Origin of the sequence: Pedobacter sp. JY14-1 (assembly GCF_029269825.1) — a bacterium.
Classification (GTDB): domain Bacteria; phylum Bacteroidota; class Bacteroidia; order Sphingobacteriales; family Sphingobacteriaceae; genus Pedobacter.
In genome coordinates this window covers 461,372-692,057 of sequence record NZ_JARJHU010000008.1, presented here as the reverse complement: position 1 = coordinate 692,057, position 230,686 = coordinate 461,372, and the positions used below count along the sequence as shown (strand labels likewise).

Here is a 230,686-nt window from a genome sequence, read left to right as displayed (position 1 = left end):
GGGGTGGCACGCACCAATACAGCACTGCAATGGGGCATTATCCTGTTTATCTTTATCCCCATAGGCATCGGTTTGGTGATTTTTGGCTACTATGCGCTGAAAGGTGAGTACGACGTCAGTGAGCCCGGACTTAACGAAGAGAAGATCGCCGAATAAGTTACAGCACCCGGAGGAGTAGCCCCTTCAGGTATTCTCCCTCGGGAAAAGAAACCCGTACCGGATGGTCTTCAGGCTGGCAGAACTGTCGCAGCACCTGTACTTCACGACCGGCGTCGAGCGCGGCCCAGGCAATGATCTCCTTAAAGGTCTCCAGACTTACTGCTCCGGAACAGGAATAGGTCGCCAGCAGTCCGCCGGGTTTCAGCAACAGCATTCCCAGGCGGTTCAGGTCTTTATAGGCCCTTGCGGCCCTGTCCAGTGCAGAACGGGAAGGCGCGTATTTGGGGGGGTCAAGCACGATGACATCGAACAGTTCCCCCTCATCCCGGAAAGCCCGCAGTTGTTTGTTGACGTCTGACTGTATGCTCCGCTGCCGGGATAACTCAAAGCCATTCAGCAAGAGGTTGTGCTGCAGGGTCTCTACTGCCAGCGCTGAACTGTCGACACTGGTGACATGGGCCGCACCCTGTTTCAGGCTGTTCAGCGTAAAGCCGCCACTGTAGCAGAAACAGTCCAGTACATTTTTGCCTTTCGTATAAGCAGCCAGGAGACTGCGGTTGTCACGCTGGTCGCAGTAGAAGCCGGATTTCTGGCCCTCTGCAATGTTGATGTGGTACCTGATGCCGTTTTCCCTTACTTCGATAAATTCCGGTGGGTTGTCGCCCCAGATCAGTCCCTGCCCGGTCTCCAGTCCCTCGTGTTGTTGTGCGCCCGCATCACTCTTGTCAAAGATACCTTTCGGGGAAAGCAGTTCACGGAGTATCGGGACGATATCTCCGAGCGCGTTCTTAATGCCTGCGCTTAGCACCTGCACCGAAAGGAACTGATCATACTTGTCTACGATCAGTCCCGGCAGAAAATCGGCTTCGCTGAATACCAGCCTGCAGGTGTTGGTATTCGCGTCCAGCAAGTGTGCACGTGCGGCGACTGCCTGTCCCAGCTTTTTCGCATACCATTCCCGGTCAATGATCCTGTTTTCATCCCACTCGATCAGGCGCAGGGCTACCCTGCTCCGGTCATTGAAATAAGCATAGGCCAGGAATTCCTGTGATGCCGCGCGTACAGCTACTACCTCGCCGTTGGCAGGCTTCCCTTTGATCCTTTCAATAGCCCCGGAGAATATCCAGGGGTGGCGCAGCAATGCCGCCTTTTCCTTGCCCTTTTTGAGAATGATGTCGGTCATGGCTGCAAATTACGGCAAAAAAATGTGTAGTTTAGGCGACGGACTGCGGAAAGCGGTGCGCCATCAGTATGGAAGAGATCAACTGGAACGATTTTGAAAAGGTAGAACTGCGGGCAGGGACCATTCTTGAAGTTTTTGATTTTCCGGAGGCCCGTAAGCCGGCCTATAAGATTAGGGCAGATTTCGGCGAACTCGGCATCAAGGTAAGCAGTGCGCAGATCACCAGACATTATACCAAGGAGGAGCTGGTCGGCCGGCAGATCGTCGGAGTCGTCAACTTTTCTAAAAAACAGATCGGCAAATTCATGTCCGAGTTTCTCGTAACAGGTTTTGCAGATGAAAACGGCGATATTGTGCTGACCAGCCTGGCAGGTACTGTTCCGGACGGCAGCAAAATGATGTGATTTTAAACCAATGGCTTATTATAATTTTTCAGAAGAGAAGAACCAGGAGGAAGAAGATATGCACTTCATGGGCCTTGCACTACAAGAAGCCCAAAAGGCATATGACCTGGAGGAAATCCCCATCGGTGCGGTTGTGGTCTGCAAAGGGAGGGTTGTTGGGAGGGGGCATAACCTGACCGAACAGCTCAATGACGTAACAGCTCATGCTGAGATGCAGGCCCTTACCGCCGCGGCCCAGACCCTGGGCGGTAAATACCTCCGTGACTGTACCCTGTATGTGACGGTAGAACCATGTGTAATGTGTGCGGGTGCCAGCTACTGGACGCAGGTCAGCCGCGTTGTATACGGTGCGCCGGAGCCCAAACGAGGTTTTACGACAAAGGGCGGCCAGCTGCTGCATCCGAAGACCGAATTAAAAAGTGGCGTGATGGCCGGAGCCTGCGGTGCCCTCATGACCCGTTTTTTCCTGGACAAGAGGAAGTAAGCCTGAACAGTCCTGTGTCAAACTTGACAAACTGTTGAACAAAACTTAACGGTGCACTGTTATATTTGCTCAGCTTAGTACTAAATTTTACTAAGTTTGTCGAGTAAGTACTTTTTATATAAATCTTAAATCCTAACAATATGGCTTTTGAATTACCTGCGTTACCATACGCAACAGATGCATTAGAACCGCATATCGATAAGCAGACTATGGAAATTCACCATGGTAAGCACCACCAGGCTTATGTGACCAACCTGAACAAGGCGCTGGAAGGTAAACCCGAGGCTAACCAGAGCATCGAGGAGATCATCAAAAACATCTCGAAATTCCCTGCTGCAGTTAGAAACAATGGCGGCGGCCACTATAACCACTCCCTATTCTGGGAAGTGATCGGCCCAAACAAAGGTGGTGAACCTAAAGGTGAACTGCTGGAGGCCATCAATGCGGCTTTCGGTTCATTTGCTGACTTCAAGACGAAGTTCGCTGAGGCGGGTGCTACCCGTTTCGGATCAGGCTGGGCATGGCTGAGCGTTGGTGCAGACAAAAAACTGGTCGTTTCTTCTACTCCGAACCAGGACAATCCTTTAATGGACATCGCCGAAGTGAAAGGCACTCCGATCCTGGGTATGGATGTATGGGAGCACGCTTACTACCTGAAATACCAGAACAGACGCCCGGATTACATCTCTGCTTTCTGGAATGTAGTGAACTGGGACGCAGTAGCGGAACGTTTCAAAAAAGCATAATTCTCTGAGGCTGGCGGCTTGCAGGTCGCTGAAATATGAAGCGGGATAGTCCTTAAGGCTATCCCGCTTTCTTTTAAATATCTGAATACCCGACCGGATAAAGGAACCGCGTGTCGTTCCTGGAAACATTACCCTGATATTCAGGCTTAGCGGAAAGTTGCTTCCAGTAAGCATCGTTGCTGAAAGCCTTCCAGTGCTCATCTCTGTCGGCCCGGTTTTCAAAAGTCGTCAGGTACATCAGGTTAGGCATCCTGCTGCCTGAAACTACCTCTCCGTAAAAAACCGCATTGAAGTTAAGTCTCCGGAAAAGACCGACCTCATCACCTTTGTTAAACATTTCTACCTTGTTCCAATAGAGTTTTTCTGTAGGGCCTTCATAACTGCGTAACTCATAGATCCGGTCCTTTTTAGGGCCGCTCAGTTTCGGCAGACTGAAATGAGGGTTCCCGGCAAAGGCATTCAGCAGGATACTTTCTATGCGTTCAAAGGGTGGCTTTGCGATCGTGGCATTCAGATACAGGCTGCCATCCTGCTGGTAACGGCTGTCTTTATCGAGCCTTTGATCCAGTTTACTGAATTGCTCGTAACTGCTGAAGGGGATAAATACATAGATCAGCAGTTCGGTTGTTCCGGCGGCCGGAACGGGCTTAAATACGCCTATTTTTTCGATACCAGCACGGTGCAGGGCTGGCAGATAGGCTTTTTCCAGGAACGCTTCAACAGTCTTTTCCTGGTCTGTGTCTTTCAGGTGATACACCTTGATCTGATAAAAATCCCTTTTGGGTGTTTTGCCTGTTGCTGTCTGGCCATTCAGCAGGGCGGATAAAATAACAATGATGAGTGTTGTTCTGAACATAATGATGCGGTTTTACATTTGTGTAGTCCAAGTTATCGTTTTCTGTGCATTTTCCATTGTGTTCCCTACATTTACTTTGCCGGCAAAATAAAGCAAAGGTCTTGTTAAGCTGGAGTATAAGCCGATCGCAAAATTATTTATTTAAAAATGACCAGATACCTGTTAGGCATTGATATTGGTACGGGGAGTACAAAAGCCGTGGCGCTGGGTACGGATGATAAGCCCCTTGCTGTTTTCCAGGAACATTATAAGACCTGTAGCCCCTTGCCAGGATATAGCGAACAGGACCCGGATGAGATTTTGCGGGCATTTTGCTCCTGCATCCGGAAGGCCATGGCGCATTTTGAAGGCGCTCCCTTCTGCATCGGTCTAAGCAGCGCAATGCACAGCCTCCTGGCTGTGGATGCAAATGGACTTCCCCTATGCCCTGCAATGACCTGGGCAGATACCCGCGCCGCGGAAATAGCCCGGACTTTGCTGGAAAGCGGGATGGGAAAGTCTCTGTACCATGCAACAGGTACCCCGATACATGCCATGTCACCGCTGTGTAAGTTGATGTGGCTGCACCGCCATGCCACCGGGCTTTTTAATGATGCCAGCAAGTTTATCTCTGTAAAGGAATACGTCTGGTACAAGCTCTTCGGAGAATACCGGGTCGATTATTCCATTGCTTCAAGCACAGGTCTTTTTAACATTCATGACCTGCGCTGGGATACCGGCGCCCTGGAGATGGCCAAGTTAAGTGAAGACCGGCTAAGCATTCCGGTAGACACCGGTTACCTGAAGCGCGGGCGGCTATTGCTCCCGGAACTTTCATCACTACCTTTAGACGTCCCTTTTGTAATCGGTGCCAGTGACGGATGTACGGCTAATCTGGGCAGCCAGGTCATGCAGCCGGGAACAGCGGCCATTACGATTGGTACCAGCGGGGCGGTACGGGCCACCTCGCCAAGACCTCTGGCCACTGAAGCAATGACTTTCTGCTATTTGCTCGATGCACGGACATACGTTTGCGGTGGTCCGGTCAATAACGGCGGTATTGCGGTCCAGTGGTTGCTGAGAAATGTTTTTGGAAAGACCGGACTTACTGCCACGGACTACAAATGGTTGTTTAACCTGGCTGAAGCGATACCTCCGGGAAGCGATGGCCTTATTTTTTTGCCTTACCTTAACGGCGAGCGAGCTCCGCTCTGGAATGCAGAGGCTACAGGGGCATTCATTGGACTGAAACAGCGGCATACACAGGGCCATCTGGCCAGGGCTGTGCTGGAAGGCATCTGTTATGCATTGCGGGATGTGCTGCTCAGCCTGGAGGCAGAAGCCGGGTACTTTCACCACATCCACGTCAGTGGGGGCTTTGTCCATTCTCTGCTGTGGCTGCAACTGCTGGCCGATATTACAGGTAAAGAACTGGTGCTTTTCAACACGGAAGATGCTTCTGCCATCGGCGCGGCTTATATTGCATTGAAGGCTTTGGGATATAGCAGCGATTATCCTCAGCCTGCAATTATGGGAAACAGGATCGTACCCGATAAGGACAGGCATGCGGCTTACCGTACCTGCTTTTCTGGTTACAGGCGTCTGTCGGAATCGCAACGGTACTAACCAAGCTTTGACCCAACCCTGTGTTCGATAGATATCCGACCTACGTTTTTCCGGTAAAAATTGGATTCAACAGGGTGGACTATGGAGAAGTAAGAACGGCGGTAAAATTACGTTCTTAGTTGGGTAAGGCAGAAGATATTTTGTAGGTTTATGGAAATCAAACAAAAAGCACAAATGAAGACGTTAAAGCAAACGATGCTGCTGGTCCTGATCGGACTGCTCGGCATATCCCTGAATGCCTGTAAGACGAAAAAGAAAGTCGTATGGCCAGACCCTCCTGCCAAGCAGGCCAAGCCGGCACCTGTAGAAGAGAAACCTGCACCGGAGCCTGAACCTGAAAAGCCTGCACCCGCACCTGCACCCGAAAAACCGAACTACGACTTCAGGAATGTACAGTTTGAATTTAATTCCGATGTGTTGAAAACGGCGTCTTTCGCGGTGTTGGACCAGGTGGCAAGAGAGATGAAAAAAGATCCTGATGTAAAATTCCTGATCAAGGGACATTCATCCGTAGAAGGTTCAGCATCGCACAACCAATCGCTTTCACTTGACCGGGCCAATTCGGTGCGGACTTACCTGATCAACGCTGGTGTCAGCGGAGCCGACCTGGAGGTAAAAGGTTACGGTGCCACGCAACCTGTAGCTTCCAACAGTACGGAGGCTGGCCGTGCACTAAACCGGAGAGTAGAGTTTGAACGCCTGAAATAGCGCGGACAATTCATAACGATAAAGAAAAAAGATGTGGCAGGTTAAATTCCTACCACATCTTTTTTCTTTTTCTGCTTCATGTGTTTGGGAATGACTTCCAGTATCTCTTCCCTGAGGGCGTTGAGCATGCGTATTTTGATGAAGTTCTTGTGGGTGACGAGGCTGATCTCCCTGACCGGCTCAGGTGACCTGAAGTAACGTACTTTGCTGAGCTGCTTCTGGCTGAGTTCTTCAAGTGCGAGTTCGGGAAGCAGGGTAGCGCCATTGTTCATGTCTACCATACGGATAAGGGTCTCGACGCTGCCGGTATTATAGGTAAGTCCCTGAAGCCGGTTTTGCTTGGTGCTGCGGCAAATGTTGAGCACCTGGCTGCGCATGCAGTGTCCTTCATTGAGCAGCCAGATGTTTTCTTCTTCCAGGTCTTCCGCATCTATGGACTTTTTCTTGTAGAGTTTGCTGTTCTTGCTGATGTAGGTAACGAAATCCTCGTAATAGAGAGGACTTTCGTCAATGACCGGGTCGGCCAGAGGTGTAGCCAGTATCCCGCAGTCAAGCACGCCGGTCTTGAGGTGGTGAATGATATCTTCAGTTGTGTATTCCCAGATCAGGAGATTGAGGCCAGGATATTTCTCCATCATTGAGGCAATGACCCGGGGCAGCAGATACGGGGCTACCGTAGGAATGATACCGACACGCAGTTCACCGGTGATCTCCTGTTGCTGACTGGCAATGATCTCTCTGATCTTATTGCTCTCCTGGAGAACCAGGCGCGCTTGCTGAATGATCTGCGCACCAATCTCTGTAGGTACTATGGGTTGCCTGCTCCGGTCGAATATCCGGACGTTGAGGAGTTCTTCAAGCTTTTGTACCTGCATACTGAGGGTAGGTTGCGTAACGAAGCATTTTTCGGCTGCACCCACAAAGCTGCGGTAGGTGTCAACTGCAACGATATATTCTAGCTGTACAAGGGTCATATAATCAAAACTGATGTTGTTTTACAAATATATCAGTTTTGATTATATGAATGTGAAAAGTCTTACAGAGATGAAAGACCTAAGTATGCTTTTCCAAAAAGTCGTCGTAAGCAAGTTTCAGGCCTTCTCGGAGTTCTGTTTTATAGCTCCAGCCGAAACTGCGAAGCTTGGAAACGTCCATAAGCTTGCGTGGAGTGCCGTCAGGTTTGCTGGTATCGAAAGTAAGGCCGCCTTCAAAGCCGACAACATCCTTAATCAGCAGGGCAAGGTCTTTAATGGTAAGGTCCTTACCTGTCCCGATGTTGACGAGACCGGGCTCATTGTAATTTTGCATCAGGTAATAACAGGCATCTGCCAGATCATCGGCAAAAAGGAACTCACGCATGGGTGTTCCTGAACCCCAGACGACTACTTCTTCCGCACCGTTTACCTTTGCTTCATGGAATTTGCGGATCAGGGCAGGAAGGACATGGGAATTCTGAGGATGATAGTTATCGTTATAGCCATAAAGGTTAGTCGGCATGACGGAAATGAAATTGCAGCCGTACTGGTCGCGGTAGGCGTCGGCCATTTTTATGCCGGCAATTTTGGCGATCGCATAGGGCTCGTTGGTCTCTTCCAGCGTGCCTGTCAGCAGGTAGTCTTCCTTCAGCGGCTGAGGAGCTAGTTTTGGATAGATGCAACTGGAGCCAAGGAACATCAGTTTTTTAACGCCGTTAAGGTAACTGTGGTGGATCACATTGTTCTGAATGCAAAGGTTTTCATACAGGAAGTCGGCACGGTAGGTATTGTTGGCAACAATGCCACCTACTTTGGCAGCGGCAAGAAATACGTAGTCAGGTTTTTCCGTTGCGAAAAATGTGGCTACCTGCTGCTGATCGCGCAGGTCCAGCTCGGAAGAATTGCGGGTAAGGATATTGGTATAACCTTCACCTGCAAGTTTTCTGTAAATGGCCGAGCCCACCATTCCGCGATGTCCGGCAACGTAGATTTTTGCGTTCTTTTCCAATTGTCTGTCGATATGATCCATACAAAAATACAAAATCCCTTTTGTTATTCAGTATATGGCCATTCGGCTCATGTTGACCTCTCCATGCTCTGATCTTACAGCCGTCTTCGACAGCGTAAACATTATCCGAGGTTTTGTATAAATTTGTCGCTTAAACCAAATTGCAGTGGGCAAAGACAAATTAAGAAAGTTTGCTGAGGTGGATACGTTTGCAAATGTGTACCAGCTGGAAGCAGGGAAACCGCTGAAAGGAAGCTGGGCAAAGTTACATTTTAAGAACAGCAACCCGGTAGTGCTGGAGCTGGCCTGCGGAAAAGGCGAGTATTCTGTGGGCCTCGCCAGGATGTTCCCGAAAAAGAACTTCATCGGGGTTGATCTGAAGGGTAACCGGATCTGGAGAGGTGCCAGGACGGGTATCGATGAGGGTATCCCTAACCTGGCTTTCCTGAGGATACAGATTGAAGATATTGGCGATTATTTTGGTCCCGGAGAGGTGGATGAGATCTGGATCACCTTCCCTGACCCGCAGCCCCAGGACAGCAGGGAAAAGAAGAGGCTGACCTATCCGGCATTTCTGGAAAAGTATAAGGCTTTTCTGAAGCCTGGAGGCAAGGTTAACCTGAAGACAGACAATGACGGCTTGTACCTGTACACGCTGGAGACCGTGAAGTCGCTGGGACTCCCGGTTCATAAGCAGACCGATAAGCTATATGCTTCCGAACATGCAGATGAAGTGTTATCCATTAAGACACATTACGAACGGATTTATCTGAAGCATGATAAGAATATTAACTATATTCAGTTTTCTTTTGACTGACCGTACAGAAAAGAATTCGGCATGGAACAATCTTTTTATGACCAGGTGTTTGAATTGGTAAGACTGGTGCCGAAAGGCCGGGTGACTTCTTACGGAGCAGTAGCAAAGGCGCTCGGTGCGGGCGGATCGGCCAGAATGGTGGGGTATGCGATGGCGAATGCGGGTATGACCAGTCCTGCGGTTCCTGCGCACCGGGTGGTGAACAGCAGCGGGCTGTTGACCGGGCGGTTTCATTTTTCTCCGCCGGAGCGGATGCAGGAGTTGCTGGAAAAGGAAGGGATCGTGGTAAAGGACAATAAAATAAAGGATTTTAAGCAGTTGTTCTGGGATCCTTTAAAAGAGTTATAGGTTTTATAAAATAAATCAGATACATGTCAGCAGAAATCAGATGTGACTGGTGCGGATCAGACCCGCTCTACAGGAAATACCATGATGAAGAATGGGGTAAACCCGTATATGACGATAAGGTCTTATTTGAGTTCCTGATCCTGGAAGGCGCACAGGCCGGCCTGAGCTGGATCACGATCCTGAGGAGACGCGAGAATTACCGCAGGGCCTTTGCAGATTTTCAGGTAGAAAAAGTGGCGGCCTTTGATGAAAGGGACGTAGAGCGGCTGATGAATGATGAGGGGATCATCCGGAACCGGCTTAAGGTGCTGGGTGCAATCAGGAACGCGCAACTGTTCATCGGGCTGCAAAAGGAGTTCGGCTCTTTTTCCAATTATATCTGGGGTTTTATGCCGGACGGTAAGCCCTTGCTCAACCCGGTTAAGTCTATGGCAGATGTCCCGGCAAGAACGGAGATTTCCGATGCCATCAGCAAGGACATGAAGAAGCGGGGCTTTAAATTTTTCGGTACAACGATCTGTTATGCGCATATGCAGGCAACTGGAATGGTCAATGACCACCGGTTAGATTGTATTGCCCGATAATGGGTTCTGGGGTGCCGGGCAGTAAAAGCTAAGGTTTTGCGTTGTTCTTATTGTAATCGATCACAATTTGCCGCAGCAGCGCCGGGCTGAACAAATCTGCAGCATTGATGCGGGTGCTGATGTCGCTGTCATTGTTCATCTTCTGCAGGAGCACATTTTTGATATGCTGGGTTTTGCCGGGGGCGTTGGCGCCTTCTGCAGGAACTTCCACGAGCGGACCGGTGCCGGGTTTTTCAATAAAATAGGTTGTGGGCATAACCCGCTTTGGCTGTTCTGCCGGACTGTTCCTGCCCCCACCTATTGAGATGCCACCCCCAATCCCCCCGCCAAGACCACCGGTGCCACCCCCTACCGAAAATGATGGCCTGACTTTAGAAGAACGTTTGGGCCGGGGTTCTTCGGCCATGGTATTTCCGCCGATAGCATAAAGATTCACGGTACCTTGTTCCAGCAGACGAAAGAAACGGAATTCCAGGTTCTTGCCGATGAGGATGGGCTTGGCCACGTAGGTTTCGCCGTTCCAGATAAACTCCTTTATTTTTTTGGCCTCGTACTGGACAATGCTTTCATCTTCATTTTTGAGGACGACCGTAGAGAAGTTGGTGGCTTTAATGGTGCCGCGGACGAAATCGCCATCTTTGATCACCACGATATCCTGTGCAGAAATGGAATGTGCAATGAGGCAGCAAAGGCCAAATATAAGGAGGTGAAGAATCTTCATGCCCCAAATAACGGAAATATTTACAGAATGTTACTTGATGCTGGTTTTTAAGGTGCCTGTTTTTGCTTCTGGATGGGCAACCAGGTATTCTTCAAAATTTGCCTTCATCTTGCTGTAGGCATACTGTTTGGCCTCGGGCAGGTTTTTGGCGTAGGCGTAGAATTTATTGAGCACATAAGCTTCAAGGAGCAGATCTTTAAGCTCCTTTTCAGCTTCTTTGTCGGAAAGGACAGCCTGGAGGGCATCGCCGTCTACAAGACCTTTGAGGCCGATGTTCTGATTCAGGTAACCGAAAACCTGTCTGGAACTTGCTTTTAGCTGGCTGGCATCGCTTGAGGCCTCTATCGCCTCAATCTCTTTTACATACGGGGCGATCTCTTTTTCGAGTACGGGTAGTGTAACGGCTGCGAGGCCTTTGGGTACGTAATACGCGGAGGCCTGGTGGTAGGGGTCTACGTACAGGCGAATGGTGTCGGTACTCCCGGGTTTGACCAGGCTGTAGCAATCCAGAATGCCGTCGCCGGATTTGGCCTTGGTACTGAAGCGCTTCGAAAAGTCGATGGGTTGTCCGTCGGGCCAGCGCCAGCTGTTGCGCAGTTTGAGCATCCGGCTACGGAGGTTGGCCATATCGGACGGGTTCATGAAGGCACCTGATGGTATTGGGTCGTCTATGGAGCCATAGCCGGATTTGGTTTTGTTTTCAAGGCCGGAGAAGGAAATGAAATTGAGCAGTTCAGGAGATGCAGACTGGGATTTTACGCCCAGGGTACAAAGCAACAGGAAAAAGATCGCAGGTAGTTTCATAGCGTTAAAGGGTTTAATATTTGGTCTGATCAAGATAATGCTTTCTCCGGCAATCCGCAAGTTTTTGGTGCTCAATCGTCTATACCTTTTCCGGCAAGGATGTCCGGCAGATACTTTTCAATCCTTGATTCCCGGGTACGTGGTTGCTTTGCCTGCGAGAAGTAGAAAAGGTATGCGCGCTGACGCCCTGGAGTCAGACTGTAAAAGGCCTTTTCCAGGTCTGGGTCCATGTCGAGGCGCCGCCGGAATTCCTGTCGCACGGCATAATCTGAGGTTTCCTTCAGGGAAACTTTCAGGCCGGACCTTTCGATGGCGACTGCCTCCCTGAGATAAGCGATGATGATAGGTTTTTGTGCGTTGATCTGACTGGTTCCGGTAAATCGGAGCTGCCTTGCAGACTGGACGTTCTCTGTCTGCCGGATCAACAGGCCTTCGGGGTCTTTCAGCAGGACTCCCTTATGGAAAAGTAGCGCGCAGTATTCCTTGAATTCGTGGATAAGGACAACGTTTTTCCCGTTTAACGTATAGCAGGGATGCATCCATTTGTAGTCTTCGGTCAACGCCGCCGTTTCGAGGACAATTTCCCGGAGCAGGGTCATTTCGGCCCTCCATTTGGTTGTTCTTTCCAGAAAGCGGTCTACGATTGGGTTATGCCTGTTCATTGTTTCTGATTTGGATTGCAGTTTCCTGTAAGCGGTTGTGCGCCATATTGAGCCCTTGTGCAAATGGCATCTGCAGCAACTGATCACGGAAGGCTACGGATTTGAAAATGATGTGCATGGTCAGTTTGCTGGTGTCGGCTGACGTACTTTCAAACTCGAGAAATTCCAGTTGTACCGGAAATGGACTGTTTTCCATCTCAAAGGTCCGGGTGATCTTTCGATTGGGTATAAACTCTAGGTATACACCGGTGGCACTGAATACGACCTGGTTATTGTAAGAGGTTTCGAAGCGCCAGCTTCCATGTTTTCTGTTTTCCAGTTCCAGTACTTTGGTACTCATCCATTGTGCAATAAGTTCGGGATCCTCATATGCTTTGAAGAGCAGTTCGAGGGGCAGATCAAATTCACGGGTGATGACCAGTTCTTGTTTTCCTGCTTCGGCGTGTATTTTTGTTTTCTGTTCCATTTTAGCTCGTTTTATAGTTTTTCATCAGGGTTTCCAGTTTGTTGAAGCGTTCGTCCCACATCCTGCGGAAGGGTTCGATAAAGTCGGCGATCTCTTTCATTTTTGAGGCATTAATGTGGTAGTGAATTTCCCTTCCGTTTTGCTGAGGTTCCAGCAGTTCGCACTCGGTCAGGATCTGCAGGTGTTTGGAAACAGTCGGCCTTGCAGTGTCAAAATTTGCAGCAATGGTACCCGCTGTCATGGACTGCGTGGCGACCAGCATTAAGATTGCCCGGCGTGTGGGATCGGCAATGGCCTGGAATACATCTCTTCGTAAATTCATTGCGTAGTTATTTGACTACAAATATATGTGTAGTTATTTGACTACGGAAATTTTTCAAGGATTTTTTTTGTTACTTTGTTAGCTATGAAAAAACTCTTTCTACTTGATGGTATGGCGCTCATTTACCGGGCACATTTTGCGATGAGCAAAGCACCAAGGTTTACTTCTACCGGCATTAATACTTCTGCAGTTATGGGCTTTGCCAATACGCTGCTGGAGGTGCTGAAAAAGGAGCAGCCGAGCCATATCGCGGTGGTATTCGATACAGATGCACCCACAGAACGGCATACGGAATTTGTGGGTTATAAAGCCCACAGGGAAGCTATGCCTGAAGATCTGGCGACTGCCTTGCCTTATGTCTGCCGGATGATCGAAGGGTTCAATATCCCGGTCATCACCAAAGACGGTTATGAGGCGGATGACATCATCGGGACGCTGGCCAAGGAGGGAGAGCGCAGAGGCTTTCAGGTGTATTGTATGACGCCGGACAAGGATTTTGCGCAGCTGGTATCAGAAAATATCTTTATTTATAAGCCGGCCAGGATGGGCAACGACATGGAGGTGCTGGGTGTAAAGGAAGTGCTGGCCAAGTGGGAGATCGAAAGGGTAGAGCAGGTCATCGACATCCTGGGGCTCTGGGGCGACGCGGTAGACAACATTCCCGGCATTCCCGGTATCGGGGAGAAGACGGCAAAGGCGCTCATTAAGCAATATGGCTCTATGGAGGAGATCATTGCGAACGCGCACCAGCTGAAGGGTAAACAAAGAGAGAACGTGGAGATGTATGCACAGCAAGGCCTGATCTCTAAGAAGCTGGCCACGATCCTGCTGGACGTGCCTGTGGAGTTTGATGAAAAAGGGCTGGAACTGGAGGAACCCAGCAGGGAACTATTGGAGCCCCTGTTCGCAGAGCTGGAATTCAGAACGATCGGCAAGCGGGTATTTGGGGAGAGCTTCAATGTCAACGATGCCAAGGCAGGCATCGGTATGCAGACCGATCTGTTCGGACAGCCGGTGGAGGTCCCGAAGACGTCAAAGGTTTTTGTGACTACACCAGAGATGTTCGAGCCCTCGGAGGCCAGAACGATTGAGAATACGGAGCATTTGTACAGACTGGTGGATACGCCTGAACAGCGTGCGGAACTGATTGCGATGCTGCTCAGAGAACCGAGTATTTCCTTTGATACGGAAACGACGGGAACGGATGCCAACCAGGCAGACCTGGTGGGGCTTTCGTTCAGTGTGAAGCCCGGAGAGGGCTATTATATACCCGTCCCTGCTGATCCGGAAAAAGCCCGGGCGATCGTAGACGAGTTTAAGCCGGTATATGAGTCGGAGGGTATCGAGAAAATCGGGCAGAACATTAAATATGATATGCTGGTGCTGAGCTGGTACGGCATAGCGGTGAAGGGCAGGTTGTTTGATACGATGCTGGCGCATTACCTCATCGATCCGGATACCCGGCACAATATGGATGTGTTGTCTGAAAATTACCTGAACTATTCGCCGATCTCGATCACGAAACTGATCGGACCGAAGGGCAAGGCGCAGGTTACCATGCGGGACGTTCCGGTAGAGGAGGTGGTCGATTATGCCGCAGAAGATGCGGATGTGACCTTGCAGCTGGCAAATGTTTTCAGACCGGTACTGAAGGAGCTGAATGCAGAGAGGCTGGCCATGGAAGTGGAGAACCCACTGATCTATGTGCTGTCGGATATGGAACGGGAAGGGGTGAGACTGGATATAGATACACTGGTGAATTATTCGCGTGAGCTGGAACAGGACATCCGCAAATTTGAACAAAGTGTTTATGATAAATGCGGGGTGAAGTTCAATATAGCCTCTCCAAAGCAACTGGGGGAGGTGCTGTTTGAAAAGCTTTGCCTCGACCCTAAGGCTAAAAAGACCAAAACAGGGCAGTACCAGACCGGCGAGGATGTGCTGCTTGCTTTGGCATCCAAGAGTGATATTGTGAAAGATATTTTGGATTTCCGTCAGTTGCAGAAGCTGAAATCTACCTATGTGGATGCTTTGCCGCTTATGGTGAACCCCAGGACCGGCCGGGTACATACGAGCTATAACCAGGCAGTAGCGGCTACGGGACGTCTGAGTTCCAATAACCCGAACCTGCAGAACATACCGATCAAGACAGACCGAGGGCGTGAAGTGCGTAAAGCTTTTATTGCCCGGGATGAGGACCATATCCTGCTGTCTGCGGATTATTCGCAGATCGAACTGCGGATCATTGCGGACATCAGCAAGGAAGAAAATATGCTGGATGCCTTTGCCAGGGGGATCGATATCCATACGGCGACGGCGGCACGGGTGTATGGTGTGGCGATTGACCAGGTGGATGCGACCCAGCGCCGAAATGCCAAGGCGGTCAACTTTGGGATCATTTACGGGCAGTCAGCTTTCGGATTGGCACAGAACCTGGGTATTCCTAGAAAGGAAGCGGCGGAGATCATTGAGCAGTACTTTTCACAGTATCCGGGGATTAAGAAATATATGTCGGATACCATGAACTTTGCCCGGGAGAACGGTTTTGTAGAGACCATTCTGGGCAGAAGGCGATACCTGCGCGATATCAACTCGGCTAATCAGACGGTAAGAGGCTATGCCGAACGAAATGCGATCAATGCACCGATACAGGGTTCCGCAGCGGATATGATCAAGGTAGCAATGATCAATATCCATAAGGACATGAAGACAAGGGAGTTGAAATCGAAAATGACCATGCAGGTACATGACGAATTAGTATTCGATGTACTGAAGACCGAGGCAGAGGAAATGAAGTCGATCATCTCGGAGCGGATGAAATCGGCGATCGCCACGGCTGTGCCGATCGTCGTCGAGATCGGACAGGGCACAAACTGGCTGGAGGCGCATTGATGTGCCTCCAGCTCAGCTTACAATTCTATAGTTTCACCGATATCAGGGAGTAATAATGTTTTGTTTTCACGCTGAAATTTCTTGACCGCTTCTGTGGTGTCAATGCTGATCGGTGGAAAGGCATTGTAATGCACTCCGATCACCTTGTCGCATTCCAGGTATTTGGTGGCGATCAGTGCATCATCGGCATCCATGGTATAGTGTCCGCCAATGGGTAAAATAGCAAAATCAAGCTTGTAGAGATCGGCCAGGAGTTTCATTTCCAGGGTCAGTGCCGTGTCGCCGGCATAATAAATGCTTTTACCTTCCAGTTGCAAAACGAAGCCTGCCGGGTTGCCGCCGTAACTTTCATCAGGATTGCTGCTGCTGTGTACGGCCCATACTGTACGCAGGGTACCGAAATCGAACGTAGATTTTCCGAAATTGATGTCAGTTACCTTTTCAATGCCCTGTTTTTTTATCCAGATGGCGGTCTCTACCATGGCGATAACTTGTGCTCCTGTGCGTTTGGCAATACTGGACAGATCGGCTACGTGGTCGCTGTGGCCATGGCTGACGAGGATATAGTCAGCTTCGATTCGGTCGATATCTATGTGTTTCGCCAGGGGGTTGTGGGAAATGAAAGGATCAAAAAGAAACTTTTTGCCATCTGCCTCGATCTGGAAACAGGAATGGCCGTAGTAAGTGAATTTCATAGCTGGGTTCTTTAACAAAAGGCTTGCTTTATTGTCCGAACAGGTTGCCGAGGCTGCCCAGGCCGCCAAGCATGTCTTTGGTCATGTTCTGCATTTCTGCCGCACTGACTTGTTCCGCCTGGGTGAGGGCCTTATTGACTGCGGTGAGCAACAATTCTTCCAGTTCTTCACGTTCTGCCGACTGGTGGAAGCTGTCCTCGATATCGATTGAAGTGATGGTTTTATTGGCGGTGGCCGTGACACGGATCTTGCCGCCTTCCACTTCGCCGTAAACGGAAATGGTGTCGAGCCTTTTTTTAATTTCATCAGCCTTTTGCTGGGCTGCCATGAGTTTATCGAACATAGTAAAGATTTTTTATTACAGAACGAAATTAAGGCAATTTGGTTTATTAATCCTAATTCATCAACTGGCGATAGAAACCGGTGAAGAGCCTGAACAGGTTTTCGTATACGGTAAAGGTCAGATTTGCAGGGCGATCGTTGATGTCGTGATAAGCCTCGGGCCCGCCCTGGGTATAGATAAAGAATGCAGGCACACCCTTTTCACTGAAAAAGTAATGGTCGCTGTTGGCCGATTTGCCACGCTGACGGATCTCGGGCAGGTAATTGTTTTGGTCATTGAGCTGCTGCAGGATGGCAAACTCCCTGGGGTGCAGGGTAGCATTGACGACAGCGATTCCTTTTTCTCCGGTGCCGACCATATCCAGGTTGATGAGAAAGCGGACCTTTGAAAGCGGGAAAATGGGATTCTCGGTATAATACCGGGAGCCGAGCAGGCCGGCTTCTTCCGCGGCAAAGCAGATGAAGCCCACGCTGTAACGCTGCGGGTTACGGGCATAAAACCTGGCCAGGTCGAGCAGCATGGCGGTACCGCTTGCATTATCGTTGGCTCCGGGAAAATAGGTGTCTTTGCCCATACCGCCGAGATGGTCATAATGTGCGGTAAAAAGCAGCAGGGAATCAGGGCGAGAAGTGCCTTTGACGATACCGCAGATATTGGCCGCCCGGAAATCGGCGATAAGCCGGCTTTCGATATCCAGTTCTATCGTAGCGGGTTGCTGCGGCATAGCGGTTTTCAGGATTTCCAGCCCGGTATAATTGGTCTGTTCCCTGGATACGGCCCAGGTGAGCTTATCTCGGAGGCTGACCATAAGCCGGTGCGCCTGAATAGCATATACGTTGCCTGTACTGTCCGGTGCACCCAGGGGACTTTCCGCCTTCAGACTGGCGGATGCCGGAAATACGATGAAGTCTTTCCCCGGAACGAGTGTTTTGTTATCTATGCGGACATGCATGGCGCCTGGGAAAGTATTGACCGGGAAGCCGAATTCCTGTGTGAAATCATTGCCGTCGAGTGGCTGCAGGCCGCAGTTTCGAAATTCTGCACTGAGGTAGATGGCGGCCTTTTCCATGCCTTGCCGGACATAGCCGCGCCCCCAGAAGGTTTCCGAGCTGAGCTTTCCGGCGACGGCACGTGTCGCGGGAAGGTCCTGAGCATGGAGCTGCAGGGTATAAAAAAACGAGAACAAAGAGAGGAGCAAGGGTCTCATTGCGGGCAGTTCAAATGTGTGTGTGTGGTGTAAACTTATGTAAAAAAAGCAAAAACGTTTTGCACAACTCAATATTTATTTAAACCTTTGCGCCTCAACTAATTTAAATACGCATTGCAAACAAGAAAATGAAGATGTACAACAACCATAAACTGTCCGTTGCCGAAGCGAAGAATACTGCTTCCGGGAATCAGTTTACTGAACGTTTGCGACCCATATTTTTTGTGACCACGCTCCGGCGGTACTCACCGCGTATTTGAGTAGCACTTTTGTAAACCCGGTGCACTTCCTCAGAGGATTGCCTCTTTAAAAACAATTAATCAGAACATGTATATTTTTCGTTATCATTTTAAATGAATATCAACGATTTTATAGTGCAGGTCGCACTGCCTGAACATCGTGTCTTCGCTGAAGAGATCTGCGAAGAAATGGCGGAATCTGCGAAGGCGCGCGGCACGGGTATCGCGAAGCGTTCCCCGGAATATGTGGCCGGAAAGATGAACGAGGGGAAGGCAGTGATCGCTTTCCACAAGGATGGAACCTGGGCCGGGTTTTGTTATATTGAGACCTGGAGCCACGGTCAGTTCGTGGCCAACTCGGGACTGATCGTGAGTCCTAAGTTTAGAAAGGCTGGTCTGGCAAATGCCATCAAGCACAAAATATTTGAACTGTCCAGGAAGCTGTACCCTAAGGCGAAGATCTTTGGGCTGACCACCGGGCTTGCGGTGATGAAGATCAACTCGGACCTGGGTTATGAACCAGTGACCTATTCGGAGCTGACCCAGGATGAGGAATTCTGGGCAGGCTGCCAGAGCTGCGTGAATTACGAGATCCTGAAGATGAAAGAGCGCAAGAACTGCATGTGCACGGCGATGTTGTATGATCCGAAGGAACAAAAGCACGATGCGGCAAAAAAATTCGCGGAGGAACTGCACAGGAATCCGTCACTTTATGAGCGTTTCATGCGGATCAAATCTAAGCTGGTGATCAAATCAAAACCGAAGGATAAGGGTTTGAAGTCCCTGCTGTTAATGTTTACCCTTTTATTTAAATAGCTGTTATCATGAAGAAGAAAGTTGTTTTAGCATTTAGCGGAGGTCTGGATACCTCGTTCTGCTGTATTTACCTGGCCCAGGACCGCGGGCTGGAAGTGCATTCGGTGATCGTCAATACGGGCGGTTTTTCCGGGGCGGAACTGCAGGAGATCGAAAAACGTGCCTATGCCCTGGGTGTAGCTTCTCATGCGGTGGTGGACGAAACCGTCAACTACTATGACAGCTGTATTAAATACCTGGTCTTCGGCAATGTGCTGAAGAATGCGACCTACCCGCTCTCGGTAAGCGCCGAGCGCGTGAGCCAGGCGACTGCGATTGCCAATTATGTAAAAAAGATCGGAGCAGATTATGTAGCCCATGGCAGTACCGGCGCCGGTAATGACCAGGTACGTTTTGACATGATCTTCAATATCCTGATCCCGGAGGTAGAGATCATTACACCGATCAGAGACCTGAAGCTCTCACGTGAAGCGGAGATCGAGTACCTGGCGGAACATGGGGTAAATTATAACGCGGAAAAGGCAAAATATTCTATCAATAAAGGTCTTTGGGGTACATCGGTAGGCGGAAAGGAAACCCTGACTTCGCACGATACCCTGCCTGAGGAGGCATGGCCGACACAGGTGACCGAAACTGCTGCGCGCAGGATTGAACTGACCTTTGAAAAAGGCGAGCTGGTGGCCCTGGACGGCGAGCAGCTGGGTCCGGTAAAGGCGATCCAGCAACTGCAGGCGATTGCACAGCCCTACGGGATCGGCAGGGACATCCATGTAGGAGATACCATTATCGGGATTAAAGGCCGCGTAGGCTTTGAGGCAGCGGCACCTGTGGTGATCATTAAGGCGCACCATACTTTGGAGAAGCATACGCTGACCAAGTGGCAGCTTTCCTGGAAGGAGCAATTGTCTTCTTTCTATGGCAACTGGCTGCATGAGGGCCAGTTCCACGATCCGGTGATGCGCAATATTGAGGCCTTCCTTTCAGATACGCAAAAGGTGGTGAGCGGAAAGGTCTTTGTAGAACTGCTGCCGCACCGTTTCCAGGTGATCGGCATCGAATCTGCGCATGACCTCATGAGCAGCAAGTTCGGCAGCTATGGAGAAATGAACAATGCCTGGACAGGAGAAGACGTGAAAGGGTTTTCAAAGATTTTTGGCAACCAGGTAATGATCTGGCATAAAGTGAATGATCATGAAAATTAAGGCAGGCATTATAGGTGGCGCAGGTTATACCGGGGGCGAGATGCTCCGTTTGCTGGTGAACCATCCATCTGTTGAGATCGCGTTTGCGCACAGCAACAGCAATGCGGGGAACCTGGTATCAGATGTACATACCGATCTGCTGGGCGATACGGATCTGCGGTTTACTTCTGAGCTTTCCCAAGAAATCGATGTGCTTTTTCTTTGCGTGGGGCACGGGGATGCCAGGAAGTTTCTTGAGGCAAACCCGGTTGCTGCCGGTATCAGGATTGTTGACCTGAGCCAGGATTTCAGGCTGAAAGCAAATGCAGGGGATCAATGGATATACGGATTGCCAGAGCTGAACAGACAAAAGATTACGCAGGCCTCGTTTATTGCCAACCCTGGCTGTTTCGCGACTTGTATCCAGGTAGGGTTATTGCCGCTGGCGGCTAAAGGCCTGCTGAATTCGGAGGTGCACATCAATGCGACTACGGGTTCTACAGGTGCAGGGCAGAGCCTTTCAGCGACTTCACATTTCAGCTGGAGGAATAATAACCTTTCGGTATATAAGGCCTTCGGACACCAGCATCTGAACGAAATCGGCGAAAGCCTGCTGCAGCTGGACCCGGGTTTTGACCAGGAGATCAGCTTTATTCCGCAGCGCGGTGATTTTACCAGGGGTATCCTTGCGGCCATGTATGTGGAATGCGACCTGAGTGCTGAAGATGCCCAGCGCATTTATGAAGACTACTATGCTGACCAGGTGTTTACACACGTGAGCAGGAAAAATATCGACCTGAAACAGGTGGTGAATACCAATAAGGCACTCGTGCATGTGGAGAAGCATGGCAGTAAGCTATTTATCGTCAGTATCATTGACAATTTGTTGAAAGGAGCCAGCGGACAGGCTGTGCAGAACATGAACCTCATGTTCGGTTTGCCTGAAAGCGAAGGCTTACGGCTCAAGGCAACGGCGTTTTAAATTGCCGTTGCCTTAGGCGTCTTCAGACGTTAATCCGTCATAGAGAGAGCCCTTGAACATGCTTAAACAAGAGATCTCTCTCTACGTTCGAGATGACGCTAACCAGACGATTCAATAACCTGTTAATCACAAAACTTTAAAACCATGAACTTATTTGACGTTTATCCACTCAACAATATAGAAATCACCAGGGCTTCGGGCAGTCACGTCTGGGATGCTGAAGGCCAGGAGTACCTTGACCTTTATGGCGGCCATGCGGTAATATCTATCGGGCACACTCATCCGCATTATGTACAGCGACTGACGGAACAGCTGAACAAGGTGGGTTTTTACAGCAATTCTGTGCTCATCCCGCTGCAACAGCAGCTTGCGGAGAAGCTGGGCCAGGTGTCCGGTAAGACAGACTATCAGTTGTTTCTGTGCAATTCCGGGGCCGAGGCCAATGAGAACGCACTGAAACTCGCCTCATTTTACAACAACAGGAAGAAAGTGATCGCGTTTAAAGGCGCCTTCCACGGCAGGACTTCGCTGGCGGTTTCGGCAACGGACAACCCGAAGATCATTGCGCCGGTGAATGAAACTGAAAACGTGATCTTCCTGCCGCACAACGATGTGCAGGCGCTGGAGGACGCCTTCTCAGACTATGGCCACGAGATATCTTCGGTGATTATTGAGGGCATCCAGGGTGTCGGCGGTATTAAAGAAGCTTCGGCAGACTTTTTGAAAACGATCCGCTCGCTTTGTGACCAGTACGGTGTGGTATACATTGCCGACAGTGTGCAATGCGGCTATGGCAGGACCGGGCTTTTCTATTCGCATGATTATGCGGGCGTTGAGGCCGACATTTACACCATGGCCAAGGGTATGGGTAATGGTTTCCCGGTGGCGGGTATTTCTATTGCGCCGAAATTCGAACCCTGGCATGGTATGCTGGGTACCACCTTTGGCGGAAACCACCTGGCCTGTGCAGCGGCGCTGGCCGTGCTGGAAGTGATGGAGCAGGACGGGCTGATGCAAAACGCGTTGGAGACAGGAACTTACCTAATTGAAGAACTGAAGAAAATTGAAGCCATCCAGGAGGTCCGCGGCCGCGGGCTGATGATCGGCATCGTGCTTCCTGAAACGCTGCCGAACGTAAAAAAGGACCTGCTGTTTAAACACGGGATCTTTACAGGGGAGGCGAAACCGAATGTGATCCGATTACTGCCTGCCCTGAACCTGAGCAAGGCCCAGGCAGAATACTTTTTGAATGAATTTAAAACCGCATTAAAAGGATGAACCAATTTACCTCCGTACATGATGTGCAAGATATCAGTCAGCTGCTGAAAGATGCGCTGGCACTGAAAGAGAACCCTTATGCTTTTAAACACCTTGGCGAAAATAAAACCCTGGGACTGGTATTTCTGAACCCGAGCCTGCGTACCCGGCTGAGCACGCAGAAGGCTGCGCTGAACCTGGGCATGACGGTGATGGTGATGAACATGGACAAAGAGGGCTGGGCACTGGAAACACAGGACGGAGTGGTCATGAACGGGACGACCGTGGAACACATCCGGGAGGCTGCCGCAGTGATGGGGCAGTACTGTGACATTCTTGGCCTGCGCTCTTTCCCGAAACTCGTGAACCGGGAGGAGGATTACAGTGAAGACTTCTTCAATAAGTTTATGAAATATTGCCAGGTGCCAGTGGTGAGCCTAGAAAGTGCTACACGGCATCCCCTGCAGAGCCTGGCCGACCTGGTTACCATTAAGGAAACCTGGAAAGACGACCGCAGGCCGAAGGTGGTCCTTGCCTGGGCGCCGCATATCAAGGCTTTGCCGCAGGCGGTACCTAATTCCTTTGCCGAGTGGATGTGCAAGGCGCAGCAGGACGGCATGATTGACTTTACCATTGCCCAGCCTAAGGGATATGAGCTATCGGAAGATTTTACTCCGGGAGCGGAGATCACTTACAGTTTAGACGAGGCCCTCATAAATGCAGATTACATCTACGTAAAAAACTGGTCGAGCTATAAGGAGTATGGTAAGGTGCTGACTTACCCCGAAGGCTGGATGCTGAACAACGACAAGCTGAAGGTGACCAATGACGCGAAGGTGATGCATTGTCTGCCGGTGCGCCGTGACCTGGAGCTGTCTTCCGAGATCCTGGACGGCCCGAATTCGATCGTGATCCATGAGGCGGGCAACCGGCTTTGGGCGGCCCAGGCTGTACTGAAGCAAATGCTGGAGGGACTTCAATAGTTAACGGTCTCTGATTAACCTGAAAACATGAAAAGATTAAATGTGATCAAGATCGGTGGCAATGTCATCGACAGCTCCGAGAAACTGCACCAGTTTCTGCTGGATTTTACGGCCCTGGCGGGCGACAAGATCCTGATCCATGGTGGCGGGAAGATTGCCACGGAACTGGGCACTTCACTGGGCATTGAGGCGAAGATGGTAGAAGGCCGCAGGATCACGGACATTGAGACGCTGCGCGTGGTGACGATGGTCTACGCAGGGCTGATCAATAAAAATATGGTGGCACAGCTGCAGGCAAAGGGCTGCAACGCGATAGGTCTTACTGGTGCAGACGGCAATATCATCAAAGCGGTAAAGCGCCCGGTCCGGGAAATTGATTATGGCTATGTGGGTGACCTGGATGCGCACTCGGTTGCTGCGGATACGCTGGACAGCCTGTTGACGGCCGGACTGGTGCCTGTGCTTTGCGCGATTACACATGACGGGGATTCGCAGCTGCTGAACACGAACGCGGACACGATCGCTTCGGCCGTGGCCGTGGCTATGTCGGGTTTGTATGAAACTTCTCTGGTGTACTGCTTTGAGAAAAGGGGTGTAATGCGCGACCTCGAAGATGACGGTTCACTCGTACCGCTGATCAGGATGGAGGAATTTGAAGGGCTTAAGGCGGAAGGCGTGGTGTCCGGCGGAATGATCCCTAAACTGCACAATGCATTCGAAGCCATCAGGAATGGCGTAATTGATGTGTATATTGGCAAGGCGGATGAATTACCGCAAATAGAAGAACGGAATTTTGGTACCCGGTTGATCAGATAAACCGGTAAATTGAATCATATGGAGCAGTTTAAAGGCAGTATTGCCATATTGGGAAGCGGAAATATAGGTGTCTCACTGGCAAAAGGGCTGGTGAAAGCGGGATATGCCCAGCCGGCGCAGATTAGCCTGACCCGTAGGAGCAGTCATGGCCTGGCCGCGCTTGCGGAACAGGGTTATGCGACCGGCACAGATAACGCGGCCGTAACTGCGCAGGCAGATATCGTTGTGCTGGCCGTGTTGCCCCAGCAATTGAACGGCTTACTGGACCAGATCAGGCCTGCTGTGGATACCGGTAACGGTAAACAGGTATTTATTTCTGTGGCTTCCGGGGTGAGCTGTGCCGACATCCGCAGTAAGCTCGGAGAAAATGTTCAGGTTGTGCGGGCGATGCCCAATACAGCGATCGCCATCGGGCAGTCGATGACCTGCGTGGCGTCTGATAATGCCTCAAAGGAGAATGTTGCGGAAGTCGTGCGCATGTTTGAGACCGTGGGTTCGGTGGTGACGATCAATGAAGACCTGATGACTTCGGCCACAGCGCTTTGTGCCTGCGGGATCGCATTTTTCCTGAGGGCCATCAGGGCGGCTTCACAAGGGGGGGTAGAGATCGGCTTTCATGCAGATGAGGCGCTTAAAATGGCGGTTCAGACGGCTAAGGGAGCTGCCGACCTGCTGCTGCAGATGGCTTCACATCCGGAACAGGAGATCGACAAGGTGACTTCACCTAAGGGTTGTACCATTGCCGGCCTGAACGAAATGGAACACAATGGCTTCAGCAGCTCGCTCATTAAGGGCATCAAGCTCTCGGCAGTGAAAGCCGGTGCCTTATACACTAAGGAATAGTGTACAAGAAAGGAGTAGGGAATTAAACATAACTTATGATAGAAAAACTGCAAAAAGATAGCTTTGAATTACTAAAACAACTGATCCGGATCCAGTCCTTCAGTAAAGAGGAAGACAAGACTGCCGATGCGATCGAACAGTTTTTGCAGCAGCGAGGGATTAAGACTTACCGTAAGCTGAACAATATATGGGCTTACAATAAACATTTTGATGCGGCAAAGCCGACTTTGCTGCTGAACTCCCACCACGATACGGTGAAGCCCAATTCAGGATATACGCGCGACCCTTATGATGCGGCAGTTGAAGACGGCAGATTGTATGGCTTGGGCAGCAATGATGCCGGCGGCTGCCTGGTGGCGCTGGTCGGTACCTTCCTGTATTTTTATGAGCGGGAAGACCTGAACTATAACATCTGCCTGGCGACTACCGCCGAAGAGGAGATATCCGGGAACAATGGACTTGAACTGGTATTGCCCGATCTTGGCGAACTGGAGTTTGCAATCGTAGGTGAGCCTACGCAGATGAACCTGGCGATTGCCGAACGGGGACTGCTGGTCCTGGACTGCACGGTTACCGGAAAGGCCGGACATGCGGCACGGGAGGAAGGCGAAAATGCGATCTATAAGGCCCTGAAAGATATTGAGTGGTTTCGGAATTACCAGTTTTCCAAGGTTTCGGAGGTGTTCGGGCCGCTAAAGATGACCGTGACGATCATCAACGCCGGATCCCAGCACAATGTGGTGCCGGCAACTTGCACGTTTACGGTTGATGTCCGGGTTACGGACGCTTACACGAACGAAGAGGTGCTGAAAATCATCAGAACCAATGTGGATTGTGAGGTGAGGCCAAGGTCTATCCGGTTAAAGCCGTCTTCTATCGATAAGAACCATCCCCTGGTGCAGGCGGGCATAGCGCTCGGACGGACTACCTACGGTTCACCGACGACATCCGATCAGGCTTTGCTGAGCATTCCCTCAGTAAAGGTAGGCCCGGGTGACTCCGGCCGGTCACACATGGCGGACGAGTTTATCTATGTGGACGAGGTCAGCGAGGGCATTGAACTTTATATCAAGATGCTTGAGCCGGTGATTTTAAAATAACCGATGATGAAAAATGTCTTGAAATCCTTCCTGAAACCTCTGGCAATTGCAGTTGCCGGGATGCTGGCCGTTATCGCCCTGGATGCGGCAAGCCCTGCATCGCCTGCCGGTGAACCGGTAACCGCACGGAGCGTGGCGGATTTCCTGAACAGCATCGGCGTCAATTCTGCAGTCTCCACGCGTGGAGAATCGCTGAAAAAAACCGCAGAGATTTGCAGGTACCTTGGTATCAGATGGATCAGGACTGGTTATGAAGGCAATATTCCCCTGGCCGACCTGATCGAACTGAACAGGCAATCCGGAGTGAAATTCAGCTATGGGCTGCTCAGCGGAGGCACAGACCTTGATCGTTTATTGGACGGTGGACGCGAACTCGCTGCTGCGGGGGCACTGCTTGCCTTTGAGGGACTGAACGAACCCAACAACTGGGGCATCAGGTATAAAGATAAGGAGGGTGGAAAGGAGCATTCCTGGATGCCGGTGGCAGAACTACAGCGCGACCTTTATACTGAGGTAAAGGCAGATGCTTTGCTGAAGCGTTACCCGGTATGGAGCATCAGTGAGAACGGCGCGCAGACAGACAATACAGGACTCCAGTTCCTGGAGATACCGAAGGGTGCCGGAGCAGTCATGCCGGATGGCACCAGATATGCAGATTATGCGAACTGCCATAACTACTTTATGCATCCCTCACATCCGGGCCTTTATGACAACCAGACCTGGAATGCTGCCGATCCGGGCCGGCTGTGCAAGGTGGACGGCCTGTATGGCAACTATGGCCTGACCTGGAGGACAAAGTTTAAGGGCTACGATGAAAATGCCCTGAGCAAGCTGCCTAAAGTAACAACCGAGACGGGTGCGACGATTGGTGGTCCGCTGACGGAAGAGAAGCAGGCCTGCATGTTCCTTAACCTATACCTTGCGCAATTTGCAAGGGGCTGGAGCTATACTGCGCTCTACCTGCTCCGTGACCGTTCTGACGAGGCAGGCAACCAGACCTTCGGATTTTATAAGCCCGATTACAGCCCCAGAAAGGCGGCGGTATATCTGCACAATCTGACGACGATTTTATCGGAGGACAACAGCGGAGCGGAAAAGAAACCGGAAAAACTGGATTACGTGATCAGCAATCTTCCTGAAACTGCCCATCACTTGCTGCTGCAGAAAGCCAGTGGCAGGTTTGCCCTTGTAGTCTGGTCAGAAAGGGTCGCAGGTTCAGATGAAGTAAAGATTCTTTTTGGCAGTGGGCAGCCGGAAATAAAGGTCTTTGACCCGACCATCAGTATTTCTCCGGTGACCACGGTCAGAGACTCTAACGCGGTAACACTCACTTTAAGTGATCATCCGATGATCTTAGAGATATAACCATTTATTTTATTTTTGCAGCATGAAGATCTGGCAGAAGAATACCATCGTTAACAAGGACATTGAAACTTTTACTGTAGGCAGGGACCGTGAACTGGACCTGCAGATGGCGGCATTTGACGTGCTCGGCTCGCTCGCGCACGTGCAGATGCTGGAAAGTATCGGCCTGATGACTGCTGATGACCTCACAGCTGTGCAAAAGGAACTGAAACAGATCTATGCTGAAATTGCATCAGGTGATTTCGTGATTGAAGACAGCGTGGAAGACGTGCACTCCCAGGTGGAATGGTTGCTGACACAGCGTATCGGAGACGCGGGCAAGAAGATCCACAGTGGCCGCTCGCGCAACGACCAGGTGCTGGTAGACCTGAAACTGTATTTCAGGCACTGCATTGAGGAGGTGGTTGGCCATACTTCTGTCTTGTTTGGCAAACTGATCGAACTGAGCAATACTCATAAAGACAAACTGCTGCCAGGTTACACCCACCTGCAGATTGCGATGCCTTCCTCATTCGGGCTCTGGTTTGGCGCTTATGCGGAAAGCCTGGTGGACGACATGGAGCTGATGCTGGCGGCCTGGAAGGTCTGCAATAAAAACCCGCTGGGCTCTGCTGCGGGTTATGGTTCCTCGTTTCCGCTGAACCGCACCCTGACGACACAGCTGCTTGGCTTTGAAAACCTCAATTTTAATGTGGTATATGCACAGATGGGCAGGGGCAAGACGGAACGTATCCTTGCGCAGGCGATGTCATCTGTGGCAGCTACGCTCGCTAAAATGGCGATGGATGTGTGTTTGTTCATCAACCAGAACTTTGGCTTTATCAGCTTTCCGGACGAGCTGACCACGGGTTCGAGCATCATGCCACACAAGAAGAATCCTGATGTCTTTGAACTGATCCGCTCGCGCTGCAATAAAATACAGGCACTGCCCAATGAGATCGCCATGATGACAGTAAACCTGCCTTCCGGTTACCACCGCGATCTGCAGTTGCTGAAGGAAAATCTTTTTCCGGCGATCACTTCGTTGAACGAATGCCTGGAAATGACCGTTTTCATGTTGCAGCACATTTCCATTAAAGAAGACATACTAAAAGACCATAAATACGACTACCTCTTCAGTGTGGAGGTGGTGAACGACTTGGTATTGAAGGGCACGCCGTTCCGCGAAGCGTATAAGGAAGTGGGCGCCATGATCGATAAGGGCACTTTCCAGCCGGAAACGCATGTGAACCATACCCATGAAGGCAGCATCGGCAACTTATGCAACGAATCTATTGAAGCGCTGATGACGCAGGTGCTGTCGCAGTTTGGGTTTGAAAAGGTGCAGAATGCCGTACAGCGCCTTTTGGCCTAAGACTTAAATTCTGAGGTTTTGTGGAACTCGATATCCGGGTAATCGCGCATGGTCATGTTGATCATGAACTCATTGTCTGAAAGGAATACCGGGTTGCCATCCTTATCGTGGCCAATGTGCTGCTGCTTGCGTTTCAGGAATTCTTCCAATTTCTTTTTATCGGTTGAGGTGACCCAGGATGACCGGGTGTAAGACAACATCCGGAAAGCGGCTTTCGCGCCATATTCATGTTCCAGCCGGAAGGCAATGACTTCAAACTGGAGTTCGCCAACGGCACCGACAACTTTACGGTTACCAGGCTGCATGATGAACAGCTGGGCAACGCCCTCTTCTGTCAATTGCTGGATACCTTTTTCCAGCTGCTTGGTCTTCAGCGGGTCCCGGTTTTCCAGCTCCTTGAAGATCTCCGGCGAGAAACTGGGGATGCCTTTAAACTGCAGTTTTTCGCCTTCCGTCAGCGTGTCTCCGATCTTAAAGTTCCCGCTGTCATATAAGCCGACCACGTCACCGGGCCAGGCCTCTTCCACAATGCTCTTTTCATTGGCCATGAAGTCCATGGGGTTGGAAAACTTCAGTTTCTTGTCCTGACGGGTATGGTAATAGAACTTGTTGCGTTCAAATTTTCCGGAACAGATGCGCAAAAAGGCGATCCGGTCACGGTGCTTGGGATCGAGGTTGGCATGGATCTTAAATACAAAGCCCGAAAAGTTCTTTTCGTCTACTTTAACCTCGCGTTCTTCTGCTTCCCTGCTTTTAGGGCTGGGGGCAATGGTAATGAAGGTGTCCAGCAGTTCCTTAATGCCAAAGTTATTGATCGCGCTGCCAAAGAAAACAGGCGCCAGCAGTCCTTCTTTGTAGAGGTCCTGGTCAATTTCGCCATATACGCCATGTACCAGTTCGAGGTCGCCTTTCAGGGTATCCAGTTCCTGTTGTTTCAGGAAACTGGTCAGTCCGGCGTCGTCCAGGTCGCTCACTTCGATGACCGGCTCACTGATCTTCGTCTTGTCTGGTTCAAAAAGGTTCAGGTGCCTGTTATAAATGCTATACACGCCTTTAAACGTATGGCCCTGACCAATGGGCCAGGAAAGCGGGCAAAGGCTGATATTGAGCTTATTTTCGATTTCGTCCAGGAGGTCAAAGGCGTCCTTGCCCTCGCGGTCCATCTTGTTGATGAAAATGATCACCGGCGTGTTCCGCATCCTGCACACGGACATGAGCTTCTCCGTCTGTTCCTCTACTCCCTTTACGCAGTCTACCACCAGGATCACACTGTCTACCGCCGATAGGGTCCGGTACGTGTCTTCGGCAAAATCCTTGTGGCCCGGGGTATCCAGAATATTGATCCGTTTGCCGCTGTACTCAAAGCCCATTACTGAGGTCGCAACGGAAATACCGCGCTGCTTTTCAATCTCCATAAAGTCGGAAGTATTACTCTGGTTAGCCTTGTTGCGTTTTACCGCACCGGCAGTATTGATGGCGCCGCCAAAAAGCAGGAACTTTTCAGTAAGTGTCGTCTTTCCCGCATCGGGGTGGCTGATGATGGCGAACGTTTTTCTTTTTTCTATTTCCGGGTGAATCATAAAGGGTTAGGCATGCCGCCTGTTTTAAAGGCTGCAAAGATAGGGATAAAATACAAAAGAAAAACCGGCACTGTAAAGGCCGGTTCTCCTGGTTCGACTGATTAACTATGCTTATCCCCGACCGCCTCTGGACGACCTGGAATTGCCTTCTCTTCCTCCGCCCTGGCTGCCACGGTTTTCGAAGCCTCTTGATTGCTCGATCCTTTGGGGTTGTGAGCGTTGTTGTTCTACCCTTCTTTCCTGACGGGGCGCTTCCTGTCTTTGTTGCTGTACTTCCTGCCGCTGCTGCCTGTACTGATCCTGGCGGCTGGCGCGTTCTGCACTCGCCCTATCGGGAGCGGCCTGCCTTTCGCGGATTATGGCTTCGCTTCGTTCACTATTTTCGGGCCTGATTGTGCGGTCGGTGCCAGCATCCCGGCCAATCCGGTCTTCGCGGTCTGCAAAAGACCTGTTTTGCTCTATCCTGCCTGCATCGTTGTTCTGCCTCGCGTTGTCGCGGGTCTGCTGCCGGCTTTCCTGTATCTCAATTCCACGGTCGCGGCCCATCCTTCCGTTCTGGCTTTCGCGGTTACCACGGTCACCGACAGAAATCCTGCCGTCGCGCGGCGTGGTATAGCCTTCACCTCTTACGGAAGTTCTTGGCGCGGCAGCAACATTACCGTTGCTCCTTGAGGGGCGTGGGTTATAGATCTCCACCCGGTTGCCGCTAATGCCACTTCGTCCTGGCCTGCTGGTACGGTCTACGCTGTAGACGGTTACATCCCTTCCTGTATAACGCCTGATATCGTCTGCCCTCGGACCGCTGTAGTAAGTCCTGTTGTTCCTTACGTAGGTATTGTTGATGATCGTTGTGTTGTTGATGATCGTCAGGTTCCTGCGGGAATAATAGCGGGGGAAGCTACTGTAGTAGATATTTCTTTTCGGTATGAATACCCACCAGAGCGAAGGGATGTTGAAGTTGATGTTTACCGACATGCCCGGGCCTAATGGCGCCCAGCCATAATAGCCACCACCGCTTCTCCAGCTAACCCAGGCCGGACCCCATACCGTATCAGGGATCCACACCCATTGGCCGAACCGGTTATATACCCACCGGCCATAGTGGAAGGGTGCCCAGCCCCAGTCGTAGTTCGATACCCAGGTATTGCCATACTCGGTCATAGCCCAGCGGCCATTCGTATAGTATGGCCTGAAGTCGCCCTGATCAACATCTGGTCGCCAGACATAGCCATACTGTGGGTCCTGGATCCAGGTGCCATAAGGAGACAGCTCGTCATAAAAAGACTGGAGCGAGATGTCTTCGTCCTGGGCCAAAACCCTTTGTGTGCTGCCGGTTAGGAGGAGCAAGAGCCCCAGAACTATAGCCGGTAATTTGAACATGCTTTTCATTTTTGTGTGTTTAAGTTTCCTAACGTTCTTCGTATATCAATTTGAGTTCCAAAGGCGCTGAATGTTTAATGTGTTTTTGAAATATTACAATGCTTAACAATAATATGACAGAATAAAATTTAGTAAGTGTATAGAGTACACTATATTATATTCTGTTTGCTTCCCCGGGCTCTGTTTGTTTTAAAAGAACTTACTGATCTAAAGATGCAGGCTTTGCCCACATTCCATAAATATTTTTTTTATTTGCAGCCTATGCAGACAGGAACCCTTTTTCTGATCCCCGTTCCGCTGGCCGAAGATGCGGCAAGCCGGTCTTTTACACCCTTTCTGGGTGATACGGTCAACCAGATCAGCACCTATATTGTTGAAAACGAAAAAACGGCCAGAAAATTCTTAAAGCAGGCTGGTTTGCGCATACCCCAGGCGGATCTGACTATTCATGACTACGGGAAACATAAAAGAGGCAGTTCGCTGGTGCCTTTTTTCAGGGAACTGCAACTGGGCAAAGATGTCGGGCTGATGAGCGAGGCTGGCTGTCCCGGAGTGGCCGATCCTGGTGCAGAGATTGTTGCCGAGGCCCACAAACGGGGAATCAAAGTTGTGCCGCTTGTAGGTCCGAGCGCGCTGCTGCTGGCGCTCATGGCCTCCGGGTTCAGTGGGCAGAGCTTTACTTTTCACGGCTATCTGCCTATAGATAAGGCAGAAAGGGGAAGAAAAATAAAAGACCTGGAACAATTGTCCCAGAGGAACAGGCAGACTCAGCTGTTCATAGAAACGCCCTTCCGCAACAATCATTTACTGGACGATATCCTGAAGAATAGTCAGCCAACCACGTTGTTGTGTGTAGCGTGCGACCTGACCGCTGCGAGCGAATACATCAGGACAATGCCGGTCGCCCAGTGGCGAAAAGAAAATATAGATTTGCACAAACGGCCTGCGATTTTCCTGCTGTACCGCCAATCGTAACCAGTTCGGGAGTTGGGTGAAAACCCGGAGTACCGTATCTCCAGGGATTTGCTCAGCGGTACATTCCCTTGCTTTCGATAAAGTCCAGCACCTTATCCGGTACAAAGAAGCGCACACTGTTGCCTTCCTTTACCGCCTTCCGGATAAAGGTAGATGAAATGTCCATTTGAGGAGTGTCCGTAATGGTGATGGCAGGGTGTCCGGCCCAGTCCTGAACTTCTGTCCCCGGGCGAGGATATACATAAACCTGGTAGTCCCTGAGCAGCAGTTCATAGTTCTTCCATTTTTTCAGCGAGACCAGGTTGTCCGCCCCCATGATCAGGGCAAATTCCCTCCCCGGATATTTTTCTCTCAGGTGAGCCAGTGTATCTACCGTGTAGGAAGGTTGGGGCAGGGCAAATTCGATGTCACTCACTTTAATATTCTCCACACCCTCGACAGCCAGGCGCGCCATTTCCAGGCGGTCATACTTGTTTGCCAGTCCGGATTTATTCTTCAGGGGGTTGTGCGGAGAAACCACCAGCCAGACTTCGTCCAGATCGGTAAAGGCAGACAGATAACCGGCAATCACCAGGTGCCCGACATGTACCGGATTAAATGAGCCGAAGAACAGACCGGTCTTTGCCATGAGATCAACTGACTAAAAAATCCCCGACAAGTTTTTCAGCCTCCGCACAGGCCGTTTCAAGATCATAATTCTTTAAGGTCACATCAAACTTGTCTGCATAGCCCAGCTCTTTTTCAGCCTTTGCAAAACGTTCGGCCAGTTTTTCGGCGCTGTCGGTACCCCGGCCGCTCAGGCGCTCTTTCAATACTTCCAGGGAAGGCGGCTGTACAAATATAGCCAGTGCATCCTGTTCGTATTTCCTTTTCAGGCGCAGCCCGCCTTCCACATCGATGTCAAAGATCACATGCCGACCCGCATTCCAGATTCTTTCGATCTCGGACCTTAGTGTTCCGTAGAAGGTACCGTTGTAAACTTCCTCGAACTCTACAAACTCATGGAGTGCCACACGGTGCAGAAAATCCTCCTTGGAAATGAAATAGTAATCTTTGCCATGCTGTTCCTGGCCCCTCAACTCGCGCGTAGTCGCCGAAATGGAAAAGCTGAGGGAAGGAAATTTTCCAAGCAGGTGTTTAACAATGGTCGTTTTGCCGGCTCCGGAAGGAGCAGAAAATATGATGAGCTTACCTTGTTTCATTTATAGAAACTACAAAATATTCAATAACTGTTCTTTTATCTTTTCGAGTTCTTCCTTCATGCCTACGACGAGCTGTTGTATCTGTGCGTCATTGGCCTTGGCACCCATCGTATTGATTTCCCGGCCCATTTCCTGAGAAATGAAACCCAGTTTCTTGCCATTGGCATCCTTATTTTTCAGGGTAGTCAGGAAATAATCGCAATGGCTTTTCAGGCGGATTTTCTCTTCGGTGATGTCCAGTTTGTCGATGTAATAGATCAGTTCCTGTTCCAGCCGGTTCTGGTCTATATTTGCCTTGCCTACTGCTTCATCCAGGAACTGGTTCAACCGGGCACGGACATTAGGTATGCGGTCAGGCTCGCGCAGTTCCACTTCTGCAAATAAACTCAGGATATTATTCACCCTTTGTTCCAGTTCAGTCTTCAGGACAGCGCCTTCGGTCAGTCTGAACGCATTGAAATTATGCATGGCTTCGTTAAACGTCGTAACCAGGATGTTCCATTCCTCCTCATTGGCCTCTTCTTCCGAATAAGTGATCACTTCAGGAAAATTGAGGGCTGCCTGCAAGAGGTTAGATGAATTGGCGCCCAGGTTGAGGTTGATCTCTTCCAGCTGCCGGTAATACTTGCCAAGCAGGGCCGCATTGATGGCGGCTCCTTTCAGGGTCTCCTCACTCCGCTCGACATTAATCGATACGCTGGCTTTGCCGCGCTCAATTTCCTTATTGCACAGGTTGCGCAGAAATAGTTCCTTGTCGGCAAAAGCCCGAGGTGTCTTCAAACTCAGTTCCAGGAACTTGCTGTTCAGTGATTTGATCTCGACTGAAAACTTCACATTCGCGTGGTCGGCGGTGGCCAGACCATAACCTGTCATCGATTTTATCATGCGCAAAGATATGATTTATTGTTTTGTCGTGCCGATTTAACTTTTTTTAACTTAATACATTAAATGGCAATGGTTAATTTTACAAAATATTTTGATCATCCAGGCCGTTTATACACGAAACACACACGCAATAATGAGACTCCGTTGTACAAAAGCTGTTCTTTTGCTGTTTCTGATGCTGTTTTCTGCATCGTCGCTATTTGCACAGCGGGAATTCCTGGTCAGAGGTGTGATTAAGGACAGGGAGAGCAGTGGCCGGGTCGCGGGTGCGCAGATCATTAACCAGCGGACACAAGGTTCTGTAAGCAGCAGCGAGCTTGGGTTGTTTCAGATCCGCGCAGCGATCGGCGATACCCTGCTGATCATGAAAAGCGGCTATTCAGATTTTACAGCAGCGGTAAATACCGATAAGGTCGACATCATCGTCCTGCTCAACAGGAACAGAATGCTCAAACAGGTAGATATTGTTGGGCAGTCTAAGCAATCAGAGATGGAAGACATCAAGCGCGATTTCAAGCGCAACGGCTCTTTTTACCAGGGAAAGCCCCCGGTTATGTCTTTCTTTTTCAAGCCACTTACTGCTGTTTATGAGCTTTTTGGCAAGACACCAAAAAATGCACGGCGTTTCGGTCGTTACGCTGAAACAGAAATCGAGCAGACACATATCGACGGCTTTTTTAATGACAATATTGTAAAAAGCAGCACTGGTTTGCAGGATGGTCAGGCACTGGACAAATTCATGTTCGATTATCGTCCGTCTTTTGACCGGACCAAGAACTGGACGCAGTACGATGCTATTAAATATATCAAGGATTCTTACCGGCACTATACGGAAAGCCTGAAGACGGATTCAACAACAGCAAAAAAAGAAGTTCAGCCTTCAATTAAATAGACAGGATTTCACAGGCCTTTTCTGCCGCCAGCTTTTCTGCATTCTTCTTGTTGTAATCGCGGCCAACACCACAGCTTTCGCCGTCCACCAAAGCCTGAATGGTAAATAATTTTGCACTTTCACCCTCACTGTTCTGTATGAGCTCAAATGAGATATCTTTACCGTGACGCTGGCACCATTCGATAAGCTTACTCTTGAAATTAGTTTCCGTTTGTTCCAGGGTATGTATGTCAACATAAGGCTTGACAATACGTTTTAGCAAGAATTCCCTGGTGAAGTTGTATCCTTTATCGAGATAGATCGCACCGATCAGCGCTTCAAAGGCATCTCCAAGCATCGAATGGTGCTTTGACTGGATATTTACCGCTTTTTGGTCAAAAACGATCAGCTGATCGAAGCCCATTTTTCTGGCCAGTTGGTTCAGGTTTGCCCGGTTAACGATCTTAGACCGCATTTCCGTAAGAAAACCTTCTTCTTTATAAGGATAGCTTTTAAACAGAAGCTCCGCGATTACGGCACCGAGTACAGCATCACCCAGAAATTCCAGGCGTTCATTGCTGCTGCGACTGCCGTTTTTAAGTACTTTTGCTACCGAACGGTGCCGGAAGGCCATCTTATACAACGCTGTATTTCCAGGTACGAACCCTAAAATATTATTTAACTTCTTTATGAAATCCTTATCGGAGGAGAGATAAAGTTTATATAGGTTAAATAAACGCATTCATTGACGGTTATTCCTGGTACTTCTTAAAAATTACTGAAGCATTGTGGCCACCAAACCCAAAAGTATTGCTCTGGGCAGCGCGAATCGTTCTTTTTTGCGCCTTATTGAACGTAAAGTTCAGCCTTGGGTCAAACTCGGGATCATCAGTAAAGTGATTGATGGTAGGAGGCACTGTATCATGCTTGACAGCGAGTATAGATGCGATTGCTTCTACCGCACCAGCTGCACCAAGCAGGTGACCGGTCATTGATTTTGTCGAACTGATATTCAGTTTGTAAGCATCCTCACCAAACAGGTCTACTATAGCTCTCGTCTCAGAGATATCGCCCAGGGGAGTTGAGGTACCGTGAACGTTAATATAATCAATGTCCGATGTTTTCAGGCCAGCGTCATTCAATGCATTTGTCATTACCATTCTGGCACCCAGACCCTGAGGGTGAGGTGCAGTAATGTGATTGGCATCCGCGCTCATGCCGCCGCCGACAATTTCCGCGTAAATGGTCGCACCACGCCTTCTGGCATGCTCCAGTTCTTCCAGGATAATTGTTCCCGCGCCTTCCCCGGCAACGAAACCATCTCTATCCTTATCGAACGGACGTGAAGCGGTAGCAGGATCATCATTTCTTGTGGACAGTGCGTGCATTGCATTAAACCCGCCGATCCCGGCTTCGTTAATGATTGCTTCAGACCCTCCTGAAATGATCACATCAGCAGTACCCAACCTGATATAATTGAATGCGTCTATCATGGCATTGGTAGACGATGCGCAGGCTGACACTGTTGAAAAGTTAGGCCCGCGCAGCCCGTACTTAATGGAGATATGCCCAGCGGCAATGTCCACGATCATTTTCGGAATAAAGAACGGATTGTATCTGGGCGTTCCGTCACCCAGTGCAAAATTGCTGATCTCGTCGAGAAAAGTTTTCAAGCCGCCGATACCTGCACCCCAGATTACGCCAACCCGGTTGGTATCTACCTGAGAAAAGTCAAGACCGGAATCTTTGACTGCCTCATCGGTGGCTACCAGAGCATATTGAACAAAAGGATCCAGTTTCCTGGCTTCTTTTTTATCCAGGAAGTCTTCGGGATTGAAGTTTTTCACTTCGCAGGCAAATTTGGTTTTGAACTTTGCCGTGTCAAAACTTTGGATGGGAGCAGCTCCGCTCACACCGTTCAGTAAACCATCCCAGAATTCGGGGATGGTGTTACCAATAGGAGTGAGCGCGCCTAAGCCCGTAACTACTACTCTTTTTAATTCCATTTATACGGATTATACGGAGGCCGTATTTTACTTTACGTTTTTCTCTAGGTAAGCGATTGCCTGACCAACTGTACCAATGGTCTCAGCCTGATCATCGGGAATTGCCACGTTGAATTCTTTTTCAAATTCCATGATCAGTTCTACTGTATCCAAAGAATCTGCACCCAGGTCATTGGTGAAAGAAGCTTCTGGTGTAACTTCGCTCTCATCTACACCTAATTTTTCAACGATAATCGCCTTAACTCTTGAAGCAATATCAGACATAATGTTTATAATTTAATGGTTAAATAATTCGTTGCAAAGAAAATTAAAATCCAACACTTTTCAAATGTTTTTATTTCTATACCAATGTTACTGTTTTTATTCCGAACAATAAAAGTAAATTTATGTTTTATATATGAACAAGACCTACCTTAAACTTTCCCTGGACCTCGACTTTGTCCTTATCGCGATCACCTCCTCCCTTAAAGATTATACCCTTTGCCACAAGATAAATACCAGCCTAAATCTCAATTTTGAGAAAGCAGAAGACCATGAAGTTTATTTCAACGTCGGTAAGCCGGCCCTGGCCTTTTCCAAGTATCATTATTTTACGGAACAAAATGAGACCGAATATTATCTCGTAAACAACAAAAATGCGGAAGGGTTTTTGGTGCCTGAAATGAACAAGGCAGATTTCTTTATGATCATCTATCAGTACATCGACGACGAAGACCTTGGGCATATCCTGAGTGGATTAAATAAATTACCTGATATTCAGGTAGCTGCGCAGGTAAGCCCGGCAAAATTAAAGTCAAGTCAGAATTTGATAATGTAATTTTTATATTGTAGGTGTACGAAATACACTATATTTGAATTTACATAACAGCATAAAATAACCAAAACATAGATGAAACCATTTCATTCAAGAACCAAAATCGTAGCCACATTAGGGCCAGCATCAGCCAAACCAGACGTATTGTACAGCATGTTCAACGCAGGTTTAGATGTTTGCCGGTTAAATTTTTCGCACGGGTCGCAGGCAGACCACCAGGTGGTCCTGGACACCATCCGTAACCTGAACGAAAAATATAATTACAATGTGGGTATTCTGGCCGACTTACAAGGGCCTAAGATCAGGATCGGAATGGTAAAGGACGGGGGCATTCAACTGGTAAACGGAGCCCGTACTGTCATCACCACCAGTAAATGTGTAGGTGACGAAGAGCGCATCTACATTACTTATGAGGCATTTCCTAAAGACGTAAAGCCCGGAGAGATCATCCTGCTGGACGACGGTAAACTGCAGATGCGCGTTATTGAAACGAACCTGAAAGACGAAGTGATCTGTGAAGTAGTGCATGGCGGTATCCTGACTTCAAGGAAAGGCGTAAACCTGCCCAATACCAAAGTATCGATTCCTTCTTTGACCGAAGAAGATAAGGCCAATCTCGAATTTGTCCTTCAAAATGACGTCGAATGGATCGGTCTTTCCTTCGTGCGCAATGCGGAAGACATTATAGAGCTTAAAGACATTATCCGCGAGCGTGGAAAGACTGCCCGCGTCATTGCAAAAATTGAGAAGCCAGAAGCTATTGCCAATATCGATGCAATCATTGCAGAATCTGACGGCGTCATGGTCGCCCGTGGTGACCTGGGTGTAGAGATGCCGATGGAAGAAGTTCCTTTGCTGCAGAAGATGATCGTTCAGAAATGCCGCGCTGCTTCTAAACCAGTTATCGTAGCAACCCAGATGCTGGAAAGCATGATCACCACCCCAAGGCCGACCCGTGCCGAGGTGAATGATGTGGCCAACTCTGTGCTGGACGGTGCTGATGCGGTGATGCTGAGCGGCGAAACCTCAGTAGGAGAGTTCCCGCTGATCGTTATCGAGACCATGCAGAAGATCATCCAGAACATCGAGCAGAACAATTATCCGTTCCATCCGGAGAAATTCCTGAAGCCTAAGGCAGAAAGCTTTCTCAGCGACGCGGTATGTGCTTCCGCCTGTATCTTGTCCAAACAGACCAATGCGGCAGGCATCGTTTCGATGACCGTAAGCGGATACACTGCGTTCGAGATCTCCAGCCACCGTCCTAAAGCCCTTACCTATATTTTCACCAGCAACCGTTCCCTGCTCAATGCACTGAGCCTCCTGTGGGGCGTACAGGGCTTTTATTACGATAAGTTCGAAAGCACTGACAACACGATTCAGGAGGTTAATGATTTCCTGAAAGAAAGGAAGCTCATCAACAAAGGAGATGTCATTATCAATACTGCGTCCATTCCCATGGAGTCTCAGGGTAAAACCAATATGCTGAAGGTAACCGTTATTGATTAATCTTCTTTCGGAAGGGATTTTTTTCCTACTTTTGCAATCCGCAAAACGGAGAGGTGTCCGAGTGGTCGAAGGAGCACGCCTGGAAAGTGTGTATACTCCAAAAGGGTATCGAGGGTTCGAATCCCTCTCTCTCCGCAAGACGAGCAATAAATTGTCAAATGATTGGGCTGTTCAATTCGAGCAGCCCTTTTGCTTTAAATACAGCATGTTACATTCGAGTCCCGGATAGCCATGAGTGCAGCCTTTTGCTAATCCGCAATAAAGTGGATTACCAGAATGTTTGCGCAAACGATTTCGCACATAAATACAGTAATAGTGATCAGATATCAAACTTTAATATTAAGTTAGTTTTATAATTAGGGCGCTATTAGTAATAATGCATCTTTTATCTAACCAAATCCACTCAAAATGAAACGGGAATTGAATCTCCTTCAGCCGCCGCTTACTGATTATTAGCGAGGGAAATCTAAGTGTTATCAGAAGACAAGCGCTAAAGCTTTGCAATATTTAGGCAGGACGGACTTTTTTAACTGCAGTAGTCAATAGTAAATTTAGTAAAAAACTGTCCCAACATTGGAACAGTTGATAAGGGACAGATTCTTCTTCAGGAGCATGGTGGATTGGTATCGTTTAGGAATATTAAAATCAAATCATTATAAAGACCAAATGTTATGGAAAAGAGACGTGACTTCATTAAGAAAATAGCGTTAGGTACAGCGGGGATAGCGATAGGCAATAAAGCGTTTAGCTTTAGTGCTAAAAGTTATAGAAACATAATTGGCGCAAATGAACGCATTCACGTTGCGGTAATCGGTTTAAATGGACGTGGAAATGGAATGGCGGGTGTGTTTGCAGGTCAGAAAAACACTGAAATAGCTTGCGTTTGCGATGTGGATTCCAGAACAATTCCCAAAGCAATAAAAACGATTATGGACGCAAAACAGGTAAATACCCCGCGTTCAGAAAAGGACTGCCGCAAAGTTTTGCAAAACAAGGATATAGATGCTGTATATATAGCCACACCAGACCATTGGCATGCACCACTTACCATTATGGCTTGTCAGGCTGATAAGCATGTCTATGTAGAGAAGCCGGTGAGCCATAATCCTCATGAAGGAGAAATGGCCATTGCTGCGGCCCGTAAATATAATCGTGTCGTACAAATGGGTGCTCAACGCCGTTCAGCCCCTGTACTTACACAAGGAATTAAAGAGTTGCATGATGGTGTTATTGGCAGAGTGTACATGGCAAAAACCTGGTACACAAATACCCGTAAGTCTAATTTTTTAAAAGCAGCCGCAGTCCCTGAATGGTTAGACTACGATTTATGGCAGGGCCCAGCACCTAGAATGCCGTATAAAGATGGGTTGATTCATTATAACTGGCATTGGTTCTGGAATTGGGGTACCGGTGAAGCCTTGAATAATGGCACTCATGAAGTTGATGTGGCACGCTGGGGTCTTGGGGTCGACTATCCAACAAGAGTTACATCAGTAGGAGGGCGATATAATTACAAAGATGATTGGGAAACTCCAGATACTCAAATTACCACTATGGACTATCCTGGGCGCATTTCGCTGGTATGGGAAGGAAGAAGTGCAAATGGAAGAAAAGTTGAAGGATCAGATAGGGGAGTTATTTTTTACGGGGAAAATGGTAGTTTAGATACCGGAGGTGATAATTATAAGATTTATGATCTTAACGGTAAGCTCATAAAGGACGTAAAGTCTTTAATGAAAGAAGATGCTATAGATGGCCGTAACACTTCGAGTCCAAGTCTGGGATTGGACAATTATCATGTTATAGATTTTCTTGATGCTATCCGAAATAATCGTCGCCCGAACTGTGATGTTGAATTAGGCCATAAAAGTACTGTTGCAATGCAATTAGGCAATATTTCATGGCGTGTTGGACGCGACTTAAAAATAGATCCTGAAAATGGACACATCATAGGTGATAAGGAAGCCCAAAAATTATGGGGACGTGAGTATGAAAAGGGATGGGAGCCTAAAGTTTAAATAAATACGATTCGCTTCCTGTGCCGGATGCCATGATCCTATCATCCGGCATTGTTCCCGGCAATACAGGGTCAAAACCGGCCCAACGCCGTAGCATGTTCGGAAAACAGGTACCTTTTTCCGAACATGCTACGGCATTGTCCCAAATCTGTACCGGAGGTAGTCGGGATAAACATATTTCCTGCCTTAGTTGAAGGCAAATGTGAAAACATCCGGATGATTGCGGATCAAAAAACGGACTGGAATAAGGCCCCTAACCAGCAAAAAATATTTTTGGCACACTTATTTCATAGTGTAATGAAAAAAATACAACACTATGAAACGATTATTTATTCTGGCCCTTGGCCTGTTCTTAACCAGCGCTGCCTTTGCGCAAAATCCGATCAGATTGGGTGTTAAAGCTGGTTTAAACCTTCCAGATATCATTAAAGGAGATGGTAACAACGATTTCGATACCAAGTTGAATCCAGGCTTTAATGCAGGTATAACGCTGGATATCCCATTGATCACGGGATTGGCATTTACTCCGGAACTACTCTATGCCACAAAGGGTTACAAAGCAGAAACTACCTTTGGTGACTTCACCCAGACTACCCATTTTATTGATGTGCCGATCCTGGCTTCCATTAACCTTGGCGGAAGCGGGCTAAACCTGGTAGCAGGTCCTCAGGTATCATTTTTGCTGTCAACTAAGAATAAGTTTGAAAATGGAATCGGAACTGTGGAGCAGGAGATCATTGAAGACAAATCTGACCGGTTCAAGAAGAGCCTGGTGGGCGGTGTGATTGGTTTCCGCTATGATATCAATAATAAAGTTGACATTCACGGGCGGTATGCACTGGATTTCCAGAAGAACAATACTGACGGCAGCAAAGAAACTCCTGAGTTCAGAAACCAGGTATTCTCTGTAGGACTGGGCCTGAAATTCTAGTATTAAACCCTATACTCAATAACCGAAAAAGCCGCCTGATCAGCGGCTTTTTTCATTTGGAATGATGAGTTATCCGATATTTTCTCAAAAAGCAAAAACCATTTGCAGGTCATGTGCGTTGAATAAACAACATTAAAATCTGAGAATTATGAAAAACAGACAGGAACAGAGGCTGACCAGTTCAGAACAGGGAAGGCCTACTTCAGACCGCATGTATCATAGTGCAAAGGATGACAAAAAGCAGCAAGGGGTCACCAATGGAGGTGGTCAGCGTTCAGACCAGACTTCCAATAAGGACAACATGCGCAAGCGCGAAAATCATTAGCGGGCTGAATGTCTTAATGTTTAATTTTAAAAGGGACGTCCTGAATAAGGGTGTCCCTTTTTAACTGTCCTGATTCCGGCCGATTATTTATATTTGAACACATCAACTGCTAATCATTCATGACCAACAGACAACGGTTTGCTGCTCTTTTTATCTCATTATTTGCTGGTTCTTCGCTTGCCCACGGACAAAAGGCCACTTCATCGCGGATCACGCAAAAACCTTCGTTTATTCAGGCACTGCAGGAGCAGAATGATTGGGTAGATTCGGTGTTCAATAAACTGAACAGGCGCGAGCGCATCGCGCAGCTGTTTTTTGTGCGTGCACACACCAATATGGGCAAGGCTTATGAGGATTCGGTAGGGATGGTGCTGAAAAGGGAACAACTGGGCGGTGTGGTTTTTTTTCAGGGCGGTCCGGGAAGGCAGGCGGTGCTGACCAATACCTATCAGGCCAATGCGGATGTACCACTGCTGATCGCTTCTGATGGTGAGTGGGGGCTGGGCATGCGGCTGGACAGCACGATCGCTTACCCGTATCAGATGGCACTGGGCGCAGTGCAGGATAAGCAATTGCTTTACCGGATGGGTTTGGAAGTGGCTAAGGATTTCCGTCGCGTGGGGATGCACATGAACCTGGCTCCGGACGTAGATGTGAACAACAATCCGAAGAACCCGGTGATCAATTACCGTTCATTTGGGGAGAACAAATATAACGTGGCCCAGAAGGCCGCAGAATATATGCAGGGGATGCAGGACGGCGGCCTGCTGGTGAGCATTAAGCATTTTCCCGGACACGGGGACACCGACGTGGATTCGCACTATGACCTGCCGCAGCTGAACTTTACGAAAGAGCGGCTGGATACGTTGGAGATCTATCCTTTCGGGGAACTGATCGCCCGGGGTGCAGCCGGAGTCATGGTGGCGCACATGAACATCCCGGCGCTGGACCCTACCCCGAATATGCCTTCTACCTTATCCAGGCCGATAATTACGGGCTTGCTGAAGGAGCAGCTGCAGTTTAAGGGACTGATCATCTCTGATGCGATGGGCATGAAAGGGGTGGTAAAATACTTTCCGGAAGGAGAGGCGGATGTGATGGGGATCCTTGCAGGCAACGATATTTTAGAGCTATCGGAAAACAGCTTGCGGGCGGTACGGCTGGTACGGAAGGCGGTGCGGCAGGACAGGATCAGCATGGAGCAGATTGACCAGAGTGTGAAAAAGATACTTACCGCAAAATACTGGGCGGGGCTGAGTGTGCGTGATACGATAGATGAGCGCAATGTGCTGGCGGGGGTAACCCGGCCGGAGAGCTATGCCTTAAGAAAGGAGTTGGCGAATGCATCTATGACGATGCTGCGGGGACAAGGCTTTCTGAAAACTTTCAGCGCGGAGAAACGCACAGCCATCATCAGTATCGGGACACCGAATGTAACACCTTTTCAACAGGAACTGAATGCTTACTATAAGAATTCGGCGTTCTTTACACTGGATAAGAATGCGAATGCGGCTGCGGTAGCCAAAGTGATGCGCAGCATTGGTATGTTTGACCAGATCATTATAGGCATACACGATACACGGCTGAGACCGGGCAATGGGATGGTGCTGAGCAATGACCTGAAGAAATTTATGAATGACATGGTGGCGCGCCAGGCTTTTTTTGCGGTATTCGCCAATCCCTATAACCTGGCGGCCTGGCCCGGACTGGAAAACAGCAAAGGCCTGCTGGTGGCTTATCAAAAAGAGGATTTTATGCAACAGGCCGCGGCTTCGGTATTAAAGAGCGAGGTGGCGGCCACCGGAAGACTGCCGGTTACAGTGAACAATTTCTTTAAATACGGAGACGGTGAGCAGCCCTAGGCCCCTTAAAATATTGCAGGCATCGGCAGGATCGGGCAAGACCTTTAGCCTGACTGCCCATTACCTGACGCTGGTGCTTTCGGGGCAGCACAAGTACCGGGAGATACTGGCGGTGACCTTTACCAACAAAGCTACCGGGGAGATGAAGTCACGCATTATGGAGGTGCTGCTTGGTTTTGCGCGTGGAGATGAGAAATATGACAGCTACCGTGAACTGGTGCTGAAAGCCAACCCGGAATTGAACCCGGTAACGTTACGGGAGCGTGCCGACCAGGTTTACCGGAGCATATTGCACGATTACAGCCGTTTTTCCGTGAGCACGATAGATGGCTTTGTACAAAAAGTGATCCGGGGTTTTGCCTTTGAGCTGGGGCTTGACGCAGGTTACAGCCTGGAAATGAACTATGACAAGGTGAAGGAAGAGCTTGTGGCGAAGCTGGATGAGGCGCTGGACCACAACAAGACCTTGCTGCAATGGATTATCGACCTGGCGATGGAACGCATCAGCGATAACAAAAGCTGGAATTACCGGTTGGAACTCTACAACCTGATCGGAGAGATCTTTAAGGAGCGTTTCCGGGCTTTTGAGGAAGCGATCGCTGCGTTTCAGCCAGAGGATATAGAGGCCCTGTTCCGCAGGTATATCGCCGTGAACAGGGAGGCGATCAAAAACTTTGAGGCGGAGCTGACCGGTCTGGCCATCCGGGCGCAGGACATCTTTAACCGCTTCGGCGTAGAAAAGGAGCAGCTGGCCCGCAAGTCGCAGAACCCGTTAGCGAAGATACCCCTGATCGTCGGTGGTGATTTTTCAAAGATAGAAGGGTTGTTTGGGTGTATTGATCATCCGGAGGGCTGGTTCCAAAAGAATGTGCAGCTGGATGATTTTTTCCGGGAACTGAACCCGGTACTGAAGGAGATCAGGCTTTATTACGAGCAGCATCTGCCGCAGTATACGCTAGCAATAGCCTTTAATAAAAACCTCTATTACCTGAGGCTGATGCAGGAGATCGCCGACCTGCTGAAGGTATACCGGGAGGAAAACGATAACCTGCTGATCAGTGATGCACAAAAGCTGATTTCAGGCATCACGGATGATGCAGGCGACAATCCGTCCTTCATATGGGAGAAGGTGGGTATGCGCTACCGGAATTTTTTGTTCGATGAGTTTCAGGATACTTCTGTGAGCCAGTGGAACAGCTTCCGCTCATTGCTCAGCAACGCAATGGCGACACCGACTGAAACCTATATTGATCACCTGATCGTGGGGGATACCAAGCAGTCGATCTACCGCTGGCGCAATGGCGACTGGAACATCCTGCACCGGCAGGCCAGGATGGACGTGGGTAGTGAGCTCGTGCTGGAGGAAAGCCTGGAAGAAAATTACCGGAGTACGGAGAACATCATTTCTTTTAATAATCATTTATACGCAGCCGTGCCAAAGGTATTACAGGCTACACTGAACGAGGGACTGGAAAAGGGACCGGCAGCGCTCGCTGCCTGGTGGCAGGAAATGGCTTTCGACCGGATCATCATGGACATTTACCGTAATGCGGCCCAGCAGCTTGCACGCTCGACGCCGAAGGGGGGCAGCATTAAGATCTGCAGGACGGCTAAGGAGGACACACCGCCGCTGGAACAGGTGGTCGCGGAAATACTGGTGTTGCTGAATGAACGTGGTTATGAGCCTAAGGATATTGCCGTGCTGGTGCGGTCGAACAGCGAGGCGGTAGCGGTGGTGAAACGCCTGATGGTGGCGGAGCTGGAGGTGATCTCGGGAGAGGCACTGATGATCGGGGGGAACCTGGGCGTGCAGCTGATCATTGATACCCTGCGGGTGCTGGTGGGATTGGATTCGCAGACGGCGCTGTACAAGGCCAATTGCATTGCGCTTTACCATATGCTGAACGACGGGGAGCCCGTGGCAAGCCACTATATGGGACTGAACAATATGTCGCTGAGCATGCTGGGACACGTGCTTCCGGAGTCGTTGTGCGCCAACTGGCAAGGCTGGATGCAACTGCCGCTGCCGGAACTGGTGGAAATGCTCATTGAAAGTTACGGGCTGGATACCCGGACTGCCCATTTACCTTACCTGCTGGCTTTTCGTGATCTGGCGGCTAATGCGACCAGGCTGGGCGAAAAAGGGATCGTGGCCTTCCTGACCTGGTGGGATGAGGAGGGGATAAAGAAGTCTTTGCCATCACCGGAGGAGGCCAATGCGATACAGGTCATTACCATTCATAAATCCAAGGGGCTTGCGTTCAGGGCAGTATTTGTGCCTTTCTGTAACTGGGAGATCAGGGGTAAAGCCAACAGCATTTTCTGGGTTTCCTCGGCGGATACGGCTTATCATGAACTGAAAGGAATTCCACTGAGGTATAACGAGGCGCTGAGTGGCTCGGCTGTGGCAAAGGCTTACTACGAGGAGTTGCTGTATAACCACATGGATGCGCTGAACATGCTTTATGTGGCGACAACCCGGGCAAAGGATTATCTCTACCTGGGTACTGCGGCTAAAAGGGACAGTTTGAAGATGAGCAATATCGGCGATGTGCTGAATTTTATTTTCGCTGAGCAGTTTGACGAGGATGGTTGCTATGCGCTGGAGGAATATGTAGCCCGGCCGGAAGACCACAGGCCCGAAGGGAACCGTATTGCGTTGCTTCGCTATCCGACTACCGGGCGCCTGGCAGAGCTGTATGTGCCCGACCAGGACAAGCACCTGAACCATGTGCTGAATATGGAGAGATCGGGCCGCAGGGGTTCACTGCTGCACGATATCCTGGCCCATGCATCGGATGAAGCGGCCGTAGGGCGCTACCTGGACAGCCTGCTGACGGAGGGGCTGATGAAAGCAGAAGAGCAGGAGGAACTGCTCCGGGCCGCCCTTGATGTGCTGCGACACCCGGAACTGCAGCCGCTGTGGGAACGGGCGCAGGAGAGTATTACCGAAAAGACCATAGTGGATGCTTCGGGAAGGTCGCACCGGCCCGACAGGGTGTTGCTGAGTGGTGACGAGGTGATCATACTCGATTATAAATTTACCCTGGAAGAGACTTCGGGGCATGTGGAGCAGGTACTGAATTATAAGGACCTGTTCCGGCAAATGGGTTATACCAAGGTGAGCGGTTATTTATTTTACGCCCTGAGCGGGCAATTAAAGCCCGTATGAAGACATTCTTAGAAGAAATAGCGGAAGATCTGCTGGACCGCTTCGGCGATGGGTTGCAGCATTGTGCTGTCGTATTCAACAACAAGCGCCCGGCAGCATACCTGCAAAAGCACCTGGCGGACCTGATCGGGAAGCCGTTCTTCAGCCCGGCCTTTTTTACCATACAGGAATTTTTCACCCGGACGGCAGGTTACCGGACCGCCGATTTTTACCTGCAGTTTTTTACGCTGCACCGGGTGTACAATGCCTTATTGAAAAAGGAGGGTGCAGATTGGGTAAGCGCGAACCAGTTTTTTCCTGTCGGTAAGACGATACTGGCGGATTTTTCCCAGATCGACCTTGATCTGGTTGATGCAGACCGGCTTTACCGCGACCTGGAGGATATCTCGGAGATCAACCTGGAGTTTGATTACCTGAGTGCGGAACAATACCAGTTTTTGTCGCAGTTCTGGACCTCGTATTCTGAAGGTAAGCATAAGCGGCAGCAGGAACTGTTCATCCAGATGTGGCGCAGGATGCCGAAGCTGTTTGCGGGGTTTCATCAGGCGTTGCAGGAACAGGGCCTGATCACGACTTCCAGGATATACCGGGAGCTGGCCAATGGCGATGCAGCGGGCCATGAATTTATTCAGGGCTTTAAGGGAAAGGTGATTTTTGCAGGCTTTAATGCACTGAGCCGCGCCGAGGCAAAGGTGTTCGCCAATCTGCAGGAAGCAGGGAAGGCGCTTTTTTATTTTGATGCCGATCCTTATTACCTGGATGACCAGTTGCAGGAAGCAGGCCTGTTCCTGAGGAGGAATATAGGTCAGCTGGGGCTGAAGAATGAGTTCGCGGGACGGCCGGGAGAAATGCGCGGCGGCAGGCACCGGGTTGATGTTTACCAGGTGCAGGGACATTCCGCTCAGGCGAAGATCCTGAACCATATTCTGGGAGCAGATTACCGGGACAATCCGGAAGTAGGCACAACGGCTGTCGTGCTTGCGGACGAGTCTTTGCTGATGCCTGCTTTGCAGACCATTCCTGTCTCCTACGAGGGCAGGCTGGTAGCGCTGAACGTAACGATGGGTTTTGCGCTGGCGGCTTCAGGGGTATATGGTCTTGCCGATCTGTGGATGGGCTGCCAGCTTGAGATCCAGAAAACCGGAAGGGTAACGTATAAAAATGTAGAGGCATTTTTAAGCCATCCGCTGACGGGTTTGAGCCAGACCATACGCAATAAGATCAATGAGGCATTGCTTGGTGAAAAGGAAACCGAAATCGGGCAGGAACGGTTGATGCGTCAAAAAGGCCTGTTTGAGGTTTTCTTCCGCAAGGTCGAACAGGCTGGACAGGTTACGGAACAGTTACTGGAGCTGATGAATTTTGTACTGGTCCGGTTGTCTAAAGCGGAGAAATTAAAAAAGATCGACGCGGAGCTGTTTGTCAAGACAATACAGGAACTCAACCGGCTAAACGACACGTTCTGGAAGCAGGTTGCAGGAGAAGAGGTGTCTTTTGTCATTTCGCTGCTGCGCCGTGCCTTGCAGGGTGTTGCGGTACCCCTTTCGGGTGACCCGCTTAAAGGTATACAGCTGATGGGCCTGCTGGAAACGCGGAACCTGAATTTTGATAAGCTGGTGTTTCTGGGTTTCAATGAGGGCATTGTGCCTAAATCTGTATTAGGCAACAGCTTTATCCCGGACAGCATCCGCAGGGTTTACGGCTTGCCGGTACTGGAAAACCAGGATGCAATCTCTGCCTATATGGTGTACCGGCTGCTGCAAAGGGCAGAGCACATTCACCTGGTATACAACAGCCTGACGGACGAAAGTACTTCGGGTGAACCCAGCAGGATCCTGATGCAACTGGCTTACGAGAGCGGCTTTGAGTTTCACTATCATTACCTGGACCTCAGTGTGCGCACAGAGCCGGTAAAGGAGGTGACCATTGCAAAGGAGGGAAAAGCGGTGCAGGAGGTTTTGCAACGGTATCTGAACAAGCAAAAGACATTGTCACCGTCTGCGCTTACACAATACATCCTGAACCCGATCGATTTCTTCTTTAACTATGTGGCGGGCATTAAGGAACCGAAGGAGGTGACAGGTGTGGTGGAGGCCAATGAGATCGGTTCCATTCTCCATAAGGTAATGGAATATTTTTACGAGGATGCTGTCGGGCAGGAGATCAGTGCGGATTTCATCATTGAGCGCTGTAAGCAGGTGCCTAAACTGACCGAACGGGCCTTTGCTGCGGTGGTGTTCAACAATGCGGAACGACAGGTGGCCTTCAGAGGCATGCAGAAGGTAATCCTGTCGATCGTAGAAGCGTATGTACGCATCATTGCGGCACAGGATAAATCACAGGTGCCTTTCCGTGTCCTGAGTCTGGAGCAATGGGTGGAGGCGGATATTGCTTTTCCCTTAAACGGGGCGGAAGCAAGTATCCGTATCGGGGGGATTATTGACCGGGTAGACCTGAAGGATGGCGTTACGCGCATCATCGATTACAAGACAGGCAGTGACAAGCTGAATTATAAGGATGTGCCGGAGTTGTTCAATACCGACGGGAAGTATATCAATAAGGCTTTGATCCAGACTTTGCTGTATACCTATGTTTATGAGCAGTTCTCTGGTCGTGGTGCTGTGGAGCCTAACCTGTATGTGGTAAAGACGATGAGCCAGGAAGGGGTATGGTTCCGGTCGGGCCGGCAGCAACTGCATGGTGAACACCTGAGGGAGGTAAAGATACAGTTTCTGGATTCACTTCGGGAAAAGCTGACGGAACTGTTCAGCACCCCGGTCTTTCGTTCCAGCATGATAGAAGATAATTACAAATATTCGATCTATAAAACTTTGTTTGGCAAGCAATAGGTGCTTGTAACACTTTGTTCTCAAACATATTGTGCGACTGGCATAAACTTGCATTTAAATGCAATTTTATTTAGGTTTGCGCCAGTTAACATCTGAAGTATAATGAGAGAAATTCAATTTAGAGAAGCGTTGCGCGAGGCCCTCAGCGAGGAAATGCGTAAGAACGAAAACGTGTTCCTGATGGGTGAGGAAGTGGCACAGTACAACGGTGCCTATAAGGTTAGCCAGGGTATGCTTGAAGAATTCGGCGACAAGCGCGTAATTGATACTCCCATTGCCGAGCTCGGCTTTGCCGGTATCGGTATCGGTGCGGCGATGAACGGGTTGATCCCGGTTATTGAATTCATGACGTTTAACTTCTCTCTGGTGGCGATTGACCAGATCATTAACGGCGCTGCGAAGATCTTATCGATGAGCGGCGGCCAGTTCTCCGTTCCGGCGGTTTTTCGTGGTCCTACAGGAAACGCCGGCCAGCTGGGTGCGCAGCACTCTCAGAACTTCGAAAACTGGTATGCCAACTGTCCGGGGCTGAAGGTAGTCGTGCCTGCGACCCCTTATGATGCCAAGGGCCTGTTGAAGCAGTCTATCTTTGATCCGGACCCGGTTATCTTTATGGAATCTGAGGTGATGTATGGCGATAAGGGTGAAGTTCCTGAAGGGGAATATTATCTGCCGCTGGGTAAAGCCAATGTGGTGAAGGAAGGTTCGGATGTAACGATCGTGACTTTCGGTAAGATGCTGACCCGCGTGGTAAATCCGGCTGTTGAGGTGTTGACTAAAGAGGGCATCAATGTAGAGCTGATCGACCTGCGTACGGTGCGTCCGATTGACTATGCGACAATTATTGCTTCGGTGAAAAAGACAAACAGGCTTGTCATCGTAGAAGAAGCATGGCCACTGGCATCTATTTCGTCTGAGATTGCTTTCCATGTGCAGAAAAATGCCTTTGACTATCTGGATGCCCCTGTACTGCGTATTACCTGTGCAGATGTGCCGCTGCCTTATGCGCCTACGCTGATCGCTGCCAGTCTGCCAAATGCTGACCGCGTCGTTAAGGCGGTTAAGGAAGTGATGTACATAACCAAATAACCCGTTACCGGGATCAGACAGGGCTTAGGCCTTAACCAAAATATAATCCTGCCGGTGATTGCCTGCGGGATTTTTTATTTATTTTTGGCGCCATTGAATTTTTGGATCAAACAAAGCATTGAAATGAGTAATCACTCGGTAATTGTAGCTGCGGAACTTGGCGTAGCGGAAAAGCAGGTTGTCGCGACGATTGAGCTGCTGGATGAGGGGGCGACGGTTCCGTTTATTTCACGTTACCGTAAGGAAATGACAGGGAGCCTGGATGAAGTACAGGTAGCGGCGGTCCGTGACCGGTTTCAGCAATTAAGGGAGCTGGACAAGCGGCGCGAAGCGATTCTGAAGGCGCTGACTGCGCTGGATAAGCTGACGCCGGAACTGGAGGTGCAGATCAATGCGGCGACCAGCATTTCAATGATCGAAGATATTTACCTTCCTTATAAGCCAAAACGCAAGACACGCGCCTCTGAGGCGCGGAAAAAAGGATTGGAGCCTTTGGCGCTTTCTATACTGGAGCAAGGCAACAAGGACCCTCAGGATAGCGCAGCTGGATTCATTAACGAGGATCTTGGCGTGAATACCGTGGAGGAAGCGCTTGCGGGTGCACGGGACATCATTGCCGAAATGGTGAACGAGAACGTGGAGGCCAGGACCAGCATGAGGAGGTATTTCCAGGAGCAGGGTGTGATCCGGTCTGCTGTGCTGAAGGGTAAGGAAGAAGAGGGGATTAAATACAAGGATTATTTCGACTGGAGCGAGCCGTTGAAGAATGCACCCTCGCACCGCCTGCTGGCCATGCGCCGGGGTGAGAAGGAGGAGTTTCTGAAGCTGGAGACTGCTCCTGCAGAGGAAGGCGCACTGGAATTGCTTGAAAAGCAATTTGTGAAAGGCAGGGGTGCTGCTGCGGAGCAGGTTCGGCTGGCGGTACATGACAGCTACAGGCGTTTGCTGGGGCCTGCGATGGAAACCGAGATACGTAACTATGCCAAGGAACGGGCCGATGAGGAAGCCATTAAGGTATTTGCGGAGAATGCGAGACAATTATTGCTGGCCGCGCCGATGGGTGAAAAGAATGTGCTGGCTATTGACCCCGGTTTCCGTACTGGTTGTAAGGTCGTTTGCCTGAACAGACAAGGCAAATTGCTCGACAATGTGACCATCTATCCGCATAACGGCGAAAGAAAGGCAAGAGAATCAGAGATCGTAGTCAAAAACTTGTGTGCCGCACATGAAGTGGAAGCAATCGCCATCGGAAATGGTACTGCGGGCCGGGAGACTGAGGCCTTTGTGCGCGGGCTTGCCATTGAGGGAATCGTTGTGGTGATGGTAAGCGAGAGCGGTGCTTCTGTGTACTCAGCCTCAGATGTGGCCAGGGCGGAATTCCCTGATCATGATGTGACGGTAAGGGGAGCGGTCTCTATTGGCCGCAGGTTGATGGATCCGCTGGCGGAGTTGGTAAAGATTGATCCGAAATCGATAGGCGTGGGCCAGTATCAGCATGATGTGGACCAGAATAAGCTGCAAACTTCCCTCGATGATACGGTTATGAGCTGTGTGAATGCGGTGGGTGTTGAATTGAATACGGCTTCTAAGCAGATACTGGCTTATGTTTCGGGCCTTGGGCCGCAGCTGGCGCAGAATATTGTGGCATACCGGAATGAGCACGGACCGTTTAAAAACCGTGAGAGTTTGCGCAAAGTGCCACGCCTCGGTGATAAGGCATTTGAGCAGGCAGCAGGGTTTTTAAGGATCAGAAATGCAGAACAGGCGCTGGATTCAAGTGCGGTGCATCCTGAACGTTATGGCCTGGTCAACAAAATGGCGCGTGACCTGAATTGTACGGTAGCGCACCTGATGCGCGATCCGGAATTGCGCAAGCAGATCAAGCTGCAGCAATATGTAAATGAGGAGATCGGTTTGCCCACACTGAATGACATTATGGAAGAGCTGGCCAAACCGGGACGTGACCCGCGGGAACAATTTGAGGTGTTCAGCTTTACTGATGGGGTAAACTCGATTGCCGACCTGAAAGTGGGCATGAAGTTGCCCGGTATTGTGACAAACATTACCAATTTCGGCGCTTTTGTAGATATCGGTGTTCATCAGGACGGCCTGGTACATACCAGCCAGCTTGCGGAGAAATTTGTAGCTAATGCTGCCGATGTGGTGAAGGTGCATCAGCATGTAGAAGTCCGTGTGGTAGAAGTGGACGTAGCGCGTAAGCGGATCTCATTGTCGATGAAGCCGGAGGCTGCCCCGAAACCAAAGCCAGTGAATAAACAGAAGCCGGCAGGACAGCAGAAAGGCAATCCCCATAAAAAACCGGCAAAGCTACAGCAAAGCCAAAAGCCTGCTAAAGCAGAGAAACTGCCTGACGGCGATCTTCAGCTTAAGCTGGCCGCATTAAAGGACTTGTTTAAAAAGTAAGTTACAGTTCAATCTGCCTCCTGATGCTTTCTTCGAGTGAAATCAGGGTTTCGGTGCGTTGGATGCCAGGCACTGCCTGTATCTCTTCGTTCAGCACGTGCATCAGATGGCTGGTGTCGCGGCAGACGATCTTGGCGAACATGCTGTAGGCACCCGTAGTATAATGGAGTTCTACAACTTCCTTGATCTTACTGAGCTGGGCAACGGCATCCTTATATTGAATACCCTTCTCCAGATAAATACCTAAAAATGCGGTAATATCATAGCCGGCCTTTTGGGCATCGATAATAAGATGTGAGCCCCTGATGATGCCCATCTCCTGTAATTTCTTCATACGGACGTGTATAGTGCCCCCTGAAACGATCAGGTCCTTGGCAATTTCCGTATAGGGCCTGGTTGCATCCTGCATCAGTTGCTTTAATATTTCGATATCCAGGTTATCAATTTCTAAATTTTGGCTTCCTTTTTTTTGCATCGTTTATTCATTTGGTAATGATATTCAAATATAATTACTGATTTAATAAAAATGAAATTAATAGTTTGAAATATTTGTAATGTAATTGTGATGTCCTTACATTTGTATCAAGCAAGTAAGAAAAAGGATGTTCTTTAAAGCTTGCCTGAACATACTGTAGGATGGTGAAATTGGCAGACACACCTCCTTGTCTCGGTGGCGGAGATTCCGGAAAACCCGTAAGGGCTAACTACTCCTTGAAGGTTCGACTCCTTCTCCTACAGCTTAAGTAATGTGTTCCTTCACCCGGATACATCGCTTAAAATACGTACATTAAATATTGTTGGGTGGTGAAATTGGCAGACACGCCTTCTTGTCTCGGTGGTGGGGATAAATGGATAAACGCAGCTTATGGGTTGACCACAAATTAATTTTTGAGCTGTAGCTAACTACCCCTTGAAGGTTCGACTCCTTCCCCAACAGCCAGTTTTTTTATGAATAATAAGTTAGTTAAAATCGAGTACCCTGGATGGGGTACTCTTTTTTTTTGACACCGGATGATGGTTTTCACAGGAATTGCTGACCTTAGGGCGAATCATTTATAAGCTGGGGGGGCAGGTGAGGCGGAGTACCCTACCAGGACTTACAGAGAATATAATTTTAAACCAAAATAAATTGAATGAACCGTTTAGACCCTAAAGACTATGTTGTCTTTTTTATCTACTTCCTTATCGTCGCGTTTTATGGATATTATGTTTACCGGCAGAAGAAAAAGGACAAGGAAAATTCCAAGGATTTCTTTCTTGCCAAAGACTCACTGACCTGGTGGGCGATCGGGGCTTCGCTGATCGCGTCCAATATCTCTGCAGAGCAGTTTATCGGAATGAGCGGTTCCGGTTTTTCCATGGGTCTGGCCATCGCGACTTATGAGTGGATGGCGGCTGCTACGCTGCTGATTGTAGCAGTCTTTTTTATCCCGGTTTACCTGAAGAACAAGATCTATACGATGCCACAGTTCCTGTCACAGCGATACAATGGCACGGTGGCTATGATCATGGCCATCTTCTGGTTGTTGTTGTATGTGGTGGTCAACCTTACTTCAATCCTCTACCTGGGTGCACTGGCGATCAACAGTATATCGGGCATCCATACGACGACTTGTATGTACCTGCTGGCGATATTTGCAATCATCATTACGCTTGGAGGTATGAAGGTCATCGGTTACACAGACGTGATCCAGGTATTTTTCCTGATCCTCGGCGGTTTGGCTACCACTTACCTTGCACTGGATCTGGTAGCTACACATTTCGGCAGCTCCGGAGTGCTGAAAGGGCTGCATCTTGTGAAAGAAAAAGCCGGAGATCACTTCCATATGATCTTCAAAAAGGAAAATGCGCATTATATGGATTTGCCTGGCCTGACCGTGCTGATTGGGGGGATGTGGATCGTAAACCTGAATTATTGGGGCTGCAACCAGTATATCACCCAAAGAGCATTGGGTGCCGACCTGAAAACTGCACGCGACGGGATATTGTTTGCCGCGTTTTTGAAATTGCTCATGCCGGTGATTGTTGTATTGCCTGGTATTGCGGCCTTTGTACTCTATAAGGAAGGTTTTGGCGATTTCAGTACTGCAATGAGTAAGAGTGGTGAACTGAATCCTGACAGTGCATATCCCGTATTGCTGAATTTGCTGCCCGTAGGACTGAAAGGCTTGTCTTTTGCTGCGCTTACTGCAGCAATCGTGGCTTCTCTCGCGGGTAAGGTCAATAGTATTGCTACGATTTTTACCCTTGACGTGTATAACAAAGTCATTAATAAAGATGCGCAGGAAGCAAGTATGGTGGTGATCGGACGTATAACAGTAGTTGCGGCAATGATCATTGCGATCATTATTGCTCCGCAATTAGGTATCGATAAAAAAGGAGGCTTCCAATTCATACAGGAATATACCGGATTCGTGTCTCCTGGTATTTTTGCTATGTTCATTCTGGGCTTCTTCTGGAAGAAGACTTCTTCGAATGCCGCCTTGTTTGCAACTATCGGGGGCTTTGCACTTTCAGTGATATTTAAGGCATTGCCCCGGCTCGCGGATCTGTCGTGGTTAAGTGGTCTGGGTTTTTCAAAGCAGGTGATGCAAAGAGACGGGACAATGCTTTATGAAATTCCCTTTCTGGACAGGATGGGCTTTGTGTTTCTGATCTGCGTAGTGATGATGTACGTAATCAGTCTGATCGATGCGCGCAGGGGTGTACGTGTGCAGGGATTGGAGATAGATAAAACCATGTTCAGGACAACGACAGGGTTTGCCGTGGGTGCAATACTGGTTTGTGGTATATTGGTGGCTTTATACACGCTTTACTGGTAGCTGAAAAAAAATGTTTATTTTGCTGCTATGAGCACAACACGAAGGAAATTTATTGGTACTGCAGCCGCTCTTGGTGCAGGGGCTGCGGCGAGCGCGGCGACACCTTTTGTAAGTATGGAAAAGAAATACCCGATATCACATCATGTGTTTTTCTGGCTGAAAAACCCTGAGTCTAAAGAAGACCGAGATAAGCTGATCGCTGGATTAAAGAAACTGGCAAAGATTGAAACCATCCGCGAGTTGTATGTCGGCGTGCCTGCTGCAACAGAGGAACGGGGCGTTGTAGACAATACCTATAGTGTATCAGAGCTGATGTTCTTCAGTAACCTTGAGGGACAAAAGACTTACCAGGATCACCCCCTTCACCAGGCCTTTGTAAAGGAATGCAGCCCGCTTTGGGAAAAAGTGATTGTCTATGACACAGAAGCGGTCTGATCCCGGGCATCTGCCTGTATTTAGTAGAATGATTCTAAATTCAAATATTTAATAGAGGTTTGTCCTGTGATGAAGCCAAAAACTTAGCTTTGAAATAAAAAAAGAAACTATGTACGAGATTTTAAAGAGCGCGCATTCTGGCTGGCGCTATATTGTTTTGGTATTATTGGTGCTGGCTTTTGTACGGGCTATGGCTGGCTGGCTTGGTAAGCAGCCTTATACCGAGGGCAACAGAAAGTTAAATGTATTTGCGTTGATTTCGGCGCATATTCAACTGGTTTTCGGATTACTGCTTTATTTTATAGGCAGTTGGTTTTCCGTTGACAGTTCTCAGGCCCTGGGCCGTTACTGGAAGATGGAGCATATTGGCATGATGATCTTCGCGATTGTCCTTATTACGGTGGGTAATGCACGTTCAAAACGCGGGGACGATCCCCTAGCCAGACACCGGGCTGTGGCTTTGTATTTTGGACTTGCTCTTGTGCTGATCTTCGCTGCGATTATAGCAATGACTAAAGCAGATCCCTCAAGGACGTTTTTTGGCGTATCCTAATTTTTCATTTTTATTTTGCGTTGTAAGTTTTATTTATATTTTTGTGACGCATGATTTACAATAAACATACCTGGCAATGGCGTAGCATTCTAAAAGAGCGTCTACTCGTAACCTGGTGTACATTATAGTTTATCAACCTAAACCAACCACATTAAGGGCCCGACGTAGACCACACGTCGGGCCCCTTGTTTTTAGGAGCCATACGCAATAAGAGACAACAAGAAACAGATAAAAGATACACTGATGACTTATATCATTAAGACGGAATACAAAAAAAGACTTGCGGATACAACTACTCCGGTGAGCATTTACCTGAGGCTGAGAGATGTTTTCCCGAATACGATACTGCTGGAAAGCTCTGACTATCATAGCAGGGAAAACTCTGTAAGTTATGTCTGTGCCGAACCGGTTGCCGGGATTGTATTGAAAAACGGCGTATTTACGGCAAGTTATCCGGACAGTACGGCAGAGGAGAAGCATGAATTTGTACTGGCAGAAGAGATTGAGGCATTCAAGAAGCGTTTTCAACCAGGCATAGTCGAAGACAGGCGTTATATCTCCTGCGGACTGTTTGGCTATTTTACATGGAATGCGGTACAGCATTTTGAAGACATCTCTCTTTCTTCCGAAATCCCGGAAAGTGAGGAAATCCCGACGATGCAATACCATATTTACCGTTATATCATTGCGATTGATCATTTCAGGAATGAGGTGACCTTATTTAAGAACATATTTAACGAGGATGCGGAGCCGGGACTGGAGAAAATTGAATACCTGATCCAGAACAAGAACTTCCCCGAGTACAGCTTTAAAATTGACGGAACAGAAAGTTCCAACCTGACTGATGAGGGTTTTATGGAAGTGGTGGAGAAGCTGAAGAAACACATCCTGAGGGGAGATGTATTCCAGATCGTGCCTTCGAGGGCTTTCAGCCAGGCTTTCCTGGGAGACGAGTTCAATGTGTACCGCTGCCTGCGCTCTATTAATCCTTCGCCTTATCTGTTTTATTTTGATTATGGCAGCTTCAAGCTGTTTGGCTCCTCACCTGAGGCCCAGATCACCATCAAAAATAAGGAAGCAAGTATTTTTCCGATCGCTGGTACATTTAAGCGTACGGGAAATGACGAGGAAGATGCAGAACAGGCCCGGAGACTGGAGCAGGACCCGAAGGAGAGTGCAGAACATGTGATGCTCGTAGATCTGGCAAGGAACGATCTGAGCAGGCATTGTAACCATGTCGAAGTAAAATCATTTAAGGAGGTACAATATTATTCGCACCTGATCCACCTGGTTTCTAAGGTGAGCGGCAAATTGCAGGACAGTGTTCCTTCGTTTAAAATTGTGGCCGATACCTATCCTGCAGGCACACTGAGCGGTGCGCCAAAATACCGTGCGATGCAGCTGATTGACGAATATGAAGGGCTTGGAAGAAATTTCTATGGCGGTGCCCTGGGTTATATGGGTTTTAATGATGAGTTTAATCACTGCATCATGATCAGAACATTCATGAGCAAAAATAACAGACTCCACTACAGGGCAGGCGCAGGTGTTGTTGCTGACTCTGTAGCTTTGAGTGAGAAAAATGAGGTAAATAACAAGATTGCCGCGTTGCGCCGGGCAATTGAAATGGCGGAACAACTATAATTATGAAAACCGAGAACAGCAAAGAAAAAAAAGTCCTGGTGATTGACAATTACGATTCTTTTACCTACAACCTGGTCCACCTGGTAAATGAACTGGATTGGGAGGTAGAGGTTTGGCGGAATGATAGGTTTGATCTGAAGGATGTTGAACAGTTTGACAAAATCTTATTGTCTCCGGGACCGGGTATCCCGGAAGAGGCGGGGTTGTTGCTCGATGTGATCAGGACCTATGCGCCTACAAAGCATATTTTTGGGGTTTGTCTGGGACAACAGGCGATCGCAGAGGCTTTTGGCGGCAAATTGTTTAATCTGGGCAGGCCGATGCATGGAATTGCCACGCCCATTGAAGTAGTTGATAAAGAGGAATTGTTGTTCAGGGACTGTCCTGAGGTGATCAAAGTGGGTCGTTATCACTCCTGGGTCGTGAGCAATGAGGGTTTGCCGGACTGTTTTATAGTAACAGCTACGGATAGTTCAAATGAGATCATGGCGCTGCGGCATAAGAAATATCAGGTGAGGGGTGTGCAGTTTCACCCGGAAAGCGTCCTTACGGAATATGGTAAACAAATGATGAAGAACTGGCTGGAAAATTAATATGACGATTTTAGATAAGATTGTTGCCCGCAAAAAGGAAGAAGTAGCACGGGCTAAGCAACAGGTTTCAGTAAAGGAGCTGGAAGCAGCAAATTATTTCGAACGTATGCCACTTTCCTTCAGGGATTTTTTGCTTGATCCTGAAAAAACCGGGATCATTGCGGAATTTAAAAGAAAATCGCCTTCTAAAGGGGTGATCAATGACCAGGTTGGTGTGCAGGAGGTGACGCAAGGTTATACGGCTGCCCGGGCTTCTGCTCTTTCTGTACTTACGGATATGGATTTCTTTGGCGGTAGTGCGGCAGATTTACTGGAAGCACGTGCACATAACGGGATACCCATATTGAGAAAGGATTTCATGATCGATGAATACCAACTGCTGGAGGCGAAAGCCTGGGGCGCAGATGTCGTCCTGCTGATTGCGGCAATATTAAGCCCTGCAGAGATTACTCATCTTTCTGGCTTTGCAAAGCGGCTTGGATTGAATGTGCTGCTGGAAGTACACAACCTGGAGGAGCTGGAACGCAGTGTGTGCCCCGACCTGGATGCCATTGGCGTGAACAACCGGAACCTGGCCGATTTTACTGTAGATATACAGACGTCTTTTGACCTGGTAAACCGTATCCCTTCAGATTTCATGAAAATATCAGAGAGTGCGATCAGTGCCCCGGGTACAATAAGAGCATTGAAGAATTCAGGGTTCAACGGCTTCCTGATCGGGGAGAATTTTATGAAGACTGCCTTGCCCGGCGAAAGCATGCGGCATTTTGTAGAGGAACTGATCTCGGTATAACTTTTGTATCTTTGTTCCTTACATGGGAAGGCAAAAATTTTATGATACTGCAGTAAAACAGGAAAGGGCTGTTCTGGTAGGTGTAATCGGCCCGGGCGAAAGACCGGAAGTGACCCGGGAATACCTGGATGAGCTGGCTTTCCTCGTAGATACAGCAGGTGGAGAGGTGGTGTATGAGTTTACCCAAAAGATGCAGAAACCTGATAGAGCTACTTTTGTAGGGACTGGCAAGCTCGAGGAAATTCAGGCTTATGTAAAAGCAGAAGAGATTGATATCGTTGTTTTTGATGACGAGCTTTCCCCTTCTCAGCTGAGGAATATCGAGCGTGAGCTACAGGTAAAGATACTGGACAGGAGTAACCTGATCCTGGATATCTTTGCCAGAAGGGCACAGACCGCACAGGCCAAGACGCAGGTAGAGCTGGCCCAACTGCAATACTTACTACCCCGGCTGACACGTTTATGGACACACCTGGAGCGTCAGAAAGGTGGTATCGGTATGCGGGGACCCGGTGAAACCCAGATCGAGAGTGACAGGAGGATGATCCTGGAAAAGATCAGCCTGCTGAAATCAAGACTAAAGCAGATCGACAGGCAGAATGAGACGCAACGTAAGAATCGTGGGCAGCTGATCAGGGTTGCCCTTGTTGGCTATACGAATGTAGGCAAATCCACGATCATGAATATGCTGTCGAAGTCAGATGTTTTCGCGGAAAACAAGTTGTTCGCCACATTGGATACAACGGTGAGGAAGGTAGTCATAGATAACCTGCCTTTCCTGCTTTCAGATACAGTAGGGTTTATACGGAAACTTCCGCATCACCTGGTAGAATGCTTTAAATCTACATTGGATGAGGTAAGGGAAGCAGATGTGCTGGTACATGTTGTGGATGTTTCGCATGCGAACTTTGAAGACCAGATCCACGTGGTCAATGAAACGCTGAAAGACCTGGGCGCCAGGGATAAGGATACGATCATGGTATTCAACAAGATCGATGCTTATGTGAGTCCGGAGCCGGACCATGAGGGCGAAGAACCTTTGACGCTTACGCTGGACGATTTCAAAAAAAGCTGGATGGCACAACACAATGCACCGGCGATATTCATTTCTGCACTGGAAAAGGAAAATGTTGAGGAATTCAGGCAGTTGTTATATGATAAGGTAGTGGCTTTGCATACCAGCCGTTATCCTTACGATAAATTGCTATATTAACGGAATTAAGGAGGAAAGACTATGGAAAGTAAACGTCAGCAGAAATTTGCGGGTTTGTTGCAGGAAGAATTAGCGGCTATTTTTCAGCGGGAGGGCTCGGCTTATCTGCCCAATACGCTGGTGACCATTACAAGGGTGCGTGTCTCGCCTGATCTTGCGGTAGCAAAGGTCTACCTGAGTTTCCTCAATACATCGAATACTTCGCTTTCAGTAGCTGAAGTAAATTCACACGCCGGTGAGATCAGGTATAAACTGGGAAGCCGCATCCGCCATCAGGCCAGGGTAGTGCCAACGCTCACATTCTTTGTAGATGATACGAATGAGTATGTGGAACATATGGATAAACTATTTGACAAAATCTCGAGGGAGCGCGGAGATAAAGCAGAATAACCGGTACTGGTTATTCTTGCTGTTGTCCTTCCTGGTATTCCCGCTGAATGTAAATGCCCGGCAGCAACCCGAGCTGAAAGGGGGGCTGGAGAACTTTATCAACAACCATAAGATCTATCCCCGGTATTCCTTGCAGAATTGTATTGACGGGCAGGTGGTTGTGGCCTTCAGACTCAATAAGAATGGTGAAGTATACTACTCGGAGGTGCGTAGGGGACTGGGAACTGATCTGGATGATGAGGCCTTGCGGTTGATCAGATTGAGTAGTGGAAAATGGAGCGTCCCGCAAGGATATGATACCACCCTAATAGTTCTTGCGCCGGTCAATTTCCGGCTTTCAGGGTATGATTGTGGAAGCAAGACAAGAGAACAGATACAGGAAGCCATTAGAAATTACAAAACGAATGTGAGTATGACCAGTGTGGTGCTTAATTTTTACCGGAATAAGGCTTCGGGGAAATACTCCAGTGAAGAGGCGCGGATCATCGCATTGAAGAATACGTTGGGTTATGATGAAGAATACCTGAAGCAGCGTGTGGAAGAGGGACGGCGTAAGTTGAAACAAAAAGACCGGCAGGGCGCTTGTGAAGATTTCAATTTTGTGAAGAATATGGGTTCGGACCTGGCCGATGAACTGCTGGCCAGATATTGTAATTAGTGGCATTTAATGATCTGCCCGGATTAATAGATGATCTGGATAGCGGCGGGCAGTAGCTTTGCATGAAGTATATTTGCTTTGCCCAGGTATTCTCCGTCTACCTGGAAGTGTGCCTTGCGTTTGGTTTTGATCTGCAGGTTACTGGTTTGGAATACCTCGATATGCTTTGGGTCAAAGGCAATATTGGTGAGCCAGATCTTTAAGATCTCCATTACAGAATACGTTTTAACCAGCACTACTTCGAATTTGTTATCATCAAGCCTGCCTTCGGGATTGATCTTAACACCTGTACCATACATCGTCGCATTCGCGATGACGACCATAGCTGCACTGGACCGTATTGTTTGCCCTTCAATCTGTAGTTCGACATTCATTTTATTATGGTTCCACAGCGCTTTCCAGGCAGCCCTGGCATAGCCTAGCATACCTCTTTGAGGAAGATCATCGAATTTCTTGACGAGATAAGCGTTGAAGCCGATATCAGCAAGATGGATACAAAACTGGTCATTGATGGAAATGGCGTGGATTTTCCGGATCTGCCCATTGATGCTTTTTTCAAGCGCCTCTTCGAAATTGGGTGGTATGTCCAGTTCCCTGGCCATGCCGTTCGCGGACCCCGCAGGGATAACGCCGACGGGGATTTGGGTGTCCAGCAGGCATTCGGCAACGAGTTTCAGGGTGCCGTCACCTCCAACGGCAATAACCCGGTCTGCATCTGATTGAGCGATGACCGCCTTGAGGGAAGCCGTGTCGAAATCTCCGGGCAATTCAAAACACTCGATGGCATGATCCTGCGCATGAGCGGCAAAATATCCCCTGATGAGACTACTGTAATCGGTCTCTTTGCTTCCCGATCCGGGGTTGATGATGTATAGCAATTTCACTTTCTGCAGTTTTACGGAGTTGTCTTTTCAAACAACAGTAGGGTGGTTACTGTTTTACCGGACAATGAGTAAAGCTGTAACAGTAAAGGTATACCACGGGTATGGACACACACATAACTTGGTGGTATATGGTCATGTGTTCAAACACAAGGCCAAAACACGTCAGACCTTCAGCAACAATTTGCTGATAAACATTGTTCATTTATTGAAGTTATTCATCCTGAAACCCTATCCTTTTATACAGGTACGGCTGAGCTTTGGGAATCAGGAAGTATATCAGAAAACTGAATACGACGGTTTTTTTAAATTTGAATGGGCAGCTTATGAAAATGTAGGTGCAGGCTGGCATGGCGTGGAGGTAGAGGCCCTGAACAGCCAAGGTGAAGTAATCGCAGTAGGTCAGGGGCAGGTCTATGTGCCGCACATTACACAATATGCTTTTATTTCAGATATAGATGACACCATTATGGTATCTCATTCAGCAACCATCGGAAGAAGGTTAAGGGAGCTCTTTATTAAAAATCCACGCACCAGAAAAACATTTAAAGACGCATACACGCATTACAACCTGCTGGCGCATGCACATACAACTGCCGACCAACCCAATCCTTTTTTCTATGTATCCAGTAGCGAATGGAACCTCTACGATTACCTGGTAGAGACTTTCCGGTATAACAAGTTGCCTGAGGGCGCTTTTTTGCTAAACCAGATCAAGCGATGGAAGGACCTGATCAAGACCGGGAAGACAGGCCACGAAGGCAAGCTGATCAGGGTAATGCGCATTATAGATGCCTTTCCGAACCAGAAGTTTGTTTTTTTTGGTGACAATTCGCAGCGTGACCCCGCTATTTATACTGCAATAGCAGAGAAGTACCCGGAAAATATTGAGGCAGTATATATCCGGAACGTAAGGGAGGAAATGAAAGTCCCTGCTCAGGAGTTCCTGGACAGGATTGCTGCCAAAGGGATAAAAACTTGTTTATTTGAGCGGAGCGCGGAGGCGATAACACATTCCAGAAAGCTCGGTCTTATCCCTCCTGACACCTTAGCTGATTGATTTTCCGAACGGCGAAAAGGCCAGATTCATGAGTTTAAAATGTTGCCTTCCGAAGGGAATGCCGACAATGGTAATGCAGAGCAGCAGACCGAAGAACAAATGGGTAAGGACAATCCAGAACCCGCCGAAAACCAGCCAGATGATGTTCATGATCGTGGAGAGGCAGCCGGTATTGGATGATGTATCGGAAATCCTGACGCCAAAAGGTGCAAGCCCGACAATTGCGAATTTAAAGCATTGAATGCCAAATGGAATGCCTACGACAGTAAGACAAAGGATAAGGCCACCGATAATGTATTCAAAAAATATGACCAGCCCGCCAAAGATGATCCAGATGATATTGCCGATAAGATTCATAAGTTTTTAGTTGAGATGCCTTGAAATAAAATTAGTTACATTTTTTATTATTGCATATGATTTTTAAGCTGCCTGAAGATGAGCTGGTATTTCCTGATCCTGCATTTGCAGATCCGGATGGTTTGCTGGCGATAGGGGGAGATTTAAGGACGGAGAGATTGCTGTTGGCTTACCGTAGCGGGATTTTTCCATGGTTTAGCGAGGGTGACCCGGTTTGCTGGTACGCACCACATGAACGTTGTGTGTTGTTTCCGGATAGGATCAGGATAAGTAGAAGTATGAGAAAGGTCATCAGCAGCGGAATTTTTAATATGACCTGGAATACTGCGTTTTCACAGGTGATCGGCCATTGTGCCAGGGTAAAGCGGAAGGAGCAGACAGGTACCTGGATTACTGACGAGATGCAAAGAGCTTATATAGAGCTGCATAAAAATGGTCACGCGGCAAGTGTGGAGGTCTGGATGGACGGTATGCTGGCGGGGGGACTGTATGGTGTATTGATGGGTCGGGTATTTTGTGGAGAAAGCATGTTCAGCCTGGTCAGTAATGCCTCCAAAGCAGCTTTTATTGACATCTGCTGCTCAGGAAGATTCAGCCTGATCGACTGCCAGGTGCCCAATGAACATCTGATAAGCCTGGGGGCAGAAATGATCCCGATGCAGGATTACCTGGATATTTTGAAGGGCTAATTCAGCAGTTCCCGGATATCTTCCCTGGAGAGGGATTTGAAGAAGCTTTCTTCTGTGGTGATCAGTGCACTGGCCAGTTTCTTCTTGCGGTTCTGAAGCGCAAGTATCTTTTCTTCCACGGTATCTTTCGAAATGAATTTATAAATAAATACCTTTTTGTCTTGCCCGATCCGGTGAGAACGGTCAATAGCCTGTTGCTCAACGGCCGGGTTCCACCAGGGATCGAGAATAAAAACATAGTCTGCCTGAGTGAGGTTAAGACCTACACCACCAGCTTTAATAGAGATCAGAAAGACCTTCAGGTTCTTGTTCTGCTGAAAATCTGCTACGACCTCGCCGCGGTTTCGGGTACCCCCATCCAGAAACGCAAAAGGGATTCCTTCTCTTTCAAAGTAACTTTTGAAAATATTCAGGTGCTTGACGAATTGTGAAAAGATGAGCACTTTATGACCACCCTTGAGTACGTTATCAAGGGTGTGTATCACATTTTCGAATTTACCAGAATCTGAGCTGTATGCTTCGTCGATCATGTATGGATGGTTGGCCAATTGCCTGAGCAGTGTAAGCCCCTGCAGCAGTTGTACCTGTTTTTGGGCATAAGTGCCGTCATCCATGCTGCTCAGCAAATCATTGCGGTAGGCAGATTTGGTTTTTTCATAATAAGCGGCCTGGTCTTCACTCATGTTGCAGAAAAAGACCTGTTCCGTTTTGGGTGGAAGCTCAGCAGCAACCTGTTCCTTGGTGCGCCGCAGTACAAATGGTTTTATAATTGCCTGCAGTTTCCTGGCTTTTTCCTCGTCTTTGCGTTTTTCGATGGCCTGAACGTATTCTTCGTTGAAGAAGGCCTGGGTGCCCAGTAAACCCGGGTTCAGAAAGGTCAGTTGCGTCCAGAGGTCACTTACGGAGTTCTCTACCGGCGTACCGCTGAGTATAAGTTTATATTTCGATTTTAATGATTTCACCGCCTTGAAAGACTTGGAAGAAGGGTTTTTGATGTTCTGGCTCTCATCCAGTATGATATAACTGAAGTAAAAATCCTTAAGCAGGTCAATATCGACACGGGTTACACCATAGGTCGTGATCACCACATCATATTGGGCAAATATTCCCACATTTTTATCCCTGGATGTCCCAATATGAGCATGTATTCTGAGTTTGGGTGTAAACTTATTTGCTTCGTTTAACCAATTGTATATCAGAGAAGTAGGCATGACGATGAGCGAAGTGCCGTGTATACCCGCCTGCTCACTTTCCTCCCTGAGCTTTTGCAGCATGGCCAGCGTTTGTATGGTCTTTCCAAGTCCCATGTCATCGGCCAGGCAGCCCCCGAAATGGTATTCCCTTAAAAAGCTGAACCAATTATAGCCGGCTTTCTGATAACTCCTGAGGTCACCTTTAAAATCTGCCGGGAGCCTCACGTCAGCAATATCTTCAAAATCATTGAGGCGTTCTAGCTTACGGCTCAGTGTGATACTGGCAATACCGTCTTCTGCAAGTTCATTGATCAATCCGATATGGTGCTTCTTTAACTTCAGGGACTTGCTGCCGTCAGAAAGACTAAAGACGCTGCCGTACTTGCTGAACCATTTTTCGGGAATCACGGCGACACTGCCATCAGGAAGTGTAAATTCCCTTCTTTTGTGAAGAATGTGCTGTTTGAGTGAAATGAAGGGAACTGCATGGTTTCCGAAATATACGATCGCATGGATATCAAACCAGTCGTTGTCTTCTTTAATTTCGAAGTCGATCTTACTGGCGCCAAGCAGGAATTTTTTATTACCCGTATCCTGATCGATTTCGAAACCGTTTGCCTCTAGTGTAACGAGATGCTCATTGATCCAATTGATGATGGCATAAGACTGGTCTTCGTCTTTGTCAGGTATTACCTCCAGGTTTTGAAAGAGCGCGCTTACTTTTTTCAGGCCCAGGCCCAGCAGAAAATTGAACTTCTGCTTTTCAAAGGAGGTGTCTCTCCTGATGCGGTTAAAAATATACTGGTCACCCTCACGATGCAGCTTTACCGTCACTTTGTTTTCACTGCCGGAGGCAAAATGATAGCTGCCATACCGGAAATTCAGCTGGAGCTGTGATATACCGTTTTCTACGTAAACTATTCTGAGTGATGGAACAGGAATATGTTTTTCTGTCTGTATATCAAAACCTTCGGCATAAACATGATATTTTTCGATCAGTGGGCTGACAAATTTTTCAAAATAGGTAGCTTCTGTCGCCTTGGGTATGGTAATGTACCTCTTGTTTAGAAAAGGCTGCAGTTTTTTCCCCTCAATGTCCTGTTCAAAAAAATAGACCGTATCGCTGAGCAGCAACCATGCGGGTTGGTTACTGATGATCTGGGCGTCCTTGAACATAAAATCGATGCGCAGGCCCTGGTATTTAATCGTAGGAAAATAACGTGTCTCTGTTTCATTCCTCCTGAAATGGAAAAGGACAGTCGCTGGTTCCCGGGCAAACTCCAGCTTTCTTTCTGCAGGCCATCCATCGTTGTCCATTTGATAAAGTGCGCCCTCTGCTCTGAGGATCTGTAATACCTCTGAGAGTTTTTTCTCTATTTTTGGCCTTACGTTCTCATAGAACTTTTCGCTGAAGAACTTGCTGAAGAATTCGGCAGGCCTGATCACTTTTTTGTGGTAGCGTTTGATGATATAGTCCTGTTCAGTCTTGTCAAGTATGCTGATCAGTTTTAAGTCGGTTTCCGACAGGTGCCGGGCAAATTCAGCGGCAGTATGTGAAAACAACCGCTGGTAAGTAAGCGAGAAATCGCCGTGTGGGTTCAGTTGTACGATATGAGGCTCAATCAGATAGCCGAAGTAAGCATGTTTGCATAGTGAATATACAATTTTGCATGGCTTTGAACTATCGACGCGTAACATTGTGCTGGAGATTAAAGATGGACAGGTAAGCGATTAAAAATCCTTAAACATACGTCAAATCGGGAGCCTTTCAAATAGGATGTTCCAATTATGACGATTTTTTATCACGAGTTCGTCGAATAAAATACCGGGTTTGTCTGATCCGGAGCCGACCTGGTATAAAGCCCTGGTGGGCATTGCAACGTTTTTTCTCCCGTTGCGTCTTATGGGTGAAACAAATTTTAAAAATCCTAAAGAAACACGAAGACATGAAAACATTGACCAATACATTGACTGGTACCCTGATCGCAACTGCTTTGTTCCTGAACTCGGCTAAAGTTGCCGCTGCTGCAGTAAAAAATGAAGCGCCGGGAAAGGAAACGGCCATTGCTTATAACCGGATCAAAGTAAGCGGAAATGTTACTGTTTTGCTGTCCCAGGGAAAAAGAGAGGGCGTTACCGTAGAAAGTGATTTTGATCGCAGGAATCTCTCGGTTACGAAAAGGGGCTATACTCTGATGATCCATGGTAAGGGGACCGATCGCATCGTTGTAACCGTTGTTGTAAAGGACCTGCACCGCATCGATGCCTGTGAAAAAGCAGAAGTAAAGACAACCGGGCAGTTAAACCTGAAGTACCTCCAGGTATTGCTTAGGGATGATGCCCGTGCCGATGTAAAAGCAGATACGGAAAGCCTTTATACTTATACAGTGGGTAATGCAGATCTTAAGCTGAGTGGCAATACCTTAGACCATACCTTGCTTAAAGACCGTATCTCAAGGTTGGACGCAACACACCTCACCGCTGCCAGGACCAGCCTTGATTCCCTAAAAAATGAAATGACCAGTATTATGCTGAAGGGCAGGTAAAGCCCGCTTCCTTTTTCTTGACCTGAAGATTACCTGTTTTCAGGGTAGATTCCCGTTATTTGTGAACGTAGGAGATAAAGCTATCCGTTGTATTATCAGTAATTTAGGCACTTTGCTGTGTGAATGTTGATAATTATTTGCTGGCTTCTGTGGTTTATTATTGTAAACTTATGGTGTATAGCTAACACAGGGATCTGTTCTTTAATTATTCAAGAGATGGAAGAGGAATTTTACTTTGATTTTAGTGACGATGCGCAGCGTTCGGTAGAGCGCTACGAGGAGATGATACGAAACCAGGACCAATATTTTTTTGATGCCCAAGCCTTTGAAAATATTATTGACTACTATATAGACAAGAACGATCCGGTTAAGGCACTTCAGGTAGTGGAATATGCCATCAGTCAGCATCCCTATGCCTCCGTGTTCCTGGTCAAGCAGGCACAGCTCTTTTATGTGACAGATCAGTTTGAAAGGGCTTTTCTTTCCTTACAGAAGGCAGAGATGCTGGAGGCTTCCGATGCAGATATTTATGTACTGAGGGGAAATATATTCAATACCCTGGAGCGTTATTCAGAAGCGCTGGAAAATTTTCAGAAAGCCCTGGAGTTTGCTGAGACTACAGACGAGATCCTGCTTCAGATTGCCTATGTATATCAGAACATGCTCGACTACGAAAATGCCATCGTCTACATCAAGCAGAGCCTGGAACAGAATATGGAAAATAAAGATGGGCTGTATGAGCTGGCCTTTTGTTATGATATTCTGGATAAGCAGGAGGAAAGCATTAAGTTTTATCAGGAATACATTGATAATGACCCCTATTCTTATGCAGCGTGGTATAACCTTGCCAATTCCTATCATAAGCTGGAGCTTTATGAAAAAGCAATTGATGCCTATGATTATGCGATACTGATCAAGGATAGCTTTGCTTCTGCCTATTACAATAAGGGAAATGCGCTTGTGCAGCTTGACCGCTTTGCCGAGGCCATAGAAGTTTACAGGCAGACATTCGAGTATGAAAAGCCAAATGCAGATACCTATTGCGCAATCGGCGAATGTTACGAAAAGCTGGAAAAGATGGACGAGGCCAGGTCTTATTATAAAAAGTCTGTAAAAATGGACCCGAATATGGCTGATGCATGGTTTGGCATTGGTGTAACCCTCAATTTTGAGGAACGGTACTTTGAGTCACTTCATTTTTACAAAAAAGCTGTAGAGCTGGATGCTGAAAATCCTGATTTCTGGTTTGCGATTGCAGACGCCAATTATAAGCTCGGACAAATCGAACAATCTGTTGAGGCTTACTATAAAGTTTTGGAATATAATCCTTTAGATGTTGAGGCCTGGCTCGACTTTTCCACTGTACTTTATGAACAGGGCAAACTGCTTGAAGCTTCTGAAGCCATTGCAGATGCCATTAAAAACAATCCGGATTCAGCTGAGCTGTATTATAGAATGGTAGCTTATCTTTTCGCGATGGGAGAAAAAAATGAAGCTATGGTTTATTTGGAGACTGCGCTTTCTGCAGATCCTGAAAAACACCACATTCTGTTTGAATATCTTCCTCAGCTTCAGGAAAATGCCTCGGTATTGCAGGTGATCAGCCGTTATATAAAATAAGAGATGGGGCAGTTTTTTGGCAGGTGCTGGTAAAAAACTGTTCATTTTTTTTCACCTTTGTCAGCAATATGAATTACCCATTGAACAGTTTACCAGAAAGACCGGTAAAGCCACGGAATAAAGGCATTACGATGGTTATGGATAAAGGACTCAGCAAGAGGCAGACAGAAGATTTCATAGACGTTGCGGGAATACATACTGACATTGTTAAGTTGGGATGGGCAACTTCTTTTGTAACGCCTCATCTTAAGGAGAAGCTGGCCATTTATAAAGCTGCGGGTATCCCCACCTATTTTGGCGGCACCTTGTTCGAGGCTTTCGTCATCCGGAACCAGTTTGATGACTACCGCCGTGTGCTGGACCAGTTCAATATGGAATACGTGGAGGTTTCAGATGGATCGATCAGCATTGAACATGACCAGAAATGTGAATATATCCGTAAGCTTGCCGAACAGGTGACCGTGATTTCCGAGGTAGGCTCTAAAGATGCGGCAAAGATATTTGCGCCTTATAAGTGGATAAAGTTAATGCAGGCAGAGATTGATGCAGGTTCCTGGAAAGTGATCGCAGAAGCCAGGGAAGGTGGAAATGTGGGTATTTACAGGGGTTCGGGTGAAGTCAGGGAAGGTCTTGTAGACGAAATCCTGACACAGATACCGGAAGAAACCATTATCTGGGAGGCCCCGCAAAAGGAACAACAGGTATGGTTTATTAAATTGCTCGGCTCTAATGTAAACCTGGGCAATATTGCCCCCGCCGAAGTGATTCCCCTGGAAACTATACGCCTTGGGCTTAGAGGAGATACTTTTGACCATTTTCTGAACTTGGGGACCCTGTAAAGAGCCCTGGAATTAATGCTATGAGAAAATTTGGACTGATCGGCTACCCGTTGTCGCATTCCTTTTCAAAGAAATTCTTCACCCAAAAGTTCAGTGCTGAAGGTATTGAAGACTGCGTATATGAATTGTACCCGATAGAAGATATTACCCTGTTACCAGAGCTGATCAGCAATGACCCGGAACTGGAAGGGCTGAATGTGACCATACCTTATAAACTGGACGTCATGCCCTACCTCAATGAAATTGAGGGGGCAGCGCTGGAGATCGGCGCAGTAAATTGCATTTCAGTTAACCGGGATGCAGGAGGGCTGCACCTGGACGGTCACAATACAGATGCCTACGGATTTGAGACTTCTTTGTTGCCTCTGTTAGAACCGCACCATACCAAGGCACTGATCTTTGGGGACGGCGGTGCCGCAAAAGCCGTCAAATATGTGCTTAATCAGCAAAGAATTGAATTTCTTTCCGTTACACGGAAGGTGATGCCCGGGACAATTACTTATGACGAGGTGACCCCGGATATCCTCGGTGTATATACCTTACTCATCAATACCACACCGCTGGGCATGTCGCCTGACCTGGAAAGCTTTCCGCTGATACCTTACGAGGCGCTTTCGGAAAGACATCTGGCCTACGACCTTGTCTATAATCCTGAAGAAACCCGTTTCCTGGAAATGGCGCGGAAGCAACAGGCGAAAATAAAAAACGGACTGGAAATGCTTCATCTCCAGGCGGAACGATCCTGGCACATTTGGAATCGCTAATGAAATCGGTGGGGCTGTATATATTGGTATTTTGCCTGTTTATGATGATGGGCGCCTGTGCAGGGGATGATTACAGCCCAAAGCCCAGGGGATACTTCAGGATCGTTTTACCGGAAAAGGCATACCATAAGTTCAACGATACCTGTCCCTATAGCTTTGACTACCCCGTTTATGCGGCGATGCAGCATGATGACAGCAGAGATGCCGCGCCTTGCTGGTACAACCTCAATTTTGTAAGGTTCAATGGCCGCTTGCACCTCACCTATTACGATGTATCTTCAAAACGCGAATATGAGGCGCTGGTGGAAGATGCCAGGACTTTCGCCTTTAAACATACTGTAAAGGCCAGCGCCATCGATCAGCGGCTCATCAGTTTTCCGGACCGTAAGGTCTACGGGATCTATTATGCCATCGATGGCAATACCGCCTCTTCTATACAGTTCTTTCTGACAGACAGTGTTAAGCATTATTTCAGAGGGGCATTATATTTCAATGAAAGGCCTCAGTTCGATTCCATACAACCGGTAGTGAACTTTATCAAAATGGATATTGACCGGTTGATTGAAACATTTCAGTGGAAAAATTGATATATTACCATAATGATCAGCATCAAAGGATTTACTTTTAACCCGGTAGCGGAAAACACCTATGTGCTTTTCGATGAAACTGGTGAATGTACCATCATCGATCCGGGCATGTACAATGCTTCGGAGCAGAACCAGCTGGTAAATTTCATCAGGGAAAACCGACTTCGGCCGGTATTGCTGCTCAATACCCATTGTCATTATGACCATATTTTTGGCAATAAATTCGTCTACGACAACTGGGGGCTGAAGCCACAGTTCCACAAGGGCGAGTTGCCCATGCTCCAGGCCATGCCTTCTTATATAGCCATGCAGGGACTCCAATACGAACTCAGCCCCGAACCAGAGGTCTTTTTACCTGAGCAGGGAAAGGTCAGCTTTGGCAACAGCGCGCTTGAGTTGATTTTCGCACCCGGGCACTCTCCGGCACACCTTTGCTTTTACGGAAGGGAAGACAATTTCCTTATCGGAGGTGACGTGCTTTTCTATAACAGCATTGGCCGTACCGACCTGCCGGGTGGCAGCCATACACAACTGATCAGCAGTATCCGCAATAACTTGTTCGTACTGCCAGATGACTGCGAAGTATTTCCGGGCCATGGGCAGCCGACCTCCATCGGACTTGAGAAACAGTACAACCCCTTTTTAAAATAACGGGCTAACATAACCAGGACACTACGATTGAACACCGCATTATACATAGCACGCAGGTATCTTTTCGCCAAGAAATCCACCAATGCAATCAATATCATTTCCGGTATTTCTATGGTTGGGGTGTTTGTTGGCAGTGCAGCACTGATCATCATTCTCTCTGTGTTCAACGGATTTGAACAGGTCGTCCTTAAAATGTTCAATACCATTAGTCCCGAACTGGTCATATCGCCTAAGCAAGGCAAGACATTTGATCCGGATGCAGGGTATTTTAAGGAGCTTCGCAAAGATCCGGCAGTTTATTCTTTTACTGAAGTGCTTTCAGAAAATGCCTTGCTGAGATACAATGATAAACAGAGTGTTGCGCTGGTCAAAGGGGTAAGTCCTGACTATCTTAAAAACCATAGCCTGGACAGCATTACCCTGGAAGGTAAGTTTGTTCTGGATAACCCTGCAGGCCACAATGCGGTCATCGGTTCGGCGATTCAGGCTTATTTAATGGTCAATACTACCGATCCCTTTAACCAGTTGCAGGTTTTCTCTCCAAAGAAAGGCCGGAGCGGCAGTTCGGTCAATCCGTCTGACGATTTTAATGTGCTGTCCATTCCTGTGGCGGGAGTATTTGAGGTGCAGCAGGATTTTGATAACATTGCCATTGTACCCTTATCGTTTGCACGGACGCTGCTCGACGAACCTACAGCTGTATCATCAATTGAGATCAATCTGAATCCCTCTGTGGATGTGGGGCATTTCAAAGACGCCCTGACAGATCGCCTTGGTGAAAAGTATGACATAAAGGACAGGGTACAGCAAAACAAAGTGTTGTACAACATTCTGGGCAGTGAGAAGTGGGCTGTCTATATTATTCTCACTTTTATTCTGATCATTGCTATCTTTAATATCATTGGCTCACTGACCATGCTTGTGATCGATAAATTAAAAGACATTGCTATTTTGAGAAGCCTGGGTGCCGGCCGGCAGCTCATCCGGCGGATATTTTTGCTTGAGGGAATGATGATCACACTCAGTGGTTGTATTTTGGGCCTTATCGCCGGACTCGTTTTCTGTCTAGTGCAGCAGGAGTTTGGTATCTTTAAGATGTCCCAGGAAAACCTGGTCATTGCAAATGCCTATCCGGTGGCCATCAAAGCACAGGATTTTATGCTCGTTTTTTTTACTGTAGGTGTGTTTTCTTTTGTGGCATCAGCTTTGTCTGCTAATTTAAGTGTGAAGAAGATAAACCAATTAAACCAAGATCTTTAGCGTATGTTTTTTTGCAAAAGAGCCATATTCCTGATCACAGTAGCCGTTATGTTCCTGCTGGCCTGCAACCAAAAGCCAGAGGAAAATAAGGGAAATACCGTGAGAATCGTAAAAGGGCTTTATAGCTATGGCCCTGAGATCAAATCATTTACTGATTGTGAGGAAGGTACGGAGTATTGGGTGGCTGATAGTGCCCGGACACTTGAGCTGCAATACAGTAAATTCAACTTTGAACGGCCTTACGAACCCGTTTATATAGAGGCTGAGGCCCACTTCATTAAATCGGATAGTCTTATCGTCTCCGCCGATTTCGATTCCACAATGGTGGTCACCAGAGTACTGAAAATTACCCGTGAGATACCCGACGGTCCCTGTAAATAACATGCCCGGAAGGGAGCGGTCACCAATTTTATGCCATCAGATAAATTTCCCTGCTTAGTGGTGCAATGAGCCCCTTTTCCTGTGCAAGTTTGAACAAAATATCAATTGCTTTCCTGCCTTCCTGTCCTAGGTCTGCTGAGTATTTGTTTACATACAATTCGATGTGTTTATACATCACAGACTCATCCATCTCCTGGGCATGACTGCGGATAAAATCCAATGCGGATTTAGGGTGTGAAAAGGCATATTCCACCGATTTCCTCAATACCCGGTTCATTTTTTCCTGTATCTCTTGCTCCAGTCTCCGGTTCACGACGATCCCACCCAACGGTATTGCACAACCGGTCAGTTCCTCCCAGTAGTTGCCCAGATCAACCACTTTATGTAAGCCTTTGTCCTCGTAAGTAAACCGGTTTTCATGAATAATAAGACCAAGGTCGATGTTGCCGGCCAGGAGTTCTCCTTCAATTGCTGAAAAGACCAATTCTCTTTTGTTCAGCAAATGGGGAAAAGCGATCCCCAGCAAGAAATTAGCTGTTGTATATTTTCCCGGTATTCCCACGCGAAGATGCGCACCAGGGTCCTTTTTTTCCGTAAGTGCAGGATCTTTGGCAATGAGCATAGGACCGACACCGAAACCAAGTGCACTGCCTGCATCCAGCAGGGCATATTGTTCATACACATGTGCAAAGGCATGGAAACTCAGCTTGGTCACATCCAGTTCTGCCCTGAAGGCTTTTTGGTTTAGTGTCTCAACATCGTCGAAGAATACCTCAAAGTCAAGACCTTCGGTATCGATCTTATGGTGGATCAGTGCATCGAAGATAAATGTATCGTTAGGGCATGGAGAAAAGCCAAGTGTCAGTTTCATTGTGGCAAAGTTAAGGCGTTGATAGGCATCTCCTGGTTATGATTTTGTCAAAAACCGGATTGCCCAGTCATTCAGCTTTTCCAGAGCTGGCCCGATCTGCCATGCAGACCTGTTACGCGGTTCTACATAGTTGGAAACCGCTCTTACCTGCAGACAAGGCAGGCCTGTTTCAGCACAGGCATAAAATACTGCCGCACCCTCCATACTTTCAGTAACCGGCGCCAGTCTTTCCTTTATCGCAGCGATACTTGCCGCATGACCATGTACACAGTTTACGGTAATGCCACTTACTGCCGGCAAGCGTTTGATCAGCGGATGGTTGATTTGACAGGTCGCAGAGAACCTGCTTCTGCCGAAACCCAGATCGTCTATACGGATAAAGTTATGATGATCTTCTGCGCCCAGCTCGGCAAACTCATCAGAGGTCACATTCAATACCGTGCCCAAAGGAATGGAACGGTCAAAGCAGCCCGCGATACCGAGGTTTAACACCAGGCCGTATGCCTCCGACAAATGCCTGCCAAGTGCATAGGCGGTCGCTGTCATGCCTACTCCCGTAAGCAGAATGTCAAATCCGTCCGCTTGCACAAACCGTCCCTGAGCGAGGCGAAAGTGACTATAAAGGCCACTCAATTCCGCTGCGGTGGCAGCCACGATCAATGTTTTTGTCTTCATCTTGTCTGCATCAGTATCGCCTAAGTTAGCCATTTGTATTTTACTTTAACCTTTCTGCGTATATTTGTCACTCATATAACAGGCAATGATATATATAACGAGAAAAGCCTCATTCAACGCGGCGCACAAGCTGTCCCGTCCTGACTGGACAGATGATCATAACGCCGAAGTGTTCGGGAAATGTGCAAACCCAAACTGGCACGGACACAACTACCAGCTTTATGTTACCGTCAAAGGCGAAGTCAATCCTGAGACCGGATTTCTTGTAGATCTTAAATGGCTTAAGGAAGTCATCAACATAAATGTAGTGGACAAGATCGACCACCGTAACCTCAACCTCGACGTTGATTTTATGCAAGGTAAGCTGGCGTCTACAGAAAACCTGGCCATTGCCGTCTGGGATATCCTTTTCCCGCTGATCGGTGTATCCGGCGCCCGGCTGCACAGCATAAAGATATACGAGACCGAGAACAATTTTGTTGAATATTTCGGTTAATAACATTCAGATATGAAATACACAGACCAGTTTGATGAAGAAGAAGAGAACGGTTATGTTAAAATAGACCGCTATAACGAAATCAAGATCGCTTCAGTAGCCCATCATTATAAGGATATCCTGGCCCAGCTTGGGGAAGATCCCGAACGGGAAGGCTTGGTCAAGACTCCCGAACGGGTCGCGAAAGCACTGCAGTACCTCACCCATGGGTATGATATAGACCCGGCGGCGATCCTGCGTGGGGCAATGTTCCGGGAAGACTACAGCCAGATGGTCGTCGTAAAGGATATCGAGGTGTTCTCGATGTGTGAGCATCACATGCTCCCGTTCTTCGGAAAAGCACACGTAGCTTATATTCCCAACGGCCACATCGTAGGATTGAGCAAAATTCCGCGCATCGTAGATGCATTCGCCCGTAGGCTGCAGGTTCAGGAAAGATTGACCAATGAGATCAGGGATTGCATCCAGGAAACACTGTTGCCGGCAGGTGTCGCTGTAGTGATCGAATGTAAGCACCTGTGTATGGCGATGAGGGGCGTGCAAAAGCAAAACTCTGTAACGACTACCTCCGCTTTTACCGGTGAATTTGCCAAAGACAAGACCCGTGCTGAGTTCCTTCGGCTGATAACCGCTAATTTACACTAATATCAAAAACAGGATACTTCATAACCTTAACCAAACGCATAAATAAATGAAAGCATATATCTTCCCCGGACAGGGAGCCCAGTTCCCGGGTATGGGAAAAGACCTTTATGAAAACGAAGCTGCCAGAGCCCTTTTTGAGCAGGCCAACGAAATTATCGGTTTCCGCATCAGCGACATCATGTTCTCGGGAACAGAAGATCAGCTGAAGGAAACCAAAGTGACCCAGCCAGCCATTTTTCTGCATTCCGTTATCCTGGCTAAGACGCTTGGTGCACAATTTCAGCCAGACATGGTTGCAGGACATTCCCTCGGCGAATTTTCTGCCCTGGTAGCTGCGGGAGCCCTTTCTTTTGATGACGGTTTACGACTTGTCATTGCCCGTGCCAACGCCATGCAAAAAGCCTGTGAACTGCAACCTTCTACCATGGCTGCAATTCTTGGTCTTGGCAATGAGACTGTAGAGCAGGTATGTGCAGGGATCGATGAGGTGGTTGTCGCTGCAAATTACAATTGTCCCGGACAGATCGTAATTTCCGGAAGTATAGCGGGTGTAGACATCGCTTGTCAGCAGCTTACCGCTGCCGGTGCAAAACGTGCCGTTAAACTTAATGTAAGTGGCGCGTTTCACTCACCACTGATGGAGCCTGCAAGACTCGAGCTTCGGGCCGCTATCGAGAGTATCACCATTAATGCTCCTTTCTGCCCTATTTACCAAAACGTCGAACCACTACCTAACACCGATCCGGAAAACATCAAGAAAAACCTGATTACCCAGCTTACCGGTGCGGTCAAATGGACCCAGACCATTGAGCAGATGATCACAGACGGTGCCAGAGAATTCATTGAGGTAGGCCCGGGAAATGTATTGCAGGGACTGGTGAGAAAGGTAAGCCGGGAAGTACAGGTCAGTTCAGCATTAATAGAATGAAGTAAGCAGAACTAGAGTCGGTCAACGTGAGTATAGCAGGCAAAATCAGGTTTCTACTATTGGTCTTAGGTGCTTGCTGTATCGTCACGGCTTTGTCACTTAAACATTCCATTACCAGGAAGGACCAGCTCCGTTATGAGGCTGCACATTTGCAGAATAACCTTTTGGTCAAGGAAAGAATAATCGACAATTTTTTAAGAGACCCCAAGCAGCTAGAGGGCGCTAAGCAATATCATCTTAATGATGATTATGGCATGAATTTCATCAATACCTATCGCGAAAAGGGCATCAATATGCTTACTTTTCAAAATGGCGTGCTAAGGTTCTGGAGTACCATCAGGGCCATACCGACCGATCCGGAGTTCATCCGAGAAGGTTCTTCCTTCGTCCAGTTTCCCAATGGCTGGTATGAAGTCATTAAAAAGACTTCCGGTTCCTATATCATCCTTTTCCTCATCGATGTCAAGAACCAGTATGCCATACAGAACCAATACCTGGATGAAGAGATCTCACCCTTGCTTTCCGCTTCTAACGCGCTGACAAAAGCATCCTTTACCGATGAAAATACCTATCCTATACATAATCTGCAGGGAAAGCTCCTTTTTGAAGTAAAATTGAAGCCTGGATATACCCGTGGTATCTATGCTACGGTGGAAATCTGGCTCTGGTCCATAGGTTTGTTCAGTATTTGTCTTTTTTTCAATTCTTTCTGTTCCTGGCTGGTAAAAAAAGGACAGCTGGTACCGGCGACAATACTGCTCTGCCTGTTTTTTGCAGGTGTCAGAATCACTGATCTTGAATTTGGCTGGTTCAACAGGCAGTTCGACCTTCTTATCTTCAGTCCCAGGATATACGCAGAGAGCTTCTTTATGCCTTCGCTTGGAGATTTTCTGCTCAACGTTATCGCACTGACCTGGGTGGTCCTGTTCGTCTACACGTACAGGGACCGGTACCAGGTGCCGCGTTGGTTCCGGCATCACAGAATTTTCGGTTTCGTGTTGCTGGGGGTCTTTTTACTGATCTTCACCGTTGTGGCGCTGCTGTTCGATAAAGTATTCTTCGGGCTGATCATTAATTCCAAGATCAATTTCGACATCACGAATATTGTTAATCTGGGCTGGATCAGCTGGGTAAGTATTATTATTCTTTGCCTGGTATGGTTCAATGTTTACCTGATCGTTATCATTTTCCTTCAGCAGACGAAGCAACTTAATATCAGCGACAGAGAGCGGCTTGTCTTTTTCCTTTGTGCGCTGACGCTTTATTTTTTCTACCAGCTGATGACCGGCTTCAGCCTTTTTTTTGTTGCCTGTGCATTATTTGTCTTCGTTACTTCCTGGAACTTTTATAAGAACGAGAACCGTTTTTCTATTGGCATATTTGCGGCCATCTTCTTTTGCCTGGCATTCATCTCGGCCATGAAATATTTGAAATTTACCGGGATCAAGGAAAGATATAACCGGATGGCCATTGCACAGCGCCTGGTCAGTTCCGATGACTTTAAGGTGATTAGCGCCATTGAACACCTGGAGAAAAATATCCAGGCCAACAGCTTTGTACAGCAGTATTTCAGACAGCCTGCGCTGAGTAGCGAGATAGAACTTCAAAAGCACATTGACAAGCAATACCTGGAAGACTACCTGCCCAGGTTCGACTATAATATTTACGAATACAACAACCTGGACTCATCCACCACCGGTCATAAGGGAACAGAGCTTAGCTATTTCAAGGGGCTGGTAAAGGCAGGTTCTGTAAAGGTACAGGAATCTGCTTTCTTCTACCGGGTCAATGACACTTTCGGTTATCAGAATTATTTCGGTATCATCCCGATTCTTGAAAACGAACAATTGCTGGGCACACTGGTTATCGAATTCAAATCACAGCCCTACAACTATCGTGGCCAGTTACCTGAACTGTTACTGGACCGTACCATCCGGAATGATGATGACTATGGCAATTATTCTGTAGCCCTTTATAAAGACGGGAAACTGGAAAACCAGTCGGGCAAATACACGTACAAACTGAACAGTGGCGATTATCATATACGTCCAATGTATGCCGGCTTTTTTACAGACAGCCTCAACTACACACACCTGGCCTATTCTCCGGTTGCGTCCAAGCTGGTTATCATCAGCCGGGAAAATATATCAGCTGTTGTCTATCTCGCTACACTTTCCTTCTTCTTCCTGGTGTTTATTCTGTTTTCAGTAGCGCTATATATCCTCATATGGCTGTTGAAGAATATAGATGAAAGCTGGAACGGCTGGTTTAATATCAACCGCTCGCTGATGATCAATGCCAATAAGGTACTTTACAAGACCCGTATCCAGTTTTCAATCGTATTGTCCGTTGTCGCAACCCTGCTTATCGTCGGCTGGACCACTTATTTCTATATCCGGGACGAATACCGACGGCAGCAGCAAGACTTTATCCGGGAAAAGATCCGTAATGTACAGCAGGCTTATGAACGCAAGATACTGAGTACCGGTTTACCTTATCCAACAGATAAGGCGCTGGCTGATTTTAACCAGTTTGCCGATGCTAATGCAGTATATCTCAATCTTTACGATATCAATGGCCGTCTGCTGTTCACCTCTTTGCCCAGGATGTACGATCAGGGTATTCTTAACCGGCGTATCGGACCGAAGGCATTCATGACGCTTAGCATGAGGCAGGAATCAGAATTTATCAACTCCCAGGAAAAGATCGGGACCTTTTCCTATGCTGCTGCCTACGCGCCTATAAGGGATGTCAGAAACCAGGTCATCGCCTATATTGGCGTACCTTATTATGCCAACGAAGCTGACTATCATAACAAGATCGGTGTGTTTATCAACACGCTGATCAATATTTACGCATTGGTGTTTGTTGCGATCGGAATACTGGCGGTTTTTCTGGCTAACCAGATCACCAGCCCGCTTACGTTTATCCAGGAGAGCATCAGGAAAACAAAACTTGGCCAGAAAAACCAGCCTATTGGCTGGTCACGTCATGACGAGATCGGTTCGCTGATTAAGGAGTACAATAAAATGATCGCCGCCCTGGAAGAAAGTGCAGGCAAGCTTGCCCGTTCTGAGCGTGAAAGCGCATGGCGCGAAATGGCCAAGCAGGTGGCCCATGAGATCAAAAACCCGCTCACCCCGCTTAAGCTGGGGGTGCAGCTCCTGGAAAGAGCCTGGAAAGAAAATGACCCTAATTTCGACAGGAAATTCGAACGTTTCAGCAAGTCATTCATTGAGCAGATTGACAGTCTCTCTACCATTGCCTCTGAATTCTCTAACTTTGCCAAGATGCCAGACACCAAACTGGAAAAACTGCTGTTATTACCTGTTATAGACCAGGCCAGGGATGTCTTTATCAACACCCAGGACGCAGATATCCATATCCGGAACAAGACTACAGCTGACATCATCATCAAAGGTGATAAGGACCAGTTGTTGCGTACCTTCAATAACCTCTTTAAAAATGCCATTGAAGCGGCAAGCACCGATCGGAAATGTGTGGTGGGCGTCACGATCAGCAACGATAAGGAAAATGTAATGATCGAAGTGGACGATAACGGGAAAGGTATTGATCCGGCCTTACATGAAAAGATATTTGTCCCCAACTTTACCACCAAATCTTCTGGTACGGGGTTAGGGCTGGCCTTTGTAAAGCAGGCTGTGGAAAATGCAGGTGGCAGTATAGCATTTAAGTCCTTTGCGGATGTTGGCACTACCTTCTATCTGACCTTTCCGCTTGCTTAGCTTATCGTAACTCAATCTCAGAGCGGCCCATTGTATAGCCGTCCGCATAAAGAATAATTGAATACACCCCTTTCATAAACGGGTTAGGATTGATCCAGTCCATCCTGTAGGAAGTGTTATCGTCGTTATAAGAAATAGATGTGGAAGAACTGAACTGCATTTCCTGGCCGTCCGCCTCAAACATATTGTTCTCATTGGCGATCAGGTTACCAGCGGGATCGAAGACCCTTAAGTAAATCTTATGATAGTCTTTGGTAGCCAGCGGGTTTGGAGTAATATCGAAGAAGACGCTGAGTTTCTTCGCTGTGCCGGCGCGGGTCACCTCAATATTCCGGCCGCTGCTCTTTACCTTATAAGCAGTTACCATCACGTTTGCGGCCTTTAATGCTGAACTGGTCTTTACCTGTGCGGCCAGTTCGTCATTTTGCTTTTCAAGCTCGAGTTTGCGCTTTTCAGCGTTATTTGCAGATTCACGCAGACTATCCATTTTCGACTTCAGGCGCTGGTTCTCCTTTTCCAGTTTGATAATGGTCTCATTGTAGTTACGTACGAAATCCCGGAGTTCCTTAACTTGTTCCTGAGCTTTGTCCAGTTCCTGTTGCGTCAGTTCACCTTCCTGAAGGGCCTTTTTCAGTTCTGCGATCTGTCTGCGGGCTTCTTGCTGTTCGCCGGCTAATTTTTCACTGATGTCAACATTAAGTGCATTTACCTTGTCCAGTTCAGCCTCGATCTTTTCTACCTCCAGCCGGAGTCTTTCTTTCTCTATGGAAACACTGATATAGCGGTCATTCTTATCCCTGTCCTTAAAAAAAAGATATGCATTAGTGCCCAATAGCGCAGCAATGACGATTACGAGAAAATAAATCTTGTTACGGTCGCCTGTATTCACTGAATCGTTATGGTCCGACATGCTCGCTTGCTGGTTGTTTTTTTTATGTTGTATTCGTAAAATTGGGCGAACATATGAAAAAAAGCATCTAAATTGTATGAGACTTTCAAAAAAATCGTTTACTTGCTAAGGGTTAGGAACTGAAACGTCCGCTTTACATAACAATGAAACAAGGTAAAATTATTGAAAGAAAGTCTAAAACAATGTTTGAACACACATTTTATGTGCTGATGTCATTTGTTTTCATTTCGTTTTCCTCATTTTCGCAAAACCTAACAAAAACTGCTCCAAAAAGAGAGTTCAGGGGCATATGGGTTGCCACTGTGACCAATATAGACTGGCCATCCAGGCCCGGTCTTACCGCCGACCAGCAGAAGCAGGAACTGATCGGTATACTGGAAAAACACAAAGCCAATGGGATGAATGCCATTATGCTCCAGGTGCGGCCGGCTGCAGATGCCTTCTATGCCAAAACCAGAGAGCCCTGGAGCCAGTGGCTTACCGGAAGGCAGGGGCTGCCACCGGCACCTGGATACGACCCACTTGAATTTGCCATAAGGGAGGCGCATGCGAGAGGCATTGAACTTCATGCCTGGTTTAATCCCTACAGGGCCAGCATGGGCCCCAACACAGTTTTTCATGAAAGCCATATTACCCGTCAGAAACCGGAGTGGTTTTTTACGTATGCCGGTAAAAAGCAGTTTGATCCGGGCATTCCTGAAGTGAGAGAATACATCGTTCAGGTCATTCTGGATGTTGTCAAAAACTACGACATCGACGGTGTGCATTTCGACGATTATTTTTATCCCTACAAAGTGGAAGGCCAGCGTATCAATGACGATGCCACGTACAGGAAATACGGCAGCACCTTCAGCAATATCGGCGACTGGCGCCGCGACAACGTCAACCAACTTATCCGGCAACTTAACGACAGTGTACATCATTATAAGAAATATATCAAATTCGGAGTGAGTCCTTTCGGTATCTGGCGGAACAGTTCGGAAGACACCCTCGGTTCGGCTACCGCCGGGCTATCCAATTATGCCGAGCTCTTTGCCGATTCCAGAAAGTGGATACAGGAAGGCTGGGTGGATTATATCAATCCACAGATCTATTTCAGTTTTACGCGACGTGTAGCCCCTTTTGGTACACTTGTAGACTGGTGGAGTGAAAATACCTTTGGAAGGCACCTGTATATTGGACAGGCAGCCTATCTTGTAGGGCAGCGGATGGAAGCTGCGTGGCGGTTGCCCACCCAGATTCCGGACCAGGTCAGGTATATCCGGGCAAATAACCGCGTACAGGGTAGCGTCTATTTTAGCTCGAAATCGTTCAGTACGGTCGCAAGGGCTGCGGGAGATTCTCTCAAGAATGACCTGTACAGGTATCCGGCGTTGCCGCCCCAAATGCCCTGGCTGGACGATATCGTGCCGAATCCGCCGCGTGCACTTACTGCAGAAGCCGTGCATGACGGGGTTCACCTGAAATGGCTGGAGCCGCAAAAAGCCGAAGACGGGGAAACCGCCTCCGGCTATGTGATTTACCGTTTTGAAGAAGGAGAGCGGATCAGCATACTCGAGGCTAAAAATATCCTCCGGATCAGCTTTGAGGACTATACCGGTTTCATCGATACCGATACCGAACCTGGTAAAAGGTACAATTATCTGGTTACGGCACTTGACCGGCTGAAGAATGAAAGTGATCCCAGCGGCCCGGTCGGCGTACAGGCCAGGCTGCCTTAGTTCTTTTTCTGCGGCATCAGCACCAGTCTGATATAGTTCTCCGCACCAAGATACTGCTTTGCCGCAGCTTTTGTGCTTTCAACGGTTACCGCTTCAAGGCGCTTCCGGTAATCCATTATCTGGCCGAAGTCTTCGCCGTATTTCATGCGGTTGGCCAGGTAATGCATCCAGAAGTTGTTATCCCGCAGGCTCAGTTCGATCTGTCTTTGCTCTTCGGAACTGAACTTATTAATATCGTCCTGAGTAGCCCCATTTTCCCTGATCTTACTTACTTCGTCGAGTGCAGCGGCGATCAGCTTGTCCACATTGGCCGGTGCGCAGCTGAAAGAGATCGTAAAATAATAATGTGTGTCAGGAAGTTTTTCTACACTCAGGTTTACCCTTGGACTGTAAACTCCGCTTTCCTTCTCACGCAGCCTCTCCAGTATCTTATTTTCCAGCGCAGCTTTCAGGGCGTCCAGCTGGGTATTGTTCACCGTATTGAACACGTAATCGCCGTGCAGGTACAGTTGTACTGAAGCCTTGTCTTCCAGGCCCTTGTACACGGTCTTATCGATTTTGCCCTTTGGCGTCCTTACGCCCTGATCTTTATATTCCTCGCCAGTACCTGAAGCCGGCAGTCCGCCCAGGTATTTTTCGATCATAGGTCTGATGGTTACCGTATCAATCGAACCAGTGATCACAAAGGTCTGTGCCCCATTATCCGCAAAGCGCGCCCGGTAAAAGTCATAGATCTTTTCCAGCGAGATCTTGTCCAGGTCAGTCAGCCCCATTGGCATCGCCCGTTTGTGATAACCATTCAATACAGCCTGTACCGTATCGCCGAAAACACTGTTGGGATCAGCATTCTTGTTGGCCATCATGACGCGGTAATCGCTGATGTTCTTATTAAAGATATCCAGATCCTTTCTCGGGTTGGTTGCAAAGGCATAAACCAGTTGGAAAGCCGTTTCCAGGTCCTTCGGCGACGCACTGCCACTAAAGCCCTGGTAAAGCTCGTCAATATAACTCCCCGCACGGGCCGTATTGCCCGCAAGCAGTTTGTTTAGCTGTGTCGGGTTAAAAACCCCTACACCGCTCTGGTTTATAAGGCCCGCCATCTGTGCAGAAGGCAGATCCGCATCAGCAGCCAGAGAATTGCCCCCTTTGGCAAAGGAAAAGAACAGCACCTGGTCGTTCTTGAAATCCGTAGGTTTCAGCAAGACCTTTATCCCATTGCTCAACGTCAGTTCAGTAACACCAACAGAAGCGATCTGCCGCTGCGATACGACCTTGCCTGCCACAGGCAGCTTATCCAGCAAAGGCCTGGTCAGTGAGTTGTCCACATAGGCCGTTACCGCTTTGCCTGCATTGTTCACAGCGGCCAGCAGTTGGGCGTCCGTTGGCAGGGCCGACTTGTCCTTTTCAGGCGCCTGTACAATAATAATGCGGTTCTCCTTGGTGATCATGCCCTTTACGGCCTGGTTCACCTCGGCAAGGCTCAGGTTATCCAGCGCACGTTTGGTCTCTGCCGAGATGAATTCAATGGAAGGAATGGCTGCTCCGGTCAGGAAATTATTCAGGTATTGCTGTACAAAAGCGGAAGAAGGGGTTTTGTCCTTTTCTCTAAGCTGTTTATCGGCCGCTGCCAGCATATTCTTTCGTGCCACATCCAGCTCCGATTGTAAAAAGCCGAATTTTGCCGCCCGCTCATTTTCCGCAAGCGCAGCATCCAGCGCCTTCAGTAAAGTGCCGCCCGTAGCCGCCACTGCAAAGGTTTGAAAAGCACTGAGACCTTTCACCATACCACCCTGGTAGGGTCCGAAACTGCTCTGTGCATACACAAAAGGAGCATTACCTTTGTCCAGTATCTCCTGTAACCTGGATTGTAACATACTGTTCACCAGCGAAGCAGTCAGCTTCTTCCGGTAGGCGGCCGTTGTGCGGCTCACCTCACCGCGTTGTTTATAGATGACCATCGCCACATTATATTGCTGCTCCGGATCGGTTACCACCTTTACCAGAGGTTCCTTATTGTCCGGCAAGCCATATTCCGGTCGTTTCTTCTGGTTTACAGGGTTGCTCAGTCCCGAAAAGTTCGTTTTGATCAGTTGCTCAACCTCGTTAAGGTCAAAGTCGCCTACAGCGATCACGGCCTGTAAGTCCGGCCGGTACCAGTCCTTATAAAAGCTGCGGAGCCGCTCGTGTTTGAAATTCAGCAGGATATCCGTCTTGCCGATCGGCAAACGTTCCGCGTATCGTGAACCATGCAGCAATACCGGCAACAGCTGTTTGCTCATGCGTTCCTGCGCATTTTTACCCCGCTGACGCTCTTCCTCGACGATCACCCCGCGCTCCTTGTCGATTTCCTCAGCCTCCATAATGATGCCGCCCGCCCAGTTGGCCAGGATCTTAAAACCATTCTTAAAAACGGCTGCACTGTCCGTAGGGATAGGCAACTGGTATACCGTCTGGTCAAACCCGGTATAGGCATTCAGGTCAGCACCAAAACGCACACCTGCTCGCTGCAGGTAGTTGATCATTTCATTTTTTGGGAAATCTCGGGTACCGTTAAAGGCCATGTGCTCTGTAAAGTGTGCCAGACCCTGCTGGTCATCTTCTTCCATCAGCGAACCAATTCGCGTCGCGAGGTAAAGCTCTGCACGGTTTTTCGGTTCCGAATTCTTCCGGATATAGTAAGTCAGCCCGTTGGGCAATTTGCCGATCTTTACATTGGGGTCATTGGGGATCAGGCCCTGCTGTGCCGGCGCTGCCTTTACGGCCGGTGTCCTGACGATTTTCTTTACAGGCGCTTTGGTTTGCGCCAGTACCGGGCTGCCCAATGCCATAAAGGCCGAGAGACCGAGAACGAGGTAATTCAGTTTCTTATTCATAACAAGTTTGTGCCCCAAATCTACGAGTTTGTCGTATAAGTCTACAACAGGTTCGTAGCTATGGGGCACTTTAACAATATTTAACACATTTTAAGGCAATTCTGAGGAAGGCCTTTAAAAATGATACCTTACAAAAGCCTCCATTGCCTCGTAATCGGCCAGTCCCAGGTTATCGTAGGCCTGGGCCGTTTCCCGGTTACGGTCTTCAGCACGCTTCCAGAACTCGCGTGCGTCGTCTCCGGGAAACACTGCTCTATCCTTCTGAGACTGATGTTTAAAGATCGCAAACTTTTTACGTTCCACTTCCTGCGGGCTCAGCGGTACTGCCATTTCGATCTCATGTGTCTCAAACTCCTGCCATGCGCCGCGGTACATCCACAGCCAGCAGTCCTTTACCCAATCTTCTGTTTCCCTGAGGCGTCTTAACGCTTCCAGGATAATGTTAAAGCATACGATGTGAGTCCCGTGCGGGTCTTCAAAATCACCCGCGGCAAATACCTGTTGCGGTTTCACCTTTTGCAGCAGTTCCATGGTCAGTTCCACATCCTGATCGGTAACCGGGTTTTTCTGGCTTTTTCCGCTTTCATAGAAAGGCAGTGCCATAAAATGGATGTGATCATCCTGCAGGCCGCAATAGCGTGCCCCCGCAATCGCCTCACCTTTGCGGATCAGCCCTTTTACCGTTTGTATCTCGGGTGTGTCCACCTGGTTAGGATGCTTGGTTTCCATAAACTCCCGCATGTTCTGATACAGTGCCTTCAGTCCCTCAGGATGGTGTCCCATCTTTTCCGAAAAATCGATATTGAACTCTACAAAGCGAAGTACATCGTCATCCCACACAGCAGTATTGCCGGAAGTCTGGTAAGCCACATGGACGTCATGCTGCTGGTCTACCAGACGGATGAACGTGCCACCCATAGAGATCACATCGTCATCCGGATGCGGAGAAAAGATAATTGAACGCTTCCTAGCAGGTATGGCCCTTTCTGGCCTTTGCGAATCATCCGCATTTGGCTTTCCGCCCGGCCAGCCGGTAATGGTATGCTGTAGTTTATTGAAAATGTCAATATTGATGTTGTACACAGGTCCGCGGTCCACCGCCAGCTGGGCCATGCCATTATTGTTGTAATCGTCTTCGGTGAGCTTCAGTACAGGTTTGCCCAGATGGTTGGCCAGCCAGATCACCGCTTTCCGGGTGAGCCTTTCGTCCCATATGCAGTCTTTCACCAGCCATGGCGTATCGAAGCGGGTCAGCATACTTGCCGCATCCTGATCGAGGATAAATTCCACATGATCTGAAAGTTGCAGGTAAGTGGCCGGCACTTCGCCGGAAATCTCACCTTCTACTGCTTTTTTAATGATCGGGGCCTTTTTCTTGTTCCAGGCCATGAGTATGATCTCCCTCGCCTTGAAGATGGTGCCGATACCCATGGTAATGGCTTTGACCGGCACATTGGACTTACCCCCGAAATCTCTCGCCGCATCGCGCCGGGTCAGGTCGTCGAGTGTGACCAGACGGGTACCGGAATTGGGTGCAGAGCCCGGTTCATTGAACCCGATGTGACCAGTACGGCCAATTCCCAGGATCTGGATGTCCAGCCCGCCCGCTTCAGTGATCTTACGCTCGTAGTCAAGGCAATAGGCCGGGATCGCTTCCAGGCTCAGTGTTCCGTCGGGAATGTGTACATTGCTGCGTTCAATGTCAATATGGTCAAATAGATTTTCATTCATGAAGGTCACATAACTCTGTGCGGCGTCCGGCTGCATAGGGTAATATTCGTCCAGATTGAATGTCACTACATTCCTGAAGCTCAGGCCTTCTTCCCGGTGCATGCGTACGAGCTCGGCATAGACCGACACCGGAGTGGCCCCTGTGGCCAGGCCCAGTACAGCCTTTTCGTTTTGTAATTGTTTTTTTTCGATCAGGTCCCTGATGCGTTTCGCCACGCTGACCGATGCGGCTTTGGGGTTGTTAAATACGGTGACGGGCAGCTTTTCAAAGCGCGTCTCCTCGAGAAGATTTAATCTTGCCATTTAGGTATTGGTTAAGTAAGCACGGAGCAGTAAAGATAGGCTAAGCTGATGGTTTTGTCAAGCCGGACGCGACCCTGTATTGTGGTTTGACCTGTGTTTTCTGCGTTGCCGGTCCATGCAAACGGTTGAGTGTTTTACCATGATCCTGACACCGTACGCTATGTTGATCCCGGGCAGTGACAGATCGATGGTTAACCGCTGCTATACCGGAGGCGTAAAAAAGCTATATTGTCCTCACAAAATCCATAGTGAATGAACCGGAACTGGCAACGTTGTTTTGAACTCGTCCGCAAGAAAGAGCGGATAATCATAGGTCTGATGTCTGGTACCTCGCTGGACGGACTGGATATCGCACTGTGCAGCATCGGCGGCTCCGGTATGAAGACAAAGGTAAAATTACTGAAGTTCTGTACGGTGCCTTACGACAGCGCCTTACGTGAAGAGATGAGGGCGGTCATTTTCCGCAGGGATACGGACCTGCAACTACTGACCCTGCTGAACGCAAAGATCGGTAGTTTGCATGCGCGGCTGGTACTGCAAACTTTGCAGAAGTGGGAGGTTGCCCCTGAAGGCATTGACGTAATTGCCAGCCACGGGCAGACAGTGTTCCATGCGCCGGCTTCGTTTCACGGGCTGGATGGTTACCCGAATGCTACCCTGCAGATCGGCGATGGTGACCATATTGCCGTAGGGACGGGTATCCTTACGATCAGTGATTTCCGGCAAAAGCACATTGCTGCAGGGGGGGAAGGTGCTCCTCTTGCTGTTTATGGTGATTATTTCCTGTTTTCAGACGAGCGCGAAGACCGGGTGATGCTCAATGTGGGGGGCATTGCCAATTTTACCTTTCTGCCCCGCGATGGAAATACGGAGCGGATATTTTCCACGGATGTCGGTCCGGGCAATACGCTGATGGACCAATATGTTCAAAGACATTTTGAGGGGCTTTCCTATGATCGGGACTCAGTTCTTGCGGGTAAGGGAAACTATCATGAGGTTTTGCTGGATGCTTTGCTGGAAGCACCTTTTTTTAGATTGGGTTTCCCGAAAACGACGGGGCCGGAATTGTTCAGCATGGATTACCTGCAAAAGGCGCAGGAGCGTTCCGGCACGGGCGGACTGGCTAAAGAGGATGTGCTGGCCACATTGAATCGTTTTACGGCAGAAGTGGTTGCGGAAGCTATCGGACGCTGTTTTGAAGGCGGCGGTATGCCAGTGATTTACCTCAGCGGGGGTGGCATGCACAACCCTTTACTGAGGAAGAACCTGGAAGCTCTGCTGCCCGGAGTGTTGTTCCGTACTACAGCGGAGCTGGGTATAAACCCGGATGCAAAGGAAGCGGTATTGTTTGCCTTACTGGCCAATGAAATGCTGGCCGGTGACGCTGCTAATTTCGGGAGGCAGGGTATACCGATGGTTGCGATGGGGAAAGTGTCTTTCCCGTTGTAGAACTGGTTTTGAAAAGTTAGGGTTAATTTATAGATTTGGGAGCTTTTACTACAGATATGGCTAGTTTTACACTGACACCCGAGACCTGGCAAAAGGTGAAGATCAAGTTTTTAAGAAAATACCGCGAACTGGCACAGGCTGACCTGGCTTTTGTCCCAGGACAGGAAGACCAGCTGGTGGAGCGGCTGATGGAACTGGTGAAACGGGACCGGGAATACGTGGAGTTTACGATACGGAAGGGTCTGGCTGATCTCTCGGGGAACAGACTGTAGCCTTGTTTTTACCGGCTGTGTTTTGCTTTAAGGGCGGTAAATGTTAAATTGCAGGTAAAACCTGTTTTCTGTTAATCCCGTCCGAACGATGAAGAAAAAATATCAACTGGCCGTAGCCCTTGTGCTTTTTGCTTTTGCTTCGCTGACCTGGTCGTTCAAGGAAGATCTTTTCCTGGTTTCCAAGAACCTGGATGTTTTTGCTTCGCTCTATAGAGAGATCAGTATCAATTATGTGGAAGAGACCGATCCTTCTGGTTTAATGCACACCGGTATCGATGCCATGCTGGCTACACTGGATCCTTATACCGAATATGTGCCGGAATCAGAGATCGAAGATTATAAACTTAAATATGTGAGTACCCAGTATGGGGGCATAGGGGCGAGTACGCTGTTCATCGACGGGAAACTGTTCATTAATGAGGTAATGGAAGGCTATCCTGCGGATAAGGAGGGGCTAAGGCCGGGTGACCAGATATTAAAAATCAATGAAAATGTGGTGAAGGGCAAGACACGGATGCAGGTGAGCCAGTTGCTGCGCGGCCCTAAGGGTTCAGGTGTGGACCTGGAGCTGGTCAGGGATGGCGGGCCGTTGAGGAAGCGGATTGTCCGTGAGGAGATCCGGCAGCCGAATGTGACCTATTCGGGAATGACCCCGGGTGAGATCGGCTATGTCAGGCTGGACAAGTTCCTGGAAAATTCTGCGCAGGAAGTGAAGGACGCATTGCTGGCGCTGGGCAGGCAGAACCCCAGGGGAATGATTCTTGACCTGCGTTATAACGGTGGCGGTATATTGCAGGAGGCGGTAAAGATCGTCAACCTGTTTGTAGACAAGGATGTACTGGTGGTGACGCAAAAGGGAAGGAACCCACAGAAGACATTGTCCTATAAAACGATGGCGGACCCGCTGTTTCCGAAGCTGCCGCTGGTGGTACTGGTGGGCCCGGGTTCGGCTTCCGCGTCTGAGATCGTGGCCGGTGCTTTGCAGGACCTGGACAGGGCTATTATAGTGGGGCAGAGGAGCTATGGGAAGGGTTTGGTGCAACAGACCTTTAATTTACCTTACAACAGTCTGGTGAAGGTGACGGTGGCCAAATATTTTACGCCTTCGGGAAGGTGTATCCAGGCGCTGGACTATGCGCATAAGGATGCAGACGGGAAGACGCATAAATTTGCGGATTCGCTGATGAAGAAGTTCAGTACAAAATCTGGCCGGGGGGTATATGACGGAAACGGGATTTATCCTGATGTGGTGGTGAATCAGACGAAGTACAGTGCTCTGACTGCAGCCATCCTGAGTAAGAGCCTTTTCTTTGATTATGCGAATGATTACCGGAAGCGGAACAAGACCATTACGGAAGCTTCGGCGTTTCAGCTGACAGATAATGATTACAGCCAGTTCGTGGCTGGTATGGAGGGTCGGGATTACAGCTATAATTCACGTACGGAGGAATTGCTGAATGACTTGCGGGAAGAAGCGGAAAAGGAAAACAGACTGCCGGCGGTTAAGGCAGAGCTGGATGGCCTCAGGGCGAAGACGCTGGGTGCAAAAAAAGCAGAGCTGATGACGTATAAACCCGAAATCAAGCGGATCCTGGAAACACAGATCGTGAGCAGGTATTATTACGATAGGGGTAAGGTGATCCAGGCTTTCCAGTACGACAAGGAACTTGCGGCTGCAAGGGCTGTACTGGGCGACCAGGGAAAGATGCTGGCGATCTTAAAGGGTGAAGGTATGTATAAGACGATCGGCAGCCCGGTAAAGGCCGCGGCAAAATCTGCCGCGGATCCCGAACAAGATTGATGCTTTATTCCGCGTGGTGCAGTTTGACAACAAGGCCGTCCATGGCAGGGTTCAGTTGCAGCTGACAGGCCAGCCTCGAATTGGGCAGCAGGTCGGGCAGGGTATCAAGCATGGCGTATTCGTCATCTGACATTTCATTGAGTTTTTCTTCTCCTTCCAGCACGTCCACGCAGCAGGTTGCACAAAGAGCCATGCCCCCGCAGGTAGCGAGAATGTCGTATTCGCAGGCTTTCAGGAATTCCATAAGGCTAAGGCCCATATCTACCGGTGCTTCAAGCCCGGTACGGCTGCCATCGGAATGCTGTACATGTATGATGATATTGTTTTCTTGCATTTTTAAAATTCAGATACTCCGTTTACAGTGGTATATTTCATGGTATATTTTACACCTGGATTGATGTATTGGTAAGCGCTGTGGCTCATCAGGGCTGCTTCATGGAATCCGCAGAGGATCAGCTTGAGCTTGTTGGTATAGGTATTGATGTCGCCGATGGCGTAGATGCCGGGTACATTGGTTGAGTAGTCGTCTACGTTGACTTCGATGGCGCTCTTGCTGATGTTGAGGTTCCAGTTCTCGATCGGGCCAAGCTTAGGGCTAAGGCCGAACAGCGGGATGAGGTGGTCGGTCTCTACTTTAGTGATCTCAAGGGATTTGTTATGGATAATGTCGACCGACTCCAGTCTTCCGTGTCCGTGAACGGCGTTCAGGTTGCTGTTCAGGATCAGGTTGATCTTGCCGCTTTCTGCAAGGGCCATTACTTTGTTAACGGAGTCCGGTGCGCCACGGAAGCTCTCGCTACGGTGTACCAGGGTAAGCTCCTCAACGATATCGGCAAGGAAGATAGTCCAGTCGAGTGCAGAATCGCCGCCGCCTGCGATGACCATTTTCTGGCCTCGGTATTGTTCCGGATCAAGGATCATATAGTTTACACCTCTGCCGTTCTCGAATTGTTCCAGTCCGGCAACTGCGGGTTTGCGCGGCTCGAAACAGCCCAGTCCGCCGGCAATGACGACAACCTTTGCTTCGATGATGGTACCCATATTGGTGGTAAGCACGAAATCTCCCTCTGCACGTTTTTCAAGGCCTTCGATGCGCTCGCCCAGGGTAAAGCCAGGATGGAAAGGTTTGGCCTGTTCCATCAGGTTATCGATAAGTTCCTGCGCAAGTACGCTGGGGAAACCAGGTATATCGTAAATGGGTTTTTTGGGATATATTTCAGACAACTGACCGCCTACCTGTGGTAAATAATCAATCAGATGGCAGCGCATTTTTAATAAGCCTGCTTCAAAAATTGCAAATAAACCTACGGGGCCCGCGCCGATGATGGCTATATCAGTAGAAATCATGATGTTAAAAATTTGTGCGAATTTAAGATTTTTGTTTTAAATAAAGGCCTTATTTATAAATATTCTATATAATACCTAGGATTAAAGGGCGGTGCAGTTTGTCAGTGCATGTGGCTCGCGGTGTTCTGGAGTTGCCTGGCTGTCGCTTTGGGATTTTCCTTATCTTTGCGTTTTCGCCAATGTATAAAAAGATTTACTTCGCTTCTGATTTTCATCTGGGCTCGCCGGATTTCACGGAAAGCCGTTTGCGTGAGGACCGCATTATCCGCTGGCTGGATGCGATTGCCGCTGATTGCGGGGAGCTTTTCCTGATGGGGGATGTGTTTGATTTCTGGTTTGAGTACCGTAAAGTAGTGCCCAAAGGTTATGTACGGTTGTTAGGGAGGCTGGCGATGCTTTCGGACGCAGGGGTAAAGATCTGGTTCTTTAAAGGCAACCATGATATGTGGGTAGAGAACTATTTTACACAGGAGATGGGCATACAGATCGTGAGCGATGAACTGATCATAGAACGTGGAGGGAAACGGTTCTTTTTACATCACGGTGACGGGCTGGGCCCCGGCGACCGAAAATATAAGGTGTTGCGTAAGATCTTCCGTAACCCTGTTTGCCAGTGGTTATTTTCGGTGCTGCCGCCGGTGATCGGGATGGGAATTGCAGGTGGTTGGTCTAAACACAGCAGGGCGGCATCCGGTGGGGAAGAAGAGTTCCTGGGAGAGGACAGAGAATGGCTGGCCGTATATGCCAGGGAAATATTGTCCAAATCGCATTTTGATTACTTTATTTTCGGGCACAGGCATTTGCCGCTGAATCTGGACCTGGGCGGCGGCAGCAGATATATTAATACCGGTGAATGGCTGAAACACAACTCTTATGCGGTGTTTGATGGCAATGAGGTAGCGCTCAGGTATTGGCATTAAGGGAAAAAGCCTTATTTTTGCTGCCCGAACAAAAGCTTGTCTGAAGGGCAGGTAAATTTCTGAATATATGTTAGATAAACTGGAAGCCATTAAGCAGCGCTGGGAAGATGTGGAGGAGCAGCTGAGCAATCCTGATACGGTGCAGGATATGAAACGATTTGCCACATTGAGTAAGGAGTACAAGGACCTGGGCAGGATTGTTGAAGAATATAAGGTCTATAAGAATGTGATCAGCAATATTGAGGCTAACCGGGAGATACTGAGTGCGGAGAAGGATGCCGAGATGCGGGATATGGCCAAAGAGGAGCTGGACTTGCTGCTGGTGCAGCAGGAGGAACTGGAAGAGCGGATCAGGCTGATGCTGATTCCCAAGGACCCGGAAGACGCAAAGAATGCGGTATTTGAGATCAGGGGTGGTACCGGTGGTGATGAGGCTGCGCTTTTTGCCGGGGACCTGTACCGGATGTATACGCGATTTTTTGAGCAGAAGGGCTGGACTGTGGAGACGCTGGATGTGACAGAAGGAACGGTGGGCGGCTATAAGGAGGTGATCCTTAAAGTAAGTGGCGAGGACGTGTACGGGCAATTGAAATATGAGTCGGGCGTGCACAGGGTACAACGTGTACCGGATACAGAAACCCAGGGCAGGGTGCATACTTCTGCTGCTTCAGTGGCGGTACTGCCTGAGGCCGAGGAGATCGATCTTTACATTAACCCTGCGGATATTGAACTTCAGACCTCGAGGTCTGGTGGCGCGGGAGGTCAGAACGTGAACAAGGTGGAAACTAAAGTGCAGCTGACGCATAAACCGTCGGGGATTGTAGTGGTATGCCAGAAGGAGCGTTCGCAACTTGGCAACAGGATCATTGCCATGGAAATGCTGAGGAGCAAGTTGTATGACATCGAGTTGCAGAAAAAGAACGGGGACATTGCCGCGAAACGTAAGACGATGGTATCGACCGGCGATCGTTCAGCGAAGATCCGGACTTATAATTATCCTCAGGGCCGGGTGACGGACCACAGGATCGGGTTGACCTTATATAATCTGAACGCAGTGTTGGACGGAGAGGTGCAGGGGCTGATCGACGCCTTGCAGTTCGCTGAAAATGCGGAGAAACTCAAGGAAGGAGCGATCAACTAAGATGCACTCTGAAGAGTGTCCTAAATTATTAACGCACAGACGGTTGTGATTATTTAAAAATATTTGTTGTAAAGTTGCCGAAAGACGCTATATTTGCAATCCCGAAACAAAAGAACGGGAAACGGTTTGGTAGTTCAGCTGGTTAGAATGCCGCCCTGTCACGGCGGAGGTCGCGGGTTCGAGTCCCGTCCAGACCGCTACAAAAAAGGCTCAGTTCAATTGAACTGAGCCTTTTCTTTTCTGCAGCATAAGGCAGGCTAGGTGAGCAGTTCCTGCAGGTCACGGTCTGCGGTGGGAATCTTTTTCAAAAAGTCGTTAAAGCCCGCATTTTCCTGCGAGCTGTACATGCCATAGGCATCGAGGATATAGCCTATCTGATGATCTTTGTCTTCGAGTATGTACAGTACGGAATTGTCTGCCGGATCAGAGTCGCCTTCAAAGCGATAGGTTTTGATGATGGTAAGGTCTTCGGGGTTATAGATTTTGTTAAGACCGACGCCTTGCATTTTCCCGTGGTCAGTCATCTTTATCTCGTTGTCCATGCCTTTGAGTCTGAGTTTCTCAAGGATCTGGCTAAGGGTATTCATTTCAACTGGACGTTCCATAATAGATTTGTTTTTACAATAAAACAACGGTGCATGGAAATGGTTTGTAAACAAAGGAAAAGCCCCGCATTTGCGGGGCTTTTCCTTTTGTATGTTATATATATACTATATATGAAACGCGGTCTTTACCTGATCTACAAAATCAAGTTTTTCCCAGGTGAACAGTTCTACGGTGACCTGTTTTTCTTCGCCACCCGGGCTTCGGAAGGTTTTGGTGACCGTTTCCGGTTTCCGGCCCATATGCCCGTAAGCAGCAGTTTCACTATAGATCGGGTTACGCAGTTTTAACCGCTGTTCGATGAAGTACGGGCGCATGTCAAACACCTGTTCTACGATGCTGGCGATCTCTCCGTCGGTCTTGCCGACTTTTCCCGTGCCGTAGGTATTAATATAAATGCCCATAGGCCTGGCTACGCCAATGGCATAACTTACCTGCACCAGGACTTCGTCGGCAACACCTGCTGCAACAAGGTTCTTGGCGATGTGTCTGGTAGCATAGGCCGCGCTGCGGTCTACCTTGCTCGGGTCTTTGCCGGAGAAGGCCCCGCCGCCATGGGCGCCTTTGCCACCATAAGTGTCTACAATGATCTTTCTGCCGGTAAGACCAGTATCACCATGCGGACCGCCGATTACAAACTTGCCGGTTGGGTTGATATGGTATTGGATATTGTTGTTGAAGAGGTGGGCGTATTTAGGGTATTTGGCGATGATCCTTGGGATAAGGATGCTTACGAGATCGGCTTTGATTTTAGATAACATTGCAGTTTCCTCGTCGAAATCATCGTGCTGAGTGGAAATGACTATGGCATCGATGCGTACCGGTTTGTTATTATCGTCGTATTCGAGGGTTACCTGCGATTTTGCGTCTGGCCTCAAATAGGTAATCTCCTTATTTTCCCTTCTCAGTACGGCAAGTTCCTGGAGCAGTTTGTGGGACAGGTCCAGGGCTAGTGGCATGTAGTCTTCTGTTTCGTTTGTAGCGTAGCCAAACATCATGCCCTGATCGCCGGCGCCCTGTTCTTCCTTGGTACTCCGGTCTACGCCCTGGTTGATGTCCTGGGACTGTTCGTGGATGGCTGAAAGGATACCGCAGGAGTTGGCCTCGAACATGTATTCGCTTTTGGTATAACCGATCTTCCGGATGACTTCACGGGCAATCTGCTGGACATCCAGATACGTCTGTGACTTGACTTCACCTGCCAGGATGACCTGCCCTGTGGTAACCAGGGTCTCACAAGCTACTTTTGATTCGGGATCAAAGGCCAGGAAGTTGTCAATGAGGGCATCGGAAATCTGGTCAGCGACTTTATCTGGGTGGCCTTCTGAAACCGACTCGGAGGTAAATAAATACGACATGCTTTGAATAATTAAAATTTGTAAATGTTAATTATGGAGCCGGATTTCCCTGGAGCAGGTGTAAAAGGAAGTGTGTAATCGGTTAGCACTTTTTTTTACGTGGTTGCAATCCCGCTATTATTAGCATCGCAAATCAGTCCACTTTTTAACGGGCGTAAAATTAGTACATATATTTAATTAGTCAAAAAATATCAATTATTTTGCAGTCTAATCCATACTCAGTTGTCCAAGCAAAACATACTGTTCATTATTAACCCCATCTCTGGCGGGAAGGATAAACTGAAGATACCGGCGCTGATCGATACCGTACTGGACAAATCGAGGTTCAGTCCTAACTTCAGCTTTACCGAATATGTAGGGCATGCAGCGGAAATTGCCGAAGAAGCTTCGGGAAGGAATTTTGACCTGCTGGTGGCTGTCGGTGGTGACGGGACTGTAAATGAGGTGGCCGGACAGGCCATGAGGTATGGAAAGACTTTGGGTATTATCCCTTTTGGTTCAGGAAATGGACTGGCTCGTTTCCTGCGTATCCCGATGAACACAGTTAAGGCGATCAGGCTGCTGAATACAGGCAGTCCGATGGCAATAGATACGGGTACTTTTAACGGAAAGGCTTTTTTCAACATGTCCGGAATGGGTTTTGATGCGCACATTGCCGCTATTTTTGCAGGCAGGAAGTCCCGGGGCCTGGCAGGATACCTTAAGTCGGGCGTTAAGGAAGTGTTGAATTACCACGCACAACGGTATCAACTGGAAATTGATGGTGTTGCACTGGAGCGGCGGGCCTTTGTGATCAGTATCGCCAATTCTTCGCAATACGGTAATAATGTACATGTTTCCCCTGAGGCATCGGCCAGAGACGGGCTTATGGATGTCTGCATCATTGGGAAGTTTCCGATGTACCGTTTACCTGCGCTGGCCTACAGAATGGTGAGAGGACTTACCCACCGTTCGGATATGGTAGAGATCATCAGGGGTAAACATATCCGGATTCGTCGTGAACAGGAAGGTGCTATTCATATTGACGGTGAGCCTTTTTATATGGGGCGGGAGATCGTGATCGATACCCTGCCGCTCTCTCTTGATATTATTGTGCCAGGGGTATAAAAAATAACAATTGGGAAGTATGAAAAAAGACAAAAAGAAAGTATTGAACGATTTTGGCGGCATCATGTATTCTACTGATCCATCCTATGTTTTTGAAGAGGCGGCGGATGGAACGGAAAGCGATGTTCCTAACGGGCAGCAGGACCTTCGGGTGATGCTGGATAAGAAAAACCGGGGCGGGAAGGCGGTGACCCTGGTAACCGGATTCAGGGGCCCTGACCTGGCCCTTGCTGAACTGGCAAAACTGCTGAAATCGAAATGCGGGGTCGGTGGTTCAGCTAAGGACGGCTCGGTGCTTATTCAGGGGGATTTCAGGGATAAGATTATGGAAATCCTTGTAAAGGAGGGATATAAAGCGAAGCGATCCGGTGGCTGAAAGCTGTATATACAAGTTAGATGCCGGGAGGAAAAGCAAGGTAAAGGCATTTTTTTGACTAAAAATTTGCATTTCTTTTTTTTTTTGACTTTAATTGTGAAAGATTGTTTCCATAGCGGGACAATCTTTTTTAATTATACAGTGCTGCGGGAGGGAAATACTTAGGGTAATGCAAATGATGAAGCTAATGATTATTTAATTTGGAATTAAAATCAAAGTTTTAAATTTGTTATTGCAACAATTGTTTATGAACGTCGTTGTGTGTATTACGGAATAATAATCTGAAAATTTAAAAAACAAAGTACTAAAACTAAAAACTAAAAAAATGGCAAACGCACCAAAACCAACAACAGTAAAAAAGGAAGGATCATCTTCAGCCTCAAACTTATTTGCGACTCTGACTATCCCGATTTGTATCATTATCGGTATCTGTGTCTATAAGTTTATTTTTGGAGACAGGGGGAATTTTATCAATGGCGCGGATCCTGATTTGCATGACACCCTGCCTTTGCCAGGTAACTATATGGGTATGGCTTATAAAGGCGGACCTATTGTACCCGTACTTTTAGGCATGTTCCTGATGGTGATCGTATTCTCTATCGAAAGGACCATCGTCATCAGCAAAGCTACTGGTAAGAGCGGTCTTGACGCTTTTGTTAAGAAAATCCAGGCACTTTTAAACTCAAACAACATTGAGTCTGCTATTGCAGAATGCGACAAGCAGCAAGGTTCTGTTGCAAATGTGATCAAATCCGGTCTGAAAAAATACCGTGAGATGGAAACTGAGCAAAATATGGATACCGACCAAAAATGTCTTGCTATCCAAAAGGATATTGAAGAAGCCACTACACTGGAAATGCCAATGCTGGAGCAAAACCTGACTGTAATCGCTACCTTGGTTTCTGTAGGTACACTGACTGGTCTTTTGGGAACGGTAACAGGTATGATCAAGGCCTTCGGTGGTCTGGCGAACTCTGGAGCTCCTGACCAGGCAGCACTTGCAACCGGTATCTCTGAAGCATTGATCAACACGGCTACTGGTATCGGTACCTCTACCTTCTCAATCATCATGTACAACATCCTGACTTCCAAGATCGACAAGCTGACTTACGCCATCGATGAGGCAGGATTCAGCATCATCCAGACCTACGCAAGTACGCATAAATAGCAGATATTAATATTTTTTTCCCGGCTTTATGGAAAACCGGATGAATTCACATCATTAGTAAAAAAATAGATAATATTTAAAGTTATGCCAAGAGCAAAGGTTCAGAGAAAGAGTACTTCAATAGATATGACGGCGATGTGCGACGTTGCCTTCCTGTTGCTGACTTTCTTTATTTTAACAGCGACTGCACGTCAGCCTGATCCTCTGGATGTCCAGATACCAAGCTCGACGTACAAGATCAAAGTACCTGATACGGATATAGGTATCCTCTCTATCGGTAAGGGCAAAGTGTTCTATGAGATCGTGGGACAGGATGTAAAGGTGGCCACGCTTGACCGGATGAGCAAGCAGTACAATATTGCTTTTAGCCCGGAAGAAAGAAAGCGTTTTGGTGTTCTGGGTTCGTTTGGCGTGCCTATTGAGTCGCTCAAGCAATTTCTTGCCATGAATGCCGATGAAAGGGACAAGTTTGCAAAAGCGAGCAATGGTATCCCTGCAGACTCTACCAATAATCAGCTGGCAGAGTGGATCATGCAGAACCGCCATGCGGTAGCTGAGTTGCACAATACACCCCTTCGTATCAGTATTAAAGGTGATGCCAAGGAGGAATATCCAACGGTCAAAAAGATCGTGGACATCCTGCAGAAGCAAAAAGTTAACAAATTCAGTTTAATTACTTCTGCCGAAGGCGGAAAATAAAATAAATTATGGCAGAATTAGATACCTCCAGCGGGGGAGGGAAAAAAGGCGGTGGCAAGGTAAGAACCAAGAAGGCCAGTACCAAAGTAGATTTGACTGCGATGGTGGATCTGGCGTTCCTGCTGATTACCTTCTTCATGCTGACAACCTCCCTGTCTAAGCCGATTGCAATGGACATTGCAAAGCCGGACCAAGAGGACAATGATGTAAAGAACGAACTTCGTGCGTCTCAGACCATGACGGTTCTTCTCGGATCGAATGATAAAGTGGCCTGGTATATGGGTGAGGCAAAGGACGCCAAACCTGTGATCGAAACTTTTCCTGAAGTAAGACAGTCCTTATTAAAGAACAAGGATAATGTCTATAAGACGACAGGCAGACAGATCGTGATCGTTGTGAAACCAACAGAAGCAGCTTCATATAAGAATTTTGTTGATATCATGGATGAGTTGAACATTGCGGGCATCAAAACGGCGCCTGCGATCGACGACGTGAACATTCTCGAGAACGAGAAGCAGTTCATGAAGGAAGGGGGAATATATAAGTAATCATGAACAGAAAAAAATATTAAGCTATGTTTGGTTCAAAAATAGATTTATTTAAAAGGGATTGGCTTGATGTGGTTTTCGCGAACAAGAACAAAAGCTATGGAGCCTATGAGCTTCGTCAGCGCAGTGACGCGAATACAACCAAATCTTTGCTGATTGCTTCCACAGTCTTTGTGCTGGCATTTCTGTCACCTAAGATTGCAGAACTGGTTAAGCCAGCGCCTCCTGTGGAGAAAGAAGAAAAGCAGGTCGAGGTTATCGTACAGCCTCCGCCGCCGGTAAACCCGGAGACGCCTCCGCCACCACCGCCGCAACCACCGCCACCTAAGCAGGACCAAGTAAAGTTCCCGCCTCCTATCGTTAAGCCAGACGAACTGGTACGTGATGAAGAGCCGGTAACCATAGAAGACCTGAAGAAAGCTGATCCTGGTCAGAAGACAATTGCGGGTGACCCTGATGCAGACATCGTCATCGCTACTGCTGCGGGCGACGGACCTAAACAGGCCGCGGTAGTTGAGGATACCAAGGTTTATGACTTTGTGAGCCTTGAGTCCCAGCCAACCTTTCCGGGCGGTATGGACAAGTTCTATGCCTATGTACAGCGGGCAGTAAAATATCCGGCCATGGCACAGGAGAATAACATACAGGGCAAGGTATTTCTTTCCTTCGTAGTAGAGAAGGACGGCAGCCTTACTGACATCAAGGTAGAGCGTAAGCTCGGCGGGGGTACTGATGAGGAAGCGATCCGGGTGTTGAAAGCGAGCCCGAGATGGATTCCAGGTATCCAGAATGGTAAGAAGGTACGTGTGAAATACAATATTCCAATCAGTTTCACCTTATCTCAGTAACCAGGATGTTTAACTTGAAAGCATTCAGACAGAAATCGCCTCAACAGCGATTTCTGTTCATTTTAGGGCTGGTCATGTTTGTTTTTTACCTGGTACTGGGGCTCATATTTATTTTATGGGCGGACATGCCGGTAACGATAGAGCGTAAGTACCGGATCATGATGGGATGCTTACTGATCGTGTACGCTGCGATCAGGTTTACAAGGGTGATTAAACAGGATAACGAATAATATATGCGGTATTTAGGTCTTTTTGTTTTTTCTCTGGTACTTTCCGCTTGTTCGGGACCTGCAAAAAAGAAGGAAGCTGTTGAGCAAACGAGAACTTCAGGAAGTGTGAAGATACTTGTGGACGAGACGTTTTCTTCTATTATAGCCGGACAGATAGCGGTTTTTAAAAGTGATTATAAAAATGCCGAGTTCCTTGTCTCTGAAGGGAGTGAGAATAAGATTATACCTGCTTTTCTGGCGGACAGCGCAAGGGTACTGGTCTTGTCCAGAATGTTGAAACCAGAGGAGGATAAAGTATACAGGAACAAAGGAATTATTCCCAAGACTTCCCGTTTTGCGATAGATGGTATCGCACTGGTTGTGGCTAAGGATGTAGTGGATTCAACAATTACTACGGAACAGGTGCTGAACATCATGAAAGGTGCAGGTGATGGCAGGAGCCTCGTTTTCGACAATGCTTATTCCAGTACTATCCGTTATTTTAAAGACCTTTCGGGAATAAAAGACCTTCCGAAAAAAGGGGTATATACTTTGGAGACCAATAATGACGTTATCAAATATGTCGGGGAAAACAAAAACTTTATCGGAGTGATCGGTGTTAACTGGCTGATCGATAATAGCCAGGATATGTCATCTTATATTGGAAAGGTGAAAATGCTTGGGGTAAAAAATCAGAAGGGAAAAAAGGGGGATGACGCTTTTTATACTCCGGTACAGGAAAACCTGATCAATGGGATCTATCCTTTTCTGAGAAACGTATATATTATTGATTGCGAAGGGCGGGATGGACTGGGCACAGGTTTTGCCAACTGGCTTCTTGGCCCTAGAGGGCAGCTCATCGTATTGAAATCCGGTCTTGGGCCACATAAGATGATGCCCAGAGAATTTAACTTGAAGAATAACAACTAAGTTTTATATTTGAATAAAATGAATACTGAGACTGCCCGTGCAGGTTTCATTACTTTAATACTAATTTGGAAACTATGAAAATGACAAAGAAAGCGATTACCTTAGGTTTAAGTTTAGTTGTGATGGGTTCGGCCTCCTTTGCTCAGAGTTTAGACGACGCTAAAAAAGCTATAGACGCGGAGCAGTACCAGAAGGCAACCGCCATGCTGAAGGCATTGGTGCAATCACAAGCAAAAAAAGGGGAGAATTATTTTTATCTGGGCGATGTTTACCTGAAACGGGATTATATTGACTCTGCCAGGGCTGCATTTACTCAGGGTGTTGAGGCCGATGCTAAAAATCCGCTGAACTATGTGGGACTTGGACATGCTGACCTGGCATCGAATAACCCCACATCTGCAAAAACCAATTTTGATAAAGCGATAGAAGTTTCTTCAAAGAAGGACTACACACCGTATCTGTATACCGGCAAGGCTTACCTGGATATCGATAAACCTGACTTTGCCGCTGCGTTACCTAATCTGCAAAAGGCTGATGAGCTGGATGATAAAGATAAGGAGCCTCAGATATTTGTGGCTTTAGGTGACTATTATGCGCTTCAGCGCAAGAACTCTGAGGCACTTGGGGCTTACATGAATGCCCTGAGCCTGGATCCGAAACTCTACAGGTCTACCGTTCAGATCGGCAGGATGTACAAGGAATCAAGGGCTTTCAGCGAAGGGGAAACAGAATTGAAGAATGTAATTACTGCTGATCCGAACTACGGTCCTGCTTACAGGGAGCTTGCAGAACTTTACAGACAATGGGCTGATTTTGAACCTGCCAGTGCAGAGGCGAAAAATGCAGATGCGATCACCAATTACAAGAAATATCTGGACCTGACCGATAAGTCTTACGAGTCAAGGATCAGGTATGCGCAGATTCTTTTCTATGCAAAGGATTATAAGTCTTTGGAGCAGGAAACGACTGAACTGGCTACAATGAATCCGAATGACCCTAAAAACGTAGTGGTGCTGAGGCTTCGCGGCTATTCCGCTTATGAGAACGGAAATTATCCTCAGAGTCTGGAATTTATGAACGATTTCTTTGCGCGGGTTAAAGATACTACGAGGATCATTTCTGAAGATTATCTGTACCTTGGACAGGCACAGCTGAAGAACCAGCAGGATAGCCTGGGTATCATTAACGTAACCAAGGCGCTGGTGAGGGACTCTTCAAAATCGACCATCCTGGCTGACCTGGCAAAATCGTATTATGATGCGAAGGACTACAAGCGTGCGATGGAGACTTATGCAATTGCGAACAGATTCAATCCAAATGCCAAAGGGGCCGGCTCACTGCTGAACTTTTACTATCATGGCCTGGCTTCTTATTTCTATTATGGTCAGGGATACAACGCAAAGACCAATCCTTCAAAAGATATTCTGGTGCGGGCCGATTCTTCATTCGCTACAGTGGCCAAGTTTTCCCCGACCACCTATGATGCATACCTGTGGAGGGCAAGGGTAAATAACCTGAAAGACAGTGATACGGATCCGGTAGGTTTGAAACTGCCGTTTTACCAGCAATATGTGGATTCTCTGGCTGCGCACCCTGACAAGCAGACCGCGACAGCGAAAAAGAACATGGTTGAGGCTTATAACCAGATCGCTGGTTTTGCTTCTTACAAGGAGGATAAAGTAAAAGCAAAGGAATACTGGGAAAAAGCATTGGCGATCAACCCTCAGGATGCTACGGCACAGGAAGGTATCAAGTCGCTGACTGCCCCCGCTCCTAAGGCGGCTCCTAAAGCAACACCTAAGAAATAGTCTTATAATAATTTACAATAAAACAAAAGGCAGGTTGTGATCCTGCCTTTTTGTTTTATTTTTGCCAGATAATTTTATCCAATGGAAACTGCAAGTACTTCTGTCGATTTTTTACCTATTCTTTTCCAGGTGATCGTTGCCCTGGGTTTCGTGGTGGTGACTTTGGTTGCGACACATTATTTAGGCCCGAAGCGCAAAACCGCTGATAAGTTGTCCACTTTTGAGGCGGGCATTAAGGTGATCGGTAATGCGAGACAACCCTTTTCCATTAAGTATTTTCTAGTGGCCATCCTGTTTGTATTGTTTGATGTGGAGGTGATCTTTATGTATCCCTGGGCGGTTAATTTCCGCGATCTGGGAATGGATGGAATGATCGAAATGTTTGTGTTTATGGGGACGTTGTTGCTGGGTTTTATTTATGTGCTGAAGAAGAAAGTTCTGGACTGGAATTAGGCTATTTAGATTGTTTCTAAATGATGTAGGCTTAATTCTTTTACTTTCAAAATATTGTAGATTTGTGGCTCATTCTGTACTGGAATGAGCCTTTTTTATTTGTATCATGAGTGACATCAATATAGTTGAAGCGCCTCCAGGGATAGAAGGATCTGGCTTCTTCGCGACCTCTTTGGATAAGGTGATTGGCCTGGCCCGGTCCCACTCTTTGTGGCCGCTTCCTTTTGCGACTTCCTGCTGTGGTATTGAGTTTATGGCGACCATGGGCTCACATTATGATTTCGGCCGCTTTGGTTCTGAAAGGCTTAGTTTTTCACCGCGACAGGCAGATTTGCTGATGGTAATGGGGACGATCGCCAAGAAGATGGCACCGGTGCTGAAGCAGGTATACCTGCAAATGGCGGAGCCGAGATGGGTAATGGCTGTTGGTGCCTGTGCATCGAGCGGAGGTATATTCGATACCTATTCGGTACTTCAGGGAATCGACGAGATCATTCCTGTTGATGTATATGTTCCAGGCTGCCCGCCAAGGCCGGAGGCGATCCTGGATGGTTTTGGGAAGATTCAGGAGCTTGTTAAGAATGAGTCCCTGAGAAGAAGGAACTCTGATCAGTATAAGGAATTGCTGGCTTCATACGGTATACAATAATGGCAGAAATAACTAATCAGGAACTGATCAATGCACTGTCCGCAAAATTTGGCGGAAAAGTAAGCGGATTTGACGAACCTTATGGCTTGCTGACCCTGGAGACGACTAAAGATGTTATCATTAATGTCCTGACTTTCCTGAAGGAGGAGGCCCCGGCTAAATTTAATTTCCTTACGGACATTACTGCGGTACATTATCCGGGCAGAAAGCATGCGATTGCAGTAGTTTATCATTTGCATGCCATGGTGCAGCGCAAGCGTATACGGGTGAAGGTCTTTATTGATGAGCATCATCCGGAGATCCCCACAGCTACAGGTTTGTGGCTGGGCGCTAACTGGATGGAAAGAGAGACTTATGACTTTTTCGGGATCCGTTTTGAAGGTCATCCGGATCTGAGAAGAATTTTAAATATGGATGAACTGGGGGTACACCCTATGTTGAAACAATATCCTTTGGAAGACCCCAACCGGGTGGATAAGAAGGATGAATACTTTGGCAGGTAAGTATATGAACAATCAACCGGTATTTACAGATAACGATCCGCAGAATGAGCTGGTAACCCTCAACCTGGGACCTACACACCCTGCGACGCACGGGGTTTTCCAGAATGTGATCCAGCTGGACGGTGAGCGTATCGTGAGCGGGGTCTCTACCATCGGCTATATCCACCGTGCTTTTGAGAAGATCGCTGAACACAGGCCTTTTTACCAGATTACGCCCCTGACGGACCGACTGAACTATTGTTCGTCCCCGATCAACAATATGGGATGGCACATGACGGTGGAAAAGCTGCTGAACATTCAGACACCCAAAAGGGTGGATTACCTTCGGGTGATCGTGATGGAGCTTTCGCGGATTGCCGACCATATCATCTGCAATACGATCATTGCACAGGATACTGGCGCTACGACGACCTTTCTGTACCTTTTTCAATTCAGGGAGCATATCTACGAGATCTTTGAAGAAGTTTGCGGTGCACGCCTGACGACGAACATCGGCCGCATTGGCGGATTCGAAAGAGATTTCAACGAAATTGCCTTTTCGAAGATCAGAAAGTTCCTGAAGGAGTTTCCGGTAGCTTTGAAGGAATTTGAAAGCCTGCTGAACCGTAACCGGATCTTTATAGATCGTACGGCCAAGGTAGCGGAGGTGAGCCGCGAAAATGCATTAAGCTATGGCTGGACCGGACCTCTTCTGAGGTCGACAGGAGTGGATTATGATGTGCGGGTGAGCGATCCTTACAGTTCGTATGAGGATTTTGATTTTGAGGTGCCGGTAGGTACCAGTGGAGATATTTACGACCGATACCTGGTGCGGAACGAGGAAATGTGGCAGAGTGTGCGTTTAGTTGAGCAGGCGATGGAAAAGATCGCAGGTGAGCCTAAGGGAATATTCCATGCGGATGTGCCGGAATTTTACCTTCCTGCTAAGGAGGAGGTCTATAATAATATGGAGGCGCTGATCTACCATTTCAAAATTGTGATGGGAGAAATCGATGCACCCAAAGCGGAGGTTTACCACGCGGTGGAGGGAGGAAACGGTGAGCTTGGATTTTATCTGATCAATGACGGAGGAAGAACCCCTTACCGACTGCATTTTAGGAGACCTAGTTTTATTAATTACCAGATGTTTGCTCCGATGAGTGAAGGCATGCTGCTGTCAGATGCCATTATCAATATGAGTAGTATGAACATCATTGCCGGAGAATTAGATGCTTAGAGTAGAAGAACAGCAGCCTGTTGAATTTTCATCTGCGCTGATTGCCAGGTTTGATGAGATCGTTAAGAGATACCCGGAAGGGAAACAGAAGTCGGCTTTGCTGCCGGTGCTCCATGAGACTCAGGCGGAGCTGGGCTGGCTGAGTACTTCGGCCATGGACAAGGTGGCTGAATACCTGGATATCCTGCCCATAGAAGTGTATGAGGTAGCCTCTTTCTATACCATGTATTTCCTGAAACCCCAGGGTAAATATGTACTTGAAGTATGCCGCACAGGCCCTTGCTGCCTGGTTGGTGCCGAAAGGATCATGAAGCACATTGAGGACCGCCTGGGTGTGAAAGAAGGTGAGGTAACGGAGGATGGCCTGTTCAGCTGGAGGGGTGTGGAATGTCTGGCAGCCTGTGGCTATGGCCCTGTGCTGCAGATCGGCCCGGAATACACTTTTTATGAAAACCTCAATGAGCAGAGTGTGGATCAATTGATTGAAGACTTACGCAGAAAATAATGGCCCGTAAACTGTTATTAGAACATATCAACGTACCTGGCATCAATACCTTTGATGTGTACCGGGAAAAAGGCGGGTACCGTGCCGTTGAAAAGGCGCTGAAGACCCTTAGTCCTGACGAGGTGGTGGAAGAAGTGAAGAAGTCGGGCCTGCGCGGCCGCGGAGGGGCGGGCTTCCCTACGGGAATGAAATGGAGCTTTCTGGCCAAGCCGGAAGGTGTACCGCGTTACCTGGTCTGCAATGCGGACGAATCGGAACCGGGCACATTTAAGGACCGTTTTCTGATGACCCACATCCCTCACGCGCTGATAGAAGGCATGATCGTATCCAGCTATGCGCTTGGGGCAAATACCTCCTACATCTACGTAAGGGGCGAAATGATGCCGCAGATCCGCATTCTTGAGCGCGCGATTGCTGAGGCGAAAAGTGCAGGCTTTCTGGGGCAGAACATCCTGGGTACAGGTTATAATCTGGAGCTCTACGTTCAGCCTGGTGGCGGGGCCTATATCTGCGGAGAGGAAACGGCTTTACTGGAATCGCTTGAGGGTAAGCGCGGTAATCCAAGGATCAAGCCGCCTTTTCCGGCTATTGCGGGACTTTACGGATGTCCGACGGTGGTTAATAATGTAGAATCCATTGCGGCTACAGTGCCGATCATTAACGATGGTGGTGAAGAATATGCGAAGATCGGTATTGGTCGGAGCACAGGTACCAAACTGATCTCGGCATCTGGTAACCTGGTCAGGCCTGGTGTTTATGAGATCGAACTCGGTCTTTCTGTAGAGGAATTCATTTATTCTGACGAATATTGCGGCGGTATTGCAAATGGCAAGCGCTTGAAGGCCACGGTGGCCGGGGGCTCTTCGGTGCCGATCCTGCCGGCAAACCTGACGCTGAAACTGGCCAGTGGTGAACCAAGACTGATGAGCTATGAGTCTTTATCGGAAGGTGGCTTTGCTACCGGTACGATGCTAGGATCGGGTGGTTTTATTGCCTTTGATGAAGATCAGTGCATTGTCAGGAATACCTGGAACTTTGCTCGTTTCTATCATCATGAAAGTTGCGGACAGTGTTCGCCTTGCCGTGAAGGAACTGGCTGGATGGAAAAGGTATTGCACCGGATCGAATATGGCCATGGTAAGATGAGTGATATCGACCTGCTGGTGGATGTATCCAGAAAAATTGAAGGAAACACGATCTGTCCGCTGGGTGATGCGGCTGCATGGCCGGTTGCAAGTGCGATCAGGCACTTCAGGGACGAATTTGAGTGGCATGTAAAGGAACCGGTAAAATGTCTTGATACAAATTATGGTCTGGCAAATTATGCCGAACCGATTGCAAAAGCAGAAGTTACGACAGGAAATTAAGGGTCATGAGCGATAAAGTTAAAGTTACGATAGACGGGATTACGGTTGAGGTAGCGCCCGGTACAACAATTTTGAATGCGGCCAGACAGATTGGCGGGGATATTGTCCCTCCGGCAATGTGTTATTATTCGAAACTGCAGGGGAGCGGAGGTAAGTGCCGTACCTGTATCGTAAAGGTAAGCAAGGGGTCGGAGAAAGATCCCCGCCCGATGCCTAAGCTGGTAGCGTCCTGCCGTACTACGGTAATGGACGGTATGGAGGTACTGAACATTACTTCTCCGGAGGTGATCGAGGCACGTAACGGGGTTGTGGAGATTTTGCTGATCAACCATCCGCTGGACTGCCCGGTGTGTGACCAGGCTGGCGAATGTGACCTGCAGAACCTTGGATATGAGCATGGGCTTCAGAAAACAAGATACGAATTTGAGCGCAGGACCTTTGAGCGCATTGATATCGGTGACAAGATCCAGTTGCACATGAACCGCTGCATTTTATGCTATCGCTGTGTATTTACTGCAGACCAGATCACCAATAAGCGGGTGCATGGTATTCTGAACAGGGGAGACCATTCCGAAATCTCTACCTATATCCATACTGCAATCGATAACGATTTTTCAGGAAACGTGATCGACGTTTGCCCTGTGGGTGCGCTTACCGATAAGACTTTCCGTTTTAAGAACCGTGTATGGTTTACCAAGCCGATCGACGCGCACAGGGACTGCCCTACTTGCAGCGGAAAGGTGACTTTATGGTATAAGGGAGAGGATGTACTGCGGGTGACCGCCCGTAAGGATATCTATGGGGAAGTGGAGGAGTTCATTTGCAATACCTGCAGGTTTGACAAGAAGAAAACTTCCGATTGGGTGATCGAGCATCCGACCCATATCAGCGATGCTTCGGTAATTTCTTCCAACCACTATGAGACACTGAAACCGCTTCCGGTGATTCAGAATAATCCTGTATTGCAGGAGGCGAACAGAAAAGAACTAGAAAAAACGGTCAAATTCTAATGGAAATAGCATTTGTAATAGAAAAATTTATCCTTGTGGTCATCATATTTGCGATCAGCCTTCTGATCGCAATGTATTCCACCTATGCTGAACGAAAAGTAGCCGCTTTTCTGCAGGACAGGCTTGGACCGGACAGAGCCGGGCCGTTTGGTATCCTTCAGCCACTTGCTGATGGGGTAAAGATGTTCATGAAGGAGGAGATTGTTCCGGCTAACTCCAATAAATGGCTATTTATGGTCGGTCCGGGACTGGCTATGCTGACGGCCTGTATCGGTACGGCTGTTATTCCCTGGGGAAGTGAGATCACCATAGGCGGAAAGGTAGTCCCCCTGCAGGTAACGGATATAAACGTAGGTATCCTTTATATATTTGGTGTGGTTTCTCTGGGTGTTTATGGGGTGATGATCGGTGGCTGGGCCTCTAATAATAAATATTCTTTATTGAGTGCGATCAGGGCGGCTTCGCAAAATATCAGCTATGAGATCGCGATGGGCCTGTCGATTATCGCGCTTCTGCTGGTGACCAATACGATGAGTCTTAAAGAGATCGTGGAACAGCAGCACGGCTGGCATTGGAATGTGCTTTACCAGCCGCTGGGCTTTATTATTTTTATGGTATGCGCTTTTGCAGAGACTAACCGTGCACCTTTTGACCTGCCGGAATGCGAGACGGAACTGATCGGTGGTTATCATACCGAGTATTCTTCCATGAAACTGGGCTTTTACTTGTTTGCGGAATACATCAATATGTTTGTGTCTTCTGCGGTGATGGCGACCTTATATTTCGGTGGTTATAACTATCCGGGTATGGACTGGGTGCTGGCCAATACAGGAGCTGTGATCGGCCCGCTGATCGGAACGGCAGTATTTTTCGCGAAGATATTTGCATTCATCTTCTTTTTCATGTGGGTGAGGTGGACAATCCCGAGGTTCCGTTATGACCAGCTGATGCACCTGGGCTGGAAAGGGCTGATCCCGCTGGCCATCGCCAACATCATTATCACCGGAGTAGTGATTGCAGTAATTGAAAAGTTTTAACCCGCAGCGGCGGATAAATTAGGAGGTTTAATGGAACCATTGACCAATAAAAAGAAAGTATTAGAACAGAAACCCTTGTCTTTGGCTGAGCGGATGTACCTTCCTGCAATTGCAAAGGGGTTGTCTGTGACGATCAGCCATTTGTTTAAGAAGGAAGCGACCATCAGGTATCCTGAACAGCAACGGGAATTCTCGACCAACTTCAGGGGTATGCACTCGCTGAAGCGCGATGAAGAAGGAAGGGAGCGCTGTACAGCTTGCGGTCTGTGTGCGTTGTCCTGTCCGGCGGAGGCGATCACGATGATTGCCGGAGAGCGCAAACAGGAAGAGAAGCATTTGTACCGGGAGGAAAAGTATGCTTCAGTTTATGAGATCAATATGTTGCGCTGCATTTTCTGCGGGCTTTGCGAAGAGGCCTGCCCTAAAGAGGCGATTTATCTTGACGGACCGATCGTTCCGGCCGATTATCTGCGTAAGGACTTCATTTACGGCAAGGACAAACTGGTTGAACAACCTTTAAATAAAAATAAGTAATGGGCGCATCGGTATTCTACTTTGTGGCTACCCTCAGCGTGATCTTCTCGCTGCTGGTTATTTTTTCGAAGAACCCGGTACATAGCGTACTTTACCTGATCGTGACCTTTTTCACCTTCACGGTACACTATGTGTTGCTGAATGCGCAGTTCCTGGCTGTGGTGAACTTCATAGTCTATATGGGGGCGATCATGGTGCTTTTTCTGTTTGTACTGATGCTGCTCAACCTGAACAAGGACAATGAGCCTTTGAAATCAAACCTGGTCAAGGTGGTGGGGCTGATTGCCGGCTGCTGCCTGGTGGTGACCCTGGTCGGTTCACTGAAAGCGACCGCGGTCTCTGATCCGGTTTTGCTGAAGAACCCTGATCTGGGCCTGCTGAAGAACCTGGGCAGGGAATTGTTCGGGCCGTTTATGCTGCCATTTGAATTGTCCTCGATCCTGCTGCTTTCAGCAATGGTAGGGGCGGTATTGTTAACTAAAAAGGAGAAAGTATAGTGGAAAACATGACTCATCAATTGCAGGGGGTTCCGCTGAACCATTACCTATGGCTGAGTGCCATTATTTTTACGATCGGTGTGATCGGGGTGCTTACCCGCAGGAATGCGATCGTAATCTTTATGTCGGTGGAACTGATGCTGAACGCAGTGAATCTGTTGCTTACGGCTTTTTCAGTGCACAGTAACGATCCTTCGGGTCAGGTATTTGTATTTTTCATCATGGCGCTTGCTGCCGCAGAGGTTGCGGTTGGTCTGAGTATCATCGTGATGGTCTACCGGAATACTCAGTCTATTGATATCAATGTGTTAAACCGCCTTAAGTGGTGATAAAGTATAGAATATAAGATGATTACAGAATTAGTTTGGCTAGTCCCTTTAATTCCGCTGGTAGGTTTTATCATTAATGGACTCGGGAGGAACACCTTCTCGAAAGGCCTGACCGGTTTTATCGGAAGTGCCGCTGTTTTTATTTCATTTGCCATCAGCCTGGGCATTTTCTCTGAACTGTCAGGTTCGGCTGAGAAATCAAAGGAGATTTTTCTTTTTAACTGGATCAATGCAGGTAACTTGCATATCCCGCTTTCTTTTCTGGTAGATCCGCTGAGCGCAATTATGCTGCTGATCGTTACCGGTGTAGGTTTCCTGATCCATATTTACTCGGCAGGGTATATGCATGATGACGCGGGTTTCGGGAAGTTTTTTGCTTACCTCAACCTGTTCATCTTCTTTATGCTGTTGCTTGTACTGGGATCGAATTATATTGTGATGTTCATCGGATGGGAAGGTGTCGGCCTTTGTTCTTATTTGCTGATCGGCTTCTGGTATACAAACAGCAGCTATGCCTCGGCCGCAAAGAAGGCTTTTGTAATGAACCGTATCGGTGATCTCGGTTTTTTACTGGGCGTATTCCTGATCTTTACCACTTTTGGAAGCGTGGAATTTGCGAAGATCTTCCCTCAGGCTGCGGAGATGTTGCCTGGCAACGCTGTAATTGCACTGATTGCTTTGCTACTTTTCATCGGTGCCTGCGGTAAATCTGCGCAGCTGCCGTTGTTTACCTGGCTTCCGGACGCGATGGCGGGACCGACCCCTGTTTCGGCGCTGATCCATGCAGCAACGATGGTGACAGCCGGTATTTATATGATCGCCAGATCCAACCTGCTGTTTGATCTGGCTCCGGTAGTGCAACATGTGATTGCTATTGTAGGTCTGGCTACGGCGCTGATGGCGGCGATTATCGCACTTACACAGACTGATATCAAAAAGGTACTGGCTTATTCTACGGTATCCCAGCTGGGCTATATGTTCCTTGGATTGGGTGTCGGCGCTTATAATGGTGCATTTTTCCATGTAATTACCCATGCTTTCTTTAAGGCTCTATTGTTTCTCTGCGCGGGCTCGGTAATCCATGCGCTCCACCACGAGCAGGATATGCGCCATATGGGTGGTTTACGTAAGAAATTGCCGGTTACTTTCCTGACTATGCTTGTCGGTACTATTGCTATAGCCGGACTGCCACCTTTCTCGGGCTTCTTTTCAAAGGACGAGATACTGGCACATGTTTATGCCCACAGTAAAGTGATGTGGGGAATCGCAACTTTTGGTGCATTCCTGACGGCTTTTTATATGTTCAGGATGCTGTTCCTGACTTTTTACGGAAATTACCGGGGTACACACCATGCCGAGGAGAAGATCCACGAATCGCCTAAGTCGATGACAATCCCATTGATCGTTCTTGCGGTACTTTCCGCTATTGGCGGTGCAATCGGGGTACCTGAGGTATTGGGAGGAAGCCATTGGCTGTCACACTGGTTAGCACCGGTGATCCGCCATGCAGGCGAAGCGCCGGACCATGCCACTGAATATGCTTTAATGGGTGTGTCGGTATTGGGCGTACTGGTTTCTGTGGTTATCGCTTATGGCAAATATGTGAAGAGGAATCATGTACCTGTACCAGATGAGGCTGGCCGGTCGTTCCTGGCCAATCTCTCTTATCGTAAGTTCTACCTGGATGAGTTGTATGATACAGTTATCCGTAAACCGCTGGATGCACTTTCTGGATTCCTGTACAAGATCGTCGACAAGAAACTGATTGATGGCCTTGTAAACGGTCTTGGCTGGGGTACGTCAGAGGCTGGAAAAGGCATCAGGCTGCTGCAGTCGGGAAATGTTGGCTTCTACATTTTTATGATGGTGATTGGTATCGTCTCACTGTTGTTGTACACTTATTTATCGATATAAAAGCACGTTCAAGAAAATATAAATGGAACACCTTTTACTACTTCTTTTATTCATACCGCTGGCCGGAGCCCTGATCACGGCATGCTTTGGCGGGGCAGCCAAGTATATTGCGCTTGTTTCCTCATTGGTGTCTTTAGTGCTGGCTTTGGTGACTGCAGTTAATTTTGTGCCGGATTCAAGTGTGCAGTTTGGTGTAAACTGTCCCTGGATAACACAACTGGGGATTAATTTCCATGTAGGTATCGATGGCATAAGTATCATTACCGTCTTGCTGACCAATGTACTGGTCCCGCTGATTGTCCTGTCTGGTTTTCCGCACGATTATAAGAGCCAGCCGGCCTTTTATGCCCTGATCCTTTTTATGCAGAGCGGTTTGTTACTGGTGTTCACAGCACTGGATGCTTTTCTGTTCTATATCGGCTGGGAAGCTGCGCTGATCCCTGTTTACTTTATTTGTGCCATATGGGGCGGAAAGGACCGCATCAGGGTCAATATGAAGTTCTTTGTATATACAGTAGCGGGTTCTCTCTTTATGTTATTGGGCATCATTTACCTTTACCTGCAAAATCCGGCGAAGAACTTCGATATTAATGCATTTTATGCGCTCAATCTGGATCCGGTTCAGCAATCCTGGATATTCTGGGCTTTCTTTATTGCCTTTGCGATCAAGATGCCGGTGTTTCCTTTTCATACCTGGCAGCCTGATACCTATACTGAGGCGCCTGCGACCGGAACGATGTTGTTATCGGGAATTATGCTTAAAATGGGTATTTATGGGGTGATCAGATGGATACTGCCTATTGTGCCTGCAGGCGTACAGGACTGGGGACACTTGGCCATTATTCTTTCTGTAACGGGAATTATATATGCCTCGGTGATCGCTTTCACGCAAAGGAATGCGAAGCGGCTGGTGGCTTATTCTTCCATTGCGCACGTGGGTCTCATCAGCGCAGGCATCTTTGCACTGAATGTACAGTCTCTGCAAGGTGTCATGATACAGATGCTCAGCCACGGGGTCAATGTAGTTGGTCTATTCTTCGTTCTGGATATCGTTTTCCGGAGACTAAAAACCAATACGATTGCCGATTTAGGCGGAATCGCTACACACGCACCTCAGCTCGCTATCACTGCACTGATCATTGTACTGGGTACGGTCGCACTTCCGGGAACCAATGGCTTTATCGGCGAGTTCCTGCTGTTAATGGGTGTGTATCAATATAATATCTGGTTTGCTGTGTTCGCAGGCCTCACCATTATTTTTGGTGCGGTTTATATGTTGAGGATGTACCAGCAGGTGATGCTGGGCAAGACCAATGCGCTGACCTCGACAATCACAGATATCGCAGGCCCGGAAAAAATCGTCCTCTTTACAGTTTGTGCGCTGATCATTGTACTGGGCGTTTACCCAAAACCGGTACTTGGATTGTCGGAGGCGGCAGTACAGCATCTAATCGAACAAGTAACCCAAAAATTAACATCGGTAAATTAAGCAATGAACATCATCATAACGATTGCAGTTACAGCTCTTGTAGTACTTTATGCAGGTTTGTTTAAGGCAAAGAAGGCACTGCTGCCCATTACGGTCATCGGCTTACTCGGGGCGCTGGCATTTGCCGTATGTTCCTGGAATACAAACCAGGTTTATTACGGCATGATGCATATGGATAATTTTGCCCTGGCATTTTCATTCGTCACCATTATCGGTACCCTGTTTATATTCCTGCTTACCCAGAATTATTTTACCCGCGACAGCGAACATGTCGCAGAATATTTTACGCTGATCCTTTTTGCCCTGGCAGGGATCATCATCATGCTTTCCTATTCGAATATGTCCATGCTGTTCATTGGCCTGGAGATCATGTCGGTAAGTTTATATATCCTGGCGGGCATCCGCAAGGGAGATTTTGCATCAAATGAGGCCTCGTTGAAGTATTTCCTGATGGGTGCATTCTCTACCGGTTTCCTCCTGTTCGGCATTGCGCTGATCTACGGGGCAACGGGATCTTTTGACCTGGAAACGATCAACCAATACCTGGTTAATAACTACAGCACCATCTCGCCATTGTTTTACCCGGGAGTAATCCTTTTGCTTATCGGCCTGAGCTTTAAGATCGGTGCCGCGCCTTTCCACTTCTGGACCCCGGACGTTTATGAAGGTGCTCCTACGCTGATCACCACCTTTATGTCCACCGTAGTGAAGACTGCCGGCTTTGCCGCTTTTCTGCGGCTTTTTGCGGGCACTTTTGCTCCGCTGCATGATTTCTGGCTGCCGCCGCTGATGATCGTAGTTTGCCTTACCCTGTTCATTGGTAACGTTACTGCGCTTTTCCAGAAGAACTTTAAGCGAATGCTGGCTTATTCCAGTATATCTCATGCAGGTTACCTGTTGTTTTCGCTGGTGTCGTTAACCTCAGCATCCTCCAATAATGTACTGGTATATGCGGCTGCCTATACTTTTGCCAGTATCATTGCATTTGCGGTGCTGATCCTGGTCAAGCAAAAAACAGGAAACGATCATTTCGACAGCTTCAATGGTCTTGCAAAGCGTAACCCATTGACTGCACTTGCACTGACTATCGCGATGTTATCGCTGGCGGGCATCCCGCTCACGGCAGGATTTATCGGTAAATACCTGATGTTCCTGAATGCGATGAATGGCTACCAGGTATATCTGGTTGCTTTTGCTATACTTAATGCCCTGGTAGGTTTTTACTACTATTTCAGGGTCATTATCGCCATGTACTTTAAGGAAGGTAATGAACTGGTACTGGAGACTCCTGTGCAATACCGGGCCGTATTGCTGATATCTGCAGCAGTAACTGTTTTCCTGGGCGTGTATCCGGCCGTAATTTTAGGACTGATATAAAGTTTTCTGTTGATAATTATTTGTAGTTTTACGAATAATTGAACTATGCAAGACTTCTGGTCCTCTTTACAACAGGTTATCGATCCCGAGAAATTACTTAGAGAGGGCGGGTTCTACGTAGTTTTATTCGTCATATTTGCCGAGACGGGTCTTTTCTTCGGATTCTTCCTTCCCGGTGATTACCTGCTTTTCCTGGCTGGCATGTTTGTGGCCACCGGGAAGCTTGATGTCAATATCTACCTGCTCATACTCGGACTGTGCATCGCTGCGATACTCGGCAACTTCACGGGATACTGGTTTGGCCGGAAGACAGGACCGGTCCTGTACGATCGCAAGGATTCCCTGTTCTTCAAAAAGCGCTATCTTAAGGCTGCGGAAGAATATTATCATAAGCAAGGTGCATTTGCCCTGATTATGGGTAGATTTGTTCCCATCGTCCGTACATTTGCACCGATTTTTGCGGGAGTAGTCAAACTGGATTTTAAAAAGTTTGCATTATATAATATTAGTGGCGCATTATTGTGGATAGCTTCACTAACTTTGCTTGGGTATTTTCTTGGCAAAAGATTTGAAAAGGAGATAAACGACTATTTACTGTATATAATTGTAGGATTTATTGCAATTACAACGGTTCCATTGGTATACACCTTTGTGAAGAACCGGGTACAGAAACCAAACGAGGAAGAAAAAATAAAAATTGAACATAACGAAAATGAATAATTACGAGAGTCACCCTTGGCACAGCGTATCCCCTGGCGATAACATTCCTGAAACTGTAAATGCGATTATTGAAATTCCTAAAGGATCAAAGGCCAAATACGAAATAGACAAGGATTCCAACCTGATCAAGCTTGACAGGGTACTTTTTTCCTCCGTGATGTACCCGGCCAACTATGGCTTTATCCCCCAGACTTATTGCGATGACAATGACCCGCTGGATATACTCGTACTTTGTTCAGTTGATGTATACCCGCTTTCCCTTATAGAGGCAAAAGTAATTGGTGTAATGCACATGGTAGATAACGGAGAACAGGATGACAAGATCATCGCCGTTGCGAAGAATGATATGTCAGTAAACTACATCAATGATCTTGCTGATCTGCCGCCACATACCATGAAGGAAATCGCCAAGTTTTTCCAGGATTATAAGGCTTTGGAGGAGAAGAAAGTGACCATCGAGCATTTGCTCGGGGTGCGCTATGCCCATAAGGTCATACAGGAAAGTCTTAAGCTGTATGATGAAAAGTTCAGACATAATCATTCTTAATGGAAGGTTTTAAAATATTCTTAACGTTTTTCTTAGTAGCGCTCAATGGCTTTTTCGTTGCGGCTGAATTTGCCATTGTGAAAGTCAGGGCATCCCAGATTGAGATCAAGGCAAAGTCAGGCAGCAGGGTCGCCAACATTGCAAAATTTATCACGCAGCACCTTGACGGATACCTGGCAGCAACACAGCTTGGTATTACCCTCGCGTCACTGGGTCTTGGTTGGGTGGGTGAGTCTGTTATGCACACGATAGTGCATAATCTGCTGATCAATTTTAACCTTCCCGAGGTTTATATCACTTCAATCTCAACGATCATCGCGTTTTTGTTTATTACCATCATGCATATCGTTTTCGGGGAGCTTGCCCCGAAGTCTATCGCCATACAGCGTCCGGTGGCAACTACCCTTTTTATATCGCTTCCGTTGCAGGGCTTTTATGTAGTGTTCCGTCCGTTCATCTGGATTCTTAACGGCTTTGCCAATGTGATCCTGAAGATCTTTGGTATTTCCAATGTGGGCGGACATGAGTCTGTGCACAGTACTGAGGAGCTGTATTATCTGCTTGACCAGGGTAAGGAAAGCGGAGCGCTGGACACCAACGAGCACGAACTCATTAAGAACGTATTTGATTTTAATGAGCGTGTTGTAAAGAATATCATGGTACCAAGGACGAAGATTTCCGGTATAGAACTTTCCTCGGCTAAAGAAGAGGTCATTGAAGCCATCATCGGTGAGGGATATTCACGTATGCCTGTTTATGATGATGTCATCGATAAAATCGTGGGTATTGTCCATGCCAAGGACATTCTGCCCTTACTGGCCGGAAACAATGAATGGGCACTTAGTGACATTATCCGCAAGCCTTATTTTGTCCCTGAGACCAAGAAGATCAATGACTTGCTGAGCGAGCTTCAGCAAAAGCGCATCCAGATTGCTATTGTGCTTGACGAATTTGGCGGTACAGCCGGAATGGTTACCCTGGAAGACATTGTTGAGGAGATCGTAGGTGAAATTCAGGACGAATATGATGAAGAAAAGCCGATCGTGGAAAAGGTATCTGAAACGGAATTTATCGTCAACGCATTCGCTACGGTTTACGATGTGAACGAGCACCTGCCGCATGATCTGCCGGAAGACGAGGATTTCGACACCGTAGGTGGCCTGGTATCCCATGCATTCGGGAAGATCCCGGAAGTAGGTGATAGTGAAGAATGTTATGGCTATCTGTTTACCATTCTTAAAAAGACGGAACAGAATATAGAAACCGTCAAGCTTGAACTGGTGATCCATAAAGACGATATGGTAGATAACCGCTAAGACCTGCGGCATGCATGTTTTTTATACCCCAGACATCCGGTCCGAAGAATACCTCCTGAACGAAGAGGAAAGCAGGCATTGTATGAAAGTCCTTCGGCTCGGTGTAGGGGCGGAGGTTCACCTTATTGACGGCCGGGGCGGCCTTTATAAGGCAAGAATTATTGAAGAAAGCAAGAAGAATGTCCGGCTGGCCATCATTGAAACTACCCTCGAATACCATAAAAGACAACACTACCTGCACATTGCAGTGGCCCCGACCAAGAACATTGACCGGCTGGAATGGTTCCTGGAGAAAGCCACGGAGATCGGCATCGACGAGGTCACTCCTGTGATCTGCGACCGGTCCGAACGGAAAATTGTCAAGGATGACCGGCTCAACAAGATCATTACTTCCGCTGTTAAACAGTCTTTACAAGCATATCATCCAAAACTCAACGCAGCCACTGACCTGGATGCCTTTTTGAAGAAACAAGGTGTTGCCTCAGAAAGAATGATCGCTCACTGTCTCGAGGACCAGCCGAGAAATTACATAAGGGATATCACACAGCCCGGACAGCATTATACCTTGCTGATAGGTCCTGAGGGAGATTTTACGCAACAGGAGATTGATCAGGCTTTGCGTACCGGCTACAAACCCGTAACTTTAGGCGAAAACAGGCTAAGGACGGAAACCGCCGCTCTTGCTGCCTGTTTGGAGATCAATTTCCTGAACAGATGAAAGCCGGTTCTATACTCATTGCATTTTTTTTTCTGCTGACCAGTTTCAGGACGCCAACCTACAGACTGGCAAAGATCAAATATAGCGGCGGTGGCGACTGGTATGCCAACCGAACGGCTCTGCCTAACCTTATCGACTTCTGCAATAAAAACCTTAAAACAAATATAGCCCCCCAGGAAGCTGTTATAGAGGCAGGCAGTTCCGAACTGTTCGGCTATCCTTTTGCTTACCTTACAGGGCATGGAAATGTTGTTTTCAGCAGCGCAGAGGCTGTAAACCTCAGGAAATATCTTACCGGAGGCGGCTTTCTGCATATTGACGACAATTATGGACTCGATAAATTCATCCGCAGGGAGATGAAAAAGGTTTTTCCCGAACTCGAATTTACAGAACTTCCTGCCGACCATGCCATTTACAGGCAAAAATACAGGTTCCCAAACGGCCTTCCAAAGATCCATGAACACGATGGCAAACGCCCCCAGGGTTTTGCGCTGATATGGCAGGGCCGTATTGTTTGCTATTACACTTATGAATGTGATCTGGGCAATGGTTGGGAAGATGCCGGCACCTATCCTGAAGACACACCCGAAAAACGCCAGGAGGCCTTGAAAATGGGGGCAAACCTGATTCAATACGCACTAACTCAATAGTGTATCCCAGATAAAAATCTCCAGCCTATCTGGATTTAAACGCCCTGGCCGCTTTTGGTTTGAATTGAGGCTTACCACTGGAGCGAATTTCCGATGCGCCCAGCATGGTCATTGCACAGCGGAAACCAATATCCGCAGTAGACTGATCCTGCTGCAGGAACCTGCGCGTCGCCGGGTTCAACCACACCGCCTGATCGTCCCAGGAGCCACCCTTATATACCCTGGATTTGTTAGTAATCAGCGTGGTCTCTCCATAAAGCTCATTTTCGGGGTCCCTGTAGCCACGTTGGTCGGCATAGGTGTTCTTTGCAATCAGTGAATCTGAAACCGCAGCTGTCGCACTGGCTGCTGCAGCCTGTTTTTCGGCCCAGGTCTGTTTTCTTGGCGTTACCGCAGGTACCATTACTGGCTGGTTGTGTTTGTCCTTTTCAATTCTTCCGGTAGTCGCATCTGCCATTTTCTTGTCCAGATAGAAGTTGCCGCGATAAGGATTAAAAGCATCCGCTGCTTCGAAAGTCTTTGCCCTGTATACATCAGCCACCCATTCGTTTACATTGCCCGCCATATTGTACAGGCCAAAATCATTCGGCATGTAAGACCGTACCGGTACGGTAAGACTGCCTTTATCGTTCAGGGAACCGCCAACGCCCATATAATCGCCTTTGGTACGTTTAAAGTTGGCCATGATCAGGCCCCTGGTACGTTTCTTTGCCGAACTGATACCAAGCCCGTCCCATGGATAGATTTTGTTCTGGCTGATGTTCTCATATTCTGTATTGCCAACCAGCCCCAGAGCAGCATACTCCCATTCTGCTTCAGTAGGTAACCGGTAGGGTTGTTTGAGGATACCGTCTTCCAGACGGACATTGCGGGTAGCCCCTTTGGCTCCGTTGGTATTGGCTCCCGCGGTTGCCGAAGGGTTCAGGTCTTTCATGGCCCGTTTACCCTTATCATCATATTGCCCGTTCAGATAGATATCCGTATTGAATGGTTCTGTCGGCCGCGCGGTATTTGCCGTTGCACCAGCTTTATTTGTACCGTTCAAATCCCTGAAAGAAGTCATATAGCCCTTTTCACGCAATAAGAGTTCATTTACACGGTCCGTCCTCCAGGAGCAATACCTTTCAGCCTGCTCCCAGGTCACACCCACCACAGGATAATCCTGATAAGCCGGGTGTCTCAGGTAATTGTCAACATAGGGTTCGTTATAGGAAAGCGGCCTGCGCCATACCAGCGTATCCGGCAGTTCGTTGTAGTAGTATTCGTAATCCGTCGGGTAGTTTGTACGTATCCAGTTCAGGTATTCCAGCCAGTTCGTGTTAGATACCTCCGTCTCGTCCATATAGAAGGAAGATACCGTGGTCTCCCGCTTATGGTTATATTCACTCAGCTCCTGTCCCGGAATATTAATGGCACTGCCACTCATGACGAAGACACCGCCTTCAATTTCAACCAGTCCCGGTCCCGGTCCCCTTTTGAATTTATTGTTTACCTGAAACCCACCATATTCTTTCTTGTTGTAGGCAAGTCCCGTCTTATCCGATTTGCCGGAGTTCGTCTTGCAGGACACCAGCGATGCCGCCAGTACCAGGGACGCAAGTGAATATAAGTATGTTTTTTTCATTGGTTCGTGCACATAGTTACTCTAATCGTTAAAACTACGTAAAAAAGAAACACGTGCAAAAAAAACTTTACTAACTTGCACGCAGCATTCCACAGCGCAAATGAATCCAAAGCCTATTTTAAAGCTGATTGCAGCCTTATTTCTGCTGACCGTTCCACTGGCACGGACATCTGCGCAGACAGTCGGGCAAGGTACTCAGACCAATGGTAGCGGACCCAATAATATCGTCACTGCTGTACCGTTTCTGCTCATTACCCCCGATGCCCGGACAGCAGGTATGGGTGATGCCGGAGTCGCTACCCAACCCGATGCAAACTCGGCCAGCAATAACCCCGCTAAACTGGCCTTTCTCGGACAGTCTTATGGGTTTTCAGCATCCTACAGCCCCTGGTTGAAGAACCTGGTGCCCGATATCAGCCTCACTTACCTCAGCGGATTCTTTAAGACCAGCGAAAACAGCACTCTGGCCAGTTCCCTCAGGTTCTTTTCCCTGGGAGAGATCCAATATGTAGACATCAATCAGCAGGATCTGGGGATTTACAGTCCCAATGAACTGGCCTTAGACATTACCTATGCAAAACGTTTCGGCGACAGCTTTTCGCTGGGCACAGCATTAAGGTACATCTATTCCAATCTCTTTTCCGGCCAGTTTGCTGCCGCCCAGGAAACGCATGCTGCCTCCGCAGTCGCGGCAGATATCTCTGCATATTATAAAAAACCTGCCGTCATCTTTGGTACTGATGCCGTCGTTTCCGCAGGGATCAACCTATCCAACATCGGGACCAAGGTTAATTACGTCAGTTCAGGCGGGAGCAGCAATTTTCTGCCCGGAAACCTGCGGCTCGGCGGGGCAACGACATTCCTGGTAGACGACTTCAGTCAGTTTACCTTTGCGTTAGACCTGAGCAAATTGCTGGTACCCACCCAACCCCTTTACGACAGTCAGGGCAGGATCATTGCCGGGAAGGACCCAAACCGCTCGGTTCCGGCCGGTATCCTGGGTTCCTTTAGCGATGCACCGGGTGGTTTCGGCGAAGAACTCCGGGAAATCAATATTTCCACCGGAATAGAATACTGGTATAATCAGCAGTTTGCCTTCCGCGCAGGTTATTTCTATGAGACGCCGTCAAAAGGCAACCGTCGCTACTTTACAGCCGGGGCCGGCCTGAAATATAACATCTTTAACATCGATTTTTCCTACCTTATGGCCAATGCGCAGAAAAGTGCCCTGGCCAATACACTGCGTTTTACTTTGCTGTTCAATTTCGGAGATACGAAATGAGTGCGGGCGTAGGATGAAAGGATAAATGGGAGAGACACAAAACAACATTAAAAAACAAAGAAATGAAGATAAAAGTAGGATTTGGGTTCGATGTTCACCAGCTTAAAGATCAGCATCCTTTTTTTGTCGGTGGTGTGCAGCTCGAACACCATAAAGGGGCCTACGGCCACTCCGATGCAGATGTGCTCCTTCATGCCATCTGCGACGCCCTGCTTGGTGCCGCCAACCTGCGTGACATCGGTTTTCACTTTAAGAATACCGATCCCCGCTGGAAGGGCATCAGCAGCCTGATACTACTGGAAGAAACCCGGAAACTCATTCTGGAAAAAGGTTGGGAGATTGGCAATATCGACGCCATGCTGTGCCTTGAAGCTCCCAAGATCAACCCGCATATCCCCGCGATGCAGGAGCATATAGCTGCTGCTCTGGGTATTTCTGCAGATGACATCTCGATCAAAGCCACAACTAATGAACAGATGGGCTTTATCGGAAGGGAAGAAGGCGTAGTCGCCTACGCCGTTTGTCTACTGCAAAAGTACTAGGACCAGTCATCTTTCATTCCAGGTAGCCAAACCTGCCCTCGTTGTAATCCGCAAGTGCCTGTTGTAATTCTTCCTGTGTGTTCATCAGGAAAGGGCCATACTGCGCCACCGGCTCATTGATCGGCTCCCCGCTCAGGATGAGTACCACGCTGTCTTCCAATGCTTCTATGCTGATCTCGGCACCGTCATGTTCGAAATAGGCAAACTGCCCGGAAGTGGCTTCTGTTGTCCCGTTTATGCGGATGCTCCCCGCTATGACGAGCATACCCGTGTTATCACTGAACGGAAAATTAAACCCTGTCAGCGCAGCCTTTTTCAGGCGCGCATTGAACACATGCAACGGAGAAAATGTACGTGCACCGCCCTGAATACCTTTATATTCGCCCGCAATGATTTCCACTTCGCCCAAACCATCCGCAAGCGTGTACCGGGGCAGCTCAGATCCTTTCAGGCCCTGGTAGCCCGGTTCCGTCATCTTATACCGGGCAGGCAGGTTTACCCACAGCTGTACCATCTGGAACGGTCCGCCACGCATGCTGTATCCCTGTTCGTGATACTCCTTATGCAAAATGCCGCGGCCGGCCGTCATCCATTGCACATCCCCCGGATAGATTACTCCGCTGTTGCCCGCACTGTCATGGTGGGCCACTGCGCCCTGGTAAGCGATCGTAACCGTTTCGAATCCGCGGTGCGGGTGCACCCCCACACCTCTCGGTTGCTCACGGGCAGAAAATACCGTCGTTGCGTTATAATCCAGCAGGTAAAAAGGGCTCATCTGCAACCTGCGGTTGCCAGGAAAAAAATTATGTACCCTGAATCCGTCACCCACCATATGAGGTGCCGGCGGATCAAATACCGCCGACACATTTTTAACTTTTGTTTCCATTCTTATTTACCTTTCATGCACATGCCGCCTGCCGGCCACTTTCCGGTATACTTTGCCACCGGCTGTCAAACCTTAAGGCTGTTTTACGAACTGCAGCTCCGCCGCAATTTTTACCTCTTCACTCACCATTACGCCGCCGGTTTCCAGCGCAGCGTTCCAGGTCAGGCCAAAATCCGTTCTGTTGATCTTTCCGTTCAGGGTGAAGCCCGCTTTTGTATTTCCCCATGGATCCGTAGCAATTCCGCCAAACTCTGCATTCAGTTTCACCGCCTTAGTTACGCCCTTAATGGTCAGGTCACCTTTCAGTACATAATCATCGCCGTCCTTTTCCATACCTGAAGACTTAAAGCCAATTACAGGAAACTGTTCTGCGTCAAAGAAATCCGCACTTTTCAGGTGGTTGTCCCTGTCACCATTGCCTGTGTCGATAGAAGCCGTTTCCGCCTCGAAGGTCACCTGGGCGTCTTGAAAGTCATCACCCTCAGTAACAATCGTTGCGTTAAAGATTTTCAGGCTGCCGGTCACCGTAGTGATCATCAGGTGTTTTACCTTAAACTGTAATTCACTGTGTGCCGGGTCAAGAGACCAATGTGTAGTTGCCATATTTTTGTGTTTTAATTTAAATGATCTTTCTGTTAACAACACAAAGTTAGGCCAGGAGTTTTGGCTGGTTATTGACCTATGTTAAGAAATGGATGCTTACTTTTTAAAATGCTTATGCGCCAGGTCTTTTCTTACCCTGCTCAACGATTCCGGGGTAATACCCAGGTAAGAAGCGATCATCCACTGAGGTACCCGCAGGGTCAGGTTCGGATACAATTTGATAAAATCCAGGTACCGCTCCTCTGCTGTCGCACTCAGCAGCATATTGATCCTTTTCTGCATAAAGCGGATGGCATTGTTCAGCATCTTGCTGTTCAGGTCATTGATGCAGGGGACCACTTTTGCCGCCTCGTTCATGAAGTCCTTCGGCAGCACTACCGCTTTCGTCGCCTCGATGGCATCCAGGAAGAACTCCGACTCCTCATTAAATAAAATACCGTTGCGTTCTGAAAGCCACCATTGTTCAGGAGCAAACTGGATGATATGCGTTTTGCCTTTACTGTCAATGGAATAACTTCGCAGCAAGCCCTCAAGTATGAAGTACACATGGGAAGAGACCTCACCCTTCATCAGGATCATTTCTCCCTTGTCAAATTCCCTGATCTTCAGTTTATCCGAAATAAGACCAAACTGCTCGTCCGTTAGGGCTACCTTTTTCTGTAAATAGTCTTTGAACAGTCCGAGCATAACGTATCGTTAAAATCTATTTCTTTTCCGGGTTGATGCCGGAGAAGTCAACTCCGCATTTGCAATTGCTGCCACAGCCGTCTTTCTTAGGCGTCAGGGAACGGTACACCATACGGCCGATGTAAAACAACGCACCCGCAAAGAGCAAAATGACCAATAGTGTCTGAATGTCCATATACACAAATTTAATAAAGCACCGGAGCGCACTGGTCTTTCAAATGTAATAATTACCGTTGCAATAAGCCAACGGAGCCACCCACCCAGTCCAGATCGCGGTTATAGTCTACTCCGATCATCTTTCCCCGGCTCATTCTCACCAGATTGATGCACAACTGCGGCTGTCCGCCATCAGGCCAGAGGTACATCAGCCTGATCTCTGCCTTAACGCCGCCCGCGGGCGTATGGATCACCGGGGCGTAGTCCACCTTCCGTTGCAGGATCCACTGCTCCGGGTGCGCAAGCTTCCTGAGGTCATCCGCCCGTACCTCCAGCTGTACTCCCGATCCGGCAAAAGAGAATAAGGGTTTGAGTATGTAATTTTCCAGATCAGCCGGAAAATGTCGAAGCTCGTTTACAAAATGCGCTGCCGGGACAAATTCTCCCTTTAGGAAAGGTAGTGTATACTTGCTGACCCTATAAAACCAGTTGGGATGCGTAGCCCATTCCACATCCAGGTCCGTTCTTGGGTCAAAGCCCCACAACAGCTCCGGGCGCCCTTCCAGTTCATTAAAGATCAGCCGGTTATAGATCCGCTTCAACCGCACCTTTTCACCCTCTGCATTGCGGTAATATAAACACCGCCCTTCCCTGATAATATCCGAAAAGCTCAGTATCGGTATGCCCAGCATTCTTTGTGTGAGCAGAAAGTCCACATAGGTTTTCTGGGCAGGCGCATCCAGATCCATGAGTGCTACCTCATGAGGTGCGTGCCGGCCGACAATTACATCCCGCAGCAAGGACTGGTAAGTCTCGGGGGTCAGCCCCCCAAAAAAAGGGGTAAGGCCCTGGTTAAGTTCATATACCTGCCCATAAAGTGCTGCCAGGTAGGGCTGAAGGCCATACAAGGAAGGAAAGCCCTGCAATTCGATCAATCTGGGACATAAAGTACCCGTTATGTCTCTGCATACCGCAAAGTCGAGGCAGAGAAAATGCGGATGTTCGTTTTCTCCCGGTACCCGCCATCGTTCGGATACCGCCCGCTCAGTTATCGTCCTGAAATTAGGCTTGCAGATCAGGGCAAGTACTTCTTCACCCGCCTGTACAAGCTTTTTCTCCAGGTCGGCAGGGATAAACACCGGTGTTTCCGCTACCCGGAAAGCCACAGGGCCGAGGTCCTGCTGTAATCCTTCCAGCAGCCGTCCGTACAACTCTGGCCGGAACCGCTCATTGAACAGTGTACGCAGGGCTCTTACCATCTGCAATCCTTTCTCATGGTTCCGCCTCCTGCAGCGCATTCAGTGCATTATCCAGAAAATTAGGCAGCAGCAGGCTTTGTGTCAGTTCCAGCTTGCGCGGATCATCCAGGCTGTCCAGCATTTCCTGGTATTTGGCTATACCGTGGTTTTCCGTCACCAGCCGCCTCTTTTCATCCTGAAGCAGATAGCTGCGCATGCCCGCTGCACCAGCTTCAGGATGAAACTGCGTACCGGCAATCTCCGGCGTAAAGCGTACGGCCATAATGCACCGCTCCAGATCTACATGGGGGCGTTCCTTCTCCAGGGCCAATATCCTTGGCTGCCCGCCCGATATTTGCTCAGCCAGGCCGTTTTTTGTGGTCAGCACCTGCCAGTCTCTGCTGTCAACGGCAAAGAACGGATCAGGCAGCTCCGCAAACAGCTCATCTTCCCGGCCTTCGGAAGTCATGGATACGGGAAAGATGCCGAATGCTGTAGAACGCCTGCGGCAAACTATACCGAAGCCAAACTTGCGGCAGGCCAGCTGAAAAGAATGGCAGATCAGCAGCACATATTTCTTCTGCCCGGATGATGTTCCCTCGTCCGTTCGCTGGTTATGCTGTACGATTCCTTCCAGTAAGTCAAAAAAGTCCTGCTCCCAGCGCATGCCTGCACCCTCGAAAGGATCGCCGGGACCACCGCTGGAAATGTAAATATCATAACCCAGGTCGGGGCATTCACCCTTGGTTCTCAGGTCAAAGACATCGTAAGACAGTGCCGGATGGCCAATGTCACGGCTCCGGGCATAGCATTTCAGGGTTTCCCGTATCGCCCCAAGACCAAGGTTTGGTGCACCGTTGTTCATATCAATAACCGCTATTCTCATTTGTGTTTTCCCGACCAGCGCTTAATTTGCCGGTTGATCATCCCGGAAGGTTTCAGCAACAATATAATCTACTACAGCTTCAAAATTACCATTTTGTTCATAAACGGCCAGCTGCCGGTCGGCACCGGTTCCCTGCTGCATGATCTTCTGCACGTAGTCGATCTCCCTGCGGCAGCCCAGTCCGTCCACCACATCATCAATAAAGTCCAGGAGTTCCAGTATCAGGTTCCGGCAGTTCACCTCCATCTCCTTGCCAAAATCGATCAGGCTGCCGTCAATACCATACCTCGCCGCACGCCACTTGTTCTCATTGATCAGCGCCCTGGAATAACTGATAAAATTCAGATTCTGCAGGCGCAGCTTGTATAGTTTCGCGCACAGACACTGAAAGAGCGCCACCAGCGCCATCGTTTCGTCCACCAGCATCGGGCAGTCGCAGACCCGGAATTCTATCGTCTCATAAAAAGGATGCACACGGATGTCCCACCAGATCTTCTTCGCATTGTCGATACAGTTGGTCTTGATCAGCAACTTCACATAATTGTCATAGTCCTCAATGCTGTTGAATACATCCGGTATCCCCGTTCTGGGAAATTTATCGAAAACCTTGGTGCGGAAAGATTTATATCCTGTATTCCTGCCCTCCCAGAAAGGCGAGTTTGTGGACAGGGCAAATACATGAGGCAGGAAATACCGAACCTGGTTGGCGATATTGATCGCCATTTCCCGGGACTGAAAGCCCACATGCACATGCAGCCCGAAGATCAGGTTAGACCGTGCGGCATCCTGCAGTTCGTTCACGATCTCATTATAGCGCGGATGTTCCGTGATCAGCTGCCGCTCCCATTTTGAAAAGGGATGGGTTCCCGCTGCCCCTATCGTCAGCCCAATATCCCCCGCAAGTTCCGCAACGGTGCGGCGCAACTGCCAGATCTCCTGCCTGGCCTCCTCGGTATTCCGGCAGATACCCGTACCTACCTCTACAACTGCCTGGTGCATTTCGGCTTTTACCTGGTCTTTGTGTATTTTCTGGGCTGCTTCCACAATCTTTTGCTCATGCGAAGCCAGCTCCCTTGTCGAAGGATCAATGACCATGTACTCTTCCTCGACGCCGAGCGTAAATTCGTTCCTCATATCTGGTTATGCGGCAACTGGTGCTGCCGCTCTTTTTTTCACTTCCCGGCTCAGGATTACACACTGCCCTTGCTTCTGGCCGTTGCCTTTTTAGGCTTTGCCATCTTCGTGGCCCGTACCGGCATCACCGGTGCATTCTCCGCACTCATCAGCGATACCGCCTCGGCTTTTACAGATGCATAGACCTCCAAGTCCCTTACTTCGGCAAAGCCTGTTCCTGCAGAGGCGCGCAGGTACTCGCCCCAGTGGAGGTTGTCCCGTTCCGCTGACTGCGCTTCAGCCCTTTCCAGTGCATAGCTCGCTGTGGTCTCCACTAGCCACTCAAACAACGCTGTCCCCAGCAATTCAGGTTCCGCCGCCGGTACCGGTTCACAGCCGTTCACCAGGTACGGGATATCTTCCCTTACGGCAAACTCGAGCATATTCACTTCATAGCCCAGGTAACGGGTCAACTGCAGTGCATAGCCTTCTATTCGTTCCAGCAAGGCTGCATCAGCCTGGCCATCCGTCTGGTAGCGCAGGTACAAGGGGTTCCTGCGGTCATAAGCCACAGTACGCAGATACCGGCCTCCTATACAGAAGCAGCGGTAATACTGTTCTGCACGTATTTCTTCCTGTAGCAACATCACCTGCTGCCCCGTCCTGCCATGCTGTTCAAAGAACGACTCCCGGTCGGGGAGCCACTGCGCCTTTTTGCCGGCGGGTCCTTCCGCTGTACCTTCCCCGTCAAAAACTTTCATGTAAGCCGGAAAACCAATATACGCAAAAATCGCTTCCCAATCCATAGGAAAAGCCAGGTTGCTGAAAGAGGCATCCGAGGTGCCGGCCGGCTTGTCGTAAGAGGGCAGCAAAGTCGTTCCCGGTACCGGAATGCCCAGTTTCCCGGCCAGCGCCAGGGTAAAGAAATAGTCTCCCGTGCCGTTCAGAAATGGATTGCCGATTACAGCTGTCCCGGTTACCGCTGCGTTTTTTAGCAGCGCGCGGTAAAAGGGTACATCCCCGGAGATACGGTCGACCACCACGGCATAATCCATTGGCCTGCCGGCCATGACTTTATCTATGTTTACGGCCTCCGCAACCGTACTGCCTTCAGCGATCCTGTTGATACGCGCGATCAGCGCCTCCGGGAAGCTGCGCTCCCGGCCGAACAAAACTCCTATTTTCTTCATAAGCCCTTGTAATGGTCATTATTCCAGTGAAACCCGGAATCCTTTCCGGTATGCTGACAACAATTAAAGGGTGTTAAAAGTTCCTGCGGCAGGCACGTTGTTCTTCAAAAATTCAACGTCAACAAGTTTCCACACAGGCTGAACCCACATTTTCTGTAACAAACGTGGGTTCAGCGTGGGTTGACTGTGGGTGGAACGTGGGTCGGGACAGAAGCAGAACACTGCTAACCGGTTGATTAATAAAAATTAAACCGTATCTTTGCGCCAAATTTGTAAGCATTTCATGCAGAAACTTCGGAACATCGCTATCATAGCACACGTTGACCACGGTAAAACTACGTTGGTTGACAAGATTTTACACTCCTGCGCCATCTTCAGGGACAACGAACAGACAGGAGAACTGATCCTCGACAACAATGACCTGGAACGTGAGCGTGGTATTACCATCGTCTCCAAAAACGTTTCGGTACGTTATAAAGATGTAAAGATCAACATCATCGACACCCCGGGCCACGCCGACTTTGGCGGAGAGGTAGAGCGGGTGCTCAAAATGGCCGACGGCGTGCTGCTGCTTTGTGATGCTTTCGAGGGTGCGATGCCGCAGACCCGTTTCGTGACGCAGAAAGCCCTTTCACTGGGCCTGAAGCCGATCGTGGTGGTCAACAAGGTAGACAAGGAAAACTGCCGTCCGGAGGAAGTGTATGAGCAGATCTTTGAACTTTTCTTTAACCTCGAGGCGACCGAGGATCAGCTGGACTTCCCGGTAATCTACGGATCGTCTAAACAGGGCTGGATGAGCACCGACTGGAAAGTACCAACAACAGATATCTTCCCGCTGCTTGATGCGGTGGTTGCCAATATTCCTGCAGCACCGATCAATGACGGTACGCTGCAGATGCAGATCACTTCGCTTGATTATTCTTCTTTCGTAGGCCGTATCGCCATCGGAAGGGTACACAGGGGCAGTATCAGGGAAAACCAGCCGGTTACGCTGATCAAGCGTGACGGGAAAATGGTGAAATCCAGGGTAAAGGAACTGTATACCTTCGAAGGACTGGGCAAGGTGAAAGCTACAGAGGTGAGATCGGGCGATATCTGTGCGGTGGTCGGTATCGAAGGTTTCGAGATCGGCGATACCATTGCGGATTTCGACGCACCGGAGCAACTGCCGGTAATCAAGATCGACGAGCCGACGATGAACATGTTGTTCACGATCAACAACTCGCCGTTCTTCGGCAAGGAAGGAAAATTCGTGACTTCACAACGGGTGAAGGAACGTTTATACAAGGAAATGGAGAAAAACCTGGCACTGAAGGTGGTAGAGACGGAATCTCCGGATGCCTATCTGGTTTACGGAAGAGGTATCCTGCACTTGTCGGTACTCATTGAGACCATGCGCCGCGAAGGCTATGAGATCCAGGTTGGCCAGCCACAGGTTATCGTTAAGGAAATTGACGGGGTGAAATGCGAGCCGGTAGAGACACTGATCGTAGACGTTCCGGGTGATGTGGCCGGTAAGGTGATCGAGCTGGTGACCCAGCGTAAGGGTGAACTGCTGATCATGGAGCCTAAAGGCGACCTGCAGCACCTGGAATTCGAGATTCCTTCGCGCGGTATCATCGGACTGCGTAACAATGTACTGACCGCTACCGCTGGTGAAGCGATCATGGCACACCGTTTCAAAGCTTACGAGCCATGGAAAGGGGTAATCCCGGGCCGTATGAACGGAGTCTTGGTTTCAATGGAGAAAGGTACGACTACCGCTTATTCGATCGATAAGCTGCAGGACAGAGGCCGTTTCTTTGTCGATCCGGGTGTGGATATTTATGAAGGCCAGATCCTGGGTGAGCACATTCGTGATAACGACCTGGTGATCAATATCGTAAAAGGCAAGCAGCTGACCAACATGCGGGCATCAGGAAGCGACGACAATACACGTATCGCGCCGGCGATCAAGTTTTCGCTGGAAGAAGCGATGGAATATATCCAGGCTGACGAATATATCGAGGTAACGCCGCAAAGTATGCGTCTGCGTAAGATCTACCTGACGGAGAACGAGCGTAAGATCAACGCGAAGAAGTTTCAGAGCTAAGCCGTCATTCAGAAATTGATATTAAAAGGCCCTGTAAAACAGGGCCTTTTTTGTTGATATTTTTCGTTGTGCTTAGGCGTGCTGTCCTTCATGGACACCTTCTGCCAGTTCTTCAACGAGCTTGTCGTTGAAGGCGGGCAGGTCGGCCGGAGTGCGGCTGGTCACCAGCCCCTGGTCTACTACGACTTCTTCGTCTACCCAGTTGGCCCCGGCGTTGACCAGGTCTATCCTGATATTCTGCACCGAGGTGAGGGTACGTCCTTCTACTACCTGCGCGCTGATGAGCACCTGTGGCCCGTGACAAATAGCAGCGACAGGTTTTCCGGCTTCAAAGAATTCCTTTACAAAACGTAGTGCATCTATGTTCTTGCGCACCGAATCAGGGTTAAGTACGCCGCCAGGGATCACCAGGCCATGGTAGTCATCTGCATTCGCTTCAGCAACAACTTTGTCTACCTGCACTTCAGCGCCCCACTCGTGGTCGCCTTTCATGCCTTTGATCTTACCGGGTTTCGATGAGATGATGTGTACGGTGGCCCCTTCTTCCTTCAGCCGGGAAACCGGGCTGGTCAGTTCTGATTCCTCAAATCCGTTGTCTGATAAAACGGCAACTGTTTTATTGCTTAACTGTCCCATAGTTTTTGCTTTTAATGAACAATGAAATAAATAGGTAGATGTACTATTAATTACAACTTCCTGATAGGATTGTTTGTCAGATTTTAAAAAGCTTTTGCCATGTGGTCAGTCATTTGTACGGCGGTGGCGTATGGCATAACCGATGAGGTTGGCAGCAATGACGATATGGTTGATGAGATTGGGCACCAGACCGTAATATTTGGTGAAAATGAGGAAGCGCTCTTTCAGACTGGCCCAGTGCTTTTGTTTGGAAATGCCGCCGATGAGGTATTTGGCCACATACATGTGGGTATTGACGATGCTGGAAGCATTTTTGGCCGCCCTGATCACCCAGTCGATATCGGCGCTATACTTATATTTCAGGTCATACGGCTGGGCAAGGCTCCTTTTCACATAGATTGCCTGGTGGCTTACGCTCATGCCGTAACGGAAGCTCTTCCAGTTGAAAACCTCGGGAGCGCAATGCCTGCGCTGGCCCAGGCTGGTCCAGCTGGCATCGTACATTTCGGTTTCGCCATAATAAATGTCTGCGGCGTATTCGGTACCAAATACTTCGGCGACAGTTTCCGGCGCATAAATCTCGTCTCCTGAATTCATGAACAGGACATAGTCCCCTGTAGCAAGGGCGAGCCCCTTGTTCATGGCATCGTAAATCCCTTTGTCGGGTTCGGAAACGTACTGGCTCAGACGTTCCCGGTAACAGGCGATAATGTCCCTGGTACCGTCGGTAGAGTTCCCGTCGATGACAAGGTATTCGATATGAGGGTAAGTCTGGCCAAGTACAGACAGCATGGTGCGCTCAATGTCTTTTGCATTGTTGTAAACGACGGTGATCACACTCAGTTTGGGCTGCATCTGGCAGGTTTAATGGTACAGGTTACTTTGGTTGTAGATCCAGCAGGGCCTGGTACAATGATAAGTGTTTTTCAGCAATAACCGTTTCGGAGAATTGTGATATTATTGTCTTTCTTGCTTCTTTCTGGATGTCGGGGCCGTTGTCTTCGTGATAGAGCCACTCGATGCCGGTGGCCAGGTCTTCCGAAGACTGGTATTCGGCCAGGTAACCGTTTTCCAGGTGGCGCACCATATCCGGAATGCCTCCGGTTTTGAAGGCCACCACAGGCGTAGCGCAGGAAAGGCTTTCCATCACGGTATTGGGCAGGTTATCCTCCAGGGATGGCGCAATGAACACATCGGCTGCCGAATAACATTTGGCCAGGTGGTCGTCATTGGAAATGGTGCCCAGAAAGGTTGTCTTAAAGGGGAATTCCGGCGTGTCTGCGCCTGCTTTGTTGCCAAAAATGATCAGCTCGATACGGTTACGGTCTATACCCGGTCTGGAAGCCAGGTCATTCAGGGCTTCGATCAGGTAGGGGGTGCCTTTGTGCTTGTCATTTTTTGAAGGCATGAAACCGCTCATGAGGACGAACTTATCCGGGCTGATCTTCAGTATCTTTTTGGCTTCGGCTTTTACATAGGGTTTAAACACCTGGGTCTCTATCGTATTGGGGATCACGCTGACTTCCCGGAAACCCATCAGACTGCTGAGTTTCACCGATGCGGCCATCCAGTTGCTGGGTGCCACGATGTGGCAGGCCAGTTCCGAGTAAGCCTTTTTCTTCCGCAGCCAGTTTTTGTGTGACCAGTCGTTTTTGCCGCTATTGCGCAACAGGGGGCAAAAGCCGCATTCCTTGTGAAAGTGTTCGCAGCCATAACGGACATGACAGCCCCCTGTAAAGGCATTGCTGTCATGGAAGGTCCACACGACCGGCTTTTCCAGTTCGTCGAGCTGCGCAATGAACCTTGGGGTAAGAAAGCCATGATTGAGCCAGTGCAGGTGGATGATGTCGGCCGATTTAACTTCCGGGTGGTTTTTGACAGAGGTGCCGAACCAGGAAAGGGAAAAGGGTGTATTTTCTCCGGGTTTGGTCACGGCTTTGGAAAGGTACCGCTCTGAAAGGATGTTGAATACGGCCAGCCCTCGCTGCACCGGGGTCTTACTGAAGGGGATGGTTTTGTTGCTGGGCCTGAGCTGAAGGTAGCTCATCACTCTGGAATCGGCGCCTGCAGTTCGCAGGGCGTCGCTAAGCCTGAGACAGGCCCTTCCGGCCCCGCCATTGCCCTCATAGGTATTTAAGTGTAAGATCTTCAATCGTCTCCTGTTTTGAAATCAAAATGGTCTTGGATTCAAATCGTCCCAAAATAGCCAGAAAATTACATAAATCCTGATTTTTATCGCAAACTCTTAGCTATTTTAGCACCAACCTTAGGGCTGGTTTTGCGTCGGAGATGCTGCCGGTACCCTTAAATTAACTAACTGAAACCAACCCAATGAGAAAAATTTTTAGCGTACTTGCTGCTGCTGTGCTGTGCTGCGGTACGGTTGCCGCGCAGGACGATGCGCGTTTTATGGCCTATCCTGCACTGACCCCTGATGGAAAGACCGTGATCTTCAGCTATGACGGCGATCTTTGGAAGGTAGCTGCCCAGGGCGGCGAGGCCAGCAGGATCACTGCGATGCAGGGCAATGAGATCAGTCCCCGGGTATCTCCGGACGGGAAATGGCTGGCCTTTTCTTCCGACCAGTTTGGCAACTATGATGTCTATGTCATGCCGCTGGCAGGGGGTGAAGTGAGGCAGCTGACCTGGAATGACGCCGGTGATGAAGTAGAGGGCTGGAGCTGGGATGCGAAGACTATTTACTTTACTTCCGGAAGGTACAACATGTATACTGCCTATAAGGTAGGCCTGAATGGCGGAACGGCAACGCGCCTGTTCGGCAATTACTTCAATACGGTTCACAACGTAGCCGAAGCACCTGACGGGGAACTCTTCTTCAACGATACCTGGGAGAGCCGGAACTTTGCCAACCGTAAGCGCTATAAAGGGGCCTTCAATCCGGATATCCAGTCTTACAATCCCCGGACGAAGACCTATAAGCAATATACCGACTACAAGGGTAAGGATTTCTGGGCATCGGTAGATAAGAACGGTAAAGTATACTTCGCATCAGATGAAGGCAATGATGAATATAACCTGTATACATTCCTGAATGGTAAAAAGACTGCCCTGACCAGGTTTGATACTTCTATCAAAAGGCCGTTGGTATCGGCATCAGGAAATGCTGTTGTTTTTGAAAAGGATTATCAGATTTATCTATATGATGTCGGCGCGAAGCGTTCAACGCAGGTAAAGGTGACGGTAAGCAGGAATGACGTGTTGTCTAAGGAACAGGAATTTGACGTCCGAGGTTCCATCTCGGCTTTCGATCTTTCGCCTGACGGGAAGAAGCTGGCCTTCATTTCCAGAGGTGAACTTTTCGTGGGTGATGCCGAAGGGAAGTATCTCCGGAAGATTGAACGTAATGCGGCTAACGGGTTGTTCGCAGAACGGGCAATGGAAGTAAAGTGGCTCAACGATAACCGTACGCTGCTCTTCAGCCAGACCTGGCAGGGCTATCAGAACTGGTTCACCATCAGCGCCGAAGGCAAGGGCGGGCTGAAACAGCTGACAGAAGATAAGGCCAATAACCGGGACATTACCTTCAACAAGGAACGTACGCAGGCGGTCTACCTGAGTGGAAGAAACGAGGTCCGCCTGCTCGACCTGAAGTCGATGGACAGCAAGATAGTGGTCCGCGACGAGATTTGGGCCTTCCAGAATTCAGGGCCTTCATTCTCACCCAACGGGGAGTATGTGCTGTTCACGGCCTACCGCAACTTCGAGCAGGATGTATTCGTGCACCACATCAAAGACAACAAAACCATCAACCTGACGAATACCGGGGTTACCGAGGCAGGGCCAATGTGGTCACCTGACGGTAAGTATATTTTCTTTACCAGTGCGCGTACCCGTCCGAATTACCCTATGGGCATGCGTGACAGTCATGTTTACCGTCTTGCGCTCGATGACTATGACGAGCCTTACCGCAGCGACAAGTTTGACGAGTTGTTTAAGGAAAGCAAGCCGGAAGAGAAGAAAGATGCTCCTAAACCGGGAGATGATAAAACGAAGAAGCCAGCCAAGCCTGTCAAAACAAACCCTAAGTCAGCTGCAGATACCGCGAAGAAAGACGATAAGAAACCGGAAAAACCTGTTAAACCTGCAAATGTGATCACGATCAACTTTGCGAACCTTATGGACCGGGTTGAGCTGATCAGCCCGGGATCGGGCACGCAGTATGGTACAGATGTGCTCGCCAGGGGAGAGAAAACGTATGTATTTTACAGCTCCGACCATGAGGGCGGACGGGCATTGTACCGCACGGTGACTGAGCCCTTCGAACAGAACAAAACAGAAAAAGTAGGTGACGGCACCAATGGAGGGCTGGTAGAAGCTTCTGGCAAGGTGTACACGCTGGTCAGGGGTGCGATTGCCAAATACAACCTTGACGGCAACCGCCTGGAACCGCTGAACATCGGCTACAAGTTCACCCGCAACCTGGAAGGAGAGTTCCGCCAGATGTTTTATGAGACCTGGGCCGGTCTGGAGGAAAACTTTTACGATGAAAACTTCCACGGGGTTGACTGGATGAAGATGCAGCAGCGCTATGCGGCCTACCTTCCCGGTGTGAACAACCGCTCCGACCTGCGCGTACTGCTGAATGACATGCTGGGCGAACTGAATTCCTCACATTTGGGCTTCAATAGCTATGGTTCGGAAGAAAGGAAGAACCTGAACTATGCGACTGCTGAAACAGGCATTGTATTTTCAGATGAAGATCCTTATCGTGTAGACCGGGTAGTGGCAAAAAGCAACGGTGCCCATAAGGGAGTAGATATTAAACCGGGCGATATACTGATAGCGGTTAATGGCGTGCGGGTGTCTAAGGACAAGGACCGTGACTTTTATTTTACCAGTCCTTCCCTGGACCAGGAAATCAGCCTGACCCTGAAGCGAAACGGGAAAGAGCTGACGGCAAAGGTGCATCCGCAACCGGGCGGTGCGCTTCGCGGAAACCTCTATGATGAGTGGATTACGGAGAACCGGGAGCGGGTGAAAAAGCTGGGCAGCAATCGCATCGCCTACAGTTATATGAAGAACATGGGTACCGGTGAGCTGGAGACTTTCCTGCTCGACATGGTGGCCCAGGAGAATAACAAGGAGGCGATCATCCTGGACCTGAGATACAATACGGGCGGTAATGTGCACGATGAAGTGCTGAAGTTCCTTTCACAAAGGCCTTACCTGCAGTGGAAGTACCGCGGCGGCAAGCTTTCTCCGCAGGGCCATTTTGCCCCGGCGGCCAAACCGATCGTGCTGCTCGTGAATGAACAGTCGCTCAGCGACGCGGAAATGACCGCAGCGGGTTTTAAAGCGCTGAAGCTCGGTAAGATCATTGGAACGGAGACTTACCGCTGGATCATATTTACCTCAGCAAAGGGACTGGTAGATGGTTCGTCTTACCGCTTACCGGCCTGGGGCTGCTATACGCTGGACGGCAAGAACATCGAGAAGGAAGGGGTATCACCGGACATTTATGTGAAAAATACATTTGAAGACCGGCTGAACGGGCGTGATCCCCAACTGGAAAGGGCCGTATCAGAAATTTTAAAGGAATTGAAATAAATCGTGCAGTAGCGCAGAATTTTTCAAATCGTTACTTATTTTAGGGGCCGTCTGAAAATGATGCCCGCCTCATGGCGCATGGCATTGATTTTCGGACGGTTTTTTTGATGAGTAAAACAAAAGCTATGGGAAACTTCTTAACGGACAGGCAATTCTGGATCGATTACTGGGAAAGCAAGACCGGCCTGTCGGTAAATATCCCAGAGCACTACCTGTTCCACCGCGAACTGCGGGATATTGTCCGCAGGGAGAAGGTGAACAATGCGATTGAACTGGGCGGTTTTCCGGGTTATTATGCCGTTTTCCTGAAGAAATACTTTGGTCTGGACGTAACGCTTCTCGATTATTTTGTGCACATGCCTGTGATCAGGTCGCTGTTGCAGGCAAATGGCCTGGAAGAGGGCGATATCACCGTGATCGAGGCTGATCTCTTCGGTGATGTGCCGCAGCAGCAGTATGACCTGGTACTTTCCTGCGGACTGATCGAGCATTTTGAAGATACTGCAGATGTCATCAGGAGGCATATCGGGTTCTTAAGGCCAGGGGGTACGCTGTTCATCACCCTGCCCAATTTCCGCGCGCTGAACGGCTGGTTCCAGAAGCGGTTTGACCGGGAGAACTATGATAAGCACAATATCCGCAGTATGGATCCGGGCCTTCTGGCGCAGATCTGCCGGGATGCAGGACTGGAAGTGCTCAGGTCGGGCTATTACGGGTATTTCAGCATCTGGCTGGAAAATGAGGCACAGAAGCCATCCGGGGTACGCTGGCTGAAGAAGCTGGCCTGGATCTCCGGTAAGGTATTTACCCGGGTGTTCCGCTTCAATTCTCGTCAGTTATCGCCTTATATCATCCTGGAAGCCAGGAGTGCTTCTTCTGAATGAGGTAGCGTTTGATCCGGTGCCATAGCGTTCCTTTTCTTTTGCTCAGAAAATGCCGGATGGCCTGGTAGGCTTCAGGGTTTTCAGCGATCTTTTCAGGAAACCAGGTAACCGGTTCCGGGTTGATGATGACATTATAGACATCGTCTATTCCCGAATGGGTGCCGCTGCCATCGTGCCCGATGTTATTGACCAGGGACTGGGATGGATTAAGTGTAAGCCCGCCTTTAAGGAAGATGGAGGCATACCAGCGGATCGCCCATGAATTGTTGCGGCCGGCTTTAAAAGCCTTCATCTGCTTCCAGAAATTCATATTGCCTTCTATGGAGAATTCCCGGCGCTTATGGGCATCGAACTGGTTCATGAGCCGGTCAATATCCGGGTCGAAATGCTTCCAGGCGCGCTCCCAGGTGGCCCAGCCCCAGCTGGTCGCCGCGCGGTAGAAAAAGGTCTGGGGCAACTGGGGGTTTCCCAGGTTGTACATATAGGCACCGATGTGCATGACCTTGTCGCTGTTGCGGTAGCGTTCAAGGGCTTCGTTGAAATAACGGAGGGTATGTGGTGAGGTAATGAGGTCGTCTTCCAGAACGATGACCTGCCCGTAATCGGAAGTCAGGCGGCTGACCCCGCTGATCACGGAGGCTGCCAGGCCTTTGTTTTCAGCACTAACGATGAGTTCTGCGGATTTAAAGCCTTCCGTATTGCGGACAAGTGCCCTGACCTCCTCGACCGCAGCTTCGTCAGCCTTGTTTTTTGGGCCGTCAGAAAAGATGAACAGCCTGCTCTCTGCTGCCAGCGTATTCTGTCGCAGGAACTTCAGTGTCCGTTCTGTATGGCGGGGCCGGTTGTAGACAAATAATGCGATCGGCGCGAGGTTTTGCATGGCCTAGCTTTTGACACCATCGATAATGAGCGAGGAATAGCCCAGCGGGCTGTTGAAGCGCTTGTCGTACCGTCGGGAACGGATGATATGCCCGTCCCTGCTGTCCCAGTCCTGGTAATGGAATTTCCCCTGCTCATCGTAATATTCGAGCAGTACCGGACTGAAGCCTGCTGCGCGGAAAGCATCTGACAGTTTCCGGTAATTGTAGATCAGCTTATGGTCATGTGCGCCTTCACCGCTGCCACCTGGTTTGACCATGTGAATGTAATCGGGGTTGGGGTGGTAGCCATCGGGAACAGCAATGCGTACCGTACCGCCCGGTTTCAGGTACTGAAAACAATGTTTCAGTGCCGTGACACCCTGTTCGAAGGTCAGGTGTTCAAAAACGTGCTCGGCAAGGAAGCGGTCGGCTTTCCTGTTACCGAAAAGTGCCTGAAACGAGGCTTCGCTCAGCAGGTCCAGGCTTTCGATATTGGTCTGGAGCCAGCCTTCATAGTGGGTATTGTGCGCACCAATGATAATGTTGATGGCCCCCGAAGAATTCCTGACGGCCGATTTCAGCCTGACCAGGTCAAGGATGTGCTTAGGTTTGTAGACGATGGACCGGATGATGCTTCTTAAGGACATGCTGCGAATATATCAATTATAATTTTAGCTTTCTGAACAGGCTCACCAGAAAGAGCGCCTTCAGCATCATGATACCCTGCTGTCTTGTCCGGGGAATGAACAAGATCCAGAAGGCAGATGCGGCATAGGCGATCAGTGTGGCCAGGGCGGCCCCCGAAATACCGTATCTGGGGATCCACAGGATGTTGAGTAAGATATTGATCACCGCCCCGGCCGCTGTGCGCAGCAAGGAAAGGTTCACATAGCCTTCTGCGATGAGGAACTGCCCGCTGGCGGTCCCCAGGAAGGCGAAGATACCAGCCCAGATATGGATGGAAAGCGTACCCGCACCTGAATGATATTCAGGCGTATAGAACAACCTGAAAATAAGCGGCGCTGAGAAACTGATCACGATGGCCAGGGACATGCTGATCCAGACCATCAGGTCATAAAGGTCCTGCATCCTCCTGAGGTATCTTTCCGGATCGTCCCTGCGCGCATTCATAATGGCGGGGAACACGGAACTTACAATAGCTACCGGGATAAAATACCAGGAACCGGCCAGGGAAACCACTGTGGAATAAATGCCCAGCGGACCGGAACCCAGGTAATACTCGATCATCAGCTGGTCGATGTTCAGGTAAATGGTAACCAGTATTGCGGAGAAGGCCAGGGGCCAGGATTTTTTCAGCAGATATGCTGCGGTACTGCGTTCGAACTTCCAGCGAAGCAGGCTGCCGTTGTGGCTGTGGTAAAGAAACGCATAGCCAAGGGCGAGGAACAGGAAATCAGTAAGAAGTGTATATACAAACCAGGTGAGGCTGGCCTGAAACAGAATAAGCGCCACTTTGAGTAATGCAGAAAGGATGTTTCCTGCCACCTGGACCTTCATGATGAATTTGCCCTGTGTCCTGGACTGAAAATAGCTGTCAATGATGTTGAAGGCCTGAAGTACACCCGAAAAGCTCACGATCATGACGTAGGTCAGCGGTGTTTCTATGGGCTTGGCATGGTTAAGACCCTGGTATGCCAGGTAAATAAGGGGGATGATGGCGATGCCTCCGGCCAGCTTCAGCAGGAAGGCACTGCCCAACAGCTGATCTTTGCGTTCAGGCTCGCGAAGCAGTTCTCTGGTGACAAATCCGTCCAGACCCAATGCAGCTGCTGCTGCGAAGAAAGTGACAAAGGCACTTGCGTAGTTCAGCATCCCGAAATTGTCTTTACCGAGATAGTTGCTGACGGCGATGCCGGCAAAGATCTTGATGCCGAGGCTGCCTACCCTGGCCAGCATCAGCCAGCCGGTATTCTTCAGATATTTTTCGAATGCCGCCTCGTCGAAGCCTTTGACACGGGGAATCTTCATGGCTGCAAAGATGTGAATTTAAAAATGCCGCAGCAATTCTTCCAGATGGCCGATCTGCTGCCGTACATCCGCAGGGGCTTCTTTGCCTTCCGGGTTAAAGTAGATGGCCTGCATCCCATAGCCCTGGGCGCCGCGGATATCGGCCTCGATACTGTCACCGATCATGATGCTTTCGGCTACGGTGGCCCCTGCCTTGTCCAGCGCATATTCAAAAATGGCCTTATCGGGCTTGTTGACGCCGACATCTTCCGAGATGATGACGTTCCGGAAATAGGGGTTGAGCCCGGAGACTTCCATTTTGACGAGGGTGGGCTCCTTGAAGCCGTTGGAGATGATGTGCAGGGTATATTTCTGCTGCAGGTAGCTGAGTACCTGTTCTGCACCGGAAAAAAGATGGGTCCGGTAAGGGGTCAGGCGTACATAATCGTCTTCGAACTGGTGCGGAATATGGTCGGGATGTACGCCGAGCTCCAGAAAAGTCTTTCTGAAACGCTGTTCCCTCAGGGTTTCCTTACTGATCCGGCCCAGATGATACTCGGCCCACAGCGCATGGTTGTTGGCGGTATAGGTGGTAATGAAGTCTTCACAGGAATTGAGGCCCAGGTCGCAGAGCCGGTATTGTTCGTAAAGCTCGTTAAGGGTTTCCTGTGCGTTTTTGTCAAAATCCCAGAGGGTGTGGTCCAGGTCAAAGAATAGGTGTCTGATCATATCTTAATGCCATAGGCCAGGTCGCCTGCATCGCCCAGTCCGGGCACAATATACGCTTTACTGGTCATTTCCTCATCAATGGCACCTACCCAGAGTTTTGCTTCCGGCAGGTTGGCGCGCACATGGCGCAGGCCCTCGCTGCTGGCGATAGCCGATACAATGTGCAGTTCCCGGAGCGCGTATTGCCTGATCAGTTCCTTACAGCAGAGTACCATGCTGAGTCCGGTCGCCAGCATGGGGTCGGACATGATCACGATCCTGTCGCTGAGGTCGGGGCAGGAGACGTAATCGAGCTGGATCTCTATCCGGTTGCTTTTGTGGTGCTTCCGGTAGGCGGCCAGGAAGGCGGATTCGGAATGGTCGAACACGTTAAGGAGTCCCTGGTGCATAGGAAGGCCGGCGCGGAGGATGGTGGCCAGGACGGGCTGGCTGCTGAGCCTTTTGGCCGGGGCAGTGCCCAGCGGGGTCTGTGTTTCGGTGTCTTCGTATTCCAGGACTTTGCTGATCTCGAAGGCAAAATATTCCCCCAGGCGTTCCAGGTTCCGGCGGAAACGCATGGGGTCAAGCTGAATGCTGCGATCACGCAGTTCTGCCAGGAAAATATTGGCAATGGAGCTGGTTTTGCTGAGGTCGGTGATCATTGACTTAAAATTAGCAAATACTTTCCGTAAATTTGATTTTTATCATTTCTTTAATGGCCAACAATGCCACTCCAGAATTGTTCAGTCATTACAGGAACATCTGATAACCGGAATCAAAAGACAGGTACATGAAATTTAAACTGGCTTCAGCATACAGGCCTACCGGCGACCAGCCGGGGGCTATTGAACAACTGGTACAGGGCGTGGAAGCTAATGAGCATTACCAGACGCTGCTTGGCGTTACCGGCTCGGGAAAGACCTTTACCATTGCCAATGTGATTGAACAAACGCAAAAACCGACGTTGATCCTGAGCCATAACAAGACGCTGGCTGCGCAGTTGTATGGAGAGTTTAAGCAGTTCTTCCCGGAAAATGCAGTGAACTATTTTGTCTCCTACTACGATTATTACCAGCCTGAGGCTTTTATTGCCAGCAGCAATACCTATATCGAAAAGGACCTGAGCATCAACGAAGAGATTGAGAAGCTAAGGCTGCGGACGACTTCGGCGCTCATGTCGGGCAGGAGGGACGTGATCGTGGTATCTTCCATCTCCTGCATCTACGGTATGGGCAATCCTGAGGATTTTTCGCGTTCCGTGTTCCGCTTTTCGGTAGGCACACGCATCAGCCGGAACTCTTTCCTGCACAGCCTGGTGGAAATCCTGTATTCGCGGACCACCAACGACTTCAAAAGAGGCACCTTCAGGGTAAAGGGCGATACGGTCGACATCTTTCCGGCTTACCTGGATGTGGCCTACCGGGTATCTTTCTTTGGTGACGACGTAGAAGAACTGAGCATTATAGACCCGGTGACCGGCAAGACACTGGAGAAGATAGAAGATATGGCCGTTTATCCGGCGAACCTCTTCGTGACCCCAAAGGACAGGTTCAATGCTTCGATCTGGGGGATACAGGAAGAGCTGGAAGTGCGCAAGAACCAACTGATCGGCGACCGGTTGCTGCTCGAGGCGAAACGCCTTGAGGAACGGGTGAACTTCGATATCGAAATGATGAAGGAACTGGGCTATTGTTCGGGTATTGAGAACTACTCGCGGTTCTTTGACGGCAGGTCACCAGGTATGCGGCCATTCTGCCTGCTGGACTACTTCCCGGACGATTACCTCATGGTGATTGACGAAAGCCATGTGACGGTACCGCAGATCCGGGCGATGTACGGCGGTGACCGTTCCAGAAAGATGTCGCTCGTGGAATACGGCTTCCGGCTGCCCTCCGCACTGGACAACCGGCCCCTGAACTTTGAAGAATTTGAGCGCCTGGCGCCGCAGACCATTTATGTGAGCGCGACACCGGGGGATTATGAACTGCAGAAAACCGAGGGTGTATATGTCGAACAGGTGATCCGGCCTACCGGGTTGCTGGATCCGCTGATCGAAGTGCGTCCGGCCATTAACCAGGTGGATGACCTGCTGGACGAGGTTGACAAGACCATCAAACTGGGCGACAGGGTGCTGGTCACTACGCTGACCAAACGCATGGCAGAGGAACTGACCAAATATATGGACCGGCTCAACATCCGTTGCCGTTACATCCACTCTGAGGTGAAGACCCTGGAAAGGGTGGAGATCCTGAGGGGATTGCGGCTGGGTGAGTTTGACGTACTGATCGGGATCAACCTGCTGCGGGAGGGCCTCGATCTTCCCGAGGTTTCGCTGGTCGCTATACTTGATGCCGATAAGGAGGGCTTTCTGAGGTCGGAACGATCACTGATTCAGACCATCGGACGTGCGGCGCGTAATGACCGTGGCCGGGTGATCATGTATGCCGATGGCATTACTGAGTCTATGGAAAAGACCATAGAAGAAACCAACCGGCGCAGGAAGAAACAGATGGAATACAATGCAGAACACGGCATTGTTCCGAAAACGGTGGGCAAGAGCCGTGAGGCGATCCTGGAGCAGACTTCGGTGCTTGAGTTCTCTGCCGGTGAGGCCAGACGCGCAAAGGCTTATGTGGAAGTGGATGAAGTGAGCATTGCGGCGGATCCGGTGGTACAGTATATGGGCAAGGCAGAGATGCAAAAGTCCATCGACAAAACACGTAAAGAGATGGGCAAGGCGGCGAAGGACATGGACTTCCTGCTGGCCGCAAGGCTTCGTGACGAGATGTTCGCGATGGAAAAGTTGTTTGCGGAAAAATTTGGAAAGGATGCGTTAACATAAAGAGATGGACGGAAAGAACAGAAAAGACATTTATCCGGGACTGGAGGTGGATATCATCCTGAAGAAGGACCAGCGCAGCGGTAAGCTGACCAGGGGCTTGGTAGCCAACCTGCTTACCTCGGCACCCTACCATTCCCGCGGCATTAAGGTCCGGCTGGAAGACGGGCAGATCGGCCGGGTAGCCGTTATTGTAAATGAAATGCAATAATCGGCACAATTTTGTAATAAGCAGGGGACTGCGTCGTCATTATCCTGCATATATTTGCTAACATTAGAAGAGAAGCATGGGATTTTTTAAGTTTATTGTGATCAGTTTCCTGGTGTTGTACATCATCCGTGTCATCATCCGGCTGATCTTTCCTTCAGTGCTCCGGGGTATGGTCAACAACATGCAGGAGCAGGCCCGTAACCAGCAGGCCGGGCAGCAGCCGCGCAGACCGGAAGGCTCCATCAATATTGATTATGTTCCGCCAAGGTCTAAGCCTAAACCTAAACCCGGCGCTGCGGATAAACTGGGTGAATTTGTAGACTACGAAGAGATCAAGTAATTTTTTTCCTTATGTTTGGGGTCAGTTAAAAAGTATAGAAAAGACCTCAATGAACAACTGGTTAAAAGCGAATGGCATCCACCTGGCCATTATCGGATTCTTTATTCTCATCTGTTTCGTGTATTTCAGCCCTGTGCTCCAGGGTAAGGCGCCTGCCCAGGGGGATGTGATCCAGGCCAAAGCAATGGCGACGGAAATCATGCAATATAAGGAAAAGGACGGTAAAGGGCCGCTCTGGACCAACCAGATGTTTGGCGGCATGCCCGCATATCAGATCTGGGTAGAACACCCTTATAACGGTGCCAGTTATGTGATCGACCTGGTGAAAACGATCTTTCCGGATCCGGTCGACGTGGTGCTGCTTTATTTGCTTGGCGCTTACTTTTTATTCTCCGTGCTCAGGATCAATCCCTGGCTGGCTGCGGCAGGTGCGGTGGCGTTTGCCTTTACCTCGTATAATTTCATCATCATTGCCGCCGGGCACAGCAATAAAGCTTTGGCCATTGCCTTTTGCGCGCCCATCATTGCCAGTATATTGCTGACCTTACGCGGCAAATACTGGATCGGAGGAAGTCTGACAGCCTTGTTCCTGGCGCTGGAGATCAGGGCCAATCACATCCAGATGAGTTATTATCTGATGATCGCCCTGCTGATCTTTATTGGCATCGAACTTTACCACGCGGTAAAAGAAAAGAAGCTGGCCGCTTTTTCAAAAGCAATGGCTTTCCTGGTCGTAGGTACGGTACTGGCCTTTATGGTTAATGCCGGTAAACTCTGGACAACCTATGAATACGGTAAGGAGTCAAACCGCGGGGCTTCTAACCTGACGACAGATGCAGCAGAGGAAAAAAACGGACTTTCCAAAGAATATGCCTATGGCTGGAGCCAGGGTGTGGGAGAGAGCTTTACCTTCCTGATCCCTGATCTGTATGGGGGTGCCAGTGGCATTGACGCTTTGGTGAAACCGGAAAGCCATACCTATAAGGCGGTCCAGGGGATTACCGGCGGTGACCCGACCGGTGCGATACAGCAGCTGGCGGGAGCGGGTGTGCAACAGTACTGGGGAGAAAAACCCGGCACTGCGGGCCCCTACTATTTCGGTGCGGTCATCTGCTTCCTGTTTGTATATGGTTTGCTGATCGTACGCAGCAGACTGAAATGGTGGGTGCTGGGTACGACGATATTGTTTATGCTGCTTTCCTTCGGCAAGAACTTTCCGCTGGTTTCCGACCTGTTCTTTAGCTATTTTCCGATGTACAACAAGTTCCGGGCGGTAGAATCGATACTGGCTATTGTCGGGCTGATGGTACCAGTCCTGGCCCTGCTGGCCCTGAAGGAAGTAACGGATGGAGCCTATGATCAGAAAACGCTGACCAGGAAACTGAATATTGCTGCGGGGATTACCGGGGGCTTTTCTTTGCTGGTGGCGATCATGCCGACCGCCTTTTTCAGCTTTACCAATGAAATGCACGGGCAGATGGTGCAGTACCTGACACAGGTGCTGGACAACAACGCGACCATTGCGCAAAGTATTGCGGCTGCTTTGGTAGACGACAGGGCCAGCCTGGCGCGTGCTGACGCGTTGCGGTCTCTTGTGTTCATTCTTGTGGGCTATGGTCTGACCTGGTCCCTGATCAACAGGAAAATAGGCCTGCAACTGACCATGATATTGCTGGGCCTGGTGGTTCTGGCAGATATGTGGCAGGTAGACCGCCGGTACCTGAACAACAATAACTTTGTCAATAAGTCTGACCTGAAGAACCATTTTCAGCCCCGGGACGTGGATACCTTTATCCTGTCCGACAAGGATCCGGATTTCAGGGTGTTTGATATGAGCATTTCTACATTTTCAGATGCAAGTGCCTCTGCTTTTCATAAGACTGTGGGCGGGTACCATGCGGCCAAGCTGAAGCGGTTCCAGGAACTGATCGATGCCCAGTTCAGCAAGAGCGTGAATCAGGATGTGCTGGATATGCTGAATACGAAGTACATCATTGTGCAGGATCCCAAGACTGGTTCCTATAAGATGCAGAACAATGCTACGGCTTCCGGCCATGCCTGGATCGTTTCCAAAATCCAGTATGTGAAGGATGCAGATGAGGAAATGAAAGCGATCAGCAGCTTCGATCCGAAACAGGAGGCGATCGTAGACCAGCGGTATAAAGCAATGATCGATGAAAAGCGCAGTATTTCGGCAGATCCGAATGCGTACATCAAGCTGGACAGTTACCATCCTGACCACCTCGTCTATACGTACAGCTCTCCTACGGACATGGTGGCCGTATTCTCGGAGATTTATTATGATAAGGGCTGGAACATGTATGTCGACGGTGTAAAGAAGCCTTATTTCAGGGCCGATTATGTACTGCGTGCGGCGCAGCTGGAAGCAGGCAACCACAAGGTTGAGTTTAAGTTTGAACCGGTATCTTATTATGCCGGTGAACAGATCTCACTTGCGGGTTCTGTATTGCTGCTGGGTGCACTGGGATTCGCTTTCTTCCGGAAACGGAAGCAGGAAGGCCTGGCCTGAGGATATAAGATAATCCCCGCTTAACATCCTGTTAATCCGCTTGTTGTATTTTTGCGCAAATGGATTGTATGATGCAGGAATTGTTTTTGGTCGCATGCCTGGTCGCTGTACTTGCCCTATTTTTCGGGCCTTATGAACTGACCGTGGAGGAAGACGATGTCTAAACGGGAAGTGGATATTGCGGTGATTTCCGATGTCCACCTGGGCACGTATGGCTGTCATGCCAGGGAATTGCTGAAGTACCTGAAAAGCATCAAACCTAAAATGCTGGTCCTGAACGGGGACATTATCGATATCTGGCAGTTCAGTAAAAGATACTGGCCGGAAACGCACATGAAGGTTGTGCGTAAGCTGATGAAATTCGTGGTAGAAGGGGTGCCGGTTTATTACCTGACCGGGAACCATGATGAACTGCTGCGCAAATTCGCGGACATGAACCTGGGGGCCTTTCATCTGCAGAACAAGCTGGTCATAGATATCGGGGGAAAAAAGGCCTGGTTCTTTCACGGAGATGTATTCGATGTGACGATGCAGCATTCTAAATGGCTGGCCAAGCTGGGCGCAGTCGGTTATGATTCGCTGATCCTGCTGAACAGTTTGGTGAACTGGTGCCTTTCTGCACTGGGCCGGGAAAAAATGAGCTTCTCCAAAAAGATCAAGGCCAAATTTAAGGATGCAGTAAAGTTCATTAACCAGTTTGAGTATACGGCGGCGGAGCTCGCTATTGAAAAGGGATATGGATATGTCGTCTGTGGTCATATCCACCAGCCGGAAATGCGTGTGATCTCCACAGATACCGGAAAAGTGACCTACCTTAACAGTGGCGACTGGATCGAGAACCTGACTGCCCTGGAATATACCGGAGGGGAATGGAAGATCTTTAAATACGAGCATAAGGATTTTGTTAAGGACGAGGTCGAAGAAGGGGAACTTTCTGACGGAGAGGACCTGCACAGCAAACTGGATGTGAACAGTTTGCTGCAGAAGATCAAACTCGAATTGCCCGGGGTATAAAAAATACGGATATTAGGTGCTCATGAAAATACTTTACGCCATACAGGGTACGGGAAACGGGCACGTCAGCCGCGCAAGGGAAATCGTTCCTTTGCTGCAGCGTTATGGTGAAGTTGACCTGCTCATCAGCGGTACCCAGGCAGATGTAAAGCTGGAGCAGGAGGTCAGGTTCCGCTTTCATGGTTTTAGCTTCATTTTTGGAAAGAAGGGGGGAGTCGATCATTATGGCACCTGGAAAACCATGGACCTGTCCCAATTCAGGCGTGATATGGCGAAGTTGCCGCTCAGGGATTATAACCTGATCCTGAATGATTTTGAGCCTGTAACTGCCTGGGCTTGCAGGAACAGGGGAATTGAAAGTGTGGGCTTAAGCCACCAGGCAGCTTTCCAATCGGCTAAGGTACCCAAACCCAGGAGTATTGACTGGGCACAGCTGGTAATGAAGTACTATGCCCCGGCGACCCATTATATAGGGTTCCATTTTGACCGTTACGATGACTTTATCCATACGCCGGTGATCCGCAGCGAGATCAGAAACCTGCAGGTCTCAGACCTGGGGCATTATACCGTATACCTTCCTGCCCTGGACGACCGTATGCTGGTGCCGCTGTTGAAACAGATACCGGTACAATGGCAGGTGTTTTCCAAACATGCATTGCAGGCCTATACCGACGGCAATGTCCAGGTCAGCCGGGTAGACAATGCCGCGTTCAACCGGAGCCTGGCTTCGGGCAGGGGCCTGTTTACCGGAGGTGGGTTTGAAGGACCGTCGGAAGCCTTGTTCCTCGGGAAGAAGCTGCTGGTTGCACCGATGCGGTTCCAATATGAGCAGCAATGCAATGCATACGCACTGAAGCAGTTCGGCCTGCCGGTGATCTGGGCCAGCAACCGCGACTGGCTTCCGGTGATCAGGGACTGGGTGGAAAGGGAACAAGTACACCGTTTCGATTTTCCGGACGAAACGGCGGCGGTAATTGATGATGTTGTCCGGCGTTATGCCAGATAATTTGTGTTAATTTGCCGGGACATATCGGCATGATCAATCAGTTCAGGAATTTAAACCCGGTAAATCTATTGTTGCTTTTCGCATATACTTTTTTTATGCGTATGGCGATCTATGCGGATTTGCCTTCCACTCTGCAATTTGAATTTCTGGAATCTTATACCCGGTTTTTTATTCATGTGCCTGACGGCGATCTGCTTTCCCCTGCAGCTAATGTCTTTTTTGCCGGGATCATCGTATATGTTCAGGCACTGTGGTTCAACCGGGTGGTGAACAATCACGGGTTGCTGAGCAAACCCAGCTTTTTGCCTGCATTATTGTATATCACTTCTGCCAGCCTGTTTTTGCCCTTCCTGGTGCTCAGCCCCCCGCTGCTGTGTAATTTCCTGCTGATCTGGATCATGGACAAGTTTCTGAAGGTGGGCAAGTCGCCAAACGCGATGATGATCATGTTCGATATCGGGATGATCGTTGCACTTGGGACACTGGTCTATTTTCCCTTTATCGTGATGCTGGTGATGCTCTGGCTGACCTTGTTGCTGTACCGCTCCTTCAACTGGAGGGAATGGGTCTCTGGCCTGATCGGTTTTCTGACCATATTTTTCTTTGTGGGCGTGTATTATTACTGGAACGATAGTTTGTCGATATTTTACCGGATCTGGTTGCCGCTGGGCAATAAGTTCCCTTCGGTGTTCAAGATCAATTACAATGATTACCTGGTGCTGGTACCGGTGCTGGTGATGATGGTGCTGGCTGCGCTGCAGTTACGGGAGAATTTCTTCCGGAGCTTTATCAGTACGCGTAAGGCTTTCCAGATGCTCTTTTTTATGTTCGTGGTCGCCTTGCTCAGCTTTTATACCAAGCCTGACTTCCGCCTCTCGCATTTCCTGCTATGCGTGCCGCCAGGGTCTGTATTACTGGCTTATTATTTTTCAAACGCCCGGAAGCGCTGGTTCTATGAAAGCCTTTTCCTGGTCCTGGTTTTCGCCATTCAGTACTTCCTTTTCGTTTAACCTTTTTTAACAAATTGACGGCTTGAAACTTATCAAAGATTAATAGCTTTGTACCGATGCGAAATCTGGTCGTTGATATTGGGAACACTAATGCCAAACTGGCTGTCTTTCAGGACAGGGAACTGATTGATCATCAGGTCCATCAACAGATAGGCGCCGATCAGATCGGTGCTTTGCTTTCCTACTGGAAAATCGGTGCCTCGGCACTCTCCAGTGTTTCCGCTGACACCAGCGCTGTCGTTGAATTACTCAGGGAAAGAACCCTTTACGTGCCTTTTTCTACGGCTGTTTCGGGAGGTGTGCTAAATTTTTACCGTTCAATTGAAACGCTGGGGCCGGACCGCTGGGCAAAGGTAATTGCCGCCCATCATCTTTATCCGGGGCATGACTGCCTGATGATCGACGCGGGTACATGTATCACATTTGACCTGCTGAATTCAGGGGCTGAATATTACGGAGGCAGCATCAGTCCCGGAATCGCCATGCGCTTTAATGCGCTGAATCATTATACGGGCAAACTCCCGCTTCTGAACTGGAACCCGGGCGAAATAGCAGACATCCCGGAAGGTACAGATACCATCAGTGCCATCAGGAACGGTGTATTGCAGGGAGTTATGAAAGAAGTAACCGGCATCATCGCAGATAAAGTGTCGGGAAGCTCAGGCCTTAAAATACTGCTGACAGGAGGGGATGCCGGTTTTTTGCTGGAACAACTAAAAAACACCATCTTTGCCCCTCAAATTATACATGATCCTTACCTGGTGCTGAAGGGTCTGAATGAAGTCATTATAGCTGAACATGTACAAAAAGATTAATTATATTACAACAGCCCTGATCGTGCTCTGCAGTGTTGCAGGAAAAGCGCAGATCACTACGGAGTCGCCTTATTCTGTATATGGGCTAGGAAATTTCAGAGGCGCACTGCTGCCCCAGTACAGGGCCATGGGCGGTATTTCAACTGCAGTCAATAAACCCACCATCTACAGCAACATCAACATGCAAAATCCGGCTTCCTATGCCGGAATTACGCTGACCACACTGGATGTGGGTATGACCGGTGGTTTTACGACGGTTAAGAAGGATGGCATGAGCAATAAGGATTTTAACGCTTCCTTTAATCACCTGGCTTTTGCTTTTCCGGTGATTACAGGCAAGTCAGCCCTGAGCGCGGGCATTATGCCTTATACGCAACTGGGTTACCAGTATTCGGTCAGCGAGACGCTTGACACGCTTCAGGAAAACCGCCGGTATTCAGGAGAGGGCGGCCTGACGAAAGCATACATTGGCTTTGGGCAGCAGTTCGGCAGCCATTTCAGGATCGGGGCCAATATTGAATACCTGTTCGGTAACCTTCGCCGTAACCGTGCCAACGAACTTCAGACCTTTCCCGTGATCAATGCAAAGATGCAGAACAACAACAGCATTGGCGGGCTTGCCTATTCTTACGGTGTGCAGTATGACATACCGCTGAACAGCAAGAGCAATATTACCCTTGGATATTCAGGTTCTTCTTCTTCCTCGCTGAACTCCAAGGCCAGTTATGTGCTGACCCAGTATAAGACAGATGCAAACGGAGATGAGGCCAGTGCCTTTGATACGCTGGAGCATGTGGAAAGCCCCCGGGCGAAGCTGAAACTGCCATTGATGCACAACTTCGGGATTGCCTTTCAGAAATCGAACAACTGGCTGTTTGGTGCAGACTACCGTATGGGTAAGTGGTCTGATCTGAGTATCGCTGGCGTGAACCAGAGCCTGCAGGATAGCTGGGGTTTTTCTGCCGGTGGCCAGTATATTCCTGATTTCGGAGCGATATCGGGATATTTCAATCATGTGGAATATCGTTTGGGATATACCTATGACAAGACATTTATCCGTGTAAATGGTCAGGATATCAGGCAGCGTGCGGTTACTTTTGGCGTTGGCCTTCCGCTGGCATCGTCCAGGTATTCAATCTATAAACTGAACCTTACCGCAGAAGTGGGCAAGCGCGGACCATCTGGTGCGGGTGGCCTGCAGGAGAACTATGTCAACCTGCACCTGAACTTTACGCTTAACGATACCTGGTTCAAACGGTTTAAGTTTGACTGATGTCCAGGCTGTTCTCCGGTATATGGATGCTCTTCGGCTTGTTGTTTTTTGCAAGCTCCTGTGGAGAAGATGATCTGAAGAAAGCGGCCCGGCTTCCCCAAAAAGTTAGCCTGAATGTAGACCGGACCAAGGGAGTAAATATCATTTACAGTGATTCTGCAAAAGTAAAGGCGGAAGGTTATGCACCTGTACTCGACAAAGTAACGCCTGGTGATAAACCGGGCTATCAGGAGATGCCCAAAGGTGTCAAAATCAATTTCCTGAATGATTCACTGAAGGTTAAGGGATCAATCACCGCCGATTATGCAATTATGAAGGATGCGGAAAAGACGGCTACCTTCAGGCGTAATGTGGTCGTGGTCAATGAGAGCATGACCTTCAATACCGAAGAACTGGTATGGGACCAGAATAGAAAACTGTTTCTTTCCCCAAAAGGAGTAGTGACTAAGCCGGATGGTACCGTGTTGAATGCGGTCGATTTCAGTGCCACGGAAGATTTCAATTTCATCAACTGGAAGAACGGTTCCGGTGAGATTTATGTTCCCGAGAATTTCGGAGAGTAGATCCCCTTCGCAAGTACTTATTGCCTTAGTTATTAAACACTTTCAAATATTTTTTAATGTTTTCTTTTTTGGTCAAAAGTTGTATCTTGCGCGCTCTTTAAAAAAAGTTAAAAATAAGAATACTATGGGATTAATGACATTTTTGCGGAACCGTGCGGGGTATATTCTGGTCGGTGCTATCGGTTTTGCAATTGTTGCATTTTTGGTTGGTGACGCGATTAATGTGGGCAAGCCTTTCTGGGCAGCTTCGCAGAAAGTAGTGGGCACAATAGATGGTGAAGAAATTAATATTGATGAATTCGGACCGAAGGTTGAGCAGAGTCTTGCGCAGTTCAAGGCCCAGTACGGCGGCTCGGTTAATCCTCAGATGCAGGCCATGGCTGTCGATAATGTGTGGCAGGGAGAGCTTGCCGGTGTTATCCTGAAAAAGGAATATGCCCGGCTCGGACTGACCGTTTCCGGAGATGAAATGGGCGACCTGGTAAAGGGTGATAACCCGAGTCCGCTGATCGTGCAGTATTTCGGTAATCCTCAGACCGGACAGGTAGACAGGGCGCAGGTGATCCGTACCTTAAAGGAAGGCCTTAAGAATCCCCAGATGGCACAGCAGATCAACCTGCTTGAAGCGGAGATCGAGCGTCAGGCCCTGCAGCAAAAATATACCAACCTGATCCGCAATTCCGTCTACGTAACCACGCTGGAGGCTAATGACGAATATCAGAACCGGAACAAGCTGGCAAACTTTAAATATGTAGGTCTTGATTATGCTGCTGTGCCTGATCAGGAGGTAAAGCTTTCGGAATCTGACTACAGCGATTACTACAACGACAATAAGCAGCGGTTCAATAACCAGACGGAGACCAGGACATTTGAATATGTTTCCTTCAGTATCAGCCCTACAAAGGAAGATTCTGCAACAGTGAAGGCCCAGGTGGAGAAACTCGCAAATGATTTCAGGACTGCTACAAATGATTCATTGTTCGCTGCTGTGAACTCTGACGTAAAGGTGCCGTATACTTACCTTGCGAAAGGCCGGCTCGATCCTGCAGTGGACTCAGCGGTATTCAGTCTTCCGGCGGGAAGCTTTTACGGACCGAAATTCAGTGGTAACTCCTACAAGCTGGTGAAGGTTGCCGACGTGCGCTTCTCTCCGGACTCCGTAAAGGCAAGCCATATCCTGATCGACGCAAGTAAACTGGGTGGTGTCGATAAGGCCAGAAAATTCGCAGACTCATTGAAAGCGCTGGTGCAGGGCGGTAAGAGCTTTGCCGAGTTGGCGAATGAATACAGTATTGATCCGGGATCTAAGGAAAAGGGCGGCGATCTGGGCACTTTCGCCCGCGGTGCTATGGTACCTGAATTCGAGAATGCAGCGTTTACCGGTAAGCCGGGCGACCTGGTGGTGGTACCGTCACAATATGGCGTACACCTGATCCGGATCGAAAAGCAGATCGGTAATTCTAAAGTGGCCAAACTGGCCTATATTGAAAAGAGCCTGGTACCCAGCAATAAAACAAGGGATGCAGCTTATAAAAAGGCAAGTACTTTCCTGAACCAGGTAAAGGATGGCAAATTCAGTGAAATTGCCCAGAAGGACGGTTATCGGGTAGGAGTTGCAGATAAGATCACGCCGACGCAGGGTTTTGCCCCCGGACTGGATAATCCGCGTCAGCTTATCCGCGATGCCTATGCTGCCGATAAGGGGACTGTCCTGGACCAGGTTTACCAGATGGACAATGCCTTTGTGGTAGCCAGGGTTACGGACATCAGGCCTAAAGGCATTCTCCCGCTGGATGCGGTTAAAAAGGAGATCGAGCCTATGGTACGCAATGCCGTTAAGGGCAAAATGCTTGCTGAAAAGCTGGAAAAAGCTTTGCAGGGTGCGTCTTCGATAGAGCAGGTTGCCCAAAAAGCAGGTAAGAGTGTTACTCCGGTTCAGAATATCGTATTCAGTAACCCGATCGTTCCGGGACTTGGACAGGAAAATAAACTGGTGGGTTCAGTGTTTGGCAGTCAGCCGGGCAAGCTCTCCAAACCAGTCAAAGGTGAAGCAGGTGTGTATGTGTTCACCACCGAGGGCTTTACTGCTCCTGCGCCATTGGCCAATACCTATAAGCAGAAGGAAAGCATGATGCAGATGGCAGGACAGCGTTCGCTTGGTGCCGCGTTCCAGGTATTGCAGGAGAGAAGCGACATAAAAGACAATAGGGTGAAATTCTATTAATCCGAAATACGTATTTTTGTAACCGTTCCGGACTTGTCCGGAGCGGTTTTTTGTTAACCAGGGTTTAGCATTATGGATATCCAGGAAAGTTTTGTCAATAAGGTAGCCGCCAGCGGCCTGATCACCTTTAACCTTGAGGAGTACCTTCATCCGGGTGAACGCATCGTTTACGATATTAAGGAAAACCTGTTCCATGGCCTGATGCTGCGGGAAAGGGACTTTCGTGAATTTGTAAAAACACATGACTGGGAGGCTTACACGGGAAAAAATGTAGCGGTTATCTGCAGTGCGGATGCCATAGTGCCTACCTGGGCCTATATGCTGCTGGCCAACCGGATGAAGCCTTACGCCAACGAGATCGTATTCGGTGATCTGGAAACCCTGGAAACGGTATTGTTTACCAAGGCGCTTTCCAAGATCGACCTGAAGGCATTTGAAGGCGAGCGCGTGGTGGTCAAGGGTTGTGCGGACATCACGCTTCCTGTCTCCGCCTATGTGGAGATTACCAATCTGCTGACCCCTGTCGTAAAGAGCATCATGTATGGTGAGCCCTGCTCTACGGTGCCTATCTATAAGCGTAAGGATTAATTTTGGAGTACTTTTTGATTTGTCTGGGGATATGAGACGTTTGTTTTTGATGATCGCCGTACTGTTCCTGGGCCATAAGCTTGTCGCGCAGGAGCTTCCCTTTGTAAAAGATCCTGCCTTCGGGCCAGGTGAAGTGTTGACCTATAAACTGAGGTACGGCTTCATTACGGCTGCGGAAGGTACCCTTAAGGTGCTGAATTCTGACCTGAAGTTTGATGGTAAGCCCACCTACCGGCTAAGTGTAGATGGTGAGACCTCCGGCACGTTCGACGTGTTTTACAAGATCAGGGACCATTATGATTCCTATATCGACATCGATAACCTGAAACCTTATTTCTACCAGGAAAATATCCGTGAGGGAAGTTACCGCAGGCAGGATAAGGCGCGTTTTGACCAGGATGGTAAAAAGATCGTAGCGACCAAGGGAACATTTAATACGCCGACCACGCAGACCTTTGACCTGGTTTCCTCCTATTATTTTGCCAGGAGTCTGGATGTCTCCAAAATGAAGGCCGGTGATGCGGTAAAGCTCAATTATTTTCTAAGTGATGAGGTGAACCAGCTAGAGATCCAGTTCGTCGGGCGGGAAGTGATCAAGACCAAGCTGGGAAAAATACGTTGCCTGAAATTCAGCCCCTCCATTAAACCTGGCCGGATTTTCAGAAAGGACAGCCGGCTTTACCTTTGGGTATCTGATGATGGCAACAGGGTACCGGTAAAGGCGCAGGTGGAGATCCTTGTCGGTTCAGTGGTCATGGAAGTAAAGTCGGCAGCCGGACTGAAGTATCCGCTGGCCATAATAAAGGATTAGAGATGATAGAAATACAGAATGCCCTCGTGCATGAAGATGTGATCAGCGAACAATTTGTCTGCAACCTGAATAAATGTAAGGGAATCTGCTGTGTGGAAGGTGATGCCGGTGCCCCGCTGGAAGCCCAGGAACGTGGTATTCTGGAAGAGATTTATCCGAAGATCAGACATTTACTGGAACCGGCGGGTATTCAGGCGATCGAGGAACAGGGAACTTCAGTGGTTGATGCAGACGGAGATCTGACCACTCCTTGTGTCGGTGGAAATAAGGAATGTGCCTATGTAACGTTCGAAAATGGCATTACCAAGTGCGGGATTGAGAAGGCCTGGGAGCAAGGGCTGATCGGCTGGCAAAAGCCCATCTCTTGTCACCTTTACCCGATCAGGGTCACCCGGTATCCCGAGTTCGAAGTGCTCAACTACGACCGCTGGCACATTTGCCGGGATGCCTGTTCTTTCGGAAGGGAACTTAAAGTGCCTGTATACCGGTTCCTGAAAGGGCCGCTGATCAGAAAATATGGTGAGGACTGGTATAGGGAACTGGAAGAAAGTGTATCTTCATAGCGAACAAATTCGCAAATATTGAAAGGAATTATCTTAGCAGGAGGAAGTGGGACCAGGTTGCACCCCCTGACATTGGTGATGAGTAAACAAATGATGCCGGTGTATGACAAGCCGATGATCTATTATCCTTTGTCTACGCTAATGCTGGCCGGGATCAGTGAGATACTGATCATTTCTACTCCGCACGACCTTCCGAATTTTCAGAAACTTCTTGGAGATGGCAGCAGGCTCGGCTGCAAATTTTCTTATGCGGTCCAGGAGCAGCCAAATGGTCTGGCCCAGGCTTTCGTGATCGGTGCGGACTTTATAGGAAAGGATAAAGTAGCGCTGGTCCTTGGTGATAACATCTTTTATGGTGACGGAATGTCTAAACTGCTGCAGGCAAGTGCTGATCCGGACGGAGGCGTGGTTTTTGCCTACAGGGTTTCAGATCCGGAACGTTACGGCGTGGTGGAGTTTGATGAAAATAACCAGGCCATTTCTATCGAGGAGAAGCCAGAGAAACCTAAGTCCGATTATGCAGTTCCGGGACTTTACTTCTATGATAACTCCGTAGTGGAGATCGCTAAAAATATCAGCCCATCTGCAAGAGGTGAATATGAGATCACCGATGTCAACAAGGTTTACCTGGAGCAGGGTAAGCTGAAGGTTGGTGTGCTCAGCCGGGGTACGGCCTGGCTGGATACGGGGACTTTTACATCGCTGATGCAGGCGGGGCAGTTTGTACAGGTGATCGAGGAACGTCAGGGCCTGAAGATCGGTAGTATAGAAGAGGTGGCTTACCGGATGGGCTTTATTGATAAAGAGCAGCTCAGGACTATCGCCGAACCACTTGTAAAAAGCGGATATGGCAATTATTTGCTCAAACTGATCCGGTAGCTGCCAAAATCGCATAACCTTTTGTCAATTGAGGAAAACAAAAATGCCCCGATTTGGCCTTTCTTTGGTTTTTACGAATCCCGGTTAGGGATCGGATTAAACCTCAGACCAAATTATGAAGCAAAAATCTGTTTTTGTTATTGCCCTGATTCTTCTTGCGCGTGCGGTGGCTTTCGGGCAGCATGATCCGAAGGCCCTTAAGGAATGGCAGGACCAAAAGTATTCGATGTTCATCCACTTCGGCGTATATTCCGTTTTGGGCGGGGTATGGCAGGGTAAGCCCTCTTACAGGAACGTAAGTGAACAGATACAGGCACATGCCGGCATTTATTCCGACGAATACGAGCGTGTGGCAAAGACTTTCGATCCGGAGAAATGGGATCCTGATGCCATTGTGTCGCTGGCCAGGCAGGCAGGGATGCGTTCAATTGTGATTACGTCCAAGCATCATGACGGGTTCTGCATGTTCAAAACTGCAACTACAGATTTCAATATTGTAGACTTTACACCTTACAGGCGGGATCTTTTGAAGGAACTTTCCGATGCCTGTAAGCGTGGTGGTCTGAAGTTCGGATTGTACTTTTCGCTGATCGACTGGCATTTTCCTCAGGCCTCGCCGATCTCCGGGTCGAACTCTGACTATATTACTCCCGAGCACTTTGAATTCAATAAAAAGCAGGTTACAGAACTGCTGACCAATTACGGCCCGGTTTCCGAGTTGTGGTTTGATATGGGCTCGCAAAGCCCGAAGGAAAGCCGGGAAATGCGGGACCTGGTGCACAGGTTACAACCGGACTGCATGATCGGAAGCCGGATCGGCAATGACATGGGGGATTTTAATGTGATGGGCGATAACCAGGAGCCTGATTATGTCATCGGAGTGCCCTGGCAGTCACCGGCCTCTTTCTTTGATGAGACCTGGGGCTACCGTTCGTTTCAGAAACGAGGCAAGGAAGAAGACAAGATCAGGGAAAAGCTGGCCAGCCTCATCCGTGTCGCCAGCCGAGGGGGAAATTTCCTGCTGAATATCGGACCCAAGGGCGACGGAACTGTCGTTGAATTCGAACGGAACGTATTACTGGCCATCGGTAAATGGCTGGATAAAAACAAGGAAGCCATCTACGGCACCGACCCGGACCCCTTTCATATCCCGTTCAAATGGGGCAGCCTGACCAGCAGACCGGATAAGATCTATCTGCACCTGATGTCAAGACCGGAGAACAACCAGATTTTCCTGCCGGGGCTGACCGGGAAAATAAAGGGCATAAGGATACTGGGTACGAACGATAAGCCTAAATACAGTCAGAATGCCAGTGGAGTGCGCATTACAGTACCGGCCGGGCTCCGCATAGAAGAAGCCTACCAGGTTCTGGCCATTGACTTTTCAAACGGATATTATGTGCCCCCGGCAAATATCCTGTCCAACGCGCAGGGTACGCTAGTGCTCGACGGGCACAATGCGTTCAAGCACTACAGCAGTTCAGGTGTCGATTACAGCAACCGGTACCAGAGCACCGTGAAGGAATCGTGGACGCTCCATCCCGCACGTAATGAGACACTGGTCCCGGTGATCTATTTCACAGCTAATGAAAAAGGGCGGGCAATTGATCTGGAGATTGGTGGGAAGATTTCTGTGGTTAGATTTGACGGCGGAGATCAGGAACGGCTAAATGCCGGCGCTGCTATAACCTGGGGGCCGCTCTATCAGTCGGGTCAGTATTACTCTGGTCCGGGCGGTGTCCATGGCAACCTGAAAAATATTGATGTCACGAAGCCCTGGCCGGAAGACAAATCCCCGGTATGGACCAGGAAGGACAGCTGGAAAAATGGCGAGTCCTTTGAGGTACCCATGGATAAGAATTCAGCTACTTACCTGTTGCAGGAAATCGAATCGGATAAAGACCAGCCATACCTGGTAGGGATCACCAGTGGAGATGCGGTGACAGTAAGTCTTAACGGACAGGTACTGGCAGAGCACAATAATCCCTTTAAGGAAAAGGAGATGAAGGATCTTGTGCTGCTGCCGTTGAAAAAGGGTAAGAACCAGCTGATCGTGAAGTTCTATAATGGTTTTCAGAAAAGCAGTACCATCGGTATCAGCAGGGACGTGGAGCAGGTGATTTATAAGAAGCAGTTAAAGCCTCTGCAGGTCGAAAAAGGAAAGTACTATCCGTTCAGCTGGCAGTTGCATGACCCATATTCTCCGCATACGACGCTGAATATTCCGAATGTAAGGCTGGAACTGGTTCCGGGCAAATAATCATTGTGCCAAAATCATTGAATAAATAGGTAAAATGGCAAAATAAAAGCCGTGGATAATCCCGATTTTAGAATAGCCAAATATTAACCGATGACCAAGAACAAATACCTTTTCCCTTTTATCATGATCACCTCACTGTTTTTCATGTGGGGGTTTGTACACAACCTGGATCCGATACTGATACCGCATCTGCAAAGGTCCTTCAGCTTAAATACACTCCAGGCAACACTGGTAGATACCGCAGTGTTCATCGCCTATTTCGTGATGGCACTTCCGGCGGGCTTCATCATGAAAAAGTACGGTTATAAGGCCGGGATCATTTTCGGTCTCGCCCTTTTCGCCCTGGGTTCCTTTTTATTCATACCCGCCGCAAATACCCAGGCATATGTTTTCTTCCTGGGGGCTTTGTTCATCATTGCCTGTGGACTTACCATTCTGGAAACTGCCGCCAACCCCTATGCTTCACTGCTGGGGCCTAAAGAGACTGCAACGTTCAGACTGAACTTTTCTCAGACATTTAACGGATTGGCCGCTACGCTGGCGCCAATTATAGGCGCGCGGATCATCCTGATCAAAGGCATATCCGACGAAGAACTGGCTACCATGAGCGAATCAGCCCAACGCGCCATACTGGCGGCGGAAGCCTCTTCGGTGAAGACACCGTACCTCGTACTGGGCAGTATCATATTAGTGATCGCGGTGATCTTCATTTTTCTGAAGCTCCCTGAAATCACAGAAACCGAAACGGCGGGAGAAAAGCGGGGGATATCCCATGCGCTTGCCCACCGGCACCTCAGATGGGCTGTGGCAGCGCAATTTTTCTACGTAGGTGCACAGGTATGTGTCATGAGCCTTTTCGTATTGTATGCCACCAAGGCAGCAGGCATCACTAAGGTTCAGGCAGCCGATTATCAGGGTTATGGGATCGGGCTTGGCTTCCTGTCGGGCCGTATCATTGGTACGTTCCTGATGAAATTCATAAAGCCTGAACGTTTGCTGGTGATTTACGCGGTAATTTGTGTGTTGCTCAGTGCGTCAGCCATGTTCAGTACAGGTTTGGCCGCACTGTTCTCTGTTATCGGGATCGCCTTTTTCATGTCCATCATGTTTCCGACGATATTTTCTCTGGGGATTAAGGACCTCGGTGCCGATGCCAAATACGGAAGCAGCCTGATCATTATGTCCATCGTGGGGGGCGCATTGCTGCCGCCTGTAATGGGATACATCAGCGATGTCACCCATAATATCCAGATCGGCTATATCGTTCCATTGATATGTTTCACGGTTGTCCTGCTTTTTGGACTGACCGGGCATAAAGTAATAACATTGAATAAACAGAATGTCAGAATTAACGAATAAACGGTTTCTGCAGATACACCCAGAAGATAACGTGCTGGTGGCCCTGCAGGATCTGCCCGCAGGCGAAAAGGTGATCTGGAAGGGCGACGAAATCCTATTGCAGGACAGGATCAATGCAAAGCATAAATTTTTTATCCATGAACTCCAGCCCGGCGACGAGATACGGATGTACGGGGTGCTCGTCGGTAAGGCAACCACTTACATCCCGAAAGGAGGCCTCATGACCGTAGCAAATACCCACCACGCCTCACAGGACTACGCATACCGCGACATCAACTACCAATGGCAGGCGCCCGACGTGTCTTCATTTGCCGGACGGACCTTCAATGGTTATCACCGGGAAGACGGCTCCGTGGGTACGGCCAATTACTGGTTGTTTATACCTACGGTATTCTGCGAGAACAGAAACCTGGATGTGATCAAAGAGGCACTGTACAACAGCCTCGGTTATAACGTCACCGATAAATACAAGGAATATGCGGAACAACTGCTCGAAGCCTATCAGCAGGGTCAGGACATTTCCAGTTTCAACACCGCTGCCATCGCTTCCTCAGGCTTTACATCGCGCCGCGTCTTCAAAAATGTCGATGGCATTAAGTTCCTGAACCATCAGGGCGGTTGCGGAGGTACGCGGCAGGATTCAGCGGTGTTGAGCCATTTGCTCGCAGCCTATGCCAACCATCCTAACGTGGCCGGCATCACCGTGCTGAGCCTTGGCTGCCAGCATTTGCAGACAGATGCTTTCCTGGAAGATATAAAAGCGGGAAACCCGGGCTTCAATAAGAAGTTCCTCGTCTTTGAGCAACAACAGAGCCAGAGTGAAGATCAGCTGATCAAAGACGCTATCTTAAAGACTTTTGAAGGACTTGCAGAGATCAATAAGCTAGAGCGAAGGCCCGCGCCTTTGAGCAAATTGTGCGTAGGTGTAAAATGCGGGGGCAGCGATGGCTTCAGTGGTATTTCAGCCAACCCCGCTGTTGGTTACACCTCAGACCTGTTGGTAGCGCTGGGGGCAAAGGTGCTTCTGGCCGAATTTCCGGAGCTTTGCGGTGCCGAGCAGAACATCATAGACCGCTGTATCAACCAGCCCATCGCCGAGAAGTTTATCCGGCTGATGCAGGCATACGATGCCCAGGCACATGCGGTAGGTTCGGGCTTTTACATGAACCCTTCTCCCGGCAATATAAAAGACGGTCTCATTACGGATGCCATCAAAAGTACCGGTGCGGCCAAGAAGGGGGGTACTTCTCCGGTGGTTGATGTGCTCGATTACACAGAACCGGCTACCAAGCCAGGCCTCAGCCTGGTTTGCACACCAGGCAACGATGTAGAGGCCACTACCGGAAAGGCAGCCAGCGGAGCGACATTGATCTTGTTTACTACCGGTTTAGGTACCCCAACCGGCAACCCGGTCTGCCCGGTGATCAAGGTAGCTACGAATACCGCGCTTGCGCAGCGCATGAGCGACATTATCGACATCGATTGCGGGCCTGTGATCAGGGGTGAGAAAAGTATCGAAGAAATGGGTACCGACATCCTGGAGTATTGCATCGGGGCAGCCAGCGGTGAGGTATTGCCAAAAGCAGTCCTGCTCAATCAGGATGATTTCATACCCTGGAAAAGAGGAGTTTCATTATAATTGTAAGCTATGTTCAGTTTAAAAGGAAAATCAGCAATCGTTACCGGCGGTGGCAGTGGGATAGGCAAGGCGGTTTCCACCTTATTTGCCAGACAGGGTGCAAGCGTAACTATCCTTGATCTGGATCGCGAATCCATAGACAAGACCATTGCAGAGATCGCTGAAACGGGTGGAGAAGCCAGAGGCTTCATCTGCAATGTTACAGACCAGCAGCAGGTCGTCGGTATCTTTAACGAGATCGGTCTTGCAGACATCCTGGTCAACAATGCGGGTATCGCACATATCGGCCGGGCAGATAATACCAGCGAAGAAGATTTTACACGTGTATTCAACGTCAATGTCAAAGGGGCTTACAACTGCCTTTACGCAGCAATTCCCTTGATGAAACAGCAGGGCGGGGGCGCCATACTCAATATGGCCTCCATTGCGGCGATTGTAGGTATCACCGACCGTTTTGCTTATTCGATGAGCAAAGGAGCGATCGCAGCCATGACTTTGTCTGTCGCCAGGGATTATATGGCCGATAACATCCGGTGCAACAGCATCAGTCCCGCCAGGGTGCATACGCCGTTTGTCGATGGCTTTATCGCAAAGAACTACGCAGGGCAGGAGCAGGAAATTTTTGAAAAGCTCTCTAAGAGCCAGCCGATAGGCAGGATGGGAACTCCGGAAGAAATTGCAACAATGGCGCTTTACCTTTGTTCGGACGAGGCCAGCTTTATTACCGGTAACGATTACCCGGTAGATGGTGGATTTGTTAAACTCAATAATTAAAAAATTTACAGATGAAATTAATCAGATGGGGACTGGCCGGACAGGAAAAGACCGGCGTTATCCTGGGTGATACCTGGTTCGATACTTCGGCATTCGGAGAAGATTATAACGAACGCTTTTTTGAGACGGATGGACTGCAACGACTGGAGGACTTCGTGAAGCAAAATGAAGGAAAGTTGCCTGAAGTTCCACAGGATACCAGGTTGGGTGCTCCGGTTGAACGACCTTCAAAAATAGTCTGCATCGGGCTTAACTATGCGGACCATGCCCGGGAGACCAATGCGCCGATCCCGCCGGAACCAGTGATTTTTATGAAATCGACCACTTCCCTGACCGGGCCGAATGACGACATTGTTATACCAAGGGATTCAGTGAAAACCGACTGGGAAGTAGAACTGGCTGTGGTGATCGGCAAAAAGGCATCCTATGTAGAGGAGGGTGATGCGCTGGATTATGTTGCCGGGTATGTCTTGCACAATGATGTTTCTGAGCGCGAGTTCCAGCTAGAGCGTAACGGCACCTGGGACAAGGGTAAGGGTTGCGACACCTTCGCGCCGCTTGGCCCCTTTCTGGCCACGCAGGATGAGGTCGCCGACGTCAATAACCTGCGCCTGTGGCTGACGGTAAACGGCCAGAAAATGCAGGATGGCAATACTTCAAACTTCATCTTCAACGTAGCGTTTGTGATCGCTTATGTGAGCCGGTTCATGACCCTTCTGCCTGGAGATGTCATCTCTACCGGCACGCCGGCAGGAGTCGGCTTAGGCTTTAAGCCCCCTGTTTACCTGAAGCCGGGGGATGTAGTGGAGCTGGGTATCGACGGTCTGGGTACTTCACGCCAGGAAGTAAAGGCTTATGTTAAAAATTGACTCGCATCAGCATTTCTGGCAATATGACCCGCTGAGGCACAGCTGGATCAGTGAAGAGATGTCCGCCATCAGGCGCGACTTTCTTCCCGGCGATCTGGCGCCGCTGCTGGATCAGCAAGGCATAGATGGCTGTATCGCAGTTCAGGCCGATCAGACCTACGAAGAAAACGACTTTCTGTTAGGACTCGCCGGTCAACATGACTTCATTAAAGGTGTAGTTGGCTGGATTGACCTGCAGGCTCCGGATATCGATGAACAGTTGCAGCACCTGCAAGGTTTCCCGAAACTGAAAGGCTTCCGGCATGTATTGCAGGGCGAAGCCGACCGGCAACTGATGCTCAGACCAGCGTTCATGAACGGCATCAGCAAACTCGATAAGTATGGCTTCACCTATGACATCCTCATTTTCCTCGATCAATTGCCGTACGCGGCAGAGCTGGTCAGGCGATTTCCAGATCAGCCTTTCGTTTTGGATCACATCGCCAAACCCGATATTAAGGGACAGCAGATCGACGAGTGGCGAAACGGCATAACCGAACTGGCGCAATATGAAAATGTTTGTTGCAAGGTATCCGGCATGGTAACAGAAGCCAACTGGGAAAACTGGGACAACAAGGATTTCTCACCTTATCTCGATGTGGTCTTTAATGCCTTTGGTACCAGAAGACTGATGTACGGTTCCGACTGGCCGGTTTGCCAGGTTGCAGGCACTTATGCAAAGGTAGCTGAACTTGCGGAATACCATACCCAGGCGTTGTCAGGAGCAGAGCAGGAGCTATTCTGGGGCGGTAATGCCGCTCAATTTTACAAGATAAACTAATCAAATAATGGATTTGCAGTTAAAAGATAAAGTTGTGATCGTTACCGGCGGTGCGAAAGGAATTGGGGAAGGCATCGTCAGGGTACTGGCCAATGAAGGGGCCATTCCGGTCATTGTGGGCAGGAATGAGGCAGATAACCGTAAGATAATGGAAAGCGTTATTGCAGAAGGTGGGAAAGCGATGCAGGTGGTTGCTGAACTTACCCGTCCGGAAGATAGTGAACGGGCTGTTCATGCGGTGCTGGAGCAGTTTGGACGTATCGACGGCCTTATCAATAATGCGGGGGTAAACGATAGTGTCGGGCTGGAGAACGGCAATTATGAAAGATTCATTCAGAGCCTGCACAAGAACCTGGTACACTACTATCTGATGGCGCAGCATGCCTTGCCGGCTTTAAAAAAATCAAAGGGGGCTATTGTAAACATTGGTTCTAAAGTAGCGGATACCGGGCAAGGCGGTACTTCTGCCTATGCGGCCTCCAATGGCGGGCGGAATGCGCTGACCCGGGAGTGGGCGGTAGAATTGCTGCCCTATGGTATCAGGGTCAATGCAGTGATCGTGGCGGAGTGTTATACACCGCTGTATGAAAGCTGGATCAAAACACTGCCCAATCCGGAGGAAAAACTCGCGTCCATCACTTCAAAGATTCCGCTGGAAAAGCGGATGACCACTGCAGAGGAAATAGCGAATGCTGCTGTTTTTTTATTGTCACCGGCTTCCAGTCATACCACGGGACAGCTGATTTATGTCGATGGCGGGTATACGCACCTGGACAGGTCGATTGGTGGTTGGGAGGTGTAACCAAATTTTGACAGTCCCATAAGTTGTGGGTTTGGTTAGATTTAGATTACTTTTGTTCAGAATTTAGGAATTCTGTTCTGGAGTTTCTAATGGGATAAAATCTTCTAACCAAATAAACAAAAATGAAAAGAATTAACGGTCTTCTTCTTTTGCTATTTATCGGTCTGTCATCATGCAACAAGGACAGCTATTTACCGGAACCGGAGCTAAAGCCTGAAATATCCTCTGCTAAGAGTATTCAGAGTTTTACATTTGAGGCAAAAAACAATTCGGCACAGCTCTTAAAAGACGTTGTTTGCCACATCAATGATTCCCTGATTGTGGGATTGGTACCTTATATCAGTAATGACCGGACCTTGATTGCTACCTTTAAAACAGATGGGCACGATATCTCAGTAGATGGTATTAAGCAGGAAACGGGCGTTACTAGGAACAATTACAGTAATCCTGTTACGTTTACGGTAAAAGCTGAAAATGGAAGTGTTAAGAAATACACGGTTAAATTATATACGTTTACCGGCTTGCCTATCATTTATCTGGAAACGGAAGCCCCTGTATTGTCTAAAGAGGAATCTGTGAAAGGCAAGATGCAGATCGATGCCAATAATTCAGGCTACCAGCAGACTGTTACTGAGTTTCAGATGGAAATGCGGGGACGAGGAAACACTACATGGGGGATGCCAAAAAAGCCATACCGTATCAAATTGGACAAAAAAGCCGAAATACTGGGAATGGCCGCGGCTAAGAAGTGGGTGTTATTAGCGAATTTCAGCGATAAAACAATGCTGAGGAACAATATCGCCTTCGAACTCGGAAAAAGGTTTGAGGCTGCTTTTACACCTAAATCAAGGTTTGTAGAAGTGGTGCTCAATGGAGAATACCTGGGCAATTACTTGCTGACAGATCAGGTAGAGGTAGGAGAAACCAGGGTAAATATCCCAGAGTTGGATGAGGATTCCCCTGATAGTGATATTTCCGGAGGATATTTATTGGAGGTTGATGCGCGACTGGATGAACCATATTGGTTTATTACTAAAAACAACTTGGCATTCACCATTAAATCGCCCGAAGAGATTACGTCATCTCAGTTTAAGTATATAAGTGATTATGTGCAATTAGCTGAGGATGCAATCTATGGAGGAAATTTTGCAGGCCCTTCTAAAGGATATGAGGAATATATTAATGTTGAATCTTTTATTAACTGGTATTTGGTAAACGAACTGACAAAGAATAATGACGCAGCGTTTTTTAGCAGCGTATTTATGCATAAAGATCGACATGGAAAGTTAAGCTTAGGCCCAATCTGGGATTTTGACATCGCACTAGGCAATGTGAATTATAACGGTAATAATGATCCGCAGGGTTGGTGGATCGCTACATCTGGTTGGATGTTTCGCCTTTTTGAGGATCCTGCGTTTAGAAAAAGGGTCAAAGCGAGATGGACAGTTTTAAAGACAACTCAAGTGAATACAATATTTGACTTCATTAACCAACAAGCTGCGTATCTTAAATTATCTCAAAGACAAAACTTTAATAAATGGGATGTTTTGTATAATTATACTTGGCCAAATGCAGTGGTCCTTGGATCTTATGACAACGAAGTTCAGTATATGAAAGAGTGGTTAGCCAAAAGGATAGCATGGATGGATGACGAGTTTAAAAAGATGGATTAAAAAACTGAGAAAAGGCCCTGATAATTTATCAGGGCCTTTTGTTTATATCGCTTTTGTCTCTTCTTTCAGCCATTCCCGCTCATCCGCGCTTAATAAAGGCGAAAGCTTGTCAAATACCATCTTGTTGTATCTATTCAACCAGGCCACCTGAACCTCCTCAAGCAGTTCCTTCTTCACAATCCTGGTGCTGATCGGTGCAATGGTCAGACATTCGAACGCATAGAACTGGTTAAACTCATTGCTGATGTCTACAACAGTGTTCACCAGGTTTTCGATACGAATGCCATGCTTTCCGGGACGGTAAACTCCTGGTTCAATAGAAGTAATCATACCGGGTTCAATCGCAACGGGATTCGGTGATGGATTAAATACCTGCGGACCCTCATGCACATTCAGGAAATAGCCAACGCCATGTCCGGTTCCATGCCCATAGTTCAATCCATGTTCCCATAATGGCCTGCGCGTCACCGCATCTATCTGGTAACCATAGGTGCCTTTTGGAAAGCGCAACCTGCAGCCCTCGATCATGCCTTTCAGAACCAGCGTGTAATCAATGGCCTCTTCCTCAGTATTGTTGCCCATTGGTAAAGTACGTGTAATGTCGGTGGTGCCGTACAGGTATTGGCCACCCGAATCGATCAGGAAGAGTCCTTCAGGCTTAATCTCTACATTACTTTCTTCAGTTGGCCCGTAATGAGGCAAGGCACCATGCGCTGCATATGCACTTATGGTATTAAAACTGTCCCCGCTAAATCCTTCCTGCTCCGCTCTCAACCGGTGCAATTCCGCTGCTGCGGAAAGCTCATCCACGGTAGCGACGCCCACTTGCTCATACAGCCATTTCATAAACTTCACGACCGCAACGCCGTCCAGCAGCATAGCTTTGCGGGTATTGGCCAGCTCCGTCTCATTTTTAATCGCCTTTAAATTGGTAGAGGGATTGGTTGCGCGGATGATCTTAACCGAAACCGGCAACGCTTTCGTAAACGCAAAGCAGTTCCGCTTGGGGTCAATCAATATTGTCTGGTGTTCCGGGATGTTTTGCAATGCATCCCCGATTTCTTCATAAGGAAGTACTTCCACTCCGCTTTTCAGCAAAGATTCTTTGTCGGTATCGCTTAGTTTGCCTTCGGCAATAAATAACTTCGCATGGTCCTGACTGATCAGGGCAAATCCCAGGACAACAGGGTTATAAGCTACATCCCCCCCGCGGATGTTGAACAGCCAGGCCAGATCATCCAGCGAAGAGACCAGGTGTTGGTCCGCACCCTGACCCAGCAATGCGGCCCTTACGGCGGCAAGCTTTGCAGCAACGGTCTGACCAGTATGCTCCGGATCAATGAGATATGCCTTTTGCTGCGGCAATTCCGGCCGGTTTTCCCATATTGGACTTAAAAAATCTTGGTCAGCAAAGCCGATGCCTTTCGCCGCAAGCATTTGTACGAGCAGTTCACCCAGCAATACCGAAACCAGTCGTTCATCTGCCGCAACCACAGTACCCTTTGTCAGTCGGCTGGTCAACCAGGTAATATACTCCGGAGCAGCCTGCACCTGCATCTTCACCAGTTCAACCCCGCTTCCTTCCAGTTGTTCGGTTGCCTGTTCAAAGTACCGGAAATCTGTCCACAGGCCCGCAAAATCTTGGGTGATGACCAATGTACCCGCGGAACCCGTGAAGCCGGAAACGAACGGAATGGCCTTGTAATGCTCAGGCATGTATTCGCTGATGTGAGGGTCGGAGGACGGAATGATGTAGGCATCTATGTGGCTTTCCAGCATTTGTGAGCGTATGGCTTGTAGCTTTTCGGTATATGTCATATCTACAAATCTATTATTTTTAATACGCATTTCATTCGCGCATTGCGGTAATTTATAGGCGAAATTCAGCTTTATGTCTTGTGTGCTGGAATGTAACTGCCCGTCTGGCGAGGTTTGCGGCATGCCAGACATCAATACTTATCGTTATATCGAAAATAAAGTGACAGGGCAGCGCATCATTTTTGTACGGACAGCTGAAGAGACCAACGGGAAACTGCTGGAAATGGAGGCAGTTTATGCCCCTTTGTCGGAAGAGCCGCCCCTGCACTATCATGTGCACCAGACGGAGCAGTTCTGTGTTGCTGAAGGCGAACTGACCATACGTATGAACGGGTACATCCGGACTTACGGTAGGGGCTCGGTCCTCAGCATCGCGCCCGGGGAACGCCACAGTATGTGGAATGCCGGGCATATTCCTGCACGGGTTACCTGGAGGGTAATTCCAGCCTTAAAAACTCAGGAGTTTCTGGTCACACTTTCCGAGCTGGCCAACAGCGGAAAAACCAACAGGAAAGGTGTCCCTTCCATACCACGAATGGTGTCCCTTTTATTGAAGTATAAGTCAAGTTTCAGGCTACACAGACCACCCATGTGGATGATATATGTACTGTTCCTCGCTTGTACGCCAATGCGGTTATTTAAACGTTATCAATAATTTTTAAACCGAAAACCGAAACTGCATTTTCTACGTAGTTAACATTTGGAATGAATTTTGTGTATTACCATGGTCTAACCAGATATATTAGCATCTAAGCAAGATGAGTTATAAGGATTATAAATGTGCGAAGTGCAATACGGAATTTCACTACCAGGTACCGAGAGGGTTTGTACTTAAAAATATTTTCGGGTTCCTGCCCATCAGAATTTACTGGTGCCCGAAATGTATGACCAACAGGTACATCTGGATCGGAAAGAAAAATTAGCAGATAATTGATCTTCTTTTGTTTATCTTGGTGCTGGTTTTAGTACTTTCAATTTCATATGGGAAAATATCTGTTGGTCCTCTTATCCCTATTTGGCCTGACTGCTACCGCACAGGTAAACAGTGATTATAATTACAGTATCGGGGTAAGGGTATATTCGCTTGTGCAGATGCCCAAAATTTTAAATGAAACCAATACGGATTATTTTACCAATGCACCTGTAAACGGAGCGATGGTAAAATTCAACGACAATCAGATCAGTTACCGTCTGAACGGAACTTACTACAATAAGTCTAAGCGTTTTTTTAACAATTGTGAGACCTGCGAAGAGGCAGCAGGGAAACTGGTTGATTATTCATTCAAGGTCGGTTTCGAGAAGAACTTTAATTACGCACGTATTCAGCCTTACTTTGGCCTCGATGCAGGTTACCGGTCAAATGTGTTTACAGGGAATCTTGAAAACAGAAATGCGCTCAGGGAGGCCGCAAAACCAACTTCATCACCAATGCCGATGGATCCGGAGAAAGTGGAGACCTCCAAATCAGGTCTTGTAGTCACCCCATTTGTGGGCATTAAAATCAGTCCGTTTCCCCAGCTCTCCTTTTTTGCAGAGGGTAACATCGACTATTTTTACTCTTACGAGCGTCAGACCGTCACCTGGCAAGATATCAATAATACGCAGACACTTAAAAAATATTATAAGTCAGAATTCCTGCTAAACCCTGTTTCTGTGGGGATACAAGTACATTTAGGAAGTAATAAATAATAAAGCAAATGCAATTATTATGTATGTTTGCAGCCAACTATTAAACTAAAGTTCATGAAAGTCGCCTTAATTACCGGAGTTACAGGCCAGGATGGAGCCTACCTTGCAGAGTTTTTATTGAAAAAGGGATATTTTGTTCATGGATTGAAGCGGCGGTCATCCCTGTTCAACACCGATCGTATTGATCACCTGTACCAGGATCAGCATGAGCAAGGTGTAAATTTCAAACTCCACTTCGGAGATCTCACGGATTCAACCAACCTGATCCGGATCATTCAGGAAACCCAGCCGGATGAGATCTATAACCTTGCTGCTATGAGCCATGTGCATGTGAGCTTTGAAATGCCCGAGTATACCGCCAATGCGGACGGCATAGGTACCTTAAGGCTGCTGGAAGCCATCCGTATCCTGGGATTAGAAAAAAAGACACGTATCTATCAGGCATCTACCTCAGAGCTTTATGGGTTGGTACAGGCTGTTCCTCAGAGCGAAGCGACACCTTTTTATCCGCGTTCTCCTTACGCAGTAGCTAAACTATACGGATATTGGATCACGGTTAACTATCGTGAAGCCTACGGCATGTATGCTTGCAATGGTATCCTGTTTAACCACGAAAGTCCGCTAAGAGGCGAGACATTCGTTACCCGTAAGATTACCCGGGCAGCTGCTAAGATCGCACTCGGCCTTCAAAATACGCTATATTTGGGCAACCTTTCTGCACAACGCGACTGGGGGCATGCCAAGGATTATATTGAAGCTATGTGGCTGATCCTTCAGCAGGAAAAAGCAGAAGATTTTGTGATCGCTACAGGCGTTACGACTACAGTCCGTGACTTTGTGAAGATGACCTTTGCCGAACTGGGTATCGACATAGAATTCAGCGGCAAGGATGCCAATGAGCGTGGAGTGATCATTGATGTCGACCAAAACCTGGTTAAGGAACTTGGATTAAACGATGCAAACCTAAAACCTGGAACGGTAGTGGTACAGGTCGATGAAAAATACTACAGGCCAACAGAAGTAGACTTGTTGCTCGGTGACCCGACCAAATCTAAAACCAAACTAGGCTGGGAACCCAAATACGACCTTGCCGCCCTGGTAAAAGACATGATCCATGCAGACCTGCATCTAATGAAAAAGGATGAACACTTGAAGTTGGGTGGTTTCCGCACGCTGAATTACTTCGAATAAGCACAAAAAGTACATACCGCTCTCGTTACCCTATGAATGTTAAACGATTATTTTCTACATTTTTAGTTTTTCTAGCTGTTATTTTAACGATTCCGGTCGTTGCCCAGACAAACTATTCTGATGTACGTGTAGACGACCTGACTGACGCCCAGATCAGGCAATTGATCCAAAGAGCTGAGTCTATAGGTTATTCAGACGCTCAGCTTGAGCAAATGGCCATGGCACAGGGAATGAAGCAGACGGAAATACAAAAGCTGAGGTCACGTGTAGAGAAGATACGTAAGCAGGATGGCGGTCAAGGTAGCTCCTCAAATGATAATGATCTCAGCCGTTCGCGCTCCTATCAAGGCCTGGATACAACGAGGAGAGGTAGGAATGCGAGCTCCTCTTTTGACAGGGATAGTCTTGGCAATTTAAAGAATTCACAAAGTCAGGTTGATTTATTTGAATCTTTGAAACCGAAGATCTTTGGTTCAGATTTGTTTAAGAACAGTGACCTGACTTTCGAGCCAAACCTTAGAATGGCAACCCCAAAAAGCTATGTCATTGGCCCCGATGATGAGCTGCTGATAGACCTGAGTGGTGATAACGAGGCAAATTACCGTCTGAAAGTGAGTCCTGACGGAACAATCAGGCTTCAATATGTTGGTTTAATATCTGTAGGGGGGCTTACTATTGAGCAAGCCATTTCCAAAATTCGGAATAATATGTCCGGAACTTATCCTGGTCTGCGAACTGGTAGAACAAATGTGGCTATAACCCTTGGAAACATCAGAAGTATTAAGGTGACGGTCGTTGGCGAGGTTGTAAAACCAGGCTCCTATACAGTACCCTCTCTTTTTACAGTTTTCAATTTGTTATATCAATCTGGCGGGCCAAATCAGAATGGCTCGTTCAGAAAAATTCAGGTGATCCGCAACAATAGAGTGGTTACAACAGTAGATGTCTACGATTTTCTTCTGAACGGCATCCAAAAGAACAACATCCGGTTGCAGGACCAGGACGTCATCAATGTGCCCGTCTATCAAACCAGAGTGGAGATAGGGGGAGAAGTCAAGCGCCCGGCATTATACGAAGTACTTAACAATGAATCTCTGGAAGACGTGATCCGTTTCGCCGGTGGTTTCAGTAATCAGGCTTATACGGCGCAGATTAAGGTCTTGCAGAATACCAGCCGGGAAAGAAAGATCACCGACATCCAGTCTGCTGATTATACTGGTTACCGCCCGACGAATGGGGACAAGTATATTGTCGAGACTATCCTGGACAGATTTGAGAACCGGGTTGAGATTAAAGGAGCAGTATTCAGACCGGGGCAGTACGAGCTTGACAAGGGACTTACTTTGAAAGGTTTGATTGCCAAGGCCAATGGTCTCACAGAAGATGCTTTTTTGAACCGTGCTTATATCAGCCGTCTTAACCCCGATAATACACAGGCATTGATTTCTTTTGATTTGTCCAAGATCAATGCAGGTACAGAACCTGATATTCTTTTACAACGCGAGGATAAAGTTACAGTATCTTCATTATTTGACCTTCGTGACGAGTATAAGGTTACTGTACAGGGAGAAGTTCGTTTTCCGGGGTCATTTAAGTATGGTGACAGCATTAGCGTAGGAGATCTTATCCAGATGGCCGGTGGGTTTAAAGAGGGCGCGACACCTAATCGTATCGAAGTCTCCAGAAGGATAAAGAACAGCGACGCCATGTCGGCTTCAGCCCGCACTGCAGAGGTGTTTACTATTGACATTGATCCAGGACTTAAGATAGTGGGGCCCAGGTTCAGATTGAAGCCATTTGATATTGTCTCTGTGAGAAGTTCTGAGGGGTATCAAGTACAAAGGCAGGTTAAGATCGAGGGTGAAGTACTATATCCCGGTACATATACAGTTACAAAAAAGAACGAAAGAATTTCAGATCTGATACTCAGAGCTGGTGGTCTGACTCCTCTTGCCTATGTTGACGGAGCATCACTTAAACGAACAGGAAGCCCCGAGTCCAGATATGCAGACAGTTTAGAAAGGGCGAAGGAAGAACGTGAGAAATTACTCAACCTGCAAAGGCTGAAGCAGACTGGCGCAAGAGATACAACGAGCTTTGAGAAGGATTTGCAGGTTTTACGTAGCGACTTGGTTGGAATTGATCTTGACCGTATCCTTAAACGACCATCTTCAAGGTATGACCTGATTGTGGAGGACGGAGATATTATAAGAATACCCAAGGAACTACAGACTGTGCGCATTACCGGCGAAGTATTGAAGCCAAATAGCATTGTATATATAAAAGGCAGAAGCTTTAAGGGATATATAGACGGTGCAGGAGGATTCAGCTATAATGCATACAAGCGTGGGGCCTATATTGTATACCCAAATGGATCCGTAGCGTCGGCTAAGAAGTTCCTGTTTTTTAATAATTATCCTCAGGTCAAACCAGGCAGTGAGATTTTTGTACCTAAACGGGCTGAGAGAGAACGGATGAGTGCTCAGGCATGGATAGGCATTGGAACAGCTTTCGCTTCCTTAGCAGCAATTATTGTAAGTATACTCAGATAATACCCTAATGAAAGTCGAAGAGCTTAACCCTTCTGATAGCCCAATAGATAGTAAGATTTCTTTGAAGGAATTGATTTTGCGATTTCAAGATTGGATTAGGTTTTTATGGGCACATAAAATTCCGATTATTCTGGTAGGTCTGGCTGGGGGGGTAATTGGCTTTCTGTACGCGTACTATAAAAAGCCAATTTATTCAGCAACTACATCTTTCGCGTTAGAAGAGGATAAGCCGGGAGGATTTGGATCGTTAGCTGGTTTAGCCTCTATTGCCGGAATTGACCTGGGGAGCGGCGGAGGGAGCATATTTCAGGGCGACAATATATTAGAGTTATATAAGTCTAGAAATATGATTAAAGGCGCTCTTTTTAGGCAGACAACTTATGGGGGCAAGAGGGAATTGTTGATAAACCGGTTTATAGACTTCAATGAATTACAGGAATCTTGGGATAATAAGCCCAGAACAAGACATGTAAAGTTCACTCATGCTGAAGGTTTAAATCGTGTTCAGGATAGCTTGTTGACTTTGATAATTGATAATATCAGGACGGACTATTTGGCTGTGAATAAGATTGATAAGAAGCTTAGTATAATAAATGCCACTATCAGTTCAACTGATGAGGTTTTTTCAAAAGCCTTTAATGAAGCTATAGTGACTACGGTGAATGATTTTTACGTACGTACCAAGACAAAAAAATCAGCAGAAAATGTGGCTATTCTACAACAGAAGGCTGATTCTGTTCGAAATGTTATGAACGGGGCCATCTATTCAGCAGTCGCTGCAAATGATGCTACACCGAATCTGAATCCTACGAGGCAAGTAATAAGAGTAGTCCCATCGCAGCGTGCGCAGTTTTCTGTTGAAACTAACAAGGCGGTTTTGAGCGTACTGTTACAAAATCTTGAAATGTCTAAAACCGCTTTAATGAAAGAAACGCCGCTAATACAGATAATCGATGAACCTGTGTTTCCATTAGAAAAGAAGAAGGTCGGTAAGATTAAGGGTACATTTTATGGAGGGCTGCTGGCTGGGATTTTTGTAATATTTTTCTTGACGCTAAGAAAATTCATGAATATAATCATGAAATAAGATATGGATATTTTGAGATTGATTGGTAGATCAGACGAATTGTTTCGATGCGATATCGATGCTTATGAGGGTGAGATAGAAAATATCATAAGTAATTCGGGATTTCTAGTAATAGGAGGCGGTGGCTCTATAGGTCAGGCTGTTGTCAAGGAAGTATTTAAGCGAAACCCTAAAAAGCTTCATGTTGTTGATATAAATGAAAATAACCTTGTCGAATTGGTTCGGGATGTTCGGAGCTCCTACGGATATATCAATGGCGACTTTCAGACATTCGCCTTGGACATTGGTTCAACAGAGTATGAAGCTTTTTTAGATTATGACGGTCAATACGATTATGTAATGAATTTGTCTGCGCTGAAGCATGTGAGGAGTGAAAAGGATCCATTTACGCTCATGCGGATGATTGACGTCAATATTTTGAACACGATAAAGACTATAGACCAGTCCATAGAACGTGGAGTAAAAAAGTACTTCTGCGTATCTACAGATAAAGCGGCGAATCCGGTAAACATGATGGGGGCTTCAAAGAGAATCATGGAAATGTTCTTATTGGCCAAAAGTGCCAATTTGCCCATTTCAACTGCACGATTCGCAAATGTCGCTTTCTCAGACGGCTCTTTGCTGCATGGCTTCAATCAGCGGATTCTTAAGCAGCAACCAATTGTTGCGCCTCACGACATTCGTCGATATTTTGTGACTCCTAAAGAATCGGGTGAGTTGTGTTTGATGTCTTGCTTATTTGGTGAGAATCGAGATGTTTTTTTTCCGAAATTAAGTGAAGAGCTCCATTTAATTTCTTTTGCTGAGATTGCCCAAAAGTATTTAGCATCCTTAGGTTACGAGCCCTTTGTTTGTGAAGATGAAGATGAAGCTAGAGAATTGATTAAACATCTTCCAAAGCAAGGGAGATGGCCGTGTTTATTTACGAACAGTGATACAACAGGGGAAAAGGATTTTGAAGAATTTTATACAGAAGCGGAAGTATTAGACATGAATAAATTCGAAAACCTTGGGATTATAAAGAATCGATTCGATCGCTCAGATCGCCTGGGACTCTTTATAGAAACAATTCAGCGCCTGAAATCCGCTAAGCGTTGGTCGAAGGATGATCTGGTAAATTTATTTCACACGGTTCTTCCAGATTTCAGGCATAAGGAGACCGGGAAATATTTAGATGCAAAGATGTGATGGAACAGGAATTACATTTTGACTCCATTATATCTTTCATAAGAGGAATGTACCCCGAGAAGTCTTATGTAGGGTTGCATGAGCCAGTTTTTTGCGGTAATGAACGTAAATATGTGCTTGATGCTATCGATTCCACTTATGTATCTTCAGTAGGTAGTTACGTCAACCTTTTTGAAGAGATGATGGCAAAGATAACCGGAACGAGATATGCGGTGGCTATTGTCAATGGTACAAATGCACTTCATATTGCACTTATGCTTGCTGGTGTAACACGTGGAGAAGAAGTAATCACGCAAGCGCTAACATTCATTGCCACCGCGAATGCGATCAGTTATAACGGTGCTTATCCAGTCTTTGTTGATGTGGATAATGATACGTTAGGAATGTCTCCAGAGGCTTTGTCTTCTTTTTTAGCGAACAACGTCGTCAAAAAATCTGATGGAGCTTACAACAAGATTACGGGCCGACGCATTGCTGCATGTGTCCCTATGCACACATTTGGTTTACCGTGCCGTATTGACGAAATAAGACAAATTTGTGATAACTGGAATATTCCGCTGGTAGAAGATGCTGCTGAATCACTTGGAAGTTATTACGATGGAAAACATACAGGAAGTTTTGGATTGGTTGGTGTATTTAGCTTCAATGGGAACAAAACCGTGACCTCCGGTGGAGGAGGCGCAATTGTGACAGATGACGAATGCATCGCCCGCCGCGCGAAGCACTTAACAACCCAGGCAAAAGTTCCTCATCGATGGGATTTTGTTCATGATGAAATTGGTTATAACTTCCGTATGCCCAATTTAAATGCTGCATTCGCTTGTGCTCAGTTGGAACAGTTGGATAAATTTATTTCTGATAAACGATTGCTGGCAAAAGCTTATGAAGATTTTTTTGGTAGAATCGGCGTTCCCTTCATGAAGGAAATTCCTGAAGCTACAGCTAATTATTGGCTAAATGCAATCCTTTTTCAGGATCGCACTCATCGGGACTCTTTTTTGGCATTCTCAAACAACAATGGCGTAATGACCAGACCTGTGTGGGAATTGATGACCCGTTTGAAAATGTTTAGGGACTGTCAGTCAGATGGTTTAAGCAATAGTATTTGGATTGCGGACCGCCTTGTAAATATACCTTCCGGCTTCAGAAGTAGGTAATGGAGAATATAATCTTGATCGGGGCTGGTGGTCATTGTCGAGCATGTATCGATGTTATAGAACAATCGAACGTGTTTCAAATAAAGGGAATACTTGACCGGGATGAAATGGCAGGCAGGGACGTATTGGGATACCCTATAATTGGGACTGATGATGACATTGCCAGTTTTGTGAAGTTGAAGTATAACTTTCTGATCTCATTTGGACAAATAAAATCATCAGAAGGCCGTCAAACCTTATTTAATAAACTTGTGAAACTTGGCGCCAAGCTTCCTGTAATCGTCTCGTCTAAGGCCTATATATCTAAGCATGCTAAAATTGGCGCAGGTACTATCGTTATGCATAATGGTTTGGTTAATGCTGGTGCACGTATTGGACTTAACTGTATTTTAAATACTGGATCGGTGGTAGAGCACGATTGCTTGATTGGTAACCATGTTCATATATCAACTGAATCGATCGTTAACGGGAACTGCAAAATAGGACATCAATCTTTTATTGGAAGTAATGTAACAATATCAAACAACATTACATTAGTCGAAAAATCGATAATTGGTGCCGGAGCAGTGGTCACGGCAGATATAACCGAGAGTGGAGTTTACGCAGGAATTCCTGCATATAGATTACATCAATGAGACCTACAACAATAATTGCCGAAGCAGGCGTCAATCATAACGGAAGCATTGAAACAGCGTTTCAGCTCATTGACGCCGCTGCGACGGCAGGAGTCGATTATGTAAAATTTCAAACGTTTCGTGCTGAAAAGTTAGTTTCTAAAGGTGCTCGGATGGCTGCGTACCAAATGAAAAATATGAACCATGCCGCATTAAGCCAATTTGATATGCTCAAACGCTTAGAACTCTCCCATTCGGATCATGAAAAGCTGATAAATTATTGCAGAAAAAAAGGCATTAAATTTTTTTCTACAGCCTTCGACCTGGAGTCACTAAGTTACCTTAATGAACTTGGGTTGGATCTTGTTAAGATACCTTCTGGTGAAATAACGAATTTGCCTTTCTTGCGCAAAGCTGCTCGGATGTTTCCTAAAGCAATAATCTCCACTGGAATGAGCACTGTAGTTGAGATTGAGCAAGCTGTAGATGTCCTTTTAACTGAAGGTATCTCAAGAGACAAGATTTCCATTTTGCATTGTAATACCGAATACCCAACTCCGATGAGTGATGTTAATCTTACAGCTATGCTCCACCTTCAAAAAATTTTTGGAACAGTCATAGGCTATTCTGATCACACTTTGGGAATAGAAGTTCCAATAGCTGCAGTTGCTATCGGGGCGACAGTAATTGAAAAGCATTTCACGTTAGATCGCACATTGCCGGGGCCTGATCATGCAGCATCTCTTGAACCCGAAGAATTATCTGCTATGGTTAAAGCGATAAGGAATATAGAGTTGGCAGTTTCGGGCTCGGGTATAAAAGAGCCCTCTAAATCAGAACTAAAGAATCTATTGGTTGCTAGGAAAAGCATTCATCTAAATAAGGATAAAAAGGCGGGTCAGTGTTTAAATGAATCAGATCTTGAAATGCTTAGACCAGGTGATGGAATATCTCCTATGAGGATGCATGAAATTATCGGGAAAACATTGAATAAGGATTTACTTACAGGTCATAAACTCTCCTTCGAAGATTTAATATGAGAATTGGTATTTTAACGAGTTCTAGGGCTGATTTCGGAATTTATCTGCCAATGCTGAAGAGAATGCGTTCTGATGAGTTCTTCGACGTCAACTTAATTGTTTTCGGAACTCATTTGTCTTCGTTTTATGGTAATACGGCCAACCATATCAAAGAACTTGGATTTGATATAAAATACCGAATTGAATCGATGCTTTTGACCGACAGCCAGGAAGCAGTTTCAACTGCAATTGGATTAACAACTATTAAGTTTGCAGCATTCTGGTCAGCCTTTCAAAGTGAATTTGATTTGGTATTTTGCCTTGGTGATCGGTATGAGATGTTCGCTGCTGTTACAGCCGGTATTGCGTATAATATACCTTTTGCACACTTACACGGAGGAGAGACCACACTAGGAGCCATAGACAATATTTTCAGGCACGCAATCACATTAGCATCTAAATGGCATTTTGTGGCTACGGACCAGTATGCCAAACGGGTGGCAGAGATTAGGGGATCATCCGAACATATTTACAATGTCGGTGCATTAAGCCTTGCAGGTATTTCGGAAATGGAACTGCTTACTCAGCAGGAATTTAAAGAACGATGGGGAATCGATCTTTCTTTAAAAACCATTTTGATGACCTTCCACCCTGAGACTGTGAATTCGAGCTTAAATGCTCATCACATAATGGAACTCATGCAAGTTATAGACGATACTACAGACTATCAGTTTTTAATTACAATGCCTAATGCAGATACATCGGGAAATCTTATCAGGACGATTTTGACCAACGAAACAGAAAATAATGATCGCGTATTTCTGATCGAAAATCTTGGATCACAAAGTTACTTTTCTGCCTTGAAGTATTGCTCGTTTTTACTTGGTAATACATCAAGTGGCATAATTGAAGCAGCTTCCTTTGGGAAATACGTTATTAATGTAGGAAATAGGCAAGAAGGCCGTGCATGTAGTGAAAATGTAATTCACACAAGTGTCGCAAAAGATCAGATCATTTCAGCAATTGCGAATATTGAGCAGTTGGGTGCATTTGATGGAGAGAATATCTATTACAGAGACAATTGTGTGCAACATTTGATTCAAGTTTTAAAGGAAAACTTTGGATATGAAAGACAGGAACCAACATATTGTTAAATCTAATCAACCTGCCCGTGCAGCACTTAAGGCACTGGATATCCTCGCTGACAGCGTTAGCCGAACTCTATTTGTTGTCAATGAAGAAAACAGGCTTCTTGGATCCCTAACCGATGGAGACATACGCAGGGGACTCTTAAATGGCCTGGAGATTTCCGATCCTGTTGCGGCGTTCATGAATATCAACTTCAAATTTCTTAGAGAGGCGGACAGCGATTTTCAGCAAATCAGATTATTTAGAGAAGCTGATATCAATTTGATCCCTGTGACAGATGATAGCTTTCAACTACTCGATATTCTTGATTTGAAAAAATCAAGGACGAAACTTCCATTATCAGCTTTAATTATGGCAGGCGGAAAAGGGGAACGGCTGAAACCATTAACAGAAACCATACCCAAACCTATGCTAAAAGTTGGCGACAAGCCAATTATAGAACATAATATAGATAGGCTGGTATCATACGGTATAAAGGATATATTTATCAGTGTCAAATACTTGAAAAGCCAAATCATCGATTATTTAGGAGATGGTTCCCAGAAAGGAATTAATATTCATTATGTTCAGGAGGATCAGCCACTAGGTACAATTGGCGCATTGGGATTGATTGATTCGATTGACTATGAAGATATCCTTGTCATGAATTCGGACCTTCTTACTAATATCGATTTTGAGGATTTTTACAATTTCTATAAAGAGAAGGAGGCTGTAATGGCAATCGCCAGCGTTCCTTATAATGTCACTATACCCTATGCGGTGCTTGAAACCTCTGGTAATTTCATTACTTCTTTTTCTGAAAAGCCCAGCTATACCTATTATTCGAATGGAGGTATCTATCTCTTCAAATTCCGTTTGAAAGAAGTTTTCAAAAAGGGCGATTTCTTTAATGCAACAGACTTAATGAACTCGGTTATGCAAAACAATCAGACATCGTTGGTTCATTATCCCCTTTTGGGATACTGGTTGGATATTGGCAAGCATAACGATCTCTTAAAAGCTCAGGAAGATATTAAACACATCAAATTGTAGGACTTTGAAAATCTTAATTACACTTTGCGGACGAGGTGGTTCCAAAGGAATTCCAGGTAAAAACATAAAGCTACTCGCGGGAAAGCCACTTATCGCTTACTCAATAAATGTAGCGAAGCAGTTTGCATCGAAATATGACTGCAAAATAGCGTTGTCAACAGATAGCGATGCGATTAGGGATACCGCTGGCAATCTTGGTATCGCATCGGAATACGTCCGCCCTGAAATTTTGGCATCCGATTCTGCGGGGAAAATTGATACTATCGCTGATTTGCTTTTGTATGAAGAAAAAAAAAATGGAACTATTTATGATTTTATTTTGGATCTTGACATCACTTCCCCATTAAGAACGCTAGAAGATTTGGAAGCCGCCTTTCAGTTTATAGTGAATGATGAAAATGCGCTAACACTGTTTTCTGTAAACGCAGCGGCTCGGAACCCCTATTTTAATATGGTTGAAAAAAAGGCCTCTGGATACTATGGAATTGTAAAAACGAGTCAAGACGGGTCGATTATGACTAGGCAGGCTGCACCAGCTGTTTACGATTTGAATGCCTCATTTTATTGGTATCGGAGGTCATTTTTTGATAAGGGGTTGAAGTCACCAATCACAGAGAAGTCTCTCATTTTCCAGATGGATCATATCTGTTTTGACCTTGATCACCCGATCGATTTCGAGTTTCTTGAATATTTACTGGCGTCAGGAAAAGTAGATTTGCTATGAATGTTCTGATTGTTGGGTTTGGGTCTATTGCCCGGAAGCATATCAATGCATTAAAGGCAATTGGACTGGATTGCCGCTTATTTGCTTTAAGGTCCGATTTTAACGTAAAGTATTATGAGGGTATTGAAAATATATTTGATTTAAATCAACTCCCTGTAAAGCCAGATTTTGCGATCATTTCAAATCCTACAAAATTGCATGCTAAGTATATCGAGCTTCTTTCGGATAGCCATATACCCCTCTTTATCGAAAAGCCTCCGGTGTCCAATTTAGATGACGCAGAAAAATTAGATAGCAAAGTCAAATCATCGGGACTATTCACATATGTAGCTTGTAACCTCAGGTTTCACCCATGTATCCAATACGTTAAAAATCATCTATCCAAAGGACACCGAAGAATTAACGAAATCAATGTCTATTGCGGTTCATATTTGCCGGAATGGCGTCCTGGGCAGGACTTTAGGTCTATATACAGCGCGAATAGTGAGATGGGCGGAGGAGTTCATCTTGATTTATTTCATGAGTTGGACTATCTTCATTGGATTTTTGGTGCGCCGGTTTCAGTAAAAAGCGTTAAAACTAATCGTTCAAGCCTGAATATCTCAGCGATAGATTATGCCAATTACATTTTGGACTATCGATCATTTTCGGCGAGCGTCATTTTAAATTATTTCAGGCGTGAGCCAAAAAGAACATTTGAAATAGTTTACGAGGATAAAACATGGCATGTTGATCTTTTGAAGAACAAGATAGTCGACGGGGCGGGAGATGCGATTTTCACAGGTGACGATAGTTACAGTATAAATGAGACCTATCTGGCACAAATGCAATATTTTATTGATTGCCTCGGTACTAATAGACTGCCAATGAATACCTTTAAGGATTCGATTGAAGTTCTTCATACATGTTTGACTGATGAATAGATTAAAAGATAAGATAGTTGTAATAACTGGGGGAAGCGGCTTACTTGGACGTGATATTATCAAATCCATTAACATTGCGGGCGGTAAATGCATCAACCTGGATATTCAACAGGACACGCCTGATGCTGAAAATTTTTTTTATTGCGATGTTACCAGCGAGTCTTCTGTCAAAGCTGTCATAGAGTTGATAGTATCAAAATTTGGGCGGATAGATGGACTGGTAAATAATGCATATCCGCGTACAGGTGACTGGGGAACCAGATTTGAAGAGATATCATACACTTCATGGCAGCAAAATATTGACTGGCAATTAAATAGTTATTTTATGTTGACCCAGAAGGTCGCAAAACAAATGATTAGTCAAAAATCAGGATCAATAGTGACAATGTCTTCAATCTATGGGATGGTTGGGCCTGATTTCACTGTCTATGAAGGAACTGGGATGACGATGCCTACCGCATATTCTGCTATAAAAGGCGGATTGATTAATTTCACGCGTTATATCGCCTCTTATCTGGGGCCACATAATATCCGGGCAAATTGCGTATCTCCGGGAGGCATATTTGATAATCAAAATCCTATTTTTGTAAAAAATTATGAAGCAAAAGTTCCGATGAGAAGAATGGGTCTACCAGATGATATATCCCCAGTTGTGGTATTTCTACTCTCGGATGATGCTAAGTATTTGACTGGACAAAATCTGGCTGTCGATGGAGGCTGGACATGTATATAGTGAAAAAGCTACAAGTAAATATGAAAGAGAATAAGATTTTTTGGTGTGCGAACTGCCTGAACATGTCAACCAGACCTCGGATTTCATTTGATGAACGTCAATGGTGTAATGCGTGTCAGTGGATGGAAGAAAAGAAACAAATGGACTGGACACCAAGACAAAAAGAGCTGGAAGAACTGCTCGCTAAACATAGATCTTCCAATGGCAGCTTTGATTGTATAGTACCTGTAAGCGGCGGTAAAGACGGTTCATATGTAGCCTACATGTTAAAGAACAAGTTTGGAATGAATCCCTTGGCTGTCACCGTACGTCCAGCACTTTCGTTACCTATAGGTGATGCGAACCTCTTTAACTTTATACAATCAGGGTTCAACCATATTCACATTTCTATAAATCCAAAAGTGCTTGATCGATTGAATAAATATGGATTTATTGAGAAGGGGTTTCCATACTATGGATGGCTAATTGCAATCCATACTGCAGTCATCCGTACAGCGGCTAATTTCAGAATTCCGCTATTGGTTTATGGAGAGGATGGAGAAATTGAGTATGGCGGATCTACACAAAGCAAGTATAATCCGCTTTATGGAATTGACTATATGCGTAGTATCTATCTGGAAGGTGGTCATGAAAAGGTCTTTGAAATGATAAAGAGTGATGGGGACATAGCTGATTCAGACCTGTACTTTTTCAATTTTCCTTCGGAGCAGGAAGTGTCTGAAGTAGGGTTGACCTTTACACACTGGTCATACTACGAATCATGGGACTCATACCGAAACTATGTCGTTGCAAAAGAGCATTGTGGCTTGTTGGAAAAAGATGAGGGGAATGTAGATACATTTACGAATTTTGCACAAAACGATCAGGCATTGTATGCGTTGCACGCTTACTTAATGTATCTTAAATTTGGGTTTGGTCGGGCAACGCAAGACGCAGGCATTGAAATACGAAGAGGTTCGATGACCAGAGATCAGGGGTTAAACCTTGTTAAAATGTATGACAATGCCTATCCGCACGAATTGATCGAGACATATCTTGAGTATTATAAGATGACAAAAGATGAGTTTGATAGCGTATTGGACAAATATGCGAATAAGGATCTTTTTGAAAAGGTGGATGGAATCTGGCAGCCAAAGTTCACGCCGGGAGATAGTTTTTCAATATGAATATAGTTGTCATTGACTATGGAATGGGTAATATTCGCTCCATCCAAAGTTCTCTTTTGTATTTGGGCGTTAAAAGCGTTATCGTTTCAAGTGACCGCAATGATATTCTGAAGGCTGACAAGATTATTCTTCCCGGCGTAGGTGCTTTTGGCGAAGCAGTTAGAGAGATTAAAAAGCGAAATTTAGAAAAGCATCTCGCAGAAGCAGTTTTGAAAGATGGCAAGCCAATTTTGGGTATATGCTTAGGAATGCAATTACTTGGACTTTCTAGTGAAGAGGGTGGATTTAACAAGGGACTGAATTTTGTAAACGGTGTCGTAACCAAATTGTATGGCGAAGGGATCAAAATCCCTCATGTCGGGTTTAATCAGATACAGGTAAATGAAAACTCTCGCCTATACAATGGTTTGAATAGTGAACCAGATTTTTATTTTACACATAGCTTTAAGATGACCTCAGAGGATGATATTGGTGCTTCTCATTGCGTATATGGAAGTCGTTTCGTCGCAAGTTTTGAAAATAATAACGTTGCGGGAGTTCAATTTCATCCAGAGCTCAGTCAAAATAATGGCTTAAGATTATTAAAAAACTTTATCGAGCGATTCTAATGCTTAGAAAACGGATCATTTTTACCTTAATCCATAGTGATGGTTATTTCATGCAAAGTCGGAACTTTCGGCTGCAAAAAGTTGGGAACCTTTTATGGCTGGAAAAAAATTACAAATTTCAGCACATTTCATTCTCGCTCGATGAACTCATTATTTTGGATGCAACACGTAACCAAAAGAATTTGTCTCAATTTGCGAGCATAGTAAGCGGAGTCGTAAATGATGTGTTCATTCCAGTCGCTGCTGGCGGAGGTATTCGATCATTGGCAGATGCTGATTTATTGTTTAAAAGCGGGGCTGATAAAATAGTATTGAACAGTCTGCAGTATGAAAATCCACTTATAGTCCGTGAACTTGTGGAAAAGTATGGTTCCCAAAGCATTATAGCCTCGGTAGATTATAAATCGACAGCCGAAGGACATTTGGTGTATGTTAATGACGGTTCCAAGAAGATAGAATATTCGCTCAAGGAATACCTAACGTACCTGGAAGATCTCGGAGTTGGCGAGATATACTTGAATAGTATTGATAAAGATGGAACAGGTTTCGGATATGACCTGGAAACCATCTTAAATGTGAAGGATTTGTTAAGCATCCCACTAATCATTGCAGGTGGGGCCGGCAACGAAAAACATCTTCTGGAGGGTTTGAAAACTGACGGAATAGCCGCAGTGGCAACAGCCAATCTTTTCAATTTTATAGGAGATGGATTACCTAATGCCAGAAATCACATTATCAGTTTAGGTGAAAATATAGCCAATTGGAATGCTAATAGTTGATATTATAAAGAAGTTTAGGTCGACTAAGAAATTAGATAGGATAGGTCCTGATATTCCTTTTGCACATTGGAAACTGTACTTTCAACATTCAATGTTGACTTTATGTAAAGGCAAATTCAAGAAATTTGCCGATAGTGCTCAGTTTAGACCGGGTGCGTATGCAGTATCATGTTCACAAATCGAAATAGGCAGCAGAGTAGTTGTAAGACCCGGAACAATGTTGTTTGGCGAAACAGCCGATAAAAATGAGACCTCAATTAAGATCGAGGACGACGTTATGATTGGATCCGGAGTGCATATTTACGTTAATAATCATCGCTTCGACCGATTGGATATACCTATAATTGATCAAGGCTATTATCTGGACAAGCCGGTCATCCTTAAAAAGGGTTGTTGGGTCGGCGCAAACGCTATTATTTTACCGGGAGTGACCATTGGAGAGAATTCAGTCGTTGGTGCAGGGGCTATTGTAACCAAGTCACTTCCCGCGCATGTCGTTGCAGTAGGTAATCCTGCAAAGATAATCAAGACCTTAAATAATGATTAGTACATATATAAGGCCTTTGAAAATCGAAGTAGACGTCAAGTTTTATGTTTTTTAACTTCAACTAATAAATTGGGCCTTGGAGATTTCCTACACAAAAAAATATATCAGAATCTATTTTTTCCAGGTACTATCCATATTGCTTGGTTTCGCATCACTATTTGTCGTCATTCCCTATCTGAGTGCTAACAAGTCAATCTATGGTATTTATTCGGTGTGTATTTCAATGACGGTATTTTTGTCTTATGCCGACTTGGGCTTTCTGGGTGCGGGGATGAAGTATGCTGCCGAATGTTTTTCAAAAGGTGACATGGAAGGTGAAATAAGGTTAGTTGGCTTCTCACACTTTATTCTGAGTATTTTTATAATTTTTTTTTCGGTATTTTTCTTGTTTCTGGCTGTTAACCCAAGTCTGCTAGTAAAGGATATCGGCGTCGGTTATCAGAAAGATGTTGCAACCAAACTACTTTTGATATTGGGAATATTTTCGCCGGCAATCGTGTTGCAAAGGATATTGCAAATGATATTTGGAATTAGGGTTCAAGATTATCTGCTACAACGAATTTTGATTATAGCCAATTTGATTAAGCTGGTATCAGTATTCTATTTTTTCGGATCTGGAAGATACGATATTGTCGGCTATTTTTTGTTTACACAGGTAATTAGTTTGATATCATACATTTATGGTTTTACGGTTGCAAAGCGAGTATTTGGATACAATTTTAAATTTCTGATCAAATGCTTTAAGTTTAGCCGCACGATTTTTAAGCGAACAAAGGGCTTGGCCGTCTCAGGCTTAGTAGTTACTGTTTCCTGGTTGGCTTATTACGAAAGCGACTCATTTGCAATCAGCAAACTATTGGGCGCTGACAAGGTAGCGGTTTACGCTATTGGCTTTAGCATATTAACTTTTTTCCGGACGTTACTCGGCGTCTTCTTTTCGCCATTTTCTTCAAGATTTAATCATTTTATTGGTGTTGGTAAGGTTCAAGAGTTGCAGTCCTTTTACCTTCATGTCATTAAAATTGCTATACCAGTGGTAGTTTTTCCAATAATAGCAGTTACCATCTTTGCGAGGCCAATTGTAGTTTCATGGGTAGGACCGGAATATGAGGAATCCATCGCGATCGTCCGATGGCTGGTTTTATGCAACTTGTTGGGATTTATAAGTTACCCTGCAGGCATTTTAATTGTGGCACATGAAAAATTGAAGCTTATTTACAATTTAAGTATCCTCACGCCTATAGTTTATTGGATAGGAGTGGTACTGACAATTCCTCTATTAGGAATTGAAGCTTTTGCGGTTTTTAAAATGATTGTATTCGTCATTACTGGATTTTTCTATTCAATATATAGTTTTAATTATCTGCAGATAAACCCGAGACATTTTATATTTAAAATTTTGGGACCTTATTTGCCCGCAGCTGTTGCACTTATCATTATTATGCTTAGTGTGAACGGATTGTTTGTTGACGGGAAAAATAGATTGAATCTTTTTCTTAATGCTGTCCTCTTATTATTCGGTTTAGGAACGGCCATGTTAATAAGTATTTTTACAGTGAAATCACTTAGGGATTACCTTCAAAGCATTGTGAAGTTGGTATTTAGTAAAGCTTTCAGCAGATGAAGTATAAAAAGCTCATTTATTTCAGGTACATGCCACTTACCCGCAAAGTTATAGAAGACTTCTATATGCAGGACGCTGAAAAACTGGGTGTAGAGGTTGAGTACTGGGACATAACCAGACTTTTTTTCAAGGAGGACTTTCAAATGGAAGATAATTCTGACCTTGTTAAAACGGTCAAGTTTGACGATTTAAATGAGTTTGAAGCAAGCGTAAAAGCGGAATCAGGCCATCCTGACGTTCTATTTCTCTCCATAATAACATTCGAAGCTAAGGTGCAATGTATATTCCAAATTCTTGGTAGATATAACGCTAAGACAGCAGTATTCGGCAGAAATATGTTTCCGCTTCCACAAGCAAAGAATCGATCTTTTCTATCTAGATTAGCCCGCCTAAATGCGAGAAAGGTATCAATTTTTGTAAAAAATAAATTTTTGATATTCAAAAAACGGCTTGGGTGGCAAAAGGGGTATGATATTATATTCATAGGGGGCGAGCAGGGTTGGCGGGGCATCGGGAATATCGGGTTTGAAGAAGTTAAAAAAGCTAGGTTGATAAAGGTCAATAGCGACGACTATGATAATTCTCTACTAAACCGGGATACTCCGCCTCTTTTAGATGGCGAATACATTTTGTTTCTTGACGAATACCTGCCTTTACACCCCGACACCAAACTCTTTCATATCAAGACGGTGAAGCCAGAGGATTACTACCCTCAACTTTGCCGATTCTTTAAAAGATTGGAGAACAGGTATGGTATGCCGGTTATCATTGCTGCTCATCCTAAGGCACTAAGGTATCATGAGGAGGATTTTTTTCAAGGCAGGAAAGTCATTTTTGGTAAGACGGCCATACTTTCCAAATATGCACAAGTTGTCCTTGCTCATGACAGCACGTCAATCAACTATCCTATATGTTTTGGGACACCACTGCATTTCATTTCCTCGGAGGCTATAAAGAAAAGTATTTATTCAGTTCATGAGAACTCGTCCCATTTTGCAAAATTCTTAAATTGCGGTTTTTCTGTCATAGATTATGACGAGCCTGATCTGGATTTTTTGAAAAAGATTGACGACCCGTCTTATAACAAATACAAGTACAGTTTTCAGACTTGGCCTGAGACTGAACAACGACAGACAAGAGATATATTCATAGACTTTTTGAAAGCTTAAATGTGAAGATTTTTTTAAAATTCATCTTTGTTTTATTACATGATTTGTCACGATATTTTCGGCGGAGGTTCAGTTATGTAAAGTTATCTTTGAGTAATGGCACGTCAAGATTCCATCACACCATCAAAGTAAATGAATGTAAGTTTGGTCGGTACGTTGTGATCTTCGAAAATGTTAGAATTCAAAACGCTTTTTTAAACGATTTTAGTTATGTACAGACGGGTTCACGTATATTTAATTGCTCTATTGGGAAGTTTTGTTCAATCGGACCATCTGTGTCTATAGGGCCTGGGGTACATGATATGAGTCTTGTGAGCACACATCCCAGCTTTGTCTCAGAATCAACACCACTTCCAAAGGTTTTTACGAAAGGAGAGCACGCTGCTCAGAGTACTCCCGTTGTGATCGGTAACGATGTTTGGATAGGTGAAAAGGCGATAATTCTGGATGGTATAAAAGTTGGAAATGGAGCTGTTATAGCCGCGGGCGCAGTCGTCGTGAGAGATGTAGAAGCCTATAGTGTGGTGGGCGGAGTGCCGGCAAAAGTTATAAAATACCGTTTTGACCCGGACACGATTCAGTTGTTTCAGAAAAGTAAGTGGTGGGATTTTCCAGACGAATGGTTCAGCAATAATCATGCGATGATGTTAGATAAAAATTTGTTTATAGAGTATTTAAAATGCTTGTAAAGAGAGGATTGAATTTTGTTTGCCGAAAGTTCTTTCATTTAGTCAACGGAAAGAAATTCGCCTTTTTGGCTCCAACGGCGAATGTTCAGCGGTTATTGCGGTTAGACGGAGCCGAAAATATACGTATTGAAAGCAATGTAGTGGTACAAAAGCAGACCTGGTTGGCAGCGGTTCCACTCACAGGTTCCAAATCATGTTTGCTGACGATAGGGAAGGGCAGTGTTATAGGTCATTTTAATCATATATATGCTACTAAGCAAATCGTCATAGGAGAAAATGTGCTCACTGCTGACAAGGTGTACATTGCGGATAATAGCCATAAGTATGAAGACGTCTCAGCCCCAATATTAGAGCAGGGAATAAAGCAATTAAATCCAGTTTACATCGGGGATGGTACCTGGATTGGCGAAAATGTGTGTGTTATTGGTGCAAGCATTGGTAAGAACTGCGTCATTGGTGCAAATTCTGTTGTAAACACAGATATTCCGGATTATTGCGTAGCTGTCGGTGCACCCGCAAGAGTAATCAAGAAATATAGCTTACAGACAAAAAAATGGGAAAAAAACTAAATAAAATTCTTATAACAGGCGGTGCAGGGTTTATCGGCTCTAACTTAGCAGTCAATTTGCAGAGTAAAGGTTATGAAATAACTATTCTTGATAACTTTTTACCACAAATACATGGCAACAATAAGAGTTTACCACCTGAGCTGGCGAATGTAAATCTTATTAACGGGGACGTTACTGACAGAGATGTTTTTTATAATGCATTACGGAGTCAGGATGCGGTAATTCATTATGCGGCAGAAACGGGTACAGGGCAGTCGATGTACAGCATTTCTCACTATACAAACGTCAATATACAGGCTACTTCAATTCTGTGTGATTATATAGTTAATGAAGACCATGAACTAAAGACCGTTATTGTTGCATCTTCAAGATCTATTTATGGCGAAGGGAAATACTATTCGCCCGAATACGGAAATGTCTACCCTCAAGCCCGATCTCATGAATCCATGGAGAATAATGGCTTCGAACCATGTTGTCCAATATCAGGTAGGTACGATTTGGAACTCTTGGCAACGGATGAAGATTCTAGAATACACCCGTCTTCGTTTTATGGTATTACAAAGCAAGTTCAGGAACAAATGGTGATTCTGGCTTGTAAGCTCAGAAAGATAAGCGGTTTCGCGCTTAGATATCAAAATGTATACGGCCCGGGACAATCCCTTAAAAACCCCTATACAGGTATACTTTCAATATTTTCGAGGCTCGCATTAGAGCAGAAGGAGATAAATGTTTTCGAAGATGGTTTGGAAAGCCGGGATTTTGTGTATATAGACGACGTCATTGACGCCACAACTAAATGTTTGGAAAAAGAAGAGGCAGGGCAATATGTTTTGAACGTTGGTTCCGGGGTTCCGGTCTCAGTTAAGACGGTAGCAAATGAAATAGTATCTTATCTTAAGAGTTCGTCAATAATCCGGATATCTGGCGCTTTTCGTGAAGGTGATATTAGGCATAACTTTGCGGATTTATCTTTAGTCGAAAAGACGATCGGCTTTGTCCCCAAATGGCAATTTAGAGATGGATTGCATAGGTTTTTAGACTGGGTTTTAGCACAAAAGGATATACCCGCTTCGACAGAAGATTATGATAAATCTCTTATCGAATTGAAGGAAAGAGGACTACTTAATGAATAGCTACACTAAACCTTTAATTTCGGTTGTTTTTACCAGCTACAACCATATCAAGTATTTGAGGCAAGCTATCGAAAGCATAATTCAACAGGATTATGAGAACTTGGAAGTTATCGTTGTTGATGATTGTTCTAACGACGGTAGTCAGGAAGTATTGAGGGAATATGAATCATATTCGAATGTGACATTAAAATTGAACGATGTAAACTCTGGCAGTTATGTCAACGCAAGCAATTACGGGGCTACTTTCGCAAAAGGGGATTACATCCTCTTCGCACAATGTGATGACTACGCAAAACCTGACCAATTAAGTAAACTCATTGTCCCATTCTTGACAAATCCCAGCGTAGGGGTAGTTTATTCTAGGAGTAACTTGGTAGACGAGAACGGCATACATATTTCCGACGATTATGAAGTGAGAGAGAAAAAGTTCAGGTCGATGTGTAAGAACGATTGCTTGATCAATAAGGATGACATGTTGGAGTTCCTCTCATTTTCATGCGTTGTTCCGAATCTAAGTGCAGCGTTGATTAGGCAAGATGTATTCAAACGTGCCGGCGGACTTTCAAAAGACTATCTTGTGGCAGCTGATTGGGCTCTATGGCTCGAAATATCTGAGAATTATAATTTTTATTATTTATCAGAAAGCTTAAACTACTTCAGGCAACACGCTACTACAATTAGGAGCAGTGTAAAAATCAAAGTGCATTTGATTGAAATATACACGATATTTTATAATCATATCGCTAAATACAATCTGACGGGCAACAAGCGCAGATGGTTGAGGGAGGGTGCAGGTGCAATATGTTTTTGGTATTTTTATACCGATAAAAAGCAATGGTTGTTAGCTTTCCGAGATATTTATAACTATGTTATCAAAAAGGATAAGTCGGTGGTTTGGTTTTTTATAATGGGAAGCATTAAACAGTTAAAAGAAGCACTAATAAGGAAAATTGGCTAAAATGCAATCCGATCCGTCTCCAGTTCTTTTTTCCATTATCATTCCCACTTTTAACAGGGCGGAGAAATTAGTCCGTTGTCTTAATTCACTAGTCGAACAGACATTTAAAAATTTTGAAGTTATTGTTTGCGATGATGGGTCAACAGATGAGACATCATCAGTCATCGATGCATTCAATGGAAAGCTACACCTGAAATATCTCTGCAGTGAAAACTTCGGCGGGCCCGCGCGACCGAGAAATAATGGCATTACTGCATCTAAAGGCGAGTACATTGCATTTTTAGATTCTGACGATTGGTGGTATTCCCAAAAGCTTGAACGGATGTTAGGATATATCGGGCATTACGATTTGATCTACCATGACCTGGACAAATATGGGCCATCAGGACGATTAAAAGGTGTCATTAATGGACGGCAAATCAACCATTTTAAGGAGATCTTAGTTTCAGGAAATGGGATACCAAACTCGAGCGTTGTGATTTCGAGGGCTTTAATTCAGCAAGTAGGACCAATTTCTGAAGATGTGAATCTTATTGCAGTCGAAGACACCGATTACTGGATTCGTGTATTAAAGGTTTCAAATAAATTGCTTTACGTCCCACAGAGCTTAGGCGCGTATTGGATTGATGGAAACATATCAATATCAGAAAAGCAGATATCGCGGCAAATTTATCTGATGGACAAATACAAATCAGACCTTTCTGAATCAGAATTATTTATAGCAACATCAAACCTCAAGTATCGGGAGGCAAGAATATACCATAGAATCAAAATGTATGATCAGGCGGTCGAGTCCTACAAGCAGGCGCTATCATTGCCATCAGTACGTTGGAAGTTTAAAGCATTTGTCGGATTTTTAGGAAGTAGTTTACGAATTAAATTCTAGTGGTATGATCCGGCGAGCATATTCATCTATTTTGTTATTCTATCTTGCCTTGCATTTTATCTTTCCATTGATATATTATTTCAATTTCGGATTTGTAAATCTATATTCTGAACAAGAGTTTAATGGTTCTGTATTACGAGGAGTAGCACTGAATTTTATAGCGATTATTGGGACGATCATTGTGATACAGTTCATCCCTGAGCCGAAAGGAAAAATTGCACCCAGATACAATTATTCGCTATCATTTTTATCAATTTCAATTCTCATACTTATCGCGGGTCGTATATTGTCGGGTGGTTTTGAAGGTGCATTATCGGGGTCTCTGCATGGAAGCATCGTCTCCTATCTTGCACTATTTTTTGACAGCTCAACCGCCTTATTACTCTTCTTGTTTTATAAGAAAAATGTAAGGCTTGGGGTTGTTGTACTAATTTTATACGTTGGTTTCATGACGTATTTAGGTAGCAGGTCTGCAATTATCACAGTAATCCTGGCGGCTCTTATGCTGCCCGTCTTTGCAAATGAACAAAAGATGAGAAACCAGCTTTGGGGTTTGATTGCAGTCTTAACTGTTGTTTCTCCGGTACTATTTTACATCGGAACTTCGATGAGAGGCGATGTCGATAAAGAGCTGCTCGGTAAAATTATAATTGGAAGGATATCAATGGTTGAATTGTCTGCTATTCCGATAGAAGGAAAAACAACTGGTTATATGGACTTTAAGTTATACAATGCGAAATATGGACTTGTGAACCAAATCAAACAATGTATAAACGAGGTATCTCCAATAGACCCCTTTGAACATGATATCAACCCAAACCAATACTACAGAGCAATTTTTAAAGGTGCCAACGAGGAAACGGCAGTCGATCAATATTTCTCTATTAACTTGACTTTTCCCACTTATCTATATTTGGAAACGAACTTCGTCGTCGCCTGTCTCCTATCAATTCTGGCCCTTTCAGCTATCTATTATTTTGCGGTCAGATATCGGCATAATGTGATCATATTGCTTTTGGTTCTAATGCAAACCTATCATTTGCTTTATTATTTCGACTGGGTGATGATTACGCAAGGAGTGTTTAGGACCGTATTAACCGTTTTTACAATTAAATACTTTGATATCTTTATGGCCTCACTGGCAGATGCCTTCAGACTTATCGTTAGAAATAAAGCCACAAATGAAACGCTGTGATTATGACCTCTGTTTAATCGCTACCCATGTAAATCAGCTGAGCATTGGTAACTTAATTGAATCAATATTGGTAAATAACAATGACTTAAGAATTTATTTTATTATTATTTCTCAGAATTCACCACTTAAGTTTGAAGGCGCTAACAATTTAGTAGATATTCAGACTGTCGTAGTTGCGAACTGTTCACTTTCCAGGGCAAGGAACATAGGCTTATCACTTTTGAGGGAATCACAAAAAGTAGTCGGGCATATTATGTTTCCTGATGATGACACTTCGTTCGATTCTAATTTCTTTAAAAAGTTCAAGTCAGTTGTTGAGCATGATAAGAGCTATATTATGCCTATTTTCCAGCAGGGCTCGCTTGACAATCTTTATATGGGTTTTATTTACCGGGAAGGGCATATCGTTCCACAAAAAATGAAATCTTTGATCGGGTCACCTAATCAAATAATTTGCTATTTGAACAATAAGCAATTGATATACTTTAATGAAGATTTAGGTGTAGGTGCGAAATTTGGTAGTTGTGAGGACTTAGATCTTTTCCTAAGGCTTAACAGAAATGGTAGCCATTATTATTACACCTCAATTATTTATAATTTTCATCCTGCAAAGGTTCATACCTTTAACAATTTAACCTTTAGTCGCTTGATATCCAGATTTAAGAATTACAGTGCTGGGTTCTGTTTTATCATATTCAAGTACAAATTTTACTCCGCTATCCCTGAATTCTTAATCAGGCCGCTCGGAGCCTCACTTATTTATCTTATCAGATTTCGATTTACATTCTTTTTTGCATATCTCTATCAGTTTATAATCAGGATATGGTTATTACTTAATTTTAGTTTTCAACGTGACCAGTTCAGTTAAAGCCAAGTTATCTGTTTCCATTGTGTTGTACCACAATGATTTATCTATCTTGAAAACGATAGAATGTGTATTGAAGTGCAATCTTGTTTGGACATTATATTTAATTGACAATTCTGCTTCGGACGATTTACGAAGGATTGTAGGAGACAGTCGGATAAAATATATCTTTAATAAAAACAATATTGGCTATGGTTCGGCTCATAATATAGGAATTAAAAGGTCAAGTGAAGCAGGATGTGCATATCATCTGATAATGAACCCCGATATCACCTTTGCGCCTGGAACACTTGAAGGAATTTACAGCTTTATGGAACAAAATCGCGACGTTGGCTCATTAATGCCCAAAGTCGTATATCCAGATGGCGAATTGCAAAGGTTATGTAAACTACTGCCTTCACCGATTGATCTTTTTGGCCGACGATTTCTCCCAAATAACGCTTCGCTGAAAAAGCGTAACAGCAAATATGAACTGCATGCTTTCAGTTATAACGATATTCTCAATACCCCTTGCCTTTCAGGTTGCTTTATGTTTACACGGGTTGATGCCCTTAAGAAAAGTGGCGTTTTTGATGAACGATATTTTATGTATCTTGAAGACTACGATTTAAACCGCCGGATTCACAGGCATGCAAAGACAATTTTTTACCCTTATGCGCAAATTGTCCATGGTCATGCGAAGGAATCGTATAAAAACGGAGCTTTACTAAGGATCCATATGATGTCGGCGATAAAATACTTTAATAAATGGGGCTGGTTTTTTGATAAAGAAAGGGAGAGGCTGAACAGAGAAGTTTTGAATGTTATAAAGCATCATCATTGAGGAAAAGCGCAACTTTAATTTTCATCTTAAGAGTCATCAGGTTAGTAGTCGCTGTTGTCAACCTGTCTTTAGCGGCACGCTATTTCGGCGTAAATTTCGAAAGAGATGTTTGGTTGCTTGCACTAACCTGTGTCATCGTCATTGATACTGTCCTCTGGGGAGCAATCAATGATACATTCAGAGCTAAGTTTATTTTTTTAAAATCGGAGGAAGGCGAGGCGGCTGCTACAGAGCGGGCAAATAGTTTGCTGTTATTTACTCATTTAGTCAGCATAGCACTGGTCATTGCGGTAGTTCTATTCCCTAAAATAATTGCTCAGGTTATTGCTCCAGCTTATAAGGACGCCCAACTTACAAGCCTGGTGTTAATGATCCGGATAGTCGCACCGAGTTTCCTGCTCACACAGATCGTAAAGCTTCTCGCCAGTATACTCAATGCTTACGGCTCTTTTATTATACCCGAAGTACTTGGGTTCTTCACCCAGCTTTTTACGTTAGTGATCGTTGTACTTTTTGCTGACGCAATTGGCATCTACACTCTTGCAATATCCTATTATGTTGGCCTGATTCTCCTGTTGATTTTACTCCTTTATCAGCTAAAAAGGCGGGGAGTAAAGTTGCACCTCAAATTGTCCAGTGTCCGGCTTCAGAACTTTAGGCCATTTCTGCTGTTCTCTTTCCCTTTTTTCTTTATTTATTTAAGCTCTCAGCTGAATATTGTAATTGAAAGGGGACTGGCAAGTTCCGTTGCAGTTGGCTCAGTATCTGTCCTTGACTATTCGAGGAAATTTTCTGACATCCCTCTTGAAGTACTTGTCGGGATCATTACCTCGTTACTCATTCCAGTGCTCACCCGCAGTTATAGTAAACATGACCATCGATTGTTCATTGAGGAGTTTAGAAAGATCTATCAGTTTGGTTTATTGGTGTTAATTTTTATTGCCGGGATGTTCACTGCTTGTCCTGAGGCTATAGTGCGGTTACTTTATCAAAAAGGAGAAATGTCACAATCTATTTTGCAGGATATCTCACGGCTTACTATGTACTATAGTTGGTCCGCTGTTGCAGTGTTTATGTATCAAATTTTTGGATCAGCCTTAATTTCGGCGCAGAATGGTCTCCGGTTTGCATTCCTCGGGACGTTTGCTCAATTGATAATGATCGTGATAAATCTCGGTCTATATGACAGATTCAGCTTCTATTTGTTCCCGTTCAGTTTATTTATTTCTCATGCTCTGGTTGCATTGATAATGGCACTCCAGTTTCCTGTTCCGGCAAGACGCCTTTTGCCCATCTCAGTTAGTTATATTTCCGTTATGATCATCTCATGTGCGATTGCCTGGTCACTCAATTACTTTTTGTTCACTGGGTTTCATATCGTCTTACGCATTGTACTTACGGCTTTAGTGCTCGTATTGGTCACCGGTGGAGCAATTTTTTCTTTTAAGCTGGAGGAACGTACGGTGATCCTCAATTTGCTCAAAAGAGCCCTTCCTGAAAAATAATCTGTACTTTTACCAGGGCATGGATGTATCTGTTATCATAGTCAATTACAATACAGTTGATCTTACCATTCAATGTGTTGAGTCTGTTTATAGATACACCCATGGCAACACCATTGAGGTCATTGTGGTTGATAATGGACCGTATGACGAAAGCCTGAAAAGGCATCTTCAATCATTTCCAACCATAAAATACTTATTTAATAAAGTAAATAGTGGTTTTGGTTGTGCAAACAATATTGGTATAAAGATTTCTAAAGGCAAATATATTTTTTTGTTAAACTCAGATACCTTCCTCATCAGTGATGCCATATCTTCTTTTTATCAGTTTATGGAATTGCATAATAATGCCGATGTAGCCTGTTGCGGGGCCTCGTTAATAGATATTAATGGAAATCCCCAAATATCTTATGGGAACTTTCCGTCACTGTTGGAGGCCATTTCATCTCTCGGCTTCAAATATCTTTATCCGTCATATTTTGCTAAAGCACTGAGCAGTGGACTTAAAGTTTCATCAGCAACGCCCCATAGGGTTGATTACGTCTCTGGAGCCGATATGTTCGTAAGAAGGTCGGCACTTGATCAGACAGGCCCGTTTGATGAAGATTTTTTTCTTTATTTTGAAGAGACCGAGTTGTCATTCAGGTTTCGAAAGTTCGGGTATAAATCTATAATTCTGCCAGAGATAAAAATAGTTCACATAGAAGGCGCCTCGAGTACTGCAGACGCAGGCAGCAAACGAAGTTTATACAATTCCAGCCGCGCTATATACTTCAAAAAATGTCACGGACAGTTTGTCTCGAAAATATCTTGGTTTATCTATAAGCTTCAGGATTGCTTGTATTATTTTTATGCTAAAGCCGTAAGGTTCAGATGAAGAAAGTATTGATTGTATTTGGAACCAGGCCTGAAGCCATAAAGATGGCACCCGTCGTTCATGGCTTTCGGGATCAACCGGATTTTTTTGATATCCGGATATGTGTAACAGCGCAGCACCGCGAGATGCTCGACCAGGTACTTGATTTTTTTAACGTTCATCCCGATTATGATCTAAATCTCATGAAGCCGGGTCAGAACCTTAATCAACTTACAGCGGCCGTGATTCTTGCAATGGAACCCGTCCTTAAGGATTTCAGGCCAGACTTACTTTTTGTCCATGGCGATACAACAACATCTGCAATTTGTGCGCTTGCTGGTTATTATGCCGGAGTAACGGTATGCCATGTTGAGGCTGGTTTGCGTACCCGAGACATTTATTCGCCGTTTCCGGAAGAGCTCAACAGGCAGCTTACAGCGAGGATAGCTTCCTTGCATTTTGCGCCAACTGCACATGCAAGAGATAACCTACTTTCCGAGGGCGTTTGCCGGGACCATATTTATATCACAGGTAATACCATTATAGACGCATTACACTATGCAACCGGTAAGATTGAATCACAGGCTTTTCCCGAAATCCGGCATATAAAGTCATACGTTGATACCGAAGTACCCGTAATTCTGGTTACATGCCATCGCAGAGAGAATTTTGGCGCCGGTCTCGACGCCATATGCTCAGCCTTAAAGCGCGTTGCTGAAAATTATGATGTCAAACTGATCTATCCCGTGCATCCAAATCCTAACGTTAATGGCATAGTGCGGGAAAGACTCAGCGGAACCGAAAATATTTATCTTCTTGATCCGATAAATTATCCAGCTTTTGTCTGGTTAATGAAAATCTGCAAGTTTATCATCACCGATAGCGGCGGCATTCAGGAAGAAGCGAATGCCCTTGGGAAGCAGGTTTTGTTATTGCGGTCAAATACGGAACGTCCGGAAGTTCTCGGAGCAGGAGGCGTTCAAATCGTTGGAGCCGATGAAGATGCCATTGTCAAATCCGCAGAAGATTTATTGAGAAAGCCACTTAAGACTTCGTCCGACGCATCCCCATATGGCATGGGCCGGGCAGCCGCTGATATTGTTTCTATTACGCGCGGGAAATATGTTTAAGTTGTATCTCAAAAGAAGATCCGTTAATCCTGCCACCGAGCATTATATATCTTTAATCGAAAGGGCCGTGGCCGGCTCCGGATTCAAGTCCAGCCGTGTCAATAGCCTTAACGAAATAGGCAAGGGAGACATCATTATTACAGTAGAAGCTAAAGATTGCTTTTTTGCGGGTCTCAGATATCCGCATAACATAAAGATCAATTGGTTTCAGGGAATCACCCCTGAAGAAGCCTTCTTGGTGTACCGCAATCCGCTGAGAAAGTGGCTCTGGCGGATTTTTGAGAGCTTAACGCTTCGTCATGCAGATTTTAATCTGTTTGTTTCGCAAGCAATGTTACAACATTATCGACATGTATATGGTTATGCCAGGAGTAACTATTTAATAATGCCTTGTTATAATCAGCAAATTCGGGAGAAGTCATTCTTCACGACCGGAAAATACCGGCAGCCAAGTTTTATTTATGTCGGTACGCTTAGTGCCTGGCAACAGATAGACCTGGTATTGTCTGTTTTTGCAATTGTTGAAAAGCAAAACCATAAAGCCACACTCCGTATTCTGACACACGAAACGGCACAAGCACACGAAAAAGTAAAGGCCTATGGAATAACAAATGTTGTCATAGAATCTGTTCCGTTGAACATGCTTGCCAATCAGCTGGCTATTGCTAAATATGGCTTCCTCCTGCGAGCTGACCACTCCGTAAATCGTGTTGCTACACCAACAAAAATGAACTCCTACCTCGCACATGGCGTCATCCCGATCTATTCAGACGTCATCGACGACTTCAAAACCAACCTGAACATTTCTCCATTCGCCCTTCCAGTCCATGCAGGGGCGACTGCAACCGAAATTGCAAAAGAAATCCATAACTTTGAAAATCAGCTTAGCCCAGACGCGGGTGTAGTTTTGGAGCAATACAGTGAGGCATTTAAACGATACTATAACGATGAATACTACATTAACAGGCTTGCAGCGGCTTTAAAGGGCATCGTTGCATTCTGACCATATGAGAATTGCCTTTGTCATACCTTCCCTTGCAAATAAAGGGCCCATTATCATGGTCAATGACTTGACCCGTCAATTGCAACTTTGTGGTCACCATTGCGAAGTTTTTTATTTCGACGATATCGTAGAATTGAATTTTACCTGTAAAGTAACCCAAATCAGCTTCCTGAAGCCAATCCATTTCGGGAACTTCGACATCATCCACTCTCATTTGCTGCGACCGGATCTTTATTGCCTGCTGTATAAGAAGCAGATCAAAACAGCCGGGTGTAAACTTATTTGTACACTTCATACGGCTATTTACCAAGACCTGGAATTTACTCATGGCCGCATTAAGAGTCGTCTGGCCATACCAATGTGGGAGCTGGCACTTCGAAATATGGATCATGTTGTGTTTCTGAATCATACTGCCAGCAAGTCCTTTCGGCATTTAGACTTAGTATCAAGCTCTGTAATTCCCAATGGCCGAGATTTGCCGGTGCATCATGCTGATTTGGCGCCATCTGATCTTGAATTGCTTGAACAGTTAAAGCAAAAATACCTGCTTACCGGAGCGGTTTCCATCCTCGACCAGCGCAAAGGATTCGAACAGGTGATTGAACTTTTACTGATACAACCCAATTATGCTTTCGTCGTCGTTGGAGATGGTCCACACAGAAGTGTTCTGACTCGATTGATTCGAGAAAATCAACTCAATGACCGTTTTATAATGCTCGGTGAACGCACAGAAGGCTTCAGGTACATTCCTTATTTTGATCTTTTTCTTATGCCTTCCAGATCTGAAGGGCTTCCATTAGCTGTTTTAGAAGCCATGGCACTCAAAGTACCTCTTGTCTTGTCGGCAATACCAGAGCTCGAGTCACTCCTTTCCCCTCACCAGGCTGCTTTTTTCGAGCTCGATGATCCTTCAAGTTTTTCACAGGCATGCGTTCATGCTTCTGCTAACGCTTACAACTTATCTTCGAACGCTTACGCTCACTATGAGCAATTTTTTACGTTAAAAGGAATGGCTGATACATATGTTAATCTTTATTTAACATTTCTTTCCGCTTAATAGTTTTTGATGACGACTCAATTTTATACCTTTGGCGTCATTCTTGCTTATAAGCAGATATGATTAAATAATTACTACATGCTCTTTATACTCATCTTTCTAACAAGTCTGCTGGTAGTGACTTTGTCCATTCCACCTGTGATTACCGTTGCCTTTCGCAAAAGACTGTTTGATGATCCTTCTGAACTTCGTAAGGTCCACAAAAGAATCGTCCCTAACTTCGGTGGAATCGCTATTTTTACCGGTTTCCTTTTTTCATCCGCACTTTTTATTCCTACAGCATTGCTACCCCAGGCCAATTTACTGATGGCATCTGGCCTTATTCTTTTCATGATCGGTCTTAAGGACGATATCGTGGGGTTAAGCCCGCTTATTAAGTTCCTGGCCCAGTTTACCAATGCATTCATCATTGCGATCATGGCCGACCTAAGGATCGAAAATCTGCACGGTTTGCTAAATATCTATGAGCTTGATTATTATTCCAGCATCGCCCTGACCGTATTTTTCATTGTAGGAATCGTAAACGCGTACAATCTTATCGACGGTATTGACGGCCTGGCTGCCTCTCTTGGTGTCATGTTCAGCCTTCTTTTTGCCTACTTCTTTTATACTGCCGGGCAGCTTGGCTGGGCCTATATGGCTATAGCTGTTACAGGAGCACTTATAGGTTTTCTGTTCTTCAATGTTACGCCAGCGCGCATATTTATGGGCGATTCAGGATCTTTGATGATCGGCTTCCTCGCTTCAGTATTCAGCCTTAAATTGTTAAATACGATGGAGGGCCGTGAAGTGTTTAGCGGTACGTTAAAACTGACAGCAGACATTGGCCTTGTGGTCGCGATGCTTGTTATACCCATCTTCGACACGCTGCGGGTATTTACTTTGAGAATTCTCAAGAATACGTCGCCATTTACCGCAGACAGTAATCATCTTCACCATCGCCTGCTTTTTCTGGGGCTCAGCCACATGCAGTCTACCCTGGTGCTTACCGTAGTAAATGTCTTGTTTGTAATTATGGCCTTGTCGCTGCAGGAACTCGGAAATACTCAGCTGGTTAGCCTGATCGTATTGAGTATACTGAGTATAAATGGGCTCTTGTCATTATATATTGAGCGTTATAAACGCACCCTGAACCTCCGTAAAGCACACGAGTTCAATAAAGATCTCTCTGGAGGTGAAGCGCAGCCACTCGTCGCTGATAAGAGGTTTCATAGCAAAAGCTTTGGAGAAGAGATCCTCGAAAAAATTTCTGAAAACTAATAACTTTTAAGATAATATGCAGGTAGAATATGCTAGATAGAAATGGGTGTGCAAGATTTAGGACGTTGCTTTGTATACTATTTGTTGCAGTTACAAGTCAGGTAAAATCCCAGTCACAGCTATTACCGTTAGGTCGTGATCTCAACCTCAAATTAGGCAGGCAAATTTATTTTGATACTACAGCTGCGATTCATCCGGCCCTAAGCCCTTTGTTCAGCCAAGAAATTGGTGCCAGTTATTCGCGTGATAGCCTATACACGAGTCTTTACCCTGAAGCTAAAGCCTGGCAATCTAAAAACTGGGTCTTTCGGAAGCTTTTTACTCAGCACCTGGTAGAAGTAAACCAGGATGACTACACGTTCTATCTTGATTTCTTACCCGACCTGCAGATTGGCAGCGATGGCCGGAAGACGCTGTGGACCAATACAAGGGGGCTGGAACTTGGCGGCACTATTGGCCGGCAATTCGCCTTTACTTCGCATTTTTTTGAAGATCAGGGCCGTTTTGCAGATTACTTTACCAGGTTTGCTGTTGAAAACAGGGTTATACCCGGACAAGGATTAGCCAGGGGCTATGGTAAGGACGGCTTTGATTACGGGTACGCCGGAGGCACCTTATCGTACACACCATCTAAATATGTCAACTTTCAACTCGGCTATGATAAAAACTTTATAGGAGACGGATATCGTTCGCTTTTGCTTTCTGACAATGCCTTCAATTATCCGTTTTTCAAAGTTACCGCCAGTCTCGGAAACGTCCGGTACATGGCTATGTATGCACAGTTGATTGATTTTTATGATCATTTCGACAAAGAGCTTCTTGGCGAAGACAATCCTTATCCAAAGAAAAACGCCATTTTCCATTATCTAAGCTGGAATGCCACTAAAAAATTAAGTATTGGCTTATTCGAAAATGTCATGTGGCAACCCAGGGGCTTCGATTTCAGCTACGTCAACCCACTTGTGTTTGCCCGGCCAGTTGAATTTGCTAATGGCTCACCGGATAAGGTCCTCGTTGGTTTGAATGCAAGCTATAAGATTGCCGATCGTTATGTTATTTACGGACAGTTTATGCTCAACGAATTCCGGGGCAAGGATTTCTTTTCCGGCAAAGGACACTGGGCCACCAAGCACGGCGAGCAACTCGGGATAAAAGGGTTTGATCTTTTTAAGATCGAAAGGCTGAATGCTCAACTGGAATTCAACACCGCGCGACCCTATTCTTATTCGTCAAAGGAGCATTTTACCAACTATGGGCACTACAATCAGCCACTGGCACATCCTTTCGGTGCCAATTTCAGGGAGTTTTTGGCCATTGTAAATTACAGGTACAAGCGTTTCGACCTTCGATTGCAGGCGAATACTGCGATTTATGGCTTAGATACCGATAGTCTTAACTTTGGAAAGAACATCTATAAGAGCTATGATACACGCGTTAGCGATGAAGGAATATTCACGGGCAATGGTCTAAAGACCAACTTCTTCTACGCCGACGCGAAGCTTGCATACGTGCTGAACCCCAAGAATAACCTCAGGTTGGAGTTGGGGTACGTTTGGAGACAAGAAAAGAACAATCAGTATAACGATAAACAACACTTTTTCAATATTGGTATCCGATCTTCATTCCGCAATCTTTATACTGATTTTTAATGTCAACTTTCCATATTATTATATTGGGTTAGGCAAAACCTTTCCCATCTATTTTGATTAAATTGATTGAAAAATAAGCAATTATGAAAAAACACCTACTATCTTTTTTGTTCATTCCGATGTTAGCCTGTAGCAGTCTTTTTGCACAGACAGTGTCTGTAGGACTGTTAGATAACCTGGAGGACAACATGAGGCGGCAGCAACTTCTTGGCAATGATACCTCCAAGGCTTCATTTATGGTGCGTCCGATCCACCTTTCCGGTCGCAACAATTATACTTTAGATCCGGAAACAGGACTTTCGCTCGGAGCCTTTGCTAAAAAGCTGTATTCTTCAAATAATGACCTGGTCTCTGTATCCGTACTACCTGTTACGGTAATTCAGCAATTTAACGGGCATCATCCCTATGGCTGGAACGATGGCTCCATGGCGCAGGCCCGGGGTTATCAGACCCAACTCTCCGCAGGTGTATTTGCTAAAATAGGTCCGTTGAGCATCCAGCTCAGGCCAGAATATGTTTATGCTGAAAACAAGGATTTCAGGCAGACGTACGAAGCGGGCAACGGCGATCAATTCTTGCTTAGATATGCAGGTTTTCAAAACCGGATCGATCTTCCGGAGCGTTACGGTTCCAGCCCATATTCCAGAATGACATGGGGGCAAAGCAGTATCAGGCTTACTTTTGACCCCGTTTCCGTCGGCTTGTCTAATGAAAACCTGTGGTGGGGGCCAGGGGTCAGAAACTCATTGCTGATGAGCAATAATGCTTCTGGTTTTAAGCACATCACTTTGAACACCACCAGACCAATCAATACACCCATCGGCTCATTTGAGAGCCAGATTGTTGCAGGCAGGCTTGAACAATCGGGTATTGTAGTGAATAACCCTGTTTTCACCAAAAAGCCTGACGACTGGCGCTACCTTTCAGGAATTGTAATCACCTATCAGCCAAAGTGGGTTCCTCAACTTTTTCTAGGATTTGATCGTACATTCACTGTCTACAGGGATGCAATGGGTAGTAAATTCGGAGATTACTTTCCGCTGTTTTCATCCATAGAAAAGCAAGGCATCGAAACCGGACCGAACAATGAAGACAAACGGCAGCGTGACCAATATGCGTCCTTCTTTGCGCGTTGGGTAATGCCTGAAAGTAAGGCAGAAGTTTATCTCCAATATGGCCGGAATGATCATCCTTATAACTTACGTGATGGACTTATGGAGCCGGAACACTCAGGCGCTTATATAGCAGGCGTTAGGAAGCTCGTTGCATTAAACAAACAGGATGAGTTTATACAGGTTGGTGTTGAGTTTACCAAACTGGAAGGTGCCCGAACAGGCGTTAACCGTGCGCAGCCTACGTGGTATGTTCACGGACAGGTCCGTGATGGATATACAAATCTGGGTCAGGTTCTGGGAGCTGGCATCGGACCGGGCAGCAACCTCCAATCTATGGATGTCAGCTGGGTCAAGGGCCTAAAACGTATCGGTCTGCAGATTGAGCGCCTTGTCAATAACAATGATCTATATTATTCAGCTGTCAACGATTCTCGTCGACATTGGGTGGATATGTCTTTTACAGGAAAATTTGATTGGAAGTACAAAAATTTCATATTAAACTCACAAATTGGTTATATAAGATCATATAACTACCAATATACGGCAGTCAATGCTGGTTTCTCTGCTAAAGATTATTGGAACTGGGACAAACAGGATGTTAATAATATACATATGAGGGTAGGTTTGGCTTATTTGTGGTAATATAAATTGGAAAATATAGATTTTAAGGGCCGCATAAGTTGTTGATTTCTTAATGATTGCTTTATATCGCCAACTTTCGTTCATTTTGTTCATTATTGTCGTGTTTTATTGAAAAAATATAATACCTTAGCGTGGCATTTGGGATATTGTGTTTTATACACTAAGTGATATAGCTTTTCGACTAATTTTAAATCCGATGTTTTCAATTTTTAAAAAAAAGCCCAGCTCTGTGACTGACATCAATTGGTTAGGTGTTGATATACACAACCACCTGCTGCCAGGTATCGATGACGGTTCTAAAACGGTTATGGAGTCAATTGAGTATATCTCAAAGATGATGAATTTGGGGTTTGAAAAATTGATTTGCACACCGCATATTTTTAAGGAGCTCTATCCGAACACTGCCGAAACAATAAATCCTGCGCTTCAATTGGTAAAAGACGCGTTATCCGCTGCTGGCCTAAAAATCGAAATATCTTCAGCGGCAGAGTATATGGTCGACGAGAATTTTAAGATATCGGGCGACCTTTTGTGCTTGCCAAGTAAAAATATCCTGATTGAGATGTCTTATCTGAATGAGACGCCAAATATCGAAAAGACAATTTTCGATCTGCAGATTAAGGGGTATAGCGTGATTTTAGCACATCCTGAAAGATATAATTTTTATCATAGCGACCTCAGGAGATTGAAGCGATATAAGGATATGGGAGTGTTGCTGCAGTTAAACCTCCTTTCTGTTGCCGGGTATTATGGTAAGGAAGTTAAAAAGGCTGCTGAATATATCATCGAAAGCAAGCTTTATGATGTTGCAGGTACAGATCTCCACCACGACAGACACCTTAGCGCACTGAGTTCAGTTGTGGAGAGTGGAATATTGTATAAAAAATTAGGCTCGTATCCCTTTTTAAACAGACAGCTGTTTGGCGTTAAATCATAAAATGCAAAAATATGGGTATCTACATTAGACATTTAAACGGTACTTTTGCAATCAAAAATGAAAATATCTAACTACTTATGAACAGAAACTTTAATCGATTTAAGGTGACAGGCGCTCTGCTAGTTCTTTTAATCATTGCAGTAACTTCCTGCACCTCAACCAAAAATGTTGCATACTTTCAGGATATAAGCCCTGAAGAACAGTCTGAATTAGCAAATACCGCAAAATTTACCGAACCCGCAATTCAGTCTGATGACATCCTTTCCGTATCCATATTTACAATCGACCCAAATACAAATATGGTGGTAAATCAGGCAGCCAGTCAGGCCATTAGTACCAATACAGGTTCTATATCGACTTTAGGAGCAACGCCCCCGACCGCCGGTTTTTTGGTTGATAAAAATGGAGAAATTGATTTATCTGTTGTTGGTAAGATTAAGGTTTCAGGTCTCACAACTTTTCAGGCACGCGATTTAATTAAAGAAAGAGCTTCTGCGGTTTATCAAAATCCCAATGTACAGGTCAGATTTGCAAACTTTAAGGTAACTATTCTCGGTGAAGTTGCCCGGCCTGCATCTTATGTTATTCCAAATGAGAAGGTCAGTGTTCTGGATGCTTTAGGTCTTGCAGGGGATCTTACAATTTTTGGTCGCAGGGAAAATGTTACACTAATCAGGGAAACAGATGGGAAAAAGGAATTTGCCAGGCTGAATCTCAATTCAAAGGATATTTTTAACAGCCCTTATTATTATTTAAAGCAAAACGATGTACTGTATGTCGAACCGAATAAAGGTAAGGCTGCTTCTCTCAACCAGTTCCGGACCCAGACATTTGCGGTCATTGGTTCTGCGCTTTCCGTTTTAGTTATTTTATTTTCCAGATTATAATAAACGTCTATACCGATGAACAGAACAGTTGAAGAAAGCATTTCTAATGAAGAATCAGGGTTAGACCTTAAAAAGCTCGCGTTGCAGGCGCTTAATTACTGGCATTGGATAGTAATTTCCGTCATTATATGCCTGGCGTTGTCTTTCTTATACATGAGGTATAAGACTCCTTCATATAGTATCTCGGCTAAGGTACTTGTGAACGACGAGAAGAAGGGTGGAGGTATAATGGGTAGCGGAGACTTACTTGGCGATCTTGGCGGACTGCTTGGTGGAAAAAGTACTGTGGACAATGAGGCGGAAATTCTGAAAACGCGGTATTTGATGCAGCAAGTGGTAGAAGATCTCAAATTAAATATTACGTACTATCGTCAGGGTGCTATTAAAAGAGTCGAGTTGTATAAATCGCCAATCGAATTATCTATAGTTTCTCCTGCGGATACAATAAAGACGACAGATATAGATTTGAAATTTTTAGCTAACAACAGAATTTCAATCAATTCTGATGAGATCGATACAGTCGTAATGCTGAACAAGTCATTTTTTTTACCGGAAGTTGGTGTAGTTAAAATTTTTCAGTCACCGAATCTTCCCAGGGAAGTTGATAGTTATAGCATCAATATTAAATCTGTCGATACCAAGGTGGCTGATTTAATGGATAAGTTAAATGTAGAGGTTAAAAATAAGTTGATCACGATCATTGACCTTTCTTTTGAATATCCGCTTCAGAAGAAAGGTGAAGACATCTTGAACAAGTTAATTTTTAATTATGTACAGGGTAATTTGAAAGATAAAAATGAGGTCGCGGATAGTACCATCAAATTTATCCAGAATAGATTAAGTTTTATTGGAGGTGAATTGGGTGATCTTGAAGGAAATATTCAAGGCTTCAAACAACGAAATAACCTGGCAGATATGTCTGAACAGTCTAAATTACTTGTGCAGACCACTACTCAATATGTAAATGAACTTGCAAAAGTGGAAACGCAGATTAGTATTTTGGAAAGTTTGGAGGCATATCTTAAAGATGATACTAACAATAAACGCGTTTTGCCAAGTTCGCTTACACCGGCTGACATGACCTTTAATGCTGCTGTTCAGAAATATAATGAGTTAACACTTGAGCGCGCCAAGCAGTTGATCGGGGTTACAGAAAACAACCCGAGCATTGTTCTCTTTGATAAGGAAATTGCAAACGCCCGTGCAGATATCCAGGCAAATATAGGTTCGACGCTGAATGGGCTTATTATAACTCGTAACAGGTTAAAGGATCAGATGCGGAAAGCAGAGTCTCAGGTACAAGAGGTCCCACAGATCGAGAGAAACTATCTTAATTTAGCGCGCCAGCAGCAGATTAAGCAGGAACTCTACATTTTCCTGATGCAAAAATCAGAAGAAACGGCAATTTCAAAGACCTCTAACATTGCCAATTCAAAAACCATAGATCCACCCAAAGCTGCTGTCAAGCCTATAAGTCCAAAAAGGAATTTTGTGTACCTTCTGGGCTTAGTTGCCGGTTTCGCCATACCAATCGGCTTAATATATCTCCGCCATACGCTAAATAACAAGATCGAAACTAAGGATGATATTATAAATGCAACTCGGGTGCCGGTAGTTGGTGAGATAAGTCGAAACGAAGAAAATGATAGTCTTGTGGTTGCCAATAGTTCCCGCTCAGCAATATCCGAACAATTCAGAGCGCTACGGACAAACCTATCATTCTTTTTCAAGTCCGCAGATGAAAAGGTAATTTTACTGACTTCAAGTATGTCCGGCGAAGGGAAATCTTTTGTGACCATTAATCTTGGAAATATTCTCGCCTTGTCTGATAAGAAAGTCCTGCTAATGGAACTTGATTTGAGAAAACCTGGGCTCTCGGCAAAACTTAATATTCCAAATAATGTTGGGTTTACCAACTTTATCATCGATCAGAAGGTGGCTATTTCAGATATTATCAAACCATTGCCATTAAATGACAATTTGTTTATTGTCAGTTCCGGTCCAGTACCACCCAACCCAGCGGAGATGTTATTGAGCGATCGCGCAAGCTATCTTATCAACACGCTCAAAGAACAATTCGACTTTATTATCATTGATGCACCTCCGGTGGGTATTGTAACAGATGCGCAATTAATTGCTCCACATGCTGACATGTGTTTATACCTCGTCAGACAGAATTATACTCATAAGGATCAGTTAAATATTGTAGAGGATTTGCACAGCAACAATAAGATGAAGGCAATTGGCATCGTAGTCAATGATATCCAGGCTACCAAAGGTTATGGTTATGGCTATGGCTATGGTTACGGCTATGGCTACGGTTATGGCTATGGTTACGGAAATTACGGAAGCGAATCCAATAAGAAGTCTCTATTTGCGAAACTATTCAAACGGTCAAAATCATAAACATATCTTATGACTCATCCAAAGTGTAGTATAATCATTAGATCGTTCAACGAAGCTAAACACATAGGCAAGCTGCTTAAAGGTATTGAGCTGCAAACGACCCGATCTGAAATCGAAGTAATCGTTGTGGATTCAGGTTCAACAGATGACACAGTAAAAATTGCCAGAGATTTTGGAGCGAGAATCGTAACCATCCGGCCGGAGGAATTTTCTTTCGGACGGGCGCTAAATATAGGTTGCCGGGAGGCTCGCGGGGAATATTTGTTGTTGGCAAGTGCGCATGTTTATCCGCTTTATACAGATTGGGTTGAAAAGATGTTGCTACCATTCAAAAATCAGAAGGTTGCTTTAGTTTATGGCCGGCAAGTTGGAAATGAACAAACTAAGTATTCTGAACATCAGTTATTTAAAAAGTGGTTTCCGACGGTTTCATCTTATGAGCAAAGCATACCTTTTTGTAATAACGCAAATGCTGCAGTGCGAAGAAGTTTATGGGAAGAGCAGCCTTATGATGAACAGTTGACCGGTCTTGAAGATTTAGCCTGGGCAACAATGATCCAGGATAAGGGCCATACAATTGCCTACGAGGCTTATGCGCCCATTGTCCATGTGCATGAGGAGACGCCTTCAAGAATTAAAAACAGGTATCGTCGTGAGGCCATCGCATTAAAAAGTATCAGGCCAGAAGAGAAGTTTTCATTTTGGAGCTTTATAAGGTTAACCAATTCCAATATTTGGTCCGATGCGGTACATGCCGTGCATGACAAGAAATTTCTTTCCGAAATCGGTTCTATTATTATGTTCCGAACTTTGCAGTTTTGGGGAACCTATCTTGGATATAACCGGAAGGAGAAGCCGGATGAAACGCTTAGAATGAGAATGTATTATCCTAATGAGTTCAGACGCATGCTCTTCAAGCGCCGAGAGGAAGAAAGCCAGCTCGGCTTCGGAGAAAGAATCAATTACTCAGAATTAGATTATTAAAAAAAATGAATAAAATAACTGCAATTGTACCCATGCGCCACTCGAGTGAGCGTGTACCTGGTAAAAACTACCGTGACTTTGCCGGAAAACCTCTGTTCCATCATATTGTTCAGACTTTGCTCGATTGCGGGCAGATCGATCAGGTCGTGATCGACACGGATAGTCCGATTGTGATCGAGCAAACGCACCAATTCTTTCCTTCTGTGTTAGTTCTGGAAAGGCCTGAGCATTTAAGAGATGGAGCAATCCCAATGAATGATGTTTTATTAAATTCCATTAATCAGGTACCTTCCGAATTTTATTTACAGACGCATAGTACAAATCCTATACTCACAGCACAAACTTTGAGTGACGGGATCAATAAGTTTCTTCAGTTATACCCGATGTATGATTCGCTATTCTCTGTAACGAGAAGGCATGTGCGGTTTTGGGACAGCCTGTCTAGACCAATCAACCATAACGCCAATATTCTGCTTAGAACTCAGGACTTACCTCCGATTTTCGAAGAAAATTCATGCTTCTATTTGTTCACCAAGGAAATCTTAGAACGGAAGCATAACCGCATAGGTGATCGTCCCTATATGTTTGAAATGCCGGAAGCCGAAGCGCAAGACATTGATGTCGAGTTGAATTTCATCATGGCCGAATTATTATATAAAAACCTGAATAACCTGATATAACATGAAAGTCCTAGTTACATGCCCGCCAATGTTACGAGCTATCGATCAGCTCAGACATTTATTTGAAGAGAAAAATATAGAGTTAATTACACCAAACGTTGTTCAAATTCTTACAGAAGATGAACTGATAGAAATTCTTCCCAATGTGGATGCCTGGATTATCGGAGATGACCCCGCAACGGAAAGGGTATTCACTGCGGGTAAAAATGGAAAACTGAGGGCCGCGGTAAAATGGGGCGTTGGTGTAGACAATGTCGATTTCAAAGCATGTGAAAAGCTCGGTATTCCAATCCAAAATACACCGCGGATGTTTGGTAATGAGGTTGCCGATATGGCACTTGCTTATTTCACCGGACTACTTCGGGAAAGTTACAGGGTAGATAGAGAAGTGAGGGCAGGTAACTGGATCAAGCCAGCCGGTATGTCCTCAACTGATAAAACAATCGCATTAATAGGCTTGGGAGATATCGGCCTGGGCGTAGCACGAAGACTCAAAGGTTTTGATGTGAAAATCAATGCTTACGATCCTTTTACATCTTTGACCGCTGAAAATGCAGGAGTAGACGCCATCTATGAATTTCCCGAGGCTTTAGAAGAAGCAGATTTTGTGATTGCCACATGTGCTTTGACACCAAGCACGCACCATATGATTAACGCGGATTCCATAGCTAAAATGAAGGATGGGGTTAAAATTATTAATGTAGCCAGGGGGCCGCTTATTGACGAAACAGCCTTAGTAGCCGCCTTAAAATCAGGTAAGGTAAGCGCTGCAGGCTTAGACGTTTTTGAAGTTGAACCACTTCCTGCAAACAGTGAGTTACGTCAATTTGAGCAATGCATTTTTGGAACTCATAATGGTTCAAATACCAAAGAAGCAGTATTAAGAGCGAGCTATAGGGCAATAGATATTTTATTTGGTTTCTTAGACGTAAAGTGATGATGAACAGTAGAAAATCAGTAGTAATTACCGGGGTGCTTGGGGGAATTGGTCGCCAGTTAGCCAAGACTTTCAAGGAAAACGACTATCATGTTATTGGTCTGGATATCAATGATGCTGATGCGCCACATTGTGACAAGTTCTTCAAATTTGACTTACATAAGTACTGTTCTGATCTCAATTACAAGTCAGAGATGGAGGCAAAGTTTGACCAGGAAATTCCAGAATTGTTTTTGCTTGTGAATAATGCGGCCGTACAGATTCTCAGCAGTGTATCTGAAGTAAGGCTTGAGGATTGGAACCAAACCCTAAACGTAAATTTGACTGGCCCATTAATGCTAAGTCAGTTTTTTCTTTCCAGGCTGGAGAGATCTATGGGGTCAATTGTTAATATCGCGAGTATTCACCAGCAGCTCACAAAAAAGAGATTCGTTGCGTATGCTAGTTCGAAGAGTGCATTAGTAGGTTTAACCAAGGCTATGTCGGTAGATCTACAAGGCAAAGTTAGAGTAAACGCGATTAGTCCGGCAGCTATTGATACCCAAATGTTAAGGGAAGGGTTTGATAACGATGAGGCTAAAGTTCAAATGCTTAACGAATTGCACCCAAGTCAGCGGATCGGCAAGCCTCAGGAAGTATCCCAATTGGCACTTTTGTTAGCAGAGGATAAACTTGGGTTTATCAATGGGGCGAACTTGAAGATTGATGGTGGTATAAGTAATGTTTTAAAGGATTTAGACTAGTCTAAAAGTTGATACAAAGCCATGCGCAACCTTATCATTAGTGCGTTAGTTTTTATGTCGAGTATCTGTCTTGCGCAAAACAGCAAAATAGTTCTTTCTTCAAGGTGGTTCCATCCTCGGAATTCTAATGATACACTTAGTACGCTTAAAGTTACTAAGGAGTTTGAGGTTGAACGATTAGACTGGTTATATTGTGATGATACTGATAAACTCAACGAGCTATCTAATCTTGGAATACCTTTCAGCCTTGCTATAAATCCACAAGTAACTGATTCATTCGGTTATAGTAGCCTGAAAATGCGAATGGTAAATCTGTATGGCAAGCCTATAATTGCTCCTTGGATGCGTGCGTGGAAAATATCTAATCCATATTGGGGTTGTGTTAATAATGTACAATTTCAAGAACTTTTTCTAAAAGCATCCGAACGAATGGTTGATATGGGCGCATATGGAATTATGGTTGATGACGCAAGATTTAATGATCATGCGGTGGAGTGGGGCGGATGCTATTGTACATTCTGTTTAAGGGCATTTAATCTATTTTTAGTTAAAAGAGGGGTTTCATTTAAGAGGGGGTTTGATTATCGTGATTTCAAGTTGAGTTTAAACCAATCAAATGATAAATATTTTAAATATTTCAAAGAATTTCAGAGAGAGTCTGTTATTGCCTTTCTTAAAAAATGGAAGGAGGCGTTGAAGACCTACTCTGCTAACGTTGTTCTATTAACAAATAATTTTGGTGGTCAATGGACCGATATCTATAAAGTTTTTGATGCTGGAATAGCTGAATTTGCTGAAAGTTCTGCTAATTATGACCAGGTAGACACTGCAATAAAGAATAGTAATCTGTTGAAGAAAAGACAGATATTTTCTTACGCGTCAAGGAATGAAGGAAAAACACTAGGTTTTTATCTTTACTCATATTTTAATAATGTTGAGGCTTTAATTCCATGGGACACTTTCTTGGTTAGCGAAAGTACTATGGATGTCAAGCGATTCTTTATAAATAGTGATCGGATGATTCCAATTGTAAAATTTGTGAAGTCAACCAGGGATTTATTGAATGGTGCAACTAATGTTTCAAATTCTTCTCTTGGAATCGTTGCAGAGGCTAATACACGTATTCGTTGTTATCATCTTGCTGACGGTTCATTATATCTGCTTGCTGTGATTGATTTGCAGTCTAATGTATCGAAAATTAAGGTCACTGTTCCAAGTCAATTAGTCAACCAGAACTCAGATATATTTAAAAATACTACAAAGAAGATGCAAGGTTCAATGGTCACCTACGAAGGGGACTTGATTTTATTGAAGTTGACATGAAAGGATACGCCTTATGATTAAGCGACTTTGGGACTCTCCCACGCTAATGACTTGGTTAAGCTATTCGACCAGGGCGCTTTCCCTATTCGCTGTACTACCATTGGTGTTAAGGAAGTTTGCCCCTGGAGATATAGTATTATGGTATTTGTTTTCGACAATAATATCTCTACAAAATCTCGCAGACTTAGGATTTCGACAAACATTTTCAAGAGTAATTTCATTTGCCTACGGCGGGGCTAAAGATATTGGTACATTTGTCAACAAGAAATCAACGGAGATTCTATCAGAAGAACCTAACATCCCTTTGCTTACTGAACTAGTATCTACAATGCAAGTTATATATACTTGGTTGACAATATTAGTTTTAATATTGGGAAGTAGTTTTGGTACATGGGCTATGGCAGGCCCTATAAAGAACGCTTCAAGTACTGGACAGTCATGGATGAGCTGGGGGGTTGTTTTATTGGTTTCTTGTATAAGCTTCTATGGTAAAATCTATCTGAATTTTTTAGAAGGTTTATATAAAATTGCCTTAGTAAGAAGAGTTGAAACTATCACTTCTGTAGGTAGTATATTATCAAGCTTGTTAGTATTAATTATCTCGCCTTCATTGTTGAATCTAGTACTAGTTAATCAATTTTGGGCGCTGTTAGTTACGTTTAGAGATTGGTATCTTTGCAAAAGAGTAAACAATGGTTTTTTTAACCTAGTTTCCGTAAGTAGACCTTTCAACCGCACAATATTTAACAAAATCTGGCCTCAAGCCTGGAGAAGTGGTATATCAAACTTCATGTCAGTTGGACTGACGAATTTATCCGGGTTGGTATATGCACAAGTAGGTGGCGCATCCGCTGTCGCTTCATATTTGTTAGCTATACGTATAATAAATCAAATCAAGGATATTTCAATGGCACCGTTTTATAGTAAACTTCCTATTTTGGCGAGGTTAAGGGTATCCAATGATTTGTCAACCCTAATCAGAACAGTGAAACGAGGAATGTTTATAAGCCATATTGTGTACGTTCTAGGTTTTATTTTTGTCGGTGTTTTTTCAGATTTTATACTTTCAACTATCCATAGTGAGGTGCCTTTTGTAAGTCAACCACTCTGGATGCTAATCGGCTTAGCCTTTTTTATACATCGTTATGGTGCAATGCATATGCAGGTCTATCTTTCGACCAACCATGTAATATCTCATATTGCTGATGGCGTCTCGGGATTATTATATATAATTTCCGCATTACTTCTAAGCAAGTTAATAGGAGTATATGCTATTCCCGTTGGTTTACTAATCGGATATTTAGGGTTTTATAGCTGGTATGCCACAATTCATTCTATAAAAAGCTTAGACGTCAACTTTTGGGACTTCGAGAAAAGAGCATCTTTAATACCGGTGACCTTAATGATATTATATCTTGTTTTTTACCTTAAATTTTTATAAGATGGGAAAGAATGAAAATCCACTTCTTAATTCAAATGAGCACTTGAACCCATACGGGTTTGCTTATCGAATCATCTTGGATCGCTTAAAGTGGGATTTAAGTGGGTTAGCTGGCGATTCTAGACGAAAACTAAAAAACCTTCGAAATCAATATTCTGGGCAAAAGGCTGTGATTATGTGTAATGGTCCTAGTCTAAATAAAGTTGATTTTGATTCGCTAAAGAATGTATTTACTTTTGGGCTGAACAAGGTGAATTTACTATTTGACAGAAGTGACTTTCGTCCGAGTGCAATTGTGGCCGTCAATAGTCACGTAATTGATCAAAATAGAGATTTTTATAATTCCACAGACTTGCCTCTTTTCTTAGATTCGAAGGCTCATAAAATCATTAAGGGAAGAAAAAATGTTACATTCCTTCATTCGGCCCCTATAAAATCGTTTGTTAGAGATTGTACGATTAGTATCAATCAAGGAGGCACGGTCACATTTGTAGCAATGGAATTAGCTTTTCATATGGGATTTAGTGAGGTAGCGTTAGTTGGATGTGATCATTACTTTAGTAGCAAAGGCGCTGAAAATAGCTTGGTATCTTCAGGAAATGTAGATGAAAATCATTTTGACAGCAGATATTTTTCTGGTGGGCAGTTATGGCAACTTCCCGATTTACCTCAAAGTGAATATAGCTATGCTCTGGCTAGAAATGCTTTCACTTCTCACGGCAGAAAAATTTATAATGCCACAGATGGTGGATATCTTGAAACTTATGATAGAATCAATCTTGAGGAATTTTTAAATAATGTATGATCAAATTAGGTATTGTAATTCCAACTTTTAATCGTGTTGCTTATTTAGATAGGCTGCTTGCTCAGATACAAGACTTTTCCATAGATCATTTTGATTATCATGTAGTCGTTGTTAATGATCAGTCGACGGATAACACTGTTGACATAGTTAATGCACGAGGTAAGCAATTCCCAAATATTACCTTAATCACTACAGATGGCAATTGGTGGTGGACTAAATGCTTCAATGAAGGAATGAAAGTTTGCTTTCGCACATACGATGTTGATTATGTCCTTTCTTTGAATGATGATGTGGAGCTCTATGAATTTTTTTTTCAAGACCTTTTAGAAGTTATTAGTCAATTAAGGTTTTTGAATGGTGAATATTTTATGTTCAACTGTGGATCTCGTGATATTACTAATGGTCTTTTTTCAGATCTTGGGACGATAAAAGATTTTAAAAATCCGTTTTTTGAAAGGAGGTTGACCTTGGATGATTTTAAATCTAATTTAAGTTACGCTCCCGTAAATCATAACCATGGCCGAGGAATGGTTCTTTCTAAAGCTGTATTTGAGTTAATTGGAGAATTGGACTTTAAAACCTTTCCTCAGTATCTTGGAGATTCTGAGTACGCAAATAGGGCATATCGAAGCAAAGTAAATCAGTATTTTACTAAGAAACCATATCTTCTTTCTTACGTTGACTTGACATCGCGCACTAAATATGAAAACGTATATAGTCTTAGAAATTTTTTAAAAAGATTATCTGATAAATATTCTGATTGTAATCTTAAGACGTTTTATAAATACAATAAATTGACAAAGACCGGTATATACAGTTATTATTTTACCTTGATAGATGCGAAGAAAATAGTTGGCGGATATGTAAAGCGTTGGATAAAAGCTAAGTTCAACAACAAGACTGATTTAATATGAATTACATTATGACATAAATTACAATAGTATTGAAAACTGTACTTGCGAACTTCTTGGATGTAATCATCACCTTTTTGCTGCTGTTTTTATATATGGAACGGTTTGTAAATACCCCATTAACGAAGCTTTTACCAATTATTTTACTCATTTGGTTGACGATAAAGTATCATTTCAAAAATCAAGCAATTGGGCGCCGAAGGTCATATATGCACAGTACTAGTGCGAATTTATTGTTTTTATTAATTTCAATTGTGTCGATAGCGACGCTTCGAGATAACAATCCCGCTGTCGGCGCGAATACTCGTTATCTTAACTTCTTCTCATTTGTGTTCTTCGCTACAGCGTGTCACCAAGTTTTCAGGTATATCGATCAGCGGTTTAAAGATCGGTTTGACGTATATTACTATATAATAATTTCTCCATTTTTCCTGTTTATATTGACCAACCTTATTTTTTGGTCCATTGGGTTCAAAGGTACAGACGAAGAAGGTATTGACATTGGTAACTCGGTTACCTTATCATATTTCGGTATTAACTATCCAAGAGTAAAATTTCCTTTTACTAACGGAATTAACAGCTATGGGACGCTCGTCGGTGGAGTGTTGACTATTCAATTGGTTTACTTCTTCGTAATGAAACAAAGGAATCTCATCGGTGTTGCCTTTATTGCCTCGTCGCTTTTGACGCTATTTTTGACTGATTCTAGGTCTGCAGTTGTGTATCCGATTATAATTACAGCGTTATTATTTTGGATAAGTAGATGGAAAGAGATTAAAAAGTTAAGATTCATTACATGGGCATGGCTGTTAGGACCATTGTTAATTTCGGTTTTATTACCGATGCTGGCAGCGATACCTTTATTTTCTGACTTTTCGAGATCATCAGAAGATTTCGCAACCGGAAATTCCAGATTCGTAATATGGCTGCTTTCGCTGAAGGAGCTTTTAAATTTCAAGCTTATACATTTGGTAGGATATGGTCTATTTGGTCACTATGCGTCTGGAGTATCCTTCTATTGGGCCCATATTTTCGGGTTATCATCTAATAGCATAATGGTACATCCCCATAATTCCGTATTTTCAATTATTTTCGATTATGGCTATATTCTATTATTTATACTGTTATGGTTTATAGGATCGACAATTAAAACGTGTGCGAATTATTGGTCATCAAGGCGGCAATTGATAATTTTATATCTCGGTTTTTTAGTTTACTTTATCTTAATTTCAGTGACCGAATCATTTTTTGGATTTTATTATTTAGATTCTATCTATTTTATAATTCTGTTTTTCTTTTTAATAACGAAAGTCAATACAACATTTAAATATGGCAAATCAGCACGCGTTCGGTAAGAGAGATTTCTTTAGCATTTTCCTTAGGAGGCTAGTATATCTTATCTTTAGGGTTATCAAGAAGTTATTTACAACTCAAAGTGAATATGGTCCGATCGTATTTTATAAAGCAACCTCTCAGCAGGAGTATTCAGATCTTATAAAGAAGATTAGCTGGTTTTTGCCTGATGAAAAAGTGCTGGCGAACGCAGTATTGGTTTCATCAGATAACTTTGAATATATTGAAAAATCAAATTATCTATCGGATAAGTATCGAGCTAGTGGATTCAGTGTCAGACTTGAACATTCAGTAAATGACAATATGCTCTTTAGTAGCGCGTCGATTATAGTATTGACGAAATTTAGGTACATATTTAAGTTGGCCATACTAAAGAATATTGGTAAGATTGAGATAACCGATCCTTATTTTTTTTCATATGTAGAATCTATTGCATGGCAAAATCTTTGTCACAATTCGATGAACAAGGAGTCTAAATCATACTATAAAGAAGTTACTAAGCGAAATTTTTCTGTGCTACAACAGCGTATAATGGGTAGAGAGAATGCTGTTTGCTTTGTGACAGGACCCTCATTCGATGCTTATAAGGACTATAATTTTGAAACCTATGATCTAAAACTGATATGTAATAGCATCGTTAAAAATGATGATTTTTTAACATATATAGGTGGGCCAGATATTTTAGTTTTTGCTGATCCAGTTTTTCATTTTGGACCGAGTCTGTACGCTGAGAGTTTCAGGGACTGCGTCTTCAAAGTAGTTAGAAAATACAAGTGTTTCGTATTTGTCCCCATTAGCACTTTACCATTAATTTTGAACCGCGCTGAAGACTTATCTCAATATTTTATTGGCATTGAATATCGGAATACCAGTTTCCATTTTCCAACGTCTGAGGAGATTTATGTTAAAGATAATGGTAACATTTTGACCAATTTGCTAATACCAATAGCATCTTCATTTGCCAATAAAATATCAATATTTGGGGCTGATGGGAGGAGTAAGGGAGAAAAGTACTTCTGGACACATAGTAAAACCGCACAATTTAATGATCTGATGAATTCGACATTCGAGTCACATCCTTCTTTTTTTCGCGACAGGGACTATTCCGATTATTACGAGCAACACTGTAAAACAGTTAATGACTTGTTGGAATTTGGGGAAGCGCAAGGGAAAGTGTATTACGCTTTGACACGATCTTTTATTCCGGCCCTCCATTCGCGAGAGGTCAATACCCGATCTCACAATAATTAATATGATTTATATTTGCATACCTGTTTTTAATAGAATTGCCTTTACTATTAAGTGTATCCAAAGCATTAGGAGGCAATCTTACAAAAAATATAAAATTGTAATCTGTGATGACGGCTCTACAGATGGTACTTCCAACATTCTGGCAACAGACTTCCCTGAAGTTATAGTGCTCAAAGGTAATGGAAATCTGTGGTGGTCTGGAGCTACTAATGAATGTGTTAAATATGTGCTTTCAGTTTGTGAACCCGACGATTTTATTTTTACGTTAAATAATGATACTGAGCTTGAAGATTCATGTTTAAGTATTATTAGTGAATTTGCAGACTCACATCAAGATTCTCTCGTTGCTTGTGGGAATTATTTTGCTAATGATACAGTAAAAATTGAAGGAACAGCATTTGTTCAGCGCAACAAGTGGCCATTTTCCTTATATCATGGGTTATTATTTCCTTGGGGACAGGATGTTACAAATCTTAAGGAACGGATTTTTGAAGTAGACTCGGTTTCGGGTAAGGGAGTTTTAATTCCCATAAAGGTCTTTAGGAAAGTTGGCTTATACAATGCGGAAAAATTACCTCAGTATCACGGTGACCAGGAATTTTCAAGACGGGCTAAAGAACAGGGTTTTCGTATCTTTCTGAACCTTAATGCGATTGTTTATACTGATCAGACAGCATCAGGTATTGGACAGGTCAATTCTAAAATTAGCGCTACTGAATTTTTTCGCAGCCTCAATTCTTTAAGATCGGAAAATTATATTCCTACATTATATAGAAGGGCTAAAATCGTTTACAAAAAGAAATGGATAATATACCTTGTGTTCAATGTAGTATCTATTCATCTTAGATTTGCAAGACGTTATATCAAGGCTTGTCTTAAAGTTGGGAAATATTAGCCGGAAGGGCGTAAGATATTGATGTTATTGAGTTAAAATAAGTATTCTGGTACGTTTGACCTAAAAAGTGATATTTGTACGAATACTGTCAAACTTCTACATCTATAGATAATAAAAGTTTAAAGGTTTAGGATTGTTAATGTGATTTATGTACCAAAGAATGTTGATCGGTAGTTACACCGACGAAGCC

At 46.6% G+C, this 230,686-nt stretch carries 218 protein-coding genes and 4 tRNA genes (2 of these 222 cut by a window edge); 170 read left to right on the top strand and 52 right to left on the bottom strand.

The features are described from left to right. On the top strand, positions 1 to 156 hold the 3' portion of the coding sequence (locus tag P2W84_RS16645; RefSeq protein WP_276091287.1) for a DUF6814 family protein. 108 nt of this gene lie to the left of the window's left edge; 156 of the gene's 264 nt are visible here — the last part of the coding sequence; the start codon falls outside the window, past its left edge; its stop codon occupies positions 154 to 156. 1 nt (position 157) lies between these two features. Here the strand turns inward: P2W84_RS16645 and P2W84_RS16640 are convergent, their stop codons facing one another. After that, positions 158 to 1,342 carry a class I SAM-dependent rRNA methyltransferase gene (locus P2W84_RS16640; RefSeq protein WP_276091286.1) on the bottom strand — a complete coding sequence of 395 codons (1,185 nt, stop codon included), beginning with the start codon at positions 1,340 to 1,342 and terminating at the stop codon, positions 158 to 160. Between the two features lie 68 nt (positions 1,343 to 1,410). Between P2W84_RS16640 and P2W84_RS16635 the strand changes: the two genes are divergently transcribed. From P2W84_RS16635 to P2W84_RS16625, 3 genes are all read left to right on the top strand, one after another. After that, complete coding sequence (locus P2W84_RS16635) at positions 1,411 to 1,746, top strand: tRNA-binding protein (protein ID WP_276091285.1); 336 nt, start codon at positions 1,411 to 1,413, stop codon at positions 1,744 to 1,746. Positions 1,747 to 1,756: 10 nt separating this feature from the next. Continuing rightward, positions 1,757 to 2,230 carry a nucleoside deaminase gene (locus tag P2W84_RS16630; protein WP_276091284.1) on the top strand — a complete coding sequence of 158 codons (474 nt, stop codon included), beginning with the start codon at positions 1,757 to 1,759 and terminating at the stop codon, positions 2,228 to 2,230. Positions 2,231 to 2,370: 140 nt separating this feature from the next. Next, the gene (locus P2W84_RS16625; RefSeq protein ID WP_276091283.1) at positions 2,371 to 2,976 is read left to right on the top strand and encodes a superoxide dismutase; all 606 of its coding nucleotides are present in this window, start codon (positions 2,371 to 2,373) and stop codon (positions 2,974 to 2,976) included. Positions 2,977 to 3,049: 73 nt separating this feature from the next. Here P2W84_RS16625 and P2W84_RS16620 read toward each other — a convergent pair whose 3' ends face one another. Further along, complete coding sequence (locus P2W84_RS16620; protein WP_276091282.1) at positions 3,050 to 3,832, bottom strand: NIPSNAP family protein; 783 nt, start codon at positions 3,830 to 3,832, stop codon at positions 3,050 to 3,052. Positions 3,833 to 3,979: 147 nt separating this feature from the next. On the opposite strand from P2W84_RS16620, the gene P2W84_RS16615 reads away from it, so the two are divergent. Both P2W84_RS16615 and P2W84_RS16610 read left to right on the top strand, forming a co-directional pair. Beyond that, positions 3,980 to 5,437, top strand: coding sequence for a gluconokinase (locus P2W84_RS16615; protein ID WP_276091281.1), 1,458 nt, complete (start codon positions 3,980 to 3,982; stop codon positions 5,435 to 5,437). Between the two features lie 174 nt (positions 5,438 to 5,611). After that, a complete protein-coding gene (locus P2W84_RS16610; RefSeq protein WP_276091280.1) occupies positions 5,612 to 6,145 on the top strand; it encodes an OmpA family protein in 534 nt (177 codons plus the stop codon). 41 nt (positions 6,146 to 6,186) lie between these two features. Here the strand turns inward: P2W84_RS16610 and P2W84_RS16605 are convergent, their stop codons facing one another. Further along, positions 6,187 to 7,119, bottom strand: coding sequence for a hydrogen peroxide-inducible genes activator (locus P2W84_RS16605; RefSeq protein ID WP_276091279.1), 933 nt, complete (start codon positions 7,117 to 7,119; stop codon positions 6,187 to 6,189). 79 nt (positions 7,120 to 7,198) lie between these two features. Then, positions 7,199 to 8,128 carry a GDP-L-fucose synthase gene (locus P2W84_RS16600; protein ID WP_276091380.1) on the bottom strand — a complete coding sequence of 310 codons (930 nt, stop codon included), beginning with the start codon at positions 8,126 to 8,128 and terminating at the stop codon, positions 7,199 to 7,201. Positions 8,129 to 8,294: 166 nt separating this feature from the next. Here P2W84_RS16600 and trmB point away from each other — a divergent pair, with 166 nt between their 5' ends. Genes trmB through P2W84_RS16585 form a run of 3 tightly spaced genes read left to right on the top strand, consistent with a single transcriptional unit; the run spans position 8,295 to position 9,877 of the window. Next, positions 8,295 to 8,945, top strand: coding sequence for a tRNA (guanosine(46)-N7)-methyltransferase TrmB (gene trmB / locus P2W84_RS16595; RefSeq protein WP_276091278.1), 651 nt, complete (start codon positions 8,295 to 8,297; stop codon positions 8,943 to 8,945). A gap of 21 nt (positions 8,946 to 8,966) precedes the next feature. Next, positions 8,967 to 9,293 (top strand): MGMT family protein, encoded by a 327-nt coding sequence (locus P2W84_RS16590; protein WP_276091277.1) that lies wholly within the window; start codon positions 8,967 to 8,969, stop codon positions 9,291 to 9,293. 23 nt (positions 9,294 to 9,316) lie between these two features. Then, positions 9,317 to 9,877, top strand: coding sequence for a DNA-3-methyladenine glycosylase I (locus P2W84_RS16585; protein ID WP_276091276.1), 561 nt, complete (start codon positions 9,317 to 9,319; stop codon positions 9,875 to 9,877). 28 nt (positions 9,878 to 9,905) lie between these two features. On the opposite strand, the gene P2W84_RS16580 is transcribed toward P2W84_RS16585, so the two are convergent. The 5 genes from P2W84_RS16580 to P2W84_RS16560 form a co-directional block, all read right to left on the bottom strand. Next, positions 9,906 to 10,598 carry a hypothetical protein gene (locus P2W84_RS16580; protein WP_276091275.1) on the bottom strand — a complete coding sequence of 231 codons (693 nt, stop codon included), beginning with the start codon at positions 10,596 to 10,598 and terminating at the stop codon, positions 9,906 to 9,908. A 30-nt stretch (positions 10,599 to 10,628) separates the two neighbouring features. Beyond that, positions 10,629 to 11,402, bottom strand: a complete 774-nt coding sequence (locus P2W84_RS16575; RefSeq protein WP_276091274.1) for a hypothetical protein — start codon at positions 11,400 to 11,402, stop codon at positions 10,629 to 10,631. Between the two features lie 71 nt (positions 11,403 to 11,473). Further along, positions 11,474 to 12,064, bottom strand: coding sequence for a DUF1801 domain-containing protein (locus tag P2W84_RS16570; RefSeq protein ID WP_276091273.1), 591 nt, complete (start codon positions 12,062 to 12,064; stop codon positions 11,474 to 11,476). Further along, on the bottom strand, positions 12,051 to 12,530 hold the full coding sequence (locus P2W84_RS16565) for an SRPBCC domain-containing protein (protein ID WP_276091272.1): 480 nt from the start codon (positions 12,528 to 12,530) through the stop codon (positions 12,051 to 12,053). Before P2W84_RS16565 ends, P2W84_RS16570 begins: the two co-directional genes overlap by 14 nt. Position 12,531: 1 nt before the next feature. Next, positions 12,532 to 12,852, bottom strand: a complete 321-nt coding sequence (locus P2W84_RS16560; RefSeq protein ID WP_276091271.1) for a metalloregulator ArsR/SmtB family transcription factor — start codon at positions 12,850 to 12,852, stop codon at positions 12,532 to 12,534. An 84-nt stretch (positions 12,853 to 12,936) separates the two neighbouring features. On the opposite strand from P2W84_RS16560, the gene polA reads away from it, so the two are divergent. Further along, the gene (polA, locus tag P2W84_RS16555; protein ID WP_276091270.1) at positions 12,937 to 15,744 is read left to right on the top strand and encodes a DNA polymerase I; all 2,808 of its coding nucleotides are present in this window, start codon (positions 12,937 to 12,939) and stop codon (positions 15,742 to 15,744) included. Positions 15,745 to 15,761: 17 nt separating this feature from the next. Here polA and P2W84_RS16550 read toward each other — a convergent pair whose 3' ends face one another. Genes P2W84_RS16550 through P2W84_RS16540 form a run of 3 tightly spaced genes read right to left on the bottom strand, consistent with a single transcriptional unit; the run spans position 15,762 to position 17,989 of the window. Continuing rightward, positions 15,762 to 16,439 (bottom strand): metal-dependent hydrolase, encoded by a 678-nt coding sequence (locus P2W84_RS16550; RefSeq protein ID WP_276091269.1) that lies wholly within the window; start codon positions 16,437 to 16,439, stop codon positions 15,762 to 15,764. A gap of 28 nt (positions 16,440 to 16,467) precedes the next feature. Continuing rightward, a complete protein-coding gene (locus tag P2W84_RS16545; RefSeq protein ID WP_276091268.1) occupies positions 16,468 to 16,782 on the bottom strand; it encodes a YbaB/EbfC family nucleoid-associated protein in 315 nt (104 codons plus the stop codon). A 52-nt stretch (positions 16,783 to 16,834) separates the two neighbouring features. Next, positions 16,835 to 17,989, bottom strand: coding sequence for a M28 family peptidase (locus P2W84_RS16540; protein WP_276091267.1), 1,155 nt, complete (start codon positions 17,987 to 17,989; stop codon positions 16,835 to 16,837). Between the two features lie 353 nt (positions 17,990 to 18,342). On the opposite strand from P2W84_RS16540, the gene P2W84_RS16535 reads away from it, so the two are divergent. The 10 genes from P2W84_RS16535 to argH all read left to right on the top strand — a co-directional run bounded on the left by P2W84_RS16535 (position 18,343) and on the right by argH (position 28,925). Next, positions 18,343 to 19,044, top strand: coding sequence for a GNAT family N-acetyltransferase (locus P2W84_RS16535; RefSeq protein ID WP_276091266.1), 702 nt, complete (start codon positions 18,343 to 18,345; stop codon positions 19,042 to 19,044). An 8-nt stretch (positions 19,045 to 19,052) separates the two neighbouring features. After that, positions 19,053 to 20,246: an argininosuccinate synthase gene (gene argG / locus P2W84_RS16530; protein ID WP_276091265.1), complete on the top strand. Its 1,194-nt coding sequence runs from the start codon at positions 19,053 to 19,055 to the stop codon at positions 20,244 to 20,246. Further along, positions 20,236 to 21,207 (top strand): N-acetyl-gamma-glutamyl-phosphate reductase, encoded by a 972-nt coding sequence (argC, locus tag P2W84_RS16525; protein WP_276091264.1) that lies wholly within the window; start codon positions 20,236 to 20,238, stop codon positions 21,205 to 21,207. Before argG ends, argC begins: the two co-directional genes overlap by 11 nt. A 144-nt stretch (positions 21,208 to 21,351) precedes the next feature. Continuing rightward, positions 21,352 to 22,485, top strand: a complete 1,134-nt coding sequence (locus P2W84_RS16520; protein WP_276091263.1) for an aminotransferase class III-fold pyridoxal phosphate-dependent enzyme — start codon at positions 21,352 to 21,354, stop codon at positions 22,483 to 22,485. Beyond that, on the top strand, positions 22,482 to 23,447 hold the full coding sequence (locus P2W84_RS16515; protein ID WP_276091262.1) for an acetylornithine carbamoyltransferase: 966 nt from the start codon (positions 22,482 to 22,484) through the stop codon (positions 23,445 to 23,447). The genes P2W84_RS16520 and P2W84_RS16515 overlap by 4 nt, the downstream gene beginning before the upstream one ends. A gap of 27 nt (positions 23,448 to 23,474) precedes the next feature. Beyond that, on the top strand, positions 23,475 to 24,263 hold the full coding sequence (gene argB, locus P2W84_RS16510; protein WP_276091261.1) for an acetylglutamate kinase: 789 nt from the start codon (positions 23,475 to 23,477) through the stop codon (positions 24,261 to 24,263). An 18-nt stretch (positions 24,264 to 24,281) separates the two neighbouring features. Continuing rightward, positions 24,282 to 25,106 (top strand): pyrroline-5-carboxylate reductase, encoded by an 825-nt coding sequence (gene proC, locus P2W84_RS16505; RefSeq protein ID WP_276091260.1) that lies wholly within the window; start codon positions 24,282 to 24,284, stop codon positions 25,104 to 25,106. Positions 25,107 to 25,141: 35 nt separating this feature from the next. Then, positions 25,142 to 26,206, top strand: coding sequence for a M20 family metallo-hydrolase (locus P2W84_RS16500; RefSeq protein WP_276091259.1), 1,065 nt, complete (start codon positions 25,142 to 25,144; stop codon positions 26,204 to 26,206). Between the two features lie 6 nt (positions 26,207 to 26,212). Then, positions 26,213 to 27,571, top strand: a complete 1,359-nt coding sequence (locus tag P2W84_RS16495; RefSeq protein WP_276091258.1) for a hypothetical protein — start codon at positions 26,213 to 26,215, stop codon at positions 27,569 to 27,571. 22 nt (positions 27,572 to 27,593) lie between these two features. Beyond that, a complete protein-coding gene (argH, locus tag P2W84_RS16490; RefSeq protein ID WP_276091257.1) occupies positions 27,594 to 28,925 on the top strand; it encodes an argininosuccinate lyase in 1,332 nt (443 codons plus the stop codon). Here argH and P2W84_RS16485 read toward each other — a convergent pair. Beyond that, positions 28,922 to 30,505, bottom strand: a complete 1,584-nt coding sequence (locus P2W84_RS16485; protein ID WP_276091256.1) for a peptide chain release factor 3 — start codon at positions 30,503 to 30,505, stop codon at positions 28,922 to 28,924. The two genes, argH and P2W84_RS16485, sit on opposite strands and share 4 nt — an antisense overlap. A 111-nt stretch (positions 30,506 to 30,616) precedes the next feature. Beyond that, positions 30,617 to 31,894 carry a DUF6600 domain-containing protein gene (locus P2W84_RS16480; protein WP_276091255.1) on the bottom strand — a complete coding sequence of 426 codons (1,278 nt, stop codon included), beginning with the start codon at positions 31,892 to 31,894 and terminating at the stop codon, positions 30,617 to 30,619. 252 nt (positions 31,895 to 32,146) lie between these two features. On the opposite strand from P2W84_RS16480, the gene P2W84_RS16475 reads away from it, so the two are divergent. Then, positions 32,147 to 32,860, top strand: coding sequence for an SAM-dependent methyltransferase (locus tag P2W84_RS16475; protein ID WP_276091254.1), 714 nt, complete (start codon positions 32,147 to 32,149; stop codon positions 32,858 to 32,860). A 52-nt stretch (positions 32,861 to 32,912) separates the two neighbouring features. Here the strand turns inward: P2W84_RS16475 and nadD are convergent, their stop codons facing one another. Genes nadD through P2W84_RS16460 form a run of 3 tightly spaced genes read right to left on the bottom strand, consistent with a single transcriptional unit; the run spans position 32,913 to position 34,935 of the window. Continuing rightward, positions 32,913 to 33,488 (bottom strand): nicotinate (nicotinamide) nucleotide adenylyltransferase, encoded by a 576-nt coding sequence (nadD, locus tag P2W84_RS16470; protein WP_276091253.1) that lies wholly within the window; start codon positions 33,486 to 33,488, stop codon positions 32,913 to 32,915. 4 nt (positions 33,489 to 33,492) lie between these two features. After that, positions 33,493 to 34,062 (bottom strand): guanylate kinase, encoded by a 570-nt coding sequence (gene gmk / locus P2W84_RS16465; RefSeq protein ID WP_276091252.1) that lies wholly within the window; start codon positions 34,060 to 34,062, stop codon positions 33,493 to 33,495. 9 nt (positions 34,063 to 34,071) lie between these two features. Then, on the bottom strand, positions 34,072 to 34,935 hold the full coding sequence (locus tag P2W84_RS16460; protein ID WP_276091379.1) for a YicC/YloC family endoribonuclease: 864 nt from the start codon (positions 34,933 to 34,935) through the stop codon (positions 34,072 to 34,074). Positions 34,936 to 35,080: 145 nt separating this feature from the next. Between P2W84_RS16460 and P2W84_RS16455 the strand changes: the two genes are divergently transcribed. Further along, the gene (locus P2W84_RS16455) at positions 35,081 to 35,839 is read left to right on the top strand and encodes a hypothetical protein (protein WP_276091251.1); all 759 of its coding nucleotides are present in this window, start codon (positions 35,081 to 35,083) and stop codon (positions 35,837 to 35,839) included. Here P2W84_RS16455 and rnc read toward each other — a convergent pair. The 3 genes from rnc to P2W84_RS16440 are packed head-to-tail and all read right to left on the bottom strand — an operon-like array spanning position 35,832 to position 38,088. After that, positions 35,832 to 36,560 carry a ribonuclease III gene (rnc, locus tag P2W84_RS16450; protein ID WP_276091250.1) on the bottom strand — a complete coding sequence of 243 codons (729 nt, stop codon included), beginning with the start codon at positions 36,558 to 36,560 and terminating at the stop codon, positions 35,832 to 35,834. The two genes, P2W84_RS16455 and rnc, sit on opposite strands and share 8 nt — an antisense overlap. Positions 36,561 to 36,570: 10 nt before the next feature. Beyond that, complete coding sequence (gene fabF, locus P2W84_RS16445) at positions 36,571 to 37,824, bottom strand: beta-ketoacyl-ACP synthase II (RefSeq protein WP_276091249.1); 1,254 nt, start codon at positions 37,822 to 37,824, stop codon at positions 36,571 to 36,573. Positions 37,825 to 37,851: 27 nt separating this feature from the next. Continuing rightward, on the bottom strand, positions 37,852 to 38,088 hold the full coding sequence (locus P2W84_RS16440) for an acyl carrier protein (protein ID WP_008508386.1): 237 nt from the start codon (positions 38,086 to 38,088) through the stop codon (positions 37,852 to 37,854). 133 nt (positions 38,089 to 38,221) lie between these two features. Between P2W84_RS16440 and P2W84_RS16435 the strand changes: the two genes are divergently transcribed. From P2W84_RS16435 to P2W84_RS16385, 11 genes are all read left to right on the top strand, one after another. After that, complete coding sequence (locus P2W84_RS16435; RefSeq protein ID WP_276091248.1) at positions 38,222 to 38,641, top strand: IPExxxVDY family protein; 420 nt, start codon at positions 38,222 to 38,224, stop codon at positions 38,639 to 38,641. 72 nt (positions 38,642 to 38,713) lie between these two features. Then, positions 38,714 to 40,144, top strand: coding sequence for a pyruvate kinase (gene pyk, locus P2W84_RS16430; protein ID WP_276091247.1), 1,431 nt, complete (start codon positions 38,714 to 38,716; stop codon positions 40,142 to 40,144). Positions 40,145 to 40,191: 47 nt separating this feature from the next. Then, positions 40,192 to 40,279: transfer RNA gene (locus P2W84_RS16425), tRNA-Ser, on the top strand. A gap of 536 nt (positions 40,280 to 40,815) precedes the next feature. Continuing rightward, positions 40,816 to 42,162, top strand: coding sequence for a Gfo/Idh/MocA family oxidoreductase (locus P2W84_RS16420; RefSeq protein WP_276091246.1), 1,347 nt, complete (start codon positions 40,816 to 40,818; stop codon positions 42,160 to 42,162). A gap of 316 nt (positions 42,163 to 42,478) precedes the next feature. Beyond that, on the top strand, positions 42,479 to 43,093 hold the full coding sequence (locus P2W84_RS16415; RefSeq protein WP_276091245.1) for a porin family protein: 615 nt from the start codon (positions 42,479 to 42,481) through the stop codon (positions 43,091 to 43,093). Between the two features lie 148 nt (positions 43,094 to 43,241). After that, a complete protein-coding gene (locus tag P2W84_RS16410) occupies positions 43,242 to 43,418 on the top strand; it encodes a hypothetical protein (protein WP_276091244.1) in 177 nt (58 codons plus the stop codon). Positions 43,419 to 43,537: 119 nt separating this feature from the next. Continuing rightward, on the top strand, positions 43,538 to 45,280 hold the full coding sequence (locus tag P2W84_RS16405) for a glycoside hydrolase family 3 N-terminal domain-containing protein (protein ID WP_276091243.1): 1,743 nt from the start codon (positions 43,538 to 43,540) through the stop codon (positions 45,278 to 45,280). Beyond that, positions 45,267 to 48,452: a UvrD-helicase domain-containing protein gene (locus P2W84_RS16400; protein ID WP_276091242.1), complete on the top strand. Its 3,186-nt coding sequence runs from the start codon at positions 45,267 to 45,269 to the stop codon at positions 48,450 to 48,452. The genes P2W84_RS16405 and P2W84_RS16400 overlap by 14 nt, the downstream gene beginning before the upstream one ends. Beyond that, the gene (locus tag P2W84_RS16395; protein WP_276091241.1) at positions 48,449 to 51,301 is read left to right on the top strand and encodes a PD-(D/E)XK nuclease family protein; all 2,853 of its coding nucleotides are present in this window, start codon (positions 48,449 to 48,451) and stop codon (positions 51,299 to 51,301) included. Before P2W84_RS16400 ends, P2W84_RS16395 begins: the two co-directional genes overlap by 4 nt. Before the next feature lie 102 nt (positions 51,302 to 51,403). After that, complete coding sequence (locus P2W84_RS16390; protein WP_276091240.1) at positions 51,404 to 52,390, top strand: pyruvate dehydrogenase complex E1 component subunit beta; 987 nt, start codon at positions 51,404 to 51,406, stop codon at positions 52,388 to 52,390. Positions 52,391 to 52,513: 123 nt separating this feature from the next. Continuing rightward, positions 52,514 to 54,814: a Tex family protein gene (locus P2W84_RS16385; protein ID WP_276091239.1), complete on the top strand. Its 2,301-nt coding sequence runs from the start codon at positions 52,514 to 52,516 to the stop codon at positions 54,812 to 54,814. A gap of 1 nt (position 54,815) precedes the next feature. Here the strand turns inward: P2W84_RS16385 and P2W84_RS16380 are convergent, their stop codons facing one another. Further along, positions 54,816 to 55,289, bottom strand: coding sequence for an Lrp/AsnC ligand binding domain-containing protein (locus P2W84_RS16380; RefSeq protein WP_276091238.1), 474 nt, complete (start codon positions 55,287 to 55,289; stop codon positions 54,816 to 54,818). Between the two features lie 155 nt (positions 55,290 to 55,444). Here P2W84_RS16380 and P2W84_RS16375 point away from each other — a divergent pair. The 11 genes from P2W84_RS16375 to P2W84_RS16325 all read left to right on the top strand — a co-directional run bounded on the left by P2W84_RS16375 (position 55,445) and on the right by P2W84_RS16325 (position 63,915). Beyond that, positions 55,445 to 55,552, top strand: a tRNA-Asp gene (locus P2W84_RS16375). Between the two features lie 57 nt (positions 55,553 to 55,609). Next, positions 55,610 to 55,754: transfer RNA gene (locus P2W84_RS16370), tRNA-OTHER, on the top strand. A 193-nt stretch (positions 55,755 to 55,947) separates the two neighbouring features. Further along, complete coding sequence (locus P2W84_RS16365) at positions 55,948 to 57,636, top strand: sodium/sugar symporter (RefSeq protein ID WP_276091237.1); 1,689 nt, start codon at positions 55,948 to 55,950, stop codon at positions 57,634 to 57,636. A 27-nt stretch (positions 57,637 to 57,663) separates the two neighbouring features. Further along, positions 57,664 to 58,071 (top strand): Dabb family protein, encoded by a 408-nt coding sequence (locus tag P2W84_RS16360; RefSeq protein WP_276091236.1) that lies wholly within the window; start codon positions 57,664 to 57,666, stop codon positions 58,069 to 58,071. Between the two features lie 109 nt (positions 58,072 to 58,180). After that, positions 58,181 to 58,624 (top strand): cytochrome B, encoded by a 444-nt coding sequence (locus P2W84_RS16355; RefSeq protein WP_276091235.1) that lies wholly within the window; start codon positions 58,181 to 58,183, stop codon positions 58,622 to 58,624. 243 nt (positions 58,625 to 58,867) lie between these two features. Beyond that, a complete protein-coding gene (locus P2W84_RS16350; RefSeq protein WP_276091234.1) occupies positions 58,868 to 60,268 on the top strand; it encodes an anthranilate synthase component I family protein in 1,401 nt (466 codons plus the stop codon). Between the two features lie 2 nt (positions 60,269 to 60,270). Continuing rightward, positions 60,271 to 60,861: an aminodeoxychorismate/anthranilate synthase component II gene (locus P2W84_RS16345; protein ID WP_276091233.1), complete on the top strand. Its 591-nt coding sequence runs from the start codon at positions 60,271 to 60,273 to the stop codon at positions 60,859 to 60,861. Position 60,862: 1 nt separating this feature from the next. Then, positions 60,863 to 61,654, top strand: coding sequence for an indole-3-glycerol phosphate synthase TrpC (gene trpC, locus P2W84_RS16340; protein WP_276091232.1), 792 nt, complete (start codon positions 60,863 to 60,865; stop codon positions 61,652 to 61,654). Between the two features lie 22 nt (positions 61,655 to 61,676). Continuing rightward, entirely contained in the window at positions 61,677 to 62,867 is a 1,191-nt protein-coding gene (hflX, locus tag P2W84_RS16335; protein WP_276091231.1) for a GTPase HflX, read from the top strand. A 21-nt stretch (positions 62,868 to 62,888) separates the two neighbouring features. Beyond that, positions 62,889 to 63,257 (top strand): 30S ribosome-binding factor RbfA, encoded by a 369-nt coding sequence (gene rbfA, locus P2W84_RS16330; RefSeq protein WP_276091230.1) that lies wholly within the window; start codon positions 62,889 to 62,891, stop codon positions 63,255 to 63,257. After that, complete coding sequence (locus P2W84_RS16325) at positions 63,217 to 63,915, top strand: TonB family protein (RefSeq protein WP_276091229.1); 699 nt, start codon at positions 63,217 to 63,219, stop codon at positions 63,913 to 63,915. Before rbfA ends, P2W84_RS16325 begins: the two co-directional genes overlap by 41 nt. A gap of 23 nt (positions 63,916 to 63,938) precedes the next feature. Here the strand turns inward: P2W84_RS16325 and P2W84_RS16320 are convergent, their stop codons facing one another. Beyond that, the gene (locus P2W84_RS16320; RefSeq protein WP_276091228.1) at positions 63,939 to 64,799 is read right to left on the bottom strand and encodes a YegS/Rv2252/BmrU family lipid kinase; all 861 of its coding nucleotides are present in this window, start codon (positions 64,797 to 64,799) and stop codon (positions 63,939 to 63,941) included. A 205-nt stretch (positions 64,800 to 65,004) separates the two neighbouring features. Between P2W84_RS16320 and P2W84_RS16315 the strand changes: the two genes are divergently transcribed. Next, the gene (locus P2W84_RS16315; protein ID WP_276091227.1) at positions 65,005 to 65,856 is read left to right on the top strand and encodes a phosphatase domain-containing protein; all 852 of its coding nucleotides are present in this window, start codon (positions 65,005 to 65,007) and stop codon (positions 65,854 to 65,856) included. On the opposite strand, the gene P2W84_RS16310 is transcribed toward P2W84_RS16315, so the two are convergent. Continuing rightward, on the bottom strand, positions 65,845 to 66,213 hold the full coding sequence (locus P2W84_RS16310; RefSeq protein ID WP_276091226.1) for a YccF domain-containing protein: 369 nt from the start codon (positions 66,211 to 66,213) through the stop codon (positions 65,845 to 65,847). The two genes, P2W84_RS16315 and P2W84_RS16310, sit on opposite strands and share 12 nt — an antisense overlap. Positions 66,214 to 66,269: 56 nt before the next feature. Here P2W84_RS16310 and aat point away from each other — a divergent pair, with 56 nt between their 5' ends. Continuing rightward, complete coding sequence (gene aat / locus P2W84_RS16305; RefSeq protein WP_276091225.1) at positions 66,270 to 66,902, top strand: leucyl/phenylalanyl-tRNA--protein transferase; 633 nt, start codon at positions 66,270 to 66,272, stop codon at positions 66,900 to 66,902. On the opposite strand, the gene P2W84_RS16300 is transcribed toward aat, so the two are convergent. Beyond that, a complete protein-coding gene (locus P2W84_RS16300) occupies positions 66,899 to 69,793 on the bottom strand; it encodes a DEAD/DEAH box helicase (RefSeq protein ID WP_276091224.1) in 2,895 nt (964 codons plus the stop codon). The two genes, aat and P2W84_RS16300, sit on opposite strands and share 4 nt — an antisense overlap. Before the next feature lie 248 nt (positions 69,794 to 70,041). Between P2W84_RS16300 and P2W84_RS16295 the strand changes: the two genes are divergently transcribed. From P2W84_RS16295 to P2W84_RS16260, 8 genes are all read left to right on the top strand, one after another. Next, entirely contained in the window at positions 70,042 to 70,641 is a 600-nt protein-coding gene (locus P2W84_RS16295; RefSeq protein ID WP_276091223.1) for a DUF2807 domain-containing protein, read from the top strand. A gap of 216 nt (positions 70,642 to 70,857) precedes the next feature. After that, the gene (locus tag P2W84_RS16290; RefSeq protein WP_276091222.1) at positions 70,858 to 72,261 is read left to right on the top strand and encodes a tetratricopeptide repeat protein; all 1,404 of its coding nucleotides are present in this window, start codon (positions 70,858 to 70,860) and stop codon (positions 72,259 to 72,261) included. Positions 72,262 to 72,329: 68 nt separating this feature from the next. Further along, positions 72,330 to 73,100, top strand: a complete 771-nt coding sequence (locus tag P2W84_RS16285; RefSeq protein WP_276091221.1) for a phosphosulfolactate synthase — start codon at positions 72,330 to 72,332, stop codon at positions 73,098 to 73,100. Positions 73,101 to 73,120: 20 nt separating this feature from the next. Further along, positions 73,121 to 73,864 (top strand): shikimate dehydrogenase, encoded by a 744-nt coding sequence (locus P2W84_RS16280; protein ID WP_276091220.1) that lies wholly within the window; start codon positions 73,121 to 73,123, stop codon positions 73,862 to 73,864. Beyond that, positions 73,852 to 74,451 carry a gliding motility lipoprotein GldD gene (locus P2W84_RS16275; protein ID WP_346348967.1) on the top strand — a complete coding sequence of 200 codons (600 nt, stop codon included), beginning with the start codon at positions 73,852 to 73,854 and terminating at the stop codon, positions 74,449 to 74,451. The genes P2W84_RS16280 and P2W84_RS16275 overlap by 13 nt, the downstream gene beginning before the upstream one ends. A 12-nt stretch (positions 74,452 to 74,463) precedes the next feature. Beyond that, complete coding sequence (locus P2W84_RS16270) at positions 74,464 to 75,102, top strand: MBL fold metallo-hydrolase (protein WP_276091219.1); 639 nt, start codon at positions 74,464 to 74,466, stop codon at positions 75,100 to 75,102. A 27-nt stretch (positions 75,103 to 75,129) separates the two neighbouring features. Further along, complete coding sequence (locus P2W84_RS16265; protein ID WP_276091218.1) at positions 75,130 to 76,362, top strand: ABC transporter permease; 1,233 nt, start codon at positions 75,130 to 75,132, stop codon at positions 76,360 to 76,362. A 3-nt stretch (positions 76,363 to 76,365) separates the two neighbouring features. Next, positions 76,366 to 76,743 (top strand): hypothetical protein, encoded by a 378-nt coding sequence (locus tag P2W84_RS16260; RefSeq protein ID WP_276091217.1) that lies wholly within the window; start codon positions 76,366 to 76,368, stop codon positions 76,741 to 76,743. A 28-nt stretch (positions 76,744 to 76,771) separates the two neighbouring features. Here P2W84_RS16260 and P2W84_RS16255 read toward each other — a convergent pair whose 3' ends face one another. Both P2W84_RS16255 and mqnB read right to left on the bottom strand, forming a co-directional pair. Next, positions 76,772 to 77,614: a 1,4-dihydroxy-6-naphthoate synthase gene (locus P2W84_RS16255; protein WP_276091216.1), complete on the bottom strand. Its 843-nt coding sequence runs from the start codon at positions 77,612 to 77,614 to the stop codon at positions 76,772 to 76,774. A gap of 36 nt (positions 77,615 to 77,650) precedes the next feature. Further along, positions 77,651 to 78,322, bottom strand: coding sequence for a futalosine hydrolase (gene mqnB, locus P2W84_RS16250; protein WP_276091215.1), 672 nt, complete (start codon positions 78,320 to 78,322; stop codon positions 77,651 to 77,653). A gap of 52 nt (positions 78,323 to 78,374) precedes the next feature. On the opposite strand from mqnB, the gene P2W84_RS16245 reads away from it, so the two are divergent. The 4 genes from P2W84_RS16245 (at position 78,375) to P2W84_RS16230 (ending at position 84,104) form a co-directional block, all read left to right on the top strand. Continuing rightward, positions 78,375 to 78,785 (top strand): 6-carboxytetrahydropterin synthase, encoded by a 411-nt coding sequence (locus P2W84_RS16245; RefSeq protein WP_276091214.1) that lies wholly within the window; start codon positions 78,375 to 78,377, stop codon positions 78,783 to 78,785. A gap of 12 nt (positions 78,786 to 78,797) precedes the next feature. Continuing rightward, positions 78,798 to 79,430 carry a GTP cyclohydrolase I FolE gene (gene folE, locus P2W84_RS16240; RefSeq protein WP_276091213.1) on the top strand — a complete coding sequence of 211 codons (633 nt, stop codon included), beginning with the start codon at positions 78,798 to 78,800 and terminating at the stop codon, positions 79,428 to 79,430. Positions 79,431 to 79,476: 46 nt separating this feature from the next. Continuing rightward, positions 79,477 to 80,358 carry an ACP S-malonyltransferase gene (gene fabD, locus P2W84_RS16235; protein ID WP_276091212.1) on the top strand — a complete coding sequence of 294 codons (882 nt, stop codon included), beginning with the start codon at positions 79,477 to 79,479 and terminating at the stop codon, positions 80,356 to 80,358. A gap of 92 nt (positions 80,359 to 80,450) precedes the next feature. After that, positions 80,451 to 84,104, top strand: a complete 3,654-nt coding sequence (locus tag P2W84_RS16230; RefSeq protein WP_276091211.1) for a HAMP domain-containing sensor histidine kinase — start codon at positions 80,451 to 80,453, stop codon at positions 84,102 to 84,104. A gap of 1 nt (position 84,105) precedes the next feature. Here the strand turns inward: P2W84_RS16230 and P2W84_RS16225 are convergent, their stop codons facing one another. Then, complete coding sequence (locus P2W84_RS16225) at positions 84,106 to 85,014, bottom strand: hypothetical protein (protein WP_276091210.1); 909 nt, start codon at positions 85,012 to 85,014, stop codon at positions 84,106 to 84,108. A gap of 182 nt (positions 85,015 to 85,196) precedes the next feature. Between P2W84_RS16225 and P2W84_RS16220 the strand changes: the two genes are divergently transcribed. Then, on the top strand, positions 85,197 to 86,735 hold the full coding sequence (locus P2W84_RS16220) for a family 10 glycosylhydrolase (RefSeq protein WP_276091209.1): 1,539 nt from the start codon (positions 85,197 to 85,199) through the stop codon (positions 86,733 to 86,735). Here the strand turns inward: P2W84_RS16220 and P2W84_RS16215 are convergent. Beyond that, on the bottom strand, positions 86,732 to 89,608 hold the full coding sequence (locus P2W84_RS16215; RefSeq protein ID WP_276091208.1) for an insulinase family protein: 2,877 nt from the start codon (positions 89,606 to 89,608) through the stop codon (positions 86,732 to 86,734). The genes P2W84_RS16220 and P2W84_RS16215 overlap by 4 nt on opposite strands. Positions 89,609 to 89,722: 114 nt before the next feature. Beyond that, positions 89,723 to 91,642, bottom strand: coding sequence for a glucosamine-6-phosphate deaminase (gene nagB, locus P2W84_RS16210; protein ID WP_276091207.1), 1,920 nt, complete (start codon positions 91,640 to 91,642; stop codon positions 89,723 to 89,725). A gap of 252 nt (positions 91,643 to 91,894) precedes the next feature. On the opposite strand from nagB, the gene P2W84_RS16205 reads away from it, so the two are divergent. The 3 genes from P2W84_RS16205 to P2W84_RS16195 all read left to right on the top strand — a co-directional run bounded on the left by P2W84_RS16205 (position 91,895) and on the right by P2W84_RS16195 (position 95,164). Continuing rightward, positions 91,895 to 93,091: an anhydro-N-acetylmuramic acid kinase gene (locus P2W84_RS16205; RefSeq protein WP_276091206.1), complete on the top strand. Its 1,197-nt coding sequence runs from the start codon at positions 91,895 to 91,897 to the stop codon at positions 93,089 to 93,091. A 56-nt stretch (positions 93,092 to 93,147) separates the two neighbouring features. After that, positions 93,148 to 93,363: a hypothetical protein gene (locus tag P2W84_RS16200; protein ID WP_276091205.1), complete on the top strand. Its 216-nt coding sequence runs from the start codon at positions 93,148 to 93,150 to the stop codon at positions 93,361 to 93,363. Positions 93,364 to 93,451: 88 nt separating this feature from the next. Next, a complete protein-coding gene (locus P2W84_RS16195; RefSeq protein ID WP_276091204.1) occupies positions 93,452 to 95,164 on the top strand; it encodes a S41 family peptidase in 1,713 nt (570 codons plus the stop codon). A gap of 4 nt (positions 95,165 to 95,168) precedes the next feature. Here P2W84_RS16195 and P2W84_RS16190 read toward each other — a convergent pair whose 3' ends face one another. Both P2W84_RS16190 and P2W84_RS16185 read right to left on the bottom strand, forming a co-directional pair. Then, positions 95,169 to 95,498, bottom strand: coding sequence for a 2Fe-2S iron-sulfur cluster-binding protein (locus P2W84_RS16190; RefSeq protein ID WP_276091203.1), 330 nt, complete (start codon positions 95,496 to 95,498; stop codon positions 95,169 to 95,171). Positions 95,499 to 95,500: 2 nt separating this feature from the next. Then, a complete protein-coding gene (locus P2W84_RS16185) occupies positions 95,501 to 96,511 on the bottom strand; it encodes an NAD(P)/FAD-dependent oxidoreductase (RefSeq protein WP_276091202.1) in 1,011 nt (336 codons plus the stop codon). 179 nt (positions 96,512 to 96,690) lie between these two features. Here P2W84_RS16185 and P2W84_RS16180 point away from each other — a divergent pair, with 179 nt between their 5' ends. The 3 genes from P2W84_RS16180 to P2W84_RS16170 all read left to right on the top strand — a co-directional run bounded on the left by P2W84_RS16180 (position 96,691) and on the right by P2W84_RS16170 (position 98,769). Continuing rightward, the gene (locus tag P2W84_RS16180) at positions 96,691 to 97,431 is read left to right on the top strand and encodes a UDP-2,3-diacylglucosamine diphosphatase (protein ID WP_276091201.1); all 741 of its coding nucleotides are present in this window, start codon (positions 96,691 to 96,693) and stop codon (positions 97,429 to 97,431) included. 67 nt (positions 97,432 to 97,498) lie between these two features. After that, positions 97,499 to 98,572: a peptide chain release factor 1 gene (gene prfA / locus P2W84_RS16175; RefSeq protein WP_276091200.1), complete on the top strand. Its 1,074-nt coding sequence runs from the start codon at positions 97,499 to 97,501 to the stop codon at positions 98,570 to 98,572. Positions 98,573 to 98,695: 123 nt separating this feature from the next. After that, a tRNA-Asp gene (locus P2W84_RS16170) sits at positions 98,696 to 98,769 on the top strand. Positions 98,770 to 98,829: 60 nt separating this feature from the next. Here P2W84_RS16170 and P2W84_RS16165 read toward each other — a convergent pair. Beyond that, on the bottom strand, positions 98,830 to 99,177 hold the full coding sequence (locus P2W84_RS16165; protein ID WP_276091199.1) for a hypothetical protein: 348 nt from the start codon (positions 99,175 to 99,177) through the stop codon (positions 98,830 to 98,832). A 105-nt stretch (positions 99,178 to 99,282) separates the two neighbouring features. Further along, a complete protein-coding gene (metK, locus tag P2W84_RS16160) occupies positions 99,283 to 100,533 on the bottom strand; it encodes a methionine adenosyltransferase (protein WP_276091198.1) in 1,251 nt (416 codons plus the stop codon). A 222-nt stretch (positions 100,534 to 100,755) separates the two neighbouring features. Here metK and P2W84_RS16155 point away from each other — a divergent pair, with 222 nt between their 5' ends. From P2W84_RS16155 to P2W84_RS16020, 28 genes are all read left to right on the top strand, one after another. Continuing rightward, the gene (locus P2W84_RS16155; RefSeq protein WP_276091197.1) at positions 100,756 to 101,640 is read left to right on the top strand and encodes a diacylglycerol kinase family protein; all 885 of its coding nucleotides are present in this window, start codon (positions 100,756 to 100,758) and stop codon (positions 101,638 to 101,640) included. Positions 101,641 to 101,659: 19 nt separating this feature from the next. Next, complete coding sequence (locus P2W84_RS16150) at positions 101,660 to 102,016, top strand: translation initiation factor (protein WP_276091196.1); 357 nt, start codon at positions 101,660 to 101,662, stop codon at positions 102,014 to 102,016. 325 nt (positions 102,017 to 102,341) lie between these two features. Then, complete coding sequence (locus tag P2W84_RS16145; protein WP_276091195.1) at positions 102,342 to 103,184, top strand: MotA/TolQ/ExbB proton channel family protein; 843 nt, start codon at positions 102,342 to 102,344, stop codon at positions 103,182 to 103,184. An 84-nt stretch (positions 103,185 to 103,268) separates the two neighbouring features. Next, positions 103,269 to 103,883 (top strand): biopolymer transporter ExbD, encoded by a 615-nt coding sequence (locus tag P2W84_RS16140; protein WP_276091194.1) that lies wholly within the window; start codon positions 103,269 to 103,271, stop codon positions 103,881 to 103,883. A gap of 8 nt (positions 103,884 to 103,891) precedes the next feature. Then, the gene (locus P2W84_RS16135) at positions 103,892 to 104,431 is read left to right on the top strand and encodes a biopolymer transporter ExbD (protein ID WP_276091193.1); all 540 of its coding nucleotides are present in this window, start codon (positions 103,892 to 103,894) and stop codon (positions 104,429 to 104,431) included. 26 nt (positions 104,432 to 104,457) lie between these two features. Further along, positions 104,458 to 105,279, top strand: a complete 822-nt coding sequence (locus P2W84_RS16130) for an energy transducer TonB (protein WP_276091192.1) — start codon at positions 104,458 to 104,460, stop codon at positions 105,277 to 105,279. A gap of 5 nt (positions 105,280 to 105,284) precedes the next feature. Then, on the top strand, positions 105,285 to 105,509 hold the full coding sequence (locus P2W84_RS16125; RefSeq protein WP_276091191.1) for a hypothetical protein: 225 nt from the start codon (positions 105,285 to 105,287) through the stop codon (positions 105,507 to 105,509). A 3-nt stretch (positions 105,510 to 105,512) separates the two neighbouring features. Next, positions 105,513 to 106,418, top strand: coding sequence for a substrate-binding domain-containing protein (locus tag P2W84_RS16120; RefSeq protein WP_276091190.1), 906 nt, complete (start codon positions 105,513 to 105,515; stop codon positions 106,416 to 106,418). 74 nt (positions 106,419 to 106,492) lie between these two features. Continuing rightward, positions 106,493 to 108,226, top strand: a complete 1,734-nt coding sequence (locus P2W84_RS16115; RefSeq protein WP_276091189.1) for a hypothetical protein — start codon at positions 106,493 to 106,495, stop codon at positions 108,224 to 108,226. Positions 108,227 to 108,307: 81 nt separating this feature from the next. Continuing rightward, entirely contained in the window at positions 108,308 to 108,679 is a 372-nt protein-coding gene (locus P2W84_RS16110) for an NADH-quinone oxidoreductase subunit A (protein WP_276091188.1), read from the top strand. A 106-nt stretch (positions 108,680 to 108,785) separates the two neighbouring features. Next, entirely contained in the window at positions 108,786 to 109,328 is a 543-nt protein-coding gene (locus tag P2W84_RS16105) for an NADH-quinone oxidoreductase subunit B (protein ID WP_276091187.1), read from the top strand. Further along, positions 109,328 to 109,831 (top strand): NADH-quinone oxidoreductase subunit C, encoded by a 504-nt coding sequence (locus P2W84_RS16100; protein WP_276091186.1) that lies wholly within the window; start codon positions 109,328 to 109,330, stop codon positions 109,829 to 109,831. Before P2W84_RS16105 ends, P2W84_RS16100 begins: the two co-directional genes overlap by 1 nt. A 4-nt stretch (positions 109,832 to 109,835) precedes the next feature. Then, complete coding sequence (locus P2W84_RS16095; RefSeq protein WP_276091185.1) at positions 109,836 to 111,047, top strand: NADH-quinone oxidoreductase subunit D; 1,212 nt, start codon at positions 109,836 to 109,838, stop codon at positions 111,045 to 111,047. Then, positions 111,040 to 111,552, top strand: coding sequence for an NAD(P)H-dependent oxidoreductase subunit E (locus tag P2W84_RS16090; protein ID WP_276091184.1), 513 nt, complete (start codon positions 111,040 to 111,042; stop codon positions 111,550 to 111,552). Before P2W84_RS16095 ends, P2W84_RS16090 begins: the two co-directional genes overlap by 8 nt. After that, the gene (nuoF, locus tag P2W84_RS16085) at positions 111,552 to 112,919 is read left to right on the top strand and encodes an NADH-quinone oxidoreductase subunit NuoF (protein ID WP_276091183.1); all 1,368 of its coding nucleotides are present in this window, start codon (positions 111,552 to 111,554) and stop codon (positions 112,917 to 112,919) included. The genes P2W84_RS16090 and nuoF overlap by 1 nt, the downstream gene beginning before the upstream one ends. A 5-nt stretch (positions 112,920 to 112,924) precedes the next feature. Next, positions 112,925 to 113,929, top strand: a complete 1,005-nt coding sequence (locus P2W84_RS16080; protein ID WP_276091182.1) for a 2Fe-2S iron-sulfur cluster-binding protein — start codon at positions 112,925 to 112,927, stop codon at positions 113,927 to 113,929. Next, complete coding sequence (nuoH, locus tag P2W84_RS16075; protein WP_276091181.1) at positions 113,929 to 114,966, top strand: NADH-quinone oxidoreductase subunit NuoH; 1,038 nt, start codon at positions 113,929 to 113,931, stop codon at positions 114,964 to 114,966. Before P2W84_RS16080 ends, nuoH begins: the two co-directional genes overlap by 1 nt. 30 nt (positions 114,967 to 114,996) lie before the next feature. Continuing rightward, a complete protein-coding gene (locus P2W84_RS16070; RefSeq protein ID WP_276091180.1) occupies positions 114,997 to 115,500 on the top strand; it encodes an NADH-quinone oxidoreductase subunit I in 504 nt (167 codons plus the stop codon). Next, positions 115,500 to 115,997 (top strand): NADH-quinone oxidoreductase subunit J, encoded by a 498-nt coding sequence (locus P2W84_RS16065; RefSeq protein ID WP_276091179.1) that lies wholly within the window; start codon positions 115,500 to 115,502, stop codon positions 115,995 to 115,997. The genes P2W84_RS16070 and P2W84_RS16065 overlap by 1 nt, the downstream gene beginning before the upstream one ends. Continuing rightward, entirely contained in the window at positions 115,997 to 116,326 is a 330-nt protein-coding gene (nuoK, locus tag P2W84_RS16060) for an NADH-quinone oxidoreductase subunit NuoK (protein WP_276091178.1), read from the top strand. Before P2W84_RS16065 ends, nuoK begins: the two co-directional genes overlap by 1 nt. 21 nt (positions 116,327 to 116,347) lie before the next feature. Further along, the gene (gene nuoL / locus P2W84_RS16055; protein WP_276091377.1) at positions 116,348 to 118,240 is read left to right on the top strand and encodes an NADH-quinone oxidoreductase subunit L; all 1,893 of its coding nucleotides are present in this window, start codon (positions 116,348 to 116,350) and stop codon (positions 118,238 to 118,240) included. A gap of 22 nt (positions 118,241 to 118,262) precedes the next feature. Further along, positions 118,263 to 119,729 (top strand): NADH-quinone oxidoreductase subunit M, encoded by a 1,467-nt coding sequence (locus P2W84_RS16050; RefSeq protein ID WP_276091177.1) that lies wholly within the window; start codon positions 118,263 to 118,265, stop codon positions 119,727 to 119,729. A gap of 3 nt (positions 119,730 to 119,732) precedes the next feature. Beyond that, the gene (locus P2W84_RS16045) at positions 119,733 to 121,106 is read left to right on the top strand and encodes an NADH-quinone oxidoreductase subunit N (protein ID WP_276091176.1); all 1,374 of its coding nucleotides are present in this window, start codon (positions 119,733 to 119,735) and stop codon (positions 121,104 to 121,106) included. Positions 121,107 to 121,151: 45 nt separating this feature from the next. Continuing rightward, on the top strand, positions 121,152 to 121,826 hold the full coding sequence (locus tag P2W84_RS16040) for a VTT domain-containing protein (protein ID WP_276091175.1): 675 nt from the start codon (positions 121,152 to 121,154) through the stop codon (positions 121,824 to 121,826). Then, complete coding sequence (locus P2W84_RS16035) at positions 121,819 to 122,373, top strand: inorganic diphosphatase (protein ID WP_276091174.1); 555 nt, start codon at positions 121,819 to 121,821, stop codon at positions 122,371 to 122,373. Before P2W84_RS16040 ends, P2W84_RS16035 begins: the two co-directional genes overlap by 8 nt. Continuing rightward, positions 122,373 to 123,689 (top strand): hemolysin family protein, encoded by a 1,317-nt coding sequence (locus P2W84_RS16030; RefSeq protein ID WP_276091173.1) that lies wholly within the window; start codon positions 122,373 to 122,375, stop codon positions 123,687 to 123,689. The genes P2W84_RS16035 and P2W84_RS16030 overlap by 1 nt, the downstream gene beginning before the upstream one ends. Positions 123,690 to 123,699: 10 nt before the next feature. Continuing rightward, positions 123,700 to 124,407, top strand: coding sequence for a 16S rRNA (uracil(1498)-N(3))-methyltransferase (locus tag P2W84_RS16025; RefSeq protein WP_276091172.1), 708 nt, complete (start codon positions 123,700 to 123,702; stop codon positions 124,405 to 124,407). After that, positions 124,404 to 125,057 carry a DUF4159 domain-containing protein gene (locus P2W84_RS16020; RefSeq protein ID WP_276091171.1) on the top strand — a complete coding sequence of 218 codons (654 nt, stop codon included), beginning with the start codon at positions 124,404 to 124,406 and terminating at the stop codon, positions 125,055 to 125,057. The genes P2W84_RS16025 and P2W84_RS16020 overlap by 4 nt, the downstream gene beginning before the upstream one ends. Positions 125,058 to 125,082: 25 nt before the next feature. Here the strand turns inward: P2W84_RS16020 and P2W84_RS16015 are convergent, their stop codons facing one another. After that, positions 125,083 to 126,681, bottom strand: coding sequence for an SUMF1/EgtB/PvdO family nonheme iron enzyme (locus P2W84_RS16015; RefSeq protein WP_276091170.1), 1,599 nt, complete (start codon positions 126,679 to 126,681; stop codon positions 125,083 to 125,085). Between the two features lie 100 nt (positions 126,682 to 126,781). On the opposite strand from P2W84_RS16015, the gene porV reads away from it, so the two are divergent. Next, a complete protein-coding gene (gene porV, locus P2W84_RS16010; protein WP_276091169.1) occupies positions 126,782 to 127,963 on the top strand; it encodes a type IX secretion system outer membrane channel protein PorV in 1,182 nt (393 codons plus the stop codon). A gap of 62 nt (positions 127,964 to 128,025) precedes the next feature. Then, on the top strand, positions 128,026 to 128,505 hold the full coding sequence (gene ispF, locus P2W84_RS16005) for a 2-C-methyl-D-erythritol 2,4-cyclodiphosphate synthase (protein ID WP_276091168.1): 480 nt from the start codon (positions 128,026 to 128,028) through the stop codon (positions 128,503 to 128,505). A gap of 13 nt (positions 128,506 to 128,518) precedes the next feature. Here the strand turns inward: ispF and P2W84_RS16000 are convergent, their stop codons facing one another. From P2W84_RS16000 to P2W84_RS15965, 8 genes are all read right to left on the bottom strand, one after another. Further along, positions 128,519 to 129,391, bottom strand: coding sequence for a pirin family protein (locus P2W84_RS16000; protein WP_276091167.1), 873 nt, complete (start codon positions 129,389 to 129,391; stop codon positions 128,519 to 128,521). Between the two features lie 72 nt (positions 129,392 to 129,463). Next, the gene (locus tag P2W84_RS15995) at positions 129,464 to 129,994 is read right to left on the bottom strand and encodes a YceI family protein (protein ID WP_276091166.1); all 531 of its coding nucleotides are present in this window, start codon (positions 129,992 to 129,994) and stop codon (positions 129,464 to 129,466) included. 96 nt (positions 129,995 to 130,090) lie between these two features. Beyond that, positions 130,091 to 130,681 (bottom strand): Crp/Fnr family transcriptional regulator, encoded by a 591-nt coding sequence (locus P2W84_RS15990; protein ID WP_276091165.1) that lies wholly within the window; start codon positions 130,679 to 130,681, stop codon positions 130,091 to 130,093. Positions 130,682 to 130,697: 16 nt separating this feature from the next. Then, entirely contained in the window at positions 130,698 to 130,856 is a 159-nt protein-coding gene (locus P2W84_RS15985; RefSeq protein ID WP_276091164.1) for a FeoB-associated Cys-rich membrane protein, read from the bottom strand. A gap of 52 nt (positions 130,857 to 130,908) precedes the next feature. Next, a complete protein-coding gene (locus tag P2W84_RS15980) occupies positions 130,909 to 132,096 on the bottom strand; it encodes a hypothetical protein (RefSeq protein WP_276091163.1) in 1,188 nt (395 codons plus the stop codon). 13 nt (positions 132,097 to 132,109) lie between these two features. Beyond that, positions 132,110 to 132,961, bottom strand: a complete 852-nt coding sequence (locus tag P2W84_RS15975; protein ID WP_276091162.1) for a GMP synthase — start codon at positions 132,959 to 132,961, stop codon at positions 132,110 to 132,112. A 21-nt stretch (positions 132,962 to 132,982) separates the two neighbouring features. Next, positions 132,983 to 134,095 (bottom strand): carboxylate-amine ligase, encoded by a 1,113-nt coding sequence (locus tag P2W84_RS15970; protein ID WP_276091161.1) that lies wholly within the window; start codon positions 134,093 to 134,095, stop codon positions 132,983 to 132,985. A gap of 56 nt (positions 134,096 to 134,151) precedes the next feature. Beyond that, positions 134,152 to 135,264 carry a hypothetical protein gene (locus P2W84_RS15965; protein ID WP_276091160.1) on the bottom strand — a complete coding sequence of 371 codons (1,113 nt, stop codon included), beginning with the start codon at positions 135,262 to 135,264 and terminating at the stop codon, positions 134,152 to 134,154. Between the two features lie 283 nt (positions 135,265 to 135,547). On the opposite strand from P2W84_RS15965, the gene typA reads away from it, so the two are divergent. Next, positions 135,548 to 137,356: a translational GTPase TypA gene (typA, locus tag P2W84_RS15960; RefSeq protein WP_276091159.1), complete on the top strand. Its 1,809-nt coding sequence runs from the start codon at positions 135,548 to 135,550 to the stop codon at positions 137,354 to 137,356. A gap of 72 nt (positions 137,357 to 137,428) precedes the next feature. Here the strand turns inward: typA and P2W84_RS15955 are convergent, their stop codons facing one another. The 3 genes from P2W84_RS15955 to P2W84_RS15945 form a co-directional block, all read right to left on the bottom strand. Continuing rightward, a complete protein-coding gene (locus tag P2W84_RS15955) occupies positions 137,429 to 137,992 on the bottom strand; it encodes a type 1 glutamine amidotransferase domain-containing protein (protein WP_276091158.1) in 564 nt (187 codons plus the stop codon). Positions 137,993 to 138,097: 105 nt separating this feature from the next. After that, a complete protein-coding gene (locus P2W84_RS15950; protein ID WP_276091157.1) occupies positions 138,098 to 138,847 on the bottom strand; it encodes a glycosyltransferase family 2 protein in 750 nt (249 codons plus the stop codon). A 22-nt stretch (positions 138,848 to 138,869) separates the two neighbouring features. Beyond that, positions 138,870 to 140,144: a glycosyltransferase gene (locus tag P2W84_RS15945; RefSeq protein ID WP_276091156.1), complete on the bottom strand. Its 1,275-nt coding sequence runs from the start codon at positions 140,142 to 140,144 to the stop codon at positions 138,870 to 138,872. A gap of 179 nt (positions 140,145 to 140,323) precedes the next feature. Here P2W84_RS15945 and P2W84_RS15940 point away from each other — a divergent pair, with 179 nt between their 5' ends. Beyond that, positions 140,324 to 143,560, top strand: a complete 3,237-nt coding sequence (locus tag P2W84_RS15940; RefSeq protein WP_276091155.1) for a S41 family peptidase — start codon at positions 140,324 to 140,326, stop codon at positions 143,558 to 143,560. Between the two features lie 125 nt (positions 143,561 to 143,685). Further along, positions 143,686 to 144,444 carry a methyltransferase domain-containing protein gene (locus tag P2W84_RS15935; RefSeq protein ID WP_276091154.1) on the top strand — a complete coding sequence of 253 codons (759 nt, stop codon included), beginning with the start codon at positions 143,686 to 143,688 and terminating at the stop codon, positions 144,442 to 144,444. On the opposite strand, the gene P2W84_RS15930 is transcribed toward P2W84_RS15935, so the two are convergent. From P2W84_RS15930 to upp, 5 genes are read right to left on the bottom strand one after another with little or no spacing between them, the layout of a single operon-like run. Then, positions 144,410 to 145,324 (bottom strand): glycosyltransferase family A protein, encoded by a 915-nt coding sequence (locus tag P2W84_RS15930; protein ID WP_276091153.1) that lies wholly within the window; start codon positions 145,322 to 145,324, stop codon positions 144,410 to 144,412. The two genes, P2W84_RS15935 and P2W84_RS15930, sit on opposite strands and share 35 nt — an antisense overlap. A 3-nt stretch (positions 145,325 to 145,327) precedes the next feature. Then, entirely contained in the window at positions 145,328 to 145,951 is a 624-nt protein-coding gene (locus tag P2W84_RS15925) for a hypothetical protein (protein ID WP_276091152.1), read from the bottom strand. A 16-nt stretch (positions 145,952 to 145,967) separates the two neighbouring features. Then, a complete protein-coding gene (locus P2W84_RS15920; RefSeq protein ID WP_276091151.1) occupies positions 145,968 to 147,293 on the bottom strand; it encodes a flippase in 1,326 nt (441 codons plus the stop codon). 18 nt (positions 147,294 to 147,311) lie between these two features. Beyond that, a complete protein-coding gene (locus P2W84_RS15915) occupies positions 147,312 to 148,001 on the bottom strand; it encodes a YjjG family noncanonical pyrimidine nucleotidase (protein WP_276091150.1) in 690 nt (229 codons plus the stop codon). Further along, on the bottom strand, positions 147,998 to 148,642 hold the full coding sequence (gene upp, locus P2W84_RS15910) for a uracil phosphoribosyltransferase (RefSeq protein WP_276091149.1): 645 nt from the start codon (positions 148,640 to 148,642) through the stop codon (positions 147,998 to 148,000). The genes P2W84_RS15915 and upp overlap by 4 nt, the downstream gene beginning before the upstream one ends. A 128-nt stretch (positions 148,643 to 148,770) precedes the next feature. Between upp and uvrB the strand changes: the two genes are divergently transcribed. From uvrB to P2W84_RS15795, 23 genes are all read left to right on the top strand, one after another. Beyond that, on the top strand, positions 148,771 to 150,822 hold the full coding sequence (gene uvrB, locus P2W84_RS15905) for an excinuclease ABC subunit UvrB (RefSeq protein ID WP_276091148.1): 2,052 nt from the start codon (positions 148,771 to 148,773) through the stop codon (positions 150,820 to 150,822). A 4-nt stretch (positions 150,823 to 150,826) separates the two neighbouring features. After that, positions 150,827 to 151,030 (top strand): YwbE family protein, encoded by a 204-nt coding sequence (locus P2W84_RS15900; protein WP_276091147.1) that lies wholly within the window; start codon positions 150,827 to 150,829, stop codon positions 151,028 to 151,030. A gap of 76 nt (positions 151,031 to 151,106) precedes the next feature. Beyond that, positions 151,107 to 151,370 (top strand): DUF4834 family protein, encoded by a 264-nt coding sequence (locus P2W84_RS15895; RefSeq protein WP_276091146.1) that lies wholly within the window; start codon positions 151,107 to 151,109, stop codon positions 151,368 to 151,370. 49 nt (positions 151,371 to 151,419) lie between these two features. After that, entirely contained in the window at positions 151,420 to 153,900 is a 2,481-nt protein-coding gene (locus P2W84_RS15890; RefSeq protein ID WP_276091145.1) for a YfhO family protein, read from the top strand. 156 nt (positions 153,901 to 154,056) lie between these two features. Beyond that, positions 154,057 to 154,914: a UDP-2,3-diacylglucosamine diphosphatase gene (locus tag P2W84_RS15885; RefSeq protein WP_276091144.1), complete on the top strand. Its 858-nt coding sequence runs from the start codon at positions 154,057 to 154,059 to the stop codon at positions 154,912 to 154,914. Positions 154,915 to 154,936: 22 nt separating this feature from the next. Further along, positions 154,937 to 155,920, top strand: coding sequence for a glycosyltransferase family protein (locus P2W84_RS15880; protein ID WP_276091143.1), 984 nt, complete (start codon positions 154,937 to 154,939; stop codon positions 155,918 to 155,920). Positions 155,921 to 155,949: 29 nt separating this feature from the next. Continuing rightward, positions 155,950 to 156,930 carry a DUF6427 family protein gene (locus P2W84_RS15875; protein ID WP_276091142.1) on the top strand — a complete coding sequence of 327 codons (981 nt, stop codon included), beginning with the start codon at positions 155,950 to 155,952 and terminating at the stop codon, positions 156,928 to 156,930. Between the two features lie 56 nt (positions 156,931 to 156,986). Continuing rightward, positions 156,987 to 157,745, top strand: coding sequence for a type III pantothenate kinase (locus P2W84_RS15870; protein ID WP_276091141.1), 759 nt, complete (start codon positions 156,987 to 156,989; stop codon positions 157,743 to 157,745). Further along, complete coding sequence (locus P2W84_RS15865) at positions 157,729 to 159,018, top strand: hypothetical protein (protein WP_276091140.1); 1,290 nt, start codon at positions 157,729 to 157,731, stop codon at positions 159,016 to 159,018. Before P2W84_RS15870 ends, P2W84_RS15865 begins: the two co-directional genes overlap by 17 nt. After that, a complete protein-coding gene (gene lptC, locus P2W84_RS15860; RefSeq protein WP_276091139.1) occupies positions 159,018 to 159,581 on the top strand; it encodes an LPS export ABC transporter periplasmic protein LptC in 564 nt (187 codons plus the stop codon). The genes P2W84_RS15865 and lptC overlap by 1 nt, the downstream gene beginning before the upstream one ends. A gap of 124 nt (positions 159,582 to 159,705) precedes the next feature. After that, positions 159,706 to 161,805, top strand: coding sequence for a peptidylprolyl isomerase (locus P2W84_RS15855; RefSeq protein ID WP_276091138.1), 2,100 nt, complete (start codon positions 159,706 to 159,708; stop codon positions 161,803 to 161,805). A gap of 72 nt (positions 161,806 to 161,877) precedes the next feature. Beyond that, on the top strand, positions 161,878 to 162,393 hold the full coding sequence (locus tag P2W84_RS15850; protein WP_276091137.1) for a DUF2480 family protein: 516 nt from the start codon (positions 161,878 to 161,880) through the stop codon (positions 162,391 to 162,393). A gap of 31 nt (positions 162,394 to 162,424) precedes the next feature. Continuing rightward, a complete protein-coding gene (locus tag P2W84_RS15845) occupies positions 162,425 to 163,204 on the top strand; it encodes a DUF3108 domain-containing protein (protein WP_276091136.1) in 780 nt (259 codons plus the stop codon). 2 nt (positions 163,205 to 163,206) lie between these two features. Next, the gene (locus P2W84_RS15840) at positions 163,207 to 163,767 is read left to right on the top strand and encodes a DUF3109 family protein (RefSeq protein WP_276091135.1); all 561 of its coding nucleotides are present in this window, start codon (positions 163,207 to 163,209) and stop codon (positions 163,765 to 163,767) included. Between the two features lie 18 nt (positions 163,768 to 163,785). After that, complete coding sequence (gene rfbA, locus P2W84_RS15835) at positions 163,786 to 164,646, top strand: glucose-1-phosphate thymidylyltransferase RfbA (RefSeq protein WP_276091134.1); 861 nt, start codon at positions 163,786 to 163,788, stop codon at positions 164,644 to 164,646. 115 nt (positions 164,647 to 164,761) lie between these two features. Then, the gene (locus tag P2W84_RS15830) at positions 164,762 to 166,906 is read left to right on the top strand and encodes an alpha-L-fucosidase (RefSeq protein ID WP_276091133.1); all 2,145 of its coding nucleotides are present in this window, start codon (positions 164,762 to 164,764) and stop codon (positions 166,904 to 166,906) included. A gap of 90 nt (positions 166,907 to 166,996) precedes the next feature. Further along, the gene (gene fucP, locus P2W84_RS15825; RefSeq protein ID WP_276091132.1) at positions 166,997 to 168,265 is read left to right on the top strand and encodes an L-fucose:H+ symporter permease; all 1,269 of its coding nucleotides are present in this window, start codon (positions 166,997 to 166,999) and stop codon (positions 168,263 to 168,265) included. After that, positions 168,246 to 169,904 carry an altronate dehydratase family protein gene (locus P2W84_RS15820; protein ID WP_276091131.1) on the top strand — a complete coding sequence of 553 codons (1,659 nt, stop codon included), beginning with the start codon at positions 168,246 to 168,248 and terminating at the stop codon, positions 169,902 to 169,904. The genes fucP and P2W84_RS15820 overlap by 20 nt, the downstream gene beginning before the upstream one ends. Before the next feature lie 9 nt (positions 169,905 to 169,913). Further along, a complete protein-coding gene (locus tag P2W84_RS15815; protein WP_276091130.1) occupies positions 169,914 to 170,678 on the top strand; it encodes an SDR family oxidoreductase in 765 nt (254 codons plus the stop codon). A gap of 11 nt (positions 170,679 to 170,689) precedes the next feature. Beyond that, positions 170,690 to 171,547: a fumarylacetoacetate hydrolase family protein gene (locus P2W84_RS15810; protein ID WP_276091129.1), complete on the top strand. Its 858-nt coding sequence runs from the start codon at positions 170,690 to 170,692 to the stop codon at positions 171,545 to 171,547. After that, positions 171,534 to 172,367 (top strand): amidohydrolase family protein, encoded by an 834-nt coding sequence (locus P2W84_RS15805; RefSeq protein ID WP_276091128.1) that lies wholly within the window; start codon positions 171,534 to 171,536, stop codon positions 172,365 to 172,367. The genes P2W84_RS15810 and P2W84_RS15805 overlap by 14 nt, the downstream gene beginning before the upstream one ends. Before the next feature lie 7 nt (positions 172,368 to 172,374). Continuing rightward, entirely contained in the window at positions 172,375 to 173,169 is a 795-nt protein-coding gene (locus tag P2W84_RS15800) for an SDR family oxidoreductase (RefSeq protein ID WP_276091127.1), read from the top strand. A gap of 122 nt (positions 173,170 to 173,291) precedes the next feature. Next, complete coding sequence (locus tag P2W84_RS15795) at positions 173,292 to 174,842, top strand: CotH kinase family protein (RefSeq protein ID WP_276091126.1); 1,551 nt, start codon at positions 173,292 to 173,294, stop codon at positions 174,840 to 174,842. Positions 174,843 to 174,884: 42 nt separating this feature from the next. Here P2W84_RS15795 and P2W84_RS15790 read toward each other — a convergent pair whose 3' ends face one another. Continuing rightward, on the bottom strand, positions 174,885 to 176,660 hold the full coding sequence (locus P2W84_RS15790; protein ID WP_276091125.1) for an aminopeptidase P family protein: 1,776 nt from the start codon (positions 176,658 to 176,660) through the stop codon (positions 174,885 to 174,887). A 73-nt stretch (positions 176,661 to 176,733) separates the two neighbouring features. Here P2W84_RS15790 and P2W84_RS15785 point away from each other — a divergent pair, with 73 nt between their 5' ends. The 46 genes from P2W84_RS15785 to P2W84_RS15560 all read left to right on the top strand — a co-directional run bounded on the left by P2W84_RS15785 (position 176,734) and on the right by P2W84_RS15560 (position 227,000). Then, positions 176,734 to 177,315, top strand: coding sequence for a cupin domain-containing protein (locus P2W84_RS15785; RefSeq protein WP_276091124.1), 582 nt, complete (start codon positions 176,734 to 176,736; stop codon positions 177,313 to 177,315). 326 nt (positions 177,316 to 177,641) lie between these two features. Continuing rightward, positions 177,642 to 178,349, top strand: a complete 708-nt coding sequence (locus P2W84_RS15780) for a hypothetical protein (protein WP_276091123.1) — start codon at positions 177,642 to 177,644, stop codon at positions 178,347 to 178,349. Between the two features lie 54 nt (positions 178,350 to 178,403). Beyond that, positions 178,404 to 179,540 (top strand): GDP-mannose 4,6-dehydratase, encoded by a 1,137-nt coding sequence (gmd, locus tag P2W84_RS15775; RefSeq protein ID WP_276091122.1) that lies wholly within the window; start codon positions 178,404 to 178,406, stop codon positions 179,538 to 179,540. Between the two features lie 32 nt (positions 179,541 to 179,572). Beyond that, complete coding sequence (locus tag P2W84_RS15770; RefSeq protein ID WP_276091121.1) at positions 179,573 to 182,092, top strand: SLBB domain-containing protein; 2,520 nt, start codon at positions 179,573 to 179,575, stop codon at positions 182,090 to 182,092. 7 nt (positions 182,093 to 182,099) lie between these two features. Next, positions 182,100 to 183,179, top strand: coding sequence for a Wzz/FepE/Etk N-terminal domain-containing protein (locus tag P2W84_RS15765; protein WP_276091120.1), 1,080 nt, complete (start codon positions 182,100 to 182,102; stop codon positions 183,177 to 183,179). A 3-nt stretch (positions 183,180 to 183,182) separates the two neighbouring features. After that, on the top strand, positions 183,183 to 184,367 hold the full coding sequence (locus P2W84_RS15760) for a UDP-N-acetylglucosamine 4,6-dehydratase (protein WP_276091119.1): 1,185 nt from the start codon (positions 183,183 to 183,185) through the stop codon (positions 184,365 to 184,367). Continuing rightward, the gene (locus P2W84_RS15755; protein WP_276091118.1) at positions 184,367 to 185,524 is read left to right on the top strand and encodes a LegC family aminotransferase; all 1,158 of its coding nucleotides are present in this window, start codon (positions 184,367 to 184,369) and stop codon (positions 185,522 to 185,524) included. The genes P2W84_RS15760 and P2W84_RS15755 overlap by 1 nt, the downstream gene beginning before the upstream one ends. After that, entirely contained in the window at positions 185,524 to 186,159 is a 636-nt protein-coding gene (locus P2W84_RS15750) for an acetyltransferase (protein WP_276091117.1), read from the top strand. Before P2W84_RS15755 ends, P2W84_RS15750 begins: the two co-directional genes overlap by 1 nt. Beyond that, positions 186,156 to 187,178, top strand: a complete 1,023-nt coding sequence (gene neuB, locus P2W84_RS15745; protein ID WP_276091116.1) for an N-acetylneuraminate synthase — start codon at positions 186,156 to 186,158, stop codon at positions 187,176 to 187,178. The genes P2W84_RS15750 and neuB overlap by 4 nt, the downstream gene beginning before the upstream one ends. After that, positions 187,175 to 188,311, top strand: a complete 1,137-nt coding sequence (gene neuC, locus P2W84_RS15740; RefSeq protein ID WP_276091115.1) for a UDP-N-acetylglucosamine 2-epimerase — start codon at positions 187,175 to 187,177, stop codon at positions 188,309 to 188,311. The genes neuB and neuC overlap by 4 nt, the downstream gene beginning before the upstream one ends. Further along, complete coding sequence (locus P2W84_RS15735; protein ID WP_276091114.1) at positions 188,283 to 189,338, top strand: nucleotidyltransferase family protein; 1,056 nt, start codon at positions 188,283 to 188,285, stop codon at positions 189,336 to 189,338. The genes neuC and P2W84_RS15735 overlap by 29 nt, the downstream gene beginning before the upstream one ends. A gap of 4 nt (positions 189,339 to 189,342) precedes the next feature. Next, the gene (locus tag P2W84_RS15730) at positions 189,343 to 190,062 is read left to right on the top strand and encodes an acylneuraminate cytidylyltransferase family protein (RefSeq protein ID WP_276091113.1); all 720 of its coding nucleotides are present in this window, start codon (positions 189,343 to 189,345) and stop codon (positions 190,060 to 190,062) included. Then, the gene (locus tag P2W84_RS15725; RefSeq protein WP_276091112.1) at positions 190,059 to 190,985 is read left to right on the top strand and encodes a Gfo/Idh/MocA family oxidoreductase; all 927 of its coding nucleotides are present in this window, start codon (positions 190,059 to 190,061) and stop codon (positions 190,983 to 190,985) included. The genes P2W84_RS15730 and P2W84_RS15725 overlap by 4 nt, the downstream gene beginning before the upstream one ends. Continuing rightward, complete coding sequence (locus P2W84_RS15720) at positions 190,978 to 191,718, top strand: oxidoreductase (protein ID WP_276091111.1); 741 nt, start codon at positions 190,978 to 190,980, stop codon at positions 191,716 to 191,718. Before P2W84_RS15725 ends, P2W84_RS15720 begins: the two co-directional genes overlap by 8 nt. A 20-nt stretch (positions 191,719 to 191,738) precedes the next feature. Further along, a complete protein-coding gene (locus P2W84_RS15715) occupies positions 191,739 to 192,884 on the top strand; it encodes an N-acetyl sugar amidotransferase (RefSeq protein ID WP_276091110.1) in 1,146 nt (381 codons plus the stop codon). After that, complete coding sequence (gene hisH, locus P2W84_RS15710) at positions 192,881 to 193,492, top strand: imidazole glycerol phosphate synthase subunit HisH (RefSeq protein ID WP_276091109.1); 612 nt, start codon at positions 192,881 to 192,883, stop codon at positions 193,490 to 193,492. Before P2W84_RS15715 ends, hisH begins: the two co-directional genes overlap by 4 nt. Continuing rightward, positions 193,492 to 194,271 (top strand): HisA/HisF-related TIM barrel protein, encoded by a 780-nt coding sequence (locus tag P2W84_RS15705; protein WP_276091108.1) that lies wholly within the window; start codon positions 193,492 to 193,494, stop codon positions 194,269 to 194,271. The genes hisH and P2W84_RS15705 overlap by 1 nt, the downstream gene beginning before the upstream one ends. Then, positions 194,258 to 194,818, top strand: coding sequence for an acyltransferase (locus P2W84_RS15700; RefSeq protein ID WP_276091107.1), 561 nt, complete (start codon positions 194,258 to 194,260; stop codon positions 194,816 to 194,818). Before P2W84_RS15705 ends, P2W84_RS15700 begins: the two co-directional genes overlap by 14 nt. Before the next feature lie 223 nt (positions 194,819 to 195,041). Further along, positions 195,042 to 196,442 (top strand): hypothetical protein, encoded by a 1,401-nt coding sequence (locus P2W84_RS15695; RefSeq protein WP_276091106.1) that lies wholly within the window; start codon positions 195,042 to 195,044, stop codon positions 196,440 to 196,442. Next, positions 196,439 to 197,611, top strand: a complete 1,173-nt coding sequence (locus P2W84_RS15690) for a hypothetical protein (RefSeq protein WP_276091105.1) — start codon at positions 196,439 to 196,441, stop codon at positions 197,609 to 197,611. Before P2W84_RS15695 ends, P2W84_RS15690 begins: the two co-directional genes overlap by 4 nt. A gap of 2 nt (positions 197,612 to 197,613) precedes the next feature. Further along, positions 197,614 to 198,300 carry a CatB-related O-acetyltransferase gene (locus P2W84_RS15685; RefSeq protein WP_276091104.1) on the top strand — a complete coding sequence of 229 codons (687 nt, stop codon included), beginning with the start codon at positions 197,614 to 197,616 and terminating at the stop codon, positions 198,298 to 198,300. Then, entirely contained in the window at positions 198,291 to 198,869 is a 579-nt protein-coding gene (locus P2W84_RS15680; RefSeq protein ID WP_276091103.1) for an acyltransferase, read from the top strand. Before P2W84_RS15685 ends, P2W84_RS15680 begins: the two co-directional genes overlap by 10 nt. Beyond that, a complete protein-coding gene (locus P2W84_RS15675; RefSeq protein ID WP_276091102.1) occupies positions 198,854 to 200,002 on the top strand; it encodes an NAD-dependent epimerase/dehydratase family protein in 1,149 nt (382 codons plus the stop codon). The genes P2W84_RS15680 and P2W84_RS15675 overlap by 16 nt, the downstream gene beginning before the upstream one ends. Then, the gene (locus tag P2W84_RS15670; RefSeq protein ID WP_276091101.1) at positions 199,995 to 200,960 is read left to right on the top strand and encodes a glycosyltransferase; all 966 of its coding nucleotides are present in this window, start codon (positions 199,995 to 199,997) and stop codon (positions 200,958 to 200,960) included. Before P2W84_RS15675 ends, P2W84_RS15670 begins: the two co-directional genes overlap by 8 nt. 1 nt (position 200,961) lies before the next feature. Continuing rightward, entirely contained in the window at positions 200,962 to 201,846 is an 885-nt protein-coding gene (locus P2W84_RS15665) for a glycosyltransferase (RefSeq protein ID WP_276091100.1), read from the top strand. Between the two features lie 4 nt (positions 201,847 to 201,850). Further along, complete coding sequence (locus P2W84_RS15660; RefSeq protein ID WP_276091099.1) at positions 201,851 to 203,041, top strand: hypothetical protein; 1,191 nt, start codon at positions 201,851 to 201,853, stop codon at positions 203,039 to 203,041. Between the two features lie 851 nt (positions 203,042 to 203,892). Then, entirely contained in the window at positions 203,893 to 204,729 is an 837-nt protein-coding gene (locus P2W84_RS15655; protein ID WP_346348966.1) for a glycosyltransferase family 2 protein, read from the top strand. After that, positions 204,726 to 206,234, top strand: a complete 1,509-nt coding sequence (locus P2W84_RS15650; RefSeq protein ID WP_276091098.1) for a lipid II flippase MurJ — start codon at positions 204,726 to 204,728, stop codon at positions 206,232 to 206,234. Before P2W84_RS15655 ends, P2W84_RS15650 begins: the two co-directional genes overlap by 4 nt. A gap of 19 nt (positions 206,235 to 206,253) precedes the next feature. Next, on the top strand, positions 206,254 to 207,108 hold the full coding sequence (locus P2W84_RS15645; RefSeq protein ID WP_276091097.1) for a glycosyltransferase family 2 protein: 855 nt from the start codon (positions 206,254 to 206,256) through the stop codon (positions 207,106 to 207,108). Next, entirely contained in the window at positions 207,105 to 208,217 is a 1,113-nt protein-coding gene (gene wecB, locus P2W84_RS15640) for a UDP-N-acetylglucosamine 2-epimerase (non-hydrolyzing) (protein ID WP_276091096.1), read from the top strand. The genes P2W84_RS15645 and wecB overlap by 4 nt, the downstream gene beginning before the upstream one ends. Beyond that, complete coding sequence (locus P2W84_RS15635) at positions 208,210 to 209,220, top strand: hypothetical protein (protein WP_276091095.1); 1,011 nt, start codon at positions 208,210 to 208,212, stop codon at positions 209,218 to 209,220. Before wecB ends, P2W84_RS15635 begins: the two co-directional genes overlap by 8 nt. 4 nt (positions 209,221 to 209,224) lie before the next feature. Next, positions 209,225 to 210,277 (top strand): glycosyltransferase family 4 protein, encoded by a 1,053-nt coding sequence (locus tag P2W84_RS15630; RefSeq protein WP_276091094.1) that lies wholly within the window; start codon positions 209,225 to 209,227, stop codon positions 210,275 to 210,277. Between the two features lie 78 nt (positions 210,278 to 210,355). Beyond that, positions 210,356 to 211,537 (top strand): MraY family glycosyltransferase, encoded by a 1,182-nt coding sequence (locus P2W84_RS15625; protein WP_276091093.1) that lies wholly within the window; start codon positions 210,356 to 210,358, stop codon positions 211,535 to 211,537. 209 nt (positions 211,538 to 211,746) lie between these two features. Next, positions 211,747 to 213,186 (top strand): hypothetical protein, encoded by a 1,440-nt coding sequence (locus P2W84_RS15620; protein ID WP_276091092.1) that lies wholly within the window; start codon positions 211,747 to 211,749, stop codon positions 213,184 to 213,186. 83 nt (positions 213,187 to 213,269) lie between these two features. Beyond that, positions 213,270 to 214,943 (top strand): capsule assembly Wzi family protein, encoded by a 1,674-nt coding sequence (locus P2W84_RS15615; RefSeq protein WP_276091091.1) that lies wholly within the window; start codon positions 213,270 to 213,272, stop codon positions 214,941 to 214,943. A gap of 196 nt (positions 214,944 to 215,139) precedes the next feature. Further along, positions 215,140 to 215,880 (top strand): CpsB/CapC family capsule biosynthesis tyrosine phosphatase, encoded by a 741-nt coding sequence (locus tag P2W84_RS15610; RefSeq protein ID WP_276091090.1) that lies wholly within the window; start codon positions 215,140 to 215,142, stop codon positions 215,878 to 215,880. 77 nt (positions 215,881 to 215,957) lie between these two features. Continuing rightward, entirely contained in the window at positions 215,958 to 216,767 is an 810-nt protein-coding gene (locus P2W84_RS15605; RefSeq protein WP_276091089.1) for a polysaccharide biosynthesis/export family protein, read from the top strand. A 15-nt stretch (positions 216,768 to 216,782) separates the two neighbouring features. Next, the gene (locus P2W84_RS15600) at positions 216,783 to 219,173 is read left to right on the top strand and encodes a tyrosine-protein kinase (RefSeq protein ID WP_276091088.1); all 2,391 of its coding nucleotides are present in this window, start codon (positions 216,783 to 216,785) and stop codon (positions 219,171 to 219,173) included. Positions 219,174 to 219,182: 9 nt separating this feature from the next. Then, positions 219,183 to 220,157 carry a glycosyltransferase family 2 protein gene (locus tag P2W84_RS15595; protein WP_276091087.1) on the top strand — a complete coding sequence of 325 codons (975 nt, stop codon included), beginning with the start codon at positions 219,183 to 219,185 and terminating at the stop codon, positions 220,155 to 220,157. Positions 220,158 to 220,162: 5 nt separating this feature from the next. Continuing rightward, entirely contained in the window at positions 220,163 to 220,837 is a 675-nt protein-coding gene (locus tag P2W84_RS15590) for an acylneuraminate cytidylyltransferase family protein (protein WP_276091086.1), read from the top strand. 1 nt (position 220,838) lies between these two features. After that, the gene (locus P2W84_RS15585) at positions 220,839 to 221,774 is read left to right on the top strand and encodes a phosphoglycerate dehydrogenase (protein ID WP_276091085.1); all 936 of its coding nucleotides are present in this window, start codon (positions 220,839 to 220,841) and stop codon (positions 221,772 to 221,774) included. Next, complete coding sequence (locus P2W84_RS15580) at positions 221,774 to 222,517, top strand: SDR family oxidoreductase (RefSeq protein ID WP_276091084.1); 744 nt, start codon at positions 221,774 to 221,776, stop codon at positions 222,515 to 222,517. Before P2W84_RS15585 ends, P2W84_RS15580 begins: the two co-directional genes overlap by 1 nt. Positions 222,518 to 222,538: 21 nt before the next feature. Next, positions 222,539 to 223,840 carry a hypothetical protein gene (locus P2W84_RS15575; protein ID WP_276091083.1) on the top strand — a complete coding sequence of 434 codons (1,302 nt, stop codon included), beginning with the start codon at positions 222,539 to 222,541 and terminating at the stop codon, positions 223,838 to 223,840. A 46-nt stretch (positions 223,841 to 223,886) separates the two neighbouring features. Further along, positions 223,887 to 225,281: a hypothetical protein gene (locus tag P2W84_RS15570; protein ID WP_276091082.1), complete on the top strand. Its 1,395-nt coding sequence runs from the start codon at positions 223,887 to 223,889 to the stop codon at positions 225,279 to 225,281. 1 nt (position 225,282) lies between these two features. Beyond that, entirely contained in the window at positions 225,283 to 226,086 is an 804-nt protein-coding gene (locus tag P2W84_RS15565; protein ID WP_276091081.1) for a 6-hydroxymethylpterin diphosphokinase MptE-like protein, read from the top strand. Then, positions 226,083 to 227,000: a glycosyltransferase gene (locus tag P2W84_RS15560; RefSeq protein WP_276091080.1), complete on the top strand. Its 918-nt coding sequence runs from the start codon at positions 226,083 to 226,085 to the stop codon at positions 226,998 to 227,000. The genes P2W84_RS15565 and P2W84_RS15560 overlap by 4 nt, the downstream gene beginning before the upstream one ends. Before the next feature lie 619 nt (positions 227,001 to 227,619). Here P2W84_RS15560 and P2W84_RS15555 read toward each other — a convergent pair. Next, the gene (locus tag P2W84_RS15555; RefSeq protein WP_276091079.1) at positions 227,620 to 227,955 is read right to left on the bottom strand and encodes a hypothetical protein; all 336 of its coding nucleotides are present in this window, start codon (positions 227,953 to 227,955) and stop codon (positions 227,620 to 227,622) included. Between the two features lie 371 nt (positions 227,956 to 228,326). Here P2W84_RS15555 and P2W84_RS15550 point away from each other — a divergent pair, with 371 nt between their 5' ends. From P2W84_RS15550 to P2W84_RS15540, 3 genes are all read left to right on the top strand, one after another. Next, positions 228,327 to 229,601, top strand: coding sequence for a hypothetical protein (locus P2W84_RS15550; protein ID WP_276091078.1), 1,275 nt, complete (start codon positions 228,327 to 228,329; stop codon positions 229,599 to 229,601). A gap of 1 nt (position 229,602) precedes the next feature. Further along, positions 229,603 to 230,496: a glycosyltransferase family 2 protein gene (locus P2W84_RS15545; protein ID WP_276091077.1), complete on the top strand. Its 894-nt coding sequence runs from the start codon at positions 229,603 to 229,605 to the stop codon at positions 230,494 to 230,496. 148 nt (positions 230,497 to 230,644) lie between these two features. Beyond that, positions 230,645 to 230,686, top strand: partial view of a lactonase family protein gene (locus P2W84_RS15540; RefSeq protein WP_276091076.1) — the 5' portion only. The gene runs 996 nt beyond the window's last position; only the first 42 of its 1,038 coding nucleotides appear in the window; it begins with the start codon at positions 230,645 to 230,647; its stop codon lies off the right edge, out of view.

Excerpts from the sequence above, each read along its gene's own strand:
- P2W84_RS16640 (WP_276091286.1), bottom strand. The coding sequence starts at position 1,342 with ATGACCGACATCATTCTCAAAAAGGGCAAGGAAAAGGCGGCATTGCTG.
- P2W84_RS16635 (WP_276091285.1), top strand. The coding sequence starts at position 1,411 with ATGGAAGAGATCAACTGGAACGATTTTGAAAAGGTAGAACTGCGGGCA.
- P2W84_RS16630 (WP_276091284.1), top strand. The coding sequence starts at position 1,757 with ATGGCTTATTATAATTTTTCAGAAGAGAAGAACCAGGAGGAAGAAGAT.
- P2W84_RS16625 (WP_276091283.1), top strand. The coding sequence starts at position 2,371 with ATGGCTTTTGAATTACCTGCGTTACCATACGCAACAGATGCATTAGAA.
- P2W84_RS16620 (WP_276091282.1), bottom strand. The coding sequence starts at position 3,832 with ATGTTCAGAACAACACTCATCATTGTTATTTTATCCGCCCTGCTGAAT.
- P2W84_RS16615 (WP_276091281.1), top strand. The coding sequence starts at position 3,980 with ATGACCAGATACCTGTTAGGCATTGATATTGGTACGGGGAGTACAAAA.
- P2W84_RS16610 (WP_276091280.1), top strand. The coding sequence starts at position 5,612 with ATGAAGACGTTAAAGCAAACGATGCTGCTGGTCCTGATCGGACTGCTC.
- P2W84_RS16605 (WP_276091279.1), bottom strand. The coding sequence starts at position 7,119 with ATGACCCTTGTACAGCTAGAATATATCGTTGCAGTTGACACCTACCGC.
- P2W84_RS16590 (WP_276091277.1), top strand. The coding sequence starts at position 8,967 with ATGGAACAATCTTTTTATGACCAGGTGTTTGAATTGGTAAGACTGGTG.
- P2W84_RS16585 (WP_276091276.1), top strand. The coding sequence starts at position 9,317 with ATGTCAGCAGAAATCAGATGTGACTGGTGCGGATCAGACCCGCTCTAC.
- P2W84_RS16580 (WP_276091275.1), bottom strand. The coding sequence starts at position 10,598 with ATGAAGATTCTTCACCTCCTTATATTTGGCCTTTGCTGCCTCATTGCA.
- P2W84_RS16575 (WP_276091274.1), bottom strand. The coding sequence starts at position 11,402 with ATGAAACTACCTGCGATCTTTTTCCTGTTGCTTTGTACCCTGGGCGTA.
- P2W84_RS16570 (WP_276091273.1), bottom strand. The coding sequence starts at position 12,064 with ATGAACAGGCATAACCCAATCGTAGACCGCTTTCTGGAAAGAACAACC.
- P2W84_RS16565 (WP_276091272.1), bottom strand. The coding sequence starts at position 12,530 with ATGGAACAGAAAACAAAAATACACGCCGAAGCAGGAAAACAAGAACTG.
- P2W84_RS16560 (WP_276091271.1), bottom strand. The coding sequence starts at position 12,852 with ATGAATTTACGAAGAGATGTATTCCAGGCCATTGCCGATCCCACACGC.
- polA (WP_276091270.1), top strand. The coding sequence starts at position 12,937 with ATGAAAAAACTCTTTCTACTTGATGGTATGGCGCTCATTTACCGGGCA.
- P2W84_RS16550 (WP_276091269.1), bottom strand. The coding sequence starts at position 16,439 with ATGAAATTCACTTACTACGGCCATTCCTGTTTCCAGATCGAGGCAGAT.
- P2W84_RS16545 (WP_276091268.1), bottom strand. The coding sequence starts at position 16,782 with ATGTTCGATAAACTCATGGCAGCCCAGCAAAAGGCTGATGAAATTAAA.
- P2W84_RS16540 (WP_276091267.1), bottom strand. The coding sequence starts at position 17,989 with ATGAGACCCTTGCTCCTCTCTTTGTTCTCGTTTTTTTATACCCTGCAG.
- P2W84_RS16535 (WP_276091266.1), top strand. The coding sequence starts at position 18,343 with ATGAATATCAACGATTTTATAGTGCAGGTCGCACTGCCTGAACATCGT.
- argG (WP_276091265.1), top strand. The coding sequence starts at position 19,053 with ATGAAGAAGAAAGTTGTTTTAGCATTTAGCGGAGGTCTGGATACCTCG.
- argC (WP_276091264.1), top strand. The coding sequence starts at position 20,236 with ATGAAAATTAAGGCAGGCATTATAGGTGGCGCAGGTTATACCGGGGGC.
- P2W84_RS16520 (WP_276091263.1), top strand. The coding sequence starts at position 21,352 with ATGAACTTATTTGACGTTTATCCACTCAACAATATAGAAATCACCAGG.
- P2W84_RS16515 (WP_276091262.1), top strand. The coding sequence starts at position 22,482 with ATGAACCAATTTACCTCCGTACATGATGTGCAAGATATCAGTCAGCTG.
- argB (WP_276091261.1), top strand. The coding sequence starts at position 23,475 with ATGAAAAGATTAAATGTGATCAAGATCGGTGGCAATGTCATCGACAGC.
- proC (WP_276091260.1), top strand. The coding sequence starts at position 24,282 with ATGGAGCAGTTTAAAGGCAGTATTGCCATATTGGGAAGCGGAAATATA.
- P2W84_RS16500 (WP_276091259.1), top strand. The coding sequence starts at position 25,142 with ATGATAGAAAAACTGCAAAAAGATAGCTTTGAATTACTAAAACAACTG.
- P2W84_RS16495 (WP_276091258.1), top strand. The coding sequence starts at position 26,213 with ATGAAAAATGTCTTGAAATCCTTCCTGAAACCTCTGGCAATTGCAGTT.
- argH (WP_276091257.1), top strand. The coding sequence starts at position 27,594 with ATGAAGATCTGGCAGAAGAATACCATCGTTAACAAGGACATTGAAACT.
- P2W84_RS16485 (WP_276091256.1), bottom strand. The coding sequence starts at position 30,505 with ATGATTCACCCGGAAATAGAAAAAAGAAAAACGTTCGCCATCATCAGC.
- P2W84_RS16480 (WP_276091255.1), bottom strand. The coding sequence starts at position 31,894 with ATGAAAAGCATGTTCAAATTACCGGCTATAGTTCTGGGGCTCTTGCTC.
- P2W84_RS16475 (WP_276091254.1), top strand. The coding sequence starts at position 32,147 with ATGCAGACAGGAACCCTTTTTCTGATCCCCGTTCCGCTGGCCGAAGAT.
- nadD (WP_276091253.1), bottom strand. The coding sequence starts at position 33,488 with ATGGCAAAGACCGGTCTGTTCTTCGGCTCATTTAATCCGGTACATGTC.
- gmk (WP_276091252.1), bottom strand. The coding sequence starts at position 34,062 with ATGAAACAAGGTAAGCTCATCATATTTTCTGCTCCTTCCGGAGCCGGC.
- P2W84_RS16460 (WP_276091379.1), bottom strand. The coding sequence starts at position 34,935 with ATGACAGGTTATGGTCTGGCCACCGCCGACCACGCGAATGTGAAGTTT.
- P2W84_RS16455 (WP_276091251.1), top strand. The coding sequence starts at position 35,081 with ATGAGACTCCGTTGTACAAAAGCTGTTCTTTTGCTGTTTCTGATGCTG.
- rnc (WP_276091250.1), bottom strand. The coding sequence starts at position 36,560 with ATGCGTTTATTTAACCTATATAAACTTTATCTCTCCTCCGATAAGGAT.
- fabF (WP_276091249.1), bottom strand. The coding sequence starts at position 37,824 with ATGGAATTAAAAAGAGTAGTAGTTACGGGCTTAGGCGCGCTCACTCCT.
- P2W84_RS16440 (WP_008508386.1), bottom strand. The coding sequence starts at position 38,088 with ATGTCTGATATTGCTTCAAGAGTTAAGGCGATTATCGTTGAAAAATTA.
- P2W84_RS16435 (WP_276091248.1), top strand. The coding sequence starts at position 38,222 with ATGAACAAGACCTACCTTAAACTTTCCCTGGACCTCGACTTTGTCCTT.
- pyk (WP_276091247.1), top strand. The coding sequence starts at position 38,714 with ATGAAACCATTTCATTCAAGAACCAAAATCGTAGCCACATTAGGGCCA.
- P2W84_RS16420 (WP_276091246.1), top strand. The coding sequence starts at position 40,816 with ATGGAAAAGAGACGTGACTTCATTAAGAAAATAGCGTTAGGTACAGCG.
- P2W84_RS16415 (WP_276091245.1), top strand. The coding sequence starts at position 42,479 with ATGAAACGATTATTTATTCTGGCCCTTGGCCTGTTCTTAACCAGCGCT.
- P2W84_RS16410 (WP_276091244.1), top strand. The coding sequence starts at position 43,242 with ATGAAAAACAGACAGGAACAGAGGCTGACCAGTTCAGAACAGGGAAGG.
- P2W84_RS16405 (WP_276091243.1), top strand. The coding sequence starts at position 43,538 with ATGACCAACAGACAACGGTTTGCTGCTCTTTTTATCTCATTATTTGCT.
- P2W84_RS16395 (WP_276091241.1), top strand. The coding sequence starts at position 48,449 with ATGAAGACATTCTTAGAAGAAATAGCGGAAGATCTGCTGGACCGCTTC.
- P2W84_RS16390 (WP_276091240.1), top strand. The coding sequence starts at position 51,404 with ATGAGAGAAATTCAATTTAGAGAAGCGTTGCGCGAGGCCCTCAGCGAG.
- P2W84_RS16385 (WP_276091239.1), top strand. The coding sequence starts at position 52,514 with ATGAGTAATCACTCGGTAATTGTAGCTGCGGAACTTGGCGTAGCGGAA.
- P2W84_RS16380 (WP_276091238.1), bottom strand. The coding sequence starts at position 55,289 with ATGCAAAAAAAAGGAAGCCAAAATTTAGAAATTGATAACCTGGATATC.
- P2W84_RS16365 (WP_276091237.1), top strand. The coding sequence starts at position 55,948 with ATGAACCGTTTAGACCCTAAAGACTATGTTGTCTTTTTTATCTACTTC.
- P2W84_RS16360 (WP_276091236.1), top strand. The coding sequence starts at position 57,664 with ATGAGCACAACACGAAGGAAATTTATTGGTACTGCAGCCGCTCTTGGT.
- P2W84_RS16355 (WP_276091235.1), top strand. The coding sequence starts at position 58,181 with ATGTACGAGATTTTAAAGAGCGCGCATTCTGGCTGGCGCTATATTGTT.
- P2W84_RS16350 (WP_276091234.1), top strand. The coding sequence starts at position 58,868 with ATGACTTATATCATTAAGACGGAATACAAAAAAAGACTTGCGGATACA.
- P2W84_RS16345 (WP_276091233.1), top strand. The coding sequence starts at position 60,271 with ATGAAAACCGAGAACAGCAAAGAAAAAAAAGTCCTGGTGATTGACAAT.
- trpC (WP_276091232.1), top strand. The coding sequence starts at position 60,863 with ATGACGATTTTAGATAAGATTGTTGCCCGCAAAAAGGAAGAAGTAGCA.
- hflX (WP_276091231.1), top strand. The coding sequence starts at position 61,677 with ATGGGAAGGCAAAAATTTTATGATACTGCAGTAAAACAGGAAAGGGCT.
- rbfA (WP_276091230.1), top strand. The coding sequence starts at position 62,889 with ATGGAAAGTAAACGTCAGCAGAAATTTGCGGGTTTGTTGCAGGAAGAA.
- P2W84_RS16310 (WP_276091226.1), bottom strand. The coding sequence starts at position 66,213 with ATGAATCTTATCGGCAATATCATCTGGATCATCTTTGGCGGGCTGGTC.
- aat (WP_276091225.1), top strand. The coding sequence starts at position 66,270 with ATGATTTTTAAGCTGCCTGAAGATGAGCTGGTATTTCCTGATCCTGCA.
- P2W84_RS16300 (WP_276091224.1), bottom strand. The coding sequence starts at position 69,793 with ATGTTACGCGTCGATAGTTCAAAGCCATGCAAAATTGTATATTCACTA.
- P2W84_RS16295 (WP_276091223.1), top strand. The coding sequence starts at position 70,042 with ATGAAAACATTGACCAATACATTGACTGGTACCCTGATCGCAACTGCT.
- P2W84_RS16290 (WP_276091222.1), top strand. The coding sequence starts at position 70,858 with ATGGAAGAGGAATTTTACTTTGATTTTAGTGACGATGCGCAGCGTTCG.
- P2W84_RS16285 (WP_276091221.1), top strand. The coding sequence starts at position 72,330 with ATGAATTACCCATTGAACAGTTTACCAGAAAGACCGGTAAAGCCACGG.
- P2W84_RS16280 (WP_276091220.1), top strand. The coding sequence starts at position 73,121 with ATGAGAAAATTTGGACTGATCGGCTACCCGTTGTCGCATTCCTTTTCA.
- P2W84_RS16270 (WP_276091219.1), top strand. The coding sequence starts at position 74,464 with ATGATCAGCATCAAAGGATTTACTTTTAACCCGGTAGCGGAAAACACC.
- P2W84_RS16260 (WP_276091217.1), top strand. The coding sequence starts at position 76,366 with ATGTTTTTTTGCAAAAGAGCCATATTCCTGATCACAGTAGCCGTTATG.
- P2W84_RS16255 (WP_276091216.1), bottom strand. The coding sequence starts at position 77,614 with ATGAAACTGACACTTGGCTTTTCTCCATGCCCTAACGATACATTTATC.
- mqnB (WP_276091215.1), bottom strand. The coding sequence starts at position 78,322 with ATGGCTAACTTAGGCGATACTGATGCAGACAAGATGAAGACAAAAACA.
- P2W84_RS16245 (WP_276091214.1), top strand. The coding sequence starts at position 78,375 with ATGATATATATAACGAGAAAAGCCTCATTCAACGCGGCGCACAAGCTG.
- folE (WP_276091213.1), top strand. The coding sequence starts at position 78,798 with ATGAAATACACAGACCAGTTTGATGAAGAAGAAGAGAACGGTTATGTT.
- fabD (WP_276091212.1), top strand. The coding sequence starts at position 79,477 with ATGAAAGCATATATCTTCCCCGGACAGGGAGCCCAGTTCCCGGGTATG.
- P2W84_RS16225 (WP_276091210.1), bottom strand. The coding sequence starts at position 85,014 with ATGTCGGACCATAACGATTCAGTGAATACAGGCGACCGTAACAAGATT.
- P2W84_RS16220 (WP_276091209.1), top strand. The coding sequence starts at position 85,197 with ATGTTTGAACACACATTTTATGTGCTGATGTCATTTGTTTTCATTTCG.
- P2W84_RS16215 (WP_276091208.1), bottom strand. The coding sequence starts at position 89,608 with ATGAATAAGAAACTGAATTACCTCGTTCTCGGTCTCTCGGCCTTTATG.
- nagB (WP_276091207.1), bottom strand. The coding sequence starts at position 91,642 with ATGGCAAGATTAAATCTTCTCGAGGAGACGCGCTTTGAAAAGCTGCCC.
- P2W84_RS16205 (WP_276091206.1), top strand. The coding sequence starts at position 91,895 with ATGAACCGGAACTGGCAACGTTGTTTTGAACTCGTCCGCAAGAAAGAG.
- P2W84_RS16200 (WP_276091205.1), top strand. The coding sequence starts at position 93,148 with ATGGCTAGTTTTACACTGACACCCGAGACCTGGCAAAAGGTGAAGATC.
- P2W84_RS16195 (WP_276091204.1), top strand. The coding sequence starts at position 93,452 with ATGAAGAAAAAATATCAACTGGCCGTAGCCCTTGTGCTTTTTGCTTTT.
- P2W84_RS16190 (WP_276091203.1), bottom strand. The coding sequence starts at position 95,498 with ATGCAAGAAAACAATATCATCATACATGTACAGCATTCCGATGGCAGC.
- P2W84_RS16185 (WP_276091202.1), bottom strand. The coding sequence starts at position 96,511 with ATGATTTCTACTGATATAGCCATCATCGGCGCGGGCCCCGTAGGTTTA.
- P2W84_RS16180 (WP_276091201.1), top strand. The coding sequence starts at position 96,691 with ATGTATAAAAAGATTTACTTCGCTTCTGATTTTCATCTGGGCTCGCCG.
- prfA (WP_276091200.1), top strand. The coding sequence starts at position 97,499 with ATGTTAGATAAACTGGAAGCCATTAAGCAGCGCTGGGAAGATGTGGAG.
- P2W84_RS16165 (WP_276091199.1), bottom strand. The coding sequence starts at position 99,177 with ATGGAACGTCCAGTTGAAATGAATACCCTTAGCCAGATCCTTGAGAAA.
- metK (WP_276091198.1), bottom strand. The coding sequence starts at position 100,533 with ATGTCGTATTTATTTACCTCCGAGTCGGTTTCAGAAGGCCACCCAGAT.
- P2W84_RS16150 (WP_276091196.1), top strand. The coding sequence starts at position 101,660 with ATGAAAAAAGACAAAAAGAAAGTATTGAACGATTTTGGCGGCATCATG.
- P2W84_RS16145 (WP_276091195.1), top strand. The coding sequence starts at position 102,342 with ATGGCAAACGCACCAAAACCAACAACAGTAAAAAAGGAAGGATCATCT.
- P2W84_RS16140 (WP_276091194.1), top strand. The coding sequence starts at position 103,269 with ATGCCAAGAGCAAAGGTTCAGAGAAAGAGTACTTCAATAGATATGACG.
- P2W84_RS16135 (WP_276091193.1), top strand. The coding sequence starts at position 103,892 with ATGGCAGAATTAGATACCTCCAGCGGGGGAGGGAAAAAAGGCGGTGGC.
- P2W84_RS16130 (WP_276091192.1), top strand. The coding sequence starts at position 104,458 with ATGTTTGGTTCAAAAATAGATTTATTTAAAAGGGATTGGCTTGATGTG.
- P2W84_RS16125 (WP_276091191.1), top strand. The coding sequence starts at position 105,285 with ATGTTTAACTTGAAAGCATTCAGACAGAAATCGCCTCAACAGCGATTT.
- P2W84_RS16120 (WP_276091190.1), top strand. The coding sequence starts at position 105,513 with ATGCGGTATTTAGGTCTTTTTGTTTTTTCTCTGGTACTTTCCGCTTGT.
- P2W84_RS16115 (WP_276091189.1), top strand. The coding sequence starts at position 106,493 with ATGAAAATGACAAAGAAAGCGATTACCTTAGGTTTAAGTTTAGTTGTG.
- P2W84_RS16110 (WP_276091188.1), top strand. The coding sequence starts at position 108,308 with ATGGAAACTGCAAGTACTTCTGTCGATTTTTTACCTATTCTTTTCCAG.
- P2W84_RS16105 (WP_276091187.1), top strand. The coding sequence starts at position 108,786 with ATGAGTGACATCAATATAGTTGAAGCGCCTCCAGGGATAGAAGGATCT.
- P2W84_RS16100 (WP_276091186.1), top strand. The coding sequence starts at position 109,328 with ATGGCAGAAATAACTAATCAGGAACTGATCAATGCACTGTCCGCAAAA.
- P2W84_RS16095 (WP_276091185.1), top strand. The coding sequence starts at position 109,836 with ATGAACAATCAACCGGTATTTACAGATAACGATCCGCAGAATGAGCTG.
- P2W84_RS16090 (WP_276091184.1), top strand. The coding sequence starts at position 111,040 with ATGCTTAGAGTAGAAGAACAGCAGCCTGTTGAATTTTCATCTGCGCTG.
- nuoF (WP_276091183.1), top strand. The coding sequence starts at position 111,552 with ATGGCCCGTAAACTGTTATTAGAACATATCAACGTACCTGGCATCAAT.
- P2W84_RS16080 (WP_276091182.1), top strand. The coding sequence starts at position 112,925 with ATGAGCGATAAAGTTAAAGTTACGATAGACGGGATTACGGTTGAGGTA.
- nuoH (WP_276091181.1), top strand. The coding sequence starts at position 113,929 with ATGGAAATAGCATTTGTAATAGAAAAATTTATCCTTGTGGTCATCATA.
- P2W84_RS16070 (WP_276091180.1), top strand. The coding sequence starts at position 114,997 with ATGGAACCATTGACCAATAAAAAGAAAGTATTAGAACAGAAACCCTTG.
- P2W84_RS16065 (WP_276091179.1), top strand. The coding sequence starts at position 115,500 with ATGGGCGCATCGGTATTCTACTTTGTGGCTACCCTCAGCGTGATCTTC.
- P2W84_RS16050 (WP_276091177.1), top strand. The coding sequence starts at position 118,263 with ATGGAACACCTTTTACTACTTCTTTTATTCATACCGCTGGCCGGAGCC.
- P2W84_RS16045 (WP_276091176.1), top strand. The coding sequence starts at position 119,733 with ATGAACATCATCATAACGATTGCAGTTACAGCTCTTGTAGTACTTTAT.
- P2W84_RS16040 (WP_276091175.1), top strand. The coding sequence starts at position 121,152 with ATGCAAGACTTCTGGTCCTCTTTACAACAGGTTATCGATCCCGAGAAA.
- P2W84_RS16035 (WP_276091174.1), top strand. The coding sequence starts at position 121,819 with ATGAATAATTACGAGAGTCACCCTTGGCACAGCGTATCCCCTGGCGAT.
- P2W84_RS16030 (WP_276091173.1), top strand. The coding sequence starts at position 122,373 with ATGGAAGGTTTTAAAATATTCTTAACGTTTTTCTTAGTAGCGCTCAAT.
- P2W84_RS16025 (WP_276091172.1), top strand. The coding sequence starts at position 123,700 with ATGCATGTTTTTTATACCCCAGACATCCGGTCCGAAGAATACCTCCTG.
- P2W84_RS16020 (WP_276091171.1), top strand. The coding sequence starts at position 124,404 with ATGAAAGCCGGTTCTATACTCATTGCATTTTTTTTTCTGCTGACCAGT.
- P2W84_RS16015 (WP_276091170.1), bottom strand. The coding sequence starts at position 126,681 with ATGAAAAAAACATACTTATATTCACTTGCGTCCCTGGTACTGGCGGCA.
- porV (WP_276091169.1), top strand. The coding sequence starts at position 126,782 with ATGAATCCAAAGCCTATTTTAAAGCTGATTGCAGCCTTATTTCTGCTG.
- ispF (WP_276091168.1), top strand. The coding sequence starts at position 128,026 with ATGAAGATAAAAGTAGGATTTGGGTTCGATGTTCACCAGCTTAAAGAT.
- P2W84_RS16000 (WP_276091167.1), bottom strand. The coding sequence starts at position 129,391 with ATGGAAACAAAAGTTAAAAATGTGTCGGCGGTATTTGATCCGCCGGCA.
- P2W84_RS15995 (WP_276091166.1), bottom strand. The coding sequence starts at position 129,994 with ATGGCAACTACACATTGGTCTCTTGACCCGGCACACAGTGAATTACAG.
- P2W84_RS15990 (WP_276091165.1), bottom strand. The coding sequence starts at position 130,681 with ATGCTCGGACTGTTCAAAGACTATTTACAGAAAAAGGTAGCCCTAACG.
- P2W84_RS15985 (WP_276091164.1), bottom strand. The coding sequence starts at position 130,856 with ATGGACATTCAGACACTATTGGTCATTTTGCTCTTTGCGGGTGCGTTG.
- P2W84_RS15980 (WP_276091163.1), bottom strand. The coding sequence starts at position 132,096 with ATGGTAAGAGCCCTGCGTACACTGTTCAATGAGCGGTTCCGGCCAGAG.
- P2W84_RS15975 (WP_276091162.1), bottom strand. The coding sequence starts at position 132,961 with ATGAGAATAGCGGTTATTGATATGAACAACGGTGCACCAAACCTTGGT.
- P2W84_RS15970 (WP_276091161.1), bottom strand. The coding sequence starts at position 134,095 with ATGAGGAACGAATTTACGCTCGGCGTCGAGGAAGAGTACATGGTCATT.
- P2W84_RS15965 (WP_276091160.1), bottom strand. The coding sequence starts at position 135,264 with ATGAAGAAAATAGGAGTTTTGTTCGGCCGGGAGCGCAGCTTCCCGGAG.
- typA (WP_276091159.1), top strand. The coding sequence starts at position 135,548 with ATGCAGAAACTTCGGAACATCGCTATCATAGCACACGTTGACCACGGT.
- P2W84_RS15955 (WP_276091158.1), bottom strand. The coding sequence starts at position 137,992 with ATGGGACAGTTAAGCAATAAAACAGTTGCCGTTTTATCAGACAACGGA.
- P2W84_RS15950 (WP_276091157.1), bottom strand. The coding sequence starts at position 138,847 with ATGCAGCCCAAACTGAGTGTGATCACCGTCGTTTACAACAATGCAAAA.
- P2W84_RS15940 (WP_276091155.1), top strand. The coding sequence starts at position 140,324 with ATGAGAAAAATTTTTAGCGTACTTGCTGCTGCTGTGCTGTGCTGCGGT.
- P2W84_RS15935 (WP_276091154.1), top strand. The coding sequence starts at position 143,686 with ATGGGAAACTTCTTAACGGACAGGCAATTCTGGATCGATTACTGGGAA.
- P2W84_RS15930 (WP_276091153.1), bottom strand. The coding sequence starts at position 145,324 with ATGCAAAACCTCGCGCCGATCGCATTATTTGTCTACAACCGGCCCCGC.
- P2W84_RS15925 (WP_276091152.1), bottom strand. The coding sequence starts at position 145,951 with ATGTCCTTAAGAAGCATCATCCGGTCCATCGTCTACAAACCTAAGCAC.
- P2W84_RS15920 (WP_276091151.1), bottom strand. The coding sequence starts at position 147,293 with ATGAAGATTCCCCGTGTCAAAGGCTTCGACGAGGCGGCATTCGAAAAA.
- P2W84_RS15915 (WP_276091150.1), bottom strand. The coding sequence starts at position 148,001 with ATGATCAGACACCTATTCTTTGACCTGGACCACACCCTCTGGGATTTT.
- upp (WP_276091149.1), bottom strand. The coding sequence starts at position 148,642 with ATGATCACCGACCTCAGCAAAACCAGCTCCATTGCCAATATTTTCCTG.
- uvrB (WP_276091148.1), top strand. The coding sequence starts at position 148,771 with ATGAAATTTAAACTGGCTTCAGCATACAGGCCTACCGGCGACCAGCCG.
- P2W84_RS15900 (WP_276091147.1), top strand. The coding sequence starts at position 150,827 with ATGGACGGAAAGAACAGAAAAGACATTTATCCGGGACTGGAGGTGGAT.
- P2W84_RS15895 (WP_276091146.1), top strand. The coding sequence starts at position 151,107 with ATGGGATTTTTTAAGTTTATTGTGATCAGTTTCCTGGTGTTGTACATC.
- P2W84_RS15890 (WP_276091145.1), top strand. The coding sequence starts at position 151,420 with ATGAACAACTGGTTAAAAGCGAATGGCATCCACCTGGCCATTATCGGA.
- P2W84_RS15885 (WP_276091144.1), top strand. The coding sequence starts at position 154,057 with ATGTCTAAACGGGAAGTGGATATTGCGGTGATTTCCGATGTCCACCTG.
- P2W84_RS15880 (WP_276091143.1), top strand. The coding sequence starts at position 154,937 with ATGAAAATACTTTACGCCATACAGGGTACGGGAAACGGGCACGTCAGC.
- P2W84_RS15875 (WP_276091142.1), top strand. The coding sequence starts at position 155,950 with ATGATCAATCAGTTCAGGAATTTAAACCCGGTAAATCTATTGTTGCTT.
- P2W84_RS15870 (WP_276091141.1), top strand. The coding sequence starts at position 156,987 with ATGCGAAATCTGGTCGTTGATATTGGGAACACTAATGCCAAACTGGCT.
- P2W84_RS15865 (WP_276091140.1), top strand. The coding sequence starts at position 157,729 with ATGTACAAAAAGATTAATTATATTACAACAGCCCTGATCGTGCTCTGC.
- lptC (WP_276091139.1), top strand. The coding sequence starts at position 159,018 with ATGTCCAGGCTGTTCTCCGGTATATGGATGCTCTTCGGCTTGTTGTTT.
- P2W84_RS15855 (WP_276091138.1), top strand. The coding sequence starts at position 159,706 with ATGGGATTAATGACATTTTTGCGGAACCGTGCGGGGTATATTCTGGTC.
- P2W84_RS15850 (WP_276091137.1), top strand. The coding sequence starts at position 161,878 with ATGGATATCCAGGAAAGTTTTGTCAATAAGGTAGCCGCCAGCGGCCTG.
- P2W84_RS15845 (WP_276091136.1), top strand. The coding sequence starts at position 162,425 with ATGAGACGTTTGTTTTTGATGATCGCCGTACTGTTCCTGGGCCATAAG.
- P2W84_RS15840 (WP_276091135.1), top strand. The coding sequence starts at position 163,207 with ATGATAGAAATACAGAATGCCCTCGTGCATGAAGATGTGATCAGCGAA.
- P2W84_RS15830 (WP_276091133.1), top strand. The coding sequence starts at position 164,762 with ATGAAGCAAAAATCTGTTTTTGTTATTGCCCTGATTCTTCTTGCGCGT.
- fucP (WP_276091132.1), top strand. The coding sequence starts at position 166,997 with ATGACCAAGAACAAATACCTTTTCCCTTTTATCATGATCACCTCACTG.
- P2W84_RS15820 (WP_276091131.1), top strand. The coding sequence starts at position 168,246 with ATGTCAGAATTAACGAATAAACGGTTTCTGCAGATACACCCAGAAGAT.
- P2W84_RS15815 (WP_276091130.1), top strand. The coding sequence starts at position 169,914 with ATGTTCAGTTTAAAAGGAAAATCAGCAATCGTTACCGGCGGTGGCAGT.
- P2W84_RS15810 (WP_276091129.1), top strand. The coding sequence starts at position 170,690 with ATGAAATTAATCAGATGGGGACTGGCCGGACAGGAAAAGACCGGCGTT.
- P2W84_RS15805 (WP_276091128.1), top strand. The coding sequence starts at position 171,534 with ATGTTAAAAATTGACTCGCATCAGCATTTCTGGCAATATGACCCGCTG.
- P2W84_RS15800 (WP_276091127.1), top strand. The coding sequence starts at position 172,375 with ATGGATTTGCAGTTAAAAGATAAAGTTGTGATCGTTACCGGCGGTGCG.
- P2W84_RS15795 (WP_276091126.1), top strand. The coding sequence starts at position 173,292 with ATGAAAAGAATTAACGGTCTTCTTCTTTTGCTATTTATCGGTCTGTCA.
- P2W84_RS15790 (WP_276091125.1), bottom strand. The coding sequence starts at position 176,660 with ATGACATATACCGAAAAGCTACAAGCCATACGCTCACAAATGCTGGAA.
- P2W84_RS15785 (WP_276091124.1), top strand. The coding sequence starts at position 176,734 with ATGTCTTGTGTGCTGGAATGTAACTGCCCGTCTGGCGAGGTTTGCGGC.
- P2W84_RS15780 (WP_276091123.1), top strand. The coding sequence starts at position 177,642 with ATGGGAAAATATCTGTTGGTCCTCTTATCCCTATTTGGCCTGACTGCT.
- gmd (WP_276091122.1), top strand. The coding sequence starts at position 178,404 with ATGAAAGTCGCCTTAATTACCGGAGTTACAGGCCAGGATGGAGCCTAC.
- P2W84_RS15770 (WP_276091121.1), top strand. The coding sequence starts at position 179,573 with ATGAATGTTAAACGATTATTTTCTACATTTTTAGTTTTTCTAGCTGTT.
- P2W84_RS15765 (WP_276091120.1), top strand. The coding sequence starts at position 182,100 with ATGAAAGTCGAAGAGCTTAACCCTTCTGATAGCCCAATAGATAGTAAG.
- P2W84_RS15760 (WP_276091119.1), top strand. The coding sequence starts at position 183,183 with ATGGATATTTTGAGATTGATTGGTAGATCAGACGAATTGTTTCGATGC.
- P2W84_RS15755 (WP_276091118.1), top strand. The coding sequence starts at position 184,367 with ATGGAACAGGAATTACATTTTGACTCCATTATATCTTTCATAAGAGGA.
- P2W84_RS15750 (WP_276091117.1), top strand. The coding sequence starts at position 185,524 with ATGGAGAATATAATCTTGATCGGGGCTGGTGGTCATTGTCGAGCATGT.
- neuB (WP_276091116.1), top strand. The coding sequence starts at position 186,156 with ATGAGACCTACAACAATAATTGCCGAAGCAGGCGTCAATCATAACGGA.
- neuC (WP_276091115.1), top strand. The coding sequence starts at position 187,175 with ATGAGAATTGGTATTTTAACGAGTTCTAGGGCTGATTTCGGAATTTAT.
- P2W84_RS15735 (WP_276091114.1), top strand. The coding sequence starts at position 188,283 with ATGAAAGACAGGAACCAACATATTGTTAAATCTAATCAACCTGCCCGT.
- P2W84_RS15725 (WP_276091112.1), top strand. The coding sequence starts at position 190,059 with ATGAATGTTCTGATTGTTGGGTTTGGGTCTATTGCCCGGAAGCATATC.
- P2W84_RS15720 (WP_276091111.1), top strand. The coding sequence starts at position 190,978 with ATGAATAGATTAAAAGATAAGATAGTTGTAATAACTGGGGGAAGCGGC.
- P2W84_RS15715 (WP_276091110.1), top strand. The coding sequence starts at position 191,739 with ATGAAAGAGAATAAGATTTTTTGGTGTGCGAACTGCCTGAACATGTCA.
- hisH (WP_276091109.1), top strand. The coding sequence starts at position 192,881 with ATGAATATAGTTGTCATTGACTATGGAATGGGTAATATTCGCTCCATC.
- P2W84_RS15705 (WP_276091108.1), top strand. The coding sequence starts at position 193,492 with ATGCTTAGAAAACGGATCATTTTTACCTTAATCCATAGTGATGGTTAT.
- P2W84_RS15700 (WP_276091107.1), top strand. The coding sequence starts at position 194,258 with ATGCTAATAGTTGATATTATAAAGAAGTTTAGGTCGACTAAGAAATTA.
- P2W84_RS15695 (WP_276091106.1), top strand. The coding sequence starts at position 195,042 with ATGACGGTATTTTTGTCTTATGCCGACTTGGGCTTTCTGGGTGCGGGG.
- P2W84_RS15690 (WP_276091105.1), top strand. The coding sequence starts at position 196,439 with ATGAAGTATAAAAAGCTCATTTATTTCAGGTACATGCCACTTACCCGC.
- P2W84_RS15680 (WP_276091103.1), top strand. The coding sequence starts at position 198,291 with ATGCTTGTAAAGAGAGGATTGAATTTTGTTTGCCGAAAGTTCTTTCAT.
- P2W84_RS15675 (WP_276091102.1), top strand. The coding sequence starts at position 198,854 with ATGGGAAAAAAACTAAATAAAATTCTTATAACAGGCGGTGCAGGGTTT.
- P2W84_RS15670 (WP_276091101.1), top strand. The coding sequence starts at position 199,995 with ATGAATAGCTACACTAAACCTTTAATTTCGGTTGTTTTTACCAGCTAC.
- P2W84_RS15665 (WP_276091100.1), top strand. The coding sequence starts at position 200,962 with ATGCAATCCGATCCGTCTCCAGTTCTTTTTTCCATTATCATTCCCACT.
- P2W84_RS15660 (WP_276091099.1), top strand. The coding sequence starts at position 201,851 with ATGATCCGGCGAGCATATTCATCTATTTTGTTATTCTATCTTGCCTTG.
- P2W84_RS15645 (WP_276091097.1), top strand. The coding sequence starts at position 206,254 with ATGGATGTATCTGTTATCATAGTCAATTACAATACAGTTGATCTTACC.
- wecB (WP_276091096.1), top strand. The coding sequence starts at position 207,105 with ATGAAGAAAGTATTGATTGTATTTGGAACCAGGCCTGAAGCCATAAAG.
- P2W84_RS15635 (WP_276091095.1), top strand. The coding sequence starts at position 208,210 with ATGTTTAAGTTGTATCTCAAAAGAAGATCCGTTAATCCTGCCACCGAG.
- P2W84_RS15630 (WP_276091094.1), top strand. The coding sequence starts at position 209,225 with ATGAGAATTGCCTTTGTCATACCTTCCCTTGCAAATAAAGGGCCCATT.
- P2W84_RS15625 (WP_276091093.1), top strand. The coding sequence starts at position 210,356 with ATGCTCTTTATACTCATCTTTCTAACAAGTCTGCTGGTAGTGACTTTG.
- P2W84_RS15615 (WP_276091091.1), top strand. The coding sequence starts at position 213,270 with ATGAAAAAACACCTACTATCTTTTTTGTTCATTCCGATGTTAGCCTGT.
- P2W84_RS15610 (WP_276091090.1), top strand. The coding sequence starts at position 215,140 with ATGTTTTCAATTTTTAAAAAAAAGCCCAGCTCTGTGACTGACATCAAT.
- P2W84_RS15605 (WP_276091089.1), top strand. The coding sequence starts at position 215,958 with ATGAACAGAAACTTTAATCGATTTAAGGTGACAGGCGCTCTGCTAGTT.
- P2W84_RS15600 (WP_276091088.1), top strand. The coding sequence starts at position 216,783 with ATGAACAGAACAGTTGAAGAAAGCATTTCTAATGAAGAATCAGGGTTA.
- P2W84_RS15595 (WP_276091087.1), top strand. The coding sequence starts at position 219,183 with ATGACTCATCCAAAGTGTAGTATAATCATTAGATCGTTCAACGAAGCT.
- P2W84_RS15590 (WP_276091086.1), top strand. The coding sequence starts at position 220,163 with ATGAATAAAATAACTGCAATTGTACCCATGCGCCACTCGAGTGAGCGT.
- P2W84_RS15585 (WP_276091085.1), top strand. The coding sequence starts at position 220,839 with ATGAAAGTCCTAGTTACATGCCCGCCAATGTTACGAGCTATCGATCAG.
- P2W84_RS15580 (WP_276091084.1), top strand. The coding sequence starts at position 221,774 with ATGATGAACAGTAGAAAATCAGTAGTAATTACCGGGGTGCTTGGGGGA.
- P2W84_RS15575 (WP_276091083.1), top strand. The coding sequence starts at position 222,539 with ATGCGCAACCTTATCATTAGTGCGTTAGTTTTTATGTCGAGTATCTGT.
- P2W84_RS15570 (WP_276091082.1), top strand. The coding sequence starts at position 223,887 with ATGACTTGGTTAAGCTATTCGACCAGGGCGCTTTCCCTATTCGCTGTA.
- P2W84_RS15565 (WP_276091081.1), top strand. The coding sequence starts at position 225,283 with ATGGGAAAGAATGAAAATCCACTTCTTAATTCAAATGAGCACTTGAAC.
- P2W84_RS15560 (WP_276091080.1), top strand. The coding sequence starts at position 226,083 with ATGATCAAATTAGGTATTGTAATTCCAACTTTTAATCGTGTTGCTTAT.
- P2W84_RS15550 (WP_276091078.1), top strand. The coding sequence starts at position 228,327 with ATGGCAAATCAGCACGCGTTCGGTAAGAGAGATTTCTTTAGCATTTTC.
- P2W84_RS15545 (WP_276091077.1), top strand. The coding sequence starts at position 229,603 with ATGATTTATATTTGCATACCTGTTTTTAATAGAATTGCCTTTACTATT.